Raw genomic sequence first — 186387 nt, forward strand, 5'->3', positions numbered from 1 at the left:
ATCGCCGGCGGCGCACTGACCGGTGCGCTGTCGATGGCCTTCGGCGCCAAGTTGATGGCTCCGCACGGTGGTCTGTTCGTGCTGCTGATCCCAGGTGCTATCACGCCGGTGTTGCTGTATCTGGTGGCGATTATCGCCGGTACGCTGTTGGCGGGCGTGTCTTATGCGCTGCTGAAACGCGCTGACGTCCCTGCGGCTACCGCTGCTTAACGTTATCGCAGGCAATAAAAAAACCGGAGCATCAGGCTCCGGTTTTTGCATTTTTGGGGCTTATTGTTGCGCTTTCAGCCAGGCGATTTCTTCCGCCCAGATATCCGGGTTCACGGTTTCGAGAATCAGGGGGATATTGTCGAACCGCGAGTCGCTCATGATGTAACTGAATACCGTTTTGCCGATATTGCCTTCACCCAGGCTGTGATGGCGATCGACGCGGCTGCCGAACGCGCTCTTGGCGTCGTTCAGATGCATGCCGCGCAGGTAGTTGAAGCCCACCACGTCACCCAGCGCTTTAAAGGTCTGCTCGCAGGTTTCTTCGGTACGCAGATCGTAACCGGCGGCAAAGGCATGGCAGGTATCGATGCACACGCCGACGCGGCTTTTGTCTTCCACGCCGTCAATGATCGCCGCCAGGTGTTCGAACCTGAAGCCCAGATTGCTGCCCTGGCCGGCGGTGTTTTCAATCACTGCCGTCACGCCGACGGTTTTATCCAGCACGATGTTGATGGATTCAGCAATGCGCGCCAGGCATTTGTCTTCATCAATCTGCATCAGGTGGCTGCCGGGGTGGAAGTTCAGCAGCGTCAGCCCGAGTTGTTCGCAGCGCTGCATTTCATCCAGAAACGCCTCGCGAGATTTTTCCAACGCTTCGGTCACCGGGTGGCCGAGATTAATCAGATAGCTGTCGTGCGGCAGGATTTGCCCTGGACCGTAACCGTACTGTGCGCAGGCGCTTTTGAATTTATCAATCACCTCTGCCGGCAGTGGTGCGGCCTTCCATTGACGCTGATTTTTGGTGAACAGGGCGAACGCGGTCGCCTCTAATTCGTGCGCGCGGATAACCGCCTGATCCACGCCGCCTGACGCGCTGACATGTGCACCGACAAACTTCATTTTCATTCTCCTGTGTAATCGGCGTCATTATGGCATTGATAACGGCAGGATTGAATGGCGACAAAAAAGCCCGCGATAAATCGCGGGCCAGCGAAAGCTCAAGGCTCATCAGAAGAAATGTTGCACCAGCAGGTTCATCGCGCCGCCGCCGACAATCAGCCAGATAAACAGCAGGGTGGCCAGCAGAATGGGTTTGACGCCGGCCTCACGCACCGCGCTGATGTGGGTGGTCAACCCCAGCGCCGCCATCGCCATCGCCAGCATCCAGGTGTCGGCGGTAATCAGGTGTTTCACCCAGGTAGCCGGGATCAGGTTGAACGAATTCAGCCCGGCGACGGCGATAAACAGCACCGCGAACCAGGGAATGGTGATGGCGGATTTGTCCGCCTTGCTCCCGGCATCGCGGCTGCGGCTGATATAACCGGAAAGCAGCAACAAGAACGGTGCCAGCATCATCACGCGGATCATTTTGGCGATCACTGCGGCGTTTTCGGCATCCGGCCCGACGGCATGACCGGCGGCGACAACCTGCGCCACTTCGTGGATGGTTGAACCGGCATAGATGCCAAAGGTTTCCTGGCTCAGCGGCAGCCACTGATAATGCTCATTCAACTGGAACAGCCACGGGTAGGCGAAGATTGCCAGCGTACCGAACACCACCACGGTGCTCACCGCGACCGCCACCTTGCTGGAATCGGCCTTCAGCACCGGTTCGGTCGCCATCACCGCCGCTGCGCCGCAGATGCTGCTGCCGGCGCCGATCAACATCGCCGTCTGGCTGTCGATGCCGAACACTTTTTTACCCAGCCAGCAGGCCAGCAGGAAGGTGGTGCTCAGCGTCAGCACATCGATGATGATGCCGGTAGCGCCGACGTCGGCAATTTGCTGAAACGTCAGGCGGAAGCCGTAAAGAATGATGCCCAACCGCAACAGACGCTGTTTGGCGAGTTGAACGCCGCTGTGGCAACTCGGTTGCAGCCAGGGATACAGCGTATTGCCCACCAGAATGCCGAACAGGATCGCCAGCGTCAGCGCACCCAGCCCTAGACCGGCAACCCACGGGATATCGCCTGCCCAGATGGCCAGTGCGGTGAGCGCGCCGGCCAGCAATAACCCCGGCGCCAGCCGAGGTAAACCGAGCAGGGGAAAGTGTCGTGATGGAAAAGCAGGTGTGGTATCGGTCGCCATGAGTCAGCCCTTTTAATCGAATTCCTTGAGCACAAGACTACGTTTTGGCGGCATAAAAGAGAAATTGATTATATATTTATAACCTATCTGAATAAGTGGTAATTCTCTTCCTCTTTCAGGCTGCAACCTGAACATTATTGGGGAGAGAAAATCGTGGGCGAGGTGTGGTCGTCATACCGATTTCTGCAAACGTGGTAATCTTAATGAATAGATACCCTGTGCGTCGTTGCCGGACAGCGGCGCAGATTTAGCATTAATTTCAGTGGTTTTACGATCAGGCCACTTTTCAATACCGAGATGGTTATGCATATCACCTTACGTCAACTGGAAGTCTTTACCGAAGTGCTGAAAAGCGGTTCGACCACGCAGGCCTCGGTAGTCCTGGCGTTATCACAATCGGCGGTCAGTGCCGCGCTGGCTGACCTGGAAGGGCAGTTGAGCGTGCAACTGTTCGATCGCGTCGGCAAGCGTTTGGTTATCAATGAGCATGGCAGGTTGCTGTACCCGAAGGCGCTGGCGCTGCTGGAGCAGGCGGGGGAGATTGAACAGCTGTTCCGCCATGACGGTGGCGCTTTGCGTATCGCCGCCAGCAGCACCATCGGCAACTATATGCTGCCGGAAATGATCGCCCGTTACCGCCACGATTTCCCGGCTACGCCGCTGGAGCTGAACGTCGGCAACAGCCAGGACGTGATCGGGGCGGTAGCGGATTTTCGCGTCGATTTGGGGTTGATCGAGGGGCCTTGCCATATGCCCGAGCTGGTGACTCAGCCGTGGCTGGAGGATGAACTGGTGGTGTTTGCCGCGCCGGAAAGCCCGCTGGCCCGGCAGCCTCTGACGCTGGAGCTGCTGGCCAATGCCCCCTGGATCCTGCGTGAGCGCGGGTCGGGCACGCGAGAGGTGCTGGATCACCTGTTGCTGGCGCATCTGCCGCACTTCCAACTGGTGATGGAGTTGGGCAACTCGGAGGCGATCAAACACGCGGTGCGCCATGGCATCGGCATCAGTTGCCTGTCGCGGCGGGTGATTGAAGAACAGCTGGCGAGCGGCGTGCTGGTGGAGCTGAAAATCCCGCTACCGCCGTTGATGCGCACCCTGTATCTGATCCATCATCGGCAAAAACACATCTCCAACGCCCTGCAGCGCTTCCTCAGTTACTGCACGTTGCCGGCCTGAGGCGGTGAACTACGCCAATAACGCCCCCATGCGGGGAAATGAAGCATAAAAACCTGCACCCTGTCACATTAATGACAGTAAGTAAGGAAAAATGGGCTGCCGCTAATAATTAGCGCTGAGTTATGAAGCTATCTTATATCAGCGCAATGTTACTAGTTCGCCGGTGGGTATTTGTTACAATCCGCCCTCATTTTTTGACGAGCAGATAGGGTAAGAATGGCTCAGCAGGATATAAAAACATCGGGGCAGCAAGCACCCGGATTGCGCCGCGAGCTGAAAGCGCGGCACTTAACCATGATCGCTATTGGTGGCTCAATCGGCACCGGCCTGTTCGTCGCCTCCGGCGCCACTGTCTCTCAGGCTGGTCCGGGCGGGGCTCTGCTGTCTTATGCGTTGATCGGTCTGATGGTCTACTTCCTGATGACCAGCCTGGGCGAACTGGCGGCCTTTATGCCGGTGTCCGGTTCGTTCTCCACCTACGGCGCCAAATACGTAGAAGAAGGTTTTGGTTTCGCGCTGGGCTGGAACTACTGGTACAACTGGGCGGTGACCATCGCTGTTGACCTGGTGGCTTCGCAGTTGGTGATGACCTACTGGTTCCCGGATGCGCCGGGCTGGATCTGGAGCGCGCTGTTCCTCGGCCTGATGTTCCTGTTGAACTACATTTCGGTCAAAGGCTTCGGTGAAGCGGAATACTGGTTCTCGCTGATCAAAGTCACCACTGTCATTATCTTTATCGGCATTGGCGTGCTGATGATCTTCGGCATTCTGAAGGGCGGCGAGCACGCCGGCTGGCAGAACTGGACTATCGGCGATGCGCCCTTTGCCGGTGGTTTCTCGGCGATGATAGGCGTGGCGATGATCGTCGGCTTCTCGTTCCAGGGGACCGAGCTTATCGGTATCGCGGCCGGCGAATCGGAAAACCCGGGCAAAAATATCCCGCGCGCGGTGCGCCAGGTGTTCTGGCGTATCCTGCTGTTCTATATCTTCGCGATCCTGATTATCAGCCTGATCATTCCTTATACCGATCCAAGCCTGCTGCGTAACGACGTAAAAGACATCAGCGTCAGCCCGTTCACGCTGGTGTTCCAGCATGCCGGCCTGCTGTCGGCGGCGGCGGTAATGAACGCAGTGATCCTGACGGCGGTGTTGTCCGCCGGTAACTCTGGCATGTACGCTTCTACCCGCATGCTGTTTACCTTGGCATCGGAAGGCAAAGCGCCGCGCATTTTCGCCAAACTGTCGAAGGGTGGGGTGCCGCGCAATGCGCTGTACGCGACCACCGTGGTGGCGGGCCTGTGTTTTCTGAGCTCGATGTTCGGTAACCAGTCGGTTTATCTGTGGCTGCTGAACACCTCGGGCATGACCGGCTTTATCGCCTGGTTGGGGATAGCCATCAGCCACTACCGGTTCCGCCGCGGCTATATGATTCAGGGGCGTGACCTGAACGATCTGCCGTACCGTTCCGGCTTCTTCCCGCTGGGCCCGATCTTTGCCTTTGTCCTGTGCCTGATCATTACGCTGGGGCAGAACTACCAGGCGTTCCTGCAAGACCGGATCGACTGGTACGGCGTGACCGCGACTTATATCGGCCTGCCGCTGTTCCTGGTGATCTGGTTCGGCTACAAGCTGACACGCGGCACCCGCGTGGTGAAGTACAGCGAGATGGAATTCCCGAAAATGGACGTGAAATAACGCCAGTCTGCACCTTGTGAATGCCCGGTTGCAGCCAACAGTGCTGAAACCGGGCAGACAACGAGTATGAAACGCGGTGTCTCTCGCCGCGTTATTCCTTCGTATTCATCGCCAGCGCTTGCTGCGCCGCCGCCATCAGGCTGTCCACCGTTTGATAATCCTGAGTTAACGCCAACGCCCCGGCGTTCAACTGCAACGTCACCTCACCGAAAACACCAAAGACATACGGCGCTTCCAGCGGCGGCATGATGCGCGCCAGAAACTCCCCTTCGGAGCCGTAAGGCAAATCGTGCACCAGGATCAGAAACTGGCCGCCGGTATAACGGCTGACAAAATCGCTTGGACGAACCAGCATTTTCAGGCGCTCGCCGATAGTGCGCAACACGTCATCGCCGATCAGCACGCCGTGGCTTTGATACAGCGCCGCCAGCGGAGTGAATTCAATAATAAACAGATGCGAAAGCGGGTGTACCGTTGCCGATGGCCGGCAAATCTCTTGCATCACGGCTTCACCCCCCGCGCGGTTGAGAAAACCGGTCAGATGATCGCGATGAGCCGCTTTTCGTTTTTCGCCTGTCAGCGTGACGTACTGCACCAACTGGCGATGGTAGAGCGCGATCACCCCATGAGCCAGCAGTAGCCACAGCGGGATGATATTAGCCAGCAAAAACAGGTTCTGCATGCGTGACAGCGGTGCGGCCAGCAGGTAAGGCAGCGTCAGCAGCATGACCTCCAGCAGGGCAAAGCGCGGCGCTGCGGCATGGCGCTGCATCAGCCAGAAGGCCAGCGCGGTAATCAGCAGGCCGGCGAACAGAACTAGCACCATGCGGCCGGAAAGCATGGCCAGCAGCGCAATGGCGCCGACCAGCGCCGACCACAGCAGCACCGTCACCAGCATGGCATTCGGCCAGACGGGCGGCGTGACGCGAGCCAGCCACCAGCGTATGCCGGTCAACCCAAGCAGCAGCACCAGCAGCGCGGCGCCGATCGCCATATTGCTCAGCCAGGCGTAGGCCAGCAGCAGCACGACTACACCGGCGGCGTTCAGCCAAGGGGTTCGGGGAGAAGGGACAAGCGTAAGCCGTAGTTGGTGTTGGAACTGGGCGTCATCAGCCTGTTGTGGACCTTGTACCAGCCAATGCAGCAGGGCGGGTCTTTTAGGCGTTAACGTGGATGGTCGACTTCTCATGGCTGCCTCTTCAATAAGGGCCTAAGCAGTAGGTCCTAAATATCCGGCCAGGCGTGGTTGACGCGCCGTTTACCGGTCAGGATTTGGATTCTAGGTGGTTTTGTCGCAATTTGTCACAGTGCTGCGTGGGGCGATGAAACTTTCGGAATTATTAACCCTGCTCAGCAGAATGAGGTTGTTGCGGCTGCTTGGCGAATACTCTTTAAAAATAAAGTGTTACATCTCAACATGGCAGGTAATAGCTATTGATATGATTGATAAGTATTATCGTTTGCTTTATTGTTAGCGGCTGCTTGTCAGGGTAAAGCGGCCGTTTGCATGCCGCTATGGTCATTGTCGTAACAGGTATCCTAAATAATGAGCGTATCCACCGAACCTATGTCTGACGCCAAGGGGCAACCCGACGTCAACGTCATGGGGCGTTATCAACATATTCTTCGCCACCGTTTATTGATGATGGGGGTGTTGGCACTGGCGATTGTTGGTTCGCTGCTGCTGGATTTTACCATGGGGCCATCCGGGCTCTCACTGTCCTCCCTGTGGCAAACGCTGATTGACCCTGCGGCGGCAGATGCCGGAACGCGAGTGATCGTGTGGGATATCCGCCTGCCTTACGCGCTGATGGCGGTGGTGGTGGGGTTTGCGCTGGGTTTGGCCGGCGCGGAAATGCAGACCATCCTGAACAACCCCCTTGCCAGCCCGTTCACCCTCGGCGTTTCTTCCGCTGCGGCTTTCGGGGCGGCGTTGGCTATCGTGCTGGGTATTGGCGTGCCGGGCATTCCGGACCAGTGGTTTATTTCCGCCAACGCGTTTGTTTTTGCCCTGTTTGCCGCACTGATGCTCGACGGCATCACGCGCTGGACACGGGTTGCCACCTCCGGTGTCGTGCTGTTCGGTATTGCACTGGTGTTCACCTTTAACGCACTGGTTTCAATGATGCAGTTTATCGCCAGCGAAGACACGCTGCAGGGGCTGGTGTTCTGGACCATGGGCAGCCTGGCGCGCGCTTCATGGGACAAGTTGGGCATCCTGCTGGGCGTGTTCGCCGTGCTGTTGCCATTGTCGATGATGAGCTCCTGGAAGCTGACCGCGTTGCGGTTGGGCGAGGATCGGGCGGTGAGCTTCGGTATCGACGTGCGTCGCCTGCGCCTCACGACCCTGCTGCGCATCAGTATTCTTTCCGCGCTGGCGGTGGCCTTTGTCGGCCCTATCGGTTTTATCGGCCTGGTGGCACCGCACATCGCCCGCATGATTTTCGGTGAGGATCACCGTTTCTATCTGCCGGCCAGCGCCCTGATTGGCGCGCTGGTGCTGTCGATGGCTTCAGTCGCCTCGAAAAACCTGATCCCGGGCATTATCATTCCGGTCGGCATAGTGACGTCACTGGTGGGTGTGCCGTTCTTCCTGAGCATTATTCTGCGTCATCGGGGGAATGTATGAGTCAGGGATTGCGTATTGAGCATTTTTCCGCCGGTTATCCAAAGCGCCAGGTTATTCGCGATCTTGCCGTGCCGATGTTGCCGCGCGGGCAAATCACCGTGTTGCTGGGGCCGAACGGCAGCGGCAAATCGACGCTGCTGCGTTCTCTGGCCGGGCTGAACCCGGCGCAGGGGCAGTTGTGGCTGGATGACATCGATTTGATGCAACTGCCCTTTGCCCGTCGCGCGGAAAAAGTGGTGTATCTGCCACAGTCGCTACCTGCGGGAGTGCATTTGCACGTGCTGGAGTCGATCATCGTAGCGCAACGCGCTTCGGGCGGCCGCAGCAATGCCGGCAGTGAGGCGGAGGTCATGGCCCTGCTGGCGCAGCTCGGTATCGACCATTTGGCGCTGAGCTATCTCGATCAGCTTTCCGGCGGCCAGAAACAGTTGGTGGGATTGGCGCAATCGCTGATCCGCCAGCCTTCGCTGTTGCTGCTGGACGAACCGCTGAGCGCACTTGATCTCAACTACCAATTCCACGTGATGGATTTGGTGCGTAAAGAGACGCGTAAACGCAATATCATCACGGTGGTGGTGGTGCATGACATCAATATCGCTCTGCGGCATGGCGACCACGTGTTGATGCTGCAGGATGGCGAGTTGATTGCCGACGGTACGCCGGAAGAGGTGATCACGCCGCAAAGCCTGGCGAGAGTCTACGGCGTGCGCGGGCGCATCGAGCGTTGTTCGCACGGGACGCCGCAGGTGCTGATCGACGGTTTGGTTAACCAGCCGGTGATCTGACCAAAATGCCATGGCGCGCGGCAAGTTTCAGCCCCCGCACCATGGCATTGGGTTGACCTGTGGTGATCAGGGTTTGAGATACAGGTACAGGATGAATACCAGGCCAGCGATGCCCGCCAAAATATAGGTGATAACGTGAAAGTAGAAGCTGATGGGTTGCTGTGATTTATATGCATAAACCCGCACCGCTGACCCCTTCACCATGATATCGACAGCTCCCTTGTGGTAACCCTTCACGCCTTCGCGTATTAGCATCAGGCTGGTGAAGGTTATCGCAAGGATCAGAAATATATCCTTAAAGTCCATCTCGCGTTTATCTCCCTTAAGCTGAAAAATGCATCCTTGGAATTCCTCAGCATGATAACACCGGTATTCAATAGGTTGCCATGTGATGTGAATACTGTGGCGGGAAGCGGGGAAGCGATGCCTGGCTTGAGCGGATGGAAAGGGCGCGCAGTTCAAGCGCGCGCCCCTATTGGCATCAGAAGTTGTACGTCATGCCGACGGTGTAACGGCGGCCGTCCAGCGTGGTGTTGTAGTTGTCGTAATCGACGGTTTTGTCGAGAATGTTGTAAATCCCGCCGGTGACCGTCAGGTCTTTATTCGCCTGGTAGCTGAGGCCGGCGTCTACGAAGGTATACGAAGGCGTACTCTTGGCCATTGAGGTGCGGCTCAGGTATTCCGATGTCTTGCTGCGGAAGTTGACGCGTGACCACAGGCTGACGTCATGGGTAGCCTGCCAGTCCAGTACGGTATTGAGCATGTGCTTCGGCATCTGGTTCAGCGGTTTACCCTGGTTATCGCCGCTTTTCTGTTCGGATGAAGTAAAGGTGTAGTTGGTGTTCCACTTCCAGTCTTTGCTTATCTGCCAGCCGAAAGTGGCTTCCACGCCGCGCATATTGGCTTTATCGACGTTGATGCGATCGCTGATAAAGTAATAGGCCGTGTTGCCAATCATGCATTGCGCGTCGCCATCCCCGCTGTCGCAGCGGCGCACCTCGGTGATCTTGTCTTTGAAATCGGTGTTGAACAAGGTCACGCCGGCGTTCAGGTTTTTCTGGTTATCCCACATCACGCCGATCTCTTCGCTCAGGCTCTTCTCCGGCTGCAGATCCGGATTGCCTATGATGATCGATTTGCGCCCGCCACCGGTAATTTGCCCCCAGTTGGCAGAAGATTGGCGCAGATCCGGCGAGCGGTAGCCGGCGGATACGCCGCCTTTCAACGTCCACTGTTCGGTCAGGTGCCAGACGCCGTACATGCGTGGTGTCCAGTGATTGCCGTAGTTCTGATCCTGGTCCATACGGATGCCGGTGGTCAGGCTGAAGTCGTTGGTCAGCGCCCATTCGTCTTCGGCAAACAGCGCCCAGCTCCAACGGGTCAATTTGTTCAAACCGTCGGCCGCATCCAACTGATTGCCCTGGTCGCTCAGTTTTTCGTAGCGGTACTGCCCCCCCAGGCTCAGCATATGAGCACCGAGGTCAAACTGGGTCTGGGTATTGAAGATGGTGTTATACATCTTCATGTCACGGCCCGGATTATTCGTCTCTTCGCGCTGAATGTAGCTGGTGGTATTGCCGAAATCGTAATAACCGTTGTGCGTCACGGCGTAGTTGGTGCGGGTGTAGAGGCTATCGCTGGCGCTGTTTTGCGTGCACTTGCCGTTGCGGCAGTTCTCGGTCGCCATGGATTTGCCCGGCGTGCTGTTGCGGTCTTGCAAGGAACGGCCGATTTCGAAATCAAAATCATTCTGCTCGTTTGGCGTCAGGCTGAACACGGCGGTGCCGCTGCGCATGCGCTGTTCATTGAAGCCGTTAAGGATTTGGTCCTCGGCGCGGCGCGACAGCAGGCCGTTGACCCGCAGGCCGAGCAGACCTTCAATCAGCGGGCCGGAGGCATAGGCGTTGGTCTGGAAAATATCGCCGGAATCGCTGCGTTCCTGGAAGGTGGCGTCGCCGTGCAGCGAACCTTTCCACTCGGTTCTGGAGGTTTTGCGGGTGATGACGTTGATTACGCCGCCCATGGCATCGGAGCCGTACAGCGAAGACATCGGCCCGCGCACCACTTCGATGCGTTCAATCGCCTCCAGCGGCGGCAGCCAGCCTTGTTCGATACCAGAGTTGTCGCTGTTCGGGCGGGTGCCGCGGGTGTCCACGCGTTTGCCGTCCACCAGAATCAGGGTGTATTTGGAGGACATGCCACGGATGCTGATATCGCTGCTACTGGCACCGCCGGTGACCACCACGCCCGGCACGTCTTTCAGTGCGTCGGTGATGTCTCGGTAGGCTTTGTCTTCGATCTGCTGGCGTGGGATCACTGAAATAGAGGCGGCGGAATCCTGGATTTTTTGCTGGAAACCGGAGGCGGTCACCACCATGGTGTCCTGGGTATCCTCTTGCGCCGCCAGTGCGCCGGTGCTGGCGAGTGAGGCGATAATCAGTGCGGTGAGCTTGTTATAGCGTGGTTTGTCCATGAGGCAACCTTTCCTGGTCTGCTGTAAATCGACAAGGCGTCGATTTAACGGGTTGAAGAATAGGTAGAAATGGTTCCCTGTCGTAGCAGGGGACATCATTTCGGCAGTATTTCGTCAGGCCATTGTAAGGATTTAAAACTGAATGTAAACGCAAATGATAATTCGTATCATTTGTATACTTGAAAAGAGGTAGGGAGAGGTAACCAGATGAATTAAAGGGAAAACCGGCGCGGCAGGGCGCGCCGGGGGGAAAGTCAGCGTTTCTGGATGTAGGTGATAGCCAGCGCCAGAGCCAGTACCAGCCCTTTGATAATATCCATCGCATAGTAGGGGACTGAAAGCATCACCAGCCCATTTTGTAAGACGCCGAGGATCACCGCGCCGACCAGCGTGCCGAGCGCGTTGGGTTTGCCGGAGCCGGCCAGAGAGAAACCGATGTAAGCGGCGGCGACGGCATCCATCAGATAACCGCCTCCGGCGTTAACCTGTGAAGAGCCGATACGTGACGCCAGCAATATGCCGCCAAGCGAGGCCAGCAGCGAGGAAATCACATACGCGGCGACCTTGTAACGTACCGTGCGGATCCCCGAAAGGCGCGCCGCCTCCGGGTTGCCGCCGATGGCGTACATGCGGCGGCCGTGTTTGGTCAGCGACAGGAACAATTGCACCACAATCGTGACCGCCAGCATAATCAGCACAATCACCGGCACCTGGCCCAGCGCGGAGAAAATGTCCGGGATGAGCCCCTCGGCCATATCGCCATTCGGCAACAGCATATTTTGGGTGATCGACCCGCCGTAGCTGTAGGTCATGGCAACGCCCTGGATCACAAACAGGCTGGCCAGCGTCGCCAGCATGTCAGGGATCTTCAACACCACAATCAGGAAGGCGTTGAACAGACCAACCAGCGTACAAATCAGCAGCGTCAGCACAATCGCGCCGGTGGTGCCGAAGCCGTACCAAACGAACAGCGAGACCACCAGCGCGTTAGCCAGCGAGGCGGTGGAGCCGACGGAAAGATCGAAACCGCCCACCGACAGCGAGATAGACACCCCGATGGCGATCACCGTCACGATGGCGATGGAGCGCAGAATGTTGATGATATTGTTGGGATCGAGGAAGTTGTCCGACGCCAGCCCGAACAAAGCGATCAGCGCGACAACGGTGAGCAACATCCCCCATTTGTAGAGAAACTCAAACAACTGATGACGCCAGGGCTGTGCATTGGGCAGGGATAATTCTTTACTCACGCAGGGGTTCCTCCGGTGGAATACAGTAATAGGGTTTCTTCATCAATATCGGCGGCGTTCAGCTCCGCCACCACACGGCCGTCCCACAGGACGCAAATGCGATCGCACAGGCCGAGCAGTTCCGAGAACTCGCCGGAGGCGTAGATAATGCCTTTGCCGTCGCGCGCCAGGCCGTCGATCAGGGTAAACAGCTCCTGTTTGGCCTTGATATCCACGCCCTTGGTCGGCTCATCGAAAATCAGCACGTCGGCATCGCCGCGCAGCCATTTACCGATGGCTACCTTTTGCTGGTTGCCGCCGGAAAGCCTTTTCAGCTTCTGCTGCGGGCCGGAGGCGCGAATGTTCAGGCGTTGCATGATATCGCGCGCCCAGCGCAGTTCCTGTCGGCGGCTGAACAGGCTCCAGCGCGAGAAGCTGTCATCGGCGCTGACGCTCAGGTTCATCGGGATGGCTTCATCAATAAATATGCCTTCTTTGCGGCGCTCTTCCGGCACCAGCGCCAACCCCTGTTCAACGGAAAGATGCGGCGCGCGCGGTGCCCAGGGCGTGCCGCGCAGCTCGCCGCGCTCCACACGGGCCGGCGAGGCGCCGAACAGCGCCTTGCACAGTTCGGTTTTGCCCGCGCCGGCCAATCCGGCGATACCCAAAATCTCCCCCTGATGCAGCCGCAGGGAGACGTCGCGCAGCTTGTGGCGATCGTGCAGACCTTCTACCTGCAGCAGCGTGCGCGAGCCGTGCGGCGGCCGTGGTGGCGGGAAGATATCGTCCAGCCGGTGGCCAAGCATTTTCTCGACAATCTGCTCGCCGACCAGCCCCTGCATGGCATCTTCGCTGACGTGGCGGCCATCGCGCAGCACCGTCAACCGATCGCAAATTTCACTCAGCTCGTGAATGCGGTGGGAGATAAACACAATGCCGATGCCTTCGGATTGCAAACGACGCACCACGCGGAACAGGCGCTCGCTTTCGGCGCGATCGAGCGGGGCGGTGGGTTCATCGAGGACCAGGAAGCGGCAGCGATGCGACAGCGCGCGCGCCAACAACACCTGCTGTTTTTCCGCCAGCGTGCACTCTGCCAGGCGCTGGCGCAGGTTGAGGGATAAATCCAGTTGCTGAAGCAGTTGCGCAGCCTGGCGGTACATCTGCGCCCAGTTGAGCAGATGGCCCGGTTCGTTCAGCCAGTCGAGCATGATGTTTTCCGCCACCGACAGCGTGGGGATCAGCGCCACGTCCACCTCCTGCTGCACCACATGGATGCCGTGTCGGCGGGCCTGCAGCGGTGAGTGTATATCGACTTTTTGGCCGTCGATAAAGATCTCGCCGCGGTAATGATCATGCGCGCCGGAAAGGATCGCCATCAGCGTTGATTTTCCCGCGCCGTTGGCACCAACCAGCGCATGCGTGGAGCCGCCCTGCAGGGTGAAGTCGACGTTTTGCAGCGCATTGAATCCGGCAAAGGCGATCGAGATATTGCGCATCTCGAGGCGTGAGGGCGTTGCGGTTGGCATAGTGTGATTAAAAGACGTTTAGGTGTTTAGATGGCTAAAGGTCTTCTTTTGTAACACAGATTGCGATTTTGGCAACAAACTAAATGGCATAACTGAGACGAAAAAATTCCTGGAGAGGCGCGCTAGAATCCCAACCGGTCCCGCAGCGCATAGTACGCCGCACCGAGGGCGGTGAAGGGAACGCGGAGCTGACGTCCGCCGAAAAAGGGCAGGTGCGGCAACCGGGCGAAGGCGTCGAAACGTTCGGCATCGCCGCGCAGCACTTCGGCAATCAGCTTGCCCGCCAGATGGGTGCAGGTGACGCCGTGACCGCTGTCGCCCTGCATGTAATAGACGTTATTCTCCAGCCGGCCGAACTGCGGCATGCGCGACAGCGTCAGCAGGAAATTGCCGCTCCAGCGGTAATCGATACGTACCTGTTTCAATTGCGGAAAGGTTTTTAATAGCTTGGGCAGGATCAAGGGATCGATATCGGCCGGATCGCGCGCGCCGTAAACCACGCCACCGCCGTACAACAGCCGGTTATCGGTGGTCAGACGAAAGTAATCCAGCAGGTAATTGCCGTCTTCGACGCAAAAATTATTGGGCAGCAACGACAGAGCCATGTCCTTTGACAGCGGTTCGGTGGTAAGAATTTGCGAGCCGCACGGCATGCTCAGCCGGCTGAGGCGCGGCTCCAGCTTGTCGCCCAGATAGGCATTACCGGCAATAATCACAAAACCGGCGGTGACCGACCCCTGTGCGGTGTGTACCCTGGCCGGTTCACCGTACTCGATGCGTGTGGCCGCCGACTGTTCGTACAGCCGCCCACCGTGGCGGCGTATCGCGTCAGCTTCGCCCAATGCCAGATTGAGCGGGTGCAAGTGGCCGCCGTTGCGGTCCAACAGCCCCCCCACATAGCGTTCGCTGGCTATCTCGCGCCTGATTGCCTGTTGATCCAGCAGTTCCAGTCGGGCATTGCCATAGCGCCGCCAGTTGGCCTGTTGGTGTTCCAGCGTACGCAGTTGTTTAGGGTTCAGCGCGGCGAAGATACCGCCGGGGCGATAGTCGCAGGCGATGGCATATTGATCGATGCGGTTGCGGATAATCTCCGCGCCTTCGAACATCATGCCGCCAAGCATGGCTGCGGTATCTGCGCCGTAACGCGCCTCGATCACATCGATATCGCGGCTGTAGGAGTTGACTACCTGACCGCCGTTGCGGCCGCTGGCGCCCCAACCGATACGAGCAGCTTCCAGCACCACCACGTCAAAACCGGCCTCGACCAAGTGCAACGCCGACGACAGGCCGGTAAAACCGCCGCCAACGATGCAGACGTCGCAGCGGATATTTTCGTTCAGCGCCGGGTAGGGCGCGAACGCATTGGCGGTGGCGGCATAATAGCTGGCAACGTGTTCCGTCATGACTCCTCCGCCAGAATCGGTCAGAAGGTGGTGGGCGTATGCGCGCTGACGATTCGGCAGACGCGCGCCGACGTATTGCTAAAACTGTGGGGAATGCCGGTATTGATGGCGTAACTCTGGCCGGCGGTCAGGCAATAGGTCTGGCCGTTGATGGTCAGCATTATTTCGCCTTCCAGCAGAGTGCCTATCTCCTCGCCCTGATGCTTGATCTTCTCGCCGGTGGTGGTGCCGGGTTGATAGGTTTCCAGCATCATTGCCAGATTGCGCGCCGGATTGCCGTTGTGCACCAGCTTCATCGACACGCCCTGGCTACCGATTTCGATCAGATCCTCCGCCTCGATCACCACTTTGGGCTCATCGGCGGCTTCCGGTTCGGCAAAAAAGGCGGACAGCGACAGCCCATACACTTTCAGCAGCTTTTGCAGCGTACTGATGGCCGGGCTGACCTTGTCCTGTTCGATGGTGCTGATCGCGCTGTGGGTTAACCCGGACAGTTCGGCGACTCGGCGCTGCGACAAACCCAATTGCAGACGGATCTGTGACAGGCGCTTACCCGGCGCCAAGCTGACTTCGCTCATAGCGGTACTTCCTTCTGATAGGGACGACAGGCAGAAATGAATAACAGGGTCGGGTGCCTGTCTGGGGGATATCGACACAGCATGATATCGGTAGTTAAGGTTGATTTGGAAAATATATTGCCCATAGTCACCCCCGTTCTGGCGGACGAAATTCTGTTCGTTAAAAGGCGGGCAACGCCTTTTCGGTCAATATTTTATCAATTTAGCAGCCGGTGGCGAATAATCAAACGGGATTGTAACATTTGCAAACCATTTGTGTTAAGGCTATGTTTCATATTATGGATGTTATTTTGAGCGCCAGTCAGGGCGCAGTCTACAGAGAAATCAGACCATGTGTTGAACCGATCGGCAGACGGATGCGCAAGCGTCCTTAGAGCATAATGGCGGGTGATGTATGCAAACCAATATCGCAGCAGTTGAAAATTTTGCACAGCATAATGAAGAGAGGCGAAGTAGCGCGTTCCAACGTGAGGTTGCTCACTATCTGGAACGCCATCCCTCAACGCAGTATATCGATATCCTTCTCACAGACCTGAATGGTTCCTTCCGCGGTAAACGTATTCCCGTCTCCGGGCTGAAAAAATTGGAAAAAGGCTGTTACTTCCCCGCCTCGGTATTCGCTATGGATATTCTGGGCAACGTGGTGGAAGAGGCGGGCCTGGGCCAGGAACTGGGCGAACCGGACCGTGTGTGTATGCCGGTGGCCGGATCGTTGACCCCGTCGGCGGCGGACCCGGACAATATCGGTCAGGTATTGCTGACCATGCTGGATGAAGATGGTACTCCCTTTGACGTTGAACCCCGCAATGTCCTGAATCGAGTGTGGCAGGCGTTGCGCCAGCGCGGCATGTTCCCGGTGGTAGCGGTAGAGTTGGAGTTCTATCTCATTGATCGACAGCGAGACTCTGAAGGTTATTTGCAACCCCCTTGTTCGCCCGGCACCCAGGAGCGAAACATGCAAAGCCAGGTCTACTCGCTGGATAATCTGAATCATTTCGCTGAGGTGCTGAACGACATCGACACTCTGGCGCAGATGCAGGGGTTGCCGGCGGACGGCGCGGTGGCGGAGGCGTCGCCCGGCCAGTTCGAGGTGAACCTGAACCATACCGATAACGTGCTGCTGGCTTGCGATCACGCGTTGGCGCTGAAACGCCTGGTGCGGCTGGTGGCGGAAAATCATCATCTGCACGCGACCTTTATGGCGAAGCCCTATGAGGAGTACGCCGGTAGCGGCATGCACGTGCATATCAGCATGCTGGACGGTGACGGCAAGAATCTGTTTACGGATGCGGATGGCGAAGACTCGCCGCTGTTGCACCGCGCGCTGGCCGGGATGATCACCTTGATGCCGGCCTCCATGGCGCTGCTGGCTCCCAACATTAACGCCTTCCGCCGTTTCCAACCGGGGATGTATGTGCCTACCCAGGCTTCCTGGGGGCATAATAACCGCACTGTCGCGCTGCGCATTCCCTGCAGCGATCCGGAAAACCACCGGGTGGAATACCGCGTCGCCGGGGCCGATGCCAACCCCTATCTGGTGGTGGCGGCGATCCTGGCTGGGATCTTGTACGGCCTGGACAACGAACTGCCGCTGCCTGAGCCGGTGACCGGCAACGGCCTGGAGCAGGAAGGGTTGCCGTTCCCGATCCGCCAAAGCGATGCGCTGTATGAGTTTGAACACCAGCATGAGCTGACGCAGTATCTGGGCGAACGTTTTGCGCAGGTTTATCATGCTTGCAAGATGGATGAGCTGATGCAGTTTGAGCGGTTGGTGACGGAAACCGAGATTGACTGGATGTTGAAAAACGCCTGAGCCTGGGTAAACTGAATGTTAATATTCTGGTGATAAGCGGATTGATAGCGGAATAATTCGCCTTGCGGGCGGGTTTTGAGCACGATCGCCAAAAGAATTTGTGTAAGAAGGTTTCCGGATCTTGTCATCCGGCCGCTTTCTGGTGCAAAATATGACTAATGCAGATAGCCGACGTTTTAAAGCGTCGGTTATTTTTTTTGCATTTGTGTTCTAACAACTGTGCGTTTCATACACCAAGCGAGGCCGGACACCGATCCGGATAGATAAATAGTTTCGTGCGCGATCAAACAAAACTTTATGGTCGTGACTCATGAGGATAAGAAAGATGGGGCAATTTTTCACTTTAGCGCCGGCGCCCGCCGGTTTCCGCTGCGGCCGCAGCGATTATGGAGCAGTCAAGGCTACCTTGACCCGTTATCCAGCTTCCAATCCCCTTCTTTTTGAATTCAGTCGCACGTTGCGAAGTTTCCCCGCAACCTTAAGTCTTGGCGTGTCTACGCTCCGCAAGGCAGAAGGTAAGGGGGGGCTGCGTCATGTCCGATAACATCATCAGCGCTGCTCCAGCCCAACGCGCGCAACTGCGTAAAACCCTGACTTTAGTTCCGGTAGTGATGATGGGGCTGGCTTACCTGCAGCCAATGACCATCTTCGATACCTTCGGCATCGTATCCGGCCTGACCGATGGTCACGTCGCCACTGCGTACGCCTTTGCTCTGCTGGCGGTCCTGTTTACCGCATTGAGCTACGGCAAACTGGTGCGGAAATTCCCGTCCGCCGGTTCTGCTTATACCTATGCCCAAAAAGCCATCAGCCCGCACGTCGGCTTTATGGTGGGCTGGTCGTCGTTGCTGGACTACCTGTTCATGCCGATGATCAACATCCTGCTGGCCAAAATTTACCTGGAAGCCATCTTCCCGGGCGTGCCTTCATGGATTTTCGTGGCGGCGCTGGTCGCACTGATGACCCTTTTCAATCTGCGCGGCATCAAGCTGGTGGCGAACCTGAACTCCATCATCGTGGTAGTGCAGGTGGCGATCATGATCGTGTTCCTCTGCCTGGTGGTGAACGGTATTTCCCACGGCGAAGGCGCGGGCACGCTGATCAGCAGCCGTCCGTTCTGGTCTGAGAATGCGCACGTGGTGCCGATGATTACCGGTGCGACCATTCTGTGCTTCTCGTTCCTCGGGTTTGACGGCATCAGCTCGCTGTCTGAGGAAACCAAAGACGCAGAGAAAGTGATCCCGAAAGCCATCTTCCTGACGGCATTGATCGGCGGCATCATCTTCATTGTGGTGTCTTACTTCGTGCAGCTGTACTTCCCGGACATCTCGCGCTTCAAAGATCCTGACGCGTCTCAACCGGAAATCATGCTGTACGTGGCCGGCAAGTTCTTCCAGTCGGTGATCCTGGTGTTCTCCTGCGTAACCGTACTGGCTTCCGGCATGGCTTCGCACGCCGGTGTTTCGCGCCTGATGTATGTGATGGGCCGCGACGGCGTATTCCCGGAGCGTTTCTTCGGTTATGTGCACCCGAAATGGCGTACCCCGGCGCTGAACGTACTGCTGGTCGGCGCGATTGCGCTGTCTGCGGTGTCGTTTGACCTGGTGACGGCGACGGCGTTGATTAACTTCGGCGCGCTGGTGGCGTTCACCTTCGTGAACCTGTCGGTGATTTCGCAGTTCTATATCCGCGACAAGCTGAACCGTACCGTAAAAGACACTTTCAACTACCTGATTCTGCCGGTGTTGGGTGCGCTGACCGTAGGTGCGCTGTGGCTCAATCTGGAAACCAGCTCAATGACGCTGGGGCTGGTATGGGCGGCGATTGGTCTGATTTATCTGGCTTTCGTGACCCGCAGCTTCCGTCTGCCGGTGCCGCAGGCCAGTGAAGACGTGGCATAAACCTTAACCGGTCATCATTAAAAAGGGCGCATTGCGCCCTTTGTTGTTTTTATTAGCCCACCAACTCTTTGCCGTATTCAAACAGCGCTTTCAGCAGCGCGGTCTTTTCTTTATCGCCTTCGTGCAGGTTATACAGCGATTCCAACTGCAGCACGTAGCTCTGTACTCGTTCTGCGCTCAGGGCCTCCTGACGGTGCTGCAACCAGCGGCGCTGCTCGGCGTCATCCAGCGTATTCGGGTAGTTGCGGGCGCGAAAGCGGAACAGCAGCTCTTTCATGCGTCCATCGCTGAAGGTCAGATCCAGCGCCGGCAGATTCTGCGGTTTGGTTTGCTGGATGATCCTCATCGCCGCCTTGTCGGCATCGCTGAAGAAACCGTCGTACAGCCTGGCGTCCACATCGTCGACGGCTTTAAAAGGCTCGGCATCGGCGAACAGCGCCACCACTTTCTCGCGAACTTGCGGATTCTGGCGCAGCAATTGCAAATTTTGCAGGCAAGCCTGGCGGTCAATACCCAACCGCTCGGCGTTTTCCGGCAGCAGCGTCTTGGCAGGGGCCAGCACCGGGCATTTATTGATATGCACCAGCTTGATCGGCACCGGGGATTGGTCGGCCGCCAGATCCTCACGGCGGGTATACAAGCGTTCACGCAGTTCGTCGGCGCTCAAGGTCAGCAGCGGGGTCATATCGCCGGCCAAATCGCACATGATCACCGCGTTCTTGTTGTCCGGGTGCCAGGCCAGCGGCGATACCCAACTGGTGTTGCCGCGCGCTGCGCCGAACATACCGGAAACGTGCACCAGCGGCGTCATTTCCGCGATATCGATCAAGGCGTTCAGTTTGTGTTTGTTGCGGTGTTGCAGCAGAAAATCAAACAGCCGCGGTTGCGCCTGCTTCACGAGCTTGGCCATGGCGATGGTGGCGTAAACGTCCGACATGGCGTCATGGGCATGCTCGTGCTCGACGCCGTTGGCGCGAGTCAGATGTTCCAGGCGGAAACTGGGGAAACCATCTTCGTTCTCCGGCCAAACGATGCCTTCCGGCCGCAGCGCATAGCAGGCACGCATCACGTCAAGCAAATCCCAGCGGGAGTTGCCGTTTTGCCAGCTGTAGGCGTAGGGATCATGGAAGCTGCGATAGAAAATATTGCGGCTGACTTCGTCATCGAAGCGGATATTGTTGTAACCCAGAATACAGGTGCCCGGCACGCTGAACGCCTGATGGATTTCGCGCGCAAAGTCGGCCTCGTTAATGCCTTTGGCCAGCGCCAGTTGCGGCGTGATGCCGGTGATCATCACCGCTTCGGGATCGGGCAGGTAATCGTCGGCCGGTTTGCAATAGATGACCAGCGGCTCGTCGATGATATTGAAATCCATATCGGTGCGTACGCCGGCAAACTGCGCCGGGCGGTCCATCGATGGGCTTTTGCCGAAGGTCTCGTAATCGTGAATGTAAAATGTGGCCGGTGCCTTACTGCTCAAAATCGCATCTCTCAGGTGGCGTAGGGAATATGCCTCTATTGTAACGGCGGGATGCACGATGCCAAGCGGTGGTTACCGTTAATCGTCCAAATGCGAAGGATTACGCATTGCGGTAGTAGTTCAGGCGCTGATGAAAGTAGGGGCGCAAGTGTTCGGGGACTTGTTCTTCAGCGCTGGTGGCGTTGGAAACAATGCCATAACGTTCGTTATAAATGACGCTGATGGCGAGTAAATCGGCTTCAATTTTTTCACGTTCTGCCTGCGGTAAGCTATCCAGCTTTCGACCCATATTCTTCTCCCTGTGAACTAAAGGGCATCATAGGATCGTTAGCGGCACTTGTCCCTACCCCATTCAGGGGGGAAGCCTCACAAGGCCCGTGACCCTGCCTGAAGGCTGTGGCCAGACGCGGCAGTGGCATGATAGCTATGTGAGGTTTGCGCCGTGAGCGCCTCCTGGCTTTGCTGATGGTCGCGTTCGACGACTCGATTGACCGACAGAACGCTGCCGAACACCGCCAGCCAGAAAACGCTGCACAGGACCAAAATGCTCAACCAGGCTTTTTGGTTATAGCTCATAGAAACTCCTGACGATAAAAGTAAAAGGTATTTACCGGTAAATTAAATCAGAGCTTGTATCAATGGTCGATAAACGGCGTTGTTTAATATGGGGTGTTTTTTATTGAATGTGTTACAAAATGCCATGACGGTGTTTCAGGATATTCCTTAAGATAATATTAAGAAAAGATAACTCAACGCCACTGAGTTCCATTTAATATTCGTTTAATTATCTCCGCATACAATTAGCGACATTCAATGCCAATGTGGGTGCATATTATGAAAACGCTGCTATTGACCGGCGCTACCGGCTTTCTTGGTGGTGCAGTCCTTGAGAAATTACTGAATGAAAATCAGTCAATTAACTATCTGTTGTTAGTGCGTGCTGAAAGCGCGCAGCAAGGATTAGATCGCATTCGTATTAATATGGAGAAATTTAATATTGATGCTGAGTTATTTTCTAAAATCACGATAGAAAATATATTGTTGGGCGATTTAAGTGAGCCTGCTAATTTTTTGTCTGACACACGTATTAACAATGTAACGCACGTTATCAATTGTGCGGCAGTAGCGTCATTTGGCAATAACCCACTTATTTGGAAGGTTAATGTTGAAGGTACGTTGGCCTTTGCCGAGAGAATGGCGCAGGTGGAAGGATTGAAACGTTTTCTGCACGTGGGCACCGCCATGTCTTGTGCGCCAGAGCCGGGTTCACTGGTGGCAGAAAGCGCAGAGTTTGAAGAAACCGCCGAGCATCTGGTGGAATACACCCGGTCCAAATCCACCATTGAACAGTTGATGCGTCAACGCTGCCCGCAACTGCCGCTGGTGATCGCCCGTCCTTCCATTGTGGTGGGGCATACTCGCCTTGGCTGCCAACCTTCCAGCAGTATTTTTTGGGTGTTCAGCATGGCGCTGATGCTGCGCAAGTTTATGTGCTCGTTGCAGGACAACATCGATGTGATCCCGGTTGATTACTGCGCCGATGCGATGGTAATGCTACTGAACAGTGAAGCGCTGGATAATGACGTTTACCACATCTCCGCAGGGGAAGAGTGCAGCGTCAGTTTTGCGGATATCGATAGCGCCATTGCCGCCGCGCTGGAGAAACCGCCGCTTGGCGATCGTTATGCACAGGTCAGTTACGAAGCGTTGCTGAAAATGCGCAAGCAGCTAAAGGATATTTTCGGGCCGTGCAACGAGCGGCTGATGCTGAAGGCGATGCGCTTGTACGGGTCGTTTGCCATGCTCAACGTTCGTTTCAGCAACGAAAAAATCCTTAAACTGGGTATGCCGAAACCGCCGCGTTTTACCGACTACATTGCCTGTTGCGTACAGTCCACTCGCGGGTTATCGATCCAGCAGCAAATGGTGGTGGATTTCAAATAAAGTCAGGGCGAGTCGCTCGCCTGACTCTATGCGAAATTTATCGGGATATCGTTGCCATTACCAGGATGAAGAAGACCAGAAAACGCGACCCAGCACCACCAATTGGTCTTTGCGCTGCGCATAACTCAGATGCTCATCCTGATATTCTTCCCGGTTCAGGGAACGGATCGTCACGCCGCCGTCAGGCTGCTCGATCAAGACCTTCACCCGCAGCAGGTTGCCGTGGCGGATAGCGTAGGTTTTACCTTCGCGGATGCGGGTATCATCGGTGTTGATGCCCACCACGTCGCCGTCCTGCAGGCGTGGCTCCATGCTGGAGCCGGAGATACGGATGATCCGCGCGGCATTCACCGCCACTCCCATCTTGTGCAGATAATAGCGGCGGAAGATCAGTGAGAACTCTTCACGATCAACGATTTCATAACAACCATCACCGGCTGAGAAATCGATATCCAGCAGGGGAATTTCCACAAACTCTTCCTTGTCTTGTTCGGTATCTTCCCACACCACCGGTTTCAGGCGGGCGGGTTGAAAATCCGACTCTGCCGCCACGTTATCGAAAGGGCGCACCAGCTGTTTTTCATGGAAAACGTCAAACCAGCCTTTGGGCAGGTTCAGTTTGGCCTCGATCCGCCTGGCTAGGTTGTCGCCCAGGTTGCGGGAGGATTTCTCACCGGTGATTTGGCTTAGCGTCGGCGCGGAGGACTCAACCAGTATCGCAAACTCATTCTGGTTAACGCCTTGCCGGGCATAGCGGGCCATCAGGTCGCGCAAATTATTGCGTCTTATTTCTTTGGTTTCCATCGTCGGATGATTGCATTCTTTAGCAAAAAGGTAAATATCGTTTTTGCTAAAAACTGCTTGCGCTTAATTTAGCAATTAGCTAAATCTAAAGGAGTGGACAGCGTTCACGCAGACAGTGTAGGGGGCACTATGCAGCGTCCGCACGAGTCCGGGCGACCCCTGCATGACGATGAGTTGCTAATGAAGACCAACAGAGAAGAAGGAATCTACGATGTTCAGTATTGATTACAATAGCTACCGTTCGGTGGCCGGTTTTGGCCACCGTGTGCGTTTTCTGGTGTTGCATTACACGGCGCAGAATTTTGCCGATTCGGTGCAATCACTGACCGGGAAATCGGTCAGTGCCCATTACCTGGTTCCGGATCCGGAAGATCAAACTTATCAGGCAGCCGGTTTTAGCGGCGTGCGCATTTTCAACCTGGTGGATGAAGATGAACGTGCCTGGCATGCCGGGGTCAGCAAATGGGGCAGCCGCAATAATCTCAACGATACGGCGATTGGCATTGAGATCGTGAATCTGGCGAGCGGCGATGGCGAAGACATTACTTTCCCGCCGTTTAACCCGCAGCAGATCGCGGCGGTAACGCAGCTGGCGCAAAATATTCTGCAGCGCTATCCGGATATCACGCCGATCAACGTGGTGGCGCATTCCGATATAGCGCCGGGCCGCAAGAGCGATCCCGGCCCGCAGTTCCCGTGGCATCAACTGCATCAGGCCGGCGTAGGCGCCTGGTATGACGACGCGGTTAAACAGCGTCACCAGCGTGAGTATCACTGCCAGGGCATTCCCGCGCAGCGGGAACTGCTGGCGCTGTTCGCCAAATACGGTTACGACACCTCGGCTGCGACCGACGCCGAGGGCTATCGCCAACTGGTACGCGCCTTCCAACTGCATTTCCGCCCGCAGCAGTATGGCGGCGTAATGGATGTGGAAACCGCCGCCATTCTGCGCGCGCTGGTGGATAAATATGCCGCTTAAGGTTCGCCTGCGGGTGGGGGACGCCTCATCCGCCTTTTCTCCAACCGCTTTCCTCCGCTAAACTAAGCGTCTTCCTCGTCATCGGTAACGGGATGCATTGTGCGCCTCGACAGAAAAATATCGCCTTTTGAACGACTGACCTATCGGCATTATCGCGTCGTCCATGGTTTGCGCATTGGGTTGGCGTTTGTCCTGACCTTCCTGCTGATCCGCCTGCTCGAGGTGCCGGAAGGCACCTGGCCGCTCATCACCCTGGTGGTGGTGATGGGGCCTATCTCATTTTGGGGCAACGTGTTGCAGCGGGCGTTGCAGCGCATTGCCGGCACGGTATTCGGTGCCGTCTCCGGCCTGATTGCTCTGTATCTTGAACTTTACTCGCTGTCGCTGATGCTGGCGTGGTGCGGGGTAGTGATGTTTTTCTGCGGCTATTTGACGCTCGGCAAGCGGCCCTATATGGCCTTGCTGGTGGGCATCACGTTGGCGGTAGTCTGCGGTGCCGGGGCCGGTGATATGCATACCGCGCTGTGGCGCAGCGGCGACGTGATCTTTGGTTCGTTGCTGGCGCTGTTGTTCAGCAGCATTTATCCGCAACGCGCTTATATCCTGTGGCGCATGCAGTTGGCCGATTGCCTGCAGAGCGCAGGCAAAATCTACGGCGCTTATCTCTCGCCGAACATGATTGAACGGCCACGGCTGGAGCCGCAGTTGAAAGATCTGCTGAGCCAGGTGGTCAGGTTACGTGGGCTGATTGTCCCCAGCAGCAAAGAAACCCGCATTCCTGCAACGGTATTTGAAGCGGTGCAGACGCTGAGCCGCAATCTGGTGTGCACGCTTGAACTGCTGGCGGACGCTTACTGGGCCTCGCGCGAAACCCATTTTATTATGCTGAATGCCAAAACGCTGCGCAGCGCGCAACTGTTGACGCTGCGTTCGCTCGAATCGTTGGCGGAAATGATGCACAACGGCCCCCAGGAACAACAGCAGGCGGCGGTGGGGCAACTGAGCGAAATCGCCGCCGAACTGAAAACCCTGATGCAGGAGGCCAGCGTTGTCCAGCATGGTGAAGCACCGATCTACGGCTATGTCTGGCTGAGCATGGAGCTGACGCAGCAGTTGGAAGAACTGGGCGATCTGCTCAAGGTATGTACCGCCGCCGGTCACGATTAAGGGGTCAGATCATGAAGCAGGCGCTTCGGGTTTTTGTCAGGCGGTTAAAGTGGGTAAGATAAGGCAATGAGAGTTGTGCCGGACCGCCACAAACCTGTATCTTGGTGTCATTGTGGCCGTAAGCAAATGAATCTGTGTATTACTAAAGCAAGGGTATGAAGATGGATAATGCAAATAAGCCGAGTTTCCAGGACGTTCTGGAGTTTGTGCGTATGTTCCGCCGTAAAAATAAGCTGCAGCGCGAAATTATCGACAACGAGAAAAAAATCCGTGACAACCAGAAGCGTGTGTTGCTGCTCGACAACCTGAGTGAGTACATCAAGCCTGGCATGAGCATTGAAGACGTTCAGGGCATCATTGCCAACATGCGCAGCGACTATGAAGATCGCGTTGATGACTACATCATCAAAAATGCCGATCTGTCTAAAGAGCGCCGTGATTTGTCCAAAAAGCTGAAGGCTATGGGCGAAGTGAAGTAATGAGTTTTATCGGGTCAGGCATTCGCCTGGCCCTTTTAGTTTCCCCGTTAGTCTCTGTTATTGCCCCGAACCGCCAGCCCAGCGCCGTTTTTGCGCGTTATTGGCCCGCGCCGTAGACGTCAAAATCAAAATATTTATCATTCACTTTCTTGTAGGTGCCGTTGGCAATGATTGTTTGCAGCGCAGAATTGAACGCGTCGCGCAGTGCGGTATCCTCTTTGCGCAGCCCAATACCGTCGCCGATGCCAAAATACTTGCTGTCATTGAGTTCGGCGCCGACAAACGCAAAGTCTTTCCCCGCCGGAGTATGGAAGAACTCGCTGGCGCTGACGCTGGCCAGCAGCGAAGCATCCAAACGGCCATTGATCAGATCTTCATTGGCTTCCTGCTGGCTCTGATAGGACACCACGTTGACGCCGGCCGTTCGCCACAGGGCCGTGGCGTAGGCTTCCTGGCTGGAACCCTGCTGCACGCCAACCGACTTGCCTTTCAGCGAAACCGCGGTGGGCTGCAGATCGCTGCCTTTACGGGCCACCAGACGCGCCGGAGCGTTGGAAACCTTGTTTGAAAACGCAATCTGCGTCTGGCGTTGCGGCGTGATGGTCATCGACGAGGCTATGGCGTCAAACTTTTTCGCCAGCAACCCGGGGATCATCCCGTCCCAACTGCTCTCGACCCAAACGCATTTGGCCTGCATCTGATCGCACATCGCCTGCGCGATATCGACACCGAAACCGGTCAGCGCACCCTGCGGGGTTTTATATTCCAGCGGCGGGTAGGTCGGGTCTACGCCCAACTTAATCACTTTGCCGCTAAACTCCCCGCCAAAGGCCGCAAAACTTAACGCCAGTGGCAAGACTAAAACCAGACTCATTGTTGTCTTCATTTCATTTTCCTCAGCGTTGTGGCGGTCAAGTCAGGACATTAAGCCAAAAAGCGCTCAACCAGCTTGACCCAGTAAGTGGCGCCAATGGGCAGGCACTCATCGTTAAAATCGTAAGCGGGATGATGCAGGGCATTGCCTGGGCTGCTTTCACCGTTGCCGATGGAGATATAGCTGCCGGGGCATTTTTCCAACATAAAGGCAAAATCTTCGCTGGCGGTAAACGGCCGCAGTGACGGGATAAGCTGGGGCTCGCCCGCCCAGTCCAGCGCCACGCGGCGCGCCAGTTCGGTTTCCTCCACATGATTCACCAACACCGGATAGCCATGCTGGTAGTCAATGTCCGCCGTGGCGCCGAAACTGGCGGCCTGCGCCGTGACCAATGCGGTAATGCGGCTTTCCAACCGTTGGCGCACTCCGGCATCCAGTGCGCGCACGCTTAGCGTCATTTTGGCGCTGGCGGGGATCACGTTGGCGGCAAGACCTGCCTGGATCGCGCCAACCGTGATGATCGCCGTCTCCTGCGGATCGATATTGCGCGAGACGATGGTTTGAAGGCTCATCACTATGGCGGCGCACACGACCACCGGATCGACCGTGTGTTGCGGCACTGCGCCGTGACCGCCCTGGCCGTGCAGGGTAATGGTGACCGTATCGGCCGAGCACATGAAGGGGCCGCTGGCAAAACCCAGTTGACCGACCGGGAAGCCGGGAACGTTATGCATGGCGAACACGGCATCGCAGGGAAAACGCTCGAAAAGCCCGTCTTCAATCATCACACGTGCGCCGCCGCCGCCTTCTTCAGCCGGTTGGAAAATCAGGTGCAGGGTGCCGGTAAACGAAGGGTGCTGCGCCAGGTAGCGCGCCGCCGCCAACAGCATGGTGGTGTGGCCGTCATGACCGCAGGCGTGCATCACGCCGCTGTGGGTGCTGGCATAGGGCAACCCGGTGGCTTCTTCGATCGGCAGTGCGTCCATGTCGGCACGCAAACCGAGCGTTTTCCCCGTGCCGCGTTGTAGCGTGGCGACAACACCGGTTTGTCCTACATGGCGCGTAACCTGATAACCCCATTCGGCCAGCAGCTTCGCCACCAGATCGCTGGTGGCGAACTCGTTGAAGCCCAATTCGGGATGCGCGTGGATATGGCGGCGAATGGCGACCATTTCGTGCTTAACAGCGGCTATTTCAGGTAAAACAAGCGGGTTTGGCATCACCGTCTCCAGAGTGAATTTCCGATTTTCGGCGGGTCGACAGCCGGAAAGCAGGGTGTCTTCGAGACTAACAAACAACCTTTTTGCCGGGGAGCCGCCGTTCGGTTATGCTGACAATCTTTGGTTGTCAGGGGGCGCGATGAAACTGCATCAATTACAAGCCTTGGTCGCCAGCGCCGACAGCGGCAGCATTCGCGGCGCCGCACGGCAACTGGAGCTTTCACAAGCGGCGGTCACGCGGGCCTTGCGCGAACTGGAACAGGAACAGGAACTGCCGTTGCTGATCCGCACGCCGGCCGGATTGGGTTTTACCCCTTACGGCAAAACGCTGTTGGCTCACGCCCGGCTGGTGCTTAACCAGTTGGAACAGGCCAACATGGAGATGGCGGGTCTGCGTGGGTTGGCGGAAGATCAGGTAAAAGCGGCGATAACGCCCTGGCTGATGCTGACGGTGTTGCCGCCGGCAGTGATGGCTTTTCGCAAAAAATGCCCAAGGTCAAGCTGGAGTTGTTTGAAAGCCTGATGGCCAACGCGCAATCGCAACTGCGAGAGGGCACGATGGATTTCGCCATCACGCCGTTGCCGGCCTCTATGGCGCCGCAGGAGTTTCATTGCGAACCGTTGCTGGACTATGAAACGGCGGTGATGGTGCGGCAAGGGCACCCGTTGAGCCAGAGTACCTCGATCCACCAACTGCTGGAACAGGACTGGGTGCTGAATTACACGCCGGAAAACTACGACGATTTGGTCCGCCAACTGTTCAGCCGCCATGGCGCCCAGCTTGATCCCCATCGCATCATCCACGCCCATTCCCTTGGCATGCTACAGGCAATGGTGGAGTCGGCGGACATGTGCACCTGGTGCCCGGCGCCGCTGGCCGGGCTGCCGCAGCTTACCGGACGCCTGATGCCGCTGACGCTGCGGGAAAGCTGCGATCCGGTGCGGCTGAATATCGTCACCCGCCGCAACAGCATCCTGAGCGCGGCGGCGAATGCTCTGATTGACTCTCTGGTGCGCCAACTGCGTCTGCATACCCGCTCGGCGCGGCAGGAAGACCGCCGGATTTTCGAACGGGTGCGGATCCTGATTTAGGTTTGTCTGCCCGTATTTGTCATTAGATAAGTGCATAGAGCGAACGGTTCATGGCCACGATATCTTCATGAGTCGGGTTGGCGCCCAGTTTGCCGAACAGTTCAGGCAGCCGATCGCGCTTTTGCGCCGCTTCACCCTTTACGGCTGCGGCCAGGCCTTTCTTCATTTTCTCCACACCGTAATCGCAGCAGTAGGCCGGTGTCGACGGCTGCTGCCGCCAGGACGCTTCAAGAGAACCCGCATCGACCGGATCGAACCCGGTGTCGTTCACCAACGTCATAACCCTCTGTTTTAACGTGGCGTCATCGCCTGCGACGGCAATTGCCAAACGCGATGGTGAGCCTTTTGACGTTCCGAGCTCCGCAAGCGAATAGGCAAGAATATTGTTGAATGCCTTGATCACTGGGCGCCCAAGTTGTTGCGATACCCATAGGCTTTCAGTCATGCCGTTATCGATTTCCGGAATACGGGGGTCACGCAAGCCGGGATAATAGTTGCTGGTATCAATCAGCGGTACCCTATCGGATACTCCATCAAAGAGATCCTTTGGCAGCGATGTCAGTGCAGGCAGCGGGATCGACACAATGATCGCATCCGCTCCCTTCACCGCACCATAGACATCCGCCGCGGTGACCCCAATTTCATCGGCAAAGTTCTGGACGCCCTGAATGCCTTTGGAGTTCGCTACGCGTACGTGATGGCCCGCAGCTTTAAGCTTGCGAGCCAGCGTACCGCCGATATTGCCCGTGCCGATGATGCCAATTTCCATGTTTTTTGCCTCTCTAGAATTAGGGGATTGAGCTGGTGGCCACTTTATGGCGTACATGTTAATCTTGCAAGAACACACCAAAAAGTAAGTAACACCCTAAAAGGTAAGCATGAAGAAAGAACGCGTCTGGAACTGTGAGGATCCCCAACGCCGGCTGGCCTGGGCAGCGGCGACCACCGAGGCCCTGCGGGTGCTGGAAGGCAAGTGGAAAATCATCATCATCTGCCAACTGTTTGCGGCCAAAGGCCCGCTACGTTTTTCTGACCTGGAGCGATTGGTGGAAGGCGTCAATCAAAAGATGCTGATTCAGCAGCTTAGACAGTTGGAAACCGATGGCATCGTCACACGGACGGTGTATCCGCAAGTGCCGCCCAAGGTTGAATATGCTCTGAGCGCTACGGGTATTGCGCTGGGGCCTGCGATGGAAGCGCTCATCGACTGGGCTGAGGAGAAGCAGCGGATCATCGATGAAGGATCACAGGCAATGTGATGGACTTTTGACGTTTAAAGGGGAATTCATTTCCCCAATCGTAAAAAGGACGTTTCGCTCTATCGGAGCGGCGTGGTTTTCTGCACGACCGATAACACCCTTTCTGACGCAGCGCGCCAGGGATTAAGCGCCTGCATTTGGGCAAGCACTTCCAGCCCCTGGAGCGTTAAGTGCTCAGAAGAGACCATATCATTTCCCAGTTCGCCCAGGGCGATAGAGGCGTTATGGCTCGCATACTCCGCGCAGTCTTTCAACCCGCCGAGTACCAGACGACGGGCAACCTCCGCTGCCATGCCTTTTTCGGCAAGCCAGCATTGCAAACCCTCGGCGAAGAAGTAGAACCACCCATTCATGCAAAGGCTTACCGTCGCCAAATCAAAGTCCGATTCGTTGGGCAGCACGGTCAGTTGGCCTAATCGGGAAAACAGGTCCTGGATCTCTTCGTCGGCGGCCGTCAGGATCACGCTCGATTTGTTGATTTCAGCGGCGAAAGTCAGCATCAATCTGACGCAGTCAGCGTGTCTGAACAGCTCTCGCAGGCTTTGAGAGCCCATCCCCGGAACCAGAGAAACCAGCGTTTGCGAGCTGCGCAGTTGCACCTGATTTGCGATTTCATTCAGAGCATGTCGGCCCACGCCGGTAATAATAACGTCAACCTCGTCGACGACATCCTGGTAATTATCCAGAGTCCAGCAGGGAAGCTCTCTCTCCAGCCTGCGCGCCCGTTCATTGTTGCCAGCGACAAGAAATACCTGTGCCTCAGGAACGGCGAGAAACATTCCCCTGACCAGTTTTTCGGTCAGCTCATCAACGTCCAGAATCCCCATCCTTTTCATTAACAACGCTCCGGTGATTAGTCTCTGTTTTGTAGCCGCATTTGCGGTGCGGAGAAGTCACGACAGTGCAATTACCGCACTTGTTGCGGACGAGGATTCTTAGCGTTCATTGCGTTATTGCACCGGCTTGCGGAGGTTGCCAACCGCCCCCGAGCGCCCTGAACGTAGCGACCGCCGCGCGCGCCGATTCCGTTTGGGCCTGTGCCCTGGCGTCGGAGGCCTGCAGCAGGGTTTCATCGTTGTGCAGGACGTCAATCAGGCTGGCTGTCCCTTGCCGATAGGCGACGAAAGACGATTGCCTGGCGCTGGCCAGGGCCGTTTCACCGCCGGTCAGTATTGCCGCCTGCGTTTCACGATTGATCAGTGCGGAGAAGGCGTTTTCGACGTCTTCGGTGGCGCGTAACACCGACAGACGGTAAGCTGCGAGCGCTTCGGCCTCCTGGCCTTTCGTCTGATCGATCTGCGCGTTGATGCGGCCGAAATCAAAGAGCCGCCAACGCAGCCCCAATACGCCTGCCGATTGGCTGGCGCCGCTGGAGAACAGGTTGCCGCTCGCCACCGCCGTCGCGCTGCCGAGTAATGCGCTGAGCGAAAACTTCGGATAGTACTCGCTGACGGCCACCCCGATGCGCGCACTGGACGCGGCAAGATGGCGTTCGGCCACGATAATGTCGGGGCGGCGGCGCAGCAGGTCGGCGGGGGTGCCCGTAGAGGTGATCTGCGGAGCCTGCGGAATGGCGCCCGGCGTAGTCAACTGAGCGCGATGAGTGCCGGGCGGGGTTCCGAGCATGACGTCCAGCGCGTTCATGGCTGCGTCGAGCCCGGTCTGGAGAACCGGCACCGTTGCCTGAACCTGCGCAAGGGCTCCTTCGGTCTGGCGGACCTGGTACTCAGCGGCCAGCCCCTTGCTGTGAAGGAGCTGCACTTTTTCCAGTAACTCTTGTTGCGTACTGACTTGCTTGTTTGCGATAGCCAACCGGGTTTGCAAGCCGCGCAGGGTGATATAGATATCGGCCGTCTGGGCGGCGACGGCCAGGCGTGTCGCGGCGACGCCCGCCTCGGAAGCCTGGTAGTCAGCCAGTGCGGCCTGGCGACCGCGCCGCAGTCCCCCGAAAACATCAATCTCCCAGCTTGCGTTCAGATCGGTTTCATAGCTATTGCCATAGCGATTATAATCCGGGGTTGAGCTGAGCACCTGGCCAAGAGGAGTCTCGACCGACTGATAGGCGCGCGCGGCCTGTCCGCTGATGTTACCCGACGGCAACAGTGCAGCCGTCGCCGCACCAAGCCCGGCGCGGGCCTGTGCCATCCGCGCGGTTGCCTGAGCGAGATCGAGATTCTGCGCGAGTGCGCTTGAAACGAACTGACTCAACAGGGGATCATCGAAGCCTTCCCACCAGACGGCAAAACTGGCGGGCCGGGCGGCGTTTCTCTGTTGGACGGCGGATTGGGCCTGATAACGATCCGAGAGTGGAGCGTCCGGGCGCTGGTAATCCGGTCCAACCGCGCAACCCGCCAGTAAGCCGGCGCTCACAGTCAGAGCAAGAGTACGGAGGGGAAACATGGGGAATCCTTGAATCGAAGCAGAATGGTGACTACATTACCAAATGGTCACTTGTTGTCAATCAGTGCTCATCGAGCTAAGCTAGAAAAATGACTAAACACATGAATGCACTTTCCCCGCGTGGGCCATTGGATCACAGCGTTCGCGATCAGATCGTGGAAGCCGCCACAGAGCACTTCGGGCACTTTGGGTATGAGAAAACTACCGTGTCCGACTTGGCCAAGGCGATTGGTTTTTCCAAGGCTTACATCTATAAATTTTTCGATTCCAAACAGGCAATTGGTGAGGTGATCTGCGTCAACCGGCTGGCCATGATCATGGAGATTGTCAATTTGGCGCTCGCAGATGCGCCGACGGCCTCGGAAAAATTAAGGCGTCTTTTCAAAGCGTTGACGGAAGCAGGCAGCGACCTGTTTTTTCACGATCGCAAGCTTTACGACATCGCTGCCGTCGCCGCCCGCGAACGCTGGCCTTCGGTGGTGGCGTATGAAGAACGTTTATGCCAGGTGATCCAGCACATCCTGCTCGAGGGCAGGCAGTCGGGGGAGTTCGAGCGCAAAACGCCGCTGGATGAAGCGACACTGGCGATCTCCCTGGTCCTGCGGCCCTACATCTGCCCTGTCCAACTGCAAAATAACCTGGAGAATGCGCCGGTGGCGGCGGTACTTCTGTCGGCATTGATACTGCGCAGCATGGCGCCTTAAAATTTGTGACCATTGACATTATTGGTCACTGGTTGGAGAATGCGGTTACCGTCCTGTTCATTAATTAAGGGAACCCATGCTCCGGCTAAAATCCGCCCCTATTGCTGTTTGCCTGTTATCTTTCGCCCTGGTGGCGTGCGGCGACGCTGCCAGCGTCGACGATCCGCGTAGCCAACCTCCTCTGGTGAGGGCGGCTACCGTGAAGAGCGCCGTCGATGCCTCCCGCGCCTTCACCGGCGTCGTCGTCGCCCGCGTTCAAAGCGACCTCGGTTTTCGGGTACAAGGTAAAATCCTTGAACGTCTGGTCGATACCGGTCAAAGCGTCAAACGTGGTCAGCCGCTGATGCGTCTGGATCCCGTCGATCTTGGCCTGCAGGCGCAAGCCCAACAGCAGGCGGTCGCCGCCGCGCGGGCGCGCGCCAGACAGGCTACCGATGACGAAGCGCGTTATCGCGGTCTGGTTGCCTCAGGGGCCATCTCGGCTTCGGCTTACGATCAGATAAAGGCCGCTGCCGATACGGCCAAAGCGGAGCTCAGCGCTGCGCAGGCACAGGCCGACGTGGCGCGCAATGCGACGGGCTATGCCGTCTTGCTGGCCGACGCAGACGGCGTGGTGGTGGACACCCTGGCCGAGCCGGGGCAGGTCGTCAGTGCAGGGCAGCCGGTGGTGCGGCTGGCGCGGGCGGGGCAGCGAGAAGCTATCGTACATTTGCCTGAAACGCTGCGTCCGGCTATCGGGAGCGAGGCCCTGGCGACGTTATACGGCAAGGATACGGCAGCGGTTCCCGCAAAATTGCGTCTGCTCTCCGATGCGGCCGATCCTCTGACGCGCACCTTTGAAGCAAGGTATGTGCTGGAGGGGGCGCTGGCGAGCGCACCGCTGGGTGCCACCGTTACCCTCGCCATTGCTGAAGGCAAGTTAGCCGGGCAGGTGCTGCAGGTACCTATCGCCGCCCTTTATGATCCGGGCAAAGGGCCGGGCGTCTGGGGCATTTCCGGCCAGCCAGCCAAAGTGTCGTGGCGGCCGGTTCAGGTAGTTGGTCTGGGCGACGATGCGGCTAGGGTGATCGGTAGCCTCAAGCCCGGTGAACGGGTGGTGGCGCTGGGCGCGCATTTGCTGCGCGACGGCGAAGCAGTCCGGCTTGGTAATCAAAGCGATGCCAGCGTCGCCGGGAGCCGGCCATGAGCGAAGGGCGATTCAACCTTTCTGCGCTCGCCGTCCGCGAGCGTTCAATCACGCTGTTTCTTATCATCCTGATTACCGTCGTCGGCATTCTCTCGTTCTTCGGGCTGGGGCGTGCGGAAGATCCGCCCTTTACGGTCAAGCAGATGACGGTCATTTCTGCCTGGCCGGGAGCCACCGCGCAGGAAATGCAGGATCAGGTGGTCGAGCCGCTGGAAAAACGCCTGCAGGAACTCAAGTGGTATGATCGCAGCGAGACCTACACGCGCCCCGGACTGGCTTTCACCACGCTGTCATTACAGGAGGGCACACCGCCTTCGCAGGTGCAGGAGGAGTTTTATCAGGCACGTAAGAAGCTCGGCGATGAGGCCAAGAACCTGCCGGCGGGCGTGATCGGCCCGATGGTCAACGATGAATTCGCCGACGTGACCTTTGCACTCTTTGCGTTGAAGGCGAAAGGGGAACCGCAGCGCTTGCTGGTCCGCGATGCCGAACAGTTGCGTCAGCGGCTGCTGCATGTGCCGGGCGTGAAAAAGGTCAATATTATCGGTGAACAGCCTGAACGCATCTTTGTCTCTTTCTCGCATGACCGGCTGGCCACGCTGGGCATTTCCCCGCAGGACATTTTCTCCGCGCTCAACAACCAGAACGTCCTGACGCCTGCCGGTTCGATTGACACCAACGGACCGCAGGTCTTTATCCGTCTGGATGGTGCCTTCGACAAGCTGGAGAAGATCCGCGATACGCCGATTGTGGTTCAGGGAAGGACGTTAAAACTCTCGGATGTCGCGACGGTCGAACGTGGTTATGAAGATCCCGCAACCTTCCTGGTCCGCAACCAGGGAGAGCCTGCGCTGTTGCTGGGCATCGTGATGCGTGAGGGTTGGAACGGTCTGGATCTGGGTAAGGCGCTGGATGCCGAGACGGCCAAAATCAATGAGGGCATGCCTCTGGGTATGACGTTGGCGAAAGTCACCGATCAGTCAGTCAACATCGGTACGTCGGTCAATGAGTTCATGACAAAATTCTTCGTCGCGTTGCTCGTGGTGATGGCAGTGTGTTTTGTGAGTATGGGCTGGCGCGTGGGCGTGGTGGTTGCGGCGGCGGTGCCCTTGACGCTGGCTATCGTCTTCGTGGTGATGGAGGCCACCGGCAAGAACTTTGACCGCATCACTCTCGGCTCGCTGATCCTGGCCCTCGGGTTGCTGGTGGATGACGCCATCATCGCCATCGAAATGATGGTGGTGAAAATGGAAGAGGGCTACGACCGCGTCAAAGCCTCGGCCTATGCCTGGAGCCACACGGCGGCCCCGATGCTGGCCGGTACACTGGTGACGGCCGTCGGCTTTATGCCCAACGGTTTCGCTCAGTCTACCGCCGGTGAGTACACCAGCAACATGTTCTGGATCGTGGGCATCGCCCTGATTGCTTCCTGGGTGGTGGCGGTGGTGTTTACGCCTTACCTGGGCGTGAAAATGCTGCCGAAAATCAAAACGGTTGAGGGTGGGCACGCGGCCATCTACAACACCCGCAATTACAACCGCTTTCGTCGATTGCTGACGCGCGTTGTCGCCCGTAAGTGGATGGTGGCGGGCACGGTTATTGCCGTCTTCGCTGTCGCGACCCTGGGGATGGGGCTGGTGAAAAAACAATTTTTCCCGACCTCCGATCGCCCTGAAGTCCTGGTCGAAGTGCAGATGCCCTATGGCACCGCCATTGAACAGACCAGCGCCGCAACGGCCAAGATCGAGGCTTGGCTGAAAAAGCAGAAAGAGGCAAAAATCGTTACCTCATATATCGGGCAGGGTTCACCACGTTTTTATCTGGCGATGGCGCCAGAGCTGCCCGACCCGTCGTTTGCGAAAATTGTTGTGCTGACCGACAACCCGGAAGCGCGTGAGGCGCTCAAATTCCGACTTCGTGAGGCCGCTGCTGAAGGCCTGGCACCCGAAGCGCGTGTCCGGATCACGCAACTGGTATTTGGCCCGTATACGCCATTTCCCGTTGCCTATCGCGTGATGGGGCCGGACCCGGCCCAACTGCGCGAGATTGCCGGCAAGGTCGAGAAGGTGATGCAGGCCAGCCCTATGATGAGGACCGTCAACATCGACTGGGGGACGCGTGTGCCGACGCTGCATTTTACGCTCGATCAGGACCGCTTGCAGGCCGTGGGGTTGACATCGAATGCCGTCGCCCAGCAACTTCAGTTCCTGCTCTCGGGTGTGCCGATCACCTCTGTGCGTGAAGATATCCGTTCGGTGCAGGTCATGGGCCGTGCCGCGGGGGATATCCGGCTTGACCCGGAAAAAATTGCCGGCTTTACGTTGGTGGGGGCTGCCGGTCAGCGCATTCCGCTGTCGCAGATAGGGGATGTCGATGTGCGCATGGAAGATCCCGTTCTCCGCCGCCGCGATCGTACCCCGACCATTACGGTGAGGGGTGACATAGCCGAAAACCTGCAACCGCCGGACGTGTCCACGGCGATCACGAAAGCGTTGCAGCCGGTTATCGACCAACTCCCGGCCGGGTACCGCATCGAGCAGGCGGGTTCGATTGAAGAATCGGGCAAAGCGACCGAGGCGATGGCGCCGCTGTTCCCTATCATGATCGCCATGACGCTGCTGATCATCATCCTGCAGGTGCGTTCGATGTCGGCGATGGTGATGGTCTTCCTCACCGCGCCACTGGGGCTGATTGGGGTGGTGCCAACGCTGCTGCTGTTCAACCAGCCGTTTGGCATCAATGCGCTCGTGGGATTGATCGCGCTGTCGGGCATCCTGATGCGTAATACCTTGATCCTGATAGGGCAGATCCATCACAACGTGCAGGAAGGGCTGGATCCGTTCCATGCGGTGGTCGAGGCAACGATTCAGCGAGCCCGACCGGTGTTGCTCACGGCGATGGCGGCCATTCTGGCGTTTATCCCGCTCACCCACTCGGTGTTCTGGGGCACCCTGGCTTACACCCTGATTGGCGGGACCTTTGGCGGAACCATAGTAACGCTGGTGTTCCTGCCGGCGATGTATGCCATCTGGTTCAAGATACGCCCGGACAACACGCCGCCAACCGACAAGCCGGCATTGGCGTAAGTCATAACGGGGGGAGCGCGATCCCCGACTAACCTACCGACACGTTATGGCCGCAAAGCCCTGACGTGTCGGTAGACGTTTGCTGCAAAACGAAAGGGTCCGATGATGAAGGCTGAGGGTGTTTACGCGCCGGCCACTCCCGGCGAGGCATTACCATGAGTACAGAAAACACGCCCACTGAAATAATGAGGGCGACTATTTCTTCGGCCGAAGGCCCGCAACTAACAGGTAAAATCGTTGCGTTACTGGCCGGCCTTTCTGCCATTAGCATACTGTCCACCAACATTATCCTTCCCGCATTTCCGGATATCGGAGAGCAGCTTGGGGTGTCAGCGCGTGAGCTTGGTCTGACGCTCTCCAGCTTTTTCATCACTTTCGCGCTGGCTCAGTTGGTCGTCGGCCCGCTGGCTGACCGATACGGACGCAAGAAGCTGGTGTTGGGGGGGCTCTCAATATTCATCGTGGGTACGGTGGTAGGCGGTCTCGCCGGTTCGCTGGAAACGCTGATCGTCGGGCGCATCATCCAGGCGTTGGGCGTATGCGCGGCAGCGGTTTTAGCCCGAGCCATTGCGCGTGATCTGTTTGAAGGCGAAACGCTGGCGCGCGCGTTGTCACTGACCATGATCGCAGCGGCTGCCGCACCCGGCTTCTCGCCGTTGGTGGGGAGCGTGCTGACTACGGCGTTGGGCTGGCGAGCGATCTTCATACTGGTGGGCATTGCCGCCTTCGTTGTCGCCGTATTTTACGTCAACGTGCTGGGGGAAACTCATCCTGCCGAACGGCGCGCTCCACATTCCATTCTGAGCGTGTTGGTTGCGTACGCTAAGCTGGCAGCGAATGGGACGTTTATCCTTCCGGCATTGTCGATGAGCCTGTTGATGAGCGGATTGTTTGCCTCTTTCGGTGCCGCGCCCGCCATTTTGATGAACGGGATAGGCTTGTCGTCGCTGCAGGCCGGGCTGTATTTTGCCGCCACCGTGTTCGTGGTCTTTGCCGCAGGGATGGCGGCACCGCGCCTGGCGCACCGCTATGGCCCGCAAATCATTACCTCGGGAGGTATTCTCACCGCATTATTGGGGGGGAGCCTGCTGCTGATTGGGTCGGAAACGCCAGGCTTGGCTTGGTATACCTTGTCCATGAGTCTGTACCTCTGGGGAATGGGGTTGGCCAATCCATTGGGAACGGCAATCACCATGGGGCCCTTCGGGAAACAGGCCGGCCTGGCATCCGCATTACTGGGTTTTCTTACAATGGGGGCGGCTGCAATCACAACCTGGCTCGGCTCGGTGCTGACGTTCCCCGCGGTCACCACGCTGGGGGGCATACAGGCAACGGCCTGTCTGATCGCACTGTTATTGTTCCTGCTGCGAGGAAAATTAGCGGCATCGTCTTCGTAAAAACCAGTCATTTTTGGCAAGCCTGCATCGACAAGGATCCTCAACGGTAATCCGGGTGCAGTGCTTCTCTCTACCCCTGCAAGCACCTTAATGGTGCGAGTGGTTTTTTTTGGGGCAAGAGATGCCCTCTTTTGTTCATTTTTTCCTCTCTGTACCGCCCATCCCCCTAAAACCGCCGGTATCACCCTGCTTTGGTAAGTTGGCATCCTGCTTGCTAGCTTGTACATACAGGTTAGTACATATCAGGTCTGCGAATAGATGAAAGGCAGGCGACGGTTAACAACAGTCCGTAATGGGGCAGGAAACGTAATGATTTCATTTGAGAGCATCAGCAAATTTTACCCCGATGGTACGGTGGCCGTAGACAGGCTGTCGTTCAGTGCGCCGACAGGCAAAATCACCATGCTGGTCGGGCCTTCGGGCTGCGGAAAAACCACGTCACTGCGCATGATCAACCGGTTAATCGAGCCTTCTTCGGGAAGTATTTTGCTCAATGGACAACCGACGGCAGGGATGGACCTGGTCAAACTGCGCCGCAAAATTGGCTATGTGATCCAGAATGCCGGTCTGTTTCCGCATAAAACGGTGCAGGACAACATCGCCGTCACCGCGCTGCTTAACGGGGCAACACGCACGGCGGCGCGTAAAAAGTCATTGGAACTTCTGGAACTGGTCGGGTTGTCGCTGGCGATGGCAGAACGTTATCCGTGGCAGTTGTCCGGCGGCCAGCAGCAACGGGTCGGCGTTGCCCGCGCACTGGCTTCCGACCCTGAATTCATGCTGATGGATGAACCTTTCAGCGCCGTCGATCCGGTGGTTCGTGAACAGTTGCAGGAGGAGTTTCTACGTTTACAGCGTGAAATCGGCAAGACGATCATCATGGTTACCCATGATATTGACGAGGCGATGAAATTAGGCGATCAGGTGGCAGTTTTTCGTCCCGGAGGGCGTCTGGCGCAAATCGCCTCGCCGGTCAAATTATTGAATGAACCTGAAGATGCTTTCGTCGCCGATTTTATCGGCCGCGATCGCGGATACCGTAAGCTTTCTTTTGACATGATCCCTGAAGATATTGCGTTGGCTAAAGAGAAAGTCATTGCGCCGGGAATGTCGGTCAGCGAAGCCCGCTTCGTGGCAGGGCATGAGTCCTGGGTGCTGGTGGTGGAAAATGATTGCCCGCTCGGCTGGTATGATGTGCAGCAAAACAAAACCACTGTAGAGGCGGAAGACATTAATCTTGGCAGCACCTTTGCGCCAAGAAATGGCACGCTGCGGCAGTTAATGGATTCTGTATTAAGTTCCCCCTGTCAGCGCGGTATTGTTGTCGATGAACAACAACGCTTTATCGGCACGGCGAATATCGAACAGGTATTTTCGCTTTCTCACTCCCGTGCCGAGAGGTAATGCCATGCGCTTTGACTGGTTGTTTCAGCAGCGGGAAAATATAGTGACGTTACTCGGCTGGCACGTTTATCTGTCCATCATTCCTGTCTTGATCGGGCTGGCACTGGCCATTCCGGTGGGCGGTTTACTTCAGCGCTGCGGGAAGTTTAAGGACGGCATTCTTAATCTGCTGGGGCTGCTTTATACCATTCCCTCGCTGGCCCTGTTTGTCTTGTTACCGGGGCTGCTCGGCACCAAAATTCTGGATGCCGTCAATGTCGTTGTGGCGTTGACGCTGTATGCCTTCGCGCTGTTGATTCGCACGGTTTGCGACGGGCTGGATTCTGTCCCGCAAGACACGCATCAGGCCGCCGTGGCTATGGGGTATCGGCCGCTACAGCGATTTCTGAGTGTCGAACTGCCGCTGGCGGTGCCGGTGATCGCCGCCGGCATGCGCGTGGTGGTGGTGTCGAATGTCAGTATTGTTTCCATCTCGGCGCTGGTCGGGATGCCGCAACTGGGGGCGTTATTTACCCAGGGCTTCCAACTGCATTTTCTGACGCCGATTATCACCGGTATTTTCCTGTGCATCGCGCTGGCGCTGCTGCTGGATAATCTGGTGCTGCGCACCGGCAATAAAATCACTGCCTGGCAACCGAAAAGGAATGCGAAATGATTAACTGGTTGCTCGACCCCGGTCATTGGCTCAATGACGACGGACTGTTGATGTTGATTTTCCAGCATCTGGTTTACAGCATCGAAGCCTTGTTTGTTGCGGTGATTATCGCGTTTCCGGTGGGGTGTTATGTCGGGCATACCGGCAAAGGCGCGACGTTATTAATCGGCAGCGCGAATGCCATGCGCGCGCTGCCATCTTTCGGGTTGATCATCTTACTGGTCATTCTTTTCGGGCCGGTATTTGAGTCCGATCTGGCCTTTATTGTGCCTTGCCTGATAGTGCTGATTATCCTGGCACTGCCGCCGATCATGATGGGCGTTTATTCCGGTATTCGGGCAATCAATCCGGCAATTATTGACGCAGCCATAGGTATGGGGTATTCGCCGTGGAAATTACTGCTCACCGTTGAGATCCCCTGTGCGCTGGCGCTGATATTATCCGGCATCCGGAGCTCGGCATTACAAATCGTTTCGACCGCCACCATTGCGGCTTATGTTTCTCTCGGCGGGTTAGGGCGTCTTATTATTGATGGCCGCGCGCAGAACGATTATCCGCAGATGGTCGCGGGGGCTTTTATGGTGGGAATATTAGCGTTGCTGGTCGATGTATTTTTCTCTTTTTTAATTCGTTTCACGGTATCACCAGGAATACGGCAGCGTGAACGCCGCCGTAAAAAAACACTGCCTTTATCGAATAGCTGAATCATCTACTCACTCATTTCCGGAGTCTGATAAAAATGAAATTGAAAAATCTGCTTGCCGTTGCCCTGTTTTCTGCCGCCGTGGTGCATGCACCTGTGGCCTTCTCTGCTGATGCCGCTGGAACCATTATCATCGGTTCCGCAGACTTCCCGGAAAGCCAACTGATTGCCACTATTTACGAGCAGGCGCTGGCCGCTAAAAACGTCAAAGTGGAAACCAAACTCAATATCGGCAGCCGTGAGGTGTACATGCCTGCGTTGCTCGACGGTTCCATCAACCTGATCCCGGAATACAGCGGTGCCACGCTGAGTTACCTCGACGAAAAAACGCAGGCTCACTCTTCCGAAGATGTGGCGGCGGCACTGGCCAAAGCGTTGCCGGAAAAAATCAAGATGCTGGATATTTCGGCCGCGCAGGACCGCGATGTACTGGCAGTAACGGAAAAAACCGCGAAAAAATACAACCTGAAAGACATCAGCGATCTGGCTCCGGTCGCCAAAACGCTGGTGCTGGGCGGCCCGGCAGAATGGAAAACCCGCCGTGAGGGCGTGAGAGGGTTGAGCGAAGTGTACGGATTAACCTTCAAAAACTTTAAGGTGCTTGATGTAGCCGGCCCGCTGACGCTGTCTGCGCTGACCAACAATCAGATCCAGGTTGCGGATATGACCTCAACCGATCCGGCCATTAAAACCAAAAACCTGGTGGCGCTGGAAGATTCCAAACACTTGTTCCCTGCGCAAAATATCGTGCCGTTGATTGCGAAAGACAAAGCCAGCGATGTGGTCGAAACCACGCTCAAAGCCGTGTCCGCACAGCTGACGACCAGCGATTTGATCGTGATGAACGGCAAACTGGCGAATTTCGAAAGTGTCGATGCGGTAGCGAAAGAATGGTTGACTCAGCACGGTCTGAATAAATGAGGGCGCAACCGGTCACCTTAGGCACGGCTGAAACGTCGATCCGCGACATCGTCGATATTGCTTACGGCGCACAGGTGTTGCTCTCACCGCCAGCGTTAGACGGCATGCAGATTGTGCACGAGAAAATCAGACAGGCGATAGCCGAAAACAAAGTGATTTATGGGTTGACCACCGGCGTGGGCGATCTGGTCACGCAGCGGTTATCGCCGGAACAAATCTCTGATGTGCAACTCAATATGCTGAAAAGTCATGCGTGCGGAGTGGGGCCAGAACTGGCACAGCATGAAGTGCGCGCGATGATGGCGGTGATGATCAAATCCCTGTTACAGGGTTTCAGCGGCGTCAGCCCGGCATTGGTGCTGACCATGGCGGATATGCTCAATAAGGGCGTGATCCCGTGGTCGCCCGGTAAGGGGTCGGTCGGGTATCTGATTGCCACGGCACACATCGGGCTGTCGGTGTTTGGCTACGGAAAATCGTACTATCAGGGCGAACTGTTGCCTGCCCGCGAAGCGCTGAAGCGGGCGGGCATTGCCCTGCGTATTCCCGGCCCGCGCGAAGGCCATGCGCTGGTCAGCGGCACCTACGAAATTACGGCGCTTGGGTGCCTGGCAGCGGAAGCTTTCCGGGAACTCATCCCGGTGGCGGACGCCGCCGGAGGCATGAGCCTTGAGGTGCTCAAAGGGAATATCCGTGGTTATGACGCCCGCTTGCATGCCCTGAGGCCGCATGACGGGCAGCAGGAAACCGCGCGGATTTTACGCTGCCTGCTGCGTGACAGCGAGATCCTGGACAGATACCGCGATTTCCGCGTTCAGGATGCCTTGAGCCTGCGCTGTATCCCACAAATGCATGGCGCGGTGCGTGATGTGCTGAGTTATTGCCAGAAAACCCTGACCACCGAAGTCAACTCTGTCACTGACAATCCGGTGTTTATGGTTGAAGACGGGGAACTGAATGTGCTGCCGGGCGGCAATGGGCATGGCGCCCCGGTTGCGTTGTGTCTCGACGCGCTGGCGATCGCCATTGCCCAGCTCAGTACCGGTTCGCAGGCGCGTTCCGACCGGCTGACCAACAGCCATCTCAGCGGCTTACCGGCCTTTTTAGTGGCGGACGGTGGGGCGCACTCAGGAATGATGATCCCGCCTTACGCCGCGGCCGCGCTGGCAGGGGAAAACCGAGCCTTGGCGGCACCGGCCAGCGTGCATACCGTGTCCACTTGCGCGGGACAGGAAGATCACATTTCTATGGGCGTCACGGCGGCGCGTAATGCCATCGATGCCGTCGAAAATGCCATCGATATCGTGGCGATAGAAATATTGTGCGCTACGCAGGCGGTGGAGTTTCACCGGCCGTTGCGGGCGTCCACGGGCACCGAAAGGGTGCTTTCGTTGGTGCGTCAGCAAGTGGCGTTCAGACAAAGCGATGAGGAAATGTATCCGGATATGCTGGCCATCCGGCTGTTGGTGAAACACGGAGATATTTACCGCGCGCTTGAACCGCTTATCTTTCCCGAGCCCGCTCACGGAGGTTTGGCATGAGTACGCCAACCCCTTCACGGCCACTGAAAGGGGCAAGGTGTTTGAACCTCTCCCGTGTGCGTAGAAGTCCTGGGTAGAATCGTGATGCGGGTGTTCTTGCCGGCGGAGTGTGTCACCGGGTTCAAGGTATTCGATGGCCGAACGGGGGCTTTCTACATGTCGCCAGGCAAAATCGCTATACAGGTTTCACGCAGGGAAATGCCCAACCCGGCAAGGCACCATTCATGTAATACGTCGCCATTATCGCTGCTTAGCGTGCCATCGATAACGATCGCCTCTTCAAGGCCATTTTTTTGTATCCGCTAGGTGTTTTGCAATAACCCTGGGTAGGCAAACACCAGGCAATTATGGTTTTTCAGCACTTCGGGGCTTTGAGGGCTGCCATGTGCTTTGATATAGGCGGGGGATGCGACCAGGATACGGCGGTTGTCGGTTACCCGGTGAGCAAGCAGCCTCGAATCGGCTAAGTCCCCATGCGTATCGCCAGATCCAAATCACCGCTAACTGCGTTTTTTATTTGTTAGTGAAAATTACGAGTGATTTTGCATTTAATTATCAGGTGCTGAGTGAGTTCTTGCAGTTACGATAGGGATAGTTAATGTCGTTACATGACTTGCAGTGTTTTTTATGTGTGCATTATAAATAAATAGCGTGCGCTTAATCTACCTATCGATAGCCAAATTGGCGTAACTCGGATGTCCGTCAGCTATGGCGGCATAAAAAACTATTACCCCACACTTTGCCATCACCTTCTTTATTTGACTATTTTACCAGAGGTTATGTAATTAATGGATGTAGCCTAATTTTAGGTTATTATTATTTTGCATTCTTTAATTAGCTTGGTAATTAATAATTTAAGCGTGGCTTCATTGATAAATGAAATAACTCTGATACGCTTCAGTGAAGCGCGAGCTATAAACTCATGCTACTGCATAAATAAATGTACTTTTATTAAATGATGAAAAATAAAGGTGAATGCTATGAGGCAAGTACAGAAAATTACAGTAAATAATAAAGGTGGGTATGTGTTTAATTTCTCAGTTCAATGGCTGGGAAGTGACGGGAAATGGCATACAACTGGTTGGAACAGCGGCGATTATCCAGTGGCGCAGTCCAGAACGACTCCGCCGCTTAATGAAATTGGTGTCCCAAGTGATGCATTGGCTGTAACGCCACATGGACATGCTGTGCTCGGTAGCTCCGGTCAGGGAAATCCGTTTGTTTCCTTCGCTCCCAACGGCCAGATTGCGACGTATGATGCCGTTGGCACAACTATAATTGGGTTTGCTATTGTGTTGATTGAGTAATCAGAATGAGCAGTTTAACTTTAATCAGAAAAATATTGGAGAGTAAATGATGGCTTATTATATAGATAAAAAATATCAGGTTATAGGAATGGGCAACAAACCCTATGAAGTGAGGATTCAGATCCTTCAAAATACTTGGGATAAATGCGATTTAGATGTGCAAACTGGCGTGAATAACATTTTAGCATCGGAGCCTATTCCGCTGCTGAGTAGTTCCGGTAAAGGAAACGGTATTAAACAGGAAACAAAAGGGCTTGAATTTCATACCCAGACCCAAAAGCGGCTACAGTTCCCGGGCGGGAATATTAGGACGGATACAACCTTCATCTTTGATAGCTATGGTAAGGGATGGGGGCACTAAAAAGGTTCTTTCGCATTAAGCGGCCAACTCGTCGAACGCCTCCAGCTTTGCAAGGTTATTCAGTCAATATCCCTGAGACTAACAATCACATAATAATTTATTGAATTTTATTACGGAATTATGTGGTGAGCATTGTGTTAGATCAGGCCTGAGATCAGATGGTCGGCCAATAATCAGTATGTCGGAAGATCTCTCAAAGTGAATGGTGCGACTTACACGTGGGTAAAAACCGATTTTAGCCGTGAAATTACAGGCAAGTTTGGCCGTGAAGGGTATGCGTTTGAGGTGTTCATTACCGAGTTGGGAAGCGCCTTCCTCATAGCGGATTTGGGCATCGTTGGAGAGGGGCAACATGAAAGTTATAGTGCTTCCTGGCTGAAAGCATTGAAGAACGACAAACGCTATATTTTCAAGGTCGCCAGCGCGGCGTCAAAAGCGCATCGCTATTTGATGGATAAGAACCCAGTCTGAGACAGATCAAGTGACATCAAAAGCAAAAAGCCCGCTTAAGTTTCCTTAAGCGGGCTTCTCTAATATGGCTCCTCTGACTGGACTCGAACCAGTGACATACGGATTAACAGTCCGCCGTTCTACCGACTGAACTACAGAGGAATCGTGTGAACGGGGCGAATAATAGCGGGGTGCCGTGGGTTTGTCAAAGCACTAAAGTGAGGAAAAAGCGCGTTTGCTGTCAGAATGAGCATGTTGCGTCGTTTTTCAGCACTCATCCTGTTCATTTGCGGGGTTTGCCATCAGAAAATTCCTGCCATTGTCCTTGCACCGGCGATTGCACGCTTATGGTGCGAATGTGTGAAAGGGTATTCCCGACCGGCCAGAGTGCCAAAAAAATTCCTCTGTGCGGTTAGCGCGCTCGTCCCCGCTCAGCCCGCCGATGCCAGCGAACGCCCTCATTTCCCCACTGATATGTAGGATGAATAATCAGAAAATATGTATTGGCCGTCACAATGGCTGGATTTTTGCTTACCTAAATGCGGGTAATGCGACTGCGCTCTCGCGCAAATTATTTTCCCCGTCTACACATAAAGTGATTGCTCCGCGCCTTTGGGCGTTTTGCTAAAACAGTGCTGAGGAAAACAACAATGTCATCGAAATTCATTAAAAGTCCGCTCGCTGCTCTGCTTATCGGTTGTTTAGGTTCTGCTTTTTACGCTCAGGCCGATATCGTTATCGGCGTTGCCGGGCCGTTCTCCGGGCCGAATGCGACCTATGGCGATCAGTACTGGCGCGGTGCTTCGCAGGCGGCGGCGGATATCAACGCTGCCGGTGGGATCAAAGGGGAAAAAATCAAACTGGTGCAGGGTGACGACGCCTGCGAACCGAAGCAGGCGGTGGCGGTCGCCAACCGTCTGGTCGATCAGGACAAGGTTTCGGCGGTGGTCGGCCACTTCTGCTCATCCTCCACTATGCCTGCCTCGGAGGTGTATGACGAGGCAGGGATCATCGCCATCACCCCCGGCTCCACCAACCCGCAAATTACCGAGCGCGGCATGGCCAACATGTTCCGCATGTGCGGCCGTGACGATCAGCAGGGGGTTATCGCCACCAACTACATGCTGAACACCCTGAAGGCCAAACGCATTGCGGTGATCCACGACAAAGACACCTACGGCCAGGGGCTGGCGGATGCCGCCAGGGCGGAGATGAACAAACGCGGCGTGAAAGAGGTGCTGTATGAAGGGCTGTCACGCGGTGAAAAAGACTTTAACGCGCTGGTGACCAAAATCGCTTCGGTCAAACCGGACGTGGTCTACTTCGGTGGCTGCCATCCGGAAGCCGGGCCACTGGTGCGCCAGATGCGCGAGCAGGGCGTGACCGCCAAGTTCTTCTCCGGTGACTGCGTGGTGACCGAAGAGCTGGTGACCGCTGCCGGCGGGCCGCAATACACCAACGGTGTGCTGATGACCTTCGGCAACGATCCGCGCCAAATCCCGGAAGGCAAGGCGGTCATCGCCAAGTTCCGCGCCAGCGGTTTTGAGCCGGAAGGTTACACCCTCTATTCCTACGCTTCCATCCAGGCGATTGCCGCCGCCTTCAACGCGACCGGCGGCAAAGACAGCGCCAAGGCCAGTGAATGGCTGAAATCGCATGACGTGGATACCGTGATGGGCAAAAAGGCCTGGGATAAGAAGGGCGACCTGAAAGTATCGGACTACGTGGTCTATCAGTGGGACGACAAGGGTAAATATCACCAACTCTAATTTTCTCCTGCGTCTTTCAAGCGGCAGCGTTGTTGGCTGCACACGTTCACCCCAGTCACTTAGTGGGTCTAAGTTCCTGGGGACTCACGTGTTTGCCGCCTAGCTGCAACTTGAAATCTATTGGAGAAATACTGGTTACGGATCCGCGCATTGGGCGGATCCGTTCCGATACTTCCTTGGGCCGCGTCGGACTTCGTTTGCGGCCCCTCCAGGCGAGACTGCAAATTATGGATGTTTTCTTCCTGCAACAGCTGATTAACGGCCTGACGCTCGGTGCGGTTTATGGCCTGATCGCCATCGGCTACACCATGGTTTACGGCATCATCGGCATGATCAACTTCGCCCACGGCGAGGTGTATATGATCTCCGCCTATCTGTGCGCCATCGGGCTGGCGCTGCTGTCATTCTTCGGTTTGCACTCGTTCCCGCTGCTGATCCTCGGCACGCTGGTGTTTACTATCGTGATCACCGGCGTATACGGCTGGGTGATCGAGCGCATCGCCTACAAACCGCTGCGCAATTCCACCCGTCTGGCGCCCTTGATCTCCGCCATCGGCATGTCACTGATCCTGCAAAACTACGCACAAATCAGCCAGGGGCCACGGCAGCAAGGGATCCCGACGCTGCTGGATGGCGTGTTCCGCATCGGTTTTGACGGCGGGGTAATCCAGATTACCTACACCAAAGTGTTTATTCTGGTCGCGTCCCTGCTGGGGATGGCCATTCTTACCTACGTGATCCAGCACACCCGGTTGGGGCGCATCTGCCGTGCCACTCAGCAAGACCGCAAGATGGCGTCGATTCTCGGCATCAACACCGACCGGGTGATATCCCTGGTGTTCGTGATTGGCGCTGCGATGGCCGGGCTGGCGGGGGTGTTGATCACCATGAACTACGGCACCTTCGATTTCTACGTCGGCTTTATCATCGGCATCAAAGCCTTTACCGCTGCGGTACTGGGCGGCATCGGCTCGTTGCCCGGCGCAATGCTGGGTGGCCTGCTGCTGGGCGTGGCGGAGGCGCAGTTCGCCGGTATGGTGAACTCGGATTACAAAGACGTTTTCTCCTTCGGGCTGCTGGTGGTGATCCTGATTTTCCGCCCTCAGGGCCTGCTCGGACGGCCAATGGTCGCTAAGGTTTGAGGGGGAAACTATGTCGCAAACAGTGGTTCACCAAGGGCTGAACGTGAAACGCAGCCTGCTGGACGCCGTGCTGGCGGGGCTGATCGCCCTGATCGTGTTCGGGCCGATCGTTGGCATCGTGCTGAACGGCTACAGTTTTAACTTTGAGCCGCGCCGGCTGGTGTGGATTATTGCCGCGGTGATGGCCGGGCGGCTGCTACTGAGCCTGTTCCTGCAAACTGCGCCGGGGCGCAAGGTATTGGCGCGGTTCGACGGCGGCAATGACGGAGTGTATGTCCGGCCGATAGGGGCCAAGACCAGCCTGCGCTGGATAATCCCGTTGATGGCGGTGATTGCGCTGTTGTTCCCGTTCGTCGCCACCAAATATCTGTTGACGGTGGCGATACTGGGGCTGATTTACGTGTTGCTTGGGCTGGGGCTGAACATCGTGGTCGGGCTGGCCGGGTTGCTGGATCTGGGCTACGTGGCGTTTTACGCCATCGGCGCCTACGGGCTGGCGCTGGGCTACCAGTATCTCGGGTTGGGGTTCTGGGCAATGCTGCCGCTGGGGGCGCTGATGGCGGCGCTGGCGGGGGCGCTGCTGGGGTTCCCGGTGTTGCGCATGCACGGCGACTATCTGGCGATCGTCACGCTGGGGTTCGGTGAAATCATCCGGCTGGTGCTGAATAACTGGATGTCGCTGACCGGCGGGCCAAACGGCATTTCGGTGCCGGCCCCGACCCTGTTCGGCCTGGAGTTTGGCCGGCGGGCGAAGGACGGCGGCGTGCCGATCCACGAATTCCTCGGTATTGCCTACAACCCCAACCTGAAGTTTATTTTTATCTATGCGGTGCTGTTCCTGGTGGTGTTGCTGGTGCTGTACATCAAACACCGGCTGACGCGCATGCCGATTGGCCGCGCCTGGGAGGCGTTGCGCGAGGATGAAATCGCCTGCCGTTCGCTTGGCCTGAACCACGTGCTGGTGAAGCTGTCGGCCTTTATGATGGGCGCGTCCACCGCCGGTCTTGCCGGGGTGTTTTTCGCCACCTACCAGGGGTTCGTCAATCCTACGTCGTTCACCTTCTTTGAGTCGGCGTTGATCCTGGCGATCGTGGTGCTGGGCGGCATGGGCTCGACCATCGGCGTGGTGCTGGCGGCGTTTGTGCTCACGGTGGCGCCGGAACTGCTGCGCAGCTTTGCCGAATACCGGGTGCTGCTGTTCGGTGTGCTGATGGTGGCGATGATGATCTGGCGGCCGCGCGGGCTGGTCCGTATCAGCCGCACCAGCTTTGCGCCGCGCAAGGGGGTGGTGCCATGAGCGACGCTATCTTGCGGGTTGAGCACCTGATGATGCATTTTGGCGGTATCAAGGCGCTGAACGACGTGAATCTGTCGGTTGAACGCGGCTCCATCACCGCATTGATTGGCCCTAACGGTGCCGGAAAAACCACGGTGTTCAACTGCCTGACCGGTTTCTACCGCGCCACCGGCGGCGCGATCCTGCTCAACACCCATAAGCGGCCGACCGACGTTATCCAGGTGTTGGGGCAGAAGTTCCGCGCCAGCGACTGGGTTAACCCAAAGCGGCTCGGGTCGCGCGTCTACTATAAAATGTTCGGCGGCACCCATCTGGTCAATCGCGCCGGGCTGGCGCGCACCTTCCAGAATATCCGGCTGTTCCGCGAGATGTCGGTGGTGGAGAATCTGCTGGTGGCCCAGCACATGCTGAGCAACCGCAATTTGATCGCCGGCGTGCTCAATACGCCCGGTTATCGCCGGGCGGAAAACGACGCGCTGAACCGCGCCTTCTACTGGCTGGAGGTGGTGGAGCTGACGGACTGCGCCAACCGGCTGGCGGGGGAGATGTCCTACGGCCAGCAGCGGCGGCTGGAGATTGCCCGCGCCATGTGCACCACGCCGGAGATGATTTGTCTCGACGAACCGGCCGCCGGGCTGAACCCGGTGGAGACGGCGACGCTGAGCCGCATTATCCGTTTTCTGCGCCAGCATCACGGCATTACGGTGCTGTTGATCGAACACGATATGGGCATGGTGATGGAGATCTCCGATCGGGTGATTGTGCTCGATCACGGCGACGTCATCGCCGAGGGTACGCCGAAAGAAATTCAGCATAACGACACGGTGATCGCCGCTTACCTTGGCGCAGATGAAGAGGAGCTGGCGGGATGAGCAATGCGATGTTGGAGTTTCGCGACGTAGACGTGTTTTATGGCCCGATCCAGGCGTTGCAGCAAGTGTCGTTGCAGGTGAACGAAGGGGAAACGGTAGCGCTGATCGGTGCCAACGGCGCGGGGAAATCCACGCTGCTGATGTCAATTTTCGGCCAGCCGCGCATCAGCGGCGGGCAGATCTTGTTTTGCGGCGAAGATATCAGCCGGCGCTCCACCCATTACGTGGCCAGCAGCGGCATCGCCCAGGCGCCCGAAGGGCGGCGTATTTTCCCGGATATGAGCGTGGAGGAAAACCTGCTGATGGGCACTATTACTGTCGGCAACCGTTATGTGGATGAAGATTTGCAACGCATGTTCGATCTGTTCCCGCGCCTGAAGGAGCGGCGCAACCAGCGTGCGATGACCATGTCCGGCGGTGAGCAGCAAATGTTGGCCATCGCCCGTGCGCTGATGAGCCGGCCGAAGCTGCTGCTGCTGGATGAGCCGAGCCTGGGCCTGGCGCCGATTATCGTCAAACAGATCTTCAGTATTCTGCGCGAGCTGACCCGTGGCGGCATGACGCTGTTTCTGGTGGAACAAAATGCCAACCATGCGCTGAAACTCTCCGATCGCGGCTATGTGATGGTCAACGGCCAAATTCGTCTGACCGGCAGCGGTGCGGAGTTGTTGAGCAATCAGGAGGTGAGGAAAGCCTATCTGGGCGGGATTTGAACCCTCAGGCCGGGGGCCAGGAGGCTCCCGGCCAGCGTTCAAAACTGGCGTTGGATCCAGCGTACGTTCAGCCGCACCAGCGCGATGATGCCGTTGGACAACCAACGCAGGCCGGCGGGCAAATCGCGGCGGCGAATATCCAGCAGCAGCACGGTGCGTACTTCCTCGCTGTCATTCCACACTTCGTGTTCGAAGGTATCGTCCCACAGCATAAATTCTCCCTCGTTCAACCGGTATTCGCGCCCATCGACTTTCAGCACCGCAGCGGGAACGCCGTCGGCCCGTTTGGGCATCGACAGCACCAGATAACCGCGCAGAATGCCGCGAAACGGGCCACGGTGCGCCGGCACCTGTTTGCCGGGCGCCAGGAAAGACAGCGAAGCGGAAAGCACATCCGGTGAGGTGGCGATCAATTCGGCAAGCGTCGGGCAGCGTTCAAGATTGCGGGTTATCGGCTGGCCATAGGCCTGCATGATAAACATCCGCCAGTCGCGCGCGTCATTGGCGGAGATCGACGCCTGTTCGCTCATGATCTCGTGAAAACGCGGGATATTGCGCAGATCCTGGGCAACGCTCAGTGCCTCATCACGTATCTGCGGCCAGGCTGCGGTAAAACGTTGTGCGTCGGGGAACAGGCGATCGCTATCGAGCACCGGCGCGCCGGAGATGCGGCGATCGTAAATACCGCGTAACCGCAGCACTGCCCAATCATAGATGAATGACATGGTTTCCTCGTTAATAAGGTGCGACTGCCGGGTGATCAAATACTGTGAGAAAAAAGGTATGGGTTCAACAGATTAGCACAGCATTTCGTCATGCGGGAGTGGCAGCGGCCTGTGCTGAGACAGGCGGGGTGAAGCGGGGGATCGGCCCGGAGGATTGACCGGTAACGGGTGTTCCAGTTCGGCAGCAGGTTGTCGAAAAATACAGCACAATAAAAATGTGACGCATATCGCATTTTAATCGGCGGTTGGTTAAAATATCGCTACTGCTCGCCTCTGTCCGGACCCCGTTAAATATGGAACACACCCACGTCTCGCGCTCGACCGCCTGGTTGCGCGTGGTTGTCCTCGCCATTTCGGCCTTTATCTTCAATACCACCGAGTTTATTCCGGTCGGGTTATTGAGCGATATCGCCCAAAGCTTCTCGATGCAAACCGAGCAGGTCGGGTTGATCATCACGATTTACGCCTGGATCGTCGCCGCCGCTTCACTGGCGTGCATGCTGCTGACCAGCAAGATTGAGCGCCGCAAACTGCTGATCGGGGTGTTTGTTCTGTTTATCGCCAGCCATGTGTTGACCGCCGTGGCGTGGAACTTCACCACGCTGGTGATTTCCCGCGCCGGGGTCGCGCTGGCCCACTCGGTATTCTGGTCGATCACCGCCTCGCTGGCGATTCGCGTGGCCCCTGCAGGCAAGAAAGCGCACGCGTTGAGCATGCTGGCGGGCGGAACCGCACTGGCGATGGTGCTTGGCCTGCCGTTGGGGCGCATCGTCGGCCAACTGCTGGGGTGGCGCATGACCTTTATCGGCATCGCGGTCTGCGCCACTTTCGCGCTGGCGCTGCTGTGGCGTCTGTTACCGATACTGAAAAGCGAGCATTCCGGCTCCCTGGCCAGCGTGCCGGTCCTGTTTAAGCGCCCGGCGCTGGTTCGCCTGTATATGCTGACCATTATCGTGGTGACGGCGCATTTTGCCGCCTATAGCTATATCGAACCCTTTATCCAGACCGTGGCCGGGCTGTCGGAAAACTTCACCACCCTGATGCTGTTGCTGTTCGGGGCCGCCGGCATTTTCGGCAGCCTGCTGTTCAGTCGTTTCAGCGAACGTTTCCCGTCGGGCTTTTTCATCGGTGCCATCGCATTGTTGATGTTGAGCCTGCTGCTGCTGCTGCCGGCCTCCGGTGACGAAACCCACCTGACGCTGTTGTTTGCGGTATGGGGCGTGGCGATTATGGCGATTGGCCTGTCGATGCAGGCCAAGGTATTGAACCTGGCGCCAGACGCCACCGACGTTGCGATGTCTATCTACTCCGGGTTGTACAATTTCGGTATCGGCGCGGGTGCGCTGTTGGGCAATCAGGTCAGCCTGCACCTGGGCATGGGCAACATCGGCTTTGTCGGCGCACCGCTGGCGTTGATTGCTCTGGGCTGGTGCCTGTTCAGCTTCTATCGCAGCGAGCGTTTATTGCAGCATCGGGCCTGACGGCTGCGTTTACTTTTCTTGTGCCGCGCCGTCATGCGCATGCAAACGGCCTAATAACATAAACACCAGCAATGCGGTGCCGGCTGCGCCAACGGCCAGCAGATAAAGCAGGGTGCGGAACGCCTGATCATAGATCTGCAGCGTTAGCCGGCGTTGGCTGGGCAGCAATGCGGCGGCGTGGTCGAGATCGCCCAGCGCCGCGCGGTTGGCCGCCTCGGTGATGGAGTGCGTACCGGCAGCGCCGGACAGTGCGTCAAGCAGGCCACCCTGAATCAGCAAGGCGAGCACCGCGCCGGCAATCGCGATGGCGATGCCATCGGCTGAGACACGTACCGCGTTGAAAATGCCGGTAGCCATACCCGCCCGCTCTTTTTCCACCACGCTGACCGCCATCGCATCCATCAATCCCCAGGGCAGGCCGATACCGGTGCCGATCAACAGCATCGGTACTATCAGGCCGTTACCGCTATCTTCCGTTAACCCATGACCGAGCCAGGCCAATCCTGCGGCGGTCAGCAGCAACCCGACGCCGGAGAGCAGGCCAGAGGTAAAACGCCGCGCCAACAGTGCCGCGATAAAGGGCACTATCAGCAAGGGCGCCGCCAGGGCAATCATGGTTTTGCCGGCCTCGAATGCGCTCTGCCCGTCAATGCCGATAAAGCGCCCCGGCAGCATGACGATCAGCACCACAAAAAAGAATGCCGGTGAGGCGGCCAGTACCTGAACCCCAATAAAGCGGGGGCTGCGGAACAAGGTCAAATCGAGCATCGGCCGCGCCACCCGCCGTTCAATCAGCACGAAGCCAATAAACACCCCCAGGGATAACAATAATGAACCGGCTACCGACAGGCTGCGCCAGCCGTTTTCCGGCGCGAGCAGGATCGCGTAGGTGAATAACGTCAGCGCAGCGGTGAAACTGATCGCGCCGGGCCAGTCCAGCCCCGTCGCATGAGGATTGCGGGACTCGATGACCGCGAACAGCACCAGCGCAAACCCCACAACGGCAATCAACGCGGTGGCGATAAACACCCATTGCCAGCCTGCCGTAACCACCAGCCAGCCGGATGCCAGCGGCCCGAAAGCCAGGCCAATGCCGAACGTGGTGCCCAGCAGGCTGAATACCCGGGTGCGAACCGGCCCGTGGAAGGTCTGCGCCAACGATGACATGGCACCGGCGAAAGCGGCCGCGCCGGCCAGACCTTGCGCCAGCCGCAGGATATCTATCCCCACTACCGAGGGAGAGTAAGGGATCATCAGAGTCAGAAGGGTGAACGCACCCAGCCCGATCAACCAGACACGCTTGCGCCCATAAATGTCGGTCAGGCTACCGGCGGCCATCATCGCGCTGCCATAGGTGAGGATATAACCGTTGACCACCCAACTTAGTTGCACGGCGGTGCCACCCAGCGACTGGCTGATGGAAGGCAGCACCACCGCCGGGCCGGTGAAGCTCAAAGGAATAAGAATGCCGGTCAGGCAGGCGGCCAGCAATTGCAGCCATACCCGAATCTCAATGCGATCTGCGGTGGAAGTTATCTGCGTCATGTTTTCATCTTGCACATAATGGAAAGGCCCATAAACGGGGCTGCGCAGCGTTATCGCTGCATAGCCATCAACATAATCCCTCCCGCACTGAAGAAAAATAGGCTAAATTTCCATAGATATCGGACAAAAACGTCCAAAATAACAGAGGACATCATGGACAGTCTCAGCGGTATTCTGGCGTTTGTTCAGGTCGCGGAAACGCGCAGTTTCTCTGATGCCGGTCGGCAATTGGGCGTATCGTCCTCCGCCGTGGGTAAAAGCGTGGCACGCATGGAGGAACGGTTGGAAGTGCGCTTGTTTCACCGCAGCACCCGCAGCGTGACGTTGACAGCCGAAGGCGCGTTGTTTCTTGAACGCTGCCGCCGCATTTTGGCGGAGATAGCCGCCGCCGAGCTTGAACTGGCGGATACCCGGGCCGCGCCGCGCGGCAAACTGCGCATCAGCCTGCCATTGGTCAGCGGGCTGATGATGCCGGTGCTGACGGCTTTTATGCATCGGTATCCGGATATCGAGCTGGACGTGGATTTTTCCGACCGTCTGGTCGACATCGTTGAAGAAGGGTTTGACGCGGTGGTGCGCACCGGCGAACCGGCCGATTCACGGCTGGTATCCCGCCGGTTGGGCGTTTTCGAACTGGTGTTGGTGGCGTCGCCGGACTATTTAAAACGGCGCGGCGTGCCGGAGAAACCCGCGGATTTGCTCGGTCACGCCTGTCTGCAGCATAAATTTCCCACCACGGGGCGGTTTGAGCCCTGGCCGCTGCGGCTATTGCCGGGCGAAGCCCTGCCTGAGTTACCGGCCACGATGATTTGCAATACTACCGAGGCGCTGGTACAGGTAGCCCAGGCTGGGCTGGGTATCGCTTGCTTGCCGGATTTTATGGTGCAAGAGGCTTTACGGCGCGGCGAGCTGTGCAGGGTACTCGAGAGCTACACCGAGCATCAGGGGACGTTCCGGGTCATCTGGCCGTCCAGTAAATATCTGGCGCCTAAGCTGCGCGTTTTTATCGATTTTCTTGGTGAACGGCTGCTCTCCTCTGTCATTCCTTTTTGATTGTATTTGACTGGAATGGCACTGAGTTTCTAACTCTCCTGGTAGAACATGGCCCAGCTATCCTTGTCTTTTTGAGAACCAATATTTGGGTGATGTATCTATAATATCCTTGTACAGTACAGATATTTTTCGATGGGTAGATTATCAGTAGTTAACTCAGACAGTAATATGCTGCAATTTTATCTTGGTTTTACTTAAATATAACGCCCCTAAAAGGGGCGATGACTTAATTATTTTCTATCTTCAAAAGTTTGGAATTGAAGTTTCCAACAGTCGTTAATTTTCATCCAACTTTCGATGAAGTTTATTTTTCTAATATCACCATTTCTTTCTTTTATTTCAGCAGATCCAGTTATAGATGCTAACCCATCAAAGGTGATGATATGAACATCAATTTCCTTTCGTTTGATACCATCCATCGATCTTGGATCTTTTGACTTTAAAAGAGACAGTTTTCTGAGTTGGTGTTTTTTATAAACTAACATTTCGCCGTTAGTCGAAAAAAACCATTCAGCTTCAAGATAGTCGAGCATATCAATATTTAGAGAAAAAAATGCGTTGTACCACTCTTTTCTCATTAACTCTAAATTCGATGCAATCTTGGTCAAATTATCCTCTTCAAATCAATTTGCTCTTGTATAATTTCACTGTACTTAGAGTGAGTTAAAATAGCGTCATCAATCCCTCTGTTATAGATAGGGGGGCCAAATGTTTCCAAGATGAAATCGAATGGAAAATCAGCATCGAATTGTTCTTATCTAACCCAGATGTGTTAAGTGTTGTCGTGTTTACGTTACTATATAACTTGTGTTGTAGCATAATAATATCTCCTTTATATATCAGTCATTGCCCACTGATCGGGTAACCTTCCTGATCCTGATGTTTCCCTTAGGTGTCATGCAAAATAGTTATAATTAAAAATTTATTTTCTTGATGGATTTTAAAACTATCACTTGCAACTTATTGTTTCAATATTGTTGATTTGTTGTTGCTTAATTTGGTTCGTTATTTTTAAATTTCAGTGTTTTTCGTTGAATAATTCTTTTTTTTGAATTTATTATAGTAATAAAAAATGAATCGTGGCTAATTGTTAGCTTCTATCGCAGCGAGCGTTTATTGCAGCATCGGGCCTGAAAACAAAAAGCCCGCTTAAGTTGCCTTAAGCGGGGATTGCGGCAGAGATCGCCAGCGGTCGAAAATGATGAAGCGGGAAATGCGGCGCTGCTTAGCCGAACACGTTCGTCAGGTGCTGTTTCAGCCGTTCTATGTCATTGCTGATGTCTGGTGATTTCATCACGTCGAAACAGGAGAAGGCGGGAAGGATATCGACGCCGCAGAATTTATAATTGGCGGTATTGCTGACGAAGATGTCATCGACGGACTTGCCGGCGAAGAGCTGCTGGTTATTATCGTCAAATGCCTGCTGCGGGGCGTTCCAGGTTAACGACAGCATGTATTTTTTGCCCTGCATTTTTCCGCCGCTGCCGTATTGCCGGTTCGGGTCCTGGCGGGTTCTGCCGTCATCAACCAGCATGCTTTGTTGCATCAACCCGGCGGTAAAGACCTCGTCGACATATTTTTTGTAGATCCAGGGCGTGCCGAACCAGTAGACCGGCGATTGCAGGATAATGATATCGGCCCAGAGGTGCTTTCTCACCTCTTCGGCAATATCGTAACCTCGCTCGATGGTTGTCTGCTGCACGTTATGGCCGCGCGTTTCCATCTCGTCGCGGATCACGCCGAGCAGGGTCGCATTTAAACCGCCTGACGAGATGCCTTCGTATAACTGGTGCGTGTTGATTATCAGAACGTTTTTCATAATTGAACCTGTGTGATGGGGAAGGGCCAAGACGATGTCTTGATGGCGAACAGTATCGCCGGAGCAAGGTGCGGAGCGCTTGCCAGATTCGATTCAATTCTTGCCTGATTCAACGGATTGGCATTGATATATGCAATAAGCGGGCGGCGAGATGGTAGACTTTTTACTGACCCTTTTTAGTTGCGAGAGCGAACCCAATGCTGACCCACACCAGAACGAACCACGCGACGCTGGCCAATCTGGTGGCAGATATTGCCGCTACTGATGGCGATTACCCTACCGCCATACCTGCACTGACGATTTACCGCAGAAATGCGGTCACGGCGCCGATGCCCTGTATTTACGGGCTGGGGTTGGGGCTAACCGTCCAGGGGGGAAAACGGGTCACGCTTGGTAATGAGATCTTCGACTACGGGCCTGGGCAGTCGCTGATTACCTCGGTTGATCTGCCGGTGGTGTCTTATGTCACCCTGGCCAGCGTTGCCGAACCCTACCTGGGGGTGCGCCTGGAGCTGGATGCCCGGCTTATCTCACAGCTGGCGGCCGACCTTGATTTCGCCGCTGGGGCGAAAGCCTCCGGCGGCAGGGCGGTATCGGTGGTTGAATTGGACGATGGCCTGCTGGAAGCGGTGAGTCGCTTGGTCAGACTGTTGGATGAACCGGTGTTGATGGCGTCTCTTTACCCGCTGATCTTGCAGGAAATCACCATTCGGTTACTGAACGGGCAACATGGGCCGACATTACGGAATTTGGTCGCGCAGGGATCGCCAAGCCAGCAAATCGCACGGGTATTGTCGTGGCTTAAACTCAACTTTGCGCAGGATTTGTCGATGGAAGCCTTAGCCGCCAAAGCCTGCATGAGCCCATCGACATTCAGGCAGCACTTCCGCGTGCTGACCGGCATGAGCCCCCTGCAATATTTGAAGAGCCTGCGTTTGCAGGAGGCACGGCAGATGATGATGAATGAAGGGCTGGATGCCGGCAGCGCGGCGGTGCGAGTAGGCTATGAGAGCGCCTCGCAGTTCAGCCGTGAATATACCCGTCTGTTTGGCGCGCCTCCTTTACGCGATATCAAGCGGATACGCGAGGCCGGCTCGGCGTAATATAAGTGCAAAACGGCCCGCCTGAGTGCTCTCAAACGGGCCGTTTTGACGATCTTTAAACGAAGTTTAAGCGATATCGAAGCGATCGAGGTTCATGACCTTGTTCCAGGCGGCGACAAAGTCCCGAACAAAACTCTCCTGGGCATCCGCACTGCCGTAAACTTCCGCCAGCGCGCGCAGTTGCGCATGTGAACCGAAGATCAGATCGGCGCGGGTTGCCGTCCATTTTAGCGCACCGGTCTGGCGATCCTGGCCTTCAAACACGCCGTCCTCATCCGCCTTTTTCCAGGTTGTGCCCATATCCAGCAGGTTAACGAAGAAATCGTTGGTGAGCGTTTCAGGCCGCTGAGTCAGCACGCCGTGCCGGCTTTGGCCGACGTTGGCGTTCAACACCCGCAACCCGCCCAACAGCACCGACATTTCCGGTGCGCTCAGGGTAAGCAACTGCGCCTTGTCCACCAGTAATGCCTCGGGGGAAATGCGGTAGCGGGTATCCAGGTAGTTGCGGAAACCGTCGCCCACCGGTTCCATGGCCGCGAACGATTCGATATCGGTTTGCTCTTGCGAAGCGTCCATGCGCCCCGGCGTGAAAGGAACGGTCACCGGGTGGCTAGCATTGCTCGCTGCCTGCTCAACGCCCGCACAGCCTGCCAACACGATCAGATCCGCCAGCGAGACCTTTTTGCCGTCGGTCTGCGCATCGTTGAAGGTGCGCTGAATGCCTTCCAGCGTGGCCAGCGTTTGCGCCAGTTGAGCGGGCTGATTCACTGCCCAGTCTTTCTGCGGTGCCAGGCGGATACGGGCGCCGTTAGCGCCGCCGCGTTTGTCGGAACCGCGGAAGGTAGAGGCCGAAGCCCAGGCGGTGGAGACCAGCTGTGAAATCGGCAGGCCGGAGGCCAGAATCTTGCCTTTGAGATCGGCGATATCCTGTTGATCAATCAGCTTATGATTCACCGCCGGGATCGGATCCTGCCAAATCAGCTCTTCGGCCGGGACTTCTGGGCCGAGATAACGTGCGCGTGGGCCCATATCGCGGTGGGTCAGTTTGAACCAGGCGCGGGCAAAGGCGTCGGCGAACTCATCCGGATTCTGGAAGAAGCGGCGCGAGATCTGTTCATACGCCGGATCGAAGCGCAGCGACAGGTCGGTGGTCAGCATGGTAGGGCGATGTTTCTTCGCCGGATCGAACGCGTCGGGAATGGTTTCGCCGACGTCCTTGGCTACCCACTGGTGCGCGCCGGCCGGGCTTTGCGACAGTTCCCACTCGTATTCGAACAGGTGTCGGAAGAAGTCATGGTTCCATTGGGTCGGGGTGGTGGTCCAGGTGACCTCAAGGCCACTGGTGATTGCATCTTTACCTTTGCCGGTACCGAAGGTGCTTTGCCAGCCGAGGCCCTGCTGTTCCAAACCTGCACTTTCCGGATCGGGGCCGACGTGCGAAGCGGGGCCTGCGCCGTGGGTTTTGCCGAAGGTATGGCCGCCGGCGATCAGCGCGACGGTTTCTTCGTCATTCATCGCCATTCTGGCGAAGGTCTCGCGAATGTCGCGTGCTGCGGCGATCGGATCGGGGTTGCCGTCCGGGCCTTCCGGGTTCACGTAGATCAAACCCATTTGCACCGCCGCTAAAGGGTTCTCGAGATTGCGGTCGCCGGAATACCGGCTGTTCTCGCCGCCGCTCGGTTCCAGCCAAATTTTTTCCGCGCCCCAGTACACGTCGTCCGGCTCCCAAACGTCGGCACGGCCGCCCGCATAACCAAAGGTTTTGAAGCCCATCGATTCCAGCGCCACATTGCCGGTCAGGATCAACAGGTCGGCCCAGGAAATTTTACGGCCGTACTTCTGTTTGATAGGCCACAGCAACCGGCGCGCCTTGTCGAGGCTCACGTTGTCTGGCCAGCTGTTGAGCGGGGCAAAACGCTGCTGGCCGGAGCCTGCGCCGCCGCGGCCGTCGCCGATGCGGTAGGTGCCGGCGCTGTGCCAGGCCATGCGGATGAACAGGCCGCCGTAGTGGCCGAAGTCCGCCGGCCACCATTCCTGAGAATCGGTCATCAGGGCATGCAAATCTTGTTTGACCGCCGCCAGATCCAGGCTGTTGAAAGCGTCGGCGTAGTTGAAATCTTTGTCCATCGGATCGGACAGGGAGGAGTGTTGGTGCAGGTGTTCCAGACTAAGTTGGTTTGGCCACCAGTCCTGGTTCGAATTACCACGCTGGGGAAGGGTCTTGTTGTTGCCACCCGAAAATGGGCATTTGCTTTCAGTTGTCATGATGCGCTCTCTACTTGTGTCGGATGTTGCGCTAATGGGGGGAACCCCTGAGTCAATCTGATCGTTATTGGGTTTCGTTACCTGAGCCAACGGCGGGTAGAAGGAAACTTAGTAGTAAGCTTAGACAGTGGTGGGCGAGAGATAAAATAGGAATGCTTGAATTCTGTAATAGTTTTTGACGATTGATTTTTTCTGCATTGATAGGCCTTGCCAGAAAGGCGTATGGCGACCAAAAAGCGTAAAAACGCTCAGGCTCCCGGTACTGATTTTTCTAAACCCGTTCCCCTTTTTTGAAAATTTACGACCAAAGGTAACAAAAAGTGATCGTGATCAATATCACACTTTGATGAGGATATACCCTGATTGCTGAACGATAAACACTAATGGCTTTTAGGGGATGGATATGAAAATTAGGGATTTTTTTGTGCAAACGCCGCTGGAAAGACGCCGTTATGGCGTCGCGCTTTTTGTCGGCGTTATCGCCGGGCTGCTGTCTGCCTTCGTTAAGTGGGGCGCAGAAGTTCCGCTTCCGCCAAGGACCATTCTGGATGGACGCGCGGAGTTTAATCCACCCTATCTTTTCCTGAGAGATTATTTGGGCATAGATCCGACGGCAACGGTTTACACCTTTTCGGAGCATGTGATCAATCCGGTTATGGTGACGCACATTATTTTCTCGCTGGTGTTTGCCATCGGTTACTGCGTGGTTGCCGAAGTCTTCCCGAAAGTAAAACTCTGGCAGGGCGTGCTCGCCGGCTTAATTGCCACGGTGTGCGTTCACGGCATCAGTTTCCCGCTGCTTGGCTTAACGCCGCCTTTATCCATGCTGCCTGTCGAAGAGTATGTTTCAGAAATACTGGGGCATGCATTCTGGTTCTGGGCGATCGAACTTGTTCGGCGTGACCTGCGCAACAGAATAACGCACCAGCCGGATGCGGAAGTTCCTCTCAGCTCACCGTTCCGTTAAGTCAACGCGATAGGCATAAAAGCCCTGAATGCACAGGGCTTTTTCTTCTCGTTGATTATCGTTCTCATGCCGGGGCATTGCCCTAGGCAATTCTTTAACGCCCTGTTAATCCAGCAATTTCATTTCAAGTGCCCGGCTCATGGCTTGGGTGCGGCTGTTGACGTTGAGCTTGGCGTAGGCGTTCTTGAGGTGCCATTTCACGGTCTGTGCAGAAATAGCCAGGGAGCGAGCGATGTCTTTGTTCGTCTGGCCCTCGGCGATCAGGCGTAATACCTGAAGTTCGCGTTCACTGAGCCCCCAATAGACGTCATGGCTGCTTTGAAGGGTCTGTGCGCCCTTATCTGCCAGGCGAAGCTGCGCACCTTGCTCGTTGCAGGCTGCAGGGTTTTCCTGCATATGGAGAAGCAAAGGTTGCAAGGTGTCGTCGGCATCGAGAAAGCTGCGCATGAGATGCGGGTGTTCAGCCAATTGCAGAACCGGTTGCAGCGCAGTGCAGGCAGCCGCGTTTTTACCGGCTTTCCACAAGGCTAATGACCAGAGCGCACGCAGGCGCGTAGCGGTGAGCCAGTCGCGTCGGTTTTCCTGTTCGGTAACCAGCTCGGCCAGCAGTTTGCAGGCTTGCGGCATCTGGCCGGCGGCCAGCAACAGGCGACTGCGACTGAGGGCCGCATGCTGTGCGATCGCACGTTGACAAGGATGTTCGGCATCAATCCTGGCATGGCGCGCCAGCTGGTCCAGTTGCTGCTGCAACTGCTCTGCACCGGGGCGATCCGCACGCTGCAAGCGCACTCTCACTTGCTCGGCCAACAACAGAGCCTGCAACCGGCGCCACCCGCGAGACACCGCCAACTGCTGCGCATGTTCCAGCAGCCGTTCTGCCTCCTGCGGCATGCCGTCATGCAAGGCCTGCCGCGCAAGGTAGGCATAGCAACGGCTCAGCGCGTCGGGTGGGCTGAAACGGTCGATGAGCTCGAGCCTATCCGCCAGCAGATGATCGAGCGAATCAAGGGGCCTGCGCTCGTAGGCGATTTCCGCCAGCAGCGGCGCGAGCGTCGCTCCGCTGGTCGACTGGGGGCCGGTATAACGCTCGGCCTGGCGCAAGGCATTGCCGGCATACAGCTCGGCGTTCTCCAAATCCCCTTGGCAAAGATGGCATTGGGCGATGATGAAAGCGCGATAAACCGAGACGAACAGATTGTCCAGCGGGCTGTCCGGGCTGGGCATATGGCGTTGGACCGCCAGGGCCTCGGCATAGCGCTGGTTCACCACGTGGCAGTAGCTGAGAATATTGCATATCAGGCCATCGACCCAGGTATCCCCGCAAGGCACTTCGGCCAGCAGAGGCTCGACAATCGCCAGGCTCTCGGGGATGTTTTCGGCAAAGGCTTCGCAGATGGCGCGCACCACCCGCAGCTTGATCCAGGCGCTGCGGGCCATCCCGTCACGGTGATCCGCCACCATTTGGTCGAGGCTGTCGAGCAACTGTCGCGATTCATCGAAGCGGAAATAGTGCGCCAGCGCCCAGGCCAGATTGATTTGAAGGTCAATGCGTGACGGATCAACGCTCGCCGGCAAGTGACGCATCCAGGAAACCAGAGTATCGATATCTCCCTCTTCAGCCAGAGATTGCGCGCTCGCACCATCCTGGCCGGGGCTATGAACCGGCTTGCCGGCGGCCAGCGCATGGCGTACCGCCTCAGCCCACAACAGCTGTTCGGCGAACCAATGACTGGCGCGTTCGTGCAACTGTTTGAGGTTGATATCGGCGCGATGGCGCAATGCCACGCCCAGGGTTTCCTGCAAGAGAGGATGATAGCGGAACCAATAGCCTTGTTCGTCAAGGGCCGACAAGAACAGGTTGTGCCGCTCAATCCATTCCAGCATCGCCTCGCTGTCGTCACGCCCGGTGACGGCGTTGCACAGCCCGGCATTTAAACGATTGAGAAACGCCGTTTGCATCAGGAAGTCGAGCACTTCCGCCGGCAGCGGGTCAAGCACCACTTCTTTCAGATAACGGGCGATGGAGCGTGTCCCCCCGCGCAGATTGTGGATCAGGTGCCCAGGGTCTTCACGCAATTCGGGGGACAATGAGGCGATCTTCATGCCCGCGATCCAGCCCTCCGTCGCGGACAATAGACGAAGGGCATCCTGATTGCTGAGCGGCACGGCGACCGTCTGGCTGAAATAGTTCCGGGTTTCTTCGAGCGTGAACTGCAGGTCCTGATCATAGATTTCCACCAACTGATCCTGAGCCTGCAGTCGGCTCAACGACAGGCTCGGGTGGAACCGGCTGCCGATGATCAGATGCAGCGCCGCAGGCGCATGCCTGAGCAAATAGCTCAGGGCTTCATGTACGCCGGCGTCATTGATCATATGGAAGTCGTCGACGATCAGATACAGGTCGTGCGGACAATAGTGCAGTTGGTTAATCAGCCCAGCCAGCAACTGCAGCGAGCTTGAGGGCGCTTGCTCTTCCATGTTCTGCCAAAAATCGGCGTCCCAGTCGGCATAGAGCGGGCGCAAAGCATGCAGCAGATAAGGGATGAACTGCCAGACGTCATCGTCATCCTCGTCAAGGCTGAGCCAGGCCACGCGTTCACCCTGGCCGATCAACTGCTGGTGCCATTGCGCCAACAGCGTGGTTTTGCCGAATCCGGCGCCCGCACAAACGACGGCCAGACGCCGCAGGCGCACGTGATCGAGGCGTTTGAGCAGGCGCGGGCGCTGTAGCAACAAGATAGAGGAGCGGGGCGGGACGAATTTGGTCAGGATGAGCGGCAAGCCTCTCGTCAGCCGCAAAGGCCCCGAGACCAACGAGGTAGATTGGGAACCTGCAAAATCCGATTGCTTCATCCGTGGTTGCCTGCCCGTATTTTGTTTTTTCAATTGTACGTCAGAGCCCGGGATGAAACGGGGCCGTCGTTCTGGATAGATAAACAAAATTCATAAAATTTGACCTCAAGCATGAAAACCCCCACTTACCCCCCCATTAGGGTGGCTTCGCAGCTTCCCGAAACACCCGTACATTTTTTGTATTGGTGTGGTTAGGGTGTTTTCACCCTGTCAAATAGCCCCGCCTGTCCGACCCTTATTGAGGAGAATCAGATGACGCTGAGCAAACAGGCTTTGCTGCAGGCTTACCGAAAGATGCGCGAGATCAGGACATTCGAGGAGCGCCTGCATCAGGAAAATACCAGCGGTGACATTCCGGGCTTCATTCACCTTTATACCGGTGAGGAGGCCATTGCGGTGGGGGTCTGCGAAAATTTGACCGACGCCGATTTCATTGGTTCTACGCACCGTGGGCATGGCCACTGCATTGCCAAAGGCTGTGATATTCACGGCATGATGGCCGAGATTTTCGGTAAGGACAGCGGCTTGTGTCGCGGTAAAGGCGGCTCTATGCACATCGCCGACCTGTCAAAAGGCATGCTGGGCGCGAACGCCATCGTGGGCGGAGCCCCTCCGTTGGCCATTGGCGCTGCGCTGACGGCCAAAACCCTGAAGACCGGCAACGTCGGCGTGTCTTTCACCGGCGATGGCGGTTCCAATCAGGGCCTGGTATTTGAAGCCATGAACATGGCTGTGGTGCTGCAATTGCCGGCTGTCTTCATTTTCGAGAACAACGGCTATGGCGAAGGGACCGGCCATGACTACGCCGTCGGCGGCCGCGATATCGCCAAACGTGCGGCCGGCTTCGGCCTCCCGGCGGTGACGGTCGACGGCACCGATTTCTTTGCCGTTTACGAAGCCGCCGCAGAGGCGGTCAAGCGCGCTCGCGAGGGGGGCGGCCCCAGCGTGATTGAGGCCAAGGCCTTCCGCTGGCACGGCCACTTCGAAGGCGATCCAGCGTTGTACCGCGCTGAGGGTGAGGTCCAACGCCTGCGTGAACAGCACGATCCGCTGAAGATCTTTACCGACAAGATCAAAAAACAGGTCACTCAGGAGGAGCTGGCGGCGATCGACGCGGAAGTGGAAGCGCTGGTCGGGGATGCCGTAACCAAAGCCCGCGCAGCCGCCTATCCGGCTCCGGAAGACCTGCTGACCGACGTCTACGTTTCCTATTGAGGGTGAGAACAATGGCTATAAAAACCTATCGTGAAGCGGTCAAGGAAGCGCTGGCCCAGGAAATGGAGCGTGACGAACGCGTGGTGCTGATCGGCGAAGACTTGCGTGGCGGCCACGGCGGCAATGCGCCGGAGGAGGCGAGAATTGAGGCCTTTGGCGGCGTGCTCGGGGTGACCAAAGGATTGTGGACGCAGTTCGGCTCTGACCGCGTGATCGACACGCCCATTACCGAATCGGCGATCATCGGCATGGCTGCCGGCGCTGCGGCGACCGGTCTGCGGCCGGTGGCCGAGCTGATGTTCATGGACTTTTTCGGTGTCTGCCACGATGCGCTGTACAACCAGGCCGCCAAGTTCCGCTACATGTTTGGCGGCAAGGCCAAGGCGCCGTTAGTGATGCGCGGTATGATCGGCGCCGGCTTCTCAGCGGCGGCCCAGCATTCGCAGTCGCCTTATAATATCTTCGCCACCACGCCGGGCCTCAAGGTGGTGGTGCCTTCCACGCCTTATGACGTCAAGGGCCTGCTGATCCAGTCGATCCGCGACGACGATCCGGTGGTGTTCTGCGAGCACAAAATGCTTTACGACCTCAAGGGCGAGGTGCCGGAAGGCATTTATACCATTCCGCTGGGCGTGGCCAACTACACCCGCGAAGGGGAGGACGTCACCATCATCGCGCTGTCGGCGATGGTGCATAAAGCCAACGAGGTGGCCGACAAACTGGCCAAAGAGGGCATCTCGGTGGAGGTGGTCGATCCGCGGACGATTTCTCCGCTGGACGAGGAAGGCATTCTGGAGTCGGTGGCGTCCACGGGCCGTGTGGTGATTGTCGACGAGTCGGCGGCGCGTTTCGGCTTTGCCCATGATGTCGCGGCACTGATCGCTTCCCAGGCATTCCATTTCCTCAAAGCGCCGATTGTGCTGGTCACACCGCCGCACACCCCGGTGCCGTTTTCTCCTGCCCTCGAAAAGCTTTGGATCCCCAGCGTCGAGCGGATCGAGGCCGCCGTCCGCCAAGTGCTGGAGGATTGAGCCATGAGTGATATCAAAACGCTTGAAATGCCCAAGTGGGGCCTTTCGATGGAGGAAGGGTTGCTCGCGCAGTGGTCTATCCGGGAGGGCGACAGCTTCACCAAGGGGCAGGAAATCTGCGAGATCGAGACCAGCAAAATCGTCAACGTGCTTGAGGCCCCCTTCGCCGGGACCCTGCGGCGGGTGTTGGCCCGGCAGGGCGATACCCTTAAGGTGGGGGCGGCGCTGGCGCTGGTGGCAGAGGCTTCGATCAGCGATGCCGAACTGGACGCCTTCACGGCCAGTCTGGCCGCGGCGGGGCCGGCAGCTTCTGTCGCACCGCCTCCCGCGCGTCCTGCGGCAGCCCCGACACTCGACAACGCACTTCCCACGGCATCGGCCCCATCCAACAAACCGGTGGCCGCCAGCGGGCAGACCGAGGTGCCGATCGGCCTGCAGGGAAGCACCGATGCCGCACAGGTCAATGCCACGCCCCACGCGTTGCGCCTGGCCGCCAGGCTGGGTGTCGACCTGAGCAAGGTGCGCGGCAGCGGACGTGAAGCACGTATCTCGGTGGCCGATCTCGAGAGCGCTATCCTTGCCGCAGGGGGCCGCATCGCATCGCCGACGTTGCCATCGCGTTCAGGCAAAGCGCCCCGTTCGCACGCCGACGACAGTCAGGTACCGGCAACCCCACTGGCGCGCCGTCTGGCCGGCAAACTGGGGATCAACCTGCACGACTGCCGCAGCAGCGGTTCACGCGGGCGGGTCAGCCGCGAGGATGTGCAGGCGGCGGCGCTGCTGCTCGACGGGCAGCCGCAGACAGCGACTGTACCGAATGCGGCACCGGCAGCCTTTGAGAACTTGCCCATGTCGGGCATGCGCAGGGCGATCGCCACCCGCTTGCAGGCTTCCAAGCAACATTCGCCGCACTTCCGCCTGATCGCCGATCTCGATCTGGAGCGCCTGTTGGCGCTGCGCAAGGAAATCAACCTCGGTGCGCCCGGCGTCAAGATTTCGGTTAACGATCTGCTGGTTAAGGCCTGCGCTCAAGCGCTGGTGGCGGTGCCGGATGTCAACGTACAGTTCGACGAAGCCGGCCAGAGCATCCGCCGCTTTGCCGATGCCGACATCTCGGTGGCCGTTGCGCTGCCGGCCGGGCTGATTACCCCCATAGTGCGCGCCGCCAACCGTAAGTCGGTCAGCGAGATCTCGCACGACATTCATTCCCTGGTGACCCGGGCGAAAGCCGGCACGCTCAAGCCCGAAGAGTTCCAGGGCGGCACTTTTAGTGTGTCGAACCTGGGCATGCTCGGCGTGCGCCAGTTTGACGCCATCATTAACCCGCCCCAGGGCGCGATCCTCGCGATCGGTGCCGGCGAAGTGCGGGCGGTGGCTCGCGACGGGCAGATCGTAGCGCGCCATCAACTGACGGTGTCGCTGTCCTGCGACCACCGGGTCATCGATGGGGCACTGGGTGCGGCTTTTCTCCAGGAACTCAAGCGACTGGTTGAAACACCGACTCTGATGTTTGTCTAGGAGACGAGCTATGCACGACAAATACGATGTACTGGTGATCGGCGGCGGGCCGGGAGGCTATGTTGCCGCCATCCGCGCCGGCCAGCTCGGGCTGCGTACGGCACTGGTGGAAAAACAGCATCTGGGGGGCATCTGTCTGAATTGGGGGTGCATCCCAACCAAGGCACTGCTGCACGGTGCTGAGATGGCGCACAGCATCGCCCATGCCGACCAACTGGGTTTCAGTGTTGGCGAGGTGAGTTTCGATCTCCAGAAACTGGTGCAGTTTAGCCGCTCGGTGTCGCAACAGTTGACCGGTGGGGTCGAGTACTTGTTGAAGAAGAATGGCGTAACGGTGTTCGACGGCACTGCCCGCCTGCGGGGCAAGGGGCAGGTGACGGTGGTCGATGCCAAGGGGGACGAGCGCGACTACCGGGCCGACCACGTGATCCTGGCCACCGGCGCCCGCCCGCGTGCGTTGCCGGGGATCGTGCCGGATGGCGAGCGGATCTGGACCTACTTCGAGGCATTGCAACCCCAAAAATTGCCGAAATCCTTGCTGATCATCGGTTCCGGCGCCATCGGCGTCGAGTTCGCCAGCCTCTACAACGATCTTGGCAGCGAAGTGACGTTGGTGGAGGTGGCCGCACAGATACTGCCGATTGAGGACACCGAGGTGTCGGCGGCGGTGCGCAAGTCGTTCGAGCGGCGGGGCATTCAGGTGCATACCCAGACGCAGGTAACGCAGGTGCAGCTCACGGACGCGGGAGGGCGTTGCACGTTGAAAAACGCCAGTGCCGAACAGGTGCTGGAGGTCGAACATGTGCTGTTGGCGGCCGGCGTCCAGCCCAATATCGAAGACCTCGGGCTGGAGGCGCTGGGCGTCGAGCTGGATCGCGGTTTTATCAAGACGGATGACGCCTGCCGCACCAATGTCTTCGGCCTTTACGCTATCGGCGACGTCGCCGGCCCGCCGTGCCTGGCGCACAAGGCCAGCCACGAAGGGACGATCTGCGTCGAGACGCTGGCCGGCGTCGAAGGGGTGCACAAGCTAGACCGTGGTTATGTGCCCGGTTGTACCTATGCCCGGCCGCAGGTTGCCAGTCTGGGCCTGACCGAGGCGGCGGCGCGTGCCAGTGGACGGCCACTCAAGATCGGTAAGTTCGCCTATCAGGGCAATGGCAAGGCGCTGGCCAGCGGTGAGGCTGAGGGCTTCGTCAAGACGATTTTCGATGCCGAAACCGGCGAACTGTTGGGGGCGCACATGGTTGGTGCACAGGTCACCGAACAGATCCAGGGCTTCGGTATCGCCCATCATCTGGAGGCCACGGACGAGAGCCTGCTGTCGGTCATTTTTGCGCATCCGACGCTCTCTGAAGCCATGCATGAATCGATCCTCGCGGCCGCTGGCCGACCGCTGCATCAATAGGACAATACGGGAAAGGATAACAGCCTGATCTGATTGCGTTTTCGCTAGCGGAAACCAACAAAAAACTCTCCATTAGACGTAGTACAAAACGAAACAGGAATAATCATGTCGACAGGTTTGAACGGAAAGGTAGCCATTATCACTGGCGCTGCGCGTGGCATTGGCCGGGGGATCGCACTGCGCCTCGCACAAGAGGGGGTCAACCTTGCGCTCTTGGATTTATCCGCAGATCAGCTTGGTGCCGTCAGGAAAGAGGTGGAGTCTTTCGGGGTAAAAGCGACAACCTACGTTGCCGATATCAGCAAGCGCGAGGAAGTATATGCGGCCATCGAGCACGTTGTGAGTACGCTGGGCACCTTGGATGTGATGATTAATAACGCCGGCATTTCGCAGGTAAAACCCATCGCAGACGTGGTGCCGGAAGATCTTGAAAAGATCCTGAACATCAATATCGGGGGGGTGACCTGGGGGATCCAGGCTGCCGCGGCGAAATTTAAACAGCTCAACAAAAATGGCAAGATCATCAATGCTTGTTCCATCGCCGGCCATGAGGGTTTTGCATTGCTGGGCGTGTACTCCGCCACCAAATTCGCCGTACGCGCATTGACCCAGGTTGCGGCAAAGGAATACGCCAGCGACAACATTACCGTCAACGCCTATTGCCCTGGGGTGGTCGGCACCGATATGTGGGTGGAAATAGATCAGCGTTTCTCGGAGATTACCGGTGCCCCGAAAGGTGAAACCTATAAGAAGTACGTCGATGGCATTGCCTTGGGGCGCGCACAAACCCCGGCTGACGTCGCGGCACTTGTCGCTTTTCTTTCCAGCGACGACGCCGCCTATATCACCGGTCAGTCGATTTTGACCGACGGCGGGCTGGTTTATCGCTAACCGGCACCGCTCTTTTAAGTCTTCTTAAAGGGCTTTCAGTGCCTACCCAACCGTGACGATTCATTTCGTGCAGTTTTGGTGGAGGAGGGTAGGCAATTTCATGACGCCAAAGCAAAAATCCCGCTCGGTTTCCCTGCGCGGGATTTTCTGGATGGGGCTCCTGACAGGGGGCATAAGAACATAGACGCCCCTCTTCAAGACTTTGCCGGCCAGAAAGAACGCAGGTCCGTTTTCTCTTTACCTAAAATACACGTCGACATGTGTACCTAATTTGCGGGCCAAACCTTTTGCTCCATCACGCATCACCATATGATGGTTCCAACGGAAAACGGGTGTTGCCAGCGGGGCGAGGTAGTTCATCCATCGGGTGTTAGTCCGGATATTCCAATCATACCTAACGATAGTATCCCCCTCTTTGTCAGAAAACGCCCAGACTCCTCGCCCTTCAACGTCGCCACTGGCTTCCCCTTCTAAAAGGCAAAAAGGCTTAATATTCAGTACATGGATATCAAAGGTTAATCGATAAGGGAGTACACCTTTCCAGGTATAACGATGCAAGGCGCCAATTCCCTGAATATCACCTTTCTTTAACTCAATAATTTGCTCCAGACTTCCCCACCATTCGGGCCACAGATCTGGATGGCATAGAACATCCCATACCTCCTGTAGAGAAGCCTCAACCCGCCAGATGGTGGAGAACTTATAGTCAGCCATATAGCCCGGTTCCCATTAAGGTGCGAAAAAATCAGCGGGGAAATGGATGTTGATAACCATTGCATCCATAAATACGGTTTCCAACATTTTTCCATCCAGTGCGTAACTGACCACCTTGGCAGGAAATCCAGATTTCTTATCTAACCAAATGTCATAACGATGAACAGCATCGACTGTCTTTCCTTCGGGGCCGACCACGGATAAGTGTAATGTCGACTTCCCCGCGATGATATCTTCACCGAGGGGGGTTGTTGTCCCCTCATGTTGCAGGCTGCGGATATTATTCAGCAAAACGCTGAAGTCTGATTGATCCACCCGATGACCGTTAGCATCTTGTATCAATGAATCTGTTGGCGACAGGCTCAAAACAGGAAAATTTCCTACGCCAAAGGGCCACAACTTAACTTTGCCATTGACTGGGTTATAGATTAGGACTGCACCTGAATGTGGTTCGGTAAAGTCCATCCGTACATAACCCGGTTTACGATAGCTATAGCGGATGATTTTAGTGTCATCAGGCGGTGACAAGGAGCGCACCATAACCTGATAAGATTGAATTTGTTCAAAATGTTGCAGCGAGAGAACGATGGGATCAGTCGTTGTGGAATTCTGCAAAAAAGCCGATGCCACAGCGCTCTTGTCCGCTGCGTACGCAGTATCGTTAACGCTAAAGATCAGTAATGTTGCAAGCATTACGGCAAAAGAGACTAAGTCGCTAATGATCGTCTCCTGTTTTGAACGGGTCGGTAAACAGGTTATCCCAGCGTTTTGATTTGGTGATTCACTGCCGTCTTCAGAGCGCTGATCTTCGGGGGCTGACTAAATCGATTTTTGCTCCTACGGATCTACCGGGAACATAATCAGTATGTCAGATAAAATCTAAGGCAGCGTTTTTCAATTATTTTAAATAGAAATAAAACCTTTTATGTCAGCATGCCTGCCCGTTATCAGGGCGACGGATATGCCGACAACAGCCTTAAACATCAGGGTTGTATAAAAAACTGACGTTGCTGCTTCATGACCGAGCTCGGCGTGACGCCAAAGGCTTTACGGAATGCATGGCTGAAGTGAGTGAAATCAGAAAACCCATAGTCAAGTGCTGCCTCGGATACGCTGCACACACGCCCTTGTTCAAGTGCGTCGCGGCTGGCCTGAAGCCGTTCTTGCCAGATAACGGCTGCCGGCGTTTTCTGATTGCGGGCAAAAGTCCGGGTCACGGTGCGTACCGAGACGTGATGAGCCAAAGCGATACTCTCTACGCTCAGTTCAGGATTGGTAAGATTTCTACTGATGTAGTTTCTCATCCTCGCATATAAATCGCGTTCTGAAGCCGCGGTATTGTGTTCCTGCAGCTCCAGGCTCAGCATCAGCAGATCCAGCATCGTTTGTGAAAAGCGGCTGGCAACATCCGGATTGCTGACCAGCACGGGCGTCTGAACCGCCTGGCAAATCATCTCACGCAGCGGAATAACGCCTGGGCGAGCATCGTCAAGGACGGTGGCGGTCAGAACGTCACTGGCCGGCACTTTTCCGGTGAGCAGATGCCGGGGAATACGAATGAGGTGGTTATTGCTGCCACCGATGCTGAAGCGAAACGTCTGCGCGGCATCGTAAAGAACCAGATTATTGGATGACAGACAGGCCTTTCGTCCTCCCTGTTCCAGCTGTCCGTATCCACCCTGGATATAACCGAGCCACAAATCGTCGTCCGGCCCCGTTCTCAGATGTTGTGATTTTCGCTCCCAGTGGTGAAGCGTTGAAGTGAGAGTGCACACATCCAACAGTCCCACTTCGCGCACGGCAAGATCTCCGTCGAACCCGCCGTCAGCAAGCGGTTTGCCATCCGAAGGAATGCAGTGGCGAAGAATGACATCATTCCAGTATTCGAAACGGTGAGGCGCTGAAACATGTTCGGTGGAATAACGGATCTCCCGTGGAGTTGAATGACTGTTCACAGCGACACCTCATAGCAGTAACTGCAATTCAGGATGGATTGTTTCAAACCGAAAGCAATATTTGCGCCATGACCGTATTGCGAGGTATTTCCTGGCTATTTTAAGTTTTTAGCGGCGTTAAGCGAGAAGATACGCACTATTTCAGGGCAGTGCTGCACTGTGCAATTTCATCCTTTCACTCTCTGATTTACCGATATCGGGAGTGTCCTTTCCAACCAGACGATTGTCCGACTGAGCCAGGTATTCGGCAGATTTCTCCTTAGTATCAGTGGTGAGTTAACCATCGCTGAAAACTATAAACCTGGGAGTCCTTATGGAATCTGCAATCGATAAACATCTGAAATGCCCCCGCACGCTTTCCCGTCGGGTTCACGACGGCTATCAGCCACCCTTCCCGATGTTTGCCGGACGGGCCAGTGACGATCTGACACAGGTCGTTATGGCCTATCTGGGCGTTCAGTTTCGTGAAGAACATCGTGAGGACGCCGTTCGGGCCATGCAGCACATCGTGTCGACCTTCAGCCTGAGCAACGGGCCGGGCAATCATGACATCTCTTTCCATACCGACAACCAGGGCTACGGTAACTTTATTGTGGTGGGGTACTGGCGGGATCCGGCGGCTTACTGCCACTGGCTCCGTCAGCCAGAGATCGACGATTGGTGGTCTTCCGAAGAGCGTCTGCAGGAGGGCATCGGTTATTTTCGCGAAATTATCGCCCCGCGCGCCGAACAGTTCGAGACGCTGTATGCCTTTAAAGAAGACCTGCCGGGCGTCGGCGCAGTGATGGACAAGATCAGCGGCGAGATCCAGGAGCATGGCTACTGGGGATCCGTGCGCGATCGTATTCCCGCTTCCCAGAATGACTGGCTGCAGCCTGACGATGAACTGCGCATTATTTCAGGCGATCCTGATGCCGGGGGCAGGGTGGTGGTGCAGGGCCATGACAACATCACGCTTATCCGCTCCGGGCAGGACTGGATGGAGGCGGAAGAGGAGGAGCGTCAGCTTTACTTCACGGAAATGCTCCCCCCTTTGCAGGCCGGTATGGATTTTCTTCGGGATGAAGGGCAGGCGCACGGCTGCTACAGCAACCGCTTTGTCCGCAACGTGGATATCAACGGAAATCTGCTGGATATTGCCTACGATATCGGCTTCTGGCGTTCGCTTGACAAACTGGAGCGCTGGGCGGAATCACACCCCACACACCTTCGCATATTCACTACGTTTTTCCGGGTGGTGACCGGTCTGCAGAAACTGCGGCTCTACCACGAAGTTTCCGTCTCGGACGCTCGCTTTCAAACATTTGAGTACATCAACTGCCATCCCATGACCGGGATGCTGCGTGACGCTCAGCGCTGAACGAAACGACGATAACTTATCCATTCATCATTTCTCCGGGGATTAGATTATGCACGCATTACGCTTTTTTCTGCCTGCCATGCTGCTTTGCTCTGTGCCGGCATTCGCCGTCGAGGTTGCGCCCGGCGACTATAGCCAATTTCCTGACGGCACCACTGTGGGGCTGCTTTATTATCAGCACGCCTCAACCGGCTCTGCGTACTCCCGCGGTGACAAAGTCAGCTCTGATTACAACCTGACTTCCGATATCGGCATGTTGCGTCTGCTGCATACCGTACAGATTTCCGAGTCAGCAACGCTGGACCCGCAGTTTCTGTTGCCTTTCGGGCGGATATCTGGCGGCGGCGATGCCTCCGGACTCGGCTCTGCCAGCGGTACCGGCGACTTAATCCTGACCGTGCCTTTAAAAGTTAAGCTCAACAGCGGCGGCGACATTTTTGGCTTCGCGCCTTATCTCTACGTGCCCAGCGGCAACTATGACCACAACGATGCGCTGAATCTGGGGGAGAATCGCTGGAAGGTCGACCTGCAGGCCGCCTGGGTTAAGTATTTTACTGAAAAGTGGGCGCTGGACGTGGTCGGCGACGCCATCTGGTACGGTGAAAACAACGATTATGGAACCACGTCATCCCACCTTCAGCAGGATAATGCCTGGGTGGCCCAGATTATGGGACGTTATATGCCCGATCCTACCCTGGCGCTCGGGCTGGGTTTCGGTCAGAGCTGGGGCGGTGAAACCACCGTTGACGGCGAAAAGCAGGATAACAGGACACAGACCACCAACGTTCGTCTTACCGCAACCCAATTTGTGACACCCCGCGATCAGGTTCAGATACAGCTGGGCAGGGATCTGCGCGTTGAAAACGGCGCGGAAGAGAATTTCCGGTTGAATCTCCGTTATGCACGCGTTTTCTGACGCTGTCTTTCCTGACCAAATAACTGTCCGGCTAAGCCAGGTCATCGTTGCGCAGTCGCGTTATGTTCAGGTCAGGATGTAATCAATCGTTTTTCAGATGAAGGAATAATTATGGCTATTGAACGCCCCGATGCCGGTCAACTCCAGCAACTTGCCCGCCAGCTTCACCTGCAGATTTCCGAGAGTGAAGCGGCAGAATATCTTGCCCTTATGCAGCCAAACCTTGACGCCTACGATCTGATTGACGGGTTACCGGATGAAATCCCGCAGGATAAATATCCGCGTGAAAAAGGATACCGCCCTGGGAGCGAAGAGAATGCCTTGAATGCCTGGTATTACAAAAGCCGGGTGCAGGGGGCGGCAGAGGGCAAGCTCGCAGGGAAAACCGTGGTGCTTAAGGACAATATTGCTCTGGCCGGCGTTCCGATGATGAACGGTGCGGCTTCGCTGGAAGGGCATGTGCCGGCATTTGATGCCACCGTGGTAACGCGCCTTCTTGATGCCGGTGCCACCATTCTGGGTAAAGCGACCTGCGAGCATTTCTGCCTCTCGGGAGGCAGCCATACCTCAGACCCGGCTCCGGTACATAACCCCTGGCGTCAGGGTTACAGCGCCGGCGGTTCTTCATCGGGCAGCGCAGCGCTGGTTGCTGCCGGGGAAGCGGATATGGCGATAGGCTGTGACCAGGGCGGTTCCATCCGCATTCCGGCCGCTTTTTGTGGCACGTACGGCATGAAACCCACCCACGGACTCGTTCCCTATACCGGCATTATGCCGATTGAGGCCACCCTCGATCATACCGGGCCCATTACCGCGAACGTGAAGGACAACGCCCTGATGCTGGAGGTGTTGGCCGGGCCGGACGGACTTGACCCGCGGCAGTACGCCTCCCGCGGCGGAAACTATACCTCTGGGCTCGATAAAGGGGTCAGAGGCCTGAGAATCGGGGTGGTAACGGAAGGATTCCAGTTGCCCAATCGCCAGCCTTTGCTGGCCGAAAAGGTCCGTAGCGCCGTTGCCCGGCTGGAAAGTCTTGGCGCACTCGTCGGCGAAGTCTCAGTTCCCGGTCATCAGCTTGCCGCCGCGTTGTGGTCGCCCATTGGTTGCGAAGGCCTCACCATGCAGATGATGCATGGCAACGGTATGGGGTTTAACTGGGAAGGGCTCTACGACGTCGCCTTGCTGGACAAACATGCGGCCTGGCGTGACAGCGCGGACACGCTTTCCCCCTCGCTGAAAATCTGCATGCTCATCGGCCAGTATGGCCTGACGCGTTACAACGGCCGTTATTACGCCAAGGCGCAGAATCTGGCCCGCCGCGCTCGGGCAGACTATGACCGCGCCTTCGGCGATTTTGATCTGCTGGTGATGCCAACCGTTCCCATGACCGCTCAGCCGCTGCCGCAACCCGGTTGTTCGATCACCGAGTTTATCTCCCGGGCATTCGAGATGATTGGCAACACGGCCGCGCTGGACGTGACCGGCCATCCAGCCATGTCCGTACCCTGTGGGCTGGTTGACGGGCTGCCGGTCGGCATGATGCTGATTGGGCGCCACTACGCCGAAAGCACGATTTATCAGGCCGCCGCCGCGTTTGAAGCGAGCGGAAACTGGGAGCAGATGTAACCGTTAGCTGCCCGTCGTTCAGGGCGATACCGCCGGACGAAAAAACCGGCAATGACATGAAATCTTTCGGAGAAATACCATGGCTCACGACCACGAACACCACCATGACCATACCGAACCGCCTGAGGAGATCGCGCTGCGCGTGAAAGCGCTGGAGTCTCTGCTGACGGAAAAAGGCCTGGTAGACCCCGCTGCGCTGGATGAACTTATCGATACCTATGAACACCGCATTGGCCCCCGGAACGGTGCTCTTGTCGTGGCGAAAGCCTGGAGCGACCCTGATTACAAGGCCCGTCTTCTGGCGCATGGCACCGAGGCGATTGCCGAACTGGGTTTTTCTGGCGTGCAGGGGGAAGACATGATGGTGGTCGAAAATACCCCCGAGGTTCACAACGTGACGGTCTGTACGCTGTGCTCCTGCTATCCCTGGCCCACGCTCGGCCTTCCGCCGGCCTGGTATAAATCGGCACCTTACCGATCGCGCATTGTTATCGAGCCCCGCAGCGTGCTGGCCGAGTTTGGTCTGAACATCGGTGAGGACCGGGAAATTCGGGTGTGGGACAGCAGCGCCGAGTTGCGTTATCTGGTTCTGCCGGAAAGACCCACCGGAACCGAGGGCTGGAGTGAAGAGCAACTGGTCGCGTTGGTAACCCGCGATGCCATGATTGGCACCGGCGTGGCACTTCAGCCGGGCGATAACTGACAACCGGTATTTCATTCAACTTTTTTGGGAGAATCCAATGAACGGGATACACGATCTGGGCGGCATGCAGGGTATGGGTGCCGTCATTACTGAAGAAAACGAACCGCCTTTTCATCATGAATGGGAGCGGCGCACATTCCCGCTTTTTGCCTCTCTGTTTGTCGGCGGTCACTTCAATGTCGATATGTTCCGGCATGCCATTGAGCGCATGAAGCCGGCGAATTACCTTGAAGAAAGCTACTACGAACACTGGATGCATGCTTTCGAGACGCTTCTGCTTGAGAGGGGGGTTATTACCGCCGATGAGCTTTCCGGTGCGGTCAAACCGGCGCCGGCCTCGCCGGAAACGCCGGTGCTGCGGCAGGAGATGGTGCAGGCGGTCGTCAGTACAGGGGGTTCTGCACGGGTGGCTAGCGATGTCCCGGCCAGCTTCCGGCCTGGAGACCGCGTCCGAGCAAAAAATATCAATCCGGCGGGGCATACTCGCTTGCCGCGCTATGCCCGCGGGAAGATCGGCACGATTGTGATTGATCATGGGGTATTTATCACCCCGGATACGGCTGCTCATGATCAGGGCGAACATCCTCAGCACGTTTACAGCGTCAGCTTTGCCGCGACTGAGCTATGGGGCGATAAAGCACCGCCTAAAGATACGGTGCGCATCGATCTGTGGGATGACTATCTGGAGGCGCTATGAGTACAGAAATCCGGATAACGCCTGATGCTCCCGTGGCGGACAACGCCCCCTTTGAACATCCGTGGCAGGCACAGGTTTTTTCGCTGATCGTTTACCTGCATCAGGCCGGACAGTTCAGTTGGAAGGACTGGGTTGATGTTTTCAGCGATGAAATAAAAGCCAGCCCGATGCAGGAGCATGAAAGCATCAACGATGCCTATTACCGACAGTGGGTATCCGCCGCAGAAAAAATGCTCCTCTCGCTGGAACTGACCGAAGAGCAGGACATTGCCCGCCGTACCGATGAATGGCGGCAGGCTTATCTGAATACCCCCCATGGGATGCCGGTTGTGCTGACCAGCGCGATCTGCGCACCGGCACATGATCACCACCACCCGGCGCTTCGTGTCCCCGTGGCGGTCAGCCCGGCATCCGCCAGCCTGAAACCCTGAATAGTATCCGCAGCCAGAGATGAGGAAGAAAAATGGACCATACCGTTAATGAAGTTGAAGTCGCACAGGCACCCATCCCGCTTAATGCCGTATTGCCATGGCTTGCATTCGTCACGCTGATGGTGATGCTGTCCGTCTATTTTATCGGGGCAGAACAGGGGGCAACCGCCGTTTTTTCCGGCAGCCAGGTACATGAATATTTCCATGATGCCCGGCATCTGCTGGGCTTCCCCTGCCATTGAGGACCACGCCATGACGGGAAAACTTCTGTTACAGGGGATGATAGCCGGGATCCTCGCGGGCATTATCGCCTTCGGCTTTGCCCACGTTTTCGGTGAGCCGCAGGTCGAGCGTGCGATTTCATTTGAAGACATCCTTTCCCAAAAGCAGGTGAGTGAAGAGGGCGAACATCATCACGATCATGAGGCCGATGGCGAAGTGTTTAGCCGGAAGACGCAGTCCGGCGCAGGCCTGCTGAGCGGAATGATCCTGTTCAGTGCGGCCATGGGCGGCGCTCTGGCGCTGGTCTGGTCGCTGTGCTGGCAACGCACCGGGCCGGGCGGCGCCAGAGCGCTGGCGTTGGCACTGTCGCTGGGCGGATTCTTGATCATGAGCATGATGCCGGCGCTTAAATATCCTCCTAATCCGCCGGCGGTGGGCGATCCATCAACGATTGGCTACCGGACTGCGCTCTACTTCGCGATGTTGTTGGTTTCCGCGGTGATTGTGGTGACCGCCGCCTGGAGCGCTCATCAGCTCAGACCGAGACTGGGTAGCTGGAATGCTGCGCTGTGGGGAGGATTGGCGGGGCTGGCGATGCTGATTGCCGCCTGCACCCTGATGCCTGAAGTGAATGAGATCCCGGACGGATTTTCTGCCGATGTTCTGTGGCGTTTTCGCCTGAGCGCTTTCGGCACTCAACTGACAATGTGGTGCGCAACGGGGCTGCTGTTTGGGGCCTTTGCGGAAAGAACGCTGCGAAAGCCGGGGTACAGCTACCGGACGGAAGGATGCTGAAGGCATGACCGCCATCATGCAACTGATTTGCCAGGGGGAAACCCTGGCAAACAGACAGTCGCGATTCCCCTCTGACGATCCCCTTACCGAAGCTTCCCTGAAGCAGGTCCATCAGCTAAAGGAGTGCGTCGGGCCATTCACTAAAATCTGGACCGCCCCAGAGTTGGCAGCACGGCAGACGCAACGTGAGTTGGGCCTGTGCGGCGAGCCCGTTCCGGAACTTGCCGAACCCGGATACGGCCGTTGGGCGGGCATCCCGATTAAAACGGTGATTGAGCAGGATGAGGGGGCATTTCAGCGCTGGTTTTCAGGAGAGGCCCCGCCGGGCGGAGAAAGCATGGCGCACGTTATGGCGCGCACGGGAACATGGTTGCCGCAAAGAGTGGCGGATCGAGAATGTCAGTGCGCAATTGTTTCCTCTGCAGTTATTCGGGCGATAGTGATTCAACTGCTCGATGCGCCCGTTAGCGCCTTTCAACTGATCGATATCCTGCCGTTAAGTGTAACGACGCTGCGCAGTAACGGAAAACGCTGGCATCTGAGTTGTCTGGGAGGGCGGTTGGATGTGTTGCGGCGTGAACCAACGTGATGAATCTGGACAGCGTCGCACTCAGAACTGACGGTTTGAAAGCAAAAAGCCCGCTTGAGGAAACTCAGACGGGCTTTTTTTATGCGAAAGCGGATGTTTATTTAGAAATCATATTCCAGCGCCAGGCGGTTCTGCCAGAAGTCTTTGTTAGACGTCGAGGTGGTCTGCACGCCGGCAAAGTCGGTGATGCTCAGGCCTTTGAGTACGCCGCCAAAGTTGTAGGTGCCGTACACCAGATATTCAGATTGGTTGCTGCTGGATGCCCCTTTGATCGGCGTTAAATCCATAAACGAGTAACGGCTGCCCAGCGAGATGCTTTCGGTCGCGTTCCAGTTCAGATCGGTGGAGTAGGCGTTGCCGCTGCCCAGGTCCTGCGTACTGGTGAAGAACGGCTGGGCAAAGTACGGGCCGGAGGAGGTGTTGTGCGCGTAAGGCGTCACCAGCGCACCGTTGCCGTAAGCATCACCGTTGGCGGTGATATGGTTGTAATTTAACGACCATTTCAATGCCTGTGTGAGGTTCATCGCAAACTGCGCGCCGTAACTGGTGCTGTTCACATTGCCTGCCAGTGCTTTGCCATCGCTCACGCCGCGAATAAACTGAATGCCTATCTTCGGCTGGGAAGGGCTGTCTGTCCACGACAGGAAGCTGTCGGCGTACACCATCTTGGTGTAGTTGTCGTAATCCTCATACCACAGCTGGCCGTTCAGTTTTTTATTATCCAGCTTGATGGCGCGCCCGCCACCGACACTCCACATGCCGTTGGTCGTGCCGTCGGCGTCGGTATAGGCCGTGGTGTTGAGGAACCGGTCGTCGCCCCAGGGTTTGTAGCGGGTGATTTTGGTGGCGTGCAGGAAGTTATCGCCGTCGCCATAGTTCGCGTCGATACCACGGAACAGAATGGGCGTGATGCGCCAGTCATAGTCGCCGATGAACGGAATATTAATGCGCTGATCGCCGGCCGTGATGCGGAAGTCCTTATAATGCCAGCTTGCATAGGCTTCGCCCACGCCGGTCTGGTTCGGGCCCAGCTCGGTAATCAGGTGGTCGTCGTTGTGTGAAATACCGCGCTGGAGAATGCCGCTGACGCCCAGGCTCAGGCCGTAATATTCTGCCGTGGCATATTTCACGCTGCCGCCATAACTGACCGTGTCCTGAGAATAGCCCGGTACGAAATACGCATTATGGGTGGAATAATACAGGGTGCGCAGGCTGCCGCTGACCGACCCGCAGGTGAACATTTCGGTGAGGGAATCTGCCACGCCAGCGGAGCAACCGGTCGCCGCCGGAGTGGCCGCCAGTGCGTGGTTTATGAATAATGCATTTGAAACGACAATAGCGCTCAACTTCAGCGCAAAGCTGAATGTGTTATTTTTCATTAATGCCATCCTGTTGAAGTGTAATAGGTTCTGTCCGGCAGCAAAACTGCCGGTAATTGTTTTTATGAGGGCGCAGGTAAAGGGTTGCCGCCCCGCCTTTTTTTCTGTCACCAAGAAGCGGGGAGGATAATAGTTATTTTTATTTATCAATCAATAAAAGAGGATCGTTATCCAATGCCAGGGTGTCACGCACTTCCCAGCCGCGTAGCTTGCCGGGGTTCAGCAACCCGTGGGGATCAAGGTGTTTTTTAACCGCAACCACGTCAGGTTTAATTTCGCCTTGTTTGCCATCTTCAATCTGAAAGACATGAGGGTTATTTATTTTCACGTCATTATCGCGGAAGGTGGCCATTATTTCTTTCAATCTTTCTTCGGTGGAGTAACGGACTAATTGTAAACCGCTGGCGGTGATATTTCCGTCATTGTCACGCAGGAATTCAATATGCGAAATAACTTCGTCGCCGAATAAATTTGCCATGTCGATAATCTGCTGACGATAATTCGCATAATTAAACGCCGTCTGTAAATAAGTCAGGGAGCCGTCGATTTTCAGCGCATGCAGCGTGGTGTGATTCCAGCAATATTCCATCAGTGACGCATTGGCTTCGCGTGCTTCGTCGGCCGGTTGACGTATGGCGCTGTGCCCGCGATATTTTTCCAGCAGATGGGGACAGAACCCTTCGCTTTCCTGCGCAATCACGCTTATCACCGCGTGCTGGCTGGCCTGATAATGCCCGTTCAGATGGCTGAACCAGGATGGGATCGGCGCGGCGAACAGCGCCAGCTGGCGTTTTACCAGCCCTGGCGAACGGGCAAATGCGTTGGCGTAATCCAGTGCGTCGGTGAAATCATCGAACACGTCCAGCCGTTCAATCCACTGATGAACCGGTGCCAGCGCCAGCTCAACCTCGAGCACAATGCCGTTGCTGCCGTAGGCGTGATGCAGCAGCAACGCCTGCGGGGCAGGAACCTGCAAAATGCGCGGTTCGGCCTCCATGGTCATGACTTTGACGCTGAGCACATTGCCCGGCGCGCCCAGCGGACCGTAGTTGATGGAACCAATACCGCCAAAGCCGCCGCCGTAAAGGCCGCCCAGACTGGCGAGCCGGTAGGTGGAAGGCATGCAGCGCAGTTCCCATCCTGCGGGTCGGGTCAGCGTTTCAATTTCGGCCAGCCGGATCCCCGCCTGCGCCCGTACCACGCCGTTACCCAGTTCACATACCTGATTGAATCCGGTCATATCGACCAGAATTCCGCCTTCCAGCGGCACCAACTGGCCGTAGTTGCCGGTCGCGCCGCCGCGCAGGATCAGCGGTAACTGGTGCTGAACGCAGGCTTTAACCACCAGACTCAGCTCTTCTTCGTTGCGCGGCCTGACCACGGCATCAGCCTGTTTATCTTCCAACTGCTGTTTGAGCAGCGGACTGAACCAGTGAAAATCGCGTGAAAGGCGTTTGACCTTGGTTGCCTGCAAGGTCCAGTCGAGGTCGGGAAGCGCCTGCCGTATCAGGGCAAGCGCGTGCTGACGTTGTTCACTGTCCATATTCTTCCTGCCTAAAGATGAATGAAGTTAATGAGATTGCACGGCTTCGCTTTCATGCCAGGCGCTCAGGACACGTCTCGAAATCCACGACATCACGCCAAACAGCGCAATACCGGTGAGTGAAATGAGCAGCAGAGCGGCAAACATCAGAGGGATATCCAGCTGATATCCTGCCTGCAATATCTGGTAGGCCAGACCGGTATTATTGCCGCCGGTACCGGCAACAAATTCAGCGACCACGGCACCTATCAGCGACAGGCCGCTGGAAATGCGCAGCGCGCCGAAAAAATACGGCAGGGCAGAAGGAATGCGCAGGCGGATGAGAGTCTGCAGGCGGCTGGCGTGGTTCAGTTGAAAATAGCTCAGCAGGCCCGGCGACACGCTGCGAAGCCCCTGAGTGGTATTGGAAATAATCGGGAACACCGCCATCAGCGTAGAACACACCACCAGCGACAGCGTGGTGTCTTTGACCCAGATGATGATCAGCGGCGCGATGGCTACAATCGGCGTCACTTGCAGGAACACGATGTACGGGAACAGCGCGGTTTCAACAAAGCGATTCTGCACCAGCACGAACGCCACGGCTGCACCGATGACAATCGACAGTAAAAATGAGATCAGGGTGATTTTCAGCGTGAACAGCAGCGACATCGTCAGCGAACCGAAATGGGTCCACAGACTTTGCAGCATCACCACCGGCGACGGCACCAGAAACTGGGGGATTTTGAAATAGCTCACCCATCCCTGCCATAGCAGGATCACCACCACCGCGACCACGGCCGGATAAAGCACTTTGCGAAACGTGGGGTTATTGATCCACGGAGAAGCTTTTTGAGTTTGCATACCGTTACTCCATACCCGATTGGCTGGCTTGCAGCAGGCTGTCCTGCAACTGCTTCGCATAGCGTGAAAATGCCGGACTGACGCGGAAATCTTCGCTGCGCGGAAAGGGTTCGGTGATGGCGATATCTTCCACCACCCGCCCCGGACGTGCGGCCATCATGATCACCCGCTGAGACAGAAATACCGCTTCGTGGATCGAGTGGGTGACGAACACCACCGTCAGCCCCTGTTCCCGCCACAGGCGCAGCAGGTCACTGTCGAGTTTGTTGCGGGTGATTTCGTCGAGCGCGCCGAAAGGTTCATCCATCAGCAACAGCTTCGGGCGCGTCACCAGCCCGCGGGCAATCGAAACTCGCATCTGCATGCCGCCTGACAGTTCGCGTGGCAGGACGTTGGCAAATTTGCCAAGCCCCACCAATTCCAGCGCCTCACTGACGCGGGTATTGGCTTCGGCACGCGGTACGCCCGCCAGATCCAGCGGCAGACGGACGTTATTGTGCACAGTGCTCCACGGCATCAGCGTGGCCTCCTGAAACACAAAAGACAGCGGCACCTGTGCCTTTTCGCGACGGTCGCGCCGCCACAGCACCAGCTTGCCGTCGCTGGGTTCCACCAGACCGGCGACCATTTTTAACAGCGTACTTTTGCCACAGCCCGACGGGCCGAGCAGGGTGACGAATTCGCCCTGATTGATGGTCAGATTGACCGGCAGAAGGGCGCGGGTGCCGTTGCTGTAAATTTTCTCCGCCGACAATACTTCGATAGCCGGAACCGGCGGAGGATTGGCTGAGCGGACCTCGCTCATCACGGTCAGTTTCGGGGCTGAATTCATGGCATGACCTTCGCGTCTTTGATCATATCGAGGGTATAGGTCTGCTTAAACGGCACTTTCTCCGCGTCGATCAGTTTGTTTTTCACCAGCATGTCCCAGGTCTTTTTCAGACGCGGCTCAGTGATGATGCCGATACCCCCTGTTTGCGCGTCGCCGCCGGTCACCAGCGCATACTTCTTCATCTGCGCGATGCCGAAGGCAATCTGGTCGGCGCCCATACGCGGATTGTCTTTGGTGATAAGCTGGTTGCCTGCGGTCGGATCCTGCAAATAGGCTTTCCAGCCCTGCATGGACGCTTTCACGAACGCCGCCACCGCCGCCGGGCGTTTTTTGACGGTGTCGGCCATGCAGATAATCGAGTTGCCGTACGGCGGGTAACCCCAGTCGCTGAGCATGTAGACGTAGAACGGTTTGCCGCCTTTTTCGATCGAGAAAGGCTCGGAAGTCACATAACCCTGCTGCACCAGATTATTGTCCGCGAGGAACGGCTGCACGCTGAAGGTGTACGGACGGATTTTGGCGCTCGCCAGCCCCAGTTCACTCTTCGCCCACGGCCAGAAAGAGGTGTAAGCCTCGGTCGCCAGCAGGAAGGTTTTGTCTTTCAGCTCCTGTCCTTTCTCCACTTTGTCATGGCTGATAAACACCGTCGGCGAATGCTGGAACACCGTCGCCACGGTCACCGCATGCACGCCAGCCTGCCAGGTTTCCAGCGCCTGACCGTTGTCGCCGAGCGTACAATCAGCCTGACCGGCGGCCATCAGTTGCATCACGTTAACCTGCGGGCCGCCCATTTTGATGCTGACATCCAGCCCGGCGTTTTTGTACAACCCTTTGGCCTGCGCTTCGTAAAATCCGCCATGCTCCGCCTGCGCGTACCAGTTGGTCAGGAAGGTAAATTTCTCTTCCGCCATGCTGGTGGTGGAAACCCCGGCCAGCAGCAGGGCCGGCAGGGTGTAAGTCGGTAAACGCCGTATTTTCATCGTAAAAATTCCTTTATTTAGAGACAAAAGAAGACGAAGGAGGAGTGAAGCTGGTTTGTACAAAACCGTTCCAGTGGTGTTTGCCCCAGGTCGGTTCGCTGCGGACTTCCCATTCCATGAGGTGAATTTCAGTGATGGCCTGCGCCCAGCTTGCCGCCAGCGAATCGAGGATCGCGTGGCCCTGTTCGGCGGTCGCACCGGTCGGATCGCCGATGACGCCACTCGGACCAAAATCGTAGGAAACCCAGGCAGCGGCAGGGCGGCTTGATGACAGTGTCGGGCATGGGAATTCCGGCGGGTAATTGGCGACTGCGTGCTCGATGTGGACGCATTCCGGTGCCAGTGCCAGCATCACCGCCGTTTCGCTGTGACCGGCGTGCATCGCCATTTTTTGCTCTTGCGCGCTCAGGAACTGGTTTTCGACATTAGGCACGCGGAATACGTCGTGCGGGATCATGATCATGTCGCCGTGACGCAGACGCATTTCCCGCGATGCCATTTGCAGCACCTGCGGTTGTCCGCCGTGCCCGTTGATCATCAGCAGCTTGCGGAACCCGGCGCGGTACAGGGATTCGGCAATTTCCAACACAGTTTGCAGCAGCGTGTCGCCGGTTAAGGTCAGCGTGCCGGGGAAATTCAGATGCTCGTCAGATTTGCCGTAAGTGATAGGCGGAATACCGTAGGCCGGAATGTCTTTTGAAAGCCGCGCCAGCGCGTGACCCGCCACGCCGGAGGAGATCACGCTGTCCACCGAACACGGCAGATGCGGGCCGTGTTGCTCAATCGCGCCGGTCGGCAATACGATCACGGTGTTGGCCTTGTCGGGCAAGGCAGCGATGGCCGTCCAGCTAAGGAAAGGAAGAAAACGTTCTGCGGGAATATAGCCGTTAATCATGCTGTGCCTCGTGGTCGGACATTATTGGGTTAAGCGGGATTGCGGTAACCAGGCGGTAGCTTCCACTTCAATCAGCACCTCGGCGCAGGGCAACATTTCACTGACCTGAACCACGGTAGAAACCGGCGGTTGCCCGGCATAAAAAAGCTTTCTGACCCGGCTGTAATACGGGAAGTGATCGAGATTGCGAAAGTACTGCACCAGCTTGATCACATCGCTCATCTGCCCGCCGGCCTCTTCGATGGTGTGGCGGATACTTTCGAGCACATACCAGCTTTGGGCGAGGATCGGCCCCTGTTTGGCGTCGGTGGAGAATTCGCCGGTTTCGCCCAGCAGCAGACGTGCTTCGGCGGGGATATCCTGAAAACCGCGCACTATTGTCGCGCTCTGCGGATTGACGGGAATAATGCCAGAGAGAAAAACGAAATCACCGGCACGACGCCAGGGGGCATATTTGGCGAGCGGTTTACCCGCTCCGGCTTCAAGACTCATGGGATAACTCCTGATTCCAGGTGCGTTGGTGGGCCAGCCTGCCGTGGTGGAAAACCAGACGGGCTGCGCTGTTTAAAGGCCAGGTCAGGCTGTCGCTGCCTGGAAAGAGAATCAGACTGGCATCGCTGCCGGGTGCGAGCGGCAGGCCGGGCTGCGCCTCACCGGTCAGCGCGGCGACATCGCAGATAAGTCGCGACTGCCGATCAAAAACGTTATCCAGCTGAAGTGCGAACAGGGCGCAGGCCAACGTATCCAGCGGGTCATAACTGCCAGCCGGACAAAAAGCGTCCTGCACGTTGTCGCAGCCGAGCAGCACCGGAATGCCCGCCGTCTGCGCCTCTTTCAGCAGGGTGATCCCCCGCTGGCGTGGCGTGCGGTGGGTGGCAGCGTCCTGCAACAGCAGGTTGGTCATCGGCAGCGCAATCAGCGTGACGCGCTGTGCCGCCAGCAAACTCAGCACCTCCTGCGCCTGTTGTTCACTGCCGGAGGCCAGTGCGCAGCCGTGGCTGCAACAGATGTGGCCGCTGAATTTATTTTCTGAAAGGTAATGCGCCAGCCAGCTCAGGCCCTGTGCCACCGGCGAAAGCTCCTCGTCGATATGCAAATCCAGATTCAGTTGCCAGTGCGAGGCGCTGCGCATCAGGTTGGTCATCGCTGCCGGATCCCAGTTTGACGAGTGGATAAATCCGCCCAGCAGGCAGTGGTTTCCGCTTAGCGCAACCGCCTGGGCGATGCGGTCAGCCGCTTCGGCATCCGCGAAGAAGCTTAGCGGGGCCAGTGCGACCCGCTCCAGCGTGACGCCCGGTTGCGTGATATTGGCCAGTTCCGTCCAGGCCAGCGGCGGAGTGACATCGAACCAGTCAATATGGGTGCGCAAGCGGGTCACGCCGTTGGCAGCTGCCCATGCCATTCCCTGTCTGGCACGCTGATGAAGATCTGCCGTGGTCCAGTGCCGGCGATCCTGATGCATTGTTTCGATAGCGGCCAGCAGACCAGGCTTTGACGGACGGCTGCGGCCGATGGTGAAGGTTTTATCGAGATGCGCATGAGGTTCGGTCAGCCCCGGCAGCGCCAGCGCGCCGTGTGCGTCCCACAAATCATCTTGTCCTGGTTGACAAGGCGTCACCGAGGCAATTTTGCCTGCATCAAAGCGCAGATCTGCCGTCACCGGTTCGCCTGTATGCACAGGCCACCCGGCAGGAAGCAGCCACGCGGGGAGGCGAACGTTGGCAATGCCGCCAAGCGGTGAGGCGGGGGTTGGAAAGTTCATCTTGAGTCTCCGCGTTGGCATTACAGGTCGAGGACCAGAACGGGACTTTTGGAGCGCGAACAGCACAGCGTAATCTGCGTGTTCTCCGCTTTCTCTTCTTCTGTCAGCACACAGTCCCGGTGGTCGGGAATACCGTCGATGACATCAGTGATACACGAGCCGCAAATACCCTGTTCGCACGACAGCATAATATCGACTTTGGCGCTTAATAAGACTTCTGCAATGCTCTGGTTCGGGCCGACTAAATAACGTTTCCCGGTGGAGTTCAGCTGAATATGAAATTCCTGGTCGTCGGTGTCATTGTTTATATTCGCATTGCTGAACCGCTCAAAAGATAATTGATTTTTCTGCCAGTGGTGCGTTTGCATAATGTCTTCAAGGCGCTGAATAAATCCGTCCGGACCACAGGCCATCACCCGCGTATTTTCATCCGGCTGACGCAAACTCAGCGGCGTGTTGTGTCGCAGGGAATCGTTTGCGCCGCTGTCATGCAAAAAGACGTGTTTTGCCAGCGCGGGCGCATTCAGACGCGGTGTAAACGCCGCTTTATCCCGGTCTGCAATGTAGTAATGCAGTTCAAATTCAATTTCTTGCTGCGCCATTTGTTCCGCCATCGTCAGCAGAGGCGTGATGCCAATCCCGCCGGCAAACAGCAGATAACGACCGGCCAATGGCAGCGGAAAATGATTACGTGGCATCGAGATGCTCAGCTTGTCGCCAGCGCTGAAATGATGATGAATAAAGTGCGATCCGCCAGTGGAGTTTTCCGCCAGTTTTACGCAGATCTCATAATATTCTCCGCCGTTGTTTTCGGTGCAGAGGGAATATTGGCGAGGGCCCAGTTCAGGAATGAAAACGTCAACGTGCGCACCGGGTAAATAGGCAGGTAATAATCTGCCTTGTTGCGCAATAAGTTGCAGTGAAATATTCCCTTTACCATTTTCACCGATCGCCTTGATCGTGACAGGAATCAATCCGGCATCTTTCATCGTCATTTACCGTATTCATTTTGATGAGCCATTCATAAAAGGGAGTTTCAACCTATTCACCGCATAACCCGCTGTCATCCGGCCTGAAACAGCGCAGGGCGGGCTTTAAGAGCGATGAAACGATTGTTCCCGTTGCAATGAAAGCTACGTTATTGTTATAAAACTGTTGCGTCCAGCGCTTTGATTCGCACATCCCGTTGCATAAAAGAGAGCACTCCACCATGTTCGCATTCTCCCGGTTTCTGCTGTATTTCACTGAGGTTGCCCGCCAGGGTTCGTTTCGCAAGGCGTCCGAAACCCTGCATGTCGCCGCTTCGTCAATTGACCGGCAGATCCTGCGGGTGGAAAAAGAACTGGCGATGCCGCTGTTTGAACGGCACCCCACCGGGCTGCGGCTGACCGCCGCGGGCGAGCTGTTATTGCACTCGGCCAACAACTGGAAAAAGGATTTCTCCCGCGTCTGCGAGCAACTCGACGACCTGCGCGGTTTGCGGCGCGGGCACGTGCGGATTGCCACCATCGACGCCATCAACCGGCAGTTTTTCTCGGCGATGCTCAGGAAGGTGCATGCCGACTACCCGAATATCTCCTTCACGCTGACCACCATGAACAACGTGGATATTCAGCAGGCGCTAATATCCGGCGATGCCGACTTCGGGCTGATGCTGAATCCGCAAAGTTCGCGTGAGTTGCAGGTGCGCGCCTTTGCAGAAATCGAGCTGGGGATTGTGGTGCCGAAAGGGCATCCGCTCGGCGGCAGAAGCGGCGTGCGTTTCAACCAGTGCATGGAATATCCGTTTATCCTGCCTGCTGCGCCGCTGATGCTGGCCGAACCCGTCCAGGCGCTGATGAATATCAACGGCGACATGATTAACGAAGTTGCGGTATCCAATAACATCCACATGATCCGCTCGCTGATAAAAGAGAAAATGGGCATCGGTATTCTGTGCTGGCTCGACATCATGGATGAGGTGGAAAGCGATGAGCTGCAATTTATTCCGCTGACCGATCCGCAGTTAAAAACCTTCACGCTTTCGTTGTGCGTCGCCCCTGCAAGACAGCTTTCACTGGCCGCCTCGATGATGCTCAAACAGCTTGAGATGTTGTTCAGCCAGATCCAGACGCCGGGACATGACCGGCACTGATTTGCACTGTTCTGGTGCTCAATGCCCTGTCATGAATCAAAGGTTGCAGAGCCTGAGGCGATAAATTCCCCGATAAAGCGCATGGAAAGCGCATCCGTGAAGTTGGCATCTTTCTTGTATAGCCAAGAGTGAGTAGAAGCGGTCAGTGCAGGCAGCTGCGCGGGACATTGCTCAGCAACCATTTCGCGGTTCATTTTGAGCCGGTCAGGGGGGCTGAGCCGCATTCGCTCATCCTCCCTCCGGCGATGATTAGGAGAGGAGCAATGAAGTCTATTTCCCGCATTCCCCTGTCTTGCTGCGTGCTGAGCGCGCTGATTCCAGCAGCATTTTCACTGGCAGTACATGCTGATGAGAAAATTGCATTGCTGACATCCTGGTACGCGCAGGCGGAGCAGGGCGGATATTATCAGGCGCTGGCGACAGGCATTTACAAGCGTTACGGGCTGGATGTCAGCATTCAGTCCGGTGGCCCGCAGGTCAACGGCATGCAGTTGCTGCTGGCAAAGCGCGCCGACGTGATTATCGGTTATGATCTCCAGCTACTCGAATCAGTGCAACGCGGTTTTCAGGCCAAAGCCATCGCAGCCCCTTTCCAGTTCGATCCGCAGGGTTTGCTGACGCATGATTCAGTCACTTCCCTCGACGGTCTGAAAGACAAAACCATTTTAGTCTCCAGCTCCGGGCAATCGACCTGGTGGCCGTGGCTGAAGGCCCGCTATCAGCTCAGCGATTCGCAGGTTCGTCCTTACACCTTCAACATCCAGCCCTTTGTGGCTGACGACAATGTGGCGCAGCAAGCCTATGTCAGTTCTGAAGTTTTTCAGGCGCAAAAGGCCGGCGTGAAATCGAATTTCTTCCTCTTTTCGGAGCACGGCTATCCCCCTTACGGCGGAATTCTAATTACCCGTCCGGACCTTATCAGCAGCCGGAACGAGGCGATGGCTAAGTTTGTACAGGCGTCGATGGAAGGCTGGGTGAGTTATCTGCACAATCCGGCGGCGGGCAACACGCTGATCAAAAAGGACAATCCGAAAATGACGGACGACCTGTTGGCCTGGGGCGTTCAGCAAATCAAAGAGCATCATCTGATCGACGGCGGCGATGCGGCGACGAAGGGCTGGGGCACCATGACGGAAGCCCGCTGGCAGAAAACCCGTGATTTCATGGTGAACGCCAAACTGCTGAACGCGGATACCGACTGGAAGCAGGCGTATACCACCGAATTTGTCGACCAAATGCAGGTTAAACCCTGAGGAGCGTTGCGATGTCATCTGACTCTTTACTGATTAAAAATGCGCACGCGATCCTGACCGGCTTGCCGGGAGACGCGGCGCGCCACGCCGGGCCGGATATTCGTGTGCGTGAGGGTGTCATTGAGGCGATCGGTTCCCTGACGGCAATGCCCGACGAGCGGCTGATCGATGCCCGCGATTGCGTGGTCTATCCCGCCTGGGTTAATACGCACCATCATCTGTTTCAGTCATTGTTAAAAGGTGAACCTCAGGGGCTGAACAAAAGCCTGACCGCGTGGTTAAGTGCCACGCCTTATCGCTTTCGCGCCACGTTCGATGCATCCACCTTTCGCCTCGCGGTGCGTATCGGCCTGACCGAACTGCTGCGTTCCGGCTGCGCCACTGTGGCGGATCACAACTACCTTTACTGGCCGGATATGCCGTTCGATACCTCGGAAATCCTTTTCAGCGAAGGGGAAGCGCTGGGAATGCGCATTGTGCTTTGCCGGGGTGGTGCAACGCAGGGTAGGACGATTGAGAAAGATGTGCCGCAGGCACTGCGCCCAGAAAACTTCGATGATTACATGGCGGATATGGAGCGGTTGGTTGGCCGTTATCACGATCCGAAACCGACGTCGCTGCGCCGCGTGGTGATGGCACCGACCACCTTGCTGCATTCTGCGCCGGGTGCGCAGTTGCGCGAAATGGCGAAACTGGCACGCAGTTTGGGCATCCGGCTGCACAGCCATCTGTCGGAAACCGTGGATTATCTCGATGCGGCCCGCGCCAAATTTGACATGACGCCGGTGCAGTTTTGCGCGGAACACGACTGGTTGGGGGACGACGTATGGTTTGCGCATCTGGTGAAACTGCTGCCGCAGGAAATCACGATGCTGGGCCAAACCCGCACCGGCATTGCGCACTGTCCGCAAAGTAACGGGCGTCTGGGCAGCGGTATCGCCGACTTGCTGGCGCTGGAACAGGCGGGTGTGCCGGTTTCACTGGGCGTAGACGGTGCGGCATCGAACGAAGCCGCTGATATGCAAAGTGAAGCGCATGCCGCATGGCTTTTGCAGCGCGCCCGAAAAGGCATGCTGGCGAAACCGCGCTATGACGGCGGCACTTTTGAAGGCGGCGGCGATGCAGCATCCATCGAAGACGTGGTGCGTTGGGGCAGCGCAGGCGGGGCGCAGATCCTCGGCCTGCAACAAAGCGGCACCGTGCAGGTGGGCATGCTGGCAGATATCGCCATTTACCGGTTGGATGACCCGCGCTACTTCGGCCTGCATGACATGGCGATCGGCCCGGTGGCCTGCGGGGGGCGCGCGTCGCTGAAGGCGCTGATGGTCAAGGGCCGCGTTATCGTCGAAAACGATGTCATCCCCGGTCTCGACCTGGACACCATGCGCCATGAGGCGATGTCCGCCGTCCGTACCCTGCAACAGCGAGCTGCGCGCTAACCCTATGGGTTAAGAAGGATAAGAAAAATGACTCAATCTACTCAAACAAAAGGCTATGCATTGCAGGAACTGGAAAAAGAAGCGGGAATGGGCGCAATGGGTGAAGAGACGTTTACCCGTGAAGTGCGTTGCATAGACTTGTCAGATTTCGAAAACCGTAAAAGTGAGATTGCCGACGAGCTCTGGAGTGCAGCCGTGGAAATTGGCTTCTTCCAGGTCAGCAATCACGGCATTGCGCTGAGCGATATCCGTCAGGCGTTCAGCATGACAGAAGATTTCTTCTCGCTGCCCGACGAGATAAAAGCGCAATATCCGCTGGCTCGTAACGCCGGCTGGGAGAATAAGTCTCAGGTGCGCCCGTCAACCAGAACGCCGGACCAGAAAGAGTCTTACCAGATCACCCGTCCGCTGATGCAGTCGCTGTGGCCGAGTGAACAGGAACTGCCGGCGTTTAAACAGACCATGCTGGGCTTTGAATCCCAGTGCTGGCAGTTGGGCATGAAATTGCTTTCCTGTTTTGCGCTCAAACTGGGCTTCCCTGAGCACTTTTTCGAACAGGCACATAATCCGGACCAGCAAACCTACCAGAGTACGCTGCGCATGCTGCACTACTATGCCACTGAACAGTCGGAGCAGGGGATGTGGCGCGCGGGTGCGCATACGGATTTCGACTGCCTGACGCTGCTTTTCCAGCGTCCAGGTCAGGGCGGATTGCAGGTTTGTCCGGGTAAGGATCGCGAAAGCCAGCAGTGGACCAGCATCGAACCGCGTGAAGACGTGATCACCTGCAATATCGGCGACATGCTGATGCGCTGGAGCGACGATCGGCTGCCGTCAAATTTCCATCGTGTCAGAAGCCCGCTGCCCGGCGAATATCAGGGTGCGCGCTACAGCCTGGCATTTTTCTGCCAGGCTAACAAAGACGTCGAAATTCTGGGGCCGCAGGCGAAATATCCGGCCATCAGCGCCGAAGACTATCTGCAACAGCGCATTCAGGCGAACTTTGCGAAAGGATAAAGAGAGCTGAAAAGCAAAAAGCCCGCTCAGGTTTCCCTGAGCGGGCTTTTCTAATATGGCTCCTCTGACTGGACTCGAACCAGTGACATACGGATTAACAGTCCGCCGTTCTACCGACTGAACTACAGAGGAATTGTGTGAACGGCCGCAATCTTAACGGGGTGTCGGCGGCATGTCAAAGGCGGATTACACATTCTGTGACTGTTTGCTTACAGAATGCGCAACCCGTTGAGCTTTTGGCAGATTTATCCTGTCCTACCTCAGGCTGCCTCTGCGTTCATGCCCCGAATCGATGGCGGGCGCAGAGAAATGAATGGGTTGCCTTCAATCTTGCACGATGAGCCGAATAACCGCTTAATCCTCGGTTTTGGCGCGGTAAACCCGCTGTGGGCGGCCAACCTTGCCGTAAAGGATCTCGGCGCGGAGCTGCCGGGCGGCGGTGGAAAACTCCAGATAACGGCGCGCGGTGGTGCGGCTTAGCCCCATGATTTTCGCCACGCTTTCGGCGGTGTGGCTGGCCAAAGGTTGGGCGAACAGGGTGCGTACTTTTTCCAGCGTGAGTTCATCGATACCCGCCGGCAAGGCCGCCTGTTGTTCACCGCGCGAATAGGTATTGAACATCTCGTCAATACGGCGCTGGTTAAGGCGCGCGTTATCTTTCAGCGCCAGGCGCCGCTGGCTGAAGCGCCGCAGGGTAGCGGCCAACCTATCGTAGGCCAGGGGTTTGATCAGGTAATCGAACACCCCGCAACGTAGCGCTTCGGCTACCGTATCCCTATCGCTGGCGGCGGTGATAAACACGATACCGCCCGTGTAGCCGCTCAGGGTCAACTCGCGCAGCAGTTCAACGCCCTGGCCGTCGGGCAGGAAGTTGTCCAGCAGGATCAGATCCGGTCTGAACCGCTCCACCATCATGCGCGCCTGCCCCAGCGTGCCGGCCAACCAGATTTGCCGGCCGCCGCCGTTCTGCTTGATGAACTCCGCATGCATCTCAGCCAGCGGTGTTTCATCTTCGACGATAAGAATATTTAGCCATTCCATAATTAAACCCATACTTGCAATAAAGATGCAAAATCAATGTAAGTTAATCGTGTCTTAAAATAAACGTCGCCTTATGAATAAACACCATAAAAATAATTAAGTAAATAAAAAACATTAAACAACTTATTACCGATTGAGTGTTTGTGAAATAGGTCAATAATTCGCGTTTTTTTTCTGTTTACCATAGCTTCATTAAATAAATTTATCGCCATTTTTAATTTCAACTTTATGGTTTTAAAGGTTTTATCTCTGCTTGTTAATGTTAATTAAAATGGTTTTTTGTTATTTATTGGTTATTCCAGAGAGACAATTATGTTAGGCGGTGCCGTATTTAATCGGGTGAAAAGATCAGATCATAAAGATATTGCACAGATTAATGCTTTTCTGCGCAGTAACGATTTGAATATTGATACTACGGTGGAAATTTTTATTACCGTGACCCAGGACGATAAGTTGGTCGCCTGCGGCGGCATAGCAGAGAATATTATCAAATGCGTCGCCATCAGCCCGAAAATGCGTGGCGAAGGGCTGGCGCTTACGCTGGCGACCGAACTGGTGAACCTGGCCTATGAACGTCATTACACCCAACTGTTTATCTACACCAAACTGCAAAATGAGCCGTTGTTCCGCCAGTGCGGCTTCTACCCGATAGCCCGCGTGCCGGGCATCGTGGTGCTGATGGAAAACAGCCCATGCCGCCTGAAACGCTACGCGGCCCAGTTGGCGGGCCAGCGGCGGCCAGGCAAGCGCATCGGCAGCATCGTGATGAATGCCAATCCTTTTACCCGCGGCCATCAATATCTGGTGCGCCAGGCGGCGGCGAAATGCGACTGGCTGCACCTGTTTCTGGTGAAAGAAGACACCTCGCGTTTCAGCTATGAGGATCGGCGGCGGCTGGTGCTGGCGGGCACTGCCGATATCGCCAACCTGAAGGTACACGAAGGATCGCAATACGTCATATCCCGCGCCACGTTCCCTTGTTATTTCATTAAAGATCAGGGTATTGCCGATGACTGTTACACCGAAATCGATCTGAAGATCTTTCGGCAGTATTTGGCACCCGCGCTGGGCATTACCCACCGTTTTGTCGGCAACGAGCCGTTCTGCGCGGTCACGGCCAAGTACAACCGCGATATGCGCTATTGGCTGGAAACGCCGGAACTGCCCAGCCCGCCGATCGCCCTGGTGGAAATTGAGCGTTTGCAATATCAGGGCACGGCGATCTCCGCCTCCTGGGTGCGCAAGCTGCTGGCGGCGGGTGATTTTCACGCCGCCGCGCCGTTGGTACCGCCAGACACCCTTTATTACCTGCAAGATTTGCAAACGCAGCGCCGGGCCAAACCGGCGGCCAAACCCTTTGGTTTACTGCCCAAGCCCGTTATTAGGGAGAGCGTGCCGAAGGGGTCGTAACGGCTTTGGCCGTCGGAGCGCCCCTCGGTGCGCTAGGCCCGGGTATCTCGGGCGTGAAGACCATTTTGTGATTAAACCCTTTGTATCCGCACAATCAGGTGAACGATGAAAATTATCCGAGAAGCAATGGCCGGCACGCTGGAATCCAGCGATGTCATGGTGCGCATCGCGCCCGCCGAGGGGCCGGAGCACGATCTGCTGATCGCCAGCAGCGTGGAAAAACAGTTCGGCCAAGCCATCCGCCACACCTTGCTCGAGGTGCTGCAGCGTTATCAGGTGGAGCCGGTACAGGTGATGGTGGACGACAAAGGCGCGCTCGACTGCGTGCTGCGCGCCCGGTTGGAAACCGCACTGATGCGCGCCAGCGACAATGGTCAACTGCCGTGGGGGGCCTGTGATGAAAACGCTGAATAAACACCGCGTGCGCCGCAGCATGCTGTTCGTTCCCGGTGCCAATGCGGCCATGGTGAGCAACGCCTTTATCTATCAGGCCGATGCACTGATGTTCGATCTGGAAGACTCGGTGATCCTGCGTGAAAAAGACGCGGCGCGGCGGTTGGTGTACCACGCGCTGCAACATCCTTTGTACCGGGAAGTGGAAACCATAGTGCGGGTCAACGCGCTGGATTCCGCCTACGGGCTGGCGGATCTCCAGGCGGTGGTGCGCGGCGGGGCGGATATCGTGCGCCTGCCGAAAACCGACAGCGCGCAGGACGTCGTGGAGATGGAACGCGAGATAGCCGCCATCGAAGCCGACTGCGGCCGCCCGGTCGGCAGCACCGGCCTGCTGGCGGCGATTGAATCGGCGGCGGGCATCACCCACGCGGTGGCGATTGCCCATGCCTCGCCGCGCCTGATCGGCATTGCTCTGGGCGCGGAAGACTACGTGCGCAACCTGCGCACCGAGCGTTCGCCGGAGGGTATCGAACTGCTGTTTGCGCGCTGCTCGCTGTTGCAGGCGGCGCGGGCCGCCGGCATTCAGGCGTTCGATACCGTTTATTCCGACGCCAACAACGAAGCCGGATTCCTCCAGGAAGCGGCGCTGATCAAACAGCTCGGTTTCGACGGCAAATCCCTGATCAATCCCCGGCAGATCGAATTGCTGCACAACCTGTATGCGCCGACCGCCAAAGAGGTGGCCCATGCCCAGCGCGTGGTGGACGCCGCCGCAGCGGCAGAGCAGGAAGGGCGCGGGGTGGTGTCGCTCAACGGCAAAATGGTCGACAGCCCGGTGATTGAACGCGCCCGGCTGGTCTTGCAACGCGCAGCGCTTTCCGGCATCCGAGAAGAGCCGGTTCAGCAGGGAGAAGAAGCATAATGAAACGTCAACAACGACTGATGCCCTTGAACATCCTGGCGGACCTGCGTTGCTATCAGGATGCCTCCAAGGCCAATCAACAGGCCCGCAAACCGCGTGATGCTAAACGCTGTGACTCGCTGGAACAGGCGGTGCACCGCAGTGGGTTACAGGACGGCATGACCATCTCCTTCCACCATGCGTTTCGCGGCGGTGATCTGGCGCTGAATCAGGTGATGGAGACGCTGGCGGCGATGGGGTTCCGCAACCTGACGCTGGCCTCAAGCTCGCTAAGCGAATGTCACGCGCCGCTGGTCGACCACATTCGTCACGGGGTCGTGAGCCGCCTCTACACGTCGGGCCTGCGCGGTCCGTTGGCGGAAGCGATCTCGCGCGGCCTGCTGGCCGAACCGGTACAAATCCATTCCCACGGTGGCCGGGTCAACCTGATCGAGTCCGGCGAGTTGAAGATTGACGTTGCCTTCCTCGGCGTACCGGCCTGCGATGATTTCGGCAATGCCAACGGTTACAGCGGCGAAGCCTGCTGCGGCTCGCTCGGCTATGCCAAAGTGGATGCCGACGCGGCGGGCACCGTGGTGTTGTTAACCGAATCGATAGTGCCTTATCCGCATCATCCGGCCAGCCTGGCGCAGGATCGGGTGGATCTGATCGTACAACTGCCGCGGGTGGGGGACGCCGACAAGATCGGTGCCGACGCCACGCGCATGACCTCCAACCCGCGTGAGCTGCTGATTGCTCGCCGCGCCGCCGAGGTGATTGCCGGGTCCGGCTATTTTACCGAAGGTTTCTCGCTGCAAACCGGCACCGGCGGCGCTTCGTTGGCGGTGACGCGTTTTCTGGAAGACAAAATGCGTGCACGCGGTATTCGCGCCGGTTTCGCCCTTGGCGGCATCACCTCGACCATGGTGGATCTGCATGAAAAAGGGCTGATCGGCCGGCTGATGGACGTGCAGAGCTTTGACCGCGTGGCGGCGATGTCTTTGGCGCGCAATCCCAACCACATTGAGATCAGTGCCAACCAGTACGCCAACTTCAGCTCGAAGGGGGCCACGGTCGACAGGCTCGACGTGGTGGTGCTGAGCGCGCTGGAGATCGACACCGATTTTAACGTCAACGTGCTGACCGGCTCCGATGGCGTGCTGCGCGGCGCTTCCGGCGGGCACTGCGACACCGCGGCGGCGGCGCGGCTGGCGATCATCGTGGCGCCGCTGGTGCGCGGGCGAATTCCGACGCTGGTGGAGCAGGTGACCACCTGCGTGACCCCGGGTTTCAGCATCGACATTTTGGTTACCGATCACGGTATTGCCGTCAACCCGACACGCCCGGAGCTGGCGCAGCGGTTGCAGGAGGCCGGTTTGCCGGTGGTCGATATCGACTGGCTGCGCCGCCGCGCGTTGCTGCTGACCGGCGAGCCCGAGCCGATCGCCTTTACCGATAAGGTGGTGGCGGTGGTGCGTTACCGCGACGGTTCGGTGATCGACGTGGTGCATCAGGTGGCGGAGTAACTCTATGGCTTACGTTGCCCCCGAACTGGCTGCCAACCGCGCCGTAAGCCTGCCGGAGCTGCTCACCAGCCGCGATTGCCGCCAGGCGCGCCAACAGGCATGGCTGGCGCGCCATCAATCCACGCTGTTGGTGTTGACGCTGGTGGTGCCCGGTGCGCGAAAAGACAGCGCGTTGACGCGCAACATCTTCAACCTCGGCTGGCAGGCGCTGCAACAGCTATGGCGCGAGCAAGGTTGGCGCTGTCTGCAGGCCGAAACTCTGGCGCTCGCCACCGGCTGCGAAGGCTTTCTGGCATTGCAGGCCGATGCCCGGCGGGTGAAGGACTGCGCCATGCAGTTAGAGGTGCAACAGCCGATTGGCCGGCTGTGGGATATCGACGTGCTGGATACCCAGGGGCGTATTTTGTCGCGGCGCGATCTGGGGCTGGCGGAACGTCGCTGCCTGTTGTGCGGCCAGCCGGCCAAACTGTGCGCCCGCCAACGGCGGCACGACAGCGAACAGCTGCTGCAGCAAATGGAAAGGATGCTCAATGATGCGCTCTCAGCCCGTTAAGCCTGCCAGGCGTGCGCCGCAAACGGCGGCACAGGATTTCGCCCGCACCGCCTACCGCGCACTGCTGGTGGAAGTAAACCTCACGCCCAAACCGGGGCTGGTGGATCGCCATAACAACGGTGCTCACCGGGATATGAACCTCGGCCACTTTTATCGCAGTGCCCGCGCCATCGGCATTTGGCTGCCGCGTTTTATCCAGCAGGGTTGCGACGATGCCGCGCGCCCGGCCGACGAACAGCTGTTGCGGCTGCGCCCGCTGGGCCTGGCCTGCGAAAACCATATGTTCCAGGCCACCGGCGGCGTCAACACCCATAAAGGCAGCGTGTTTTCCCTCGGCCTGCTGTGCGCCGCTTTTGGCCGCCGTTATCAGCAGCAAAAGAAGATCGATGCCGCAACGCTGTGCGCCGAGGTGGCGGCCATGTGTCGTGGGCTGGTGGCCCGCGAGCTGCAAACCCGCAACGCATTGCAGACCGCCGGCCAGCGCTTGTTTGCCGAACATGGCCTGAGCGGCGCACGCGGCGAGGCGGAGTCCGGCTTTGAGCGCGTGATCAATGGCGCGCTGCCGTTCTACCGACAACGGCTGAAGGCGGGCTGCGATGAGCAGACGGCGCTGATGGACAGCCTGCTGTGGCTGATGGCCCACAACCAGGACACCAACGTCGCTTCGCGCGGCGGCCTGGCCGGGTTGCGCTGGTTGCAGCGGCGTGCCGACGGTCTGTTGGCGCAGGGCGGGGCGCAGGGCGCACGGGGCAGACAACGCCTGCGGCAGTTCGACGCCGACTGCATCCTTCGCCACCTCAGCCCTGGCGGCAGCGCCGATCTGTTGATCGTCACCTGGCTGCTGGCGCAATTACCGAACTAAAAACAATAACCCTTCTTCAGGAGAGTCTTATGTCTCAAACCCAGGAAAAAATCTGGAAAGCGATAGTACCGCTGCTGGTGCTCGCGATCCTGCTGTTGATACCCACGCCCGACGGCATGCCGCCGCAGGCCTGGCGCTATTTCGCCATCTTTGTGGCGATGATTGTCGGCATGATCCTGGAGCCGATCCCGGCTACCGCCATCAGCTTTATCGCCGTGACGCTCAGCGTGCTCAGCGCCAACTGGGTGCTGTTTGGCGCGCAGGAACTGGCGGAACCGGGTTTCAAGGCCGGTAAAGAGGCGTTGAAGTGGGGGCTGGCGGGCTTCTCCAGCACCACCGTCTGGCTGGTCTTCGGCGCGTTCATCTTTGCGCTGGGCTACGAGGCCACCGGGCTTGGGCGGCGTATCGCGTTGTTCCTGGTGAAGTTTATGGGCAAGCGTACCCTGACGCTCGGCTACGCGGTGGTGATCATCGATATCCTGCTGGCGCCGTTTACCCCGTCCAACACCGCACGCACCGGCGGCACGGTGTTCCCGGTGGTGAAAAACCTGCCGCCGCTGTTTGACTCGTTCCCCAACGACCCTTCGTCGCGGCGTATTGGCGGCTACCTGATGTGGATGATGGTGGTCGGCACCAGCATCAGCTCGTCGATGTTCGTCACCGGCGCGGCACCCAACGTGTTGGGGATTGAGTTTGTCGGCAAAATCGCCGGGGTGCACATCAGCTGGATGCAGTGGTTCCTGGCCTTCCTGCCGGTCGGGCTGTTGCTGCTGATTGTCGCGCCGTTGATTTCCTATTACCTGTACAAACCGGGCGTGACCCACAGCAGCGAAGTGGCTGCCTGGGCCAACACCGCGCTGGGTGAAATGGGCAAGCTGACGCGCAAGGAGTGGACCTTGATTGGCCTGGTGCTGTTCAGCCTGAGCCTGTGGGTGTTCGGCGGCAAGTTGTTGGATGCCACCACGGTCTGCCTGCTGGCGGTCTCGCTGATGCTGGCGCTGCACGTGGTGTCGTGGAAGGACATCACCAAATACTCCAGCGCCTGGAACACGCTGGTTAACCTGGCGACGTTGGTGGTGATGGCCAACGGCCTGACGCGCTCCGGCTTTATCGACTGGTTCGCCCAGACCATGAGCACCCACCTGGACGGCTTCTCGCCGAACATGACGGTGGTGGCGCTGGTGCTGGTGTTCTACTTCGCCCACTACCTGTTCGCCAGCCTGTCGGCGCATACCGCCACCCTGCTGCCGGTGATCCTGGCGGTCGGCAAAGGGCTGCCTGGCGTGCCGTTAGAGCAACTTTCGATGCTGCTGGTGTTGTCGATCGGCATCATGGGCGTGCTGACGCCGTACGCCACCGGGCCGGGGGTGATTATCTACGGCTGCGGCTACGTGAAATCGAAAGATTACTGGCGGATGGGCGGCATTCTCGGCGTGGTGTATATCGCCGCGCTGCTGTTGATCGGCTGGCCTATCCTGCGTTTGTGGTATTGAGTTGCCTGCGGCCATCTCTCGATGGCCGCTTGTCGGATCCTCTCCCCGTGATACTCGTCACACACTTCACCGGATAACCTCTCCATCATAGCGAGGCGAAAGCTAACATATTCAAAATAATCACTTTCCTGGAGCCTCTGCGGATGAGAAGAAAAACGTTATTGCTGTGCTTGCCCTTATTGTTGACCGGGAATGCCCTGGCGGACACCAACGACTATCAGCTGGAACAGGTGCTGCTGATGAGCCGCCACAACCTGCGTGCGCCGCTGGCCAATAACGGCAGCGTGCTGGCGCAATCTACCCCTAAAGCCTGGCCGGCCTGGGATACGCCGGGTGGCCTGTTGACCACCAAGGGCGGGGTGCTGGAAGTGTATATGGGCCATTATTTCAACGAGTGGCTCAAGCAGACCGGCGTATTGCCGCAGGAAGGCTGCCCGACCGCCGGCAGCGTTTACGTTTACGCCAACAGCCTGCAACGCACGGTCGCGACCGCGCAGTTCTTTACCAACGGCGCGTTCCCCGGCTGCGACATCAGCGTGCACCACCAGGAAAAAATGGGGGAGATGGATCCCACCTTCAACCCGATCATCACCGACAACAGCGAAGCCTTCAATCAACAGGCGCTGGGGGCGATGAATACCGAACTGGCCTCGCTGAAGCTGGATGCCGCCTACAAACAACTGGCGAAAATCATCGATTACCAAGCGTCCAGCGCCTGTAAAACCGACAAGCACTGCGATCTGACCAAAGAAGCCAGCAAGATGAGCGCGGTGCCGGGCAAAGAGCCGGGCGTCGCCGGCCCGCTGCGGGTGGGGAACTCGCTGGTGGACGCCTTCATGCTGCAATATTACGAAGGCTTTCCGATGAAGGACGTGGCCTGGGGCAAAATCACCACGCCGCAGCAGTGGAAACAGCTGGCACAGTTGAAAGACGGTTACCAGGATTCGCTGTTCACCTCGCCGGTGGTGGCGCAGAACGTCGCCAAACCGCTGCTGACCTACATCAACGGCGCCTTGATTGGCGAACGCAAACCGGATGCGCCGAAGGTGACGGTGCTGGTGGGCCATGACTCCAACATCGCTTCGCTGCTGTCGGCGATGCGCTTCAAGCCTTATCAGCTGCCGCACCAGTATGAGAAAACGCCGATCGGCGGCAAACTGGTGTTCCAGCGCTGGCACGATAAGAAAAACGATCGCGACCTGCTGAAGATTGAGTACGTCTACCAGTCTGCGGACCAACTGCGCAATGCCAATCCGCTGACGCTGAAAACGCCGCCGCAGCGCGTGACGCTGGCGCTGGAAGGTTGCCCGGTGGATAAACAGGGTTTCTGTGCCTGGAGCGATTTCGAAAAAACCATGAAGGATATTCTGTAATCTCACCGTTCCTCTCCCTCCGGTTGGGGGGAGAGGAATAATCGTTGTTGCCGGTCCATCCGGCGTCTAAAATTAGCGGCCTGCACACTCACCCTGGACGACAAGTGTTCTCTTCTTTTATCCCCACCATCGAATGGCTGAACCTGGACGGTTATCCGGGGCAGGTCGCCCGTTGCCGCTTTTCCCTGGCGGACTATCAGGACCGCTGTTTCGGCGACGTCGGTATGGCGATCCCCGAGCATCTGGCGCGTGCGGTGCCAAAGCGGCGGGCGGAGTATCTGGCCGGGCGTTATCTGGCGCGGGCATTGCTGGCGCCGTTGGGGTTTGCCGATTTTACCTTGCCGAGGGGAGAAGACCGCGCGCCGCAGTGGCCGCAGGGAATTGCCGGGGCGCTCAGCCATAATGCGGATACCGCGCTGTGCGCGGTACATCGGGAAAGCGGGCTGGGTGGCGTGGGGCTGGACGTTGAAACGCTGATCCCGGCCGAACGAGCCGAAGAACTGTGGACCGCTATCATCGGCGAAGAAGAGTGCGCAATGCTGCGCCAGCGCCCGCAGGCGTTTAACCAACTGCTGACGATAGCGTTCTCCGCTAAAGAGAGCCTGTTCAAAACGCTGTACCCGCAGGTGGGTTGCTACTTTGATTTTCTCGATGCGCGTATGGTGGCGATAGATACGCGAGAGCGGACCTTTGAACTGGAACTGCTTAAGCCACTCACGGCGCATTGCCACGCCGGCCGCCGTTTTAGCGGGCGTTACTGGCATGAAAGTGACGATGTAACCACATTTATCTATTTATAAATCAATTAAATAATTCACGTGACGCCGTCACTTTATCTGTCGACGGCGCAACAGATGACGCGTACCTTCCGCCACCAACAACAGCACCGCCAGCCAGATCGGAATATAGGTCAGCCATTCGTCGCGGCCGATACTCTCGCCCAGCAACAGCGCCACCACCACCAACAGCACCGGCTCCACGTAGCTCAGCAGGCCAAACAGGCTGAACGGCAGCAGGCGGCTGGCCAGGATATAACACACCAGCGCGGAGGCACTGAGAATACCCAATAGCGGGATCTGCACATACAGCAGCGGATGAGTGGCCAATGCGGCCTGCGGCCCGTTTCCGCCAAAGGCGAACCAGCCGGCGACCGGCAGCATCAGCGCCAGTTCGCACCACAGCCCGCCAAGGTTATCGGTGCCGAAATGCCGACGCAGAATAAAGTAAACCGGATAACCCAGCGCCACCACCAGCGTCGCCCAGGAAACGCCGCCGACCTGATACAGCTCGTTGCCGACGCCGATAATGGCGCAACCCACCGCCAGCTTTTGCAGCAGCGACAGGCGATCGCGGAAAATCACTCGCCCCGCCAGCACCATGGTCAGCGGCAGCAGGAAATAACCGAGCGACACCTCCAGCGCCTTGCCGTGCAGCGGCGCCCACAGGAACAGCCACAGCTGAACCCCCAGCAGCGCGGAACTCAGCGGCAGAAACAGCAGGCGGCGCGGCCGCTGTTTGATCCAGCGCAGCGTCTCGCTGACCCGGCGCCAGTCGGCGGAAAAAATCATAAACAGCGTCAGAAACGGCACCGTCAGCAGGGTGCGCCAGCCGAAGACCTGTTCACCGTCGAGCGGGGCCAGCGTGGAGGTGTAGTAATACATCACGGCGAACAATACCGAGGCGACAACCGAAAGAACGATCCCTTTAATCACGTGCGATCCCTAAAGGTTATTGATTTTATTGCAGGTACTCTAGAGAAGTTTGGCGCGGACAACAATGGCGCGCATCACACTGGACAATCCTCGGTGGCGAGTTAAAATAATTACTGGGTATTCATACAGGCATTAAGCAATGACTCTCGATCTTTTCGAAGACGCCGTGCCACCGCCGTGGCGCGAGCAGATCGCTCCGGGCGCGGTGGTGATGCACGGTTTTGTGCGCGACCACGGGCCGGAACTGCTGGCGGCGGTGAAGGGGGTGATCGCGCAGGTGCCGTGGCGGCACATGACCACGCCGGGCGGCCATGTGATGTCGGTGGCGATGAGCTGGTGCGGCAACGGCTGGAGCAGCGACAGCCGCGGCTATCGTTACTCCGAGCGCGATTCGCGCAGCGGCAAACGTTGGCCGCCCATCCCGGCTATTTTTATGGCGCTGGCGGACGAAGCGGCGCAGCAGGCGGGCTTTGCGCCGTTCGTACCGGATTCATGCCTGATTAACCGCTACGATCCCGGCAGCAAGCTGTCGCTGCATCAGGATAAAGACGAACACGATTTTGGCTCACCGATCGTCTCGGTCTCCCTGGGATTACCGGCGGTGTTCCAGTTCGGCGGCATGCAGCGCAGTGATCGGGCCCAGCGCATTCCCCTGGCGCACGGCGACGTCGTGGTGTGGGGCGGCCCGTCGCGGCTGTGCTTTCACGGCATTATGCCGATCAAAGAGGGCTACCATTCGCTGGTGGGGCCGCACAGGATCAACATCACCCTACGCAAGGCGCTTTAGCTGCGGCTCTTTGGCCAGGCAGGCGACCAGATAATCGATAAACACCCGCAGTTTGGGCGGCAGATGCTGGTTGGGTGCATACAGCAGCCACAGGCCGCCGTGGTAGCTGCTGAGGAAATCCCACGCCGGCAGCACCTGCACCACTTCACCGCTGTCCAGCGCCTGCCGGGCGGTAAAGTAGGGCAGGCTGCCGATGCCGAGGTGCTGTTTCACCGCATCCAGCCGCACGCCGGTATGGTTGGCGGCATAGCGGCCGCGCACGTTCACCGTGATCGTTTTGCCGGCGCGACGGAATTTCCAGCGGGCGTCGTTGGGCGTTTCCCCCAGATAAATGCAGCTGTGCTGTGCCAAATCCTGCGGCTGCTGTGGCGTGCCATGCTGCGCCAGATACTCCGGCGTGGCGCACAACAGGTGTTCTATCGTCATCAACTGGCGGCCGATCAGCCCGGGTGACGGGCGATCGGTAATGCGTAACGCCAGATCGACCCGATCGTCAATCAGGTCCATATAGCGGTCTTCCAGCCGCAGACGCACGTCCACCTTGGGGTAGCGGCGCAAAAATGCCGGGATATGCGGGTGCAGCACGAAGCGGCCTACCGCTTTGGGGACGCTGACGCTGATCAAGCCTTCCGGTTCTACGGCGCCCTGGCCGCTGATTTCCATCACCGAATGTGCGGCGTCCAGCATGCTGCGGCAGCGCAGGAAGGCTTCTTCGCCCTGTTCGCTCAGGCGCAGCTTGCGGGTAGTGCGATGCAGCAGTTGCAGCGCCAGTGCCTGTTCGAGTTTCGCCACGCTGCGGCTGGTGGCCGAGGGCGAGGTGCCCAGCAGGCGGGCGGCGGCGGAGAAGCTGCCGCTTTCCACCACCTGAACGAAAACGGCCATTTCGGCCAGCAGGGAATGGGATAGATTTGTGCTCACAGCGCAAAGGTCCATTGTAAAGAAGACGGATTATCCTTTGATTATGGCATGAATATACTAGGCAGAGTTCTGTAACCAGGAGAAAGCCATGACCGAACGACTTTATTATTACAGCGACGAGCTACAGGGCGAAGCGCAGGTGTTGGCCTGCACCCCGGTCGAAGACGGCGGCTATGCCGTGGAGCTGAGCGCGACGCTGTTCCATCCGCAGGGCGGCGGGCAACAGGCCGATACCGGCGCTCTCGGCGCCATCCCGGTACTGCGCGTGGCGCAGCAGGGCGATAAGGTGCTGCATTTCACCGCCGAACCCGTGAGCGCCGGGCCGGTGAACCAACAGGTAGATGGCGAGCGGCGCCGGTTGCACGCCCGCTGGCATTCCGCCGGCCACCTGATTGGCTGGGTGGGGGAAAACCACGGCTGGCAACCGGTGAAGGCGCATCATTGGCCAGGAGAAGGGCGCATCACCTTTGCGCCGGGCGCAGACCCGCAAACGCTGGAACAAGGTGCCCTGCAGGCGGAACTGCAACGGCTGATCGCGGCCAATTTGCCGCGCAGGCAGTTGGACGTCGATGGCGTGCGTCAGGTGGGGTTCGGCGATCTGCCCGTTTACGGCTGCGGCGGCACCCACGTGGCCTCGCTGAGCGAGCTGGGCGCGGTGACCATCACGGCGGTGAAGATGAAAAAAGGGCAGTTGATTGTGCAGTATGAAATGGGCTGAGCAGGCTCAGCCCTGGCGATAAGTCGGTCAGAATCGAATTTGCACCTTGGAAGACAGGTTTTTGTCGGCGGCGGCGATCAGCGCATTTTCAATCGCTTCCGGCGGGTATTCGCCGCTGAGCAGGGGCAGCGGGTCGATGCGACCATCCTGCAACCATTTAACGGCGGTAGTAAACTCGTCGACAAAGCGGAACGAACCGACCCAACGGATTTCCTTCACCAGCATGGGCATGACCGGATAATCGACGCTGTTGGCGCCCATGCCCACTTGCACCACGGTGCCGGCGGGGCGGGCCAGGGCCACGGTTGAGGCTATGGCCGCCGGGCTGCCGGAGGCTTCAAACACCACGTCGAAATAACCTTTGTTTTCCTGATAAGGCGCAGCACTGCCCTCATTCAGCGGGTTGAAGGTGGCGGTGGCGCCCATTTGCCGGGCCAGCGTCAGGCAACGATCACTGACATCGGAGGCGACCAGTTCGGACGCGCCGGCGCTGCGCGCAGCGGCCAGGATCAGGCAGCCGATGGGGCCTGCACCTATCACCAGCACGCGTTTCCCCACTAGCGTGCCGGCAACATTGACTGCATGAATGGCAACCGCCAGCGGTTCGGCAAAGGCCATCACCTGTGGCGCGACGTTATCGCGGTAAGGAATGCATTGTTGCTCCGTTGCCACCACGTATTCGGAAAAACCGCCGTTAACGTGCGGATTAAACTGCGCGCTGCCCATAAAGCGCATGGTGGCGCACAGGTTTTGTTTGCCCGCCAGACAGTATTCGCAATGATTGCAGGGTTGCGATGGGTTGACCGCCACCCGCTGCCCCACCCGCAGTGCCGATCCGGCGGGGGCCTGGCTGACGGTGCCGACGAATTCATGCCCGACCACCATCGGGTGTTTGAGGACCGACATGCCGGCGCGGCCGTGCTGGTAATAATGAATATCGGAGCCGCAGATGCCGCCGCGTTCCACTTTCACCAACACGTCATTCTCATCGTATTCCAGCTCGCGCAGCTCAACGCGCACGTCTTTTTCACCGTAGGCGAAGCAGGCTTTGCAGCTTAGGGTCTTTTTGCTCATTATTTTGCCTCAATGTTGTGGAGGTCCGCGTTGGCGTGCGGCGGTAAAGGTTTTTCCGGTTTCGGGGGAACGAGCACCTCAATCTTGCCGACCAGGAAGGTATACGCCAGCAGGCCCATTAGCGCGACGGCGGCGATATACCACATCGCATAGTGGAAGTTATTGGTGCGTTGCAAAATGACGCCAATGACGATCGGGCTGACGATGCCGGAAAGGTTGCCGCAGATGTTCAGGCAGCCGCCCATGGTGCCGATGAAATTGCGCGGGATCACATCGCTCCAGACCACCCAGCCCAAATTGGAGAAGGCGTTGGCGAAGAAGGCGATGGACAAAATGGCGATGGCGATCACCGGTTGGTCTTCGAAAAAGTTGACCAGGCAGATAATCATGGTCAGGAACAGGCCCGACATGACCGGCAGTTTACGGGCAAAGGTGCGGGACTTGCCCTTTTTCAGCAGCATATCGCTCAGCGTGCCGCCACACAGCACGCCGGCCATCGCCATCAGGTAGGGGAAGGACGCGCCCAACCCGGCTTTGGCTATCGGCAGGTGCAGCCCTTTTTCCAGGTAAACGATAAACCAGGTCAGGAAGAAATAGAGCGTGGAGGAACAGGCGAACTGGGCGATGAACAATCCCCAAACGGTGCGCTGCCTGAGGAAAAAGGCGATATCGCTCCAGCGCACTTTTTCGCTGACGTTAGCCTGGTTTTTGGAGCCGTAACCGCCACCTTCGCGAATATAGTCCAGCTCTCGCTGATTGGTTTTGCGGCTGTGTTGCGGATCGCGGTAGGCGATCAACCAATAGATGCCGAACAAAATGCCGACGCCGCCAGACAGATAGAACGACATCTCCCAACCGTATTCCGCCACTATGTAGGAGAGCGCCGGGGTTAACAGCGCCAGACCGATATACTGCGCACTGGAGTAAATGGCCGTGGCGCGCGCACGCTCATGGTCGGGAAACCAACTGGCGATGATCTTGGTGTTGGACGGGAAGGAAGGAGCTTCGGCAACGCCAATCAGCGCCCGGCAGGCCAGCAGCATCAGGAATGACGCGGTCGCGGTGGCGAATAAATGGTGCGAGGCAAACCCCATCATGAAGGTAAACAGGCTCCATAAAATAATGGCGCTGCCGTACAGAATGCGCGAGCCGATGCGATCCAGCACGTAACCGACCGGGATCTGGCTGGCGGCGTAAAACCAGGTAAACATGGAAAACAGCAATCCCAACTGGGTGGCGCTGAGATCGAATTCGGACTGAATCTTGCTGCCGGCGACGGACAGGTTGGCCCGGTCCATATAATTTATTGCCGTGACGATAAACAACAGCGACAGAATAAAGAATCGCGACTTTGTTGCTTTCATTTTTTTGTCCTGGTGAGTGACTTGTTTTTATAGGTTTTTTGGGTACAGGGGCGGTATGCCCGCCGTGGGCAAATACGCATTCGGAGGCTGTGGGAAAATTACAACACGGCAAGCCAACCGCCATCGACGTAAATGATTTGCCCGTTAACGTAATTCGACGCGTCGGAAGCCAGATAGACGGCGGTTCCGATCAACTCCTCCGGTTTGCCCCAGCGCTTTGAGGGATTGCTGGCTTTCACCCAGCTGTCGAAGGCTGGGTTGTCAACCAGCGCGGCATTCATATCGGTCAGAATATAACCTGGGCCAATGGCATTGGACTGAATGTTAAATTCGGCCCATTCGGCCGCCATTGAGCAGGTCAGCATCTTGATGCCGCCCTTGGCGGCGGTATAAGGCGCTACCGTCGCGCGGGCCGCCTGGCTGGTCAGCGAGCCGATATTGATGATTTTTCCGCCCTTGCCGCGGGCGATCATCCGCTTTGCGGCGGCACGGGCAACGATAAAGGCGCTGGTCAGGTTGGTATCGAGCACGCGTTGCCACTGCGCCAATTCCAGATCGACCAGCGGTTTGCGATATTGAATGCCGGCGTTGTTGATCACGATGTCGACTTCGACGTGCTCCCGATCGAGCTGGCTGAATACCGCTTCAATGGCTTGTTCATCGGTCACGTCAAAAGCAAAACCGCGTGCCCGGTGGCCTTGCGATTGCAAGCGTTCGACCGCTGCCTGTACCGTCGCGGGTTGGGTGCCGTTAAGGATAACGGCGGCACCGGCCGCCGCCAGCCCCTCAGCGTAGGAAAAACCTAATCCGCGGGTGGAACCGGTCACCAGCGCCGTTTTCCCCGTTAAATCAAACAGAGCAGACATATCAACCCCTTATGGTTGGTTAAATGATCCTGATGCCTGCCGGGCCGTTAGGGGCATTATGCGAAATGCTGCGCCAACAGCTTGTATGACATCATTCATATTAAAATTGCGGTAAGCCTTGATGGAAATCAATGCGGTTAAACGGTTTTTGAAACTTCGATCACAAAAGAAAATTTCATCGTGGGAAGGGTTTCTTTTAAATTACATATAAAACAATTGGTTATTTTGTCTTTGTTTTACAGTATGACGCAGCGCACATAATTTTTAATTGGCGCTTTAGGGCTTGCGTCATCGGTGATATAAGTTTCTTTATCTTGTAGGACAACTTATAAGTTTGCGATCAAAGGAGTTTCCAGTGGGCAATTTAAAAATCACCGGCGTAAAAACCATTCTCACCGCCCCAGGCGGCATCGATCTGGCGGTAGTGAAGGTAGAGACCAACCAACCGGGGCTGTATGGGCTGGGGTGCGCGACCTTCACTCAACGCATACATGCGGTGAAAACGGCAATTGACGACTACATGGCGCCGTTTTTGATCGGGAAGGATCCGGCGCGGATCGAAGATATCTGGCAATCCGCCTGCGTTAGCGGTTACTGGCGCAGCGGGCCGATCATGAATAATGCGCTGTCCGGCGTCGACATGGCGCTGTGGGATATCAAAGGCAAGGTCGCCGGTTTACCGGTGTATGAACTGCTGGGGGGCCAGTGTCGCGATGGCATACCGCTGTATTGCCACACCGACGGCAGCGATGAGTTCGAGGTGGAGGACAACATTCGTGCGCGTATGGAAGAGGGTTACCAATACGTGCGTTGCCAAATGGGGATGTACGGCGGGGCGGGGACGGATGACCTGAAGCTGATCGCCACTCAGTTGGCGCGGGCAAAAAACATTCAACCCAAACGTTCGCCGCGCAGCAGCACGCCGGGCATTTATTTTGATCCGGACGCCTACGTGCGAAGTGTGCCGCGTCTGTTTGAACATTTGCGCGACAAGCTGGGGTTCGGCATCGAGTTTATCCACGATGTGCATGAGCGGGTGACGCCGATCGCGGCCATTCAACTGGCTAAAACGCTGGAACAGTACCAGCTGTTTTATCTGGAAGATCCGGTGGCGCCGGAAAATATCGATTGGTTGAAAATGTTGCGCCAACAGTCCTCTACGCCGATCTCAATGGGGGAATTGTTTACCAACGTCAATGACTGGAGAACGTTGATTACCCACAATCTGATCGATTATATCCGCTGTCACGTCAGCACCATCGGCGGCATAACCCCGGCGAAAAAACTGGCGACGCTGAGTGAAATCCACGGGGTACGCACCGCATGGCATGGGCCGGGGGATATTTCTCCGGTTGGCGTAGCGGCTAACCTGCACCTGGACATGAGCCTCACCAATTTCGGTATTCAAGAGTACACGCCGATGAATGACGCGCTGCGCGAGGTGTTCACCGGTTGCCCGGACATTGAGCGGGGTTATGCCTACCTGAGCGATCGCCCGGGGTTGGGCATAGATATCGATGAGAAAAAAGCGGCGCAGTACCCGTGCATCGGCGGGATCCCGTCCTGGACGCTGGCGCGCACGCCGGACGGCACGGCATCCCGGCCTTAACCTCGCTTGAGGGCGCATTTATTGCGCCCTTTGCAAGCGAGCTACTCGCTGCCCGATGCCGTCTGCTTGAGTTTTTCGATGGCGATGACGTTCTCCGCCATCGCCTCATTGAGCACCGCAACGGCGGTAGAAGAGTCGCGGTTCTTAATCGCCATAAACACCTTGATGTGCGCCTCGACGCTTTCCAGCGAGATGCCCAGTGCCCGGTTCAGTTCTTCCAGATAGTAGTAATAGGTGTCTTTGATCGAGTGCATCACGTTGTAGAACACTTTGTTCTGCGACGCTTTGGCGATCGCGAGATGAAACTCGAAATCGGCCTGGGAATACTTCTTGTAATCGTCTTTGTTGACCAGCATGCGGTTCAGCGCCTGTTCCAGTGCGGTGATGTCTTCCGGTGTGGCGTTTAATACCGCCAGCTCCATGCATTTGAACTCTACCGTTTGGCGGAACACCATCATGTCGTGAAACTCTTCACGGCTGAGGTGCATGATGGGTTGCTGTTCGTTGAACAGGTTTTGCGGATTGAGGTGTTTGGCGACGAAGCTGCCTTTGCCCTGATGGGTCACCACAATGCCCAAATCGCGCAGCCGCTGCACCGCGCTGCGAATGCTGACCCGACTGACGTTGAAAGAGGCGGTCAGTTCGGCTTCTGAAGGCAGTTTGCTCCCCGGCGGCCAACTGCCGTCCAACAGTTTTTCTTTAATTTGTTCGTAAACCGCGTTGACCACGTTGTGTTTTTGGATTGATTGAAGACTCATGATATCCGTCGCATAAGTTGTCCTACAACATGCCTGTGGTATAGCACGCCGCGCTACAGGTGTGAAGTTTTTCACCGCATTTTTGCGTGGCTGGACCCAGCCAAGGCGTCATAAATTTATTTTGTGATCGCCATTTCAATTTACGGCACTGGCGATTGATTGCGGTGCAATAGTGATTCATTTTTGATCTTGAAGGATGTCATACAAGTAATGGTATGACATGTGGTTTTTTAAAATGATAAACAGAAAAGCCCTGTCTGCCCGTATGGACCGGTATTCATTAAACCTCCCTTGGGAAAACTCACATGAACATCAATTTACCCGTCAAACTGGCGCCAATCCGCTGGCGAAAGCTTATCCCACTGGCTTTTATCACCTATAGCCTGGCCTACCTTGATCGCGCCAACTACGGTTTTGGCGCAGCGGCAGGACTGGCACAGGATCTCAATATTACGCCCGGCATGTCGTCACTGCTGGGAGCCTTGTTCTTCCTCGGTTACTTCTTTTTCCAGGTGCCTGGCGGCATTTACGCCGAGAAACGCAGCGCGAAGGCGCTGATTTTTTGGAGTCTGGTGCTGTGGGGGATTTTGGCCACGGCTACCGGCTTGGTCAGCAATGTGGCGACCTTGGCCGTTATCCGCTTCCTGCTCGGGGTGGCGGAGAGTGTCGTGATGCCGGCGATGTTGGTATTCCTCAGCCATTGGTTTACCAAGCAGGAGAGGTCGAAAGCCAATACCTTCCTGTTCCTGGGTAACCCCATCACCGTGCTGTGGATGTCGATCCTGTCCGGTTATTTGGTCGATGCCTTCGGCTGGCGCGGCATGTTCATCATTGAAGGGGTGCCGGCGATTATCTGGGCGGCAATCTGGTGGGTAATATTTGTCGATCGGCCAAAAGATGCCGCTTGGCTCAGCGAGCAGGAAAAAGCCGATCTCGAGGCTACGCTGGCCGCTGAACAGACGGGCATGCAACCGATTAAAAATTACGGTGAGGCATTCCGTTCCCGCAAGGTTTTGGCGCTGTCGTTTATTCATTTCTTCTGGAATATCGGCATGTACGGTTTCATCATGTGGCTGCCGTCGATTTTGAAAACGGCCTCCGGCATGGGCATCGTCGCTACCGGCTGGTTGTCCGCCGCGCCCTATCTGCTGGCGGTGCCGCTCATGCTCAGCGCATCCTACTTCTCTGATAAATATCAGCAACGCAAACCGGTAGTGCTGCTGTTCCTGGGATTGGGCGCGGTATGTTTTTGCGCGTCCTTCACGCTCGGTGCCCATCATTTCTGGCTGTCTTATGTGCTGTTGGTGATAGCCGGCGGGGCGATGTATACGCCGTATGGCCCGTTCTTTGCGGCGATCCCGGAGTTGCTGCCGCGGAACGTGATGGCGGGGGCGATGGCATTCATCGTGAGTTTCGGCGCGTTGGGGTCATTTGTTGGCGCCTGGATTGTCGGCTATCTCAATGGCGTTACGCAGGGGCCGCAGGCGTCTTACGTCTTTATGGGCACGTCGCTGATTATCGCGGTGGCGCTGACGGCGCTGACCCGTTTCTCCAACCCGGCGCCGCGGATTGGCGCGCCTGACGCCGCGGCCTGCCGATAAGTCCAGGCCGGGTGGTCATTTCGCCGGCCCGGCCTGTCGCAGCTGGGTGCAGAAAGCGCATTGGCATCCGGCCTGCGGCAATGCTGCGCAGGTGCCGATGTTGATCGCCTGCGCATCCATCGCGTGAAAACCATAGAACATGGTCTCTAGGGTACTTTCCGCCGCACGCGCCTGTTCTGGCTGCGGTTCCGGCACCTTCGACTGAAACGCGGCCGCCCGCCCGGCCAGCAGGCCAAGGAACAGCAGCGAGAGTTGAATTTTCATCCTGGCTCTCCTGATTTTGGTTTTTGATACGCTATAACATTACCTCGATTCTGCCAAGCCAGAGCGCCTTGTGCGTTTTCCACCCTTGGTTAGCGAAATTAGTTCGTTCAACTCCCCGCCGATTTGGTTTGTTATCTCACCCATAACGTTCCGAAATAAAGAAGGCGTGGCAAATCTATGTTTAAGTTCTCTTTCAACACATTAACCGGCGGGATAACAGTGGCATTGGGCCTGGCGGCGAGCGTTCATCCGGCGCTGGCGGCGGTGCAGGGCGGCACGCTGGTCTACCTGGAACAGCAGGCGCACACCAACCTTTACCCGCCCTCCGGCGGTTTCTACCCCAACGGCGGCATCCTCAACCAGATCACCGACAAACTGACCTATCAGAACCCGAAAACGCTGGAGATTGAGCCGTGGATCGCCGAATCCTGGAGCAGCAACGCCGATAAAACCGAATACACTTTCAAGCTGCGCCCGGGCGTCACCTTCTCCGATGGCACGCCGCTGGACGCCAACGCGGTGGCGAAGAATTTTGATACCTACGGTCTGGGCAATAAAGACAAACGCCTGCCGGTGTCGGAGGTGATCAACAACTATGACCGCAGCGAAGTGATCGACCCGCTGACCGTCAAATTTTACTTCAAACGTTCATCGCCGGGCTTCCTGCAGGGCACCGCCGCCATCGGCTCGGGGCTGGTGTCCCTCAGCACCCTGAACCGCAGTTACGACGAACTCGGCGACGCACGCCATATCATCGGCTCCGGCCCGTTCGTGGTCAGCGGCGAAACGCTGGGGCGCGAAGTGGATCTCAGCGTACGCAAGGACTACACCTGGGGCCCCACCAAACTGGCGCAGCAGGGGCGCGCCAATCTGGACGGCATCAAGGTGATCGTCACCGGTGAAGACAGCGTGCGCATTGGCGCGTTGCAGGCCGGCCAGGCGGACTTTATTCGCCAAATTCAGGCTTATGACGAGAAGCAGACGCAGGATCAGGGGTTCACGATTTACGCCGCCCCGACGCGTGGCGTTAACGACAGCGTCGCCTTCCGGCCGGACAACCCGCTGGTGAGCGACCTGCGGGTGCGCCAGGCGCTGCTGCATGCCACCGACAGCAAGCAAATCGTCGAGACGCTGTTCTCCGCCAATTACCCGCAGGCCAAATCGGTCATCGCCTCGTCCGCCGCCGGTTTTGTCGATCTGTCCGACAAGCTGAAGTTCGATCCGCAGTTAGCCAACCGTCTGCTGGATGAAGCCGGCTGGAAAAAGGGCAGCGACGGCCTGCGCGAGAAAGAGGGCAAAAAACTGCTGCTGAATGTGTATGAATCCCTGCCGCAGCCACAGAACAAGGCGGTGTTGCAGCTGGTTTCGCAGCAGTGGGGCAAGGTGGGGGCGCGGCTGAACATCCTGGCCGGCGACGCCGGCAGCCGGGTAGCGGATAACCTCGATCCGCAGAAAACCCCGGCGACGGTGGTGGAAGTGGGCCGCGCCGATCCCGACGTGATTAAAAGCCAGTTCTACCCGACCAACCGCGATGCGCTGCTGCAAAAAGGCGGCAGCGGCAAGAACAGCCAATTCAGCGATGACAAGCTGAACGCGCTGCTGCTGGGCATCGCTTCCGAAGTCGATGCGCAAAAACGCCTGCAAATCGCCGGCGAGGCGCAAAACTACCTGCTCGATCAGGCCTATGTGATCCCGTTCTTTGAGGAGCCGCAGGTGTTTGCCGGCGCGCCTTATCTGAAGGGCGTCAGTTTTGAAGCGGTCGGCCGCCCGAGTTTCTATGGCGCCTGGTTAGAGAAACATTAAGGAGGCCACGATGACCCGATATCTGGCGAGGCGCATTGGGCAAGCGGCGCTGGTGCTGTGGGCGACCTTCACCCTGTCGTTTATCCTGCTGCAGGTGCTGCCCGGCGATGCGATTCTGATTAAGTTCCAGAACCCGGACATGGGGCTAAGCCCGGCGCAAATCGTCGATATGCGCGCCGCTTATGGGGCCAACGTCTCGCTGTGGCAGCAGTATTTGCACGCGCTGGGCAACGTGCTGCGTGGCGATCTGGGTTACTCGATTCAGGCAGGTGTGCCGGTCACCGATCTGCTGGCCACCAACCTGCCCGCCACGCTGCAACTGGCGGTACTGGGCTTCTCGCTGGCGTTGATCCTGGCGCTGGCGATTGCCTTTCTCTCCAATTTGAGCGGTTTCGGCGGGTTGAGATCGGCGTTGCAATCGCTGCCCTCGTTGTTTGTCTCGGTGCCTACCTTCTGGCTGGGCATCGTGTTGATTCAGGTCTTTTCATTCCAGCTCAAGTTGATCCCGGTGATCAACCCGGGCGAGTGGGAAGGGTTGATTTTGCCGATCGTGACGCTGGCGGTACCCATTTCCGCCCCGCTGGCGCAGATCCTGATCCGCAGCATCGATCAGGTCCAGACCCAGCCGTTTGTCGCCGTGGCGCGCGCCAAAGGCGCCAGCCGCAGCGGGGTGTTGTGGCGGCATGTGGCGCGCAACGCCATGCTGCCCGCGCTGACCATCGCCGGTATTTTGTTCGGCGAGTTGATCGCCGGGGCGCTGATCACCGAAACCGTGTTTGGCCGCAGCGGGCTGGGGCAACTGACCTTGCAGGCGGTGCTTAATCAAGACGTGGCGGTGTTGCAGGCGATTGTGGTGATTTCCGCCGCCGCCTTCGTCACCATCAACCTGCTGGTGGATCTGCTGTTCCCGCTGCTGGATCCCCGATTGAAAACGCAAACAGGAGCCGCCGTATGAGCAGTATCTCCTTTGAAAAAGCGACCGTGCCGGAACGCGATCTGGCCGGGCTGGAAAGCGAAGGCACCTTGCCGGCCAGCCGCCCGCGCCGCCGCAGGCGCGTGCCGGTGACGCTGCTGCTGGCCTGGGCGGTGATCGCCATTGCGGTGCTGTGGGCGTTGGCGCCGCAGCTGTTTACCGCCTACAGCGGCACCGAGGGCATTGCCGGCGCGCAGCGGCTGGCGCCGGGCGGGGTGCACTGGTTGGGCACCGATCAACTGGGGCGCGATCTTTACGCACGCATTGTTTATGGCGCTTCGCAAACGCTGTCCGCCGCGCTGGTGGCGGTGGCGCTGGGCTTGTTGCTGGGTACCGCGCTCGGGCTGATTGCCGGTGCGGTGGGCGGCGTGGCGGACGATGCGGTCATGCGCCTGGTCGATGTGCTGCTGTCGATTCCCGGCCTGCTGTTGTCGCTAAGCATCATTATTCTGCTGGGGTTTGGCACGGTGAACGCCGCCATCGCCGTCGGGATCACCTCGGTCGCCAATTTCGCCCGCCTGGCGCGCGCGGAAGTGGTGCGGGTGCGGCACAGCGATTACGTCGAGGCGGCCTATGGCAGCGGCGGTACCTTTTGGGCGGTACTGTGGCGGCACATTCTGCCGAACTCGCTGACCTCGGTGATTGCCTTCTCGGCGCTGCAATTCGGCAGCGCCATTCTGGCGATCGCTACCCTGAGCTTCCTCGGCTACGGCACGCCGCCGCCAACGCCGGAGTGGGGGTTGTTGATCGCCGAAGGGCGCAACTACATTTCCACCGCCTGGTGGCTGACCACTTTCCCCGGTTTGGCGGTGGTGGCGGTGGTGCTGGCGGCTAACCGCATCAGCCGCGCGCTGGCGAGGACGCATTGATGAGCATTCAAACCGCATTGCAACGGGCCGCCGCCACGCCGGTGCTGGAGCTGGACAAGGTGTCCATCGCCTATCAGGAGGCGACCGGCAGCCGCCGGGTGGTACACGACGTCTCGTTCTCGATCCAACCGGGTGAGGTGGTGGCGCTGGTCGGTGAGTCGGGCTCGGGCAAGACCACCACCGCGCAGGCGATCATTGGCCTGCTGACGGAAAACGGCCGTCTGGAGCAGGGCGCAATCCGCCTCAACGGCACCGACATTGCCCACTGGTCGTCACGCCGACTGGATGCGGTGCGCGGCGCGCAAATCAGCCTGATCCCGCAAGACCCTTCCAGCTCGCTTAACCCGGTAAAAACCATCGGTGAGCAGGTGGCGGAGATCGTCAATATTCACCGCCGCTTGCCGCGCAAGCAGGTGCAGCAGCGGGTGGTGGAACTGTTGACCCGGGTTGGCCTGACGCACCCGGAGCTGCGGGTGCGGCAGTATCCGCACGAGCTTTCCGGCGGCATGAAACAGCGGGTGCTGATCGCTATCGCCATTGCGTTGCAGCCGGCGCTGATCATCGCCGATGAGCCTACCAGCGCGCTGGACGTCACGGTGCAGAAACGCATTCTTGATCTGATCGACGAGCTGCGGCAGGAATTCGGCACCGCGGTATTACTGGTGACCCACGATCTGGCGGTGGCGGCGGAGCGCGCCGATCGGCTGCTGGTGTTCCGTCACGGCCGGGTGCAGGAGCAGGGCGTGACCGCCGAGGTGCTGCGTGCCCCCGCCAGCGACTATACCCGCCGGCTGTTTGCCGATGTGCCTTCGTTGGCCGGCGGCGCCGCGCCGCAGCTAAACCTTGGCACGCAAGCGCCGGCGATCCAGGTTAACGGGTTGGTGAAAGATTTTCGTCTGGCCGGTTCCGGCGGCAAAAGCTACCGCGCGCTGGATCAGGTTTCCTTCAGCGTGCAAAGCGGCACTACTCATGCGCTGGTGGGGGAATCCGGCTCCGGCAAGACCACGCTGGCACGCTGCCTGCTCGGTTTTCAGCGGCCGGACGCCGGGCAAATCATTATCGACGGCACCGATTTCACCCGTCTGAAGGGGGAAGCGCTGCGCCAGTTCCGCCGCCGCATTCAACTGGTGTATCAGAACCCCTTCGGTTCGCTCGATCCTTCGCAGACGCTGTATCAGGTCATTGAAGAGCCGCTGCTGAACTTCGAACCCTTGGGCAAAGCCGAGCGCTATCGTCGGGTGCGCGAGCTGTTTGAACGGGTGGCACTGCCAGACGATCTGCTTGGCCGCAAGCCGCGCGAGCTGTCCGGCGGCCAGCGCCAGCGGGTGGCTATCGCCCGCGCACTGGTGTTGCAGCCAAGGGTCCTGGTGCTGGACGAAGCCACTTCGGCGCTGGACGTGACGGTGCAGGCGCAGATCCTGCGCTTGCTTCAGGATTTGCAGCAAGCGTTGGGGCTGACCTATTTGTTTATCTCGCATGACCTGGCGACGGTGCGGCAGATTTCGCACAGCGTATCGGTGTTGCACCGTGGGCAGCAGGTGGACGGTGGCGCGACCCGCGACCTGTTCGCCATGCCGGGCAGCGATTACACCCGCCAGCTGATTGAGGCCATTCCCGGCCGCCAAGGGTATGCCGCACAGCCAAAGAATGAGGACGCGTTCCATGAGCAGTAAGAGACTTGGTTTTTTCACCCGGTTGTTGGATCAGGGCAGTGCGCAACAGCGTTACCGGCTGGCGACCGAACAGATTGTGCATGCCGAACGGGCCGGGTTTGATACCGCCTGGGTGGCGCAGCACCATTTCCATGAGGATGAGGGCGGCCTGCCTTCGCCGCTGGTGTTTTTGGCGCAGGTGGCAGCGCGTACCCGCCATATTCGGTTGGGCACCGGGGTTATCACGCTGCCGATGGAATCGGCAATTCGCGTGGCGGAAGACACCGCGGTGCTGGATCTGTTGTCCGACGGCCGGCTGGAGGTTGGCATTGCCGCCGGCGGCACCCCGTCCTCGTTCAGCGCCTTCGGGTTCGATGCCCAACAGCGCAACGCGGTATTTGCCGATAACCTCGATACCCTGCTGCGGGCCTGGCGCGGCGAGGCGTTGGGCGGCGAGGATAACCGTTTGTATCCGGCAGCGCCGCAGTTGGCGCAGCGCGTCTGGCAAGCCACTTTCTCGGTGGAAGGCGGCGAGCGCGCAGGGCGGGCCGGTGATGGCCTGATGCTGTCGCGCACTCAACCCCGCCCGGCGGATGCGCCGGATTTGCCGCTGGACGCGTTGCAAAACCCGATTATCGACGCCTATCTGGCGGCGCTGCCGCCCGGCATCGCGCCGCGCATCATGGGCTCGCGCACGGCGTTTGTCACCGACCACAGCCAGCAGGCGCGTGACTTCGCCGCGCAGGGGCTTGGGCGGGGGCTGGAACGCTTGCGCACCAGCGGTCACCGGCCGTCCGATGAATCGCTCGACGGATTGATTCGCGCCTTTGACGTGCACCTGGGCACGCCGGATCAGGTTATTGCCTCGCTGCAACAAGACAGCGCGCTGGCACGGGTGACCGATCTGGCGTTTCAGGTGCATTCGATCGACCCGCCGCACGCCCATGTGCTGCGTTCGATCGAGCTGATTGCCCGCCATGTTGCTCCGGAACTGGGCTGGCAACGCCGCAATCCCGCTTCCATCTCCCACGAACATCACGCTGAGGAAAAGGTATGACAACCGCATTGAACACTGAAGATCTGCTGGCGACGCTGGCGGAGATCGTGCCCGGTTCGGCATTGGCGCAGGCCAGAGCGACGCGTCAGGCGGCGACGGACGCCATTCAGGCCAGCTATCAGGCGCTGTTTGCTCCCGCCGACGCCGGGGATTTTCCGCCGGCGCAGCGGCTGCTGATCGCCCAGCGTATCAGCGAATGGCAGGCCGACCAGCCATTGGCCGCACACTACGCGGCGTTGCTGGAACAACAGGGCGGTGCACCGGCCGGCCCGCGTTGGCAGGCGGCGCTGGATCATGCCGAACGGCTGGCGTTCAAGCCCGCCAGCGCCGACGCGCAGCATTTGCAGGGGTTGCAACAGGCAGGTTGGTCGCTGGACGATATCGTTACGCTGTCGCAACTGATCGCGTTTGTCAGCTTCCAAAGCCGCCTGCTGACCGGTTACCGGCTGCTGGGCGACAAACCGGTTGAGGTGACCGGCACCCCGGTCAGGGCCGGCGGTTGGCGTACCGACCCCGTCACGTTGAGCGGCCGCCATGCGCCGCCGGTGTTTACCCGCCAGGAACTGGGGTGGGAACCCTGGATCGCCGCCAAGCCGCTGGCGGAGTTTGATGAGCCGGGCCAAGCGTTGTTGACGCGTTTCGGCCATAGCGATTCGGATTATTTCCGGCTGCTGGCGCGCAATCATCCGGTGCTGGAACAGCGCACGCTGGCGGACAGGGCGATTTTCTATACCCCCGGCGGGCTGGAGCGTAAAGATCGCGAACTGGCGGCGACGGTGGCCAGCAAGGTCAACGGTTGCATCTATTGCGCTTCGGTACATGCGCGCAAGGCGGCGCAACTGTCGAAACAAACGGAAGAGGTGCAGCGTCTGCTGGACGTAGCGCCGGGCGGCGTACTGAGTGAGGGGCAAGGAGATCGCTGGCGGGCGCAGATTGATTTTGCCGCCGCGTTGTCCGCCACGCCGCCGCAGGCTGACGCCCGGCATCTGGCAGCGCTGCGCGAGCAGGGGCTGGACGAACTGGCGCTGTTGGATCTGGTGCAATCAACGGCGTTCTTTGCCTGGGCCAACCGGCTGATGCTGACCCTTGGCGAACCCTTCGACGACTAAGGCGAACGGTCGCTTTACATCGGCCACACCGCATCGCGCACGGTGATCGCTCTGGGCAGCAGGCCCAGGGCGTAAAACCGGTCGGCAATGCTTTGTTGTTCGCGGATCACCTGGACATTCATGGCGCGGGTTTCGTGGCTGCGGCGCGACAACGCCAGCTCAAGCGAGGCCGGTGGCAGCCCAAGTTCGCTGGAGAGATAACGCGCCGCTTCAACCGGCTGCTCGGCAATGTAGCGGCCGGTATTTTGCAGCGCCAGCATCACCTGCTGGAGCAGATCGCCCGACTGCTCGGCAAAGCGACGTCTCGCCAGATAGAACTGCTGATTCAGCACCCGCTGCGTGCCGTCGGCGATCACCCGCAATTCCCCCGAACGCTGCGCGTCGCTGAGCAACGGATCCCACATCATCCAGGCGTCTACCGCCTGATAGTCGGTCGCCGACAGCGGATACTTCGGCGGCGCGTAGACTATGCGTACGTCGCTTAGCGCCAGCCCTTGCTCGTCGAGCATCTGCACCAGTAAATAGTGGACGTTGGAGCCTTTGTTGACCGCGATGCGCTTGCCGCGCAGATCGGCGGCGCTGCGGATCGGGCTGTCGTTCGGGACTACCATCGCCACGCTTTGCGGCGCCGGCGGTTCATAGGCCACATAGACCATGCCATGCCCTTGAGCCTGGGCGAAAATCGGCGGCACCTCGCCGGTGGTGCCGAAATCGATCTCGTCGTTGTTCAGCGCATGCAACAGCTGCGGCCCGGCGGGGAACTCGCTCCACAGGATGCTGATGTCCCGGTCGGCGAAACGCTGCTCCAGACTTTGCCGCGCTTTGAGCACCCCGAGATTGCCGAATTTCTGATAGCCGATACGCAACTCTTGCTCCTGTTGCGGCCAGGCGGCGGGAGGCGAAACGGCGGTAGAGGCGGCGCGGCGGCGCGGCTTGATCAACCCGAGATGCGCCAGGTGGGTGCGCAGCGTGTTGCGGCTGATGCCAAGCAGCATGGCGGTTTGCAACTGGTTGCCGTCGCTGGCCTCGAAGGCGCTGCGCACCAGCGAGTTCAGCACCCGTTGATAGAGCTGCGTGGTGTCCCCTTGCAACTGGCGGCGCATAAAGTGCCCGATTGCGTCATCACCGGCGATGCCGGCATCTTGCAGGCTGTGATTCAGCCGCAACTGGTGGGGGGCGATCAGCGCATCTTTGCTCAGCAGCACGGCGTTGTGCAGGGTATTTTCCAGTTCACGCACGTTGCCCGGCCAGTGGTAATCCAGCAGCGCCTGCAGGGTTTCCGGTGCCAGCCGCAGCCGTGGCCGCCCCAACCGGTGGCCGTACAGCGTAAGAAAATGCTGGGCCAGCACCGGAATGTCGTCCGGCCGTTGGCGCAGCGGCGGCAGCGTAACTGCGGCTACGTTGAGCCGATAATAGAGGTCTTCGCGAAACAAGCGTTCGCGGATCGCGTTGGCCAAATCCACATGGGTGGCGGCAATCACCCGCACATTCACCTTCAGCGCCTTGCGCGAACCGACGCGGGTGATCTCCCGTTCCTGCAATACCCGCAACAGTTTTACCTGTAATGGCAGGCTCAGCTCGCCTATTTCATCCAGCAGCAGGGTGCCGCCTTCCGCCGCCTCGAACCACCCCTGATGGGTGCTGGTGGCGCCGGTAAAGGCGCCTTTCTCATGGCCGAACAGCTCGGCCTCGGCGAGGCTTTCGGTCAGCGCGCCGCAGTTCACCGCCAAAAACGGCTGATGACGGCGCAGGCTGTTGTGGTGCAGATAGCGCGCTACCACCTCCTTGCCGGTGCCGGTTTCACCGACGATCAGCACCGTGGCTTCGGTCGGCGCCAGCCGGTCCAGCACGCTTTGAAAGGCGATCGACGCCGGGTCGATCAGCACCGGTTTGTCTGGCGCATAGGGTTGCGGGTTATGCATTGGGCGGCTCCAGGCTTGGCCGAGGCTAACGGATAAAAAATCTTATCCCAGCAGGGCGCCAACGGCGAGGGGAGCCAAAGTGCGGGGTGCTGCAAAAGCAGCAGTTCATCAGCAACGGCTGTTGCCAATGCAGCAGTTTTACCCGCGCTGTAAATCTACAACCAGATGATTTTAAACAACTAAAAAATCCCACGACGCTGGCATGCATCCTGCTAACAGATTTATAACCAAAGGGTAATTTTCTATCGATAAAAACCAGGAATGGTTATATGGGAAAGGCATAATGACTGAGTCCGTGAAAGAGAATATTAACGTTTTCTGGTTCCTGCCGACCCACGGCGACGGCCGTTACCTCGGCACAGCTCAAGGCGGGCGGCCGGTGGATTTACCCTACCTGCAACAAGTGGCGCTGGCCGCCGACAATCTGGGGTATTACGGCGTGCTGATCCCCACCGGCAAGAGCTGCGAAGATTCCTGGCTGGTGGCGGCGGCGTTGGCGCCGATCACCCGCCGTCTGCGCTATCTGGTGGCGGTAAGGCCAGGTTTGCAGCCGCCGAGCCTGGCTGCGCGCATGGCGGCGACGCTGGACCGGCTGTCCGAGGGGCGGCTGTTGATCAACGTGGTCACCGGCGGCGATCCGGTGGAGAACAAGGGCGACGGCATTTTTCTTAGCCACGCAGAGCGCTATGAGGTGACGCAGGAGTTTCTCGAGGTCTACCAGCGCTTAATGAAGGGTGAAAAGGTTGATTTTGCAGGCAAGCACATTCGTGTCGAAGGTGCGGAACTGTTGTTCCCGCCGGTGCAGGAAAACGGCCCGCCGCTCTATTTCGGCGGTTCCTCCGAAGAGGCTATCGGCATCGCCGCCAACCAGATAGACACCTATCTCACCTGGGGCGAGCCGCTGGAGCAGGTGGCGGATAAACTGGCGGTGGTGCGCCAACGCGCCGAACAACAGGGGCGCAAGCTCAACTACGGCATTCGCCTGCACGTCATCGTGCGCGAGACGGAAGAGGAGGCCTGGGCCGCCGCCGATCGGTTGATAAGCCATCTGGACGAAGGCACCATTGCCGCCGCGCAGAAAATTTTTGCGCGCATGGATTCCACCGGGCAAAAACGCATGAGCGCACTGCACGGCGGCTCGCGGGACGATCTGCGCATCGGCCCTAACCTGTGGGCCGGCGTCGGCCTGGTGCGCGGCGGCGCCGGCACCGCGCTGGTGGGTAATCCGCAGCAGGTGGCGGAGCGCATTCTCGAGTATCGGCAGCTTGGCATCGACAACTTTATCCTTTCCGGCTACCCGCACCTCGAAGAGGCCCATCGCTTCGCCGAACTGGTGATGCCGCTGCTGCCGCTGGCGCAGCCGTTGAACCCGACGGCGCGCACGGTGAATACCGGCCCGTTCGGGGAAACCATCGGCGGCGACAAACGGCCAGCCTGATGTTCAAGGCGGCGTGATGGCCGCGTGCGCAATACCCCAATTTCCTCAGGGTTAAGCCCCCAATCTCATTCTGCGGCAGCGCTTTCTGCCGCAGTTTTATCTTTCAAAAAGAAAATAATTACGTTTCCCTGCATTTTTTTAACATGGGTTACAAATGTACATATCTCTTATCTCTATCATGACGAATAATTCAAATTGATAAAATTGCCCACTGTAATAAATGCTCAGATACTCGGGTTTTGAGTTGGCGTAATTAAAATAAGAGCAATCAGCTCAGATGCCAATGCATTGACCAGGGGAAATGGGCCAGATGGGCAGTTTTTTTAAGCAGGTATATCGGTATTCTCATTCTCGCCCTTATCGGCACAATGAAAATCTCTGGCCCTATGTGAGGATTGAGCGGGCCCAAAGCGGTGAAATTGCCGTATTGCATTATAAAAAAAAGCCGGTTCCACTGGTAGCGCTGTCCGCGTTGAAAGACAGTTGCCAGGGGCCGCTGCTGCTTACCGCAACCGGGCCTTCGGTCAAGGATATGTGTTTTAACCATATTCCCGCCATGCCGACAATGGGGGTTAATGGCGCCTATTCGTTGCACCCGCGGGTCGATTTTCACTTTTACGTTATTGTCGATATGGGGTTTATTGATCAACGGCCGGATATTATAGAAAACATTATCCTGAAGCCGGATTTAATTCTTTTTACCACGGTGCACGGCATTGCCAAAATAATCGACCGGTTTACGCTGGCGGGCGTGAAGTGCCGGTTTGCCGTGGTAGAAGACGCGGCCTTTAAAATCTACAGCCCCAAAATAACCCCCTCAGAGCTGTGGGAGCATTACCGAAACGACCGCAGCGTCTCTTTTTCATCGGCCAATAAAACCATCGCCTTCACTCACGATATCCGGCGCGGGATTTTCGATGCCGGTACGGTGGTTTATTGGGCTTTCCAGATCATTTCATTTCTGGGGTTCAAACAGCTGTTTATTGCCGGATTGGATATGAATAATTTCCATTTGCCGCGCTTTTATGAAACGAAGGAAAATAAACTGCCCACTTTTTTACCTGAAAAAATTGACGATATCATCATGCCTGCCTTTAGCCACGCCGGTGAAAGAATGAAAAACAACAGTATTGCCATCAAGAACTTTTCGTTGAGCAGCGCCATTGACAGTAATGTTTTTGAAAAGGTTGATTATAATGATTTTTTCAAAAAAGGCTGATGTCACTACGGCTTTCTATGTTTACCCATTCCTGGCCTTTTCATTTTTCAGCGCCGTGTTTTGCGGGTATACCCGGGTCAATAATTTATTCCATATTGCCGCTTTTTTTTACCTTATCGCGTTTGCCACCCGCCCGGAGCTCCGTTCGGCATGGCTAAAGCAGCGCAAGGCGGTACAGGGGCTGGTGTTGGCGGCGTGTTTTTTGGCCTATTACTCCGCCAGCAATCTTTGGGGGGGAACGCCGGACGATACGGGGTCGGCCTTTACCCACAGCGCTTATATTCTGATCTACCTTGCCCTGCTGGTCACCTTGCTGGCTGGGCCCAGGCGTAATTTCTTACTCTGCGCGGTGATTGCCGGCATTGTGCTGCTGTGCGCGTATCTGGCTATAAGCGATTATCACGCTATTTATACCCTCAGGGAGACCTCGGCCCTCAATCCGGGCCCGCGTAATGTGATCGATCTCGCCGGCTATGCCGCCGTGGGCATTATTTTAAGCCTGATGGTAGTGCGCGATACCCGGCAAAAGAAAGTGCTGCTGGCGATCCCGCCGCTGTTTGCCTTTATGGTGCTGACGCAAAGCCGTGGCCCGTTGATTGCGTTATTGGCAGCGCTGGCGTTGACGACCTCATTCGTTACGCTCAATAAAAAAACGGCTATAGGCATTGCGACCACGATGATACTTGCCGTCGTCGTCGTTTTGTTTTCTGACATTGGCGAGATGCTGATTACGCGCTTTGAAGAGCTGTACCAACAGAGTTTTGTGCGCATGAGCATTTGGCGACACAGCCTGTCGCTGATAGGTCAGGCGCCGTTTTTTGGCTATGGCTTTGATAAAGAACTGGCCTTTACCAACTATACCGGTGAGTTTATTCATACGACCCACAGCCTGTACCTGGGCGCGTTGCTCAAGGGAGGATTGGTCGGGTTCTGTTTATTCGCCGCGTTGCTGGCGTTTGGCGCACGGCTTGCGCTGAGCTATCTCAGGGCCGGCCGCCGCCTGGAGGCCGCCTTATACCTGTTTATGCTGATCTTCTATTGCTCGCAGGGCATGTTTGTCATCGCCAACCCGGCCGAGTTTTGGTACCTGTTCTGGTTCCCGGTGGCGATGGTTTTGACATCGCCACCGCCTGCCGAAAATTGATCAGCCGTGAAGGGGGGCGAGTGCCAAGGCATTCGCCACTTTTTCAAACACCTGGTTCTCGGTGATGATGCTTAGCGGTTGACGGCGTTGCGCTACGCTAAGTTTTTCGGCATCGACCGGCACGTACATCACCTGATGCAGTTCGCTATTTTGATAGGGGCCGGTGTGTTGCGGATTTGCCGTGACAAACAGGCTGACGGTCGGCGTTTTCAGGGCGATGGACAGGTGCAACGGGCCGGTGTCGCCGGTCACCAGAACCTGCATGTTTTCCATGACCGCCAGCAACTGCGGCAGCGTGGTTTTGCCGATATGGCTGACCACCCGTTGCCGTTCGGCTGCCGTCAATCCCGCCATAAACGCCTGCTCGATATCCCGCTCTTTAGGGGCGCCGATTAATTCAATTTGGTTATGCGCCGACTGCGCCAGCAAGAGCTTTGCCAGACGGATAAACTGGCCGACGGGCCAGCAGCGCAGCGGTTCAGACGCGCCCATCTGAAAGCCGATAACGGTTTTCCCCACGGCCTTGTCTCTGGGCGGGAAGGCGATGGGAATAAACATCTCGGTGTTTTGAGTCTCGCAACCCAATTGGGCCACCAGATCCAGCTTGCGCTGAATTAAATGCCCGCCGGTGCTGCGGCTTACGCCACTCAGCCAGCGTTCCATGCCGGTGGCTTTATTGCCGTAGGCGTCTTTGAACACATAATGGCAGCCGGCGGTAATCGCGGTGATCACGTCATAAGGGGATTTTGAGTGCAGGATGATGGCCAACTGGGGCCGGCGTTTTCGCAGTTGGCAAATCACGCCAAGCATGTCTTTCGCTTTATGATCCCAATAGATGACATGGTCAAAGTAACGGCTGGTCGCGACCAGTTGCTTGTTTTTGTGGCTGGAAACGAGAGTGATGCTGGCCGCCGGATAACGTTCGCGCAGCGCGCGAATGGCCGGCGTATTGAACATTAGATCGCCAAGCGCGGTGGTGGAAAAAATAACGATACTGTCGAAAACCAGGTCCGGCTTAAACGTGGCCTTGTCTTTGAAATGCCCTCCCAGCCGGGTGTAAAGCTGTAGGCCAGCGTTGGCCGCCGTTATTTTCCACTGTTTCGACATCTTGATTCACTTTGAGTTGATTGGCGCGCCGGTCGGCCAGGTGCATCATATGATGTTTACCTCAACGGGCCAATGGGCGGCAATATATTGCTACATATGTTTGCATAACCTTAATAAAGGGCAGCGGGCTGCCCCTGTGTTGCATCAATTTGGCCAAACCTGCGAACTGCGCGGCGTATCCATCCGGTAATCTGAATAGGGCCGCGTGAAGATCTCGCGGCCCAGATCGCGGGCGGCCAACAGCGGGTTACGCGGATCGCGGTCGATTTCGCCCCGGCTGTTGCCAGCGCCATGCACTACCCCGACAAACTCGGAGTGCGAGTAGCGGCTGAACTCCTGGATCTGATGCGCGATACCCATTGCCGCGCCGGGGTAGGTTTCTTCCGAGGCGACCGCCAGCCCGATGCGTTTGCCGCTCATGCGCTGATGCACCTGCTTCGCATCCGGATAGGCGTCGGCGTAATAGCTGAAAGCGCGGTCGAAAAAGGCTTTGGTCTGCGCCGACATGCCGTACCAGTAAATGGGGGTGCAAAACACCGCCGCATCGGCCGGCAGAAAATGCTCGAGGAACAGTTCGCCATAGCGATCGGCCGGCGGCGGGCTGTGGCGCTCGTCCGTCAGAAATCCGCTGATATAGTCATCCAGAAAATGCAGGCTGGCCCTGGTCCCCGCCTCGGCGGCGCCCGCCATGACGGCTTGCGCCAACGCGGCGCTGTTACCGTCGCGGCGCGGGCTGCCGACCAGCACGATAAGGCGTTTGGGTTGATGAGTTGAATTCATGTGATTCTCCGTTTGCCGAGCGTGAAATTGTCATCGCCACTCTATGGGAAGCAGGGAATAGGCGACAAATGACGCTTTCTCTGCCAGGATGAATTCAATTCATCCCTATGGATTGTCCACTATGTTCGCCACGCTTCCGGTCACCGCACTGCGCACCTTTGAATCCGCCGCCCGCCTGCGCAGTTTTAAACAGGCTGCGCTGGAGCTGGCGGTTACGCCGACCGCCGTTTCGCACCAGATCAAGGCGCTGGAGCGGCAACTGGGTTTTGCCCTGTTCGACAGGGTGCCGCGTGGCGTGCGGCTGACGGAGAAAGGGGAGCGTTTGTTCGCTGGGGTACATACCGCGCTGCTCGATGTGGCAAATACGCTGGATGCGCTGCGGCCGGTGCCCAGCGCCGGCGCGCTGTGCGTCTCCGTGACCCATTCTTTCGCCGCCCTGTGGCTGGTGCCGCGCCTGGGGCGTTTTTATCAGGCTTATCCCCATTATCTGGTTCGTCTGGAGGCTTGCGCTGAGGTGATTGACCTGCAGCAGGACGCCAGCGTGGACATTGCCATACGCTACAGCAGCGCCAATTATCCTCGGTTGCATCAGGCCGCACGGTTGGAAGAACGTTTTGGTGTTTACGGCGCGCCGGGGCTGTCTGCCACACAGTTGCAAACGCCTGCGCTGATCACCGTTCGCTGGCGCGATTCAACGCTGTATGAAAACGGCTGGCGCGACTGGTGCCTGGCTGCCGGGGTCGACTGGTGGCAGCGGCACACGTCGCTGCGGGCCTACGATGAGGAGCATTATGCCTTGCAGGCGGCGGTGGCCGGGCAGGGGCTGGTGCTGGCCAGTTCGGTGATGGTGTCCGATCTGGTGCGTAACGGCCTGCTGGTGGCTTACCGACCGGATATCTGCGTGCCGGGTGCCGCTTATACTGCGCTGTGTGTGCCTGGGCGCGAACGACACCCGCCGGTGCGGGCGTTTCTGGGCTGGTTGCAGCAGGAATTGCGGTATTGAATACAGCACAAAATAAAAACTTTTCTGATGTGGAGCGTGGGAATATTGGGTAAATTCGGTATTCCATTCCCATGAGAGAGATGTCCATGAGCCAGCCAAGAACTTCTGATTACCCGATTGACGCGCAGTTTATTGAACGCTGGTCGCCGCGTGCGCTGGCCAATGATCCTATCGACGACGAAACCCTGCTGAGCTTCTTTGAAGCGGCGCGCTGGTCACCTTCGGCGTATAACATTCAGCCCTGGCGTTTTGCTTACAGCAAGCACGGCTCGGCCAGTTGGGACAGCTATCTGGATTTCCTGATCGAGTTCAACCGCGGTTGGGCGCAACACGCCTCGGCGCTGGTGGTGGTCATCTCCAAAACCACCAGCCTGAATGGCGATAAGGAAGTCGCTAACCCAAGCCATGCGTTTGATGCCGGCGCCGCCTGGGCGAACCTGGCGTTGCAGGCGCACTTGAAAGGCTGGCTGACCCACTGCATGGGCGGCGTCCACCACGACAAAATCAAGGCGGCGCTGAACCTGCCGGATAACTATGTGGTGCACGGCATGGTGGCGATCGGCAAAGCGGGTGATAAATCCCAGTTGCCGGAGTTCCTGCAGCAAAAGGAGATCCCTTCAGGGCGGTTGCCGCTGGAGCAGACGGTGGTCGAAGGGCTGAACTTCACCCTGTAATCGTTTCGCCTGACGTGAAAAAGCCCGCAGAGGATAACTTTGCGGGCTTTTTGCTTTCTTCAGGCCTTGCTCATCACCACAACCAGATAAATGCAGGGTTCGCCGCTTTCGTTTTTGAACACGCAGTCCGTCGGTGGGCCAAGTTCAAGGCAATCCCCTGCGGCCATTTCATGGCGATTTTCCCCTTCCAGGAATACCAGCTCGCCGGACAGTAACCAGATTAATTGGCGTTTGAACGCGTAGACGGAGGCCGGCATCGGGATCTCCGCCCCTGCGGGCAGCTCAACGCGCACCAGATCGAGCGGAATGTCTGAGCGCGGGGACACATGACGGCGGACGTAACCGCTCTCGGGATCGACCCAGACCGGTTGATCCTCCCGGCGCAGCAGCCGGCCTTCCTGCGTTTCCGCCCGTGCAATCAGTTTGGACATGCTCAGGCCGAAGGCACCGGAGAGCCTGGCCAGCAGCATGGCGGTGGGGCTGCTGTCGCCGCGTTCAATTTTATGCACCATGGCCCGCGAAACGCCGGCCCGTTCGGCCAGATCGGACAAGGACCAATGGCGGGCTTCGCGTTCGATGCGGATGCGTGCGCCGATGCGCTGATTTAGGTTGTCTAATTTATTATTCATATCGTAGTATGATAGTGGACAGTCAACCAGGGGGTCAACATGCTTATCCGTAACGCGACTATAACCGATAGCGAAGGTATTGCCGCTATCTATAACGACGCCGTGCTTAATACCACGGCGATCTGGAATGAACTCACCGTCGATGCGGCGAACCGTGCGGCATGGATGGCGGAACGCCAGGCGGCGGGGTATCCGGTGCTGGTGGCCAGCAACGAGGCGGGTGAGGTGATTGGCTATGCCTCGTTCGGCGACTGGCGGGCATGGGACGGCTATCGTCACACCGTGGAGCACTCGGTGTATGTGCGGCGCGACAGCCGCGGCGGTGGAGTGGGGAAAACCCTGCTGACAGCCCTGATTGAACAGGCGAGAGCGATAGGTAAACATGTGATGGTGGCGGGCATCGAATCCGGCAATACCGCGTCGATACAGCTGCACCTTAATCTGGGGTTCCAGAACGTGGGGCGGATGAACGAAGTGGGCGCCAAATTCGGCAAATGGCTGGATTTGACCTTTTTGCAGTTGCAGCTTGATCACGAAAACTCGCCGCCGGCCCGCTAATCCTATGAATATCATGTTATTGCTGCTGGTGGCGGCGGGTGTCAGCCTGGTCGTTCAGAACCTGCTGATGGTGCGCATCAGCGAAAGCGCATCGACGATCCTGATCGCTCTGGTGATCAACTCCAGCGTTGGTCTGCTGTTGTTGATGGCGCTGCTGTTCGCCAAAAACGGCGCCAGCGCCCTGGCTGAGGTGACCGGCAATTTCAGGGGCTGGATGCTGTTGCCCGGCTTGCTGGGCTCGTTCTTTGTCTTTTCCGGCATTTTGGGTTACCAAAAGCTGGGGGCTGCGACCACCATTTCGGTGCTGGTCGCCAGCCAACTGGTGGCGGGGTTGGGGGTGGATATTTACAAGGCCGGGCCTGCTGCGCTGCGCGACAACCTGCCTGCGCTACTCGGCGCCGTTTTGTTGGTGGTGGGCGCTTTTTTGGTGGCCAGAAGAAGTTTTTGAAACTGAGAAAAGCCTGCTCAGATTTCCCTCTGGCAGGCTGCCTATTACAACTGTTGCACCAGCGCTTTCAGTTGCCTGATAAGCGCGTTTTCCGAACCCGCAGCCTCAGGTTTGCCGGTGGACTGCCGGATAACCAGGGTGGTCGGCAACAGATCGTTAAACGCCTCTTGCGGCTGATTCGCCATGCTCAACAAATGGGTGACTGCACGTTTACCTATCAGATCAAAGTCCTGCCTCACCGTGGTCAGGGCCGGGTGGAAATACTGGCTGTCGGGGGTATCGTCATAGCCAATCACGGACACGTCCTGAGGTATGCGTTTGTTGAGTTGCCGCAACGCGCTGATGACCCCTAGCGCCATCTGATCGCTGGCGACCAACATTGCCGTGATATCCGGGTGCCTGCCGAATAATTCCATGGTTTTTACCCAGCCGCTGTTGGCGCTCCAGTCGCCGTACTCGGTATCCGTCTCCGCAATGCCCGCCTGATACAGGGTGTCGCGCCAACAGGCCAGGCGCAGCCGTGCCGAAATGGAGCTTTCCGGCCCGGCCAGCAAACCGAATTTCCGGTGCCCCAGTTCCAGAAGCAGGTTGACGCTGCTGGCGGTGCCGTCGCTGTGAAGAAAGCCAAGGTGGCAGACCTCTGCGGCGGGCGGCACGTCCAGAAACAGTTGCTGTATGTCCGGGTTATCCCGCGCCAAGGTTTCCGCATCCGCTTTTTCCAGCGGCAGGCTCATGACCACGCTGTTGATCTTCTGCGCCCGAAATTCATTCAGCGCCGATTGCAGGACGTTCAACTGCCCGGTTTTCAACATCGATATCGCCACCTGATACCCCACCAATTCCGCATGGTGCTTGAAGGATGAGGCGATTTGCGAAGGAGCGTGCAGCGCAAGGGAGGTGGTGATCAAGCCAAACGTCGGCAAGGTTTTGCCGGCCAGGATCTGTGCGGAGCGGTTAGGCACATAATTGAGCGTATTCATCGCGCCCAGCACGTTATTGCGCGTGCGCTCGGAGACGATATCCGGGTTGTTCAGCACCCGTGACACGGTTTGCTGGGAAACTCCCGCCTCTTTTGCCACGTCTTCCAACGTTGCCTGCCGTTTATTCATCAATTCAATCTCGCAATAAAGTACGGCGTTAAATAGTGCTACAGATGAGGAACATGCAGAGCGCCGACACGCCGTGAATCCGTCCATGGAGGCTTGTATCGCGCGTCCATGCGCTCTACGGTCGGCTCACCTGCATGCTCCCACCCGTCTCAAGTTTGGGTGTCGCGGTATTAAACGCAGTTATTTAGCCCGTAATGTGCCCTTCTGTCTGAAAATGTATTAAAAAAACATTTAATGTCATGCGCAATACATTATAGGAAAAAATCAACAAATAGCGTGATTGACCTCAAATATACCTGCCAAATTTATTGCTCGTCAGGGCGTATATCGTATTTACTCGTTTTAAAATGTATAGCGCTATACATCCCTCTGACAGCAGGTAAGGATTGTTATGAAGCAGCCTCTTTATTCGGTAAAGGATAACTCGCCGGACAGCGTTCTTCCTCAGGTTCTGGCCCGGCAGGACTGGCAGAACCCGGCCGTCACCCACCTAAACAGATTGCCCGCCCACCCGCAATTTCGCAGTTGGCGGGCACTTGAAGAGGCCAGGGACAACCGGCGCTCCGACCAGCGCGTTTCGCTGGATGGCGAATGGCAGTTTGTTTATCTGGCGCAGCCCGAAGCGGTAGATCCGCGCTGGTTGGTGGAGGATGGCCCGGACAGCCGGCCCGTCACCGTGCCTTCTAACTGGCAGATGGACGGCTATGATGCGCCGATTTACACCAACGTCCGCTACCCGATCTCGACCGAGCCGCCTTTTGTGCCGCAGGAGAACCCGACGGGGTGCTATTCGCGCGAGATTGACATCCCTGAAGCCTGGTTGAAGGCAGGCAAAACCCGAATCATCTTCAACGGGGTGAACTCGGCGTTCCACCTTTTTTGCAACGGGGTGTGGATTGGCTATTCGCAGGATAGCCGTTTACCGGCCGAGTTCGATTTAACCGACGCGCTGCATGCCGGCGGCAACCGTATCTGCGCGATGGTGATGCGCTGGAATTCGGGCACCTGGCTTGAGGATCAGGACATGTGGCGCATGAGCGGCATTTACCGCTCGGTGTCATTGCTGCACAAGCCGGACACCCACCTCACCGATTTTCAATTGTCCGCCGGGCTGGATACGGAGTACCGGCATGGCACCTTGCAGGCTTCGGTGCATGTTGCGGCGGGGAAAGCCCAGTTGGCGGGGCTGCAGGTGGCGTTATCCCTGTGGCGAGGCGACGAAAAAATCGCCGGCCAACGCAAGCCGCTGGGCACGGAGGCGATTGACGAGCGGGGGGCTTATGCCGATCGCGTGACCTTTGCGTTGCCGGTACAGGCGCCGGATTTATGGAGTGCCGAGTTACCCCATTGTTATCGTGCCGTCATTGCGCTTTATGGCGCCGATGGGGAGCTGATTGAGGCCGAGGCGGCGGACACCGGTTTCCGCCGCGTAGAGATAACGGACGGGCTGCTGAAAGTGAACGGCAAGCCGCTGCTGATCCGTGGCGTCAACCGGCATGAGCACCACCCGCAACGCGGCCAGGCGATCAACGAAGAGGACATGCTTCAGGATATTTTGCTGATGAAGCAGAACAACTTTAATGCCGTGCGCTGTTCGCATTACCCCAACAATCCCCGTTGGTACGAACTCTGTGACCGCTACGGCCTTTACGTGGTAGACGAGGCCAATATCGAAACTCACGGCATGGTGCCGATGGCGCGGCTGAGTGACGATCCGAACTGGTTCCCGGCTTACAGCGCCCGCGTGACCCGCATGGTGCAGTGTAACCGCAATCATCCTTCCATCATCATCTGGTCGTTGGGCAATGAGTCCGGGCACGGCAGTTTGCATGATGCGCTTTATCGCTGGATCAAAAGCAGCGATCCCACACGGCCGGTTCAGTACGAAGGCGGCGGGGCCAACAGTGCGGCAACGGATATCCTTTGCCCGATGTATGCCCGGGTGGATGAAGATCAACTCATCCCTGGGGTGCCAAAATGGTCGATAAAAAAATGGGTCGGCATGCCGGGCGAAAACCGCCCTCTGATACTGTGCGAATACGCCCACGCGATGGGCAACAGCCTGGGGGATTTTGATAAGTACTGGCGGGCGTTTCGTCAGTATCCGCGGCTGCAGGGCGGGTTTGTCTGGGACTGGGCCGATCAATCGCTGCTTAAAGACGATGGGAATGGCTCGATGGCATCGGCCTATGGCGGCGACTTCAACGACGCACCCAATGACCGGCAGTTCTGCCTGAACGGCCTGGTGTTTGCCGACCGCACGCCACACCCTTCGCTCCATGAAGCCAAACATGCGCAGCAGTTCTTCCAGTTTTCGTTGGTGAGCCAGGCGCCGCTCGAGGTGGCCGTCGGCAGTGAATACCTGTTCCGCCGTACCGACAATGAAAGGTTGCACTGGCGCATTGAACAGGATGGGCGCGAATGGCGGTCGGGCGAGGTGGCGTTGGACATCCCGCCACAGGGGAATGCCGTCGTCACCCTGGCGGAACGCCTCGATTTGCCGGCCAATGCCCGCAATGTCACGCTGATCCTTGAAGTTATCCAGCCGGAAGCCACCGCCTGGTCATCGGCCGGGCATCGCGTCGCATGGCAACAATTCCGCTTGCCGACGGCGCTGGCGTTGCCGGATGCGCCAACACCCGGCGTTCGCCCTGAACTGCAGACTCATGAAGAGGGTTATCGGGTGCTGCATGGCGAACAGCAATGGTTTATCGACCGTAACAGCGGTTTGTTAACGCAGTGGACGGTGGCGGGTGAAGACAAGCTGATGAGCCCGTTCACCGACCAGTTTGTTCGCGCGCCGCTGGATAACGACATTGGGGTCAGTGAAGTCGAACGAATCGACCCTAACGCCTGGGTGGAACGCTGGAAAAAAGCCGGACTTTATGCAATGCAGAGAACCTGCACCCAGTGCACGGCGGCGGCTTACGAAGACCGGGTGGAGATCCGCAGCACCTTCCATTACCGCTATGGCGATGAGGTGCTGATCGTCAGCCACTGGCAGATGATGATTGATGGCCACGGCGCGCTGAAGATCAACGTCGAAGGGGAGCGCGCTGGCCAATTGCCGCCGCTGGCGCGTATCGGCATGGTTTTCCAGGCCACACCGGCAGCGGAAGACGTCGAGTGGTTAGGGTTGGGCCCGCATGAGAACTACCCTGACCGCCAAACAAGTGCCTGTTTCTCACGCTGGCGCTTGCCGTTGAGCGAGATGGTCACCCCGTACATCTTCCCCACCGAGAATGGCTTGCGTTGCAACACCCAGGAGCTCAATTGGGGAGGCTGGCGTGTCGACGGATTATTCCATTTCTCCATCATGCCTTACGGCAGCAAACAGTTGATGGACGTTGACCATTGGCATCTGTTGCGCGCCGAACCCGGTATCTGGATCACCCTGGATGCGCAGCACATGGGCGTGGGGGGCGATGACTCCTGGACGCCGAGCGTGCATGAAGAGTGGTTGTTAAAGGAAACGCAGTGGCGTTATCAGGTCAGTATTAAGCATCAGTAAGCGTGGAGGGGGATATACCCGTCATACTTGAAGCTGCCTCTGTGTTGGCTGCGCTCACTTACCCGAATCACTTACTACAGTAAGCTCATCGGGATGCGCTCCCTTGCCGCCGTGATGCAACTCCAATTATTTTGGGTCTATTTCCCCCATTAAAAAATAATAATCCAGGTGACACTATGAAATTGACTCAGCTCTCGGCACAGGAACGGCATAACTTTATTTATTTTATGCTTTTCTTCTTTTTCTACTATTTCATCATGTCGGCGTATTTCCCTTTTTTCCCGATATGGCTTTCGGATGTCAATCACCTCACCAAAACTGAAACCGGGATGGTTTTTTCATTTATTGCCTTGTTTGCCATTATCTTCCAGGTGGCTTTCGGCTTAATTTCCGACAAGCTGGGCCTGCGCAAACATCTGCTGTGGGCGATTGTCATTCTTTTGATCTTATTCGCACCGTTCTTTATTTACGTGCTTGCGCCTTTGCTGCAATACAATATTTATGCCGGCGCGCTGGCGGGAGGCCTTTACCTGGGGTTTGTGTTCTCCGGCGGCGCGGGGGCTGTGGAGGCCTATATTGAACGCGTCAGCCGCACCAACCGTTTTGAATACGGCAAGGTTCGGGTTTCCGGCTGCGTGGGCTGGGCCATTTGCGCGTCGATAACCGGGCTGCTGTTCAGCATTAACCCCAACATTACCTTCTGGATCGCCTCCGGGTTCGGGGTGGTGCTGGCCGTCTTGTTGATTGTTTCGCGCCCGCAACCGAACCAGACGGCGCAGGTAATGGACAAGCTGGGGGCGAATCAGCGCGAGTTCTCGCTGGCCATGGCGCTGGAACTGTTAAAGATGCCGCGCTTCTGGGCCTTCCTGTTATACGTGATTGGCGTCGCCAGTATTTACGACGTGTTCGACCAGCAATTCGCCAACTTTTTCAAAGGCTTCTTTTCATCGCCACAAAGAGGCACCGAGATCTTCGGTTTCGTCACCACCGGCGGGGAGTTATTGAATGCCTGCATCATGTTCTGCGCCCCGTTTATCATTAACCGCATCGGCGCCAAAAATGCGCTGCTGGTGGCCGGCGCCATCATGTCGGTGAGGATTATCGGTTCGTCCTTCGCCAGCAGCGGCATTGAGGTGATTTTACTGAAAACGCTGCATATGTTTGAGCTGCCTTTCCTGCTGGTGGGCACCTTTAAATACATCTCTTCGGCGTTTGATCCGCGGGTGTCGGCAACCTTGTTCCTGATCGGTTTTAATTTGTCCAAACAGCTTTCGGGTGTGGTGCTTTCCGCCTGGGTGGGCAGAATGTATGACTCGGTGGGGTTCCATCAGGCCTATCTGATCCTTGGTTTGATCACCACCACCTTTACCGTCATTTCCTATTTCACGCTGACGGGGCGCGGCCTGCGTGCACCGGCGGAGGCTAACACCGCCACGCCGTAACGCATTGCTGCCAACATAGGGGAGCCAGGGAACGGCCCCGACAAAAAGCCCGCTCAGGTTTACCCGAGCGGGCTTTTTCTTCGGTCTGGCTAAAGAGGGCGGAACGGCTTAGAACTCCACGCTCGCCTGCACCATCAGATTACGGGTTTCCCCTTCGCGCACGCGCAGATTGCCGCCGCTGGAGGTGTAGTAGTGCTCATTAAACAGGTTGTTCAGGTTCAGCTTCAACTGCGTTTTCTCGCCAAACAGGCGGTTGTTCCAGGCGATGAAACTGTCGGCCACCACATAATTCGGCAGGGTGAAACTGTTTTCCGGATCGCCCGCCCGCGTGCCGACGTAGCGCGCGCCGCCACCGACGCGGAAGTCGCCCGGAATGCCGCTGATCACCAGATTATGGCTCAGGTAGAGCGCGCCTGAATGGCGTGGCGCATTCTGCAGACGGTTGCCGTTATTCGCGGCGTTCACGCCGTCGTCAATGATCTTGGCGTTGGTGTAGCTGTAATTGGCGCTCAGCTCCCAGTCCGGCAAGATCTCGCCATTCAGTTCGAATTCCGCACCGCGAGAACGCGCTTTATTGATAGCGCGCGTTGCGCCGTTGATGCTGAGCGACATGTCGCGCTCGTCAATATTGAACAAGGCCACGCTGGCGAACAGGCGCGGCGAAACCTGCCACTTGCTGCCCATCTCCCAGGTGGTGCCCTGTTCCGGCTTGCCGACGTCGCCGTCATCGTCCACGTTGGTGGACGGCGTAAAGGATTTGCTGACGCTGCCGTAAAGCGAGACATCCGGCGTCAGTTTATAAATCAGCCCAGCCTGCGGCAGGAACTTGTTGCCTTCGTCATCCAGCGTTTCCACCACCGGGTTGAAGCCTTTGGAGGCGCGCTGCTCGTAATGCTGATAGCGCCCGCCCAACACGGCGATCCAGTCCGGCGTCAGCGAGATGCTGTCTTTGGCGTACACCGAACGGCTGTGAATGCGGTTCAGGTTATTGCTGTTGGCGACGTTTTCCGTGCTGCTGTCCGTCACGGGCGACAGCATGTCATATTGCGGATCGTTGAGGTTAAAGCTGCTGTTGGCTTTGCCCTGGTATTGATGCGCGCGATAGGTCTGGTTCATCTCATAATCGGTACCCAGAACGATATCGTGCGTCATGCCAAAGATGTTCTGCGAGCCGAGCAGGTCCCAGGAGACGTATTTGGTTTTATGGTTGAAGCCGCGGTTGGCATCGGCGCGGCGCGTGACGGCGCCGGTGGTGGCGTTGACGCCGGTCACCCGGACTTCGTTGTTGTCGTAGCGGCGCTGGTTCCAACCCAGCGTCACGCGGGTGCTCCAGTCTTCGTTGAACTGCCAGCCATACTGGGCATTCAGCGTTTTGTTGTGGCCCCAGGCATGGTTAGCCTTGTCGTCCAACCGGTTTTTATAGCCGATATCGACCGGTTTGCCATCAATAAAGGCGGTGCCGCGATCGTAAGGAATGTCGTAGCGATATTCGGAATAGCTGATCAGGAAGCTGGCTTTTTCGCCGAACCATTGCAGCGACGGGGCGATCAGCGTGTGTTCGTCACTGCCGAAATTGCGCCAGTAATCCTGATTTTGCTTCTCGGCAATCAGCCGGAAGGCAAAACCGTTGCCGAGCGGGCCGGTGACGTCTACCGTGCCTGCACCGCCGCCTTCGCTGGCGTAGCGGCCGCTGACGCGGGTGTGCCAGTCGTATTGCGGTTTTTTGCTGACGACGTTGATCACGCCGCCCGGATTCTGGATGCCGTACAGCAGCGAAGCCGAGCCTTTCAGCACTTCAACGCGCTCGGTGGTGGCATCGAAATTCAGCCCCTGGCTGCTGCGCACGCCGTCGCGGTAAATGGAGCCGTCCGAGTTGGAACCAAAACCGCGGCGCACAAAGCCATCTTCGGTGCCCGCCAGCGTGTTGCCTTCGGTGACGCCGCTGACAAAACGCATCGCATCGGCCAGGCTTTCGGCCTGATAATCTTCTAACTGTTGTTGGGTGACTACGCTGACGGACTGCGCTTCATTCAGCCTGGAGGTTGGCGTTTTGCCGGCAACGGAGCTGGTGCTGGCGCTGTAACCCTGTTCGTCCGCCGCTTGCCCGGTAACGGTGAGGGTATTGTCGTTCCATGCCGCATAGCTGGCGCCTGAGGTGAAAAACGCGGCGCCATAGATTGCGGCAAGAATGGCCGGATGGCAGCTGCGTTTAAAATAAAACAATGTGTTGTTATTCATCTAATTAAACCCGGTGTTAATGATGTTGTTATTTTCTTTTTGCCAATAAAAACCCGGCTGCCTTTAAGTGAAACCGCCAGGGTAAGGGATGCGCTTGCTTCAATGTAATTGATAATCATTCAATCATAGGGCAATGTAGTAGTAAATATGAAAATTAAACCCGCCACTACAACGGCATGCAAAAGGATGACTCGTTTTAAGTGGGTGATTATTTTTATGTAGTGCTATGTATTTAAAGTTATTTTGTTGGGTTTTCGGTTGCGGATTGGCGACGGTGTTCCGTTGGCCGACCGCGATAGGATTATTTTCATAGCCCGACGGATACTACATTTAGCGTGAACGAGGCGGCCTTTGCAGGATGGCCTTGGTCAATAAATCGATGAAAAACAAGCGGATTGAGCAAACACTATGGCGGGAAATGAAATAAAAAAACGTGTCGATGTTTTTGGCGAACGTTACCGTGCGCGTGCGGCGGCCCTTTCACCACGATTACAGGCGGTGGTGCGCTACATCCATGAGCATCGCGAGACCGTAATGGAAGCGAGCGCCATGGAGATTGCCGCAGCGACGGGCACCTCGGATGCCACCGTGGTGCGGGCGGTGCAGGCATTAGGCTTTGCCGGTTTGCGCGACATGAAAAGCACGCTGGAAGCCTGGTTCGGCACCGCGGTCAACTCCGAAGAAAAGATGAACGCAACCGTGAGCGATCTGGCCTGCGACATCAATTCCGGCATCGATTTCGTGTTGGGCGGGCATAAACGCGCCTGCGACGTGTTATCTGAACCGCAAAACCGCCAGGCCATTTCGCAAGCGGTGAGCTTGCTGATAGAGGCACGCCAGGTGGCGCTATTCGGCATTAATGCCTCCGGGATTTTGGCCGACTACAGCGCCCGGCTGTTTAATCGCATCGGCATTCCTGCGGTATCGCTGAATCGCTCCGGTATTGCCCTCGCCGAACAGCTGATCAGCCTCCAGCGTGGCGACGTGTTGATTATGATGGCGCAGAAATCGGCGCACAGGGAAGGGAGGACGACCATTCGCGAAGCGAAGCGCCTCGGCATCCCGATTATTTTGCTGACCAACGCCAGCGACTCATTTTTTGCCGGGGAAGCGCATGTCGTGATCAACGTTCCCCGTGGCGGCGAGAATGGCCGCTTACCGCTGCATGGCACCGTATTGGTGTGCCTGGAAATGCTGATTCTTTCCGTCGCCTCGGCTACCTCTGCACGCACGATGAAAACCATGAAACGTATTCAGGATTTAAATCGCGGGCTTAAAGGGGCGGGGCGGAAGTAGGGGGGGGAGTTGACTCTTGAGAGGGCTTCTTTGTTTGGGCAACAATATCGCAATATAAAGTAAATTCGAGTTTTATCTTTAAAACCGTGCGTTGAGGTGTTATACGCATGAAGTTATTGGTCTGTCGCCAGTAAAATAACGTGTTCTGGGTTGGTTTTATAAGGCAAAACTGATGGTTTTAACATGTTTTTTAATTATGCTAATGTCGGTTAATCTGTGACTTGTTTTATGTGAGCACGACAGTCTTCGTGTTCAAGTATTTTTTGCAATTAATTTTTTATTTTTATTAACAGAATTGTGGCTTGATTTATAATAAATTAATTTTTACATAGATGTAAATGATTAACTGGGAGAGGTTTTAACTTCCCAGTTAAATACTAAAATCCGCTAGCTTTATTTTTTTACTGTGAAATTATAAACCTCTTTTAAAATGCTAATTTTTTTATCTTCAGTTATATCTGGATCAAGAGAGGAGTCAATCTCATTTATTTTTGTGATCCACAAGTTAAACTCTGAATCATCAAATGCACTAGCGCATTTTTGTGAAGTAGTCTCAATGAAATTTAACAAATCGAGAGTTAAGTTTTTTACTTCTTCAGAAGGTGATATTTTTGAACCGTCATCAAAAATATCTTTCGTGTAATCTGTTGTAATAGGTGCTTGTTTTAAATGCCTTCCCAAGTAATATAGTGCAGTTCTAATATCAGTTGTTGAGTAATTATTTAATAAACTTGTTAGGTTTTTCATTTTCATCCAATCCTTATAATGTCAAAAACTGATTCTGGTAAATCTGATAGAATATACTCATATGATAATGGGTTAGCACGTTCTTTTATTGCGACTTTTTTATAATATGGTATAGCTTCAACCCTGGAAATTACACAGAGCAGAGGTCTAAATAGATTTATGTCTGATAATTTTGATATTTCCACAATATCATCATGCTGCTCTTTATTTATCAAACCTAACCTTAAATTGATGGACGCTCCTTGCCTAATACCCATCCTGTTTAGCTGTATTTTTGAACTGTGAATATCACTAGTATCAACATCTTTTTTTAAACTGTTGTAAATTTCAAGTGGCGATGAACTTGGAGGGACTGTGAAATGAGGCGATTCAATATTAACACCGAAATAAGGAGTGCACCATAAGTAATGCTTTCCTCCGTAATATCTTTTATTTACATTATATGCCAGATAGGTCATTGTTGAATATAAGACGGGGCGTGTAATTTCTTCAAGAGACATTCCTGCTAATCCTCAAGTTAATGATAATTTTCTAGTTGTATATTCTACTTGTAAATAATTATATTTTAAATTGGAGTCAGTGAAATCGTGAGTGATCATAACATTTATTTCTCATGTGTAAAATTGAAATTTAGCTAAAAACAACTAGTTTCCGCGTATTCCATACTGCAAGTAGAGTATGCGATATCATCTATTCTTGTAAATCGCATGTGTCTTATTTAAGTGTTCTGTTAAAATGTATCATTCGTTTTTGGATGATTGTCTACAGGTTGATTACAAATTCAGTATCAGTTTTTATGGAATAAGATATTTGAGACTATCTGGAGGTCCTGATTCGCCAATGAATATGATTTTGACAACATGTGACCTCATTAATGCATACATATTGATTAATTTATAAGGAGCACCTTCTGTTACTGAGTTTACTCAAATAATCGTGTGTCTATTATTGTGCGTATATGTTCACTTTTCATATTTAGGTCGCAACAACAAAAAATATCATCGCAAAAATTAATGCAAGAGCTCCGTGAAATATTATCTTTGATTTGCTTTCATTATGTGGGGTTAATAACGACTCTTTAGATAAATTATTCCATTCGGTAATGATTTTACTAGATTGGATTTCAATGTTATTGTCATCAATAAGTCCAGCATTCATCTTTAATTGAAGTACTTCTATAGTCCGTGCTAGATTCGCGTATTGAGCACCAGAAGAACGATGAATTTCAGCTCTTTCTCCATATCTTGCTTGCGTAACCACTCCAGAGGTAACAGCTGAAATGCAACCCATTAGCACGACTATATGCTGTTTAGTTACACCCCAAAAAATAACCACTGCAGTGTTAAGCCCAAAAAACGAAAACACTGTGACAAAAACCGTGGAGTATATAAGCATGTATCCAAGAATCTGCGAGCGTTCAAATAGAGTCTCGGCTCTTTTGTAGTGACCATCACGAGCATCTTTACAACGCTTTGACCAAGAATTAAGTACGCAGATGAGTTCAGGTACTGTGAAGTCATCGTTAAGGTTAGTATCTTTCATCGTTGTCGAAATTGTTAGATTTATTTAATGGCATTCTATTATGTTTTCTGTTTTTTTTAAATAAAAATATTGACTATTATCATGACGAGAAATGCTTAAAATTCCAAAAGCTGACTTAGTTGAGGTGGTAGCGTAAATACTCCGCTAAGCCAAGCTATTCAATTTTAGATGTTTCCGTCATACTGATTATTTACCGTGAGGAAATAGCCATGCATAACTCCCGATTCGCAGAGCACTAGCGTATCACCGCTCTTAAATCTGTCGAAGTTGGCCGTACTGTCAAATACGTATGCTGCCAGGTCGAGATCTCTGTAGCCGCGTATTACAACTGGCAAGCAAAGTATGGTGGTATTGAATCCAAAAGATAGTGGATCTTTAGGATGAAAACCGTCGTTTCAAACTGATGTTTGCCGATCTCAGTCTAGAGTACGAGCACTGGAAGCGTTCAAACAGAACTGGCCATCGATTTTATGCATAATACACTGGTTTGTGCCAGACGTTATAGAATAGTGGAAAACTGCGGATATTCGCTGAGGTTGTGGATGGATAATGGTCAGCGAATATCATTTCCAGAATTGACTGAATAACATTGCGTAAGGCTGGAATTTATTAAGCCGGGTAAGCCGACGTAGAATACGTTCAAGGGATAGGAAAGGGCCATTATGGCCCTTTTAGTTTATACTCTACACGCGAGAGTATCTAAAATGCCCTTTGATATGCTTGGCAAGATACCCACCAATAGAGTCTGAATTTATCAAATCCGAATGAATATTTTGAGGGATATCAAAGTATTGATATACAGAACCATTATTAAACTCAATTTCTAAAGTTGAATCATTAGCATCGTAACCAATGCTTCGGATATTGCTTGACATAACTTGTTGTCGATCCATAGTTTCCTCTATAGTTTTACTTTACTTATTCTTGGGCTTTGAGATCTCCAAGCCTCGATAACTTCAGCATAGTTCGGTTCTTTTTCTGGATATATATTCCACCCACCGGGATTCATTGATTCATCTTGTGGTAGAATATCATATACAACAGGATCTTGACTATCAGGTCTTCGATCTTTTGGTGGAGGGATTACCGATGTTCTCATAGGTAATTTGACTGCTTCCCCCAACACAATACATTCTCCTGTTTTAAGAATTGGGAGCATGCTTGTTAATCCATCAAGATTATCAGACATTGCTGAAGTTATATGATTGCGATCCGAAGAGTTGTTAAGGCGAAGAGCAAAAAAAGTCCCACATTGTGAAAGAATTGTTGGGTCAATTTCTGAAGGGCGCTGAGTTACAACCATCGTACCTATCCCATATTTCCTACCTTCTTTGACAATCCTTTTTACCATTCGTGATGCCATGCTATCATTTTGACTATTTAGATAATTATGAGCTTCCTCCATAACTATCAATAAAGGACGGTGCCTACCTCCTTGAGATAGATTTCTTGCCCAAAAAAGTGCTTCATATAATATCCTCAAAACAGCACCAATGATGGTTTTTAATATATCAGAAGGTACGCCAGATAAATCTAGGATTGTTACTGGTTTATCACCAATCCATCCCTTTAGTAGCTCATCCAAATCTTTCTCTATGTCTCCATCTATTGATGGAGTCCACTCACCCGGTTTAAAGATAAAATCATACCGAGGTACTCTGAGTTTTGAACCTAATGCTTGTAGCTGCTTACCTAATGTTAGCGGAGTTGGTAAGTAATTTATCTTAGTCGCACCAGCTTCGTTTGATACATTCTTAAATATAGGTGGAACTCCAGATAATGCGTTACCCTTTAACTCTGTACCATCAGCCAAAGTTTCATAAGCTAAAGTTTCCAAGGGTTGCTTCCCTTGAGTTTTAATGTATGTTCCAAATGTTTCAGTATATAACTGATGCCATAGGCTATGTAAATTAAAAGGTATCGGTGAGTCTGCACTTAAAGTATCTTGATTCGAACCATTTCTTGAATATATTTTAATTGATTCGCTTTTAACTTTTTGTATTTTCTCAAGTAATATATTCCTCTCTTTTTCTGAATCGATTCCTCCAAAGCAAACCTCTGAAAGTTCATCGAAGTTTAGCGCCCAATAAGGAATATAGAGTTCTTTCTCATCTACGATTGAATCTGCATTGACTTTATATATGTTAGCCCTATCTTTTAAACATCGTCCATATTCACCATGAAGGTCAAGCATAATTATTCTTGCAGATGGGTATTTATTACTATCAGACAATGCTGAAATTAAACTAGCAACTGTAGTTGATTTCCCTGAGCCAGTAGTTCCGACTACTGCAGAATGTCTGGTGATAAGTTTGTTAATATCGATTAGAGCTGGTATTGAATCTGCATTTGAAATATGTCCAACCTTTACGAAATATCCTTCATTAGGCTGACCATAAATTTGTTTAAGTTCTTTTTCTGATACGAGATGAACGTTATCTCCTATAGTTGGATATTGTGATAATCCCCTTTGGAATGAACCATTTCTTTGGGCTTCACCAATAAGTTGTATTCGAAGCCATCTATTATCTACTTGCGTATTCTCATCAATATACAATGGAGATGCGCTTGCTCCAATTTGACTAATTATTCCAAATAAATTATTAAACCCGATTGGTATTCTTACAAAACTTCCAATTTGCCCAGCTCTATATCCTTGGCCATCAATATAAATAAAACCACTTAATGAGTCTTTTGATAATGATACGCTTACATTTGTTCCATTTACGTCTTGAACTTTACCTAAATAAGATTCTTTATCAGACATGACGTCAATCCTTTATAGAACCAATAATTCTTTGTAAAAATGTAGTAAAATCTTTAAAATCACCAAAACTAACATTTGAGTTGCAAAGAATATGATCCTCTGAGTTGATTTTTTTTATAAAGTTAAATATTTCTTTTTCATCATCATTATTTTCATTGTAAAACCACTTTCCATAATTTGTGCCTATAATTGCTGCGTCATTAGTCCATATATTTAAATTGTGCTGATTTTTAGCTAATCTATAGGCTTCCGGATATTTTTCATCTCCATCAATATGAAAATCACCAAACATTAATCCTAAAACCATAGCAGTAGGATTTGATTTTAGTGCGCTTACAATGACATCATTCAAATGACCATCGTTAAAGGAATACCCTGATAAGACAAGGAATGATGATTTTTTTCTGATGAACCTATTCAGTTGATCCAAAAGAGCCAAATATGGCATTTTTCTGCTTTCTTCATATTTAAGGTGCGAAGGATAAATTAAATGTGATGATTCTTTATGGCTCGGGTGAGTTCTGTATACTCTTTTTTGATCACCTGTTTTTTTTTGGCACCAATTTATTGAACCATGAATTTTCCAAAGCCTTGACCAATGTTTTGGTATTAAATTGTCTTCGAGTGCTCTTAAGTCAAAAAATGGGTTTTTGGCACCAACGAAACCATCAAAATATGGTATTTCCATTTCCTCAAGAGATTGTTCCATCAGAAGGTCATAGTTTGTTGTGAAAATTTCCACAGCAATCTTTCTATCGATAGAACGTATCCATTTAGCCAGTTTATGATATGGGGTTTCTGCACCGGGAAGATTTACATCTATTTTTACTGCTATCTTTTCACATATTAATTTCTCTAGGCCTACAAGATCTTCTTCAGTTAATCCTCGAACCTCGCCCCCTTTAGAAACAGACACAAGCCCTCGGAGAAAACTGAGGATATCTTCTATGTTATTTTTATTTTTTTCAGCCTTCACTAATTCAATTATGAGTTTTGAATACGGTTCATTGTCGTTGAGTTCGTGATGGATATATTTCGTGAGGTTAACAACATCTGGGATTAATGGCCATTCTCCTTTAGGCATATCGACAGATAGCGGGCATCCGGCAGAAAGAAAGAAACCTATAGCTTCATTATCCTGTGATAGTGATTGCCTCAAGTATTTTATATGACGTATTGGATCGTGTGTAGTATTCATAAAAACACCTTAAAAAGTATGGTTATGGCACTATACTATAAAAAATTCAATGTAACATTCTCTTTCAAATCTTGAAATTAGACGTTGTTATTTTAATTTTTTTTGTAAATTAAATCAGTTGGTTACTATCAGCCGGTTTTGGCTGTTTGTAAACCCAAGTGTTCTGAACATCCCATTTTGGTTAGCATCCGGTTAATCAGCCTGCCTCTGAAGTATCATGCGGCGCTGGTCACGATGAAGATATAGGCTGCACGAGCGTTGTTGCTTTCTGGGCTACGCACCGTTGTAGTTCTCGGCTCCAGGCACACCATTTTTGCGAACTGTCGTGTTTCGTGAGCACAGTAGGTTGAACTATTATGCGACAGTCATTCCATGGGCTCCGGTGTGTAAGTATCCCGGCAAAACAGACCATTCACTTTTAGAGATCATCCTGCCTCCTGGAGGAAAATATCAGTTCCTCGCTCATAGCTGACACATGGGCCCCCGGCAGCAAAAAGCCCCGACCGTTAGTCACTAACGGTAGAGCTTTAATCAGGCATGCGCTATTCAGAGGGTTATCTGGCGGTTAGTGCGTGTGCGCGTCTTTGCATATCGGTAAGTGTGGGGATGAGCAAACTTATCGCGGTTAGCCCATGTCCCAATTGGCACAGGCTTTCTGGCGTAGATTCGCACACGTCATTATCGGCAAAGGTAATCAATGCATCGCCAATGAAGTTCAGGCAATGGCAAAGCCCTGCTCGTGTTTCGGCGCAATACTCCGCTACCTGCGAGCGTTCGCTCTCGTCGATGTTTGAAAAATCCAAATGAGCCAGCGCGGCGTTCATGGCGGAATAAAGGCTCGCGCAATCCGGCAGTGATTGATAAGACGAGCGCGTGTTACTATCGGTGTCAGCCATAGCATTAGTCCTCATAATGTTGTGGTCAGAAGCCCGGTTAGTGTTCCTAGCACTGCCGGGCTTTGCTCTTTAGTGTTGCAAAACACACTGTAATTGCGGTGTAATTACAACCATCCCATGTTAAGGATTTTGTAATTACAATGTCAATCGAAAAATCAAAAACAGACCAGTATCAAATTCGGCTGTCCCACGAGTTCCGTGCGCAATTAGAAGAACAAGCCCACGTGGATGGCGACAAGACATTGGCGACATGGATAAAACGTGTTCTGCGTAAAGAGCTCCAAACCCGAGGTATCGAACCGAAAGGTTAGAAGGGCAGTCTATGTAGCCCCAACGGTAATCCTCAAAGCCAACCGCAAGAGCTAGTGTAAGTATCCCGGCAAAACAACCATTCACTTTTAGAGATCATCCAGCCTCCTTCGGGAGGCAAATATCAGTTCCTCGCTCAATATTTACGGTATCAACGCGTTTCGACCATATGTCGATAAAAAGCGATTTTTTAAACATGATGGCGTGACATGTTCATAACATCGACATATTATGGCTATATGTCGATAAAATCGGTTTTTTTAACCATATGAATTGGGATCCAGAAACCCCTAACAACGCGTTGCCGATACTGCCGCCCGATCTGGAGCGCGTTGAAACGCGCCTCATACTCAAAGCATGCATAAGTGCGCGCGCAGCAATCGCAGTGTTGAAAACAGCCGGGGAGTTGATTCCCGATCAGGCTTTGCTGATAAACCTCCTCCCGATGCTGGAAGCGAAAGATTCTTCGCGGATTGAGAATATCGTAACGACCAGCGATCAGCTGTTTCAGTATGCTGACCGTGCAGATGGTGCAGATCCGGCCACCAAAGAGGCGCTGCGCTATCGTACCGCGCTTTATGACGGCTATATCCACCTTGAGGATTACCCACTCTGCACAAACACAGCGGTCACTATCTGCACCAAATTACGCGCAGTGCAAACCGATATCAGGAAAACGCCGGGTACGGTATTACGTGATCAGAATAATAACGTGATATACACACCGCCGGTGGGTGAGGAGGCCATTCGTAACTTACTGGCGAACTGGGAACGGTTTATACACGGTGATGATGATTTAGATCCGCTGGTGAAAATGGCTATTGCGCACTATCAGTTTGAGTGCATCCACCCGTTTCCTGACGGGAACGGGCGAACGGGCCGTATCCTGAATATCCTGTACCTGATTCAGACGGGATTGCTTTCTCTGCCTATCCTGTATTTGTCCCGTTTCATCCTGGAAAGGCGTGATGATTACTACCTGTTACTGCGCAAGGTAACAGAAGAAGGGGATTGGGAATCGTGGATTTTGTTTATGTTAGAGGCAGTGGAGAACACGTCCCGCTGGACGATCGATAAGATATCGGTTGTCCGGAAATTGATGGAAGAAACTACAGCCTATGTGCGCGAGAAGCTGCCGAAAATCTACACCCATGAACTTATCCAGGCGATTTTTGCGCAGCCGTATTGCCGGATCGATAACCTTGTTGAACGGGGTGTGGCCAAACGCCAAACGGCATCAGCATATCTCAAACAGTTAGTGGATATTGGAGTGCTGGAAGAGACGACAGTGGGTCGTGAAAAACTGTATATCAACACCAGGCTGCTGCGTGAATTGAGTCAGTAATGTGGATGCTATGTCGTGAATTCGCGGAACGATATACTTACCTTCGACCCTCTACTTATCCAAATACGGCGCCAATATCTGCTGCGACCACGCCATGAAACTGCGTACGCGGCGCGATAAGTTTTGCCGGTGCGCGACGACGAATGAAACGGTCAACGGCTCGGGGCGCAAATCCGGCAGTATCTCTACGAGCTCGCCTTTCTCAATATATTCGATCAGGCTTGAGCGTCCCGCCTGGATCAGCCCCAAACCGGCCAGACCTGCGGCATGGTAGGTCTGCACGCTATTGACGCTGATGGAGCCTGCCAGCATCAGCGTGGCGTAACCGTCGCCCTTTGGGTATTCCCATCCAAACGGCCGGCTCCCCAAGATTGGCGCGTAATGAATCATGCGGTGTTCCTGCACCGATAAATCCTCAAGCGTCTGGGGCACGCCGTGGTTTTTCAGGTAAGCGGGGCTTGCCACGTTGACCATGCTTAAAGCGCCCATCTTCTGCGCGACGAGCGTTTCATCGACAATCTCTCCGATGCGCAGCGCGCAATCTATGCCCTCCTGAATCAGGTCCACACGCCGGTCGGTACTGGATATCTCTAACTGAATTTCAGGGTATGTGGCCATAAACGAAGGGAGTGCGGGCACGATCGGGGTACGGGCCAGTTCCGTGGGCAGATCGATGCGCAGCCGCCCGCGCAGCGGCGTTTTGCTGCCTGCGAATAGGTTATTTAATTCTTCGGCATCCGCCAGCAACGCGCGTGCACGGTTGTAAAAAGCGCGCCCATCTTCGGTCAACTGCACGGTGCGCGTCGAACGGTGCAGCAGCCGCACGCCCATGGCCGCTTCGATGCGGCGCACCACGTTCGATGCTCGGCCTTTTTGAATGCCGAGGCTTTCCGCTGCATGGGTGAAGCTCGCCATTTCCGCGATACGTACAAAAATGGCCAGAGACTCGAGATCTTGCATTGTGTCGTTTCATGATAACTATGGGTTTCGATTGGCATACTTTATGACAAAAATAGAATGACGCATAGTCACCTCTCCGGGAGCCAGAAGGGCTGGCCGCACTCGACGCGGCCGGCAAGCCGGCGCCGGAATATCCCGGCTGGATGCTCGAGCATACCGCCCCAACGCGCATGCAGCCGCGCGCATCAAGCCGAACTGAATCTAACCCCTGTTCAACCCTGAACTTTCAAGCGCAGTACTCACTTAACCAGAAGGTAAATCATGAGCATATCTAGGGAAGCCTTTATCGATTACGACGCCGTGATGCAGGCACCTATTCATCGCGTGTTCGCCGAGCAAGATACGCAGAAGCGCCGTGCGGCGATCCGAGAGATCTATGCCGAAAACGTCCAGGTTTACGAACCCGGCGTCGAAGCGAGCGGGTATGAAGGCATCGAACAGGTCGTCAACGAGGTTTTATCGCAGGCGCCTCCGGGCTTTGCTTTCGGCACCTTCGGGCCGGCGGTCGGGCATCACGGTGTCGGCCGCATGCGCTGGCATTTCGGGCCGCAAGAAGGGCCACCGGCGATAACCGGGCTTGATGTTGTCGAGATCGTCGACGGCAAGATCACCCGACTTTACGTATTTATCGATCCCATGCCGGCCTAAGGTCCACATCAATAGGCGAGGCGGCATCTGGCCATGGTGATATTTTCGCCATGGCCCTCTAAAACCCATTTAACGGCGCAAACACGGGTCCATTTCCGATTCTAAATCGGTATCTCGGTTTTTGTTTTGTTGTGGTTTTCTATGCTGGCTTTGTTTTTTTAGTTGGTTGTTGATGCTGGGTTTTATGATGAGGCTGGTTTTTTTACACAAAATCTAAAGGGTGCAACGATTGCAGTTGATGTTAATTTTAATAGAAATTATTATCATTTTCATCTTGATTTCAAGAAAATAGAATAAATTATTCTAAGAGTGAACCCAAATCCCGAGGATTTTCATTTTATGGGCGTTCGAAATTTAATCACCTTTATGATGTTCACTGTTTTTTTAACAGTGTCCGGCATCGCTAATGCAGCCACCACGACCTTTACCGATGTTATGGGGCGACAGGTTACGGTCGATACGCCTGTAAAGCGGGCTATTTTAGGCTTTAACTTTGAAGATTACATGGCTGTGGGCGGGGAAGCCGCATTCGATCACGTCATCGGTATTTCACGTGAAGCATGGCGGGGAAAAGTACCCGCCAATTGGAATATGTATGTTAAGCAGATGCCGTCCCTTGGCCGTATCGCCGATATTGGTGAAGTCGATCTCCATAATATCTCGCTTGAAAATATCATCTCGTTAAAACCTGACGTGGTCATTTTGGCGCAGTGGCAGTATGTCGCTTTAAAATATGAAGTGTCTCGCCTTGAAGCGTTGAAAATACCGGTGGTTGTGATCGACTACAATGCTCAAACGGTAGAAAAGCATGTCAGCTCTACCAAAATATTTGGAATACTGACAGGGCAAGAAAAACGGGCCCAGGAACTCGCAGACCTTTACGCCAATAACATTGCTGATGTGCAACGCAGAGTAAATAGTTCAGGCCTGAAAAAACCCAAGGTTTATATTGAGTTTGGTAATAAGGGGCCTGGCGAATATTCATTTACCTATGGCGAGAACATGTGGGGCGCGATGCTGAAACTCGCCGGCGCGAACAATATAGCTGAATCACTTTTTGAGTGGTGGGGCGTCATTAATCCAGAGCAGTTGCTCGTTGCGATGCCAGATACGATTTTTATCTCGGGAAGAGAAAACAACAAGGTCTCGTCGGCACTGTCCATGGGGGTTGGCGTTGATAAAAACATTGCCACTCAGCAGCTTATCGGTTTTTCTGCGCGTAATGGCTGGGCCTCGCTGCCGGCGATCAAAAACAAGCAGCTCTTCGGCGTATACCAAGGCGCATCCAGAACGCTTTCCGATTTCGCCATGATTCAGTTCATTGCCAAATCACTTTACCCAGAGCAGTTTAAAGATGTGGATCCGGTAAAAAACTACCTGGATTACTATGCGAAGTATCTGCCGGTGAAACCCGAAGGGACATTCGCTATTTCTGCATGGAAGTGAATTTTAATCCGCTTTAAATAGCGGATTTCACTATTGGCCCCCGTTAAACGCGTGCATTCAAGCGGTGGGGGCTTTATTGCCGACGAGCGGCATTTTGAATGGCATGCGAGGGGGAATTTGTCAGCGTCTTAAGAGAAGGCTGCCGAGCACTTTCTAAAAGGTTGCCGTTGTCCGATAAGCGGCTATCATCTCTTCTCTAAGCCCTTGCCGCCTCTGAAAGGATTGTCTGCCGCTATGCCCGTGAATTTTGATCTCAACGATCTTTATGCCTTCCGAGCGCTGGTTGAATACGGTAATTTTCGGCTTGCCGCGGAGTCCATCTGCCTTTCGCAGTCCGCATTGAGCCGCAGAATAGAGAAGCTGGAATCCGCGTTGGGTATTAAATTGTTCGACAGAACCACCCGGCGCGTCACCCTGACGCTGTATGGGCAGACCTTTGCCGAGCGTTCAGACCTGCTACTGGCGAATGTCGAATTGGTGTTGGCGGACATCAATAAGGTCAGTCAGGATCGCGTGGGGCTGGTCACCGTCGCTACTGTGCCCTCGGCGGCCTACTATTTCATGCCCGACGTGATCCGCCGTTTCCAGGCTCGCTACCCACGGGTACGCGTCAAGCTTATCGATAGCAGTGCGGGTAACGTCATCGAAGCGGTGGCCAGCGGCCAGGCGGATTTCGGCATCTGTTTCGCGACAAACCTGCAACCCAATATCGAATTTTTGCCGTTGGTGGGGGATGTCTACGTGGCTGCCTGCAGGCGCGATCATCCCATCGCCAGTAAAAAAAGCCTGACCTGGCGCGAGTTTTATCAGCAGGATTATGTGGGGCTGGATAAGACGTCCGGTAACCGAAATTTGCTTGATCAGATGCTGGAGCACATCATTCCTGAGCGCCCCAGCATCTGCGAAACCCGCCATGTGACGACCATGTTGGGTATGGTTGAAGCGGGTGTCGGCATTGCCGCCGTGCCCGCCATGTCGATGCCGGCGTCAGAGCATTCGGTGCTGACGCACCTGCCGCTGACCGACCCGGTGGTGAAGCGCACGGTTGGCCTGATCCGGCGCAGCGGGCGCATGCAGTCCTACGTTGCCGCCGAGCTGGAAAAGTTGATCACTGAACAGTATCAGGCTGTTTAACCGGCTGTTCAGCTTTCACGGTTCTCATCCCGGTGGCGCGAATGGTGTTTTGCGCCTCGGCGGAAGACAGGAAATCCAGCAGCGCTTTGCCTTCCTGGCGGTGTTCCGCTTTGGCGGTGACCGCGCCGGCAAAGCGGGTAATGTACTGCACATCCTCAGGCAGTTCGCCGATAAAGGTGACGCCCGGCACCGGCAGCAGTTCACTCACTTGCTGGAAACCTACCGCATATTTCCCTTTCGCTACCTCGGATGCCACCGGAATGCGCTCAATCATGTGCGCCTTCTCTTTAACCTGGTCTTCGATACCCAGTTTTTTGAACAGCTCGTTGCTGACATAGCGGCCGCTGGCACTGTCCGAATAGGCAATGGATTTGGCCTGCAGCAGGGTAGTGCGCAGATCGCTATCCTTTTGGATAGTGGGTTTAGAGTCGCCTTGTTTGACCACCATGCCAATCGGCGAGTCGGCCAGTTCCACGCGTGAACCTGGCTGGATCCAGTTATCCTTTTCCAGATTTTTCAGCGCGTCACCCACCATGATCACCACATCGGCCTTTTCTCCGCGAGCCAGGCGCGCGGGGATCGCCTGAGGCGTTTTACCCATAGAAGGGCCGGACACCAAAATGATGTGGTCGCCGCTCTTGGCTTCAAATTGCGGGGCCAGTTTTTCCAGTGCGGCTTTAAACCCGCCCGAGATCATGACGGTCACGTCTTTGGCCAGCACGCCCGTGCTGACAGAAGAAAGCACCAGTGTGGCGAGCAGTGAACGATAAATTTTTTGCATGACGTAATCCCTGATTTAACGTGCGGTTTGGAGTGTTAACGCGCTGCGGCGGTACAGATAAAGCGTCGCCAGTAATGCGCATACGGCAGCAAAACTCATCCAGTAGCCGGGTGAGGCCTTATCGCCGGTGTACTCAATCAGTGCGGTAGAAATTACCGGCGTAAACCCGCCAAAGACGGCAGTCGCCAGGCTGTAGGCCAGCGAGAAACCGGCAACCCGGACCTCCGTCGGCATGATCTCGGTTAAGGCCGGGATCATGGCGCCGTTGTAGAGGCCGTAGAGGAAGGACAGCCACAGCAAGACCGTCAGCATCATCGAAAAGCTGGGGGCTTCGGCAAGCAGGCTAAGTGCCGGATAGGCAGTGATCAGCGCCAGCAGTGCCATGGTCACCAAAACTGGCTTGCGGCCAAAACGGTCCGACAGGGCGCCGCCGACCGGCAGCCAAAGGAAGTTGGAGATCGCGACCAGCAGGGTCACCAGCAGGCTGTCGGAGGCACTGAGCATCAGCACTTTTTTACCGAAGGTCGGCGCATAGACGGTGATCAGATAAAACGCGGTGGTGGTCATGGCGACCATCAGCATGCCGGCGATAACCACCTGCCAGTTCGCCAGGAGGGTTTTGAACACGTCGCGCATCGCCAGGTGGTTGCGGCGGGCGGCGAACTCCTGGGTCTCTTCCAGTTTGCGGCGCAGGAAAAAGATGAAAGGCACAATCAGGCAGCCGAACAGGAACGGCAGACGCCAGCCCCACTCACGAATGGCGCTTTCTTCCATGAAGGCATTCAGTGCGAAGCCCATCGCCGCGGCCACCATAATGGCCACTTGCTGGCTGCCGGACTGCCAGCTGGTGTAAAAGCCTTTACGGCCTGGCGTGGCGATCTCAGCCAGGTAAACCGATACGCCGCCCAGCTCTGCACCCGCAGAGAAGCCTTGCAATAAACGGCCGGCCAGCACCAGCAACGGCGCCCAGAGCCCGATCGTCTGATAGGACGGGATGAGGACAATCAGGAAGGTCCCGGCGGCCATGATCGACAGGGTAACGATCAGCCCCTTGCGTCTGCCGACTTTATCGATGTATGCGCCCAGCACTATTGCGCCGATAGGGCGCATCAGAAAGCCCGCCCCAAAGACCGCGAAGGTCATCATCAGCGAGGCGAACTCACTGCTGGCCGGAAAGAAGGTATGGGCGATGTAGGTGGCATAAAATCCGAACAGGAAAAAATCGAACTGTTCCAGAAAGTTGCCAGAGGTCACGCGCAGTATCGCGCCGGTCCTTGCCCGAGTTGTCATGGGTACGTTAGGTGAATGCATCTTTATCTCCAGTTTGTCATTGACGCTTTTAACCGCATCTGTTTCTGCAGACTGGACCATGAAAATAAAGTAAATAAGCGCAATAAACGCATGTGCTGATGCGTTTGGCGCATGAATAAATGTTAACAATTGGCTGCGATAAGCTGTAACGGGCCATTAACAAGATTGCCCCGTGTTGCCCGGTCCGTTACAGGCTAAAAACTTCATGCGCGTTTTGTGACAGGCTTCATACAAGGCTAAGGGGCAGAAAAATGCTGAGCGGGGGAAAAAGGGAGGGCGTTCGGGTTCTCCGCAGAATTCCCCCTGAAATGGGCTTCTTCCCTCCGCAAAGATCAGACATTCGCTTCTGATCTGACAACCACAACGAATCTGCCGCAAACCCTTAATCGGCCCCAACCAAACTCGCGCTGATCACACCCTGATGAAAAGGCTAGCGCAGCCGTGAAGGAGGCAGGCCAAAGCGCTGGGTGAATCGTTCAGCAAAACGCGAAACCGATTTGTAGCCGCAGGCATCGGCCACCTGCGCCATGTTCCAGCGGGTAGTCTGTATCAGCATCAGGCCGTGGTGCATGCGTATATCCACGAGCAGCTTCTCAAAGCTGCCCCCTTCCTCTCGTAAGCGTCTGCGCAGGGTGGATTCGCTCATTGCCAACGCTTCGCCGGCAGATCGCGCGGTCCAGTCGGTTTCTGGCGAAGCACGCAGCAGATTGCTTAAGCGCGGTAAAACGCCCTGTCGCCGGGGCAGAGCAAAATGAATGTTTTGTTCTGCCAGTGCCAGCAGCAAGTCGAACATCCTCAAACGTATTCTTGCATCACTGAGATTCGGCTGCGCCAGGCTTTTCAGCAGCGTGTGTAACGACTCTCGCAGCGCGCTGTTAAGCGCCATCGCGGTAAATTTCGGCTTCTTTCTGTCACCTGAGAGAGATAAATGGCTTTGCGAGAACTGATAAAAAGATTCCAGCACATCGGCGCTGAAAGTCAGATACAGCGAGCGGAAGGGGGAGCCGTTATCCGGAGGAAACTTGGTATAATCAGCAATGACGCCCTGATCTATAAACCCCACGGCGGCAGTCTCAGCCAGGGTATGACTTTCTCCTGAGGTCAGAAATTCAATTCTCCCCGCCAGTACGATTAGCACCGTCGGTTCGAAGAAGCAAAATGAGGGGGTGCTTTGTCTCACCCTGAGCTGCGGATAAGCCACCGAAACCAGATTATCGCGGCTGAGACTGCTGCCGCAATAGTCTGACCAGGAAAGAGATTCATTGCTTATGGCGTCCGGTTCATCCGGGACAACTAATCGACTTTCGCTGGTCATGATTTACCTGTTGATGGCTCGTGGTGAGTTAAACGCTGACGTCCGGATTCAGGGTATAGATCCCGGTCAGCGTGGCCGTTGCCAGTACATTGCTGTTTTCCAGCGCACGACGAACGTTAGCGCCAGTCAACTCCCCCTCGACGTTTAATGCCGGCATCGGAATCGCATATAACGTGAATATGTAATGATGAACCAATTCATCATTCCACGGCGGGCAGGGGCCATCATAGCCATAATATGTTCCGGCCATTGACTCATCACCGGCAAACCACGCGGTGTAATCATTGATACCATGAGTCAGACCGCCCGGTGCGGAAGGCCCCGGCTTGCCTCTGGCAGAAATGCCGCTGGACTGAGCGCCTTCGATGATTTCGCCTTGATCCGCCGGAATGTTCAACAGCGACCAGTGATAGAAATCTGTACGCGGCAGAGACGCCGGAACGGTTTTCCCCGGCTGATTAACATCTTCTGCACTGCTTGGAACATCAGGATCGTGGCAAAGAAGCACCAGCGCCTGTGTGCCTGCCGGCACATCTTCCCAGGCAAGGTGTGGGTTGAGGTTATCAGATAAACGAATGCGGTTTTCTGGATCATAAACGGCAAAGCTGTTCTTGCCTGGGATGGCCTCACCGTCTTTAAAACTGTGGCTGTATAATTTCATGTTATTGCCTTATCAATGGCTGAAAACACGATTATACGACCATTACACATCCTGAGACTTACTCATCCGGTCAAATTACTTACTTAAACTGTCATTCTGACTGGATGTGTTGGGTTGGTATGAGGGTTCTGCCTTGTTAGTTGCAATTCGGATATGGTGACTTCCCACCCAAAAGGGACATCAATCTGGCTGGCCAAAGACACCCCATTCCATCGAGCGGGGGCATACCCCTGTCGGCTTGCCGGATAGCGTGTCAGCCTCTTCAGGGGAAGTTCTGGGGGCGAGTTATATTTTGGGGCAGCCAGTGACCTGCGGGTAATTGCGACATACTAGATTGAGTCTGTTTTTTGGCTCGAAACCTTTATCCAGCATGCATCGCTGAACATTAGCGGCTTTGCGCAGCGTAGGCACGTAAGGCGTCGAGCCCAAAGGTTGCGGATAACCGCATTGATACATCACCGCCAGCGCTTGTTTGTCGTTTTCAATTTCATGTGAAAAATGCAGTGAAGCTCCTACTTTACGCCAGGTAATCAAGGAAAACTTGCTCACGCCGGAATCCGGGTTAATCGGATGAAACCCTCTGTCTGCGACAAAAGGCAGCGCTTCTAGCTGACTCTGACTCAAGGGATGCCCCTGTTCTTGCTCGAGGCAGGCTGATGTATCATGGTAAACACGAACGCTGCAAATTTTGAATCCATCTTTACGGGTAAACCCCATTTTCTCCATGCATTGGTAATACAGAACGGACTCATTATCCGTTTTTGGGATATCGGAGCCGGGGAGTTGCACGCCGCATTTAGCCATCGCGACGCGCACGCCATCGATATCCGTATCAGGACGCTGCCACTGTGTTAGATCCGGTGCTGGGGGACATCCTGTCAGCAGGAATACCGACGTCATCAGCAGAGGTAAAGTTATCAGAGTCGATTTTCGGAACATTAAAATCCCTTATTTATTATTTCAGGTAGCATCCCATACTGCCCGTATTGCCCCTCTGCGACAACGTTGTCTGCGTTTTGATTATCACTGAAATAAAAATTTCACCCAGCCTGGATTGACTAAGTCTCCACGTTCGATTCTAAAACATCCGATCCGCTTAACTCGCAGCTCATATCAGACCTGACGACCCTTCAGTCTGGTCTGGAAGCGGACGTCACTGACGCGTTGTGTTAAACAATGAAGAACAGCTCAGTCCGCTTGGTGGCTTGGAATGGTTAGCGATTGATCAGAGCGCTAATTCCCGGACTGAGCTTCCTTCAGGTCGTCTACTATTTGGCGACGTTATTTGGCCAAGAGTTCTTTGCGGACAATTTCTGCGCCCGCGCTTAACGCATCCAGCTTGCCTCTTGCTACTCCGCGAGGTAAAGGGATCATGCCGCAGTTGGTGCAAGGATAGAGCTTGTCGGCGTCTACAAACTGAAGCGCTTTTCGAAGCGTAGCGGCGACTTCCTCTGGCGTCTCAATGGTATTGCTTGCCACGTCAATGGCCCCAACCATCACCTTTTTACCTCGAATGAGTTCCATCAGCTCCATGGGAACATGGGAGTTCTGACATTCCAGTGAGATGATATCGATATTGGATTTTTGCAGTTTTGGAAAAATCTCTTCATATTGCCGCCATTCTGTTCCCAGCGTCTTTTTCCAATCGGTATTGGCTTTGATGCCATAACCGTAGCAAATGTGTACAGCCGTTTCACACTTAAGCCCTTCAATGGCTCTTTCTAACGTGGCAATGCCCCAATCGTTCACTTCATCAAAGAAGACATTAAAGGCGGGCTCATCAAATTGGATGATATCGACACCGGCAGCTTCTAATTCTTTGGCTTCTTCATTGAGAATTTTAGCGAATTCCCAGGCCAGCTTTTCGCGGCTTTTATAGTGGTTATCGTACAGCGTATCTATCATGGTCATGGGACCTGGCAGGGCCCATTTAATGGGTTGGTCGGTTTGCTGGCGTAAAAACTTGGCATCTTCGACAAAAACAGATTTTTGGCGACTCACAGGCCCAACGACTGTCGGGACACTCGCCTCATAGCGATTACGGATTTTAACGATCTCGCGTTTCTCAAAATCAACGCCGTTGAGGTGCTCAATAAAGGTAGTGACAAAATGTTGGCGCGTTTGCTCGCCGTCACTGACAATATCGATACCGGCCTGCTGCTGATCTTCCAGGCACAAACGCAGGGCATCTTGTTTGCCGTCGATTAATTCCTGGTCTTGCAATTTCCAGGGTGACCAAAGTGTCTCAGGTTGTGCCAGCCAAGAGGGCTTAGGTAAACTGCCGGCCGTTGAAGTCGGTAATAACTTTTTCATAATAGATGACCCTGTGTTTTGGTTAATCAAGCAGCGTAGTTAGCGGACCATTGCTCAAGAACAGTTTGGTATGGTTTAATAAAATTCTCTTCAGTAAACTTTCCCTGCTCAATAGCCAACTGACTACGCTCTTCTCGATCATAAACGATCCGAGTTAACGAGTAATCCTGTTGATTCAAGCTTGGCTGATAGTATTGCCCTGCTGCAGAATTAGCATTGTAAATCTCAGGTCGGTAAATTTTTTGGAAAGTCTCCATCGTGCTGATGGTACTGATAAGTTCAAGATCAGTGTAATCGCTGAGCAAGTCGCCACTAAAATAAAAAGCCAAAGGCGCAACACTATGTTTAGGCATAAAATAGCGAGCCTGCAACCCCATTTTATTGAAATATGCATCGGTCAATGAAGGTTCATCTTGCTGATATTCCACGCCCAATACAGGGTGCTCATTACCCGTCCGATAATAGGTGTTTTTACTTGAAACACTCAGGCATATAACAGGCGTTTTATTAAAGTTATCTCTGTACGCCTCTGAACTGATGAAATATTTAAATATATTGCCGTGTAAATCACCAAAATTAGCCGGAATGCTGAATTGAGGTTGATTCTTATTGTGCGCTGACAGCAATACGCTAAAGTCATAATCCCGCACGTAAGAAGAAAAGTTATTCCCTACAATACCGTCAATACGTTCATTGGTTTTTTTATCAATAATATTGGTTTTTAATATTTCAATCACTGGGAAGCTGTCGCCATTGTTTTCAATATTCATCTCGACAGAAATGATTTCAAGTTCGACAGAATAACGATCGCCTTTGGGGTTGTCCCAATGCGCCAGCGTATTGAAACGATTGTCAATCATCACTAACGTGTTGCGCAAGTTCTCCTGGCGGTTCTTTCCTCTGGCCAAATTGGCAAAGTTAGTCGTGATACGCGTATTTTCGGAAGGGTTATAGTTTTCATCGAAAACACTGCTCTTAAGCGTAAATGTAAAATCTTTATTCATCGTGTTCTGCATCCTGAGTTCTGACATGAAAACTGAATTTATTTCTTGATTTCCCAGAAATCACTGATTTTCTCATTCATCAGTCTTCATGTTGTCAATACGTTAACAATGCATCTTTTATGCCAGAGCCATGGGATGAGTGAAAGCGACTTAATTTCATTACAACATGAGCCATCTTCATGATGTGGCGGGCCATCATGTCCGGCATCGTCTGAAACCCTGGCACACAAGATTTACAGCGGGGATCCTGGGGGCAGAAGCGGCGGACTGAACAGATTTATGGCAGGGCTAAAAGAGGTGGGAGGCCGCCTTCAATGTATGAGCATTTGCTTATGCATGGATGACGACGCTTCACTTTCCATTCGGGCATGTGCTGTTTAACATCAGCACTGGGTTATCTTTTCCTCGGCGAGAGGTTAACACTGATAAAATGCCGTCATGTGCGGCGATTGCCGCCGGCACACTGATGATGGGCTAATCGAATCAGGAGAACGCAAGATGTCTGACTATCCCACAATTGCTCTTATTGGTCCGGGTGCTATAGGTACCACCATCGCTGCTGTCCTGCATGACGTTGGCCGAACGCCAGTCCTGTGTGGGCGTACCGCACATCCGCAGTTGATTCTGCGGCACGATGGCGACGAAGTTGTGGTGCCGGGGCCGGTATTGGTCAATCCGGCGGCTATCAGCCATCCGTTCGACCTGGTGTTTGTCGCGGTGAAAACCACCCAGGTCGCTGACTGCGCCGACTGGCTGGCCGCGTTGTGCGATGAAAACACCCTGGTATGTGCCCTGCAAAATGGCGTCGAGCAGGAAACCCAGTTGCAACCCTACGTCAACGGCGCAAAGGTGCTGCCTTCGGTCGTGTGGTTCCCGGCCCAGCGCGAGCTGGATGCCTCCGTCTGGCTGCGTGCCAAACCGCGCCTTACGCTGCCGGATGTGCCGCAGGCAAAACGGGTCGCCGATGCGCTCAAAGGCACAGGCTGCGCGGTTGAGTTGTCATCCGATTTTCTCTCCATCGCCTGGCGCAAACTGCTGCAGAATGCGGCCGCGGGTCTGATGGTTCTCGCCAATCGTCGTGCCGGGATGTTCTCACGCGGGGATATCACTGAACTGGCTCTGGCGTATTTGCGCGAGTGTTTGGCGGTGGCGCGTGCGCAAGGTGCCGTACTGAGCGATAAGGTTCCGCAGGAGATCGTCGAGGGTTTTCATCATGCCCCTGCGGATTTAGGGACCTCCATTCTCGCCGACCGCCAGGCCAACCGCCCACTGGAGTGGGATATCCGCAACGGCGTGGTACAGCGTTATGGTCGCTTGCAGGGCATTCCGACGCCCATCAGCGACGTGCTGGTGCCGCTGCTGGCGGCAGGGAGTGAGGGACCGGGTTGACACCGTTAACTGCCGGGGTATTTGCAAGACAACGACAGCCTGAATCGCCGCAGGGTTGAGCGAGATATCCCGCCCAGTAACATGGCTAAATAGTGTCCGCATGCAAGATGCGGTGGGGTGCCTACTTTTCGCTCATCACTGACTGTACGGGTCATTTTTTGCCAAAAGTGTTTATAAAACAGGTGGCGCTCCAGAGGCAAAAATTGATAGAACCTTAGCCTTGTTTCACAATCGCGGCCGCGCGCCTTTATGTTTTAACAACGTGAATACGTTGCGGCAATCGGGGCAGGATTAGGGTTCTTGAGGGAGTAATAACGGGATGGCACTCGGATTTGTTACGAAGAATGCTCTGGCTGACTGGCAAAATGTCCCTCTGTATCTGCCGAACTTTCAGTTCCATGAGCGGCACAGCACTACCATAACCACGGCTTACCCCGAAAAAATCTTACCGGCAATTGCGGGTTATGATATTCAGCAGGATATCGTGATTAAAACGTTAATGGCGGTGCGGAAACTGCCGCAAAAATTACGACGCCATCAATCTGAAAGTGCCATTAATCAGTTTGGGCTACAGAGTTTCACTTTGTTAGAAAACTCGCCAACCGAACTTTGCTATGGTTTGAGAGGGCAATTCTGGCGAACCGATTTTGGCCTTGAGGATGTCCCCGATATCAGTGCCTATTGCGCCGCGCTGCGGCCAGGCAATGCAAAGCTGCTGCTGCGATATCAGGTACAACAACTCGCCACCGACGAATATGCACTCTGTACAGAAACCTTCATACATTGCCCTGACAGAGCGACACAGTTAAAAATGGCCGGATACTGGCTGGCAATCCGAGTGGGAAGCGGCTGGATTCGGAAAAGGACATTGAAGGCAGTAAAGCTTGAGCTCGAGAAAGCGCGCCAACAGCCTTACGGCGGATAATCATCCCTTTAGTTGAGGCTGGCTGCACAGTTGTAGCGGGGCGGAATGCCGGCATTATGCCGGCTCAACTAATGCCCAAAGAGGGTGCTGTTGAATAGTTGTTCAGTACCCAGTCGTTCGCAATCATGAGGCCAGAGCAAAAACACTCCAGCCTTATGTCCTTCTCATCACAGGTCGAGAGCCTGTTTCCTGGGCTGGCCCTGGGCTGCATTCGAAACATCTTCCCACGCTTCCCAAACGGCAAGGCGCTCAGCATAGGCGGCGCGAGCTACCGGTAGCCCTTCGCTACCAAGGAAGAAGCGCAACGGCGGCTGTGCCGAATCCACGACCTTGAACAGGGATGCCGAGGTCGCAGCAGGGGCACCGAATTTCATGTTTGCGCCGCCGGCGAACACCTGTGCTCGCGTCTCGGCATAGGCGTCGATGCCCGTGGCGAGCTTCAGCGAGGACTGGCTCGAAAAGTCTGTTGCGTACGGGCCAGGTTCCAGGAGTGTGACCTTGATGCCGAACTGCGCGACTTCCTTCGAAAGGCTTTCATGGAGCGCTTCGAACGCCCATTTGGACGCGTGATAGAAGCCGGTGATTGGGGCGGCATAGACCCCCGCGACGCTCGAGACGCCGATGATATGGCCACCCTGCTGCGCACGCAGAAGCGGAAGGGCGGCTTGGATAACGGTAAGAGGGCCAAAAACGTTGGTATCGAACTCGGCACGAACCTCGGCCTCGCTCGCTTCCTCGATCGCGCCGACGAGTGCATAGCCGGCATTGTTCAAGACGATATCCAGACGGCCGAAATGCGCGTGCGCCGTTGCAACGACGTCGGCAACTTGATCGCGGTTTGTCACGTCCAGTGCCAAAGGCAGGACGGCATCGCCGAACACATCGGCAAGAGGCGTGACGTCGGCCACCGATCGCGCCGTTGCGACAACTTTGTCACCTCGCTTAAGAGCGTCTTCTGCCCAGATGCGGCCAAAACCGCGTGAGGCACCCGTAATAAACCAGATTTTTTCAGACATATGGTCACCTTTTCTATGTGAAGAGAGGGTAGTAGTTGCGGCGTGATACCGCACTTTGTTTGAAATCAGGCGGCCGGGAGGCCGGGATCGACCCCCGTCATCGCCACCGAGACCTCCCACAGCCGCTTCGCGAGCGCTGGATCTTCAGCACGCGGCGCACGTTTTGCTTCGCCGGCGGCCCCACGGATTCCGCCAAATCCGGTGGGACCGTAATAGCCTCCGGGCTTCACCTTGCCGGTCGCGGCCAGAAGTGCCGGCCAAGCACCCTTGTCGGCGCTGTTGAGCAACAGGCCAACAATCGGGCCTGCGATCCGGGCAAGTCCCATGTGACGACCAAGGCTTGTAGCCGCGATGCCAGGGTGGACGCCGATGGCCGTAACAGGTGACTTCGCCGCGCGCAGCCGACGATCCAGTTCGAAGAAGAACAGCGCGCCGGCGAGTTTGCTGGCTCCGTAGCGATCATTCTTTTGATAGCTCTTGTCGGCGTTCAGATCGTCCCAATCGATCCTGGCCTTCAGGTGTGAAACGCTCGACGTCACGACCACGCGTGACCCCGGCGTCTCGGCGAGCTTGGGCAGCAGCAGGCTGGTCAGCGCGAAGACACCGAGATGATTGACGCCGAATTGCAATTCGAATCCCTGCTTCGTCCGCATCAGCGGGGGATTCATGACGCCTGCATTGTTGATCAGCCCGTCGAGGCGCGGTTCTTTCCCCGCGATTTCGACTGCCGCACGTACGGACTCAAGATCGCTGAGATCGAGCGGCAGCCATGCCAGGTCGCTGGCGGGTGCGATCTTTCGAATTCGTGCGATCGCATCTTCTCCCTTGGCCTGATCGCGGCAGCCAAGCAGGACCCGTGCGCGGCGGATGGCAAGAGCGCGAGCGATCTCGAAACCGACGCCTGCATTGGCACCCGTGACGATGAAGGTCTTGTCGGACTGGTCCGGAACATCAGCTTCGGTGAAACCCTTGCTAATCGACATTTGTTATCCTTTATTAATGAGCGAGTACATACTCATTTATTGGTTAAAAAATTAGGCTGCAGACCCGTTCCAGAACAGGTCGAACCCGGCCTGTCGGATGGCATCACTTTCCTCGGGCTTGGCTGTGATCGCGTTGATGCTGGTGTCGGCCAAGTCGAAGAGAATGGTATCGATGTAGAAAGCTATCCTGTCAGGCGAGGCATGGCCGGCAAGACACTCTTCCACCATCGCACGCGCGCTCAACTGCATGGCATGGCATTGGCTTCGGCTTTCCGCCGTCACGCGATCGGACACCTTCAACTGGCGAAGGGCTTTGCGCGCGGTGGCTTGCTTCAGTCCCCAATCGATCAGACGGTTCCAGACCGCGAATAGTCGGTCTTTAGCGGAGGTGTCCGTGGGATATGGAGCCAGCATCGTCTCTGTGAGATCTGTCTCTATTTCCACAAAGAGCTGATTGAGCAGATCATCCTTGGTTGGAAAGTAAGTGAACAGGGTTCCCTCGGAAACGCCAGCGGCCTTTGCGATCTTGGCCGTAGACGCGCCGGTGCCTAAGGCGGCGACGAAGTCCGCCGCTGCATCGAGCAATGCCTGTCGTTTTTCTTCACTGAGGGGACGAGCCATGTTCCGGTACATATTAATGAGTGAGCTGTCACTCAACTATATAGGGTGGATGATGTCACCGTCAAGGTTCCAGTCATCCATTATGCGGTCAGTAGGGTAAGTAGGGTTGCATCGACCCGTTGAACTCACAGCCAAAAGCGTACGTAGGAGTGCCTTAAAAAGTCATTTCCTGTGCCGGCATCATCTCTTGCTGAGTACAAAAATCCCTGCCGCAGGTTTGAGTGCCAGGCTATTCTTTGGCGTGGACTCCATCAGCCTGATTCCGGGCGTTTTACTGGAGTAAAATGAGAATTTTGATTTCTCCGCACTCCGCGTGTTTTGGTGGAGCGCGGCAGGATATGTTGTGATAAATGGACTTATTCTTTGTAAAACTCGTCTTTATGCTGATATCGATACTCTTGAGTGATTCCCGTGTATCCGTATGAAGCGGCTTTACAGTCGATTATATGAACATTCGACTGAGGATGCAGGTTACCAATCGCTTGCTCCATAGCGTTGTAAATTGCTTTCTGGTATGCCGATTTCTGGTCCTTGCTACAGGTTTCATCGACGATCGTCACTTCGAGTCTAAACGAATTTTTGCCCCATTCAGCCAGGCTTTTGCCATCAATAAACCAGTCTTCATCATCGACATGTCTCACTATGACCATAGTTTCGAAGCTATTTTTTCTTAAAACATCGCATGTGATTTGAGTCGCTAAAAGTACACACTTTTGGGTTAATTTTTGATTCTTTAAGCCAGACAGCGTCAGGGTTATACCAGGCATAACATGTCCTTAATGAGATTGTCATAGCGGTTAAATTATTACAGGAACCGCAGTCAGCTTATAAGCCATTAAAATGGCATAATCGAGGCCGGTTAAACCTCGCGTTTTTCCGCCCATTTCAGCATTGCATCGAGAGCAGGGCACAGCGCTTGCCCCCACTCAGTGAGCCGATATTCCACTTTCGGCGGCACCTGGGGATACACCGTCCGCGACACGATCCCGTCGGCTTCCAGCTGTCGCAGTTGCTGTGCCAGCATTTTCTGCGAAATGGCGGGGATCAGTTTTTCAAAATCGGAATAGCGCTGTACTTTCCCGTCGAACAGATGAAAAAGAATGATTAATTTCCAGCGGCCTTCCAGCAGCCGCAAGACCTGCTCCACGCCGCTTGCGGCCGATTCCGGGCTATATAACTTACTCACAATTCAGTAGCTCACTTTTTCGTGCGTACTTGTCAATTTCACAGTCTATGTTGAAGATATCCGTACTGTAAATAACGGGAGTACAGAGCCATGTCATTATCACTACCGCAGGCTATTTCTACCTATTTTTCGATCAGCAATGGTGCCGATATCGCCGGCGTTAAGCAATGTTTTACCGCCAACGCCGTCGTGATCGACGAAGGTAAAACTCATCAGGGGCACGCGGCGATCGAGGCATGGCAACGTGCCGCGCAGGCCGCGTTTGACTACAGCGTGGAGCCGATTCAGGTTCTTGCCGAAGGCGACCGGGTGACGGTCACCTCTAATGTCGTCGGTAACTTTCCCGGCAGCCCGGTAGAGCTTAAGCATGCTTTCGGCCTGGTCGGCGACAAGATCAACACACTGGAGATTCTATGATGTCGTTGGATCTTGATTTCCAGGGTAAACGCGTGCTGGTTACTGCGGGCACCAAAGGCGTCGGAAAGGCGGTCGTCGGGTTGTTAAAACGACAGGGCGCCAGGGTGTTAACCACTGCGCGCCATGCGCCCACGGAATGTATTGCAGACGTCTTCGTGGCGGCGGACCTGACCACGGTCAAAGGCTGTACCTCAGTAGCGGAAGCCGTTCAGGCGCACCTGGGAGGGGTTGACGTCATCGTCCATGTGGCGGGCGGTTCTACCGCACCCGGCGGTGGCTTTGCGGCGTTGGGCGAAGAGGAGTGGCAGCAGGAACTCAATCTCAATCTGTTGCCCGCGGTACGCCTGGATCGTGCGCTGTTGCCAGGGATGCTGGCGCAGGGGGGCGGGGTGATCATTCACGTCACCTCTATCCAGCGTGAACTGCCTCTACCGGAATCGACCACCGGCTATGCGGCAGCTAAAGCGGCGCTGTCAGCATACAGCAAAAGCCTGTCGAAAGAGGTATCGCCGAAGGGGGTTCGGGTGGTGCGCGTTGCGCCCGGCTGGATCGAAACCGAAGCTTCGGTGGCAATGGCGGAACGGCTGGCTCAGCAGGCGGGAACGGATTACGAAGGCGGCAAGCAGATCATCATGAATGCCCTCGGTGGCATTCCGCTGGGGCGTCCGTCAAAGCCCATTGAGGTGGCGAATCTTATTGCCTTCCTCGCGTCATCTTATGCTGCCACCATCACCGGTACCGAATATGTGATAGATGGCGGCACCATCCCGACGGTGTAACCCTGCATCGCTTACAAACCGATATTATCATTCTCCAGGCGGCCCCGATGTACAGGGCCGCCTTATGCATAGACTTGAAACGCCCGCCGTGCAGCCTTAAGCCAATGCAGCCAGCGATGCCGGATTAAACCCGTTCAACGCCGTGTAATTGCCATCTTCCACTTTCGTTACCCAATCCGGATCGCTCAGCAGGGCGCGGCCCACAGCGATGAGATCAAACTCTTCACGCTCCATGCGCTCGATGAGCCGCTCCAGGCTTGCAGGCGCCGATCCCTTTCCGGCGAAAGCATGGGTAACATCGTTATCCAGGCCAACCGAACCCACGCTAATTGTCGCGGCTCCGGTCACTTTTTTCGCCCAACCTGCACAGTTCAGGCCGTTTTCACCGTCAATCTCAGGGAATTCCGGCTCCCAGAAGCGGCGTTGCGAACAGTGCAGGATGTCGACGCCGGCCTCAACCAGCGGCAATAACCATGCTTCCATCGCCGCCGGGGTTTCGGCAATTCGTACCCCGTAGTCCTGCTGCTTCCATTGGCTAACACGCATGATAATCGGAAAATCAGGACCGACTGCATGACGAACAGCAGAGACAATCTCGCTGGCAAAGCGCGTACGCTCTTTGATGGTGGGGCCACCGTAGCGATCGGTACGCAGATTAGTACCGGCCCAGAAGAACTGGTCGATCAAAAATCCATGAGCGCCATGGATTTCGACCGTGTCGAAGCCCAGACGTTTGGCATCTGCCGCCGCCTTTACGAACGCCGAAACGGTATCCGCGATATCTTCTTCATTCATTGCCACGCCGCGCGGGTCTCCGGGCGCATCGAAACCTGATGGGCTTTCCACCGGGGCATCCGGTTCCCAGCCGTTGATATAACGCGCTGCGCCGGTATGCCAGATCTGCGGCGCCATGCGGCCACCCGCATGATGTACGGCATCAATCACGTTTTTCCAGCCAGCCAGTGCCGCTTCTCCGTGGAAAAAAGGGATGCCGGAATCGTTTCGTGACGCCGGGCGATCAACGACGGTGCCTTCGGAAAGGATCAGACCAACCCCCCCCTCTGCGCGACGCCGGTAGTAGGCTGCATTTGCTTCTCCCGGTATACCGTCCGCTGCAAAAAGTCGCGTCATGGGCGCCATTACGATCCGGTTTTTCACTTGAAGAGAGCGCACGGAAAAAGGACTGAAAAGAATACTGGATGTATTTTGAGACATACAAATTAACTCCATTGTGTTGGGAGCTCTATTAGGTATATTTTATATACCTGATGTCAATTAGGCACCTTGAATAGCCTAGGTATACCAAAGGAAACCCCCCATGCTGACTTTACACCCACAGTGCTTCTCGTCGGATTGCCCAAGCCGGGCATTGTTCGATCAAATCGCAGACAAATGGTCGATGATGGTTCTGGCTGTCGTTGATGATGAACCACAGCGCTTCAACGCCATCAGACGTCGTCTTGAGGGGGTTTCACAGAAGGCTCTGACGCAATGCCTGCGGCGGCTGGAGCGTAATGGGCTGATCTCGCGACAGGTTATCTCTTTCTCGCCTGTGGCCGTGCAATACGACATTACGCAACTGGGCCGAACCTTGCAGAAGCCCTTCCGCGAACTGCACCAATGGACGCTCGATAAATTGCCTGAAGTCGAAGCCGCCAGACTGCAGTTTGACCAGATTGCCGGGATGAAGTGAAAAGGGGGGGAATCAGCGTTTGTTGTTTAAGTGAAATGCGGGCGCTACCCATTCCCGTTCCTGAACGGCGGGAAGTAGGAGCCCCGGTATCATTGATATAACAATTAATTTCAAAACAAGCTTATTCTTTCACTTAAACGTGTCATTAAGCCTATTATCTACTAAAAGAACGTACAGGATGAGTGTAGTAATATTTAGATGACACTGTCCATGACGGTAGGGAGCGTAACAAGGACAATGTTATGCTCCTCGCTCAGAGCAGACCTATCCCCCATTTCTGACTGCAGAGTGCCAGAAGCCGATTTTTCTGAATCCGCACTGCATTAATTATTGGGGAGCAGGTCACTCAAATATTACTCACTTTATGGCGCTTTTACGCTGGCCTACAGAGGCGTATATTGATATTGAAATAACCCCCAGAATAAAAAGTGTCGCAAACATCAAGTAACCTAACCCGGCATCAATAAAGAACCCACAGAAAAGCGGACACAATGCGGTTCCGAGTGATGTCAGATTAATTAAACCAAAAGATGTCCCCCTTAATTCAGCAGGAGCAAGCCTGTCTACCTCGACGCTGAAAGCTGGCATTGTTATCAATTCCCCAACGCTGAGGACGAATACGGAGAAAGCGAGCAATCCAAGCGATCCTGAGTATACTGTCAAAAACAGTAACTGTGATAAAGAGATAAGAGTTATCCCCAGAATGACTTTCCCTTTTATACTCCATCTCTTTAACAAGAACAAAACTGGATACTGAAAAACAATAACAGTTATTGCGTTAACCAAAAATATCACACTAATAGCATAATTCAAGTCGGGAAATTTTAGTCGAGTTAGAAGTTGAATGAGAGGGGAGTCAAAGGAAGTATACACAAGCATCACAATAAAATAACAAATCATTAGCTTTGAAAATTGTGTCTGCGAGAATATTTTTGAGACGGAATGGGCAAAGCTTGGAATTTTTTTCTTATGGTTAATCTCTCTCTTTTGCAAACCTTTCAAAATAAAAATTAACGCTAAGGCGTAGATCAGATAAATAACACTGGAAGCAAAAAAAACATTTATGACTGGTGATGCAAGAGCATACGTCCCTGCAAGCGGCCCAAGAGCAGAGCCAATATTTACGACATAATACCGTATGTATTGATACTGTTCCCTCTGCCTAAAATCAGTAAGATAATCACCAATCATTGCCTTGCTAAACGACTCCGTGCATGCGCGCCCCGTTGAAATCAGTAACATGGAGCCAACAAATTCAGCAGCATAATCACAATAAGTCATTGATGCAAAACCGATAATGCTCAGAAATAGACTCGCTACAAGCGATCGTTCGCGCCCTAGCTTGTCAGAATAATAACTAACGAAAACACCAATCAGTGTTCCAGTAGCTAATGTCATAAAAAAGATGGCACCAATCTGTAATGCGCTCAATTGAAACTGACGATAAAGCTCTACAGACAGATAAGGCCATACCATGAAATATCCTGCCCGAGACAGAAAGGTTCCGGCCAGCATAGTATGTATAACCGCAAGCTGTTTTGGTTGTGTTAGCGATAGGTTTAAGTTCGTCATAAGTCAGCTTATTCCAAATCCAGCGGTAAGCTTTCATCAGCTCCCCATTCAGCCCAGGACCCATCATATATGCGAAGTTTTTTAAAACCGGCCAGATATGCAGCAAGAAGAACTATACAAGCTGTAACTCCAGACCCACAGCTGAATACAAGCTCATCGTTATCATTCAGCCCGTTACGATTAAAAATTTCAGCCAGAGACTCGGGTGATTTGTAGTGCCCATTGTTCAAAACCTCACTAAAAGGGATGTTTATGGATCCAGGTATATGCCCGCGCCTTAAACCGATTCTGGGTTCAGCTTGTCGTCCAGAAAATCTCTCTGAGGGTCTTGCATCAATTAACATAAAATGAGGAGTAGTGATATTTTTAAGGACAGTGGATTTATCAACAATCTGCTCAGGCTTAATGTCAAAATCGCAGACCCTATTTACCTTGGGCATCGCATAGCTTTCGGATATACCAAGTCCCGCGGCAAGCCATGCCGGTAATCCCCCGTCAAGAATGTAGGTTTTCTGAATACCCATAGCCTTTAGCATCCACCAGACCCTGGGTGCCGAATACATACCCTGCTGATCGTAAACTACCACGGTGGAGTCGGGCCTAATACCGATTCCGGATAGCAGGGATGGAATACTTGATGCTGAAGGGAATGTATGGGGTAGAGCAGACTCAGGCTCTGAAAAAGTACTGTCAAGGTCAAAATATATTGCGCCTTCAATGACTAATTCCTTAATTTCACTAGTCTTATTCGCTGTTTTTTTTAGCGTAGCATCCAGTATGATGATGCTATCTGAGTCCGGGTTGTTTACAACCCAGTGAGGAGAAACCAGAGCTTCCATATTTGTCCTTTTCAAAGAAGGCTCCTGCGGGAGCCCAAGATAAATTTTAAACTTCAATAATGTCAATACGATTCTGATTTACCAGCGGAATGTCATAATTTTGCATTTGAAGTATCTCTCCTGCAAAACAGCCATTTTTATAAACGCCAGAAAGTCTGTCCTGAGTGAACGCTTCAATAGCGTCTACATTAAAATGAATCTGATAATCAGTCTCACCACTATCGGTATGTTTAAATCGCGTCAGATACCCGAATGTCGGTTCAAAAATGTTGACGCAGCCAACGATCTGGCCAATACGTTCATGAACTATCCCATTGATAACCAGACTTTCACCTGCCTCTGGAATGATAGCGAATAACTGACGGCCCGCCCGGCACCATCCGACATGCGAAGGTAATCCTAGAATATCAATGCCTGACGTTCCAAAATCTTCGCTGACACCGAGTTGGAAATTAAGAGGAATGTTTTCATGTATCCACTTTATGTCCTGATAAAATTGTGCCACTTGTTCTTGAGTAAGCTGCAAGTGGGGGTGTCTGCGGCCATGATCTGTAAAGCAATTGAACCTGACTGTCTGCACGCCAAGTTTGTTAAAAAGCTTGCAATAATTCACAAGATCATTTTTGGTATGATTGTGCGTACCAACTGTAATACCAATATTAACCCGAATAAGGTTATTGTCGCCACTTTCCCGGCTATAACTTTTAATCCTGGAAATCACTTCGATACATTTCTTTCCAGGAAACACCCCTTTAATGGGATAATCTGCATGGGAATGCAAAGAACACTCTTCCGCATCGTTAACCAGCCCGTGAAATGTAATGGATATAGTGCCGTATCCATTTTTCACTGCTTTATCCAACAATTCCTTATAGTTTTTCTGCAATAATGGCTTACCACTTGTCCATGCATCACCCGCTATCATGGTGTCCGTCTCGTTTTTGTCCTCTCCGGAACGAAACTCGCGATTGTGGGCCGGACCATAGATATCCATAAACTCACCATTGTGAGCAAAGCTATCCACATAGCGAGGATAAATATTAAAATTCTGATCCGTTAGCTTTCGATAAATTTCATGACCTTCATTAATGCCAAAAGATTTAGAGAATACCTTTTCATAGTTCACGAACCAACAATGATTACAATTTTGACCACATGTGTCCTTGCCCACAAATGTATCAACATCCAGATAAAAATGGATGTCTTCATTTTTTATTGATGTAAAAGGAACGCGAAAATCAATGTCCCCATGATAATCGTATGACATATCCATATTGCCTTGCATCGACATTGCCTCATTTTATATTTATCGCGAAATGATTTACATAAATTAAATTAGTTTTGTCAACCATATAAATACTTAATATATATAAATGTTTTTTTAAATTTAATTTATAGATTTTTATTCCGTACAAGCGAAAACAATCAGCACGAACAACTGATTATTGATTGAAAAAATATAGTCACAGTGAGAAACAATTAAATTATAAAATAATTTTTCACCTATGGTTATCAATGATTTTACTGTAATTGATTGAATTAAAATGAATTAAATAAAAAGTAACAACTTGACAAAGATTTATTGTTTACTAATTCTTTACTGTTGCTATTGTCATATAAAAAACATGGATTAGCATAAGAAAATGAAAAAAGTTCTCATCTTGGCAAAAACGGAATATACACGCACCCCTTATGACGTATGGCTTAAAGACTTGGGTGTCGAACCTGTCTTGATTACCTCTCCAAAATTTTACCAAGATTATTCCAGACACATTAAACACTGTTTCTGCTTGGAAAATTATGATCATGATGATGAATCCCTCTATAATTTAACAGAATCAATTTATCAAACGACTCCATTTGACTATATATTTTGCCGAGCAGAAGTAGATATACTTCGTGCTGCTAATATAAGAAAACGCTACGGCATCCCTGGGCAAGATGTAACCAGTGCGCTATGTTATAGAGATAAGTTCTTCATGAAAGAGCAATTATCTCTTTCTCAGGTAATGATGGCAGACTACCGGAGAATAGATTCCCAGGAAGAACTCTTGGCATTTGCTTCAGATAATGGAATGCCATTTGTTATAAAACCCCGCCTTGCTTCAGGTTCTTCGGGTGTAGTAATAATTAAGTCGCAGGTTGAACTTCATTCATATCTTAAAAAATATAACAATCAAATTGTTGATATGTTGGCAGAGGATTATGTTGACGGTGAAATGTTTCACATTGATGGGTTAGTTGTTGAAGGTAAACTTACCTTTATCCAACCTTTCAAATATGTAAATAACTGTCTTTCCTATCGAGATAACTTATACATTGGTAATATCCCACTCGATCGAAACGATAAACTATACTCTCGTTTGGTAAGTTCTGTTAAGGATATACTTCATATTATGCCAGAAACTCCACATTTTGCTTTTCATTGTGAAATGTGGGTTACCAGAGAGGACGATATTGTTTTCTGCGAGATAGCGAGTAGAACCGGCGGAGGAATGATAAGCTTTCTGATTGAAGAGATGGCGGGGTTTAATATTGATAAGGCGTGGTTATTGGCAGAATGTCATATTCATCAACAGTCCTATCCGCAGTATCAAGAACGTTTTCTGCGGTTTGGCTGCGTTTGTATCCCCCCTTCAAACGGGAGACTTGTGTCCCTACCTACCGAGTTTCCAGTTGAGGTGCGCAAAACACATCTAACAGGTAAAGTTGATGAAATTTATGACGGTGGAGAAAAGTCTGGTCTTTATCTTATAGGACACGTAGTAGAAGCAGACGATCCGAAATCCGTGTTAAGACTATTTAGATCATGCTACCAACAAATTCATGATGCTGAACGCTGGGAAACGGTCAATAATGGTTGATAAAGTTTGCAGCGAAGAGGACAGCTATTTCCCCCATCCTCCAATCCATCGATTTACTTCCGGAATTTATCCGGATTTTGAATCTTTGGCGTATGCATCACAGGATTCTCTAAAGAGCCGGTATCCGCGTTATTCACGATTTGGCACGCCAATGACGGATACAGTCGAGTGTGAGATTACGCGCCTGGAGGGCGGCTACAGTTCGCTCAGCACATGTTCCGGTCTTGCTGCGATCACCTCCGTTCTCATGTCTTTCCTTCGCCCCGGCGATCATATACTTATGACTCGTTCAGTCTATGAACCAGTCAGATGTTTTGTCATGACATATTTGTTTGAGCTTGGTATAAGCGCTACCTTCCTGAGTGCTGATGAGTTCGGCCACTTAGAAGACTATGTCACTGATAAAACAAAGCTGATATATGTTGAGTCTCCATCATCAAACATATTTGAAGTAACAGACATCGATGCTGTAGCTAAGCTGGCTAGGCTAAGGGGAATTGTCACCATCATCGACAATACGTGGTCTACCCCCCTGTTGCTTAATCCGCTTCATCACGGTTTTGATGTGGTTATTCATTCAGCATCAAAATATCTAGCGGGTCATTCCGATGCTGTAATGGGCATCATAACCACTACAGAGCAGTATTATGAACCGGTTCGTCGCTACCTTATTAAATCAGGAGTCTGTGCGGGCGGAGAAGAGTCCTTCAGCCTTTATAAAGGACTTAAAACATTGGCGGCCAGGCTTAAAATACAGCAGGACACTGCCCAAAAACTGATCAGGATGCTGTTGGCTCATCCTGCAATTAGTACAGTGATTTCACCGGATCTTCCATCTCATTCTGGGCATGAAATTTTTTGTAAATATTACCGGCAAAGTAATGGCCTTTTTAGTTTTTCAGTTAAAAAGCCTACAGATCAAAAGCGCGATGCTTTTTTAAGAGAATTGAAAACATTCAAGTTAGCGTATGGCTGGGGAGGCGTCGATAGCTGCATGATTCCATTCAGGTCTCCAGACTGGATGACACAGGATGAAGAACAGTTGTTTTTAAGGGTAAGCGTCGGAATTGAAGACGCAGACATGTTAGCAGCAGAACTATCATCAGCATTGTCTAAATTTTAATTTATTTTCTATAAAAACATGCGGTTGCATCATTTCTGGTAGCCATCTTAAATATAATGACAGCCTGTTCCTTCAGAAGAATTAAACATCTTTCGATAGACATTCATTTTTCTGACCAGCTTTCCGTTGATTAACATTCCGTAATATTATTGATACATCCATTAGCGGTGAGAGCAATTACGAACTTCCGCTCCTCGCTCATAACCGCCGGTCAAAAAAAAGCCCACTCAGGTTTCCCTAAGTGGGTTTTTCCAATAGGGCTCCTCTGGTCGGGAACGCCATTGCCATTAAGTGGCTAATAACCAAGAAAAAAATGCCCTCTGTCAACATCGCCAAAATGGCCGCCATTGGCCTCGCGTCATCGTGAGGCTCCGCCTGGACTGGCGCTTGCGGCTATCTCGGGGACCCACGCCAGTGCTGCCGGTGAAGCTGCGGCGTCTGATTCAGCCGATATCGACTTTCATGGCGATGTCCCAACTGCCGGCGCCATTCTTGGCCAGGCCGATCATCATCAGGCCGAGCGACTCCAGTGTCTGGGCCATTTGCAGGCCGCCGACATCGAACGGACGCAACCCGAGGCTTTCGAGGAAGGTCGAGACGCGTGCCTTCGCCTGCGCATCGTCGGCTGCAATGAACGCGTCGAGGCGTCCGCCCTTGGCCAGTACGTGGCCGAAGAGGGTATTGAACGCCTTCACGACATGCGCGTCGGCGGGGAGGCGTTTGGCGATCTCCTGCGCCGCGGAACTGCCGTGGGGAGTGACGAGGCCCGAGAGGCCGGGGGCAACCGGGTTCGTGATGTCGATGATCACCTTGTTGCCGAGCGCTTCGCCAAAGTCGGCCACCACCGCCGCAACGCTGTTGTACGGCACGGCGAGAATGACGATGTCGCCCGCCGGCGCCGCGCCGTACGTCCCTGTGGTCGCTCCGGCTGCCAGCTGGTCGGCCAGCGCCTGGGCCTTGGCAGTGTCGCGGCCGATCACCTCAAGGGTATGTCCAGCCTTGGTGGTACGCTTGGCGATAGCCGTGGCCATGCCGCCTGATCCTATGATGCTGATAGTGCTCATATGCAGATTCCTCGTGAGTTGGGGTATTGCCCGTAATCGCTAAACAGGCCCCCCGGTTGATATGTCGTGCGCGTCGAGCCTCCCGCGTCATCCCTGATGCCCTCGCCGGGCCGGCAAAGTCTTTGCCCGAACGGGCAGGGCATTGCGACACTGCCGTCTGCCAGGCTCGTTGCGACCCGGATCCCTGTCCCGGCTAAGCTCAACTCAACTGGCAGGGAAGTAATGGCCGTTCTCCAAATCGGCGAGCAGCCCGGGCTGGGCGGGTTGCCAGCCGAGGATCTGGCGGGTGAGGAGGCTGGACGCCGGGAGGTTTAGCGTGACCAGATTCGCGAGGAACCCAAAGTATCCCGGCAGCATGAGTGTATCGACGGGAATGCTCACCGCGGGCAGGCCCAGATGGCTGCCAATGGCCTCGGCGATCTCGCGGAACGGGATACCCTCGCTTTCGAGCCCATGCCAGATCTTGCCGGCCGGCCCCTTCTCCAGCGCCAGGCGGAACAGCGAGGCGAGGTCGCGGGCATGCACGGCCGGCCACAGGTTTGCGCCGTCTCCCGGGTAGCCGATGACCCCCTTCTCCTTGGCGAGCCCAATCAGCAGCGGGAGGAACCCGGTATTGTCGGTCGTGCTGTGCGCGATAGTCGGGATCCGCACGATCGAGGATCGCACGCCGCGCTCCGCGAGGCCGATTACCGCGAGTTCCACGACGTTACGAATCCGCAGGGAGCCCTTGTACGCATCGCCGCCGGGAAGGGCCGGGTCCTCTTCGGTCGCCGGTCGGTCCAGGAAGCTGGCCCCGGGCGCCGCCCAGCCCAGGTTCGTGGGCGAGCCAATGCTGCCCGAAACGACCAGCGGTTTTCCGGTTCCGGCCAATGCCTCACCGTACGCGAGCATGACCTGGAGTTCCGCTGCGGCCACGGCGTCAATCCCGCCCGCGGGAAGCAGGTCTTGCCTGTGCGCGACGTGGATGACGCCATCGGACGCCGCCGCAGCCGCCTTGAGCTCATCCAGATCGGAAATATCCCCGCGACGCACCTTGGCGCCGAGCGCGGACACCGCAGCGGCGGACTTATCCGACCTGGCCAGGCCGGTGACCTCGTGGCCGGCGGCGATAAGTTCGGGAATGATGTACGAGCCTATATGGCCGGTCCCGCCAGTGACTAAAACGTGCATGATATTTTCCTTTTAGGTGCGATATGAGTGGTGGTGCCGTGCGCTCAACCGAGAAGGCTGACGCCGATCGAGAAGTTGGTGTGCTTGACGGAGTGGGTCATGAGGCCCAGACACAGCATGCAGGCGTGCTCCAGCGTCCGCGCCATGAACAGCGGCCCGGTATCCAGCGGGCGCAGCCCGAGGCTCTCGATGAACGCCGAGACGCGTGCCTTCGCCTGCGCGTTGTCCCCGGCGATGAACACGTCCAGCAGCTGACCTTTGACTGAACCCATGGCCAGCACGTGGGAAAACTGGGTGTTGAATGCCTTGACGATATTCGCATCGGCAGGGGCGGCCCTGGCGATCTCCAGCGCGCCGAAACTGTCTTCAGGTGTCAGGAAGCCCGAGAAGTCGGGTTTGATGGGGTTGGTGATGTCGATAAGAAGCTTGCCCGCCAGCTTTTCACCGTACTGCTTCAGCACGTCGAGAACGGCGGAGTAGGGAACCGCCAGGATGACGATATCCCCGGCCAGGGTGGCGCCGAAGGTTCCTGTCGTCGCACCGGCTCCGATCTTCCCAGCCAGCGCCCGTGCCTTGGCAGCGTCGCGGCTCATTACCTCGACGATATGTCCGGCCCTGGCGGCAAGACCGCCGATCGCCGCCATGCCGCCGGAGCCGATGATGCTGATAGTGCTCATGTGCAATTTCCTTACGGATAGGGGGTTAATCATTCATGGATTGCAGGTGCGATCCCACAACCGGACTCAACATACAGGTCATGCTAGTTTTGTCACTTGCAATAAACAAGTAAAATTACTTGTAAAAAACAAGTGAGAAAAAGAGAGGGGGTTTGCTTGCGATAGACAAGCGATGTAAGATCTCGCCATGAAAACGACGAATAAAGAAATTCGGTCCCATTGCGCGGTAAATTACGGCGTGGAGATCTTCGGTGACCGGTGGTCGCTCTTGATCATTCGCGACATCGTTTTTACCGGTAAGAAGACCTATGGCGAGTTTATGAAATCGGAAGAGGGCATCGCGACCAATGTCCTGGCTTCCCGCCTTGCCTTTCTTGAGCAGCAGGGTGTTCTTGCGAGAGCGCCCAGCCCCGACGACGGGCGCAAGGATTTATATACGCTGACCGAGAAAGGCCTCGACCTCATTCCTGTCATGCTTAACATCGTCCTTTGGAGCGCGAAGCACGATTCGAAGTCGTACGTGCTGCACCGCAAGGAGTGGGTTGATCGATTAAGCCGAAACCCCATGGAAGTGAGCGAAGAGGTGAAGGCGCTGGTTCGCAATGGCGGGTGTATGTTTCCCGCTGGCGAGGAATGAGCAAGACGGCAAGCGTGCTCTGCCACGCGTTCAGCTGTTCATACGAAGGAAGTAAAATGCTTTTGCCAGATTTGAGCTTTACAAAAACAGTATATCAATCGTCATTTCAAGAATGAGTCGTCAGCTGTTTGTTTCCCTGGATGGGCCCAAGGGAGCCGGTAAAACCACACTGTTGGAAGCCATTACGAAAGTACTAAGGGCAGACAACAAGAAGGTGATCCGACTTTGCGAGAAAAAAAGCGATCCCTACAGGGGGGAAACAATGGCCCTCGTTAACAAGCTCGCCAGAAATCCCACCCTGGGTTTGGAATTGGACGTTTGTGAGCGCTTTGCTGATAGCCGTGCCTGGATTTCCCGGCACGTGCTGACTAAACAGCCACCGGACAGCATTATCTTGATGGATCGCTGGTACCCGTCGGATGCCGCGTTTCGCCGGATGATTCCATTTGCAGAGATTTTACAGCTTAACATTGAGCGAAACGTGCGAACGCCGGACCTGCATGTCGGGGTTGTTACTGCGCCTGATATTTCATGGGCGAGGGCCGCGGCCCGACCGCGTGGGCTAAGTAGTACTGTGATTTATAAGCTGGAAGAGCATGTTGCTTGCACCAAGGCATTCGAGCGAGAAATTGCAAATCACGGCTGGGTTTTATGCCGTAATGAAGGAACTCTCGAAGACGCAACGATGCAGGTGATTGCTGAGATCTACAGAGTGCTTGGATGCCCTACAGGCATCGGTTTGGCGAACAGAGCTTCCGCCGCATGCCGCCAGTAATGACGACCACGTATTCCGTCACTCTCCACTCCAGAGTGATCCTCAGATTTATGTGGCGTCTACAGAATCGATACTACTCAGTATCTTTCGGTCTTTGACACGGGAAAATAAAACTCAGTGTTCTGACCTGCCACGGCTTATGGCAGAACTCCGGCACCGCCATACCCAGCTCGACCTGCTTCAGGGCGAAGAAAATCTGTTCTTCGGTAAATCGTGACTTTTTCATCGGCCCTACATCCGTTTCGGGGGCATTTATCATGCCGGAATTCTGTTTCTGAATGGGGCAGGATTTTTGGGGAGGGTCATGCACCACATCCTCATCATAGGCAGTTTTGTGCCAGGTATAGTCATTCACACCCTGAGAGTTACACTTTTAAGTGATTCAGGGTATGCGCTTAC

General features: G+C 55.5%; 172 protein-coding genes, 2 tRNA genes and 4 pseudogenes (1 of these 178 running past the window's edge). 96 read left to right on the forward strand and 82 right to left on the reverse strand.

Going from position 1 to position 186387, the window contains the following annotated elements:
• On the forward strand, positions 1 to 210 hold the final stretch of the coding sequence (gene fruA / locus ACUTSW_RS13750; protein WP_445584646.1) for a PTS fructose transporter subunit IIBC. The gene continues 1479 nt to the left of window position 1, outside the view; 210 of the gene's 1689 nt are visible here — the last part of the coding sequence; its start codon lies off the left edge, out of view; its stop codon occupies positions 208 to 210.
• Between the two features lie 60 nt (positions 211 to 270).
• On the opposite strand, the gene nfo is transcribed toward fruA, so the two are convergent.
• Together nfo and ACUTSW_RS13760 are read right to left on the reverse strand one after the other, a co-directional pair.
• Positions 271 to 1110 carry a deoxyribonuclease IV gene (gene nfo / locus ACUTSW_RS13755; protein ID WP_166728652.1) on the reverse strand — a complete coding sequence of 280 codons (840 nt, stop codon included), beginning with the start codon at positions 1108 to 1110 and terminating at the stop codon, positions 271 to 273.
• A 108-nt stretch (positions 1111 to 1218) separates the two neighbouring features.
• A complete protein-coding gene (locus ACUTSW_RS13760; protein ID WP_445584647.1) occupies positions 1219 to 2298 on the reverse strand; it encodes a YeiH family protein in 1080 nt (359 codons plus the stop codon).
• A 303-nt stretch (positions 2299 to 2601) separates the two neighbouring features.
• On the opposite strand from ACUTSW_RS13760, the gene yieE reads away from it, so the two are divergent.
• Positions 2602 to 3474, forward strand: coding sequence for a DNA-binding transcriptional regulator YeiE (gene yieE / locus ACUTSW_RS13765; protein WP_013813771.1), 873 nt, complete (start codon positions 2602 to 2604; stop codon positions 3472 to 3474).
• A 216-nt stretch (positions 3475 to 3690) separates the two neighbouring features.
• Positions 3691 to 5169, forward strand: a complete 1479-nt coding sequence (locus ACUTSW_RS13770; protein ID WP_013813770.1) for an amino acid permease — start codon at positions 3691 to 3693, stop codon at positions 5167 to 5169.
• Positions 5170 to 5260: 91 nt separating this feature from the next.
• On the opposite strand, the gene ACUTSW_RS13775 is transcribed toward ACUTSW_RS13770, so the two are convergent.
• A complete protein-coding gene (locus tag ACUTSW_RS13775; protein ID WP_445584648.1) occupies positions 5261 to 6358 on the reverse strand; it encodes a GGDEF domain-containing protein in 1098 nt (365 codons plus the stop codon).
• A gap of 357 nt (positions 6359 to 6715) precedes the next feature.
• Between ACUTSW_RS13775 and ACUTSW_RS13780 the strand changes: the two genes are divergently transcribed.
• Together ACUTSW_RS13780 and ACUTSW_RS13785 are read left to right on the forward strand one after the other, a co-directional pair.
• A complete protein-coding gene (locus ACUTSW_RS13780) occupies positions 6716 to 7798 on the forward strand; it encodes a FecCD family ABC transporter permease (protein WP_445584649.1) in 1083 nt (360 codons plus the stop codon).
• A complete protein-coding gene (locus ACUTSW_RS13785) occupies positions 7795 to 8583 on the forward strand; it encodes an ABC transporter ATP-binding protein (protein WP_020439463.1) in 789 nt (262 codons plus the stop codon). The genes ACUTSW_RS13780 and ACUTSW_RS13785 overlap by 4 nt, the downstream gene beginning before the upstream one ends.
• A gap of 66 nt (positions 8584 to 8649) precedes the next feature.
• Here ACUTSW_RS13785 and ACUTSW_RS13790 read toward each other — a convergent pair whose 3' ends face one another.
• From ACUTSW_RS13790 to puuR, 6 genes are all read right to left on the reverse strand, one after another.
• A complete protein-coding gene (locus tag ACUTSW_RS13790) occupies positions 8650 to 8889 on the reverse strand; it encodes a DUF2542 family protein (RefSeq protein ID WP_445584650.1) in 240 nt (79 codons plus the stop codon).
• A 175-nt stretch (positions 8890 to 9064) separates the two neighbouring features.
• Positions 9065 to 11056 (reverse strand): ligand-gated channel protein, encoded by a 1992-nt coding sequence (locus ACUTSW_RS13795; RefSeq protein ID WP_445584651.1) that lies wholly within the window; start codon positions 11054 to 11056, stop codon positions 9065 to 9067.
• A 254-nt stretch (positions 11057 to 11310) separates the two neighbouring features.
• Positions 11311 to 12306, reverse strand: coding sequence for an ABC transporter permease (locus ACUTSW_RS13800; RefSeq protein ID WP_004947008.1), 996 nt, complete (start codon positions 12304 to 12306; stop codon positions 11311 to 11313).
• Positions 12303 to 13814 (reverse strand): sugar ABC transporter ATP-binding protein, encoded by a 1512-nt coding sequence (locus ACUTSW_RS13805; RefSeq protein ID WP_166728654.1) that lies wholly within the window; start codon positions 13812 to 13814, stop codon positions 12303 to 12305. The genes ACUTSW_RS13800 and ACUTSW_RS13805 overlap by 4 nt, the downstream gene beginning before the upstream one ends.
• Positions 13815 to 13936: 122 nt before the next feature.
• Entirely contained in the window at positions 13937 to 15217 is a 1281-nt protein-coding gene (locus ACUTSW_RS13810; protein ID WP_445584652.1) for an NAD(P)/FAD-dependent oxidoreductase, read from the reverse strand.
• Positions 15218 to 15237: 20 nt separating this feature from the next.
• Positions 15238 to 15795 carry an HTH-type transcriptional regulator PuuR gene (puuR, locus tag ACUTSW_RS13815; RefSeq protein WP_004946995.1) on the reverse strand — a complete coding sequence of 186 codons (558 nt, stop codon included), beginning with the start codon at positions 15793 to 15795 and terminating at the stop codon, positions 15238 to 15240.
• 394 nt (positions 15796 to 16189) lie between these two features.
• Between puuR and ACUTSW_RS13820 the strand changes: the two genes are divergently transcribed.
• Both ACUTSW_RS13820 and ACUTSW_RS13825 read left to right on the forward strand, forming a co-directional pair.
• Positions 16190 to 17608, forward strand: coding sequence for a glutamine synthetase family protein (locus ACUTSW_RS13820; RefSeq protein WP_166728656.1), 1419 nt, complete (start codon positions 16190 to 16192; stop codon positions 17606 to 17608).
• A gap of 533 nt (positions 17609 to 18141) precedes the next feature.
• Positions 18142 to 19509, forward strand: coding sequence for an APC family permease (locus ACUTSW_RS13825; protein WP_004946987.1), 1368 nt, complete (start codon positions 18142 to 18144; stop codon positions 19507 to 19509).
• 52 nt (positions 19510 to 19561) lie between these two features.
• On the opposite strand, the gene sbcB is transcribed toward ACUTSW_RS13825, so the two are convergent.
• From sbcB to ACUTSW_RS13840, 3 genes are all read right to left on the reverse strand, one after another.
• A complete protein-coding gene (gene sbcB, locus ACUTSW_RS13830) occupies positions 19562 to 20989 on the reverse strand; it encodes an exodeoxyribonuclease I (protein WP_020439460.1) in 1428 nt (475 codons plus the stop codon).
• A gap of 100 nt (positions 20990 to 21089) precedes the next feature.
• Positions 21090 to 21278: a DNA polymerase III subunit theta gene (locus ACUTSW_RS13835; protein WP_006326623.1), complete on the reverse strand. Its 189-nt coding sequence runs from the start codon at positions 21276 to 21278 to the stop codon at positions 21090 to 21092.
• Between the two features lie 77 nt (positions 21279 to 21355).
• A complete protein-coding gene (locus ACUTSW_RS13840) occupies positions 21356 to 21565 on the reverse strand; it encodes a hypothetical protein (RefSeq protein WP_197912466.1) in 210 nt (69 codons plus the stop codon).
• Positions 21566 to 21823: 258 nt separating this feature from the next.
• On the opposite strand from ACUTSW_RS13840, the gene ACUTSW_RS13845 reads away from it, so the two are divergent.
• Positions 21824 to 22933, forward strand: coding sequence for an SDR family oxidoreductase (locus ACUTSW_RS13845; protein WP_006326621.1), 1110 nt, complete (start codon positions 21824 to 21826; stop codon positions 22931 to 22933).
• A 57-nt stretch (positions 22934 to 22990) separates the two neighbouring features.
• Here ACUTSW_RS13845 and ACUTSW_RS13850 read toward each other — a convergent pair whose 3' ends face one another.
• Positions 22991 to 23737: a S24 family peptidase gene (locus ACUTSW_RS13850; RefSeq protein WP_006326620.1), complete on the reverse strand. Its 747-nt coding sequence runs from the start codon at positions 23735 to 23737 to the stop codon at positions 22991 to 22993.
• A gap of 211 nt (positions 23738 to 23948) precedes the next feature.
• Between ACUTSW_RS13850 and ACUTSW_RS13855 the strand changes: the two genes are divergently transcribed.
• The 3 genes from ACUTSW_RS13855 to tmaR all read left to right on the forward strand — a co-directional run bounded on the left by ACUTSW_RS13855 (position 23949) and on the right by tmaR (position 26362).
• Positions 23949 to 24716 (forward strand): N-acetylmuramoyl-L-alanine amidase, encoded by a 768-nt coding sequence (locus tag ACUTSW_RS13855; protein ID WP_062868039.1) that lies wholly within the window; start codon positions 23949 to 23951, stop codon positions 24714 to 24716.
• Positions 24717 to 24815: 99 nt separating this feature from the next.
• A complete protein-coding gene (locus ACUTSW_RS13860; protein WP_445584653.1) occupies positions 24816 to 25883 on the forward strand; it encodes an FUSC family protein in 1068 nt (355 codons plus the stop codon).
• A gap of 161 nt (positions 25884 to 26044) precedes the next feature.
• Positions 26045 to 26362, forward strand: a complete 318-nt coding sequence (tmaR, locus tag ACUTSW_RS13865; protein ID WP_004946962.1) for a PTS system regulator TmaR — start codon at positions 26045 to 26047, stop codon at positions 26360 to 26362.
• Positions 26363 to 26459: 97 nt separating this feature from the next.
• Here tmaR and ACUTSW_RS13870 read toward each other — a convergent pair whose 3' ends face one another.
• Positions 26460 to 27248 (reverse strand): ABC transporter substrate-binding protein, encoded by a 789-nt coding sequence (locus ACUTSW_RS13870; protein ID WP_445584654.1) that lies wholly within the window; start codon positions 27246 to 27248, stop codon positions 26460 to 26462.
• Positions 27249 to 27286: 38 nt separating this feature from the next.
• On the reverse strand, positions 27287 to 28456 hold the full coding sequence (locus tag ACUTSW_RS13875; RefSeq protein ID WP_445584655.1) for a M20 aminoacylase family protein: 1170 nt from the start codon (positions 28454 to 28456) through the stop codon (positions 27287 to 27289).
• 139 nt (positions 28457 to 28595) lie between these two features.
• On the opposite strand from ACUTSW_RS13875, the pseudogene ACUTSW_RS13880 reads away from it, so the two are divergent.
• Positions 28596 to 29548 (forward strand): annotated as a pseudogene (locus ACUTSW_RS13880) (LysR family transcriptional regulator).
• Between the two features lie 22 nt (positions 29549 to 29570).
• Here ACUTSW_RS13880 and ACUTSW_RS13885 read toward each other — a convergent pair.
• Positions 29571 to 30374: an NADPH-dependent F420 reductase gene (locus ACUTSW_RS13885; RefSeq protein WP_445584656.1), complete on the reverse strand. Its 804-nt coding sequence runs from the start codon at positions 30372 to 30374 to the stop codon at positions 29571 to 29573.
• A gap of 52 nt (positions 30375 to 30426) precedes the next feature.
• Between ACUTSW_RS13885 and ACUTSW_RS13890 the strand changes: the two genes are divergently transcribed.
• The gene (locus ACUTSW_RS13890; RefSeq protein ID WP_062868034.1) at positions 30427 to 30807 is read left to right on the forward strand and encodes a winged helix-turn-helix transcriptional regulator; all 381 of its coding nucleotides are present in this window, start codon (positions 30427 to 30429) and stop codon (positions 30805 to 30807) included.
• A gap of 59 nt (positions 30808 to 30866) precedes the next feature.
• Here the strand turns inward: ACUTSW_RS13890 and ACUTSW_RS13895 are convergent, their stop codons facing one another.
• Positions 30867 to 31643 (reverse strand): pyrroline-5-carboxylate reductase, encoded by a 777-nt coding sequence (locus ACUTSW_RS13895; protein WP_445584657.1) that lies wholly within the window; start codon positions 31641 to 31643, stop codon positions 30867 to 30869.
• A 106-nt stretch (positions 31644 to 31749) separates the two neighbouring features.
• Positions 31750 to 33207: an efflux transporter outer membrane subunit gene (locus tag ACUTSW_RS13900; protein ID WP_445584658.1), complete on the reverse strand. Its 1458-nt coding sequence runs from the start codon at positions 33205 to 33207 to the stop codon at positions 31750 to 31752.
• An 89-nt stretch (positions 33208 to 33296) separates the two neighbouring features.
• Between ACUTSW_RS13900 and ACUTSW_RS13905 the strand changes: the two genes are divergently transcribed.
• The 12 genes and pseudogenes from ACUTSW_RS13905 to ACUTSW_RS13960 all read left to right on the forward strand — a co-directional run.
• Entirely contained in the window at positions 33297 to 33911 is a 615-nt protein-coding gene (locus ACUTSW_RS13905; protein WP_445584659.1) for a TetR/AcrR family transcriptional regulator, read from the forward strand.
• Positions 33912 to 33987: 76 nt separating this feature from the next.
• Positions 33988 to 35097 (forward strand): efflux RND transporter periplasmic adaptor subunit, encoded by a 1110-nt coding sequence (locus tag ACUTSW_RS13910; RefSeq protein ID WP_445584660.1) that lies wholly within the window; start codon positions 33988 to 33990, stop codon positions 35095 to 35097.
• Positions 35094 to 38183, forward strand: a complete 3090-nt coding sequence (locus tag ACUTSW_RS13915; protein ID WP_445584661.1) for an efflux RND transporter permease subunit — start codon at positions 35094 to 35096, stop codon at positions 38181 to 38183. The genes ACUTSW_RS13910 and ACUTSW_RS13915 overlap by 4 nt, the downstream gene beginning before the upstream one ends.
• Before the next feature lie 155 nt (positions 38184 to 38338).
• Entirely contained in the window at positions 38339 to 39580 is a 1242-nt protein-coding gene (locus tag ACUTSW_RS13920; protein ID WP_062868029.1) for a multidrug effflux MFS transporter, read from the forward strand.
• Between the two features lie 309 nt (positions 39581 to 39889).
• Positions 39890 to 40984, forward strand: a complete 1095-nt coding sequence (locus tag ACUTSW_RS13925; RefSeq protein WP_445584662.1) for an ABC transporter ATP-binding protein — start codon at positions 39890 to 39892, stop codon at positions 40982 to 40984.
• A gap of 4 nt (positions 40985 to 40988) precedes the next feature.
• Positions 40989 to 41639 carry an ABC transporter permease gene (locus ACUTSW_RS13930; protein ID WP_445584663.1) on the forward strand — a complete coding sequence of 217 codons (651 nt, stop codon included), beginning with the start codon at positions 40989 to 40991 and terminating at the stop codon, positions 41637 to 41639.
• A complete protein-coding gene (locus ACUTSW_RS13935) occupies positions 41636 to 42343 on the forward strand; it encodes an ABC transporter permease (protein ID WP_311991925.1) in 708 nt (235 codons plus the stop codon). Before ACUTSW_RS13930 ends, ACUTSW_RS13935 begins: the two co-directional genes overlap by 4 nt.
• 35 nt (positions 42344 to 42378) lie before the next feature.
• Positions 42379 to 43263 carry an ABC transporter substrate-binding protein gene (locus ACUTSW_RS13940; RefSeq protein WP_445584664.1) on the forward strand — a complete coding sequence of 295 codons (885 nt, stop codon included), beginning with the start codon at positions 42379 to 42381 and terminating at the stop codon, positions 43261 to 43263.
• Positions 43260 to 44804 (forward strand): HAL/PAL/TAL family ammonia-lyase, encoded by a 1545-nt coding sequence (locus ACUTSW_RS13945; RefSeq protein WP_445584665.1) that lies wholly within the window; start codon positions 43260 to 43262, stop codon positions 44802 to 44804. Before ACUTSW_RS13940 ends, ACUTSW_RS13945 begins: the two co-directional genes overlap by 4 nt.
• A 980-nt stretch (positions 44805 to 45784) precedes the next feature.
• Positions 45785 to 46111 carry a hypothetical protein gene (locus ACUTSW_RS13950; RefSeq protein ID WP_006319841.1) on the forward strand — a complete coding sequence of 109 codons (327 nt, stop codon included), beginning with the start codon at positions 45785 to 45787 and terminating at the stop codon, positions 46109 to 46111.
• A 46-nt stretch (positions 46112 to 46157) separates the two neighbouring features.
• The gene (locus tag ACUTSW_RS13955; protein ID WP_445584666.1) at positions 46158 to 46472 is read left to right on the forward strand and encodes a hypothetical protein; all 315 of its coding nucleotides are present in this window, start codon (positions 46158 to 46160) and stop codon (positions 46470 to 46472) included.
• Positions 46473 to 46712: 240 nt separating this feature from the next.
• Positions 46713 to 46943, forward strand: a pseudogene (locus ACUTSW_RS13960) (zincin-like metallopeptidase domain-containing protein); the annotation flags it as partial.
• 65 nt (positions 46944 to 47008) lie between these two features.
• On the opposite strand, the gene ACUTSW_RS13965 reads toward ACUTSW_RS13960, so the two are convergent.
• Positions 47009 to 47084 (reverse strand) — tRNA-Asn (locus ACUTSW_RS13965).
• A 488-nt stretch (positions 47085 to 47572) separates the two neighbouring features.
• On the opposite strand from ACUTSW_RS13965, the gene ACUTSW_RS13970 reads away from it, so the two are divergent.
• The 5 genes from ACUTSW_RS13970 to ACUTSW_RS13990 all read left to right on the forward strand — a co-directional run bounded on the left by ACUTSW_RS13970 (position 47573) and on the right by ACUTSW_RS13990 (position 52715).
• Positions 47573 to 48691: a branched-chain amino acid ABC transporter substrate-binding protein gene (locus tag ACUTSW_RS13970; RefSeq protein ID WP_004946915.1), complete on the forward strand. Its 1119-nt coding sequence runs from the start codon at positions 47573 to 47575 to the stop codon at positions 48689 to 48691.
• A 227-nt stretch (positions 48692 to 48918) separates the two neighbouring features.
• On the forward strand, positions 48919 to 49833 hold the full coding sequence (locus tag ACUTSW_RS13975) for an ABC transporter permease subunit (RefSeq protein ID WP_004946913.1): 915 nt from the start codon (positions 48919 to 48921) through the stop codon (positions 49831 to 49833).
• Positions 49834 to 49843: 10 nt separating this feature from the next.
• Entirely contained in the window at positions 49844 to 51130 is a 1287-nt protein-coding gene (gene livM, locus ACUTSW_RS13980) for a high-affinity branched-chain amino acid ABC transporter permease LivM (protein ID WP_006326582.1), read from the forward strand.
• On the forward strand, positions 51127 to 52002 hold the full coding sequence (locus ACUTSW_RS13985; protein WP_445584667.1) for an ABC transporter ATP-binding protein: 876 nt from the start codon (positions 51127 to 51129) through the stop codon (positions 52000 to 52002). Before livM ends, ACUTSW_RS13985 begins: the two co-directional genes overlap by 4 nt.
• Positions 51999 to 52715: an ABC transporter ATP-binding protein gene (locus tag ACUTSW_RS13990; RefSeq protein ID WP_197912482.1), complete on the forward strand. Its 717-nt coding sequence runs from the start codon at positions 51999 to 52001 to the stop codon at positions 52713 to 52715. Before ACUTSW_RS13985 ends, ACUTSW_RS13990 begins: the two co-directional genes overlap by 4 nt.
• A gap of 38 nt (positions 52716 to 52753) precedes the next feature.
• On the opposite strand, the gene ACUTSW_RS13995 is transcribed toward ACUTSW_RS13990, so the two are convergent.
• Positions 52754 to 53440, reverse strand: a complete 687-nt coding sequence (locus ACUTSW_RS13995; protein ID WP_445584668.1) for an aspartyl/asparaginyl beta-hydroxylase domain-containing protein — start codon at positions 53438 to 53440, stop codon at positions 52754 to 52756.
• Positions 53441 to 53733: 293 nt separating this feature from the next.
• On the opposite strand from ACUTSW_RS13995, the gene ACUTSW_RS14000 reads away from it, so the two are divergent.
• On the forward strand, positions 53734 to 54921 hold the full coding sequence (locus ACUTSW_RS14000) for a sugar transporter (protein WP_445584669.1): 1188 nt from the start codon (positions 53734 to 53736) through the stop codon (positions 54919 to 54921).
• A 9-nt stretch (positions 54922 to 54930) separates the two neighbouring features.
• On the opposite strand, the gene ACUTSW_RS14005 is transcribed toward ACUTSW_RS14000, so the two are convergent.
• The gene (locus tag ACUTSW_RS14005) at positions 54931 to 56466 is read right to left on the reverse strand and encodes an MFS transporter (protein ID WP_445584670.1); all 1536 of its coding nucleotides are present in this window, start codon (positions 56464 to 56466) and stop codon (positions 54931 to 54933) included.
• Positions 56467 to 56619: 153 nt separating this feature from the next.
• On the opposite strand from ACUTSW_RS14005, the gene ACUTSW_RS14010 reads away from it, so the two are divergent.
• Positions 56620 to 57519, forward strand: a complete 900-nt coding sequence (locus tag ACUTSW_RS14010) for a LysR family transcriptional regulator (protein ID WP_445584671.1) — start codon at positions 56620 to 56622, stop codon at positions 57517 to 57519.
• 230 nt (positions 57520 to 57749) lie between these two features.
• Here the strand turns inward: ACUTSW_RS14010 and ACUTSW_RS14015 are convergent, their stop codons facing one another.
• From ACUTSW_RS14015 to ACUTSW_RS14025, 3 genes and pseudogenes are all read right to left on the reverse strand, one after another.
• Positions 57750 to 58127, reverse strand: coding sequence for a nuclear transport factor 2 family protein (locus ACUTSW_RS14015; RefSeq protein ID WP_445584672.1), 378 nt, complete (start codon positions 58125 to 58127; stop codon positions 57750 to 57752).
• Positions 58124 to 58258: pseudogene (locus ACUTSW_RS14020) on the reverse strand (DUF2164 family protein); the annotation flags it as partial. The gene ACUTSW_RS14015 and the pseudogene ACUTSW_RS14020, both read right to left, overlap by 4 nt.
• Positions 58259 to 58744: 486 nt before the next feature.
• Positions 58745 to 59338 (reverse strand): NAD(P)H-dependent oxidoreductase, encoded by a 594-nt coding sequence (locus ACUTSW_RS14025; protein WP_445584673.1) that lies wholly within the window; start codon positions 59336 to 59338, stop codon positions 58745 to 58747.
• 197 nt (positions 59339 to 59535) lie between these two features.
• Between ACUTSW_RS14025 and ACUTSW_RS14030 the strand changes: the two genes are divergently transcribed.
• The gene (locus ACUTSW_RS14030; protein WP_445584674.1) at positions 59536 to 60441 is read left to right on the forward strand and encodes an AraC family transcriptional regulator N-terminal domain-containing protein; all 906 of its coding nucleotides are present in this window, start codon (positions 59536 to 59538) and stop codon (positions 60439 to 60441) included.
• A gap of 66 nt (positions 60442 to 60507) precedes the next feature.
• Here ACUTSW_RS14030 and katG read toward each other — a convergent pair whose 3' ends face one another.
• A complete protein-coding gene (katG, locus tag ACUTSW_RS14035; RefSeq protein WP_445584675.1) occupies positions 60508 to 62706 on the reverse strand; it encodes a catalase/peroxidase HPI in 2199 nt (732 codons plus the stop codon).
• A 403-nt stretch (positions 62707 to 63109) separates the two neighbouring features.
• Between katG and ACUTSW_RS14040 the strand changes: the two genes are divergently transcribed.
• Complete coding sequence (locus tag ACUTSW_RS14040; RefSeq protein WP_004946879.1) at positions 63110 to 63673, forward strand: YagU family protein; 564 nt, start codon at positions 63110 to 63112, stop codon at positions 63671 to 63673.
• Positions 63674 to 63778: 105 nt separating this feature from the next.
• On the opposite strand, the gene ACUTSW_RS14045 is transcribed toward ACUTSW_RS14040, so the two are convergent.
• Positions 63779 to 66526, reverse strand: a complete 2748-nt coding sequence (locus tag ACUTSW_RS14045; protein ID WP_445584676.1) for a LuxR C-terminal-related transcriptional regulator — start codon at positions 66524 to 66526, stop codon at positions 63779 to 63781.
• 252 nt (positions 66527 to 66778) lie between these two features.
• Here ACUTSW_RS14045 and ACUTSW_RS14050 point away from each other — a divergent pair, with 252 nt between their 5' ends.
• The 5 genes from ACUTSW_RS14050 (at position 66779) to ACUTSW_RS14070 (ending at position 72589) form a co-directional block, all read left to right on the forward strand.
• A complete protein-coding gene (locus tag ACUTSW_RS14050; RefSeq protein WP_062868009.1) occupies positions 66779 to 67741 on the forward strand; it encodes a thiamine pyrophosphate-dependent dehydrogenase E1 component subunit alpha in 963 nt (320 codons plus the stop codon).
• A gap of 11 nt (positions 67742 to 67752) precedes the next feature.
• Positions 67753 to 68772 carry an alpha-ketoacid dehydrogenase subunit beta gene (locus ACUTSW_RS14055; protein ID WP_004946867.1) on the forward strand — a complete coding sequence of 340 codons (1020 nt, stop codon included), beginning with the start codon at positions 67753 to 67755 and terminating at the stop codon, positions 68770 to 68772.
• 3 nt (positions 68773 to 68775) lie between these two features.
• On the forward strand, positions 68776 to 70290 hold the full coding sequence (locus tag ACUTSW_RS14060; protein WP_445584677.1) for a 2-oxo acid dehydrogenase subunit E2: 1515 nt from the start codon (positions 68776 to 68778) through the stop codon (positions 70288 to 70290).
• 10 nt (positions 70291 to 70300) lie between these two features.
• Positions 70301 to 71698: a dihydrolipoyl dehydrogenase gene (lpdA, locus tag ACUTSW_RS14065; RefSeq protein ID WP_445584678.1), complete on the forward strand. Its 1398-nt coding sequence runs from the start codon at positions 70301 to 70303 to the stop codon at positions 71696 to 71698.
• A 105-nt stretch (positions 71699 to 71803) separates the two neighbouring features.
• Positions 71804 to 72589: an acetoin reductase gene (locus tag ACUTSW_RS14070; protein ID WP_445584679.1), complete on the forward strand. Its 786-nt coding sequence runs from the start codon at positions 71804 to 71806 to the stop codon at positions 72587 to 72589.
• 237 nt (positions 72590 to 72826) lie between these two features.
• Here the strand turns inward: ACUTSW_RS14070 and ACUTSW_RS14075 are convergent, their stop codons facing one another.
• The 3 genes from ACUTSW_RS14075 to ACUTSW_RS14085 all read right to left on the reverse strand — a co-directional run bounded on the left by ACUTSW_RS14075 (position 72827) and on the right by ACUTSW_RS14085 (position 75258).
• Positions 72827 to 73303 carry an SRPBCC family protein gene (locus ACUTSW_RS14075; RefSeq protein ID WP_073440596.1) on the reverse strand — a complete coding sequence of 159 codons (477 nt, stop codon included), beginning with the start codon at positions 73301 to 73303 and terminating at the stop codon, positions 72827 to 72829.
• 15 nt (positions 73304 to 73318) lie between these two features.
• Entirely contained in the window at positions 73319 to 73996 is a 678-nt protein-coding gene (locus tag ACUTSW_RS14080) for a DUF1571 domain-containing protein (protein WP_445584680.1), read from the reverse strand.
• Between the two features lie 290 nt (positions 73997 to 74286).
• Positions 74287 to 75258, reverse strand: a complete 972-nt coding sequence (locus ACUTSW_RS14085; protein ID WP_445584681.1) for a helix-turn-helix domain-containing protein — start codon at positions 75256 to 75258, stop codon at positions 74287 to 74289.
• Positions 75259 to 75571: 313 nt separating this feature from the next.
• Here ACUTSW_RS14085 and oxdA point away from each other — a divergent pair, with 313 nt between their 5' ends.
• From oxdA to ACUTSW_RS14130, 9 genes are all read left to right on the forward strand, one after another.
• Positions 75572 to 76618, forward strand: a complete 1047-nt coding sequence (gene oxdA, locus ACUTSW_RS14090; protein WP_445584682.1) for an aliphatic aldoxime dehydratase — start codon at positions 75572 to 75574, stop codon at positions 76616 to 76618.
• Between the two features lie 49 nt (positions 76619 to 76667).
• Positions 76668 to 77534, forward strand: a complete 867-nt coding sequence (locus ACUTSW_RS14095) for a transporter (RefSeq protein WP_434460817.1) — start codon at positions 76668 to 76670, stop codon at positions 77532 to 77534.
• Between the two features lie 111 nt (positions 77535 to 77645).
• Complete coding sequence (locus ACUTSW_RS14100; protein ID WP_445584683.1) at positions 77646 to 79160, forward strand: amidase; 1515 nt, start codon at positions 77646 to 77648, stop codon at positions 79158 to 79160.
• A 79-nt stretch (positions 79161 to 79239) separates the two neighbouring features.
• Complete coding sequence (nthA, locus tag ACUTSW_RS14105; RefSeq protein WP_062867988.1) at positions 79240 to 79863, forward strand: nitrile hydratase subunit alpha; 624 nt, start codon at positions 79240 to 79242, stop codon at positions 79861 to 79863.
• Between the two features lie 37 nt (positions 79864 to 79900).
• Positions 79901 to 80560, forward strand: a complete 660-nt coding sequence (nthB, locus tag ACUTSW_RS14110) for a nitrile hydratase subunit beta (RefSeq protein ID WP_445584684.1) — start codon at positions 79901 to 79903, stop codon at positions 80558 to 80560.
• The gene (locus ACUTSW_RS14115; protein ID WP_445584685.1) at positions 80557 to 80991 is read left to right on the forward strand and encodes a nitrile hydratase accessory protein; all 435 of its coding nucleotides are present in this window, start codon (positions 80557 to 80559) and stop codon (positions 80989 to 80991) included. Before nthB ends, ACUTSW_RS14115 begins: the two co-directional genes overlap by 4 nt.
• A gap of 32 nt (positions 80992 to 81023) precedes the next feature.
• Positions 81024 to 81233, forward strand: coding sequence for a CbtB domain-containing protein (locus ACUTSW_RS14120; protein ID WP_020439426.1), 210 nt, complete (start codon positions 81024 to 81026; stop codon positions 81231 to 81233).
• 10 nt (positions 81234 to 81243) lie between these two features.
• Positions 81244 to 82008, forward strand: a complete 765-nt coding sequence (locus ACUTSW_RS14125) for a CbtA family protein (protein ID WP_445584686.1) — start codon at positions 81244 to 81246, stop codon at positions 82006 to 82008.
• Between the two features lie 4 nt (positions 82009 to 82012).
• On the forward strand, positions 82013 to 82597 hold the full coding sequence (locus tag ACUTSW_RS14130; RefSeq protein ID WP_445584687.1) for a histidine phosphatase family protein: 585 nt from the start codon (positions 82013 to 82015) through the stop codon (positions 82595 to 82597).
• Positions 82598 to 82698: 101 nt separating this feature from the next.
• On the opposite strand, the gene ACUTSW_RS14135 is transcribed toward ACUTSW_RS14130, so the two are convergent.
• The 9 genes from ACUTSW_RS14135 to ACUTSW_RS14175 all read right to left on the reverse strand — a co-directional run bounded on the left by ACUTSW_RS14135 (position 82699) and on the right by ACUTSW_RS14175 (position 91826).
• The gene (locus ACUTSW_RS14135; protein WP_445584688.1) at positions 82699 to 83976 is read right to left on the reverse strand and encodes a TonB-dependent receptor; all 1278 of its coding nucleotides are present in this window, start codon (positions 83974 to 83976) and stop codon (positions 82699 to 82701) included.
• A gap of 139 nt (positions 83977 to 84115) precedes the next feature.
• Entirely contained in the window at positions 84116 to 85519 is a 1404-nt protein-coding gene (locus tag ACUTSW_RS14140) for an FAD-binding oxidoreductase (protein ID WP_445584689.1), read from the reverse strand.
• Positions 85520 to 85546: 27 nt separating this feature from the next.
• A complete protein-coding gene (locus tag ACUTSW_RS14145; protein ID WP_062867981.1) occupies positions 85547 to 86362 on the reverse strand; it encodes an ABC transporter permease in 816 nt (271 codons plus the stop codon).
• Between the two features lie 4 nt (positions 86363 to 86366).
• Entirely contained in the window at positions 86367 to 87194 is an 828-nt protein-coding gene (locus ACUTSW_RS14150; protein WP_062867980.1) for an ABC transporter ATP-binding protein, read from the reverse strand.
• The gene (locus tag ACUTSW_RS14155) at positions 87191 to 88105 is read right to left on the reverse strand and encodes an ABC transporter substrate-binding protein (RefSeq protein WP_445584754.1); all 915 of its coding nucleotides are present in this window, start codon (positions 88103 to 88105) and stop codon (positions 87191 to 87193) included. Before ACUTSW_RS14155 ends, ACUTSW_RS14150 begins: the two co-directional genes overlap by 4 nt.
• 82 nt (positions 88106 to 88187) lie before the next feature.
• Entirely contained in the window at positions 88188 to 89069 is an 882-nt protein-coding gene (locus ACUTSW_RS14160) for a creatininase family protein (protein WP_197930483.1), read from the reverse strand.
• 21 nt (positions 89070 to 89090) lie between these two features.
• A complete protein-coding gene (locus tag ACUTSW_RS14165; protein WP_004946839.1) occupies positions 89091 to 89561 on the reverse strand; it encodes a RidA family protein in 471 nt (156 codons plus the stop codon).
• Entirely contained in the window at positions 89551 to 90831 is a 1281-nt protein-coding gene (locus tag ACUTSW_RS14170; protein ID WP_445584690.1) for an amidohydrolase family protein, read from the reverse strand. The genes ACUTSW_RS14165 and ACUTSW_RS14170 overlap by 11 nt, the downstream gene beginning before the upstream one ends.
• Positions 90832 to 90851: 20 nt before the next feature.
• Positions 90852 to 91826 carry a PDR/VanB family oxidoreductase gene (locus ACUTSW_RS14175; protein ID WP_445584691.1) on the reverse strand — a complete coding sequence of 325 codons (975 nt, stop codon included), beginning with the start codon at positions 91824 to 91826 and terminating at the stop codon, positions 90852 to 90854.
• 215 nt (positions 91827 to 92041) lie between these two features.
• On the opposite strand from ACUTSW_RS14175, the gene ACUTSW_RS14180 reads away from it, so the two are divergent.
• On the forward strand, positions 92042 to 92965 hold the full coding sequence (locus tag ACUTSW_RS14180) for a LysR family transcriptional regulator (RefSeq protein WP_062867975.1): 924 nt from the start codon (positions 92042 to 92044) through the stop codon (positions 92963 to 92965).
• A gap of 29 nt (positions 92966 to 92994) precedes the next feature.
• On the opposite strand, the gene ACUTSW_RS14185 is transcribed toward ACUTSW_RS14180, so the two are convergent.
• Positions 92995 to 93189: a hypothetical protein gene (locus ACUTSW_RS14185; protein WP_197912495.1), complete on the reverse strand. Its 195-nt coding sequence runs from the start codon at positions 93187 to 93189 to the stop codon at positions 92995 to 92997.
• 39 nt (positions 93190 to 93228) lie between these two features.
• On the opposite strand from ACUTSW_RS14185, the gene ACUTSW_RS14190 reads away from it, so the two are divergent.
• Genes ACUTSW_RS14190 through ACUTSW_RS14200 form a run of 3 tightly spaced genes read left to right on the forward strand, consistent with a single transcriptional unit; the run spans position 93229 to position 96674 of the window.
• Positions 93229 to 94218 (forward strand): ABC transporter substrate-binding protein, encoded by a 990-nt coding sequence (locus ACUTSW_RS14190; protein ID WP_197912496.1) that lies wholly within the window; start codon positions 93229 to 93231, stop codon positions 94216 to 94218.
• An 11-nt stretch (positions 94219 to 94229) separates the two neighbouring features.
• Positions 94230 to 95657: an amidohydrolase family protein gene (locus ACUTSW_RS14195; protein WP_445584692.1), complete on the forward strand. Its 1428-nt coding sequence runs from the start codon at positions 94230 to 94232 to the stop codon at positions 95655 to 95657.
• Positions 95658 to 95684: 27 nt separating this feature from the next.
• A complete protein-coding gene (locus ACUTSW_RS14200) occupies positions 95685 to 96674 on the forward strand; it encodes an isopenicillin N synthase family dioxygenase (RefSeq protein WP_445584693.1) in 990 nt (329 codons plus the stop codon).
• 56 nt (positions 96675 to 96730) lie between these two features.
• Here ACUTSW_RS14200 and ACUTSW_RS14205 read toward each other — a convergent pair.
• Both ACUTSW_RS14205 and dpiA read right to left on the reverse strand, forming a co-directional pair.
• Positions 96731 to 96806: transfer RNA gene (locus ACUTSW_RS14205), tRNA-Asn, on the reverse strand.
• A 222-nt stretch (positions 96807 to 97028) separates the two neighbouring features.
• The gene (gene dpiA, locus ACUTSW_RS14210; RefSeq protein ID WP_445584694.1) at positions 97029 to 97715 is read right to left on the reverse strand and encodes a two-component response regulator DpiA; all 687 of its coding nucleotides are present in this window, start codon (positions 97713 to 97715) and stop codon (positions 97029 to 97031) included.
• Positions 97716 to 98027: 312 nt separating this feature from the next.
• On the opposite strand from dpiA, the gene citC reads away from it, so the two are divergent.
• The 9 genes from citC (at position 98028) to ACUTSW_RS14255 (ending at position 107029) form a co-directional block, all read left to right on the forward strand.
• Positions 98028 to 99125, forward strand: coding sequence for a [citrate (pro-3S)-lyase] ligase (gene citC / locus ACUTSW_RS14215; protein ID WP_445584695.1), 1098 nt, complete (start codon positions 98028 to 98030; stop codon positions 99123 to 99125).
• A gap of 105 nt (positions 99126 to 99230) precedes the next feature.
• A complete protein-coding gene (gene citD / locus ACUTSW_RS14220) occupies positions 99231 to 99539 on the forward strand; it encodes a citrate lyase acyl carrier protein (protein WP_004946813.1) in 309 nt (102 codons plus the stop codon).
• A complete protein-coding gene (citE, locus tag ACUTSW_RS14225) occupies positions 99523 to 100443 on the forward strand; it encodes a citrate (pro-3S)-lyase subunit beta (protein ID WP_020453896.1) in 921 nt (306 codons plus the stop codon). Before citD ends, citE begins: the two co-directional genes overlap by 17 nt.
• Positions 100443 to 101948 carry a citrate lyase subunit alpha gene (gene citF / locus ACUTSW_RS14230; RefSeq protein WP_445584696.1) on the forward strand — a complete coding sequence of 502 codons (1506 nt, stop codon included), beginning with the start codon at positions 100443 to 100445 and terminating at the stop codon, positions 101946 to 101948. Before citE ends, citF begins: the two co-directional genes overlap by 1 nt.
• A 4-nt stretch (positions 101949 to 101952) precedes the next feature.
• A complete protein-coding gene (citX, locus tag ACUTSW_RS14235; RefSeq protein WP_062867967.1) occupies positions 101953 to 102501 on the forward strand; it encodes a citrate lyase holo-[acyl-carrier protein] synthase in 549 nt (182 codons plus the stop codon).
• Entirely contained in the window at positions 102482 to 103363 is an 882-nt protein-coding gene (gene citG / locus ACUTSW_RS14240) for a triphosphoribosyl-dephospho-CoA synthase CitG (RefSeq protein WP_445584755.1), read from the forward strand. Before citX ends, citG begins: the two co-directional genes overlap by 20 nt.
• Positions 103364 to 103392: 29 nt before the next feature.
• Positions 103393 to 104856, forward strand: coding sequence for an anion permease (locus ACUTSW_RS14245; RefSeq protein WP_062867966.1), 1464 nt, complete (start codon positions 103393 to 103395; stop codon positions 104854 to 104856).
• 143 nt (positions 104857 to 104999) lie between these two features.
• Positions 105000 to 106229 (forward strand): bifunctional glucose-1-phosphatase/inositol phosphatase, encoded by a 1230-nt coding sequence (gene agp, locus ACUTSW_RS14250; protein WP_062867965.1) that lies wholly within the window; start codon positions 105000 to 105002, stop codon positions 106227 to 106229.
• Positions 106230 to 106273: 44 nt separating this feature from the next.
• Complete coding sequence (locus tag ACUTSW_RS14255) at positions 106274 to 107029, forward strand: 4'-phosphopantetheinyl transferase family protein (protein ID WP_445584697.1); 756 nt, start codon at positions 106274 to 106276, stop codon at positions 107027 to 107029.
• A gap of 27 nt (positions 107030 to 107056) precedes the next feature.
• On the opposite strand, the gene rarD is transcribed toward ACUTSW_RS14255, so the two are convergent.
• Positions 107057 to 107941, reverse strand: a complete 885-nt coding sequence (rarD, locus tag ACUTSW_RS14260) for an EamA family transporter RarD (RefSeq protein ID WP_004946787.1) — start codon at positions 107939 to 107941, stop codon at positions 107057 to 107059.
• A gap of 139 nt (positions 107942 to 108080) precedes the next feature.
• Between rarD and alkB the strand changes: the two genes are divergently transcribed.
• The gene (gene alkB / locus ACUTSW_RS14265; protein WP_004946782.1) at positions 108081 to 108728 is read left to right on the forward strand and encodes a DNA oxidative demethylase AlkB; all 648 of its coding nucleotides are present in this window, start codon (positions 108081 to 108083) and stop codon (positions 108726 to 108728) included.
• Here alkB and ACUTSW_RS14270 read toward each other — a convergent pair.
• Positions 108711 to 109646: a LysR family transcriptional regulator gene (locus ACUTSW_RS14270; protein WP_445584698.1), complete on the reverse strand. Its 936-nt coding sequence runs from the start codon at positions 109644 to 109646 to the stop codon at positions 108711 to 108713. The genes alkB and ACUTSW_RS14270 overlap by 18 nt on opposite strands.
• A gap of 88 nt (positions 109647 to 109734) precedes the next feature.
• Here ACUTSW_RS14270 and ACUTSW_RS14275 point away from each other — a divergent pair, with 88 nt between their 5' ends.
• The gene (locus ACUTSW_RS14275) at positions 109735 to 110364 is read left to right on the forward strand and encodes a hypothetical protein (protein WP_004946774.1); all 630 of its coding nucleotides are present in this window, start codon (positions 109735 to 109737) and stop codon (positions 110362 to 110364) included.
• Positions 110365 to 110391: 27 nt separating this feature from the next.
• Here ACUTSW_RS14275 and idnD read toward each other — a convergent pair whose 3' ends face one another.
• The 3 genes from idnD to ACUTSW_RS14290 form a co-directional block, all read right to left on the reverse strand.
• Positions 110392 to 111438, reverse strand: a complete 1047-nt coding sequence (idnD, locus tag ACUTSW_RS14280) for an L-idonate 5-dehydrogenase (protein WP_445584699.1) — start codon at positions 111436 to 111438, stop codon at positions 110392 to 110394.
• Positions 111438 to 112802 (reverse strand): MFS transporter, encoded by a 1365-nt coding sequence (locus ACUTSW_RS14285; protein ID WP_020439406.1) that lies wholly within the window; start codon positions 112800 to 112802, stop codon positions 111438 to 111440. Before ACUTSW_RS14285 ends, idnD begins: the two co-directional genes overlap by 1 nt.
• A gap of 98 nt (positions 112803 to 112900) precedes the next feature.
• Entirely contained in the window at positions 112901 to 113668 is a 768-nt protein-coding gene (locus ACUTSW_RS14290) for an SDR family oxidoreductase (protein ID WP_006326506.1), read from the reverse strand.
• A gap of 355 nt (positions 113669 to 114023) precedes the next feature.
• Between ACUTSW_RS14290 and ACUTSW_RS14295 the strand changes: the two genes are divergently transcribed.
• Positions 114024 to 115277 (forward strand): enolase C-terminal domain-like protein, encoded by a 1254-nt coding sequence (locus ACUTSW_RS14295; RefSeq protein ID WP_004946762.1) that lies wholly within the window; start codon positions 114024 to 114026, stop codon positions 115275 to 115277.
• Positions 115278 to 115318: 41 nt separating this feature from the next.
• Here the strand turns inward: ACUTSW_RS14295 and ACUTSW_RS14300 are convergent, their stop codons facing one another.
• A complete protein-coding gene (locus ACUTSW_RS14300) occupies positions 115319 to 116035 on the reverse strand; it encodes a FadR/GntR family transcriptional regulator (protein WP_126483922.1) in 717 nt (238 codons plus the stop codon).
• A gap of 305 nt (positions 116036 to 116340) precedes the next feature.
• Between ACUTSW_RS14300 and ACUTSW_RS14305 the strand changes: the two genes are divergently transcribed.
• Entirely contained in the window at positions 116341 to 117636 is a 1296-nt protein-coding gene (locus ACUTSW_RS14305) for an MFS transporter (RefSeq protein ID WP_445584700.1), read from the forward strand.
• 15 nt (positions 117637 to 117651) lie between these two features.
• Here the strand turns inward: ACUTSW_RS14305 and ACUTSW_RS14310 are convergent, their stop codons facing one another.
• Positions 117652 to 117900, reverse strand: coding sequence for a hypothetical protein (locus ACUTSW_RS14310; protein WP_445584701.1), 249 nt, complete (start codon positions 117898 to 117900; stop codon positions 117652 to 117654).
• A 177-nt stretch (positions 117901 to 118077) separates the two neighbouring features.
• On the opposite strand from ACUTSW_RS14310, the gene ACUTSW_RS14315 reads away from it, so the two are divergent.
• From ACUTSW_RS14315 to ACUTSW_RS14340, 6 genes are read left to right on the forward strand one after another with little or no spacing between them, the layout of a single operon-like run.
• On the forward strand, positions 118078 to 119703 hold the full coding sequence (locus tag ACUTSW_RS14315) for a TIGR04028 family ABC transporter substrate-binding protein (protein ID WP_445584702.1): 1626 nt from the start codon (positions 118078 to 118080) through the stop codon (positions 119701 to 119703).
• 10 nt (positions 119704 to 119713) lie between these two features.
• A complete protein-coding gene (locus tag ACUTSW_RS14320; protein WP_445584703.1) occupies positions 119714 to 120658 on the forward strand; it encodes an ABC transporter permease in 945 nt (314 codons plus the stop codon).
• Entirely contained in the window at positions 120655 to 121545 is an 891-nt protein-coding gene (locus ACUTSW_RS14325; protein WP_197930538.1) for an ABC transporter permease, read from the forward strand. The genes ACUTSW_RS14320 and ACUTSW_RS14325 overlap by 4 nt, the downstream gene beginning before the upstream one ends.
• Positions 121545 to 123218 (forward strand): dipeptide ABC transporter ATP-binding protein, encoded by a 1674-nt coding sequence (locus tag ACUTSW_RS14330; RefSeq protein WP_445584704.1) that lies wholly within the window; start codon positions 121545 to 121547, stop codon positions 123216 to 123218. The genes ACUTSW_RS14325 and ACUTSW_RS14330 overlap by 1 nt, the downstream gene beginning before the upstream one ends.
• Positions 123208 to 124254, forward strand: coding sequence for a putative FMN-dependent luciferase-like monooxygenase (locus ACUTSW_RS14335; protein WP_062867953.1), 1047 nt, complete (start codon positions 123208 to 123210; stop codon positions 124252 to 124254). Before ACUTSW_RS14330 ends, ACUTSW_RS14335 begins: the two co-directional genes overlap by 11 nt.
• A complete protein-coding gene (locus tag ACUTSW_RS14340; RefSeq protein ID WP_197912510.1) occupies positions 124251 to 125363 on the forward strand; it encodes an alkylhydroperoxidase domain protein in 1113 nt (370 codons plus the stop codon). Before ACUTSW_RS14335 ends, ACUTSW_RS14340 begins: the two co-directional genes overlap by 4 nt.
• Before the next feature lie 14 nt (positions 125364 to 125377).
• Here ACUTSW_RS14340 and ACUTSW_RS14345 read toward each other — a convergent pair whose 3' ends face one another.
• The gene (locus ACUTSW_RS14345; RefSeq protein WP_445584705.1) at positions 125378 to 127285 is read right to left on the reverse strand and encodes an aliphatic sulfonate ABC transporter substrate-binding protein; all 1908 of its coding nucleotides are present in this window, start codon (positions 127283 to 127285) and stop codon (positions 125378 to 125380) included.
• A 283-nt stretch (positions 127286 to 127568) separates the two neighbouring features.
• Between ACUTSW_RS14345 and ssuD the strand changes: the two genes are divergently transcribed.
• From ssuD to ACUTSW_RS14360, 3 genes are all read left to right on the forward strand, one after another.
• Positions 127569 to 128723, forward strand: a complete 1155-nt coding sequence (ssuD, locus tag ACUTSW_RS14350) for an FMNH2-dependent alkanesulfonate monooxygenase (RefSeq protein ID WP_445584706.1) — start codon at positions 127569 to 127571, stop codon at positions 128721 to 128723.
• Between the two features lie 310 nt (positions 128724 to 129033).
• Positions 129034 to 129942 carry a sugar glycosyltransferase gene (locus ACUTSW_RS14355; protein WP_241922012.1) on the forward strand — a complete coding sequence of 303 codons (909 nt, stop codon included), beginning with the start codon at positions 129034 to 129036 and terminating at the stop codon, positions 129940 to 129942.
• Positions 129920 to 131086, forward strand: a complete 1167-nt coding sequence (locus ACUTSW_RS14360) for an O-antigen ligase family protein (protein WP_445584707.1) — start codon at positions 129920 to 129922, stop codon at positions 131084 to 131086. Before ACUTSW_RS14355 ends, ACUTSW_RS14360 begins: the two co-directional genes overlap by 23 nt.
• On the opposite strand, the gene ACUTSW_RS14365 is transcribed toward ACUTSW_RS14360, so the two are convergent.
• Together ACUTSW_RS14365 and ACUTSW_RS14370 are read right to left on the reverse strand one after the other, a co-directional pair.
• Positions 131087 to 132193, reverse strand: coding sequence for a glycosyltransferase family 9 protein (locus ACUTSW_RS14365; protein ID WP_445584708.1), 1107 nt, complete (start codon positions 132191 to 132193; stop codon positions 131087 to 131089).
• A gap of 144 nt (positions 132194 to 132337) precedes the next feature.
• Positions 132338 to 132973, reverse strand: coding sequence for a flavodoxin family protein (locus ACUTSW_RS14370; RefSeq protein WP_445584709.1), 636 nt, complete (start codon positions 132971 to 132973; stop codon positions 132338 to 132340).
• 121 nt (positions 132974 to 133094) lie between these two features.
• Here ACUTSW_RS14370 and ACUTSW_RS14375 point away from each other — a divergent pair, with 121 nt between their 5' ends.
• A complete protein-coding gene (locus tag ACUTSW_RS14375; RefSeq protein ID WP_445584710.1) occupies positions 133095 to 133976 on the forward strand; it encodes a LysR substrate-binding domain-containing protein in 882 nt (293 codons plus the stop codon).
• A gap of 86 nt (positions 133977 to 134062) precedes the next feature.
• Positions 134063 to 134650: a nitroreductase family protein gene (locus ACUTSW_RS14380; RefSeq protein WP_013813687.1), complete on the forward strand. Its 588-nt coding sequence runs from the start codon at positions 134063 to 134065 to the stop codon at positions 134648 to 134650.
• Positions 134651 to 134709: 59 nt separating this feature from the next.
• Here the strand turns inward: ACUTSW_RS14380 and ACUTSW_RS14385 are convergent, their stop codons facing one another.
• Positions 134710 to 135279: a helix-turn-helix domain-containing protein gene (locus tag ACUTSW_RS14385; protein WP_445584711.1), complete on the reverse strand. Its 570-nt coding sequence runs from the start codon at positions 135277 to 135279 to the stop codon at positions 134710 to 134712.
• Positions 135280 to 135318: 39 nt separating this feature from the next.
• Here ACUTSW_RS14385 and ACUTSW_RS14390 point away from each other — a divergent pair, with 39 nt between their 5' ends.
• Together ACUTSW_RS14390 and ACUTSW_RS14395 are read left to right on the forward strand one after the other, a co-directional pair.
• Positions 135319 to 135837: a GNAT family N-acetyltransferase gene (locus ACUTSW_RS14390; protein ID WP_434460754.1), complete on the forward strand. Its 519-nt coding sequence runs from the start codon at positions 135319 to 135321 to the stop codon at positions 135835 to 135837.
• 4 nt (positions 135838 to 135841) lie between these two features.
• On the forward strand, positions 135842 to 136285 hold the full coding sequence (locus ACUTSW_RS14395) for a DMT family transporter (protein ID WP_063196931.1): 444 nt from the start codon (positions 135842 to 135844) through the stop codon (positions 136283 to 136285).
• A 44-nt stretch (positions 136286 to 136329) separates the two neighbouring features.
• Here ACUTSW_RS14395 and ACUTSW_RS14400 read toward each other — a convergent pair whose 3' ends face one another.
• A complete protein-coding gene (locus tag ACUTSW_RS14400) occupies positions 136330 to 137394 on the reverse strand; it encodes a LacI family DNA-binding transcriptional regulator (protein ID WP_062867940.1) in 1065 nt (354 codons plus the stop codon).
• Positions 137395 to 137785: 391 nt separating this feature from the next.
• Here ACUTSW_RS14400 and ACUTSW_RS14405 point away from each other — a divergent pair, with 391 nt between their 5' ends.
• Together ACUTSW_RS14405 and ACUTSW_RS14410 are read left to right on the forward strand one after the other, a co-directional pair.
• Entirely contained in the window at positions 137786 to 140905 is a 3120-nt protein-coding gene (locus tag ACUTSW_RS14405) for a beta-galactosidase (RefSeq protein ID WP_445584712.1), read from the forward strand.
• A gap of 176 nt (positions 140906 to 141081) precedes the next feature.
• The gene (locus ACUTSW_RS14410; RefSeq protein WP_445584713.1) at positions 141082 to 142347 is read left to right on the forward strand and encodes an oligosaccharide MFS transporter; all 1266 of its coding nucleotides are present in this window, start codon (positions 141082 to 141084) and stop codon (positions 142345 to 142347) included.
• A 108-nt stretch (positions 142348 to 142455) separates the two neighbouring features.
• On the opposite strand, the gene ACUTSW_RS14415 is transcribed toward ACUTSW_RS14410, so the two are convergent.
• Positions 142456 to 144585, reverse strand: coding sequence for a TonB-dependent siderophore receptor (locus ACUTSW_RS14415; RefSeq protein ID WP_445584714.1), 2130 nt, complete (start codon positions 144583 to 144585; stop codon positions 142456 to 142458).
• Between the two features lie 408 nt (positions 144586 to 144993).
• Between ACUTSW_RS14415 and ACUTSW_RS14420 the strand changes: the two genes are divergently transcribed.
• The gene (locus ACUTSW_RS14420) at positions 144994 to 145881 is read left to right on the forward strand and encodes a MurR/RpiR family transcriptional regulator (RefSeq protein WP_445584715.1); all 888 of its coding nucleotides are present in this window, start codon (positions 144994 to 144996) and stop codon (positions 145879 to 145881) included.
• A gap of 393 nt (positions 145882 to 146274) precedes the next feature.
• Here the strand turns inward: ACUTSW_RS14420 and ACUTSW_RS14425 are convergent, their stop codons facing one another.
• From ACUTSW_RS14425 to ACUTSW_RS14435, 3 genes are all read right to left on the reverse strand, one after another.
• A complete protein-coding gene (locus ACUTSW_RS14425) occupies positions 146275 to 146628 on the reverse strand; it encodes a hypothetical protein (protein ID WP_445584716.1) in 354 nt (117 codons plus the stop codon).
• A gap of 2 nt (positions 146629 to 146630) precedes the next feature.
• Positions 146631 to 147128, reverse strand: coding sequence for a hypothetical protein (locus tag ACUTSW_RS14430; RefSeq protein ID WP_445584717.1), 498 nt, complete (start codon positions 147126 to 147128; stop codon positions 146631 to 146633).
• A 475-nt stretch (positions 147129 to 147603) separates the two neighbouring features.
• A complete protein-coding gene (locus ACUTSW_RS14435) occupies positions 147604 to 148170 on the reverse strand; it encodes an SLATT domain-containing protein (RefSeq protein WP_445584718.1) in 567 nt (188 codons plus the stop codon).
• A 242-nt stretch (positions 148171 to 148412) separates the two neighbouring features.
• Here ACUTSW_RS14435 and ACUTSW_RS14440 point away from each other — a divergent pair.
• A pseudogene (locus ACUTSW_RS14440) lies at positions 148413 to 148546 on the forward strand (transposase); the annotation flags it as partial.
• 307 nt (positions 148547 to 148853) lie between these two features.
• Here ACUTSW_RS14440 and ACUTSW_RS14445 read toward each other — a convergent pair.
• The 4 genes from ACUTSW_RS14445 to ACUTSW_RS14460 form a co-directional block, all read right to left on the reverse strand.
• Complete coding sequence (locus ACUTSW_RS14445) at positions 148854 to 149063, reverse strand: KTSC domain-containing protein (protein WP_445584719.1); 210 nt, start codon at positions 149061 to 149063, stop codon at positions 148854 to 148856.
• An 8-nt stretch (positions 149064 to 149071) separates the two neighbouring features.
• Positions 149072 to 150937 (reverse strand): ATP-binding protein, encoded by a 1866-nt coding sequence (locus ACUTSW_RS14450; protein WP_445584720.1) that lies wholly within the window; start codon positions 150935 to 150937, stop codon positions 149072 to 149074.
• A 4-nt stretch (positions 150938 to 150941) separates the two neighbouring features.
• On the reverse strand, positions 150942 to 152135 hold the full coding sequence (locus ACUTSW_RS14455; protein WP_445584721.1) for an SIR2 family protein: 1194 nt from the start codon (positions 152133 to 152135) through the stop codon (positions 150942 to 150944).
• Positions 152136 to 152689: 554 nt separating this feature from the next.
• Positions 152690 to 153031: a hypothetical protein gene (locus ACUTSW_RS14460; protein ID WP_325986766.1), complete on the reverse strand. Its 342-nt coding sequence runs from the start codon at positions 153029 to 153031 to the stop codon at positions 152690 to 152692.
• Positions 153032 to 153171: 140 nt separating this feature from the next.
• Between ACUTSW_RS14460 and ACUTSW_RS14465 the strand changes: the two genes are divergently transcribed.
• Together ACUTSW_RS14465 and fic are read left to right on the forward strand one after the other, a co-directional pair.
• Positions 153172 to 153342 (forward strand): hypothetical protein, encoded by a 171-nt coding sequence (locus ACUTSW_RS14465; protein WP_445584722.1) that lies wholly within the window; start codon positions 153172 to 153174, stop codon positions 153340 to 153342.
• Positions 153343 to 153608: 266 nt separating this feature from the next.
• On the forward strand, positions 153609 to 154685 hold the full coding sequence (gene fic, locus ACUTSW_RS14470) for a protein adenylyltransferase Fic (RefSeq protein WP_445584723.1): 1077 nt from the start codon (positions 153609 to 153611) through the stop codon (positions 154683 to 154685).
• A gap of 51 nt (positions 154686 to 154736) precedes the next feature.
• On the opposite strand, the gene ACUTSW_RS14475 is transcribed toward fic, so the two are convergent.
• Positions 154737 to 155645, reverse strand: coding sequence for a LysR family transcriptional regulator (locus tag ACUTSW_RS14475; protein WP_445584724.1), 909 nt, complete (start codon positions 155643 to 155645; stop codon positions 154737 to 154739).
• Positions 155646 to 155906: 261 nt separating this feature from the next.
• Here ACUTSW_RS14475 and ACUTSW_RS14480 point away from each other — a divergent pair, with 261 nt between their 5' ends.
• The 3 genes from ACUTSW_RS14480 (at position 155907) to ACUTSW_RS14490 (ending at position 158873) form a co-directional block, all read left to right on the forward strand.
• Positions 155907 to 156293 carry a nuclear transport factor 2 family protein gene (locus ACUTSW_RS14480; protein ID WP_445584725.1) on the forward strand — a complete coding sequence of 129 codons (387 nt, stop codon included), beginning with the start codon at positions 155907 to 155909 and terminating at the stop codon, positions 156291 to 156293.
• A gap of 339 nt (positions 156294 to 156632) precedes the next feature.
• Positions 156633 to 157739, forward strand: a complete 1107-nt coding sequence (locus ACUTSW_RS14485; RefSeq protein WP_445584726.1) for an ABC transporter substrate-binding protein — start codon at positions 156633 to 156635, stop codon at positions 157737 to 157739.
• A gap of 234 nt (positions 157740 to 157973) precedes the next feature.
• Positions 157974 to 158873, forward strand: a complete 900-nt coding sequence (locus ACUTSW_RS14490; protein WP_197930582.1) for a LysR family transcriptional regulator — start codon at positions 157974 to 157976, stop codon at positions 158871 to 158873.
• Here ACUTSW_RS14490 and ACUTSW_RS14495 read toward each other — a convergent pair.
• From ACUTSW_RS14495 to ACUTSW_RS14525, 7 genes are all read right to left on the reverse strand, one after another.
• On the reverse strand, positions 158848 to 159654 hold the full coding sequence (locus ACUTSW_RS14495) for a substrate-binding domain-containing protein (protein ID WP_445584727.1): 807 nt from the start codon (positions 159652 to 159654) through the stop codon (positions 158848 to 158850). The two genes, ACUTSW_RS14490 and ACUTSW_RS14495, sit on opposite strands and share 26 nt — an antisense overlap.
• Before the next feature lie 15 nt (positions 159655 to 159669).
• The gene (locus tag ACUTSW_RS14500; RefSeq protein WP_445584728.1) at positions 159670 to 160965 is read right to left on the reverse strand and encodes an MFS transporter; all 1296 of its coding nucleotides are present in this window, start codon (positions 160963 to 160965) and stop codon (positions 159670 to 159672) included.
• A 430-nt stretch (positions 160966 to 161395) separates the two neighbouring features.
• A complete protein-coding gene (locus ACUTSW_RS14505) occupies positions 161396 to 162280 on the reverse strand; it encodes a helix-turn-helix transcriptional regulator (protein WP_445584729.1) in 885 nt (294 codons plus the stop codon).
• A gap of 28 nt (positions 162281 to 162308) precedes the next feature.
• Positions 162309 to 162941, reverse strand: a complete 633-nt coding sequence (locus ACUTSW_RS14510; protein ID WP_445584730.1) for a YbhB/YbcL family Raf kinase inhibitor-like protein — start codon at positions 162939 to 162941, stop codon at positions 162309 to 162311.
• Positions 162942 to 163226: 285 nt separating this feature from the next.
• Entirely contained in the window at positions 163227 to 163880 is a 654-nt protein-coding gene (locus tag ACUTSW_RS14515; protein ID WP_445584731.1) for a hypothetical protein, read from the reverse strand.
• Positions 163881 to 164222: 342 nt separating this feature from the next.
• Positions 164223 to 165254 carry a methionine synthase gene (locus tag ACUTSW_RS14520; protein WP_004946619.1) on the reverse strand — a complete coding sequence of 344 codons (1032 nt, stop codon included), beginning with the start codon at positions 165252 to 165254 and terminating at the stop codon, positions 164223 to 164225.
• Positions 165255 to 165280: 26 nt separating this feature from the next.
• Positions 165281 to 166258, reverse strand: a complete 978-nt coding sequence (locus ACUTSW_RS14525) for a DUF1852 domain-containing protein (RefSeq protein ID WP_445584732.1) — start codon at positions 166256 to 166258, stop codon at positions 165281 to 165283.
• A 498-nt stretch (positions 166259 to 166756) separates the two neighbouring features.
• Here ACUTSW_RS14525 and ACUTSW_RS14530 point away from each other — a divergent pair, with 498 nt between their 5' ends.
• Positions 166757 to 167647: an oxidoreductase gene (locus tag ACUTSW_RS14530; protein ID WP_445584733.1), complete on the forward strand. Its 891-nt coding sequence runs from the start codon at positions 166757 to 166759 to the stop codon at positions 167645 to 167647.
• A gap of 319 nt (positions 167648 to 167966) precedes the next feature.
• Positions 167967 to 168572 carry a hypothetical protein gene (locus ACUTSW_RS14535; protein ID WP_445584734.1) on the forward strand — a complete coding sequence of 202 codons (606 nt, stop codon included), beginning with the start codon at positions 167967 to 167969 and terminating at the stop codon, positions 168570 to 168572.
• Between the two features lie 167 nt (positions 168573 to 168739).
• Here the strand turns inward: ACUTSW_RS14535 and ACUTSW_RS14540 are convergent, their stop codons facing one another.
• The 5 genes from ACUTSW_RS14540 to ACUTSW_RS14560 form a co-directional block, all read right to left on the reverse strand.
• On the reverse strand, positions 168740 to 169588 hold the full coding sequence (locus ACUTSW_RS14540) for an SDR family NAD(P)-dependent oxidoreductase (RefSeq protein WP_445584735.1): 849 nt from the start codon (positions 169586 to 169588) through the stop codon (positions 168740 to 168742).
• 65 nt (positions 169589 to 169653) lie between these two features.
• Complete coding sequence (locus ACUTSW_RS14545; protein ID WP_445584736.1) at positions 169654 to 170571, reverse strand: oxidoreductase; 918 nt, start codon at positions 170569 to 170571, stop codon at positions 169654 to 169656.
• Positions 170572 to 170622: 51 nt separating this feature from the next.
• Positions 170623 to 171192 carry a TetR/AcrR family transcriptional regulator gene (locus ACUTSW_RS14550; RefSeq protein WP_445584737.1) on the reverse strand — a complete coding sequence of 190 codons (570 nt, stop codon included), beginning with the start codon at positions 171190 to 171192 and terminating at the stop codon, positions 170623 to 170625.
• A gap of 356 nt (positions 171193 to 171548) precedes the next feature.
• Entirely contained in the window at positions 171549 to 171959 is a 411-nt protein-coding gene (locus ACUTSW_RS14555; protein WP_013813659.1) for a tautomerase family protein, read from the reverse strand.
• A 92-nt stretch (positions 171960 to 172051) separates the two neighbouring features.
• Positions 172052 to 172378: a winged helix-turn-helix transcriptional regulator gene (locus ACUTSW_RS14560; RefSeq protein ID WP_090122302.1), complete on the reverse strand. Its 327-nt coding sequence runs from the start codon at positions 172376 to 172378 to the stop codon at positions 172052 to 172054.
• A 90-nt stretch (positions 172379 to 172468) separates the two neighbouring features.
• Here ACUTSW_RS14560 and ACUTSW_RS14565 point away from each other — a divergent pair, with 90 nt between their 5' ends.
• Together ACUTSW_RS14565 and ACUTSW_RS14570 are read left to right on the forward strand one after the other, a co-directional pair.
• On the forward strand, positions 172469 to 172795 hold the full coding sequence (locus tag ACUTSW_RS14565) for a nuclear transport factor 2 family protein (RefSeq protein WP_445584738.1): 327 nt from the start codon (positions 172469 to 172471) through the stop codon (positions 172793 to 172795).
• On the forward strand, positions 172795 to 173574 hold the full coding sequence (locus ACUTSW_RS14570) for an SDR family oxidoreductase (RefSeq protein WP_445584756.1): 780 nt from the start codon (positions 172795 to 172797) through the stop codon (positions 173572 to 173574). Before ACUTSW_RS14565 ends, ACUTSW_RS14570 begins: the two co-directional genes overlap by 1 nt.
• A gap of 96 nt (positions 173575 to 173670) precedes the next feature.
• Here the strand turns inward: ACUTSW_RS14570 and ACUTSW_RS14575 are convergent, their stop codons facing one another.
• Positions 173671 to 174789: an NADH:flavin oxidoreductase gene (locus ACUTSW_RS14575; RefSeq protein WP_445584739.1), complete on the reverse strand. Its 1119-nt coding sequence runs from the start codon at positions 174787 to 174789 to the stop codon at positions 173671 to 173673.
• Positions 174790 to 174892: 103 nt separating this feature from the next.
• On the opposite strand from ACUTSW_RS14575, the gene ACUTSW_RS14580 reads away from it, so the two are divergent.
• Positions 174893 to 175267: a winged helix-turn-helix transcriptional regulator gene (locus ACUTSW_RS14580; protein WP_445584740.1), complete on the forward strand. Its 375-nt coding sequence runs from the start codon at positions 174893 to 174895 to the stop codon at positions 175265 to 175267.
• 357 nt (positions 175268 to 175624) lie between these two features.
• Here the strand turns inward: ACUTSW_RS14580 and ACUTSW_RS14585 are convergent, their stop codons facing one another.
• The 3 genes from ACUTSW_RS14585 to ACUTSW_RS14595 are packed head-to-tail and all read right to left on the reverse strand — an operon-like array spanning position 175625 to position 178963.
• Complete coding sequence (locus tag ACUTSW_RS14585; protein ID WP_445584741.1) at positions 175625 to 176839, reverse strand: MFS transporter; 1215 nt, start codon at positions 176837 to 176839, stop codon at positions 175625 to 175627.
• Positions 176840 to 176847: 8 nt separating this feature from the next.
• Positions 176848 to 177693 (reverse strand): sulfurtransferase, encoded by an 846-nt coding sequence (locus ACUTSW_RS14590; RefSeq protein WP_445584742.1) that lies wholly within the window; start codon positions 177691 to 177693, stop codon positions 176848 to 176850.
• Between the two features lie 31 nt (positions 177694 to 177724).
• A complete protein-coding gene (locus tag ACUTSW_RS14595; RefSeq protein ID WP_445584743.1) occupies positions 177725 to 178963 on the reverse strand; it encodes a radical SAM protein in 1239 nt (412 codons plus the stop codon).
• A 358-nt stretch (positions 178964 to 179321) separates the two neighbouring features.
• Between ACUTSW_RS14595 and ACUTSW_RS14600 the strand changes: the two genes are divergently transcribed.
• Positions 179322 to 180542: an ATP-grasp domain-containing protein gene (locus ACUTSW_RS14600; protein ID WP_445584744.1), complete on the forward strand. Its 1221-nt coding sequence runs from the start codon at positions 179322 to 179324 to the stop codon at positions 180540 to 180542.
• Positions 180535 to 181665: a trans-sulfuration enzyme family protein gene (locus ACUTSW_RS14605; protein ID WP_445584745.1), complete on the forward strand. Its 1131-nt coding sequence runs from the start codon at positions 180535 to 180537 to the stop codon at positions 181663 to 181665. The genes ACUTSW_RS14600 and ACUTSW_RS14605 overlap by 8 nt, the downstream gene beginning before the upstream one ends.
• A gap of 443 nt (positions 181666 to 182108) precedes the next feature.
• Here ACUTSW_RS14605 and ACUTSW_RS14610 read toward each other — a convergent pair whose 3' ends face one another.
• The 3 genes from ACUTSW_RS14610 to ACUTSW_RS14620 all read right to left on the reverse strand — a co-directional run bounded on the left by ACUTSW_RS14610 (position 182109) and on the right by ACUTSW_RS14620 (position 184576).
• On the reverse strand, positions 182109 to 182756 hold the full coding sequence (locus ACUTSW_RS14610) for an NADPH-dependent F420 reductase (protein WP_445584757.1): 648 nt from the start codon (positions 182754 to 182756) through the stop codon (positions 182109 to 182111).
• A gap of 177 nt (positions 182757 to 182933) precedes the next feature.
• The gene (locus ACUTSW_RS14615; protein WP_445584746.1) at positions 182934 to 183899 is read right to left on the reverse strand and encodes an SDR family oxidoreductase; all 966 of its coding nucleotides are present in this window, start codon (positions 183897 to 183899) and stop codon (positions 182934 to 182936) included.
• 44 nt (positions 183900 to 183943) lie between these two features.
• Complete coding sequence (locus ACUTSW_RS14620) at positions 183944 to 184576, reverse strand: NADPH-dependent F420 reductase (protein ID WP_445584747.1); 633 nt, start codon at positions 184574 to 184576, stop codon at positions 183944 to 183946.
• Positions 184577 to 184763: 187 nt separating this feature from the next.
• On the opposite strand from ACUTSW_RS14620, the gene ACUTSW_RS14625 reads away from it, so the two are divergent.
• On the forward strand, positions 184764 to 185213 hold the full coding sequence (locus ACUTSW_RS14625; protein ID WP_445584748.1) for a winged helix-turn-helix transcriptional regulator: 450 nt from the start codon (positions 184764 to 184766) through the stop codon (positions 185211 to 185213).
• Positions 185214 to 185325: 112 nt separating this feature from the next.
• Positions 185326 to 185988: a dTMP kinase gene (locus tag ACUTSW_RS14630; RefSeq protein WP_445584749.1), complete on the forward strand. Its 663-nt coding sequence runs from the start codon at positions 185326 to 185328 to the stop codon at positions 185986 to 185988.
• A 73-nt stretch (positions 185989 to 186061) separates the two neighbouring features.
• On the opposite strand, the gene ACUTSW_RS14635 is transcribed toward ACUTSW_RS14630, so the two are convergent.
• The gene (locus tag ACUTSW_RS14635; protein WP_445584758.1) at positions 186062 to 186343 is read right to left on the reverse strand and encodes a hypothetical protein; all 282 of its coding nucleotides are present in this window, start codon (positions 186341 to 186343) and stop codon (positions 186062 to 186064) included.
• Between the last annotated feature and the right edge of the window lie 44 nt (positions 186344 to 186387).

This window comes from Serratia sp. TSA_198.1 (genome assembly GCF_052686505.1).

What these genes read in the sequence shown, in the direction of transcription:
- nfo (WP_166728652.1), bottom strand. Translation starts at nt 1,110, where the DNA reads ATGAAGTTTGTCGGTGCACATGTCAGCGCGTCAGGCGGCGTGGATCAG.
- ACUTSW_RS13760 (WP_445584647.1), bottom strand. Translation starts at nt 2,298, where the DNA reads ATGGCGACCGATACCACACCTGCTTTTCCATCACGACACTTTCCCCTG.
- yieE (WP_013813771.1), top strand. Translation starts at nt 2,602, where the DNA reads ATGCATATCACCTTACGTCAACTGGAAGTCTTTACCGAAGTGCTGAAA.
- ACUTSW_RS13770 (WP_013813770.1), top strand. Translation starts at nt 3,691, where the DNA reads ATGGCTCAGCAGGATATAAAAACATCGGGGCAGCAAGCACCCGGATTG.
- ACUTSW_RS13775 (WP_445584648.1), bottom strand. Translation starts at nt 6,358, where the DNA reads ATGAGAAGTCGACCATCCACGTTAACGCCTAAAAGACCCGCCCTGCTG.
- ACUTSW_RS13780 (WP_445584649.1), top strand. Translation starts at nt 6,716, where the DNA reads ATGAGCGTATCCACCGAACCTATGTCTGACGCCAAGGGGCAACCCGAC.
- ACUTSW_RS13785 (WP_020439463.1), top strand. Translation starts at nt 7,795, where the DNA reads ATGAGTCAGGGATTGCGTATTGAGCATTTTTCCGCCGGTTATCCAAAG.
- ACUTSW_RS13790 (WP_445584650.1), bottom strand. Translation starts at nt 8,889, where the DNA reads ATGGACTTTAAGGATATATTTCTGATCCTTGCGATAACCTTCACCAGC.
- ACUTSW_RS13795 (WP_445584651.1), bottom strand. Translation starts at nt 11,056, where the DNA reads ATGGACAAACCACGCTATAACAAGCTCACCGCACTGATTATCGCCTCA.
- ACUTSW_RS13805 (WP_166728654.1), bottom strand. Translation starts at nt 13,814, where the DNA reads ATGCCAACCGCAACGCCCTCACGCCTCGAGATGCGCAATATCTCGATC.
- ACUTSW_RS13810 (WP_445584652.1), bottom strand. Translation starts at nt 15,217, where the DNA reads ATGACGGAACACGTTGCCAGCTATTATGCCGCCACCGCCAATGCGTTC.
- puuR (WP_004946995.1), bottom strand. Translation starts at nt 15,795, where the DNA reads ATGAGCGAAGTCAGCTTGGCGCCGGGTAAGCGCCTGTCACAGATCCGT.
- ACUTSW_RS13820 (WP_166728656.1), top strand. Translation starts at nt 16,190, where the DNA reads ATGCAAACCAATATCGCAGCAGTTGAAAATTTTGCACAGCATAATGAA.
- ACUTSW_RS13825 (WP_004946987.1), top strand. Translation starts at nt 18,142, where the DNA reads ATGTCCGATAACATCATCAGCGCTGCTCCAGCCCAACGCGCGCAACTG.
- ACUTSW_RS13835 (WP_006326623.1), bottom strand. Translation starts at nt 21,278, where the DNA reads ATGGGTCGAAAGCTGGATAGCTTACCGCAGGCAGAACGTGAAAAAATT.
- ACUTSW_RS13840 (WP_197912466.1), bottom strand. Translation starts at nt 21,565, where the DNA reads ATGAGCTATAACCAAAAAGCCTGGTTGAGCATTTTGGTCCTGTGCAGC.
- ACUTSW_RS13845 (WP_006326621.1), top strand. Translation starts at nt 21,824, where the DNA reads ATGAAAACGCTGCTATTGACCGGCGCTACCGGCTTTCTTGGTGGTGCA.
- ACUTSW_RS13850 (WP_006326620.1), bottom strand. Translation starts at nt 23,737, where the DNA reads ATGGAAACCAAAGAAATAAGACGCAATAATTTGCGCGACCTGATGGCC.
- ACUTSW_RS13855 (WP_062868039.1), top strand. Translation starts at nt 23,949, where the DNA reads ATGTTCAGTATTGATTACAATAGCTACCGTTCGGTGGCCGGTTTTGGC.
- tmaR (WP_004946962.1), top strand. Translation starts at nt 26,045, where the DNA reads ATGGATAATGCAAATAAGCCGAGTTTCCAGGACGTTCTGGAGTTTGTG.
- ACUTSW_RS13870 (WP_445584654.1), bottom strand. Translation starts at nt 27,248, where the DNA reads ATGAAGACAACAATGAGTCTGGTTTTAGTCTTGCCACTGGCGTTAAGT.
- ACUTSW_RS13875 (WP_445584655.1), bottom strand. Translation starts at nt 28,456, where the DNA reads ATGCCAAACCCGCTTGTTTTACCTGAAATAGCCGCTGTTAAGCACGAA.
- ACUTSW_RS13885 (WP_445584656.1), bottom strand. Translation starts at nt 30,374, where the DNA reads ATGTACGCCATAAAGTGGCCACCAGCTCAATCCCCTAATTCTAGAGAG.
- ACUTSW_RS13890 (WP_062868034.1), top strand. Translation starts at nt 30,427, where the DNA reads ATGAAGAAAGAACGCGTCTGGAACTGTGAGGATCCCCAACGCCGGCTG.
- ACUTSW_RS13895 (WP_445584657.1), bottom strand. Translation starts at nt 31,643, where the DNA reads ATGAAAAGGATGGGGATTCTGGACGTTGATGAGCTGACCGAAAAACTG.
- ACUTSW_RS13900 (WP_445584658.1), bottom strand. Translation starts at nt 33,207, where the DNA reads ATGTTTCCCCTCCGTACTCTTGCTCTGACTGTGAGCGCCGGCTTACTG.
- ACUTSW_RS13905 (WP_445584659.1), top strand. Translation starts at nt 33,297, where the DNA reads ATGACTAAACACATGAATGCACTTTCCCCGCGTGGGCCATTGGATCAC.
- ACUTSW_RS13910 (WP_445584660.1), top strand. Translation starts at nt 33,988, where the DNA reads ATGCTCCGGCTAAAATCCGCCCCTATTGCTGTTTGCCTGTTATCTTTC.
- ACUTSW_RS13915 (WP_445584661.1), top strand. Translation starts at nt 35,094, where the DNA reads ATGAGCGAAGGGCGATTCAACCTTTCTGCGCTCGCCGTCCGCGAGCGT.
- ACUTSW_RS13920 (WP_062868029.1), top strand. Translation starts at nt 38,339, where the DNA reads ATGAGTACAGAAAACACGCCCACTGAAATAATGAGGGCGACTATTTCT.
- ACUTSW_RS13925 (WP_445584662.1), top strand. Translation starts at nt 39,890, where the DNA reads ATGATTTCATTTGAGAGCATCAGCAAATTTTACCCCGATGGTACGGTG.
- ACUTSW_RS13930 (WP_445584663.1), top strand. Translation starts at nt 40,989, where the DNA reads ATGCGCTTTGACTGGTTGTTTCAGCAGCGGGAAAATATAGTGACGTTA.
- ACUTSW_RS13935 (WP_311991925.1), top strand. Translation starts at nt 41,636, where the DNA reads ATGATTAACTGGTTGCTCGACCCCGGTCATTGGCTCAATGACGACGGA.
- ACUTSW_RS13940 (WP_445584664.1), top strand. Translation starts at nt 42,379, where the DNA reads ATGAAATTGAAAAATCTGCTTGCCGTTGCCCTGTTTTCTGCCGCCGTG.
- ACUTSW_RS13945 (WP_445584665.1), top strand. Translation starts at nt 43,260, where the DNA reads ATGAGGGCGCAACCGGTCACCTTAGGCACGGCTGAAACGTCGATCCGC.
- ACUTSW_RS13950 (WP_006319841.1), top strand. Translation starts at nt 45,785, where the DNA reads ATGAGGCAAGTACAGAAAATTACAGTAAATAATAAAGGTGGGTATGTG.
- ACUTSW_RS13955 (WP_445584666.1), top strand. Translation starts at nt 46,158, where the DNA reads ATGATGGCTTATTATATAGATAAAAAATATCAGGTTATAGGAATGGGC.
- ACUTSW_RS13970 (WP_004946915.1), top strand. Translation starts at nt 47,573, where the DNA reads ATGTCATCGAAATTCATTAAAAGTCCGCTCGCTGCTCTGCTTATCGGT.
- ACUTSW_RS13975 (WP_004946913.1), top strand. Translation starts at nt 48,919, where the DNA reads ATGGATGTTTTCTTCCTGCAACAGCTGATTAACGGCCTGACGCTCGGT.
- livM (WP_006326582.1), top strand. Translation starts at nt 49,844, where the DNA reads ATGTCGCAAACAGTGGTTCACCAAGGGCTGAACGTGAAACGCAGCCTG.
- ACUTSW_RS13985 (WP_445584667.1), top strand. Translation starts at nt 51,127, where the DNA reads ATGAGCGACGCTATCTTGCGGGTTGAGCACCTGATGATGCATTTTGGC.
- ACUTSW_RS13990 (WP_197912482.1), top strand. Translation starts at nt 51,999, where the DNA reads ATGAGCAATGCGATGTTGGAGTTTCGCGACGTAGACGTGTTTTATGGC.
- ACUTSW_RS13995 (WP_445584668.1), bottom strand. Translation starts at nt 53,440, where the DNA reads ATGTCATTCATCTATGATTGGGCAGTGCTGCGGTTACGCGGTATTTAC.
- ACUTSW_RS14000 (WP_445584669.1), top strand. Translation starts at nt 53,734, where the DNA reads ATGGAACACACCCACGTCTCGCGCTCGACCGCCTGGTTGCGCGTGGTT.
- ACUTSW_RS14005 (WP_445584670.1), bottom strand. Translation starts at nt 56,466, where the DNA reads ATGACGCAGATAACTTCCACCGCAGATCGCATTGAGATTCGGGTATGG.
- ACUTSW_RS14010 (WP_445584671.1), top strand. Translation starts at nt 56,620, where the DNA reads ATGGACAGTCTCAGCGGTATTCTGGCGTTTGTTCAGGTCGCGGAAACG.
- ACUTSW_RS14025 (WP_445584673.1), bottom strand. Translation starts at nt 59,338, where the DNA reads ATGAAAAACGTTCTGATAATCAACACGCACCAGTTATACGAAGGCATC.
- ACUTSW_RS14030 (WP_445584674.1), top strand. Translation starts at nt 59,536, where the DNA reads ATGCTGACCCACACCAGAACGAACCACGCGACGCTGGCCAATCTGGTG.
- katG (WP_445584675.1), bottom strand. Translation starts at nt 62,706, where the DNA reads ATGACAACTGAAAGCAAATGCCCATTTTCGGGTGGCAACAACAAGACC.
- ACUTSW_RS14040 (WP_004946879.1), top strand. Translation starts at nt 63,110, where the DNA reads ATGAAAATTAGGGATTTTTTTGTGCAAACGCCGCTGGAAAGACGCCGT.
- ACUTSW_RS14045 (WP_445584676.1), bottom strand. Translation starts at nt 66,526, where the DNA reads ATGAAGCAATCGGATTTTGCAGGTTCCCAATCTACCTCGTTGGTCTCG.
- ACUTSW_RS14050 (WP_062868009.1), top strand. Translation starts at nt 66,779, where the DNA reads ATGACGCTGAGCAAACAGGCTTTGCTGCAGGCTTACCGAAAGATGCGC.
- ACUTSW_RS14055 (WP_004946867.1), top strand. Translation starts at nt 67,753, where the DNA reads ATGGCTATAAAAACCTATCGTGAAGCGGTCAAGGAAGCGCTGGCCCAG.
- ACUTSW_RS14060 (WP_445584677.1), top strand. Translation starts at nt 68,776, where the DNA reads ATGAGTGATATCAAAACGCTTGAAATGCCCAAGTGGGGCCTTTCGATG.
- lpdA (WP_445584678.1), top strand. Translation starts at nt 70,301, where the DNA reads ATGCACGACAAATACGATGTACTGGTGATCGGCGGCGGGCCGGGAGGC.
- ACUTSW_RS14070 (WP_445584679.1), top strand. Translation starts at nt 71,804, where the DNA reads ATGTCGACAGGTTTGAACGGAAAGGTAGCCATTATCACTGGCGCTGCG.
- ACUTSW_RS14075 (WP_073440596.1), bottom strand. Translation starts at nt 73,303, where the DNA reads ATGGCTGACTATAAGTTCTCCACCATCTGGCGGGTTGAGGCTTCTCTA.
- ACUTSW_RS14080 (WP_445584680.1), bottom strand. Translation starts at nt 73,996, where the DNA reads ATGCTTGCAACATTACTGATCTTTAGCGTTAACGATACTGCGTACGCA.
- oxdA (WP_445584682.1), top strand. Translation starts at nt 75,572, where the DNA reads ATGGAATCTGCAATCGATAAACATCTGAAATGCCCCCGCACGCTTTCC.
- ACUTSW_RS14095 (WP_434460817.1), top strand. Translation starts at nt 76,668, where the DNA reads ATGCACGCATTACGCTTTTTTCTGCCTGCCATGCTGCTTTGCTCTGTG.
- ACUTSW_RS14100 (WP_445584683.1), top strand. Translation starts at nt 77,646, where the DNA reads ATGGCTATTGAACGCCCCGATGCCGGTCAACTCCAGCAACTTGCCCGC.
- nthA (WP_062867988.1), top strand. Translation starts at nt 79,240, where the DNA reads ATGGCTCACGACCACGAACACCACCATGACCATACCGAACCGCCTGAG.
- nthB (WP_445584684.1), top strand. Translation starts at nt 79,901, where the DNA reads ATGAACGGGATACACGATCTGGGCGGCATGCAGGGTATGGGTGCCGTC.
- ACUTSW_RS14115 (WP_445584685.1), top strand. Translation starts at nt 80,557, where the DNA reads ATGAGTACAGAAATCCGGATAACGCCTGATGCTCCCGTGGCGGACAAC.
- ACUTSW_RS14120 (WP_020439426.1), top strand. Translation starts at nt 81,024, where the DNA reads ATGGACCATACCGTTAATGAAGTTGAAGTCGCACAGGCACCCATCCCG.
- ACUTSW_RS14125 (WP_445584686.1), top strand. Translation starts at nt 81,244, where the DNA reads ATGACGGGAAAACTTCTGTTACAGGGGATGATAGCCGGGATCCTCGCG.
- ACUTSW_RS14130 (WP_445584687.1), top strand. Translation starts at nt 82,013, where the DNA reads ATGACCGCCATCATGCAACTGATTTGCCAGGGGGAAACCCTGGCAAAC.
- ACUTSW_RS14135 (WP_445584688.1), bottom strand. Translation starts at nt 83,976, where the DNA reads ATGAAAAATAACACATTCAGCTTTGCGCTGAAGTTGAGCGCTATTGTC.
- ACUTSW_RS14140 (WP_445584689.1), bottom strand. Translation starts at nt 85,519, where the DNA reads ATGGACAGTGAACAACGTCAGCACGCGCTTGCCCTGATACGGCAGGCG.
- ACUTSW_RS14145 (WP_062867981.1), bottom strand. Translation starts at nt 86,362, where the DNA reads ATGCAAACTCAAAAAGCTTCTCCGTGGATCAATAACCCCACGTTTCGC.
- ACUTSW_RS14150 (WP_062867980.1), bottom strand. Translation starts at nt 87,194, where the DNA reads ATGAATTCAGCCCCGAAACTGACCGTGATGAGCGAGGTCCGCTCAGCC.
- ACUTSW_RS14155 (WP_445584754.1), bottom strand. Translation starts at nt 88,105, where the DNA reads ATGGCGGAAGAGAAATTTACCTTCCTGACCAACTGGTACGCGCAGGCG.
- ACUTSW_RS14160 (WP_197930483.1), bottom strand. Translation starts at nt 89,069, where the DNA reads ATGATTAACGGCTATATTCCCGCAGAACGTTTTCTTCCTTTCCTTAGC.
- ACUTSW_RS14165 (WP_004946839.1), bottom strand. Translation starts at nt 89,561, where the DNA reads ATGAGTCTTGAAGCCGGAGCGGGTAAACCGCTCGCCAAATATGCCCCC.
- ACUTSW_RS14170 (WP_445584690.1), bottom strand. Translation starts at nt 90,831, where the DNA reads ATGAACTTTCCAACCCCCGCCTCACCGCTTGGCGGCATTGCCAACGTT.
- ACUTSW_RS14175 (WP_445584691.1), bottom strand. Translation starts at nt 91,826, where the DNA reads ATGACGATGAAAGATGCCGGATTGATTCCTGTCACGATCAAGGCGATC.
- ACUTSW_RS14180 (WP_062867975.1), top strand. Translation starts at nt 92,042, where the DNA reads ATGTTCGCATTCTCCCGGTTTCTGCTGTATTTCACTGAGGTTGCCCGC.
- ACUTSW_RS14185 (WP_197912495.1), bottom strand. Translation starts at nt 93,189, where the DNA reads ATGCGGCTCAGCCCCCCTGACCGGCTCAAAATGAACCGCGAAATGGTT.
- ACUTSW_RS14190 (WP_197912496.1), top strand. Translation starts at nt 93,229, where the DNA reads ATGAAGTCTATTTCCCGCATTCCCCTGTCTTGCTGCGTGCTGAGCGCG.
- ACUTSW_RS14195 (WP_445584692.1), top strand. Translation starts at nt 94,230, where the DNA reads ATGTCATCTGACTCTTTACTGATTAAAAATGCGCACGCGATCCTGACC.
- ACUTSW_RS14200 (WP_445584693.1), top strand. Translation starts at nt 95,685, where the DNA reads ATGACTCAATCTACTCAAACAAAAGGCTATGCATTGCAGGAACTGGAA.
- dpiA (WP_445584694.1), bottom strand. Translation starts at nt 97,715, where the DNA reads ATGGAATGGCTAAATATTCTTATCGTCGAAGATGAAACACCGCTGGCT.
- citC (WP_445584695.1), top strand. Translation starts at nt 98,028, where the DNA reads ATGTTAGGCGGTGCCGTATTTAATCGGGTGAAAAGATCAGATCATAAA.
- citD (WP_004946813.1), top strand. Translation starts at nt 99,231, where the DNA reads ATGAAAATTATCCGAGAAGCAATGGCCGGCACGCTGGAATCCAGCGAT.
- citE (WP_020453896.1), top strand. Translation starts at nt 99,523, where the DNA reads ATGAAAACGCTGAATAAACACCGCGTGCGCCGCAGCATGCTGTTCGTT.
- citF (WP_445584696.1), top strand. Translation starts at nt 100,443, where the DNA reads ATGAAACGTCAACAACGACTGATGCCCTTGAACATCCTGGCGGACCTG.
- citX (WP_062867967.1), top strand. Translation starts at nt 101,953, where the DNA reads ATGGCTTACGTTGCCCCCGAACTGGCTGCCAACCGCGCCGTAAGCCTG.
- citG (WP_445584755.1), top strand. Translation starts at nt 102,482, where the DNA reads ATGCGCTCTCAGCCCGTTAAGCCTGCCAGGCGTGCGCCGCAAACGGCG.
- ACUTSW_RS14245 (WP_062867966.1), top strand. Translation starts at nt 103,393, where the DNA reads ATGTCTCAAACCCAGGAAAAAATCTGGAAAGCGATAGTACCGCTGCTG.
- agp (WP_062867965.1), top strand. Translation starts at nt 105,000, where the DNA reads ATGAGAAGAAAAACGTTATTGCTGTGCTTGCCCTTATTGTTGACCGGG.
- alkB (WP_004946782.1), top strand. Translation starts at nt 108,081, where the DNA reads ATGACTCTCGATCTTTTCGAAGACGCCGTGCCACCGCCGTGGCGCGAG.
- ACUTSW_RS14275 (WP_004946774.1), top strand. Translation starts at nt 109,735, where the DNA reads ATGACCGAACGACTTTATTATTACAGCGACGAGCTACAGGGCGAAGCG.
- idnD (WP_445584699.1), bottom strand. Translation starts at nt 111,438, where the DNA reads ATGAGCAAAAAGACCCTAAGCTGCAAAGCCTGCTTCGCCTACGGTGAA.
- ACUTSW_RS14285 (WP_020439406.1), bottom strand. Translation starts at nt 112,802, where the DNA reads ATGAAAGCAACAAAGTCGCGATTCTTTATTCTGTCGCTGTTGTTTATC.
- ACUTSW_RS14290 (WP_006326506.1), bottom strand. Translation starts at nt 113,668, where the DNA reads ATGTCTGCTCTGTTTGATTTAACGGGGAAAACGGCGCTGGTGACCGGT.
- ACUTSW_RS14300 (WP_126483922.1), bottom strand. Translation starts at nt 116,035, where the DNA reads ATGAGTCTTCAATCAATCCAAAAACACAACGTGGTCAACGCGGTTTAC.
- ACUTSW_RS14305 (WP_445584700.1), top strand. Translation starts at nt 116,341, where the DNA reads ATGAACATCAATTTACCCGTCAAACTGGCGCCAATCCGCTGGCGAAAG.
- ACUTSW_RS14310 (WP_445584701.1), bottom strand. Translation starts at nt 117,900, where the DNA reads ATGAAAATTCAACTCTCGCTGCTGTTCCTTGGCCTGCTGGCCGGGCGG.
- ACUTSW_RS14315 (WP_445584702.1), top strand. Translation starts at nt 118,078, where the DNA reads ATGTTTAAGTTCTCTTTCAACACATTAACCGGCGGGATAACAGTGGCA.
- ACUTSW_RS14320 (WP_445584703.1), top strand. Translation starts at nt 119,714, where the DNA reads ATGACCCGATATCTGGCGAGGCGCATTGGGCAAGCGGCGCTGGTGCTG.
- ACUTSW_RS14325 (WP_197930538.1), top strand. Translation starts at nt 120,655, where the DNA reads ATGAGCAGTATCTCCTTTGAAAAAGCGACCGTGCCGGAACGCGATCTG.
- ACUTSW_RS14330 (WP_445584704.1), top strand. Translation starts at nt 121,545, where the DNA reads ATGAGCATTCAAACCGCATTGCAACGGGCCGCCGCCACGCCGGTGCTG.
- ACUTSW_RS14335 (WP_062867953.1), top strand. Translation starts at nt 123,208, where the DNA reads ATGAGCAGTAAGAGACTTGGTTTTTTCACCCGGTTGTTGGATCAGGGC.
- ACUTSW_RS14340 (WP_197912510.1), top strand. Translation starts at nt 124,251, where the DNA reads ATGACAACCGCATTGAACACTGAAGATCTGCTGGCGACGCTGGCGGAG.
- ACUTSW_RS14345 (WP_445584705.1), bottom strand. Translation starts at nt 127,285, where the DNA reads ATGCATAACCCGCAACCCTATGCGCCAGACAAACCGGTGCTGATCGAC.
- ssuD (WP_445584706.1), top strand. Translation starts at nt 127,569, where the DNA reads ATGACTGAGTCCGTGAAAGAGAATATTAACGTTTTCTGGTTCCTGCCG.
- ACUTSW_RS14355 (WP_241922012.1), top strand. Translation starts at nt 129,034, where the DNA reads ATGGGCAGTTTTTTTAAGCAGGTATATCGGTATTCTCATTCTCGCCCT.
- ACUTSW_RS14360 (WP_445584707.1), top strand. Translation starts at nt 129,920, where the DNA reads ATGATTTTTTCAAAAAAGGCTGATGTCACTACGGCTTTCTATGTTTAC.
- ACUTSW_RS14365 (WP_445584708.1), bottom strand. Translation starts at nt 132,193, where the DNA reads ATGTCGAAACAGTGGAAAATAACGGCGGCCAACGCTGGCCTACAGCTT.
- ACUTSW_RS14370 (WP_445584709.1), bottom strand. Translation starts at nt 132,973, where the DNA reads ATGAATTCAACTCATCAACCCAAACGCCTTATCGTGCTGGTCGGCAGC.
- ACUTSW_RS14375 (WP_445584710.1), top strand. Translation starts at nt 133,095, where the DNA reads ATGTTCGCCACGCTTCCGGTCACCGCACTGCGCACCTTTGAATCCGCC.
- ACUTSW_RS14380 (WP_013813687.1), top strand. Translation starts at nt 134,063, where the DNA reads ATGAGCCAGCCAAGAACTTCTGATTACCCGATTGACGCGCAGTTTATT.
- ACUTSW_RS14385 (WP_445584711.1), bottom strand. Translation starts at nt 135,279, where the DNA reads ATGAATAATAAATTAGACAACCTAAATCAGCGCATCGGCGCACGCATC.
- ACUTSW_RS14390 (WP_434460754.1), top strand. Translation starts at nt 135,319, where the DNA reads ATGCTTATCCGTAACGCGACTATAACCGATAGCGAAGGTATTGCCGCT.
- ACUTSW_RS14395 (WP_063196931.1), top strand. Translation starts at nt 135,842, where the DNA reads ATGAATATCATGTTATTGCTGCTGGTGGCGGCGGGTGTCAGCCTGGTC.
- ACUTSW_RS14400 (WP_062867940.1), bottom strand. Translation starts at nt 137,394, where the DNA reads ATGAATAAACGGCAGGCAACGTTGGAAGACGTGGCAAAAGAGGCGGGA.
- ACUTSW_RS14405 (WP_445584712.1), top strand. Translation starts at nt 137,786, where the DNA reads ATGAAGCAGCCTCTTTATTCGGTAAAGGATAACTCGCCGGACAGCGTT.
- ACUTSW_RS14410 (WP_445584713.1), top strand. Translation starts at nt 141,082, where the DNA reads ATGAAATTGACTCAGCTCTCGGCACAGGAACGGCATAACTTTATTTAT.
- ACUTSW_RS14415 (WP_445584714.1), bottom strand. Translation starts at nt 144,585, where the DNA reads ATGAATAACAACACATTGTTTTATTTTAAACGCAGCTGCCATCCGGCC.
- ACUTSW_RS14420 (WP_445584715.1), top strand. Translation starts at nt 144,994, where the DNA reads ATGGCGGGAAATGAAATAAAAAAACGTGTCGATGTTTTTGGCGAACGT.
- ACUTSW_RS14425 (WP_445584716.1), bottom strand. Translation starts at nt 146,628, where the DNA reads ATGAAAAACCTAACAAGTTTATTAAATAATTACTCAACAACTGATATT.
- ACUTSW_RS14430 (WP_445584717.1), bottom strand. Translation starts at nt 147,128, where the DNA reads ATGTCTCTTGAAGAAATTACACGCCCCGTCTTATATTCAACAATGACC.
- ACUTSW_RS14435 (WP_445584718.1), bottom strand. Translation starts at nt 148,170, where the DNA reads ATGAAAGATACTAACCTTAACGATGACTTCACAGTACCTGAACTCATC.
- ACUTSW_RS14445 (WP_445584719.1), bottom strand. Translation starts at nt 149,063, where the DNA reads ATGGATCGACAACAAGTTATGTCAAGCAATATCCGAAGCATTGGTTAC.
- ACUTSW_RS14450 (WP_445584720.1), bottom strand. Translation starts at nt 150,937, where the DNA reads ATGTCTGATAAAGAATCTTATTTAGGTAAAGTTCAAGACGTAAATGGA.
- ACUTSW_RS14455 (WP_445584721.1), bottom strand. Translation starts at nt 152,135, where the DNA reads ATGAATACTACACACGATCCAATACGTCATATAAAATACTTGAGGCAA.
- ACUTSW_RS14460 (WP_325986766.1), bottom strand. Translation starts at nt 153,031, where the DNA reads ATGGCTGACACCGATAGTAACACGCGCTCGTCTTATCAATCACTGCCG.
- ACUTSW_RS14465 (WP_445584722.1), top strand. Translation starts at nt 153,172, where the DNA reads ATGTCAATCGAAAAATCAAAAACAGACCAGTATCAAATTCGGCTGTCC.
- fic (WP_445584723.1), top strand. Translation starts at nt 153,609, where the DNA reads ATGAATTGGGATCCAGAAACCCCTAACAACGCGTTGCCGATACTGCCG.
- ACUTSW_RS14475 (WP_445584724.1), bottom strand. Translation starts at nt 155,645, where the DNA reads ATGCAAGATCTCGAGTCTCTGGCCATTTTTGTACGTATCGCGGAAATG.
- ACUTSW_RS14480 (WP_445584725.1), top strand. Translation starts at nt 155,907, where the DNA reads ATGAGCATATCTAGGGAAGCCTTTATCGATTACGACGCCGTGATGCAG.
- ACUTSW_RS14485 (WP_445584726.1), top strand. Translation starts at nt 156,633, where the DNA reads ATGGGCGTTCGAAATTTAATCACCTTTATGATGTTCACTGTTTTTTTA.
- ACUTSW_RS14490 (WP_197930582.1), top strand. Translation starts at nt 157,974, where the DNA reads ATGCCCGTGAATTTTGATCTCAACGATCTTTATGCCTTCCGAGCGCTG.
- ACUTSW_RS14495 (WP_445584727.1), bottom strand. Translation starts at nt 159,654, where the DNA reads ATGCAAAAAATTTATCGTTCACTGCTCGCCACACTGGTGCTTTCTTCT.
- ACUTSW_RS14500 (WP_445584728.1), bottom strand. Translation starts at nt 160,965, where the DNA reads ATGCATTCACCTAACGTACCCATGACAACTCGGGCAAGGACCGGCGCG.
- ACUTSW_RS14505 (WP_445584729.1), bottom strand. Translation starts at nt 162,280, where the DNA reads ATGACCAGCGAAAGTCGATTAGTTGTCCCGGATGAACCGGACGCCATA.
- ACUTSW_RS14510 (WP_445584730.1), bottom strand. Translation starts at nt 162,941, where the DNA reads ATGAAATTATACAGCCACAGTTTTAAAGACGGTGAGGCCATCCCAGGC.
- ACUTSW_RS14515 (WP_445584731.1), bottom strand. Translation starts at nt 163,880, where the DNA reads ATGTTCCGAAAATCGACTCTGATAACTTTACCTCTGCTGATGACGTCG.
- ACUTSW_RS14520 (WP_004946619.1), bottom strand. Translation starts at nt 165,254, where the DNA reads ATGAAAAAGTTATTACCGACTTCAACGGCCGGCAGTTTACCTAAGCCC.
- ACUTSW_RS14525 (WP_445584732.1), bottom strand. Translation starts at nt 166,258, where the DNA reads ATGAATAAAGATTTTACATTTACGCTTAAGAGCAGTGTTTTCGATGAA.
- ACUTSW_RS14530 (WP_445584733.1), top strand. Translation starts at nt 166,757, where the DNA reads ATGTCTGACTATCCCACAATTGCTCTTATTGGTCCGGGTGCTATAGGT.
- ACUTSW_RS14535 (WP_445584734.1), top strand. Translation starts at nt 167,967, where the DNA reads ATGGCACTCGGATTTGTTACGAAGAATGCTCTGGCTGACTGGCAAAAT.
- ACUTSW_RS14540 (WP_445584735.1), bottom strand. Translation starts at nt 169,588, where the DNA reads ATGTCTGAAAAAATCTGGTTTATTACGGGTGCCTCACGCGGTTTTGGC.
- ACUTSW_RS14545 (WP_445584736.1), bottom strand. Translation starts at nt 170,571, where the DNA reads ATGTCGATTAGCAAGGGTTTCACCGAAGCTGATGTTCCGGACCAGTCC.
- ACUTSW_RS14550 (WP_445584737.1), bottom strand. Translation starts at nt 171,192, where the DNA reads ATGGCTCGTCCCCTCAGTGAAGAAAAACGACAGGCATTGCTCGATGCA.
- ACUTSW_RS14555 (WP_013813659.1), bottom strand. Translation starts at nt 171,959, where the DNA reads ATGCCTGGTATAACCCTGACGCTGTCTGGCTTAAAGAATCAAAAATTA.
- ACUTSW_RS14565 (WP_445584738.1), top strand. Translation starts at nt 172,469, where the DNA reads ATGTCATTATCACTACCGCAGGCTATTTCTACCTATTTTTCGATCAGC.
- ACUTSW_RS14570 (WP_445584756.1), top strand. Translation starts at nt 172,795, where the DNA reads ATGTCGTTGGATCTTGATTTCCAGGGTAAACGCGTGCTGGTTACTGCG.
- ACUTSW_RS14575 (WP_445584739.1), bottom strand. Translation starts at nt 174,789, where the DNA reads ATGTCTCAAAATACATCCAGTATTCTTTTCAGTCCTTTTTCCGTGCGC.
- ACUTSW_RS14580 (WP_445584740.1), top strand. Translation starts at nt 174,893, where the DNA reads ATGCTGACTTTACACCCACAGTGCTTCTCGTCGGATTGCCCAAGCCGG.
- ACUTSW_RS14585 (WP_445584741.1), bottom strand. Translation starts at nt 176,839, where the DNA reads ATGACGAACTTAAACCTATCGCTAACACAACCAAAACAGCTTGCGGTT.
- ACUTSW_RS14595 (WP_445584743.1), bottom strand. Translation starts at nt 178,963, where the DNA reads ATGCAAGGCAATATGGATATGTCATACGATTATCATGGGGACATTGAT.
- ACUTSW_RS14600 (WP_445584744.1), top strand. Translation starts at nt 179,322, where the DNA reads ATGAAAAAAGTTCTCATCTTGGCAAAAACGGAATATACACGCACCCCT.
- ACUTSW_RS14605 (WP_445584745.1), top strand. Translation starts at nt 180,535, where the DNA reads ATGGTTGATAAAGTTTGCAGCGAAGAGGACAGCTATTTCCCCCATCCT.
- ACUTSW_RS14615 (WP_445584746.1), bottom strand. Translation starts at nt 183,899, where the DNA reads ATGCACGTTTTAGTCACTGGCGGGACCGGCCATATAGGCTCGTACATC.
- ACUTSW_RS14620 (WP_445584747.1), bottom strand. Translation starts at nt 184,576, where the DNA reads ATGAGCACTATCAGCATCATCGGCTCCGGCGGCATGGCGGCGATCGGC.
- ACUTSW_RS14625 (WP_445584748.1), top strand. Translation starts at nt 184,764, where the DNA reads ATGAAAACGACGAATAAAGAAATTCGGTCCCATTGCGCGGTAAATTAC.
- ACUTSW_RS14630 (WP_445584749.1), top strand. Translation starts at nt 185,326, where the DNA reads ATGAGTCGTCAGCTGTTTGTTTCCCTGGATGGGCCCAAGGGAGCCGGT.